This is a genomic window from Vibrio fortis, from assembly GCF_024347475.1.
In the GTDB taxonomy this organism is placed as follows: Bacteria; Pseudomonadota; Gammaproteobacteria; order Enterobacterales; family Vibrionaceae; genus Vibrio; species Vibrio fortis.
Map to the genome: position 1 here is coordinate 115,343 of NZ_AP025487.1, position 230,686 is coordinate 346,028.

Annotated in this window: 187 protein-coding genes, 21 tRNA genes, 9 rRNA genes, 2 pseudogenes and 2 riboswitches (2 of these 221 cut by a window edge); of the genes and pseudogenes, 153 read left to right on the forward strand and 66 right to left on the reverse strand. The window is 44.0% G+C overall.

The annotated features are described in order from the left end of the window. The 4 genes from OCV50_RS00510 to hslR all read right to left on the reverse strand — a co-directional run. A protein-coding gene (locus tag OCV50_RS00510; protein WP_261903408.1) for an AsmA family protein crosses the window boundary here: on the reverse strand, positions 1–1,800 show its 5' portion. The gene continues 192 nt to the left of window position 1, outside the view; only the first 1,800 of its 1,992 coding nucleotides appear in the window; its start codon is at positions 1,798–1,800; the stop codon falls past the left edge of the window. Between the two features lie 159 nt (positions 1,801–1,959). Further along, the gene (gene pckA, locus OCV50_RS00515) at positions 1,960–3,585 is read right to left on the reverse strand and encodes a phosphoenolpyruvate carboxykinase (ATP) (protein WP_032551101.1); all 1,626 of its coding nucleotides are present in this window, start codon (positions 3,583–3,585) and stop codon (positions 1,960–1,962) included. A gap of 337 nt (positions 3,586–3,922) precedes the next feature. Further along, the gene (gene hslO, locus OCV50_RS00520) at positions 3,923–4,801 is read right to left on the reverse strand and encodes an Hsp33 family molecular chaperone HslO (protein ID WP_239842208.1); all 879 of its coding nucleotides are present in this window, start codon (positions 4,799–4,801) and stop codon (positions 3,923–3,925) included. A gap of 18 nt (positions 4,802–4,819) precedes the next feature. Continuing rightward, positions 4,820–5,206: a ribosome-associated heat shock protein Hsp15 gene (gene hslR / locus OCV50_RS00525; protein ID WP_261903409.1), complete on the reverse strand. Its 387-nt coding sequence runs from the start codon at positions 5,204–5,206 to the stop codon at positions 4,820–4,822. A gap of 316 nt (positions 5,207–5,522) precedes the next feature. On the opposite strand from hslR, the gene gspC reads away from it, so the two are divergent. The 12 genes from gspC (at position 5,523) to OCV50_RS00585 (ending at position 16,952) form a co-directional block, all read left to right on the forward strand. Further along, a complete protein-coding gene (gene gspC / locus OCV50_RS00530) occupies positions 5,523–6,419 on the forward strand; it encodes a type II secretion system protein GspC (RefSeq protein ID WP_261903410.1) in 897 nt (298 codons plus the stop codon). 41 nt (positions 6,420–6,460) lie between these two features. After that, positions 6,461–8,482 (forward strand): type II secretion system secretin GspD, encoded by a 2,022-nt coding sequence (gene gspD, locus OCV50_RS00535; protein WP_261903411.1) that lies wholly within the window; start codon positions 6,461–6,463, stop codon positions 8,480–8,482. Continuing rightward, the gene (gene gspE / locus OCV50_RS00540; protein ID WP_032551107.1) at positions 8,482–9,984 is read left to right on the forward strand and encodes a type II secretion system ATPase GspE; all 1,503 of its coding nucleotides are present in this window, start codon (positions 8,482–8,484) and stop codon (positions 9,982–9,984) included. The genes gspD and gspE overlap by 1 nt, the downstream gene beginning before the upstream one ends. A 1-nt stretch (position 9,985) precedes the next feature. Beyond that, positions 9,986–11,209 (forward strand): type II secretion system inner membrane protein GspF, encoded by a 1,224-nt coding sequence (gene gspF / locus OCV50_RS00545; RefSeq protein WP_261903412.1) that lies wholly within the window; start codon positions 9,986–9,988, stop codon positions 11,207–11,209. Positions 11,210–11,309: 100 nt separating this feature from the next. Next, the gene (gene gspG, locus OCV50_RS00550) at positions 11,310–11,753 is read left to right on the forward strand and encodes a type II secretion system major pseudopilin GspG (RefSeq protein WP_032551109.1); all 444 of its coding nucleotides are present in this window, start codon (positions 11,310–11,312) and stop codon (positions 11,751–11,753) included. 29 nt (positions 11,754–11,782) lie between these two features. Further along, on the forward strand, positions 11,783–12,409 hold the full coding sequence (gspH, locus tag OCV50_RS00555) for a type II secretion system minor pseudopilin GspH (protein ID WP_261904097.1): 627 nt from the start codon (positions 11,783–11,785) through the stop codon (positions 12,407–12,409). Next, a complete protein-coding gene (gene gspI / locus OCV50_RS00560) occupies positions 12,396–12,770 on the forward strand; it encodes a type II secretion system minor pseudopilin GspI (RefSeq protein ID WP_261903413.1) in 375 nt (124 codons plus the stop codon). Before gspH ends, gspI begins: the two co-directional genes overlap by 14 nt. After that, positions 12,757–13,443, forward strand: a complete 687-nt coding sequence (gspJ, locus tag OCV50_RS00565) for a type II secretion system minor pseudopilin GspJ (protein WP_239842215.1) — start codon at positions 12,757–12,759, stop codon at positions 13,441–13,443. Before gspI ends, gspJ begins: the two co-directional genes overlap by 14 nt. Further along, entirely contained in the window at positions 13,436–14,467 is a 1,032-nt protein-coding gene (gspK, locus tag OCV50_RS00570; RefSeq protein ID WP_239842216.1) for a type II secretion system minor pseudopilin GspK, read from the forward strand. Before gspJ ends, gspK begins: the two co-directional genes overlap by 8 nt. Then, positions 14,436–15,662, forward strand: a complete 1,227-nt coding sequence (gspL, locus tag OCV50_RS00575) for a type II secretion system protein GspL (protein WP_261903414.1) — start codon at positions 14,436–14,438, stop codon at positions 15,660–15,662. The genes gspK and gspL overlap by 32 nt, the downstream gene beginning before the upstream one ends. 20 nt (positions 15,663–15,682) lie before the next feature. Next, on the forward strand, positions 15,683–16,171 hold the full coding sequence (locus tag OCV50_RS00580; protein WP_261904098.1) for a type II secretion system protein M: 489 nt from the start codon (positions 15,683–15,685) through the stop codon (positions 16,169–16,171). A gap of 1 nt (position 16,172) precedes the next feature. Then, a complete protein-coding gene (locus tag OCV50_RS00585; RefSeq protein ID WP_261903415.1) occupies positions 16,173–16,952 on the forward strand; it encodes a type II secretion system protein N in 780 nt (259 codons plus the stop codon). Between the two features lie 80 nt (positions 16,953–17,032). Here OCV50_RS00585 and OCV50_RS00590 read toward each other — a convergent pair whose 3' ends face one another. The 5 genes from OCV50_RS00590 to OCV50_RS23290 all read right to left on the reverse strand — a co-directional run bounded on the left by OCV50_RS00590 (position 17,033) and on the right by OCV50_RS23290 (position 22,726). Beyond that, positions 17,033–19,468: a cadherin-like domain-containing protein gene (locus tag OCV50_RS00590; RefSeq protein ID WP_261903416.1), complete on the reverse strand. Its 2,436-nt coding sequence runs from the start codon at positions 19,466–19,468 to the stop codon at positions 17,033–17,035. A gap of 171 nt (positions 19,469–19,639) precedes the next feature. Next, positions 19,640–20,467, reverse strand: a complete 828-nt coding sequence (gene cysQ / locus OCV50_RS00595) for a 3'(2'),5'-bisphosphate nucleotidase CysQ (protein WP_152467963.1) — start codon at positions 20,465–20,467, stop codon at positions 19,640–19,642. A 10-nt stretch (positions 20,468–20,477) separates the two neighbouring features. Beyond that, positions 20,478–21,041 carry an ADP compounds hydrolase NudE gene (gene nudE, locus OCV50_RS00600; protein ID WP_239842221.1) on the reverse strand — a complete coding sequence of 188 codons (564 nt, stop codon included), beginning with the start codon at positions 21,039–21,041 and terminating at the stop codon, positions 20,478–20,480. A gap of 268 nt (positions 21,042–21,309) precedes the next feature. Next, entirely contained in the window at positions 21,310–21,894 is a 585-nt protein-coding gene (gene nfuA / locus OCV50_RS00605; RefSeq protein WP_032551117.1) for a Fe-S biogenesis protein NfuA, read from the reverse strand. Positions 21,895–22,003: 109 nt separating this feature from the next. After that, a complete protein-coding gene (locus tag OCV50_RS23290; protein WP_315974615.1) occupies positions 22,004–22,726 on the reverse strand; it encodes a ComF family protein in 723 nt (240 codons plus the stop codon). Between the two features lie 91 nt (positions 22,727–22,817). Between OCV50_RS23290 and bioH the strand changes: the two genes are divergently transcribed. Together bioH and OCV50_RS00620 are read left to right on the forward strand one after the other, a co-directional pair. Then, on the forward strand, positions 22,818–23,594 hold the full coding sequence (bioH, locus tag OCV50_RS00615) for a pimeloyl-ACP methyl ester esterase BioH (RefSeq protein WP_261903418.1): 777 nt from the start codon (positions 22,818–22,820) through the stop codon (positions 23,592–23,594). Positions 23,595–23,768: 174 nt separating this feature from the next. Beyond that, complete coding sequence (locus tag OCV50_RS00620; protein WP_032551121.1) at positions 23,769–24,242, forward strand: hypothetical protein; 474 nt, start codon at positions 23,769–23,771, stop codon at positions 24,240–24,242. Positions 24,243–24,416: 174 nt separating this feature from the next. Here the strand turns inward: OCV50_RS00620 and OCV50_RS00625 are convergent, their stop codons facing one another. Further along, positions 24,417–26,738, reverse strand: coding sequence for a Tex family protein (locus tag OCV50_RS00625; protein ID WP_261903419.1), 2,322 nt, complete (start codon positions 26,736–26,738; stop codon positions 24,417–24,419). 680 nt (positions 26,739–27,418) lie between these two features. Beyond that, positions 27,419–27,892, reverse strand: a complete 474-nt coding sequence (greB, locus tag OCV50_RS00630) for a transcription elongation factor GreB (RefSeq protein ID WP_239842225.1) — start codon at positions 27,890–27,892, stop codon at positions 27,419–27,421. Between the two features lie 161 nt (positions 27,893–28,053). Here greB and ompR point away from each other — a divergent pair, with 161 nt between their 5' ends. Together ompR and envZ are read left to right on the forward strand one after the other, a co-directional pair. Next, a complete protein-coding gene (gene ompR / locus OCV50_RS00635) occupies positions 28,054–28,773 on the forward strand; it encodes an osmolarity response regulator transcription factor OmpR (RefSeq protein ID WP_032551125.1) in 720 nt (239 codons plus the stop codon). Positions 28,774–28,920: 147 nt separating this feature from the next. Then, a complete protein-coding gene (gene envZ / locus OCV50_RS00640) occupies positions 28,921–30,219 on the forward strand; it encodes a two-component system sensor histidine kinase EnvZ (protein WP_261903420.1) in 1,299 nt (432 codons plus the stop codon). A gap of 206 nt (positions 30,220–30,425) precedes the next feature. Here envZ and recG read toward each other — a convergent pair whose 3' ends face one another. The 4 genes from recG to gmk form a co-directional block, all read right to left on the reverse strand. Then, the gene (recG, locus tag OCV50_RS00645) at positions 30,426–32,504 is read right to left on the reverse strand and encodes an ATP-dependent DNA helicase RecG (RefSeq protein ID WP_239842227.1); all 2,079 of its coding nucleotides are present in this window, start codon (positions 32,502–32,504) and stop codon (positions 30,426–30,428) included. Between the two features lie 410 nt (positions 32,505–32,914). Next, entirely contained in the window at positions 32,915–35,038 is a 2,124-nt protein-coding gene (gene spoT / locus OCV50_RS00650) for a bifunctional GTP diphosphokinase/guanosine-3',5'-bis pyrophosphate 3'-pyrophosphohydrolase (RefSeq protein WP_261903421.1), read from the reverse strand. A 58-nt stretch (positions 35,039–35,096) separates the two neighbouring features. Beyond that, positions 35,097–35,369 carry a DNA-directed RNA polymerase subunit omega gene (gene rpoZ / locus OCV50_RS00655; RefSeq protein WP_004741437.1) on the reverse strand — a complete coding sequence of 91 codons (273 nt, stop codon included), beginning with the start codon at positions 35,367–35,369 and terminating at the stop codon, positions 35,097–35,099. Positions 35,370–35,485: 116 nt separating this feature from the next. Continuing rightward, positions 35,486–36,109, reverse strand: coding sequence for a guanylate kinase (gmk, locus tag OCV50_RS00660; RefSeq protein WP_239842229.1), 624 nt, complete (start codon positions 36,107–36,109; stop codon positions 35,486–35,488). 303 nt (positions 36,110–36,412) lie between these two features. After that, positions 36,413–36,512, forward strand: a riboswitch (purine riboswitch). A gap of 58 nt (positions 36,513–36,570) precedes the next feature. On the opposite strand from gmk, the gene OCV50_RS00665 reads away from it, so the two are divergent. Both OCV50_RS00665 and OCV50_RS00670 read left to right on the forward strand, forming a co-directional pair. Continuing rightward, on the forward strand, positions 36,571–37,944 hold the full coding sequence (locus OCV50_RS00665) for an NCS2 family permease (protein WP_261903422.1): 1,374 nt from the start codon (positions 36,571–36,573) through the stop codon (positions 37,942–37,944). A gap of 177 nt (positions 37,945–38,121) precedes the next feature. Then, complete coding sequence (locus OCV50_RS00670; RefSeq protein WP_239842231.1) at positions 38,122–38,547, forward strand: phosphate-starvation-inducible protein PsiE; 426 nt, start codon at positions 38,122–38,124, stop codon at positions 38,545–38,547. 81 nt (positions 38,548–38,628) lie between these two features. Here the strand turns inward: OCV50_RS00670 and OCV50_RS00675 are convergent, their stop codons facing one another. Then, positions 38,629–39,195: a porin family protein gene (locus OCV50_RS00675; RefSeq protein WP_261903423.1), complete on the reverse strand. Its 567-nt coding sequence runs from the start codon at positions 39,193–39,195 to the stop codon at positions 38,629–38,631. 308 nt (positions 39,196–39,503) lie between these two features. Between OCV50_RS00675 and OCV50_RS00680 the strand changes: the two genes are divergently transcribed. Both OCV50_RS00680 and OCV50_RS00685 read left to right on the forward strand, forming a co-directional pair. Further along, complete coding sequence (locus OCV50_RS00680; RefSeq protein ID WP_261903424.1) at positions 39,504–40,334, forward strand: transcriptional regulator; 831 nt, start codon at positions 39,504–39,506, stop codon at positions 40,332–40,334. Next, positions 40,325–40,819 (forward strand): hypothetical protein, encoded by a 495-nt coding sequence (locus OCV50_RS00685; protein WP_261903425.1) that lies wholly within the window; start codon positions 40,325–40,327, stop codon positions 40,817–40,819. The genes OCV50_RS00680 and OCV50_RS00685 overlap by 10 nt, the downstream gene beginning before the upstream one ends. Positions 40,820–40,870: 51 nt before the next feature. Here OCV50_RS00685 and OCV50_RS00690 read toward each other — a convergent pair whose 3' ends face one another. Continuing rightward, positions 40,871–41,737 (reverse strand): YicC/YloC family endoribonuclease, encoded by an 867-nt coding sequence (locus tag OCV50_RS00690; protein WP_261903426.1) that lies wholly within the window; start codon positions 41,735–41,737, stop codon positions 40,871–40,873. Positions 41,738–41,988: 251 nt separating this feature from the next. Between OCV50_RS00690 and rph the strand changes: the two genes are divergently transcribed. Both rph and pyrE read left to right on the forward strand, forming a co-directional pair. Next, positions 41,989–42,705 carry a ribonuclease PH gene (gene rph / locus OCV50_RS00695; protein ID WP_261903427.1) on the forward strand — a complete coding sequence of 239 codons (717 nt, stop codon included), beginning with the start codon at positions 41,989–41,991 and terminating at the stop codon, positions 42,703–42,705. A gap of 106 nt (positions 42,706–42,811) precedes the next feature. Next, entirely contained in the window at positions 42,812–43,453 is a 642-nt protein-coding gene (gene pyrE, locus OCV50_RS00700; protein ID WP_255231678.1) for an orotate phosphoribosyltransferase, read from the forward strand. Between the two features lie 92 nt (positions 43,454–43,545). Here pyrE and OCV50_RS00705 read toward each other — a convergent pair whose 3' ends face one another. The 3 genes from OCV50_RS00705 to coaBC form a co-directional block, all read right to left on the reverse strand. Beyond that, positions 43,546–44,514: a Kdo(2)-lipid IV(A) acyltransferase gene (locus OCV50_RS00705; RefSeq protein WP_261903428.1), complete on the reverse strand. Its 969-nt coding sequence runs from the start codon at positions 44,512–44,514 to the stop codon at positions 43,546–43,548. Positions 44,515–44,537: 23 nt separating this feature from the next. Continuing rightward, the gene (gene slmA / locus OCV50_RS00710; RefSeq protein WP_032551139.1) at positions 44,538–45,128 is read right to left on the reverse strand and encodes a nucleoid occlusion factor SlmA; all 591 of its coding nucleotides are present in this window, start codon (positions 45,126–45,128) and stop codon (positions 44,538–44,540) included. A 285-nt stretch (positions 45,129–45,413) separates the two neighbouring features. After that, on the reverse strand, positions 45,414–46,631 hold the full coding sequence (gene coaBC, locus OCV50_RS00715; RefSeq protein ID WP_261903429.1) for a bifunctional phosphopantothenoylcysteine decarboxylase/phosphopantothenate--cysteine ligase CoaBC: 1,218 nt from the start codon (positions 46,629–46,631) through the stop codon (positions 45,414–45,416). A 207-nt stretch (positions 46,632–46,838) separates the two neighbouring features. Between coaBC and OCV50_RS00720 the strand changes: the two genes are divergently transcribed. The 6 genes from OCV50_RS00720 to mutM all read left to right on the forward strand — a co-directional run bounded on the left by OCV50_RS00720 (position 46,839) and on the right by mutM (position 51,533). Beyond that, entirely contained in the window at positions 46,839–48,512 is a 1,674-nt protein-coding gene (locus tag OCV50_RS00720; RefSeq protein WP_261903430.1) for a methyl-accepting chemotaxis protein, read from the forward strand. Positions 48,513–48,626: 114 nt separating this feature from the next. After that, a complete protein-coding gene (radC, locus tag OCV50_RS00725) occupies positions 48,627–49,301 on the forward strand; it encodes a RadC family protein (RefSeq protein ID WP_239842240.1) in 675 nt (224 codons plus the stop codon). Between the two features lie 291 nt (positions 49,302–49,592). Next, positions 49,593–49,829: a 50S ribosomal protein L28 gene (gene rpmB / locus OCV50_RS00730; RefSeq protein ID WP_004728407.1), complete on the forward strand. Its 237-nt coding sequence runs from the start codon at positions 49,593–49,595 to the stop codon at positions 49,827–49,829. Between the two features lie 13 nt (positions 49,830–49,842). Further along, positions 49,843–50,010, forward strand: coding sequence for a 50S ribosomal protein L33 (rpmG, locus tag OCV50_RS00735; RefSeq protein WP_002535344.1), 168 nt, complete (start codon positions 49,843–49,845; stop codon positions 50,008–50,010). A gap of 178 nt (positions 50,011–50,188) precedes the next feature. Further along, positions 50,189–50,686 carry a hypothetical protein gene (locus tag OCV50_RS00740; RefSeq protein WP_261903431.1) on the forward strand — a complete coding sequence of 166 codons (498 nt, stop codon included), beginning with the start codon at positions 50,189–50,191 and terminating at the stop codon, positions 50,684–50,686. Positions 50,687–50,723: 37 nt separating this feature from the next. After that, entirely contained in the window at positions 50,724–51,533 is an 810-nt protein-coding gene (gene mutM / locus OCV50_RS00745) for a bifunctional DNA-formamidopyrimidine glycosylase/DNA-(apurinic or apyrimidinic site) lyase (RefSeq protein ID WP_261903432.1), read from the forward strand. Between the two features lie 29 nt (positions 51,534–51,562). Here mutM and OCV50_RS00750 read toward each other — a convergent pair whose 3' ends face one another. The 7 genes from OCV50_RS00750 to OCV50_RS00780 form a co-directional block, all read right to left on the reverse strand. Next, complete coding sequence (locus tag OCV50_RS00750) at positions 51,563–53,551, reverse strand: LTA synthase family protein (protein WP_261903433.1); 1,989 nt, start codon at positions 53,549–53,551, stop codon at positions 51,563–51,565. 9 nt (positions 53,552–53,560) lie between these two features. After that, on the reverse strand, positions 53,561–53,932 hold the full coding sequence (locus tag OCV50_RS00755) for a diacylglycerol kinase (protein ID WP_261903434.1): 372 nt from the start codon (positions 53,930–53,932) through the stop codon (positions 53,561–53,563). Positions 53,933–54,060: 128 nt separating this feature from the next. Next, on the reverse strand, positions 54,061–55,002 hold the full coding sequence (locus OCV50_RS00760; protein WP_261903435.1) for a glycosyl transferase family 90: 942 nt from the start codon (positions 55,000–55,002) through the stop codon (positions 54,061–54,063). Next, on the reverse strand, positions 54,999–55,484 hold the full coding sequence (coaD, locus tag OCV50_RS00765) for a pantetheine-phosphate adenylyltransferase (protein WP_261903436.1): 486 nt from the start codon (positions 55,482–55,484) through the stop codon (positions 54,999–55,001). Before coaD ends, OCV50_RS00760 begins: the two co-directional genes overlap by 4 nt. Then, positions 55,481–56,275, reverse strand: coding sequence for a glycosyltransferase family 2 protein (locus OCV50_RS00770; protein ID WP_261903437.1), 795 nt, complete (start codon positions 56,273–56,275; stop codon positions 55,481–55,483). Before OCV50_RS00770 ends, coaD begins: the two co-directional genes overlap by 4 nt. After that, the gene (locus tag OCV50_RS00775; RefSeq protein WP_261903438.1) at positions 56,272–57,039 is read right to left on the reverse strand and encodes a glycosyltransferase family 2 protein; all 768 of its coding nucleotides are present in this window, start codon (positions 57,037–57,039) and stop codon (positions 56,272–56,274) included. The genes OCV50_RS00770 and OCV50_RS00775 overlap by 4 nt, the downstream gene beginning before the upstream one ends. Positions 57,040–57,078: 39 nt before the next feature. After that, on the reverse strand, positions 57,079–58,179 hold the full coding sequence (locus OCV50_RS00780) for a glycosyltransferase family 9 protein (protein WP_261904099.1): 1,101 nt from the start codon (positions 58,177–58,179) through the stop codon (positions 57,079–57,081). A gap of 101 nt (positions 58,180–58,280) precedes the next feature. On the opposite strand from OCV50_RS00780, the gene OCV50_RS00785 reads away from it, so the two are divergent. Beyond that, positions 58,281–58,973, forward strand: a complete 693-nt coding sequence (locus OCV50_RS00785; protein WP_261903439.1) for a 3-deoxy-D-manno-octulosonic acid kinase — start codon at positions 58,281–58,283, stop codon at positions 58,971–58,973. On the opposite strand, the gene OCV50_RS00790 is transcribed toward OCV50_RS00785, so the two are convergent. Genes OCV50_RS00790 through rfaD form a run of 7 tightly spaced genes read right to left on the reverse strand, consistent with a single transcriptional unit; the run spans position 58,970 to position 65,686 of the window. Continuing rightward, entirely contained in the window at positions 58,970–59,365 is a 396-nt protein-coding gene (locus OCV50_RS00790) for an adenylyltransferase/cytidyltransferase family protein (RefSeq protein ID WP_261903440.1), read from the reverse strand. The genes OCV50_RS00785 and OCV50_RS00790 overlap by 4 nt on opposite strands. Next, positions 59,358–60,161: a LicD family protein gene (locus tag OCV50_RS00795; protein WP_261903441.1), complete on the reverse strand. Its 804-nt coding sequence runs from the start codon at positions 60,159–60,161 to the stop codon at positions 59,358–59,360. The genes OCV50_RS00790 and OCV50_RS00795 overlap by 8 nt, the downstream gene beginning before the upstream one ends. Then, entirely contained in the window at positions 60,145–61,428 is a 1,284-nt protein-coding gene (waaA, locus tag OCV50_RS00800) for a lipid IV(A) 3-deoxy-D-manno-octulosonic acid transferase (RefSeq protein WP_261903442.1), read from the reverse strand. The genes OCV50_RS00795 and waaA overlap by 17 nt, the downstream gene beginning before the upstream one ends. Then, positions 61,422–62,477: a lipopolysaccharide heptosyltransferase II gene (gene waaF / locus OCV50_RS00805; RefSeq protein ID WP_261903443.1), complete on the reverse strand. Its 1,056-nt coding sequence runs from the start codon at positions 62,475–62,477 to the stop codon at positions 61,422–61,424. Before waaF ends, waaA begins: the two co-directional genes overlap by 7 nt. Continuing rightward, entirely contained in the window at positions 62,477–63,706 is a 1,230-nt protein-coding gene (locus tag OCV50_RS00810) for an O-antigen ligase family protein (RefSeq protein WP_261903444.1), read from the reverse strand. Before OCV50_RS00810 ends, waaF begins: the two co-directional genes overlap by 1 nt. Further along, entirely contained in the window at positions 63,706–64,689 is a 984-nt protein-coding gene (lpxM, locus tag OCV50_RS00815; RefSeq protein ID WP_390905108.1) for a lauroyl-Kdo(2)-lipid IV(A) myristoyltransferase, read from the reverse strand. Before lpxM ends, OCV50_RS00810 begins: the two co-directional genes overlap by 1 nt. Before the next feature lie 55 nt (positions 64,690–64,744). After that, positions 64,745–65,686 carry an ADP-glyceromanno-heptose 6-epimerase gene (gene rfaD / locus OCV50_RS00820; protein WP_261903445.1) on the reverse strand — a complete coding sequence of 314 codons (942 nt, stop codon included), beginning with the start codon at positions 65,684–65,686 and terminating at the stop codon, positions 64,745–64,747. Between the two features lie 152 nt (positions 65,687–65,838). Here rfaD and OCV50_RS00825 point away from each other — a divergent pair, with 152 nt between their 5' ends. Beyond that, a complete protein-coding gene (locus OCV50_RS00825; RefSeq protein WP_261903446.1) occupies positions 65,839–67,002 on the forward strand; it encodes a nucleotide sugar dehydrogenase in 1,164 nt (387 codons plus the stop codon). Positions 67,003–67,112: 110 nt separating this feature from the next. Beyond that, on the forward strand, positions 67,113–67,748 hold the full coding sequence (locus tag OCV50_RS00830; RefSeq protein WP_261903447.1) for a TetR/AcrR family transcriptional regulator: 636 nt from the start codon (positions 67,113–67,115) through the stop codon (positions 67,746–67,748). Positions 67,749–67,917: 169 nt separating this feature from the next. Here the strand turns inward: OCV50_RS00830 and OCV50_RS00835 are convergent, their stop codons facing one another. The 5 genes from OCV50_RS00835 to OCV50_RS00855 all read right to left on the reverse strand — a co-directional run bounded on the left by OCV50_RS00835 (position 67,918) and on the right by OCV50_RS00855 (position 72,479). Next, positions 67,918–69,057: a murein hydrolase activator EnvC family protein gene (locus OCV50_RS00835; protein WP_261903448.1), complete on the reverse strand. Its 1,140-nt coding sequence runs from the start codon at positions 69,055–69,057 to the stop codon at positions 67,918–67,920. A 258-nt stretch (positions 69,058–69,315) separates the two neighbouring features. After that, positions 69,316–70,137 (reverse strand): serine O-acetyltransferase, encoded by an 822-nt coding sequence (gene cysE / locus OCV50_RS00840; RefSeq protein ID WP_261903449.1) that lies wholly within the window; start codon positions 70,135–70,137, stop codon positions 69,316–69,318. Positions 70,138–70,254: 117 nt separating this feature from the next. Then, a complete protein-coding gene (gpsA, locus tag OCV50_RS00845) occupies positions 70,255–71,319 on the reverse strand; it encodes an NAD(P)H-dependent glycerol-3-phosphate dehydrogenase (protein ID WP_261903450.1) in 1,065 nt (354 codons plus the stop codon). 147 nt (positions 71,320–71,466) lie between these two features. Beyond that, complete coding sequence (gene secB, locus OCV50_RS00850; RefSeq protein ID WP_032551186.1) at positions 71,467–71,934, reverse strand: protein-export chaperone SecB; 468 nt, start codon at positions 71,932–71,934, stop codon at positions 71,467–71,469. A gap of 110 nt (positions 71,935–72,044) precedes the next feature. Further along, positions 72,045–72,479 carry a rhodanese-like domain-containing protein gene (locus OCV50_RS00855; RefSeq protein WP_261903451.1) on the reverse strand — a complete coding sequence of 145 codons (435 nt, stop codon included), beginning with the start codon at positions 72,477–72,479 and terminating at the stop codon, positions 72,045–72,047. 281 nt (positions 72,480–72,760) lie between these two features. Between OCV50_RS00855 and OCV50_RS00860 the strand changes: the two genes are divergently transcribed. The 54 genes and pseudogenes from OCV50_RS00860 (at position 72,761) to OCV50_RS01125 (ending at position 132,774) form a co-directional block, all read left to right on the forward strand. Continuing rightward, the gene (locus OCV50_RS00860) at positions 72,761–73,015 is read left to right on the forward strand and encodes a hypothetical protein (protein ID WP_261903452.1); all 255 of its coding nucleotides are present in this window, start codon (positions 72,761–72,763) and stop codon (positions 73,013–73,015) included. 100 nt (positions 73,016–73,115) lie between these two features. Beyond that, positions 73,116–73,790, forward strand: coding sequence for a YjbF family lipoprotein (locus OCV50_RS00865; RefSeq protein ID WP_261903453.1), 675 nt, complete (start codon positions 73,116–73,118; stop codon positions 73,788–73,790). Positions 73,791–73,808: 18 nt separating this feature from the next. Next, a complete protein-coding gene (locus OCV50_RS00870) occupies positions 73,809–74,648 on the forward strand; it encodes a capsule biosynthesis GfcC family protein (protein WP_261903454.1) in 840 nt (279 codons plus the stop codon). 149 nt (positions 74,649–74,797) lie between these two features. Then, positions 74,798–76,906 (forward strand): annotated as a pseudogene (locus OCV50_RS00875) (YjbH domain-containing protein); the annotation flags it as partial. Positions 76,907–77,385: 479 nt separating this feature from the next. Beyond that, complete coding sequence (locus OCV50_RS00880) at positions 77,386–78,522, forward strand: polysaccharide export protein (RefSeq protein ID WP_261903456.1); 1,137 nt, start codon at positions 77,386–77,388, stop codon at positions 78,520–78,522. 58 nt (positions 78,523–78,580) lie between these two features. Continuing rightward, positions 78,581–79,021, forward strand: a complete 441-nt coding sequence (locus OCV50_RS00885; protein ID WP_261903457.1) for a low molecular weight protein-tyrosine-phosphatase — start codon at positions 78,581–78,583, stop codon at positions 79,019–79,021. A 91-nt stretch (positions 79,022–79,112) separates the two neighbouring features. Continuing rightward, positions 79,113–81,269, forward strand: a complete 2,157-nt coding sequence (locus OCV50_RS00890) for a polysaccharide biosynthesis tyrosine autokinase (RefSeq protein WP_261903458.1) — start codon at positions 79,113–79,115, stop codon at positions 81,267–81,269. A gap of 91 nt (positions 81,270–81,360) precedes the next feature. After that, a complete protein-coding gene (gene cysD, locus OCV50_RS00895; RefSeq protein ID WP_315974619.1) occupies positions 81,361–82,275 on the forward strand; it encodes a sulfate adenylyltransferase subunit CysD in 915 nt (304 codons plus the stop codon). Between the two features lie 148 nt (positions 82,276–82,423). Beyond that, the gene (locus OCV50_RS00900) at positions 82,424–82,771 is read left to right on the forward strand and encodes a four helix bundle protein (RefSeq protein WP_261903459.1); all 348 of its coding nucleotides are present in this window, start codon (positions 82,424–82,426) and stop codon (positions 82,769–82,771) included. A 47-nt stretch (positions 82,772–82,818) separates the two neighbouring features. Further along, positions 82,819–84,243: a sulfate adenylyltransferase subunit CysN gene (cysN, locus tag OCV50_RS00905; RefSeq protein ID WP_261903460.1), complete on the forward strand. Its 1,425-nt coding sequence runs from the start codon at positions 82,819–82,821 to the stop codon at positions 84,241–84,243. Beyond that, the gene (locus tag OCV50_RS00910) at positions 84,240–85,007 is read left to right on the forward strand and encodes a sulfotransferase (protein WP_261903461.1); all 768 of its coding nucleotides are present in this window, start codon (positions 84,240–84,242) and stop codon (positions 85,005–85,007) included. The genes cysN and OCV50_RS00910 overlap by 4 nt, the downstream gene beginning before the upstream one ends. Then, entirely contained in the window at positions 85,008–85,682 is a 675-nt protein-coding gene (locus OCV50_RS00915) for an acyltransferase (RefSeq protein ID WP_261903462.1), read from the forward strand. It begins immediately after the preceding gene. A gap of 48 nt (positions 85,683–85,730) precedes the next feature. After that, on the forward strand, positions 85,731–86,933 hold the full coding sequence (locus OCV50_RS00920; protein ID WP_261903463.1) for a hypothetical protein: 1,203 nt from the start codon (positions 85,731–85,733) through the stop codon (positions 86,931–86,933). A gap of 17 nt (positions 86,934–86,950) precedes the next feature. Next, the gene (locus tag OCV50_RS00925; RefSeq protein WP_261903464.1) at positions 86,951–88,015 is read left to right on the forward strand and encodes a glycosyltransferase; all 1,065 of its coding nucleotides are present in this window, start codon (positions 86,951–86,953) and stop codon (positions 88,013–88,015) included. Between the two features lie 3 nt (positions 88,016–88,018). Continuing rightward, positions 88,019–89,095, forward strand: coding sequence for a glycosyltransferase family protein (locus OCV50_RS00930; RefSeq protein ID WP_261903465.1), 1,077 nt, complete (start codon positions 88,019–88,021; stop codon positions 89,093–89,095). Further along, positions 89,092–90,018 carry an NAD-dependent epimerase/dehydratase family protein gene (locus OCV50_RS00935; RefSeq protein ID WP_261903466.1) on the forward strand — a complete coding sequence of 309 codons (927 nt, stop codon included), beginning with the start codon at positions 89,092–89,094 and terminating at the stop codon, positions 90,016–90,018. The genes OCV50_RS00930 and OCV50_RS00935 overlap by 4 nt, the downstream gene beginning before the upstream one ends. Further along, positions 90,008–90,934, forward strand: coding sequence for a glycosyltransferase (locus OCV50_RS00940; RefSeq protein ID WP_261903467.1), 927 nt, complete (start codon positions 90,008–90,010; stop codon positions 90,932–90,934). The genes OCV50_RS00935 and OCV50_RS00940 overlap by 11 nt, the downstream gene beginning before the upstream one ends. After that, positions 90,931–92,001 (forward strand): dTDP-glucose 4,6-dehydratase, encoded by a 1,071-nt coding sequence (gene rfbB, locus OCV50_RS00945; protein ID WP_261903468.1) that lies wholly within the window; start codon positions 90,931–90,933, stop codon positions 91,999–92,001. Before OCV50_RS00940 ends, rfbB begins: the two co-directional genes overlap by 4 nt. Before the next feature lie 80 nt (positions 92,002–92,081). Then, positions 92,082–92,972, forward strand: coding sequence for a glucose-1-phosphate thymidylyltransferase RfbA (gene rfbA, locus OCV50_RS00950; protein ID WP_261903469.1), 891 nt, complete (start codon positions 92,082–92,084; stop codon positions 92,970–92,972). Positions 92,973–92,980: 8 nt separating this feature from the next. Beyond that, positions 92,981–93,511, forward strand: a complete 531-nt coding sequence (rfbC, locus tag OCV50_RS00955) for a dTDP-4-dehydrorhamnose 3,5-epimerase (RefSeq protein ID WP_261903470.1) — start codon at positions 92,981–92,983, stop codon at positions 93,509–93,511. Next, positions 93,511–94,389: a dTDP-4-dehydrorhamnose reductase gene (gene rfbD, locus OCV50_RS00960; protein WP_261903471.1), complete on the forward strand. Its 879-nt coding sequence runs from the start codon at positions 93,511–93,513 to the stop codon at positions 94,387–94,389. Before rfbC ends, rfbD begins: the two co-directional genes overlap by 1 nt. 11 nt (positions 94,390–94,400) lie before the next feature. Then, positions 94,401–95,699 (forward strand): flippase, encoded by a 1,299-nt coding sequence (locus OCV50_RS00965; RefSeq protein ID WP_261903472.1) that lies wholly within the window; start codon positions 94,401–94,403, stop codon positions 95,697–95,699. 44 nt (positions 95,700–95,743) lie between these two features. Beyond that, positions 95,744–97,234: an undecaprenyl-phosphate galactose phosphotransferase WbaP gene (gene wbaP / locus OCV50_RS00970; RefSeq protein ID WP_261903473.1), complete on the forward strand. Its 1,491-nt coding sequence runs from the start codon at positions 95,744–95,746 to the stop codon at positions 97,232–97,234. 93 nt (positions 97,235–97,327) lie between these two features. Further along, positions 97,328–99,052 (forward strand): SLC13 family permease, encoded by a 1,725-nt coding sequence (locus OCV50_RS00975; RefSeq protein ID WP_261903474.1) that lies wholly within the window; start codon positions 97,328–97,330, stop codon positions 99,050–99,052. 7 nt (positions 99,053–99,059) lie between these two features. Beyond that, positions 99,060–99,722, forward strand: coding sequence for an adenylyl-sulfate kinase (gene cysC / locus OCV50_RS00980; RefSeq protein WP_261904102.1), 663 nt, complete (start codon positions 99,060–99,062; stop codon positions 99,720–99,722). Between the two features lie 21 nt (positions 99,723–99,743). Continuing rightward, positions 99,744–100,709 carry a DHH family phosphoesterase gene (locus OCV50_RS00985; RefSeq protein ID WP_261903475.1) on the forward strand — a complete coding sequence of 322 codons (966 nt, stop codon included), beginning with the start codon at positions 99,744–99,746 and terminating at the stop codon, positions 100,707–100,709. A 91-nt stretch (positions 100,710–100,800) separates the two neighbouring features. Further along, positions 100,801–101,694, forward strand: a complete 894-nt coding sequence (gene galU, locus OCV50_RS00990) for a UTP--glucose-1-phosphate uridylyltransferase GalU (protein ID WP_261903476.1) — start codon at positions 100,801–100,803, stop codon at positions 101,692–101,694. Positions 101,695–101,944: 250 nt separating this feature from the next. Further along, on the forward strand, positions 101,945–103,477 hold the full coding sequence (gene gpmM, locus OCV50_RS00995) for a 2,3-bisphosphoglycerate-independent phosphoglycerate mutase (protein WP_261903477.1): 1,533 nt from the start codon (positions 101,945–101,947) through the stop codon (positions 103,475–103,477). A 340-nt stretch (positions 103,478–103,817) separates the two neighbouring features. After that, positions 103,818–104,858 carry a Gfo/Idh/MocA family protein gene (locus OCV50_RS01000; protein ID WP_261903478.1) on the forward strand — a complete coding sequence of 347 codons (1,041 nt, stop codon included), beginning with the start codon at positions 103,818–103,820 and terminating at the stop codon, positions 104,856–104,858. Positions 104,859–104,874: 16 nt separating this feature from the next. Next, entirely contained in the window at positions 104,875–106,149 is a 1,275-nt protein-coding gene (tviB, locus tag OCV50_RS01005; protein WP_261903479.1) for a Vi polysaccharide biosynthesis UDP-N-acetylglucosamine C-6 dehydrogenase TviB, read from the forward strand. A 61-nt stretch (positions 106,150–106,210) separates the two neighbouring features. Next, positions 106,211–106,819 (forward strand): acyltransferase, encoded by a 609-nt coding sequence (locus tag OCV50_RS01010; protein WP_261903480.1) that lies wholly within the window; start codon positions 106,211–106,213, stop codon positions 106,817–106,819. Between the two features lies 1 nt (position 106,820). Beyond that, positions 106,821–107,900, forward strand: a complete 1,080-nt coding sequence (locus OCV50_RS01015) for a DegT/DnrJ/EryC1/StrS family aminotransferase (RefSeq protein ID WP_261903481.1) — start codon at positions 106,821–106,823, stop codon at positions 107,898–107,900. After that, positions 107,897–109,015 (forward strand): non-hydrolyzing UDP-N-acetylglucosamine 2-epimerase, encoded by a 1,119-nt coding sequence (wecB, locus tag OCV50_RS01020; protein WP_261903482.1) that lies wholly within the window; start codon positions 107,897–107,899, stop codon positions 109,013–109,015. The genes OCV50_RS01015 and wecB overlap by 4 nt, the downstream gene beginning before the upstream one ends. Before the next feature lie 24 nt (positions 109,016–109,039). Continuing rightward, positions 109,040–110,311 carry a UDP-N-acetyl-D-mannosamine dehydrogenase gene (wecC, locus tag OCV50_RS01025; protein WP_261903483.1) on the forward strand — a complete coding sequence of 424 codons (1,272 nt, stop codon included), beginning with the start codon at positions 109,040–109,042 and terminating at the stop codon, positions 110,309–110,311. A 2-nt stretch (positions 110,312–110,313) separates the two neighbouring features. Continuing rightward, complete coding sequence (gene pseB, locus OCV50_RS01030; protein ID WP_261903484.1) at positions 110,314–111,327, forward strand: UDP-N-acetylglucosamine 4,6-dehydratase (inverting); 1,014 nt, start codon at positions 110,314–110,316, stop codon at positions 111,325–111,327. Continuing rightward, the gene (gene pseC / locus OCV50_RS01035; RefSeq protein ID WP_261903485.1) at positions 111,324–112,496 is read left to right on the forward strand and encodes a UDP-4-amino-4,6-dideoxy-N-acetyl-beta-L-altrosamine transaminase; all 1,173 of its coding nucleotides are present in this window, start codon (positions 111,324–111,326) and stop codon (positions 112,494–112,496) included. The genes pseB and pseC overlap by 4 nt, the downstream gene beginning before the upstream one ends. Continuing rightward, complete coding sequence (locus tag OCV50_RS01040; RefSeq protein ID WP_261903486.1) at positions 112,493–113,341, forward strand: aldo/keto reductase; 849 nt, start codon at positions 112,493–112,495, stop codon at positions 113,339–113,341. The genes pseC and OCV50_RS01040 overlap by 4 nt, the downstream gene beginning before the upstream one ends. 12 nt (positions 113,342–113,353) lie before the next feature. Continuing rightward, on the forward strand, positions 113,354–114,112 hold the full coding sequence (locus OCV50_RS01045) for a glycosyltransferase family protein (RefSeq protein WP_261903487.1): 759 nt from the start codon (positions 113,354–113,356) through the stop codon (positions 114,110–114,112). Between the two features lie 9 nt (positions 114,113–114,121). Further along, complete coding sequence (locus OCV50_RS01050; protein WP_261903488.1) at positions 114,122–115,411, forward strand: aminotransferase class III-fold pyridoxal phosphate-dependent enzyme; 1,290 nt, start codon at positions 114,122–114,124, stop codon at positions 115,409–115,411. Further along, positions 115,408–116,895, forward strand: coding sequence for a UDP-2,4-diacetamido-2,4,6-trideoxy-beta-L-altropyranose hydrolase (gene pseG, locus OCV50_RS01055; protein WP_261903489.1), 1,488 nt, complete (start codon positions 115,408–115,410; stop codon positions 116,893–116,895). The genes OCV50_RS01050 and pseG overlap by 4 nt, the downstream gene beginning before the upstream one ends. Continuing rightward, a complete protein-coding gene (locus tag OCV50_RS01060; RefSeq protein WP_261903490.1) occupies positions 116,888–117,565 on the forward strand; it encodes a hypothetical protein in 678 nt (225 codons plus the stop codon). Before pseG ends, OCV50_RS01060 begins: the two co-directional genes overlap by 8 nt. A gap of 7 nt (positions 117,566–117,572) precedes the next feature. Next, positions 117,573–118,250 carry a PIG-L deacetylase family protein gene (locus OCV50_RS01065; RefSeq protein ID WP_261903491.1) on the forward strand — a complete coding sequence of 226 codons (678 nt, stop codon included), beginning with the start codon at positions 117,573–117,575 and terminating at the stop codon, positions 118,248–118,250. Continuing rightward, positions 118,247–119,299, forward strand: coding sequence for a pseudaminic acid synthase (gene pseI, locus OCV50_RS01070; protein ID WP_261903492.1), 1,053 nt, complete (start codon positions 118,247–118,249; stop codon positions 119,297–119,299). Before OCV50_RS01065 ends, pseI begins: the two co-directional genes overlap by 4 nt. Before the next feature lie 671 nt (positions 119,300–119,970). Then, complete coding sequence (locus OCV50_RS01075) at positions 119,971–121,272, forward strand: BFO_1060 family glycosyltransferase (protein WP_261903493.1); 1,302 nt, start codon at positions 119,971–119,973, stop codon at positions 121,270–121,272. 6 nt (positions 121,273–121,278) lie between these two features. After that, positions 121,279–122,595, forward strand: coding sequence for an oligosaccharide flippase family protein (locus OCV50_RS01080; protein WP_261903494.1), 1,317 nt, complete (start codon positions 121,279–121,281; stop codon positions 122,593–122,595). A 9-nt stretch (positions 122,596–122,604) separates the two neighbouring features. Continuing rightward, positions 122,605–123,711: a DegT/DnrJ/EryC1/StrS family aminotransferase gene (locus tag OCV50_RS01085; protein WP_261903495.1), complete on the forward strand. Its 1,107-nt coding sequence runs from the start codon at positions 122,605–122,607 to the stop codon at positions 123,709–123,711. Then, complete coding sequence (locus tag OCV50_RS01090) at positions 123,701–124,879, forward strand: glycosyltransferase family protein (protein WP_261903496.1); 1,179 nt, start codon at positions 123,701–123,703, stop codon at positions 124,877–124,879. The genes OCV50_RS01085 and OCV50_RS01090 overlap by 11 nt, the downstream gene beginning before the upstream one ends. Continuing rightward, positions 124,876–125,823 carry a GNAT family N-acetyltransferase gene (locus OCV50_RS01095; protein ID WP_261903497.1) on the forward strand — a complete coding sequence of 316 codons (948 nt, stop codon included), beginning with the start codon at positions 124,876–124,878 and terminating at the stop codon, positions 125,821–125,823. The genes OCV50_RS01090 and OCV50_RS01095 overlap by 4 nt, the downstream gene beginning before the upstream one ends. Then, on the forward strand, positions 125,816–126,793 hold the full coding sequence (locus OCV50_RS01100; protein WP_261903498.1) for a polysaccharide deacetylase family protein: 978 nt from the start codon (positions 125,816–125,818) through the stop codon (positions 126,791–126,793). Before OCV50_RS01095 ends, OCV50_RS01100 begins: the two co-directional genes overlap by 8 nt. Before the next feature lies 1 nt (position 126,794). After that, positions 126,795–127,874: a glycosyltransferase family 4 protein gene (locus OCV50_RS01105; protein WP_261903499.1), complete on the forward strand. Its 1,080-nt coding sequence runs from the start codon at positions 126,795–126,797 to the stop codon at positions 127,872–127,874. An 18-nt stretch (positions 127,875–127,892) separates the two neighbouring features. After that, a complete protein-coding gene (locus OCV50_RS01110) occupies positions 127,893–129,098 on the forward strand; it encodes a glycosyltransferase family 4 protein (protein WP_261903500.1) in 1,206 nt (401 codons plus the stop codon). Beyond that, entirely contained in the window at positions 129,098–130,267 is a 1,170-nt protein-coding gene (locus OCV50_RS01115; protein WP_261903501.1) for a DegT/DnrJ/EryC1/StrS family aminotransferase, read from the forward strand. Before OCV50_RS01110 ends, OCV50_RS01115 begins: the two co-directional genes overlap by 1 nt. After that, complete coding sequence (locus OCV50_RS01120) at positions 130,260–130,853, forward strand: sugar transferase (RefSeq protein ID WP_261903502.1); 594 nt, start codon at positions 130,260–130,262, stop codon at positions 130,851–130,853. The genes OCV50_RS01115 and OCV50_RS01120 overlap by 8 nt, the downstream gene beginning before the upstream one ends. A 7-nt stretch (positions 130,854–130,860) precedes the next feature. Continuing rightward, on the forward strand, positions 130,861–132,774 hold the full coding sequence (locus OCV50_RS01125; RefSeq protein WP_261903503.1) for a polysaccharide biosynthesis protein: 1,914 nt from the start codon (positions 130,861–130,863) through the stop codon (positions 132,772–132,774). A gap of 446 nt (positions 132,775–133,220) precedes the next feature. On the opposite strand, the pseudogene OCV50_RS01130 reads toward OCV50_RS01125, so the two are convergent. Together OCV50_RS01130 and OCV50_RS01135 are read right to left on the reverse strand one after the other, a co-directional pair. Next, positions 133,221–133,693, reverse strand: a pseudogene (locus tag OCV50_RS01130) (methylated-DNA--[protein]-cysteine S-methyltransferase). Positions 133,694–133,873: 180 nt separating this feature from the next. Continuing rightward, positions 133,874–135,211, reverse strand: coding sequence for an MATE family efflux transporter (locus tag OCV50_RS01135; protein ID WP_261903504.1), 1,338 nt, complete (start codon positions 135,209–135,211; stop codon positions 133,874–133,876). Positions 135,212–135,592: 381 nt separating this feature from the next. Between OCV50_RS01135 and OCV50_RS01140 the strand changes: the two genes are divergently transcribed. The 4 genes from OCV50_RS01140 to OCV50_RS01155 all read left to right on the forward strand — a co-directional run bounded on the left by OCV50_RS01140 (position 135,593) and on the right by OCV50_RS01155 (position 140,089). Then, positions 135,593–135,883, forward strand: a complete 291-nt coding sequence (locus OCV50_RS01140) for a co-chaperone GroES (protein ID WP_032551221.1) — start codon at positions 135,593–135,595, stop codon at positions 135,881–135,883. A gap of 51 nt (positions 135,884–135,934) precedes the next feature. Then, entirely contained in the window at positions 135,935–137,581 is a 1,647-nt protein-coding gene (gene groL, locus OCV50_RS01145) for a chaperonin GroEL (RefSeq protein ID WP_032551222.1), read from the forward strand. Between the two features lie 281 nt (positions 137,582–137,862). Further along, positions 137,863–138,420 carry a VC2662 family protein gene (locus OCV50_RS01150; RefSeq protein ID WP_261903505.1) on the forward strand — a complete coding sequence of 186 codons (558 nt, stop codon included), beginning with the start codon at positions 137,863–137,865 and terminating at the stop codon, positions 138,418–138,420. A gap of 259 nt (positions 138,421–138,679) precedes the next feature. Then, entirely contained in the window at positions 138,680–140,089 is a 1,410-nt protein-coding gene (locus OCV50_RS01155; RefSeq protein WP_390905139.1) for a sensor domain-containing diguanylate cyclase, read from the forward strand. A 76-nt stretch (positions 140,090–140,165) separates the two neighbouring features. On the opposite strand, the gene OCV50_RS01160 is transcribed toward OCV50_RS01155, so the two are convergent. The 3 genes from OCV50_RS01160 to epmB form a co-directional block, all read right to left on the reverse strand. Beyond that, positions 140,166–140,657 carry an MgtC/SapB family protein gene (locus OCV50_RS01160; protein WP_261903507.1) on the reverse strand — a complete coding sequence of 164 codons (492 nt, stop codon included), beginning with the start codon at positions 140,655–140,657 and terminating at the stop codon, positions 140,166–140,168. Positions 140,658–140,762: 105 nt separating this feature from the next. Continuing rightward, positions 140,763–141,275 carry a prepilin-type N-terminal cleavage/methylation domain-containing protein gene (locus OCV50_RS01165; RefSeq protein ID WP_261903508.1) on the reverse strand — a complete coding sequence of 171 codons (513 nt, stop codon included), beginning with the start codon at positions 141,273–141,275 and terminating at the stop codon, positions 140,763–140,765. 12 nt (positions 141,276–141,287) lie between these two features. After that, positions 141,288–142,310: an EF-P beta-lysylation protein EpmB gene (gene epmB, locus OCV50_RS01170; protein ID WP_261903509.1), complete on the reverse strand. Its 1,023-nt coding sequence runs from the start codon at positions 142,308–142,310 to the stop codon at positions 141,288–141,290. Positions 142,311–142,343: 33 nt separating this feature from the next. Here epmB and efp point away from each other — a divergent pair, with 33 nt between their 5' ends. Both efp and OCV50_RS01180 read left to right on the forward strand, forming a co-directional pair. Beyond that, the gene (gene efp / locus OCV50_RS01175; protein WP_032551233.1) at positions 142,344–142,910 is read left to right on the forward strand and encodes an elongation factor P; all 567 of its coding nucleotides are present in this window, start codon (positions 142,344–142,346) and stop codon (positions 142,908–142,910) included. Between the two features lie 271 nt (positions 142,911–143,181). After that, positions 143,182–144,585 carry an SPFH domain-containing protein gene (locus OCV50_RS01180; RefSeq protein WP_239842298.1) on the forward strand — a complete coding sequence of 468 codons (1,404 nt, stop codon included), beginning with the start codon at positions 143,182–143,184 and terminating at the stop codon, positions 144,583–144,585. Between the two features lie 137 nt (positions 144,586–144,722). Here OCV50_RS01180 and OCV50_RS01185 read toward each other — a convergent pair whose 3' ends face one another. The 5 genes from OCV50_RS01185 to frdA form a co-directional block, all read right to left on the reverse strand. Next, on the reverse strand, positions 144,723–145,706 hold the full coding sequence (locus OCV50_RS01185; protein ID WP_261903510.1) for a histidine ammonia-lyase: 984 nt from the start codon (positions 145,704–145,706) through the stop codon (positions 144,723–144,725). Between the two features lie 386 nt (positions 145,707–146,092). After that, entirely contained in the window at positions 146,093–146,470 is a 378-nt protein-coding gene (gene frdD, locus OCV50_RS01190) for a fumarate reductase subunit FrdD (protein ID WP_150872923.1), read from the reverse strand. Between the two features lie 11 nt (positions 146,471–146,481). Continuing rightward, a complete protein-coding gene (gene frdC / locus OCV50_RS01195) occupies positions 146,482–146,865 on the reverse strand; it encodes a fumarate reductase subunit FrdC (RefSeq protein WP_261903511.1) in 384 nt (127 codons plus the stop codon). A 1-nt stretch (position 146,866) separates the two neighbouring features. After that, on the reverse strand, positions 146,867–147,631 hold the full coding sequence (locus OCV50_RS01200) for a succinate dehydrogenase/fumarate reductase iron-sulfur subunit (RefSeq protein ID WP_261903512.1): 765 nt from the start codon (positions 147,629–147,631) through the stop codon (positions 146,867–146,869). Further along, on the reverse strand, positions 147,631–149,448 hold the full coding sequence (frdA, locus tag OCV50_RS01205) for a fumarate reductase (quinol) flavoprotein subunit (protein WP_261903513.1): 1,818 nt from the start codon (positions 149,446–149,448) through the stop codon (positions 147,631–147,633). The genes OCV50_RS01200 and frdA overlap by 1 nt, the downstream gene beginning before the upstream one ends. Positions 149,449–149,877: 429 nt before the next feature. On the opposite strand from frdA, the gene epmA reads away from it, so the two are divergent. Next, positions 149,878–150,852 carry an elongation factor P--(R)-beta-lysine ligase gene (gene epmA, locus OCV50_RS01210; RefSeq protein ID WP_261903514.1) on the forward strand — a complete coding sequence of 325 codons (975 nt, stop codon included), beginning with the start codon at positions 149,878–149,880 and terminating at the stop codon, positions 150,850–150,852. Between the two features lie 40 nt (positions 150,853–150,892). On the opposite strand, the gene OCV50_RS01215 is transcribed toward epmA, so the two are convergent. The 4 genes from OCV50_RS01215 to rsgA all read right to left on the reverse strand — a co-directional run bounded on the left by OCV50_RS01215 (position 150,893) and on the right by rsgA (position 155,721). Further along, on the reverse strand, positions 150,893–151,780 hold the full coding sequence (locus OCV50_RS01215; RefSeq protein ID WP_261903515.1) for a DMT family transporter: 888 nt from the start codon (positions 151,778–151,780) through the stop codon (positions 150,893–150,895). A 182-nt stretch (positions 151,781–151,962) separates the two neighbouring features. Further along, positions 151,963–153,378, reverse strand: coding sequence for an SLC13 family permease (locus OCV50_RS01220; protein WP_261903516.1), 1,416 nt, complete (start codon positions 153,376–153,378; stop codon positions 151,963–151,965). A gap of 218 nt (positions 153,379–153,596) precedes the next feature. Next, a complete protein-coding gene (gene asd / locus OCV50_RS01225) occupies positions 153,597–154,517 on the reverse strand; it encodes an archaetidylserine decarboxylase (RefSeq protein ID WP_239842305.1) in 921 nt (306 codons plus the stop codon). Between the two features lie 148 nt (positions 154,518–154,665). Continuing rightward, entirely contained in the window at positions 154,666–155,721 is a 1,056-nt protein-coding gene (gene rsgA, locus OCV50_RS01230; RefSeq protein ID WP_239842306.1) for a small ribosomal subunit biogenesis GTPase RsgA, read from the reverse strand. Positions 155,722–155,873: 152 nt separating this feature from the next. Here rsgA and orn point away from each other — a divergent pair, with 152 nt between their 5' ends. The 15 genes from orn to OCV50_RS01305 all read left to right on the forward strand — a co-directional run bounded on the left by orn (position 155,874) and on the right by OCV50_RS01305 (position 158,185). Continuing rightward, complete coding sequence (gene orn, locus OCV50_RS01235; RefSeq protein WP_239842307.1) at positions 155,874–156,419, forward strand: oligoribonuclease; 546 nt, start codon at positions 155,874–155,876, stop codon at positions 156,417–156,419. 180 nt (positions 156,420–156,599) lie between these two features. Next, positions 156,600–156,675: transfer RNA gene (locus OCV50_RS01240), tRNA-Gly, on the forward strand. A 39-nt stretch (positions 156,676–156,714) separates the two neighbouring features. After that, positions 156,715–156,791, forward strand: a tRNA-Met gene (locus OCV50_RS01245). 32 nt (positions 156,792–156,823) lie between these two features. After that, positions 156,824–156,899 (forward strand) — tRNA-Gly (locus OCV50_RS01250). A gap of 54 nt (positions 156,900–156,953) precedes the next feature. Next, positions 156,954–157,029: transfer RNA gene (locus OCV50_RS01255), tRNA-Gly, on the forward strand. A gap of 54 nt (positions 157,030–157,083) precedes the next feature. Next, a tRNA-Gly gene (locus OCV50_RS01260) sits at positions 157,084–157,159 on the forward strand. A 54-nt stretch (positions 157,160–157,213) separates the two neighbouring features. Next, a tRNA-Gly gene (locus OCV50_RS01265) sits at positions 157,214–157,289 on the forward strand. Between the two features lie 39 nt (positions 157,290–157,328). Further along, a tRNA-Met gene (locus OCV50_RS01270) sits at positions 157,329–157,405 on the forward strand. A gap of 32 nt (positions 157,406–157,437) precedes the next feature. After that, positions 157,438–157,513 (forward strand) — tRNA-Gly (locus OCV50_RS01275). Positions 157,514–157,552: 39 nt separating this feature from the next. Next, positions 157,553–157,629: transfer RNA gene (locus OCV50_RS01280), tRNA-Met, on the forward strand. A gap of 31 nt (positions 157,630–157,660) precedes the next feature. Further along, positions 157,661–157,736: transfer RNA gene (locus OCV50_RS01285), tRNA-Gly, on the forward strand. Between the two features lie 39 nt (positions 157,737–157,775). Beyond that, positions 157,776–157,852, forward strand: a tRNA-Met gene (locus OCV50_RS01290). A 32-nt stretch (positions 157,853–157,884) separates the two neighbouring features. Then, positions 157,885–157,960 (forward strand) — tRNA-Gly (locus OCV50_RS01295). A 39-nt stretch (positions 157,961–157,999) separates the two neighbouring features. Continuing rightward, positions 158,000–158,076: transfer RNA gene (locus OCV50_RS01300), tRNA-Met, on the forward strand. A gap of 33 nt (positions 158,077–158,109) precedes the next feature. After that, positions 158,110–158,185: transfer RNA gene (locus tag OCV50_RS01305), tRNA-Gly, on the forward strand. Positions 158,186–158,888: 703 nt separating this feature from the next. On the opposite strand, the gene queG is transcribed toward OCV50_RS01305, so the two are convergent. After that, positions 158,889–160,070, reverse strand: coding sequence for a tRNA epoxyqueuosine(34) reductase QueG (gene queG, locus OCV50_RS01310; RefSeq protein ID WP_261903517.1), 1,182 nt, complete (start codon positions 160,068–160,070; stop codon positions 158,889–158,891). A gap of 210 nt (positions 160,071–160,280) precedes the next feature. On the opposite strand from queG, the gene tsaE reads away from it, so the two are divergent. From tsaE to hflC, 8 genes are all read left to right on the forward strand, one after another. Beyond that, a complete protein-coding gene (gene tsaE / locus OCV50_RS01315) occupies positions 160,281–160,745 on the forward strand; it encodes a tRNA (adenosine(37)-N6)-threonylcarbamoyltransferase complex ATPase subunit type 1 TsaE (protein WP_150872913.1) in 465 nt (154 codons plus the stop codon). Further along, the gene (locus tag OCV50_RS01320; RefSeq protein WP_261903518.1) at positions 160,739–162,469 is read left to right on the forward strand and encodes an N-acetylmuramoyl-L-alanine amidase; all 1,731 of its coding nucleotides are present in this window, start codon (positions 160,739–160,741) and stop codon (positions 162,467–162,469) included. Before tsaE ends, OCV50_RS01320 begins: the two co-directional genes overlap by 7 nt. A 9-nt stretch (positions 162,470–162,478) precedes the next feature. Further along, positions 162,479–164,575, forward strand: coding sequence for a DNA mismatch repair endonuclease MutL (gene mutL, locus OCV50_RS01325; RefSeq protein WP_261903519.1), 2,097 nt, complete (start codon positions 162,479–162,481; stop codon positions 164,573–164,575). A gap of 84 nt (positions 164,576–164,659) precedes the next feature. Next, the gene (miaA, locus tag OCV50_RS01330; protein WP_032551488.1) at positions 164,660–165,592 is read left to right on the forward strand and encodes a tRNA (adenosine(37)-N6)-dimethylallyltransferase MiaA; all 933 of its coding nucleotides are present in this window, start codon (positions 164,660–164,662) and stop codon (positions 165,590–165,592) included. A gap of 193 nt (positions 165,593–165,785) precedes the next feature. Beyond that, positions 165,786–166,046: an RNA chaperone Hfq gene (gene hfq / locus OCV50_RS01335; protein WP_032551489.1), complete on the forward strand. Its 261-nt coding sequence runs from the start codon at positions 165,786–165,788 to the stop codon at positions 166,044–166,046. A 44-nt stretch (positions 166,047–166,090) separates the two neighbouring features. Further along, the gene (hflX, locus tag OCV50_RS01340; protein ID WP_239843155.1) at positions 166,091–167,398 is read left to right on the forward strand and encodes a ribosome rescue GTPase HflX; all 1,308 of its coding nucleotides are present in this window, start codon (positions 166,091–166,093) and stop codon (positions 167,396–167,398) included. Between the two features lie 27 nt (positions 167,399–167,425). Further along, positions 167,426–168,616 (forward strand): FtsH protease activity modulator HflK, encoded by a 1,191-nt coding sequence (gene hflK, locus OCV50_RS01345; protein WP_239843154.1) that lies wholly within the window; start codon positions 167,426–167,428, stop codon positions 168,614–168,616. Positions 168,617–168,618: 2 nt separating this feature from the next. Next, the gene (hflC, locus tag OCV50_RS01350) at positions 168,619–169,599 is read left to right on the forward strand and encodes a protease modulator HflC (RefSeq protein WP_239843153.1); all 981 of its coding nucleotides are present in this window, start codon (positions 168,619–168,621) and stop codon (positions 169,597–169,599) included. A gap of 160 nt (positions 169,600–169,759) precedes the next feature. Here the strand turns inward: hflC and OCV50_RS01355 are convergent, their stop codons facing one another. Next, a complete protein-coding gene (locus tag OCV50_RS01355; protein ID WP_239843152.1) occupies positions 169,760–169,948 on the reverse strand; it encodes a DUF2065 domain-containing protein in 189 nt (62 codons plus the stop codon). 172 nt (positions 169,949–170,120) lie between these two features. Between OCV50_RS01355 and OCV50_RS01360 the strand changes: the two genes are divergently transcribed. Next, positions 170,121–171,437, forward strand: coding sequence for an adenylosuccinate synthase (locus tag OCV50_RS01360; RefSeq protein ID WP_261903520.1), 1,317 nt, complete (start codon positions 170,121–170,123; stop codon positions 171,435–171,437). A gap of 280 nt (positions 171,438–171,717) precedes the next feature. Then, the gene (motX, locus tag OCV50_RS01365) at positions 171,718–172,353 is read left to right on the forward strand and encodes a flagellar protein MotX (protein ID WP_150872908.1); all 636 of its coding nucleotides are present in this window, start codon (positions 171,718–171,720) and stop codon (positions 172,351–172,353) included. Between the two features lie 128 nt (positions 172,354–172,481). Here motX and OCV50_RS01370 read toward each other — a convergent pair whose 3' ends face one another. Continuing rightward, complete coding sequence (locus OCV50_RS01370) at positions 172,482–173,891, reverse strand: amidohydrolase (protein WP_261904103.1); 1,410 nt, start codon at positions 173,889–173,891, stop codon at positions 172,482–172,484. 249 nt (positions 173,892–174,140) lie between these two features. Between OCV50_RS01370 and rnr the strand changes: the two genes are divergently transcribed. The 5 genes from rnr (at position 174,141) to rplI (ending at position 178,978) form a co-directional block, all read left to right on the forward strand. After that, the gene (gene rnr, locus OCV50_RS01375; protein ID WP_261903521.1) at positions 174,141–176,648 is read left to right on the forward strand and encodes a ribonuclease R; all 2,508 of its coding nucleotides are present in this window, start codon (positions 174,141–174,143) and stop codon (positions 176,646–176,648) included. 100 nt (positions 176,649–176,748) lie between these two features. Further along, positions 176,749–177,489 (forward strand): 23S rRNA (guanosine(2251)-2'-O)-methyltransferase RlmB, encoded by a 741-nt coding sequence (gene rlmB, locus OCV50_RS01380; protein WP_239843150.1) that lies wholly within the window; start codon positions 176,749–176,751, stop codon positions 177,487–177,489. 268 nt (positions 177,490–177,757) lie between these two features. Beyond that, a complete protein-coding gene (gene rpsF / locus OCV50_RS01385; protein WP_032549898.1) occupies positions 177,758–178,147 on the forward strand; it encodes a 30S ribosomal protein S6 in 390 nt (129 codons plus the stop codon). A 112-nt stretch (positions 178,148–178,259) separates the two neighbouring features. Further along, the gene (gene rpsR, locus OCV50_RS01390; protein WP_000090472.1) at positions 178,260–178,487 is read left to right on the forward strand and encodes a 30S ribosomal protein S18; all 228 of its coding nucleotides are present in this window, start codon (positions 178,260–178,262) and stop codon (positions 178,485–178,487) included. Between the two features lie 38 nt (positions 178,488–178,525). After that, the gene (gene rplI, locus OCV50_RS01395; RefSeq protein WP_239843149.1) at positions 178,526–178,978 is read left to right on the forward strand and encodes a 50S ribosomal protein L9; all 453 of its coding nucleotides are present in this window, start codon (positions 178,526–178,528) and stop codon (positions 178,976–178,978) included. A gap of 223 nt (positions 178,979–179,201) precedes the next feature. Here the strand turns inward: rplI and OCV50_RS01400 are convergent, their stop codons facing one another. Then, positions 179,202–180,074 (reverse strand): DUF481 domain-containing protein, encoded by an 873-nt coding sequence (locus OCV50_RS01400; RefSeq protein ID WP_261903522.1) that lies wholly within the window; start codon positions 180,072–180,074, stop codon positions 179,202–179,204. Positions 180,075–180,249: 175 nt separating this feature from the next. Here OCV50_RS01400 and OCV50_RS01405 point away from each other — a divergent pair, with 175 nt between their 5' ends. From OCV50_RS01405 to OCV50_RS01415, 3 genes are read left to right on the forward strand one after another with little or no spacing between them, the layout of a single operon-like run. Beyond that, positions 180,250–181,641, forward strand: a complete 1,392-nt coding sequence (locus OCV50_RS01405; RefSeq protein ID WP_239843147.1) for a replicative DNA helicase — start codon at positions 180,250–180,252, stop codon at positions 181,639–181,641. 6 nt (positions 181,642–181,647) lie between these two features. Next, complete coding sequence (gene alr, locus OCV50_RS01410; RefSeq protein ID WP_239843146.1) at positions 181,648–182,736, forward strand: alanine racemase; 1,089 nt, start codon at positions 181,648–181,650, stop codon at positions 182,734–182,736. A 29-nt stretch (positions 182,737–182,765) separates the two neighbouring features. Further along, positions 182,766–183,950 (forward strand): BamA/TamA family outer membrane protein, encoded by a 1,185-nt coding sequence (locus OCV50_RS01415; RefSeq protein ID WP_390905140.1) that lies wholly within the window; start codon positions 182,766–182,768, stop codon positions 183,948–183,950. Between the two features lie 127 nt (positions 183,951–184,077). On the opposite strand, the gene OCV50_RS01420 is transcribed toward OCV50_RS01415, so the two are convergent. Continuing rightward, complete coding sequence (locus OCV50_RS01420; RefSeq protein ID WP_261903524.1) at positions 184,078–184,497, reverse strand: secondary thiamine-phosphate synthase enzyme YjbQ; 420 nt, start codon at positions 184,495–184,497, stop codon at positions 184,078–184,080. Positions 184,498–184,822: 325 nt separating this feature from the next. On the opposite strand from OCV50_RS01420, the gene pgi reads away from it, so the two are divergent. Next, complete coding sequence (gene pgi, locus OCV50_RS01425) at positions 184,823–186,475, forward strand: glucose-6-phosphate isomerase (RefSeq protein ID WP_261903525.1); 1,653 nt, start codon at positions 184,823–184,825, stop codon at positions 186,473–186,475. A 160-nt stretch (positions 186,476–186,635) separates the two neighbouring features. Here the strand turns inward: pgi and OCV50_RS01430 are convergent, their stop codons facing one another. Beyond that, complete coding sequence (locus tag OCV50_RS01430) at positions 186,636–187,097, reverse strand: chemotaxis protein CheX (protein WP_032549890.1); 462 nt, start codon at positions 187,095–187,097, stop codon at positions 186,636–186,638. Between the two features lie 17 nt (positions 187,098–187,114). Then, positions 187,115–187,573 carry a zinc uptake transcriptional repressor Zur gene (zur, locus tag OCV50_RS01435; protein ID WP_239843143.1) on the reverse strand — a complete coding sequence of 153 codons (459 nt, stop codon included), beginning with the start codon at positions 187,571–187,573 and terminating at the stop codon, positions 187,115–187,117. A 314-nt stretch (positions 187,574–187,887) separates the two neighbouring features. On the opposite strand from zur, the gene dusA reads away from it, so the two are divergent. The 23 genes from dusA to OCV50_RS01550 all read left to right on the forward strand — a co-directional run bounded on the left by dusA (position 187,888) and on the right by OCV50_RS01550 (position 212,203). Next, positions 187,888–188,868 carry a tRNA dihydrouridine(20/20a) synthase DusA gene (gene dusA / locus OCV50_RS01440; RefSeq protein ID WP_261903526.1) on the forward strand — a complete coding sequence of 327 codons (981 nt, stop codon included), beginning with the start codon at positions 187,888–187,890 and terminating at the stop codon, positions 188,866–188,868. 193 nt (positions 188,869–189,061) lie between these two features. After that, entirely contained in the window at positions 189,062–189,283 is a 222-nt protein-coding gene (pspG, locus tag OCV50_RS01445; protein WP_032549872.1) for an envelope stress response protein PspG, read from the forward strand. A 151-nt stretch (positions 189,284–189,434) separates the two neighbouring features. Continuing rightward, positions 189,435–190,100: a TIGR04219 family outer membrane beta-barrel protein gene (locus OCV50_RS01450; protein WP_261903527.1), complete on the forward strand. Its 666-nt coding sequence runs from the start codon at positions 189,435–189,437 to the stop codon at positions 190,098–190,100. Between the two features lie 196 nt (positions 190,101–190,296). After that, positions 190,297–190,530, forward strand: coding sequence for a hypothetical protein (locus OCV50_RS01455; RefSeq protein WP_239843141.1), 234 nt, complete (start codon positions 190,297–190,299; stop codon positions 190,528–190,530). A 121-nt stretch (positions 190,531–190,651) separates the two neighbouring features. Beyond that, positions 190,652–192,514 (forward strand): assimilatory sulfite reductase (NADPH) flavoprotein subunit, encoded by a 1,863-nt coding sequence (locus OCV50_RS01460; RefSeq protein ID WP_261903528.1) that lies wholly within the window; start codon positions 190,652–190,654, stop codon positions 192,512–192,514. Beyond that, entirely contained in the window at positions 192,514–194,241 is a 1,728-nt protein-coding gene (gene cysI, locus OCV50_RS01465; RefSeq protein WP_261903529.1) for an assimilatory sulfite reductase (NADPH) hemoprotein subunit, read from the forward strand. The genes OCV50_RS01460 and cysI overlap by 1 nt, the downstream gene beginning before the upstream one ends. Next, the gene (locus tag OCV50_RS01470; RefSeq protein WP_150872900.1) at positions 194,234–195,010 is read left to right on the forward strand and encodes a phosphoadenylyl-sulfate reductase; all 777 of its coding nucleotides are present in this window, start codon (positions 194,234–194,236) and stop codon (positions 195,008–195,010) included. The genes cysI and OCV50_RS01470 overlap by 8 nt, the downstream gene beginning before the upstream one ends. A 643-nt stretch (positions 195,011–195,653) precedes the next feature. After that, a 16S ribosomal RNA gene (locus OCV50_RS01475) occupies positions 195,654–197,206 on the forward strand. Between the two features lie 68 nt (positions 197,207–197,274). Further along, positions 197,275–197,350 (forward strand) — tRNA-Glu (locus tag OCV50_RS01480). A 336-nt stretch (positions 197,351–197,686) separates the two neighbouring features. Then, positions 197,687–200,578 (forward strand): 23S ribosomal RNA (locus tag OCV50_RS01485). 117 nt (positions 200,579–200,695) lie between these two features. Beyond that, positions 200,696–200,811: ribosomal RNA gene (rrf, locus tag OCV50_RS01490) — 5S ribosomal RNA — on the forward strand. A gap of 314 nt (positions 200,812–201,125) precedes the next feature. Next, positions 201,126–202,678, forward strand: a 16S ribosomal RNA gene (locus OCV50_RS01495). A gap of 66 nt (positions 202,679–202,744) precedes the next feature. Next, positions 202,745–202,821: transfer RNA gene (locus OCV50_RS01500), tRNA-Ile, on the forward strand. Between the two features lie 40 nt (positions 202,822–202,861). Then, a tRNA-Ala gene (locus OCV50_RS01505) sits at positions 202,862–202,937 on the forward strand. A gap of 340 nt (positions 202,938–203,277) precedes the next feature. Then, a 23S ribosomal RNA gene (locus OCV50_RS01510) occupies positions 203,278–206,169 on the forward strand. Positions 206,170–206,258: 89 nt separating this feature from the next. Beyond that, positions 206,259–206,374 (forward strand): 5S ribosomal RNA (gene rrf / locus OCV50_RS01515). Positions 206,375–206,722: 348 nt separating this feature from the next. Beyond that, positions 206,723–208,275, forward strand: a 16S ribosomal RNA gene (locus tag OCV50_RS01520). A gap of 66 nt (positions 208,276–208,341) precedes the next feature. Beyond that, positions 208,342–208,418: transfer RNA gene (locus tag OCV50_RS01525), tRNA-Ile, on the forward strand. Positions 208,419–208,458: 40 nt separating this feature from the next. Next, a tRNA-Ala gene (locus OCV50_RS01530) sits at positions 208,459–208,534 on the forward strand. A gap of 319 nt (positions 208,535–208,853) precedes the next feature. Beyond that, positions 208,854–211,745, forward strand: a 23S ribosomal RNA gene (locus OCV50_RS01535). An 89-nt stretch (positions 211,746–211,834) separates the two neighbouring features. Then, positions 211,835–211,950: ribosomal RNA gene (rrf, locus tag OCV50_RS01540) — 5S ribosomal RNA — on the forward strand. Together the 16S, 23S and 5S rRNA genes with 7 tRNA genes alongside form the textbook arrangement of a ribosomal RNA operon. A 41-nt stretch (positions 211,951–211,991) precedes the next feature. After that, positions 211,992–212,068 (forward strand) — tRNA-Asp (locus OCV50_RS01545). Between the two features lie 58 nt (positions 212,069–212,126). Continuing rightward, positions 212,127–212,203, forward strand: a tRNA-Trp gene (locus OCV50_RS01550). Between the two features lie 778 nt (positions 212,204–212,981). Here OCV50_RS01550 and OCV50_RS01555 read toward each other — a convergent pair. Then, positions 212,982–214,265, reverse strand: coding sequence for a cation:proton antiporter (locus tag OCV50_RS01555; protein WP_261903530.1), 1,284 nt, complete (start codon positions 214,263–214,265; stop codon positions 212,982–212,984). A 169-nt stretch (positions 214,266–214,434) separates the two neighbouring features. Between OCV50_RS01555 and metH the strand changes: the two genes are divergently transcribed. After that, positions 214,435–218,112 carry a methionine synthase gene (metH, locus tag OCV50_RS01560; protein WP_261903531.1) on the forward strand — a complete coding sequence of 1,226 codons (3,678 nt, stop codon included), beginning with the start codon at positions 214,435–214,437 and terminating at the stop codon, positions 218,110–218,112. 61 nt (positions 218,113–218,173) lie between these two features. Here the strand turns inward: metH and lysC are convergent, their stop codons facing one another. After that, a complete protein-coding gene (gene lysC / locus OCV50_RS01565; RefSeq protein WP_261903532.1) occupies positions 218,174–219,547 on the reverse strand; it encodes a lysine-sensitive aspartokinase 3 in 1,374 nt (457 codons plus the stop codon). Positions 219,548–219,654: 107 nt separating this feature from the next. After that, a riboswitch (Lysine riboswitch) is annotated at positions 219,655–219,832 on the reverse strand. A 176-nt stretch (positions 219,833–220,008) separates the two neighbouring features. On the opposite strand from lysC, the gene OCV50_RS01570 reads away from it, so the two are divergent. Next, on the forward strand, positions 220,009–221,148 hold the full coding sequence (locus OCV50_RS01570) for a pyridoxal-phosphate-dependent aminotransferase family protein (protein WP_261903533.1): 1,140 nt from the start codon (positions 220,009–220,011) through the stop codon (positions 221,146–221,148). Between the two features lie 77 nt (positions 221,149–221,225). Here the strand turns inward: OCV50_RS01570 and OCV50_RS01575 are convergent, their stop codons facing one another. The 4 genes from OCV50_RS01575 to OCV50_RS01590 form a co-directional block, all read right to left on the reverse strand. Continuing rightward, complete coding sequence (locus OCV50_RS01575) at positions 221,226–223,010, reverse strand: PglL family O-oligosaccharyltransferase (protein WP_261903534.1); 1,785 nt, start codon at positions 223,008–223,010, stop codon at positions 221,226–221,228. A 95-nt stretch (positions 223,011–223,105) separates the two neighbouring features. After that, complete coding sequence (gene uvrA / locus OCV50_RS01580) at positions 223,106–225,937, reverse strand: excinuclease ABC subunit UvrA (protein WP_261903535.1); 2,832 nt, start codon at positions 225,935–225,937, stop codon at positions 223,106–223,108. A 139-nt stretch (positions 225,938–226,076) separates the two neighbouring features. Next, positions 226,077–226,949, reverse strand: a complete 873-nt coding sequence (galU, locus tag OCV50_RS01585) for a UTP--glucose-1-phosphate uridylyltransferase GalU (RefSeq protein WP_150895903.1) — start codon at positions 226,947–226,949, stop codon at positions 226,077–226,079. A gap of 149 nt (positions 226,950–227,098) precedes the next feature. After that, the gene (locus OCV50_RS01590; RefSeq protein WP_239841731.1) at positions 227,099–227,746 is read right to left on the reverse strand and encodes a LuxR C-terminal-related transcriptional regulator; all 648 of its coding nucleotides are present in this window, start codon (positions 227,744–227,746) and stop codon (positions 227,099–227,101) included. A 280-nt stretch (positions 227,747–228,026) separates the two neighbouring features. Between OCV50_RS01590 and OCV50_RS01595 the strand changes: the two genes are divergently transcribed. Further along, positions 228,027–228,578, forward strand: a complete 552-nt coding sequence (locus tag OCV50_RS01595; protein ID WP_261903536.1) for a single-stranded DNA-binding protein — start codon at positions 228,027–228,029, stop codon at positions 228,576–228,578. Between the two features lie 162 nt (positions 228,579–228,740). Beyond that, on the forward strand, positions 228,741–230,686 hold the 5' portion of the coding sequence (csrD, locus tag OCV50_RS01600; protein WP_261903537.1) for an RNase E specificity factor CsrD. Its footprint extends 70 nt past the window's final position; only the first 1,946 of its 2,016 coding nucleotides appear in the window; it begins with the start codon at positions 228,741–228,743; its stop codon lies beyond the right edge, outside the window.

Consider the following 230,686-nt stretch of genomic DNA (forward strand, 5'->3'; position numbering starts at 1 on the left):
TGGTGATAGGGACAACTGACCACGGTTGAGATCGGCTTTAATGTCGGACACCTCAAAGTTCACGATGTGGGTTAGCGGTGATTTACTGCTTGGATCTTCATTGCTTGGTTCTTTGCTCACCTGGGTGTCGTTAGCGGCAAAATTGATGATTCCGTTGCGAATGCTGCCCTCGATCTTTGCGGTAGCCGAGTGTCTGAGCATAAGATCATCTCCGGCCAAGCCCGAGGCTTGCAACTCAAACTCACCGATCCCCGAGGTTTCAAATGGCAGTGCTAAGTATGGAATGAATGGCGACAGTGGTACGCCATCAGCACTGATGGTTGCTTGCCAAGGTTGGCTAACTTGATTGAAGTCGACCGTGGCTTGAGCCTCAATATAGCCCTGCTTAAGTGGTGCAAACAGTCGCTTGAGTTGCCACTGACCTTGGTGGCTCGTCATTTCAACCACAGGTTGGGCTGACAAGATACTTTGGTAGCTGGCATCATTGGCACTGGCGTTCAGCTCCCCTTCCCACAATCCCCATTTCCCTTGCTCTATCAAGGTAAGCCTGTGACCTTCAACGTGTAACCCTGAGACTTGCCAATATGGCTGCTGAGCCAACTGAATGCGCTGGCTTCTCTCGACATTAAGTCTAGCTATTGATAGTGAGTCGATGGCTTTCAGCCAAGGTTGTAATTCGTTGAGCGGTGCTTTTTCCTCGGTGGACTCAGTGACCCATTTGACTCCACGAATGTCCAGCTCTTGAAGGTTGATGGCGCGAGGGGTCACCTGACCATTAAGCTGGATACTGCCTTGCTGCCATTGACTATAAAAGTCGTTAATTTCGACCTGATCTTCTTGTAGCGTCAGCTTGAGGTTAGGCTCAGTCCATTGCTCATCATTAAGAGACAGGCTCTCCGCCTGCAGTGAAAAGTATCCCTGCTCTTGATGCCATATCTTGAACGGCAATTGGATGTTTTCAAACGATGCACTGAAAGCGGCGAGGTGACCTTTTTGCCAAGCGATGTCACTTTTCAATATATCTAGGCTATTGATATGGCTGATGTTGAAGTTTGGAATGCGCCAGTCAGACCCCTGCAACTGCTGAACTTGCTTTCGATTGAGGTGTAAGCCATCAATGGTGACATTGATCAGCGACCAACCGCTTGGATACTGTTCAGCCTGCCCCGACACTTTAGCGCCGCGCCAGTCAAACGATGCGCCATAAAGGGTGCTATCTTGTGGTTTCAAATCGAGGTCGATAAGGAAATTATCTAAGGCTTCGTTTTGCCAAAAGATTTGTCCCGCCTTGAGCTGAATTTTCCCGTTTGGTAACAACTGCTGTGAGCTCGTCCAATCAGGGTTAGCGATTTGGATATCAACATCTCGGGCATTGAACTCTGACGTTGAAAAATCTAGGTTGTTGATTGCTAATTGATGCAGCTTAATCTGTGGGTGAGTTAGTTGAGCTTTAAGCATAGTTAACTCTTCGGTTTGCCACTGAACACCACTGATTAACAATGAATCTAGTTCTAGCTGTGCTGTGAAAAAACTATTGGGGCTGAGCCAAAGCTGAACTTTGTCGATGTATAGCGGCTCGTATTCCTGACTGTTTGAGCCAGCCGTGATGCCTTGTAGGGTCAGCTGGTAAGGAGCTTGATACTCAACGTCTTCTACTGTGATTGGGTGCTCTGTAGAGTGCTTGAGTAGGAAGTTGGCAATGTCGGTACGATATTGGGTCTGCAAGCCAAGTAGCAGCGCCGCAATGGCTGCGACGAGGACAGATAACACAATCCCAACTACCATGATGACTCTTTTCATTCCTAGCGCACCTTCCATTTCTTCGTTGCTCAAAATAGAGTGGAACAAAATACGCGCTGCGGCAACAAAAAAGCCCCTCAAAAGAGGGGCTTGCTACAAAAATACCGTTTTTAAGAGGGCATTAGCAATAAGGCTTTGCCCTCAGAGCAGATTGAACAATTAATCCAGTTGTGGGCCTGCAGAAACAAGCGCCTTACCTTCATCGTTGTCGGTGTACTTATCAAAGTTGTTGATGAAGCGTTCCGCAAGGTCTTTCGCTTTGCTTTCCCACTGTAGTGGATCCGTGTAAGTATCACGTGGATCAAGGATTGTTGGGTCAACATCGTGCAGTGCTAGTGGCACCTCTAGGTTAAACATAGGGATAACCTTAGTTTCTGCATCGTCGATTGAGCCATCTAGGATTGCATCAATGATACCGCGAGTATCTTGGATAGAGATACGCTTACCGCTGCCGTTCCAACCAGTGTTCACTAGGTATGCTTCTGCACCCGCTGCTTCCATACGCTTCACAAGTACTTCTGCGTATTGAGTTGGGTGCAGCGTTAGGAACGCCGCGCCAAACGCTGCAGAGAACGTTGGAGTTGGCTCTGTGATACCACGCTCAGTACCTGCTAGTTTCGCTGTGAAGCCAGATAGGAAGTGGTACTTCGTTTGCTCTGGAGTTAGCTTAGAAACGGGTGGTAGAACGCCAAATGCATCCGCAGTTAGGAAGATAACTTTCTTCGCATGGCCTGCTTTTGAAACTGGCTTAACGATGTTATCGATATGATGGATTGGGTAAGAAACACGTGTGTTTTCTGTTTTTGAACCATCGTCAAAGTCGATAGAACCATCGCCGCGTACCGTTACGTTCTCTAGTAGAGCGTCGCGACGGATTGCATTGTAGATCTCTGGTTCAGCTTCTTTCGATAGGCGAATCGTCTTCGCGTAACAGCCACCTTCAAAGTTGAAGATGCCGTCGTCGTCCCAACCGTGCTCATCATCACCGATAAGTTGACGTTTAGGGTCTGTAGATAGGGTTGTTTTACCTGTACCTGATAGGCCAAAGAACACCGCTACGTCGCCTTTCTCACCCACGTTCGCGCTACAGTGCATAGATGCAATGCCTTGTAGTGGAAGTAGGTAGTTCATCATTGCGAACATGCCTTTCTTCATTTCACCGCCGTACCAAGTACCACCGATGATTTGTACACGCTCAGTTAGGTTGAACGCGACAAAGTTTTCAGAGTTCAGGCCGTGCTCTTGCCATTTCGGGTTGGTTGTTTTCGCGCCGTTCATTACAACGAAGTCTGGTTCGAACGTTGCCAGCTCTTCTTCAGTTGGGCGGATAAACATGTTCTTAACGAAGTGTGCTTGCCAAGCCACCTCTGTGATAATACGTACGCTTAGGCGTGTATCAGGGTTAGCACCACAGTAACCGTCAATTACAAACAGGCGTTTGCCAGATAGCTGTGTAGTCACGAGTTCTTTAAGGTCGTTCCACACTTCAGTTGTAATCGGTTTGTTATCATTCTTACCTTGATCCGACCACCACATAGTGTCGCGAGTCGTATCGTCTTTAACAATGTACTTATCTTTTGGTGAGCGGCCAGTAAAGATACCAGTGTCAACAGCAACAGAACCCAGCTCGGTTACTACGCCTTTTTCGTAGCCTTCTAAGCCTGGAAGAGTTTCTTCCACGAACAGCTGCTCGTAACTTGGGTTACGCAGTACTTCAGTTACGCCAGTAAGTCCGTGTTTAGTAAGATCAATTTGTGCAGCCTTTGTATGTTCCATAACGGTCATAGGTGCTCCTTGTAGGATATTTTGTAGGGATTTTGTATTAATTTTTTGTTGTTATCTGCTCACCATGCTAGCAACGAGACATGGGGGAAACAGGGATATAGCTCAAAAATTATCCATATTTTCCATGGGGTTTTAAGTGTCTCGTCACATATTGGCCCAACTAGTCTATCCTGTACGCAAACCTTTGCGCTAGGGGCTTGAACATTATTAATTGATTAAAATTAAGCGGTGATTTTATTACGAAATGTTACGGGTTTTGCGCTATTTTGATCACAAAAAAGGCCAGCTTTGCGCTGACCTTTTTGGGGTAAATTACGTGTTTTTAGATCGGCGTAAATTAATGAACCGTATTGCTGCCTTTATCTGCGGCTTCTGCGAACAGAGCATCAACATCGTTCTTATCAAAAGAGTAATTCGTGCCACAGTAATCACAGTGTAGAGCAACGCTACCTTCAGTACTGATGATGCTGTAAATCTCTTCTTGAGCAACAGTGATGATAGCTGCGCCACTGCGCTCACGTGAACAACCACAGAAGAATTCAACCGGTTGCGGTGTGAACAGCTGTACTTTCTCTTGGTTGTATAGACGGTATAGAAGTTCGTTCGCTTCTAGAGAGAATAGCTCTTCATTTTTTACCGTTGCCGTTAGCTGCTCTAGGTGCTCAAAATCGTCAGGTGTACCAGTGCCGTCTGGCATTACTTGTAGAAGCATGCCTGCTGCGTGTGGTTTACCTTCGTGTTCACCAGTACGTAGCCATAGGCGCGTCTTAAGCTGTTCAGAGTTTGCGAAGTAGCCTTCAAGAACGTCAGCTAGCGTGTCGCCTTCTAGTGCCACGATACCTTGGTAACGCTCACCTTTCTTAGGATCGATGGTGATCACTAGGTAGCCTTTACCCATAAGGTCGTGTAGGCCTGCGTCATCAGCGATATCGCCTTCAAAGCGTGCTACACCACGGATCTTCTGGTCGTGATCACCGTTGATTACTGCTAGAGATACTGGGCCGTCACCTTGCAGTTGCATAGTGATAGAGCCTTCAAACTTTAGAGTCGCAGTAAGAAGAGTCGTTGAAACTAATAGCTCACCAAGAAGCTTTTGAATAGCCGCTGGGTATTCCTTGCTAGAAATAATTTGTTGGTACGCTTCGTCCAGTTGTACCAATTCACCACGTACCGATAGGTCTTCAAATAGGTAGCGATTTAAAACGTTGTTTGCCATTTGGCGATTCCTTCTAGCTTATTGATGCTTGAACTTGATGATGTCACGACGTTGCTTTTTGTCAGGACGACGTTCAGGGCTTGGGTTATGTGCATGTAATTTACGCTGTTGGGCGTGTGCTTCACGCTTTGCCAAGCTTTCTTTCGTTTCGGTATAAAGGGTTTGAGCCTCTGGAGCTCCGCGGCGCTGATCAGAAATCTTCTCGATCGTTACCGTCTTTTCTTCATTGCCTTGACGCAGTGAAATTACTGCCCCAAGTTCTACGATTTTGCTTGGTTTGCTGCGTTGACCATTATAGTGGACTTTACCACCATCGACCATATTGCGAGCAATAGAGCGAGTTTTGTAAAAGCGTGCTGCCCACAACCATTTATCTAGTCTGACAGCTTCATTAGCAGTTTTCATATGGCGCTGTGCCTTTTAAGTGAAAAAATGAATGTGGTTAAACTGAGTAAAATCAGTTCGCAACTTGTCATAGATGATGCTTATCACATTTGGTAGAAGCTAAAGTGGTGGCAAATGTGTTTTTTTTCAAGGCATACTGCAAAATAGCTCACGTTATGATTTTTTATGCGTCAGCTATGATATAGTTTTGGATCCTATGCTAAATGAGTAATTGGCGTAGAATTTATGTACAAAAAAGCTGAGAGCTTAATGATTTAGCGCTCTCATCTTCACAAAAGGGTTTAGGCAAGTGAAGTTATTAGAGCTCAAAAATCGCATGGGAAATTCTCCCCTGTTGAGCCGCTTAATAGAGAATGGATTTGTATTTCAGCAAAAGCTGAGCCTGATAACTTGCTGTGTATTGATTGCCGTTTCTGCATGGATACTAGGGCAGTTAGCTTGGTTGATTGAACCTGCAGAGCAGTCCGTTACGCCATGGAAAGCGCAAGCCTCGTCATCTTCTCGACCACAATCTACGCTTGATATTTCTTCTCTCCAAAAGAGCAACTTTTTTGGTGAGTATAATGCTGAAACGCCGAAGGTCGTTGAGCAGCCCGTCATTCAAGATGCTCCTAAGACGCGCTTAAACCTAGTATTGGTTGGTGCGGTAGCAAGCTCAGATCCACAACGCAGCCTTGCGGTTATTGCTAACCGTGGCAAACAAGCGACTTACGGTATTAACGAAGAGATAGAAGGAACACGCGCTAAACTTAAGGCGGTGTTGATTGATCGCGTGCTCATTGATAACTCTGGTCGCGACGAGACTCTGATGTTAGAAGGTCTGGAATACAAACGCTTATCGGTCTCTGCACCAGCGAAGCCTCGTGCATCGGCGTCCGTACGTGGGAATAATCCGGGCTCAGCCGAAGAGAAGCTTGAAGAGATTAAAGCGAAGATCACCAAAGACCCACAACAAATCTTCCAATATGTGCGCCTTTCACAGGTGAAACGCGACGGTAATGTGATTGGCTATCGTGTCAGTCCTGGAAAAGATCCCGAACTTTTTAAATCTGTTGGGCTCCAAAGTGGAGACATCGCGACTCAGCTTAATGGACAAGACCTGACCGATCCCGCTGCTATGGGCACTATTTTCCGTTCTATTTCTGATTTGACCGAGTTGAATTTAGTGGTCGAAAGAGACGGACAGCAGCATGACATTTTTATCGAATTTTAAAACATTTCGCCAAGTGAACGGCGAGAGTGTAGGAGTAGTACGTGAAGCATTGGTTTAAGAAAAGTGCATGGTTACTAGCAGGAAGCTTAATCTGCACACCAGCAGCCATCGCGAATGATTTTAGTGCCAGCTTTAAGGGCACTGATATTCAAGAGTTTATTAATATTGTTGGTCGCAACCTAGAGAAGACGATCATCGTTGACCCGTCGGTACGCGGCAAGATTGATGTACGCAGTTATGACGTACTCAATGAAGAGCAGTATTACAGCTTCTTCCTAAATGTTTTGGAAGTGTACGGCTACGCTGTGGTTGAGATGGAATCTGGCGTCCTTAAGATCATCAAAGCCAAAGACTCCAAGACTTCTGCTATTCCCGTTGTTGGCGACCGTGAAAACATCCAAGGCGACAGTGTTGTCACACGAGTTGTGACGGTGCGTAATGTCTCCGTGCGTGAACTATCACCACTGTTGCGTCAGCTGAACGATAACGCAGGCGCGGGTAACGTAGTGCACTATGACCCTGCCAATATCATCCTGATTACAGGTCGTGCTGCGGTGGTGAACCGTCTTGCTGAAATCATCAAGCGTGTTGACCAAGCGGGTGATAAAGAGATCGAAGTGGTTGAGCTGAAAAATGCTTCTGCTGCAGAGATGGTTCGTATCGTTGATGCTCTGAACAAAACCACCGATGCGAAGAACACACCGGCATTCCTGCAACCTAAGCTGGTGGCAGATGAGCGTACTAACGCGATTCTAATTTCTGGCGATCCTAAAGTGCGCAGCCGTCTAAGAAAGCTGATTGAACAGCTTGATGTTGAGATGGCGACCAAAGGCAATAACCAAGTTATTTACCTTAAATATGCAAAAGCAGAAGACTTGGTCGATGTGCTTAAGGGTGTGTCGGACAATCTGCAATCAGAGAAGCAGAGCTCAAGTAAAAATCGTACCTCAAATCGTAATCAGGTGATGATTTCTGCACACGCAGAGACCAACTCGTTAGTCATCACTGCACAACCAGATATCATGAATGCACTGCAAGATGTGATTGCTCAGCTGGATATTCGTCGAGCTCAAGTTCTGATTGAAGCACTTATCGTTGAAATGGCAGAGGGTGACGGCGTTAACCTTGGCGTTCAATGGGGTAACCTTGAAACAGGTGCGATGATTCAGTACGGCAATACCGGAGCCTCGATTGGTCAGGTAATGATTGGCTTGGAAGAAGCAGAAGATCAAACAAGTACCGAATACTACACAGACAATAACGGTAACCGAGTTCCATATGACGTAACGGAACCGGGAGATTACTCTACGTTAGCTTCTGCTCTGTCAGGCGTAAATGGTGCTGCTGTGAGTCTAGTAATGGGTGACTGGACTGCGCTAATTAGTGCGGTCGCGACCGACTCAAACTCGAACATCCTATCTTCTCCAAGCATTACTGTAATGGACAACGGTGAAGCCTCTTTCATCGTTGGTGAAGAAGTGCCAGTACTGACAGGCTCAACGGCCGGCTCAAGCAACGACAATCCATTCCAAACCGTTGATCGTAAAGAAGTGGGTATCAAGCTAAAAGTGGTTCCACAAATCAACGAGGGTGACTCTGTTCAACTTAATATCGAACAGGAAGTGTCTAACGTATTGGGCGCTAACGGTGCGGTCGACGTTCGTTTTGCTAAGCGTCAGCTAAATACCTCTGTGATTGTTCAAGATGGCCAAATGCTGGTGCTGGGCGGTCTGATTGATGAGCGTGCTCTAGAGAGTGAATCTAAGGTACCGCTACTTGGGGATATTCCGGTACTTGGTCACCTATTTAAGTCAACCAGTACTCAGGTAGAGAAGAAGAACCTAATGGTGTTCATCAAGCCAACCATTATTCGTGATGGTATGACGGCAGATGGCATTACCCAGCGCAAATACAACTTCATTCGTGCAGAGCAACTGTTCAAAGCAGAGCAAGGTTTGAAGCTACTGGATGACGATAACATCCCAGTGTTGCCTAAGTTTGGTGAGAGTCATAATCACCCAGCAGAGATTCAGGCGTTCATTGATCAGATGGAAGAGCAATAATGGCAGAGATGGTTGAGCCTGTACGCAGCTTTCAGCGTTTGCCATTCAGCTTCGCTAACCGCTATAAAATGGTGTTGGAGTATCAGCACCCAGAGCGTCCGCCAGTTCTTTACTATGTAGAGCCACTCAAGGCTGCGGCTATCCTAGAGGTGAGCCGCGTGATGAAAAGTGGCTTTACTCCACAAGCGATTGTCTCTGATGAGTTCGAGAAAAAGCTGACTGAAGCTTATCAACGTGACTCATCAGAAGCGCGTCAACTGATGGAAGACATCGGCGCTGATAACGACGACTTCTTCTCACTGGCTGAAGAGCTGCCACAAGACGAAGATCTGCTGGAGTCTGAAGACGACGCGCCTATCATCAAATTAATTAATGCGATGTTGGGTGAGGCGATTAAAGAGGGCGCTTCGGATATTCATATCGAGACCTTCGAGAAGTCACTCTCTATCCGTTTCCGTATTGATGGCGTGTTGCGTGATGTATTAGCCCCAAGTCGTAAATTGGCACCACTATTGGTTTCACGTGTAAAAGTGATGGCGAAGCTAGATATTGCAGAAAAACGCGTGCCACAAGATGGTCGTATTTCTCTTCGTATCGGTGGCCGTGCTGTGGATGTGCGTGTCTCTACCATGCCATCATCACATGGTGAGCGTGTGGTTATGCGTCTACTCGACAAAAATGCGACTCGTCTTGATCTGCATAGCCTAGGTATGACAGCGCAGAACCACGAGAACTTCCGCAAACTGATTCAACGTCCACACGGCATTATCTTGGTAACGGGTCCTACGGGTTCTGGTAAATCCACGACCTTGTATGCGGGTTTGCAAGAGCTCAACAGTAATGAGCGCAATATCCTGACCGTTGAAGATCCGATCGAATTTGATATCGACGGTATTGGTCAAACTCAGGTAAACCCTAAGGTTGATATGACCTTTGCTCGTGGTCTGAGAGCGATTCTTCGTCAAGACCCAGACGTAGTAATGATTGGTGAGATTCGTGACTTAGAAACGGCAGAGATTGCCGTTCAGGCGTCTTTGACTGGTCACTTGGTAATGTCGACCCTTCACACCAACACCGCGGTCGGTGCGATCACGCGTCTACGTGATATGGGCATCGAACCATTCCTTATCTCTTCTTCACTGCTGGGCGTATTGGCACAGCGACTGGTTCGTACTCTGTGTAATGACTGTAAAGAGCCGTACGAAGCAGATAAAGAGACCAAAAAGCTGTTTGATTTGAAGAAGAAAGACAGCCTGACGCTCTACCATGCGAAAGGGTGCGAAGCGTGTAATCACAAAGGTTATCGCGGCCGAACTGGTATTCATGAGCTGTTGATGGTGGATGAGTCTGTGCAAGAGCTGATTCACAGCGAAGCCGGTGAACAAGCGATTGAGAAAGCGATTCGTAGCACGACACCAAGTATTCGAGACGATGGTCTAGCTAAGGTTCGTCAGGGTATTACTTCATTAGAAGAAGTGATGCGCGTGACCAAGGAAGTTTAGTATGGCTGCATTTGAATACAAAGCTCTCGACGCTAAGGGTAAAACCAAGAAAGGCTCAATAGAGGCGGACAATGCACGTCAAGCTCGTCAGCGCCTCAAAGAGCAAGGCTTGATGCCTGTTGAAATGGCTGAAGCCAAAGCAAAAAGCAGCAAAGGAGGCAGTGCGCCTTCTACGGGGTTTAAGCGCGGTATCAGCACGCCCGATCTTGCCTTGATTACTCGACAGATTTCGACACTTGTTCAATCAGGTATGCCACTTGAAGAGTGTTTGAAGGCGGTAGCGGAGCAGTCAGAGAAGCCGCGTATTCGTACTATGTTACTGGCGGTTCGTTCTAAGGTGACGGAAGGTTATACCTTAGCCGATAGCCTTGCTGATTATCCTCATATCTTCGATGAACTGTTTCGTGCCATGGTGGCAGCCGGTGAAAAATCCGGTCACCTTGATGCGGTGTTAGAGCGCTTGGCCGATTACGCCGAGAATCGTCAAAAGATGCGTTCTAAGTTGATGCAGGCAATGATCTACCCTGTGGTGCTGGTGGTATTTGCGGTGACGATTGTCTCCTTCTTGCTAGCAACCGTAGTGCCTAAGATTGTTGAACCGATCATTCAGATGGGGCAAGAGTTACCTCAATCAACACAGTTCTTGTTGGCATCCAGTGAGTTCATTCAGAATTGGGGCATCCAACTGTTCTTATTGATCGTTGGCTTTGTTGTGTTGGTGAAAACGGCACTCAAGAAACCATCGATTCGTTTGAGCTGGGATCGAAAGCTGCTGAGTATTCCACTGATTGGTAAGATTGCTAAAGGTATTAACACCTCGCGCTTTGCACGTACCTTGTCTATCTGTACTTCAAGTGCAATCCCTATTCTAGAGGGGATGAAGGTGGCGGTTGATGTTATGTCTAACCACCATGTGAAACAGCAGGTTTTACAGGCTTCAGATAATGTGCGAGAAGGTGCGAGCCTTAGAAAGGCACTCGATCAGACTAAGCTGTTTCCACCAATGATGCTGCACATGATTGCCAGTGGTGAACAGAGTGGTCAGTTAGAGCAAATGCTGACTCGTGCGGCCGATAACCAAGATCAAAGCTTTGAGTCGACGGTGAATATTGCCTTGGGTATCTTTACTCCAGCACTGATTGCACTCATGGCAGGTCTAGTGCTGTTTATTGTAATGGCGACTCTGATGCCAATGCTGGAGATGAACAATTTAATGAGCGGGTAATCTCGCTGCCTTAAAGTAATAGTTGTAAGTGTTTTATGAGTTTTAAGATTCGGAGAGAGGCGCGTCTGCTAAACTTTCCGGCTGTCATTTGGAGAAAATAATGAAAAATAAAATCAAAAAGCAATCCGGCTTTACCCTACTAGAGGTAATGGTGGTTGTGGTTATTCTAGGTGTTTTGGCGAGCTTTGTTGTGCCAAATCTTCTAGGCAACAAAGAGAAAGCGGACCAACAGAAAGCGATCACTGATATCGTTGCTCTAGAGAACGCACTTGATATGTACAAGCTAGATAACAGCGTGTACCCAACAACCGATCAAGGTCTAGACGCGCTGGTTTCAAAGCCAAGCAGCCCAGAGCCACGTAACTACCGTGATGGCGGCTACATCAAGCGTCTACCAAACGACCCTTGGGGTAACGCGTACCAATACGTGAGCCCTGGTGATAACGGCACGATTGATATCTTCACGCTAGGTGCTGACGGCCAAGAAGGCGGTGAAGGTGCTGCGGCAGATATCGGTAACTGGAACATGCAAGACTTCCAATAAGCACTCGCTTATTGTGAACGCATGTCGTGATGGTAATACGAAACGTGAGAAACTCTGTTCAATCCCGCAGCACAACGCGCGCGCGCGGATTTACTTTGATAGAAATTCTGCTGGTTCTCGTATTACTGTCATTGACTGCAGTGGCGGTGATCGCCACGATTCCAACCAATGCCAAAGATGTCGCTAAGCAATACGCGCACAGTTTTTATCAACGTGTACAGCTGCTTAATGAAGAAGCGATCCTAAGTGGTTTAGACTTTGGTATTCGTGTTGATGAACAAAAATCCACTTATGTTCTGATGAGCTTGAACTCTGAAGGTTGGCAGGAAGTGGAGTTTGAAAAGATTCCTTCAACCACTGAACTACCAGAAGAGCTGTCTCTTTCATTGAAGCTTGGTGGTGGTGCATGGCAAGACGACGATCGCCTGTTTAATCCAGGTAGTCTTTTTGATGAAGACATGTTTGCTGATCTGGGAGAAGAGAAAAAACCACGTCCTCCTCAAATTTATATCTTGTCGAGTGCCGAGCTAACGCCTTTTACCCTCTCATTCTACCCAAATACAGGTGATTCGCTGCAAGATGGTTGGCGTATCCGAGTGCAAGAAAATGGGGTTATTCGTCTGCTTCAACCGGGAGAAGAAGATGAAGAGGAATAATCTAATCTCAAAGCGCGAGCGTGGTATGACCCTGCTTGAGGTGTTGGTGGCGTTGGCGATTTTTGCGACTGCAGCGATCAGCGTGATTCGCGCGGTTACCCAACACATCAATACGCTTAGTTATTTAGAAGAGAAGACCTTTGCAGCCATGGTCGTCGATAATCAAATGGCGATGGTGATGCTACACCCTGAGAAACTGAAAAAGACACAGGGAACCCAAAAGCTCGCAGAGCGAGATTGGTTTTGGACCGTCACCCCAGTGGCAACCAGCGATAATTTATTGAAGGCTTTTGATGTCAGTGTGGCAACCAGCAAGAATGCATCACCTGTAGTGACGGTACGCAGTTATGTCTCAAAATAAACGCGTTTGCGCTGCACGTAGTAAAACAAAGGGCTTTACGTTAATTGAGGTGTTGGTCTCGATCGCGATATTTGCCACTCTGAGCGTGGCAGCGTATCAGGTGGTCAACCAGGTCCAACGCAGTAATGAAGTTTCGACAGAACGTAGTGCTCGATTGAATGCACTGCAGCGTAGCTTGGTCATTTTAGATAATGATTTTCGCCAAATGGCGCAACGTCAGTTTCGCACTAATGGTGAAGAAGCATCATCTAAGCTGATCTTGATGCAGGAGTACTTGCTCGATTCAGACACTATCGGTGTGATGTTTACTCGTTTGGGTTGGCATAACCCACAACAGCAGTTCCCAAGAGGGGAAGTGACGAAAGTCGGTTATCGCATCAAGGAAGAGACGCTTGAACGAGTATGGTGGCGCTATCCTGATACCCCAACCGGACAGGAAGGTGTGGTGACACCACTGCTCGAAGGAATTGAAGCCTTTAACTTAGAGTTCTACAACGGAAGTTCATGGCTAAAAGAGTGGCAAACCGATCGCGCACTGCCAAAAGCGGTTAAGCTCAAATTGACCCTTAAAGATTATGGTGAGATTGAGCGTATCTACCTCACACCAAGTGGCACGATTAATACTAGCGACAGCAGTGACAGTTCCTCATCCAGTGGGGGCAACAATGGTTAAACGATATTCAGCAGGGAAACCTAACAAGCAACGCGGTGTTGCGTTGATCGTAATACTGATGCTGCTCGCGATCATGGCGACGATTGCAGGTAGCATGTCTGAAAGGCTGTTCACTCAGTTTAAACGTGTCGGTAATCAGCTCAATTATCAGCAGGCTTATTGGTACAGTATTGGTATTGAAGCCCTGGCCAAGGTCGGTATTGAACAGAGCTATAAAGATAGCGATACCATTAACTTAAGTCAGCCATGGGCGTTAGAAGAGCAGGTTTATCCACTCGATTATGGTCAAGTGGTCGGGCATATCCGAGATGGTCAGGCGTGTCTGAACTTGAATGCGCTGAAATCCGTTGCTAGCACTACCGATAACACATCGCCTTATTTGGTGTCCGTGTGGCAAACCTTGCTAGAGAATCTCGAAGTCGATTCTTACCAAGCAGAAGTGATTGCTAACTCGACATGGGAATTTGTCGATGAGGATACACGCAGTGTTTCGTCAGTGGGTGTCGAGGACAGTACTTACGAAGCGATGAAGCCGTCTTATTTAGCGGCCAATGGTTTGATTGCTGACGAGTCGGAGCTGCGAGCTGTGTATCAAGTGAGTGGTGAGGTGATGGATAAGGTGCGCCCTTATGTATGTGCTTTGCCAAGTGATGACTGGCGTTTGAACGTGAATACATTATCGGTGAAACAGGCGCCACTTCTGGAAGCGATGTTTGCACCAAACTTGAGTGAATCTGACGCCAAGGCGTTGATTGAAAACCGTCCCTTTGATGGTTGGGATAGCATTGATGATTTCTTAGCTGAGTCCAATTTATCAAGCGTCAGTGCTGATGTGACCAAGAAAGCCAAAGGGTATTTAGCGGTAGATAGTAGCTACTTCGAGTTGGATGCCGAAGTATTAGTGGAGAAGTCGCGAGTTCGAATTCGCACTCTCTTTTATAGTAGTAATCGAGAAACAGTGACGGTAGTGCGCCGTCGCTTTGGAGGAATCAGTGAGCGAGTTTCTGACCGTTCGACTGAGTAGCGAACCACAGAGCCCTGTGCAGTGGTTAGTTTGGTCGACAAGCCAGCAAGAAGTGATTGCAAGTGGTGAGCTTGCGAGCTGGCAACAGCTTGATGAGCTGACACCCTATGCTGAGAAACGGACCTGTATCGCGTTACTCTCGGGCAATGATTGCCTGTTGAAAAATATTGAGATTCCTAAAGGCGCAGCGCGTCAGTTCGAATCAATGCTGCCATTTCTTCTAGAAGATGAAGTCGCTCAGGATATTGAGGACCTGCACTTTACCATTTTAGATAAAGGCGCTGATTCGGCAGTAGTTTGTGGTGTTGAACATCAATGGCTCACTCAGGTTATGAGTGCGTTTTCTGAGAATGGGATTACTATTCGCAAAGTATTGCCAGATACGCTTGCACTTCCTGTTGAGGCTGAAGGGGTGACTGCGCTGCAGATTGATGACCAATGGTTGTTGCGTCAAAACACTTTTCAAGCAGTCTCTATTCGCCAAGCCTGGCTACCGATGTTTTTAAACAGCGATTGGCTGACTACGGAAGACGATACCAAACCGACCATCTTGAGCTACACCGCACTGCCAGACGAAGAAGCACAACAACAAAGCGGTGTTGAATGGCAGGCTAAACCAGCAGAATTGGTGATGTCAGTACTTAGCCAACAAGCGATTGTTAGCGGTATCAACTTGCTTACAGGACGCTTTAAAACCAAGTCTTCATTCACTAAGTACTGGAAGATTTGGCAAAAGGTGGCGATAGCTGCGTGTTTGTTGATTGCGGTTATCGCAACCCAACAGACTCTGAAAGTACAGCGCTATGAAGCGGAAGCTCAGGCATATCGTACCGAGAGTGAGCGTATTTTCCGTCAGGTGTTGCCGGGTAAACGCAAGATTCCAAGCGTGAGTTATCTTAAGCGCACGATGAACGAAGAAGCGAACCGATACGGTGGTTCCAGTGATGGCGCAACCCTGCTTGGTTGGTTGACTCAATTACCAGGCACGCTTGGACAAGTGACGTCCATTGAAGTGGAAAGTATCCGCTATGATGGCAATCGTTCTGAAGTGCGCCTGCAAGCGAAAAGCTCTGACTTCCAACACTTTGAGACCGCCCGTACTAAGCTGGCGGAGAAGTTCTCAGTCGAGCAAGGGCCATTGAACCGTAACGGTGATGCGGTGTACGGCAGCTTTACTCTTAAACCATTACAGTAACTCACGTTAGGAGATCAATGATGAGAAATATGATTGAGCCACTCCAAGCGTGGTGGACATCGATTAGTCAACGCGAACAGAGGCTCGTTATTGGGGGCTCTATTTTGCTGATTCTTGGCGCAATTTATTGGGGGGTGCTGCAACCACTCAATGCTCGCGCAGAACTGGCGCAAAGTCGTATTCAAAGTGAAAAACAATTGCTGGCTTGGGTTAGCAATAAAGCAGATGAAATCGTTGAACTGCGTGGCAGTGGTGGTGCAAAAAGCGCTGAGCCTTTGAACCGCTCGGTCCCGGCTTCAATGCGTCGTTTTAAGATTGAGTTAATTCGAGTGCAACCTCGTGGCGAAATGCTGCAAGTGTGGGTTAAACCTGTCCCATTTAATCAGTTTGTTGATTGGCTGACTTATCTTAAAGAGCAGCAAGGTGTTGAAGTCGAATTCATGGATATTGACCGCAGTGACACGCCGGGCGTGATTGAAGTCAAACGATTACAGTTCAAGCGAGGTTAGTGTGAAGCGAGGATCTTCTCTAAAATATGGCTTACTTTTTAGTGCCATTTTTATCGTGTTCTTTTCTGTCAGTCTGCTTTTGCATCTACCAGCATCGTTTGCTCTTAAGCATGCGCCTAAGGTGAGAGGGCTGCAAATTGATGGTGTGCAAGGCTCTATTTGGCAAGGCAGTGCCAGCAATATCGTTTGGCAGCGTGTTAATTATGGCTCAGTACAGTGGGACTTTCAGTTCAGCCAGCTTTTCAAAGGTAAGGCAGAGCTCGCGGTTCGATTCGGTCGTGATAGCGACATGAACTTGCGTGGCAAGGGCTATGTCGGCTACAGCATGAACGGTGCCTACGCGCAGAATTTGGTAGCATCATTGCCAGCTGAAGACGTAATGAAGTATGTACCGAATATTCCAGTGCCGATTACCGCTGTAGGTCAGGTGGAATTGACGATCAAGCATCTTCAACAAGGGCAGCCTTGGTGTCAAACCGGTGAAGGCACTCTAGCTTGGTCAGGCGCAGGCGCAGATACACCGTTAGGCTCTTTGGATTTTGGTCCAGTGATCGCCGATGTAACCTGCCAAGATAATACGATTGCTGCAAAAGGTGCGCAGAAAACCGTGCAAGTTGAGAGCGAATTTGAAGCGAGCTTAACGCCAAACCGCCGCTACGCAACCAGCGCATGGTTTAAACCGGGCGCAGAGTTCCCACAAGCGATGCAGAGCCAATTACGTTGGCTAGGCAAGCCAGACAATCAAGGTAAGTACCAGTTTACTTATCAAGGGCGTTTGTAGGGCTATTATTCAATAGTACATTAGAAAAGAAAGGGCGATAGAATCAAATTCTATCGCCCTTTGCTCATCAGGGGGGAACACTAGTCAGCGTAGTATTTACTTTCTAGCATTTTTTCTGCGTAGCTTTGTGTTGGCTGAGATGATTTGAGGACTTGGCTACTACTGCGAGCAGCAGGAGTAGCAGCGGAATCAGGGTCGGTTGTTGACCATTGATTTATTGGAACTAGGCTATAGCTGAGGTTATCATTAACTTCAATTTCAAATACATGCCACCATAGTTCAGCGTTACCTTCTGGTGGAGTAAACACAGTACGAATGCCATCTAAAATGACTTCTACTTTTGTTTCTCGACGTTGAATTTCGCCAGTTCTAGAGAAGTTGTATACGCCATAACGATAGGTTCCAGGAATAGTAAAGTCAGGAACGGTTACTATTTCGGGGCCGTAGCTACTTGTATCATCAACATCTAAGAAGATATTGTTGCCAGATTGAATGAAGTTCCTATTATAGTAAACGTGGAATCGATCATCTTCACCATTTGGACCATAGAAGTGCGTATCTAAGTCTTCAGGGCTTTGTCCCCAGGTAAGTTGGATCTTAGTTGTAGCATCATCAAGAGTTAAGCACTCATGCGTATTAGGTGAGCCGGTGTGAATAGTTTCTGTGCGACTTTGATACTGACTTTCTGCAGAGATTAGCACTCTGCTATTCTGTCTAACCGGTATTCTAAAGTTACCTTGAACATCACTATAGGCAGATGAACTGCCATTGTAGTCAATACCTTCCGAGCGAATTCTTGCATTAGCAATGGGTTGGTTTTCTTTGTCAACGACACAACCATTAATGTATATAGTTTCATAAACTCTATCGGCATTCCATGTTGTGAAGTGAGCGACTTCCCCAACATAGAATCCATTTTCTAAAGTAGCAGTCCCTTCTTCTACCCAAATACCTTGTACTTCATCGTAATAGAAGAGTGGAATCGTCGCTGGTGGATTTGAACCTGACGCAGGGATTCTAACTTGTGCAGTTTTACCATCTGCTAATTGGAGACCATTACCGTCACTATCAGTAAAGGTTGCAGTGATCGCACCAAAAGATTCAATAGGAACTATTTCCCCAGAGGGGGTCTCAGTAACCATTTCGCCAGGCATCAAATCAATATCCAACGATGGATCGATTACGAATAGTTCGGAACTAATTTGTCCCGTTACGGCTTCCCCCTGCGCGTTCACAAAGCTCTGAGCTTCTACTGAAACAAGAGTTTCATTATCGACTTTTAGATCTGAAGCGACTTGACTATCGAAGCTAACATTTGCGTGAATTGTCGGTAGATATAAGTTTATTGCCGTACCGATATCTGAATATTGCTTGGATTCTGAAGCTTCAGAAAAACCTACCGCATCAGCCGATACAATAATGGCTTTACTGGTATCTAAATCAGTATCTAATACCTTAATACTATACTTACCAGATGTGTCAGAATTCCCTTCGGCTAAAACAGCCCCATTATTCGAAATTTTGACGACGCTATCTTCAATCGCTGTATTCTCATAATAACTAGAGACTTCACCTTGCACCGTGTAGTAGAACAGTTCAGAGAGTTTGAAAGTGTTTTGCGCAATTACGGCGCCATCTTCTAAGCCATCTTGAACCTTCAAAACGATGTCGTCGTGAATGGTTGAGGCGACAACAGAAGAAGATATCGTCAGTTCCCCAGTCTCTGAAACAGATAGTCCATTAGGCGCATTGCTCAAGGAAAACAGAATATCAGAGCCATTGTTTTCATCATCTGGGTCGGTGATTTGCACTTGATAAGAGAGTGATTCTCCAGCTTCTACACTTAAACTAGAAAAAGACTCAACTTGTACAGGGTCGTTGATAGTTGTAATTAATACAACGCCACTATTGTTGATAGTGAACTCTTCGTCTGAAACACTGAAAGATAAGTTCGCACCTCCATTGTAATCTTGTAATGCTGTAAGAGTAATAGAATCGCTGTTTTCGGTAATAGTGATCGCCGGATTATCAATTGATAAGTTAGTGATCGTCAGATTGTCAGAGTCTACATCTGTTACATTACTTAGAAGAGTGGCATGAGAAATAGTAAGAGCGACATCTTCATTCGTATTAAGCTGTAATGGTGTTCCAGCTATTGGAGTGTCATTGACAGGAGTCACAGTAATTGTAAATGTTTGACTATCTGATAGGCTTGCATCGCTTGAAGCGACTGCTATAACGGTAATCTCACCAGATGTAAGGACGCCTTCTAGTGGTGTCCATGTGAGCACCCCTTCACTGCTTAAATCCATACCCGTAGGGATATTAGTTACCGAGTATGCAACGGGTTTTGAGTGATTTGTCGACAGTTGATACTGGTATTGAATATCTTCTGTAGCAGTTGTACTTGCGGTGGAGTTGATTTCAAATGATGAGCTTGGTGGTGTTTGTGGGCTACTATCTGAGCTGTCGCTACCGCATCCTGATAGAATGAGAGCGATGGAACTAGCTAGCAAACTAAGACGTTTCATGGAGTATCCATTCCTATTTATTATGAAGTCGTGTTTATAAATAGGAATGGAATTAACATCAAACCGCTTGCATAACAAATGGTTGTCTATCGAACTTTATTCACATTCGATATGTGAGATTGAGAGTAAAGTCTCTATTGTATGTAATTGATAAGACTAATCTTTACCTTGTAAGATCTCTTCCCAAGGTAGGTCGGCGTCGCCGAGTACGATGAAGTTTGGATTCTCTAAGGTTTCGCGTTCATTATATGACAGTGGCTCTAGGTGGGTGCTGAGAATACGTCCGCCGGCTTCTTCCACGATACACTGGGTTGCAGCTGTATCCCATTCGCCAGTTGGGCCTAATCGTAGATAACAATCCACCGCACCCTCTGCAACTAAGCAGGCTTTCAAGGCTGCAGAACCAAGTGGTACCAGGTCGTAGTTCCATTTCGGACTCATACGGCTGGTGATGCGGTTGATATCTTGGCGGCGGCTGATCGCCATCGCAATTGGCTGATTCGGTAGCTCATGACGATGAGTCTTGATCTTCACGCTGTCGTTCAGATCTGGAATCTTCCACGCGCCTTTGCCGTCATAGGCGTAGTAAGTCACGCCAGAAACAGGGCCATAGACCACGCCCATTACGGGTTTGTTATGCTCAATCAGCGCGATGATGGTGGCAAAATCGCCGCTGCGTGCGATGAACTCCTGGGTACCATCAAGTGGGTCTACCAACCAGTAGCGATCCCATTGTGAGCGCTTTTCTAAACTAATATCTGCAGCTTCTTCCGACAATACTGGGATATCAGGGGTCAGTTCATTTAATCTTTGTGAGATCAGCTTGTGCGCCGCAAGGTCAGCACTGGTGACGGGGGTATCGTCACTCTTGGTGTACTCTTCGTAATCTTTCTTCTCGTATATCTCAAGGATGAGTTGCCCTGCAGAGCGCGCAACTTCAATCACGGAAGGCAATAAGTGGGATAAATCTTTTGTCATTGGCATAAAAAGTCTCTTACTCTTCGTCAGATTGTTGTTTTAGTAGTCGAAGAGCCAGTAATAGGGCGGTAATGGAGCGGGCTTCACAGAAGTCGAGATGCGTGAGCAGTTCTTCTCCTTGTGCCAGCGGCCAGCGCACAATATCCAGTGGTTCTGGCTCGTCACCTTCTAGCTGTTCTGGGTAGAGATCTTCGGCAATGAACAGGGTCATTTTGCTCGAAAAGTAAGAAGGGGCGAGAATCACTTCCTTGAGTGGCGTGAGTTTGCGAGCGCCAAAACCAATCTCTTCTTTTAATTCTCTTACTGCAGCCTCGTTGGGTGCTTCACCCGGATCGATAAGACCTTTCGGAAAGCCGAGTTCATAACGCTCTGTACCTGCCGCGTATTCACGTACCAATAGGATGTCACCTTGCTCAGTAATTGGGACCATCATTACTGCGTTGCGACCGCTTGGTTTCATGCGTTCATAGGTTCGAAGTTCACCGTTAGAAAACTTGAGGTCGAGAGATTCAATAGAAAATAGTTTTGATTGAGCGACAGTTTGCTTAGCCAAGATTTCTGGCTTGGTCCTTTTTGTCATGCGCTCGCTCCTTAGCTTTTTGGGAAGTCTTTCTAATATAGGGGAAATGGCGGTGACTTCCTAGAGGTGAGTTTTTATATCATGGAATTATTGAATGGGAAGCGATTGCAATGGCAGTCGTATAGATTAGAACGCCATTCTATTGATTTTATTGGTGAAGTTTAAGAAGGGGAGAGCTTGGTTTGGCAGAGTTATCGGTCAGCAGGTGCGTAGAAAACAAAAAGGCCGATGTTTTCACATCAGCCTTGGTCTCTAATCTTAGGTGTGATTAGTAGTAAGAGTGCTCACCGCGATCGTGCTCAGTAGCGTCACGAACAGCTGTTAGTTCACCCTCGAACTGTTGTAGAAGCTCTTTCTCGATGCCTTCTTTTAGAGTCACATCAACCATAGAACAACCGTTACAACCACCACCAAACGCGACGATAGCAACGCCTTCGTCAGTGATTTCAACTAGGCTTACGTGACCGCCGTGGCCTGCTAGTTGTGGGTTTACTTGAGTCTGGATTGCGTACTCAACGCGCTCTAGAAGAGGTGCGTCATCAGCAACTTTGCGCATTTTCGCGTTTGGTGCTTTAAGAGTTAGCTGTGAACCCATTTTGTCTGTAACGAAGTCGATTTCTGCTTCGTCTAGGAATGGTAGGCTTAGTTCATCTACGTAAGCAGAGAAGCCTTCAAATGCTAGTTCAGTATCAGATGCTTCTACCGCATCTGTAGGGCAGTAAGAAACACCACATTCCGCATTTTGTGTGCCTGGGTTTACCACGAATACGCGGATGTTAGTCCCTTCTGGCTGCTGTGAAAGCAGATTAGCAAAATGAGTTTGAGCTGTTTCTGTAATAGTAATATTTGACACGACGAATACCTGAGTAAATTTGTAGGCTATTACTGCCATTCTACTCCTGTCGGAGCGGTAATTCAGCCCTTTTTTGCTGAATTGATAGACAAGTTTCGTGGGAAATTGACTAAGTCGCGGGTTCAGGAGTGCGGCAGATGCAGTAAATATCAATCCTTTTAACGCCCACTTCAAGCAGCAATTGACATAATTGATACACAGTACTGCCTGTGGTGACAACATCATCGATTATTGCAACATGGACGTCGCCTTTTGCTATCACTTTCATCACTTCCTTGTTTCTTAAAGAGAAAACATTGCGTAGGTTGCGTTGGCGCTGTGTTTTACTCAGCCCCTGTTGAGTTGGCGTTGCACGTCGGCGACGAAATAGCGTAAGGCTTTGGCAGTTAAGCTCTTGTGCTAGAGCATTGGCAAGGTAGGTGCTTTGATTAAAACCTCGATGAATGTAGCGCTGCCAGTGTAATGGGACGCTAGTAATGATAGGAGCAGGGTGGTCGATTTGAGCTACTAGGAGTTTGACTAAATCCCGACTCAACCAGAATTGACCACTGTATTTCATTTGATGGACGTAGTGGCTGAGCGGAAAATCGTAGTCTCCGACACAATACAGCCTTTGCCAAGGCGGTGGTTTTTTTAAGCATTCTCCACATACTATGGCATTAATATCGAGCTTGATACCACAACGTTGGCAGCGGTGTTGTGGTGAGAAATGAGAGAGACAGCTATTGCACCATTTGGGATGAGTATCTAAAGGTAACTTTGGCAATTTGCACAGATGGCATTGTGGTGTGACCAAGCGTGGTGTGTGTTTTTGGAGCCAATCAGATAACATAGCGTGCAAGAGTACATTGATGATATTGGGTTTATTAGCCTAGTGAGAATGGTCATCATGGTTGGATGAGAATAGTAGGGAAAATCACGAGATGAGCGACAAACTGTATTGGCATGTGTCTGGCCAAGGCCCAGATTTGGTTTTGGTTCATGGATGGGGAATGAATGGCGCGGTATGGCAACAAACCGTAACGGCACTTGAGACCCAGTTCCGTGTCCATGTGGTTGATCTGCCGGGTTATGGTCACAGCAGTCATTGCCATGCTGATACGCTTGAGAGTATTGCCGAGCAGTTGATGGAAGAGGCGCCAAAGCAGGCGATCTGGGTCGGTTGGTCACTGGGTGGTTTAGTTGCAACTCACATGGCGCTACATCATACAGATTATGTCTCTAAGCTTGTGACGGTAGCCAGTTCTCCGAAATTTGCGGCAGCCAAAGAGCCGGTCCTGTGGCGCGGTATTCAACCTAACGTTCTAACCAACTTTACCGAGCAGCTGGTGGAAGATTTCCAAACCACTATTGAGCGTTTTATGGCACTGCAAGCGATGGGCAGCCCATCGGCAAGGCAGGATGTGAAACAGTTAAAGCAAGCGGTACTGTCGCGTCCGTTACCGAATCCAGACTCTCTACTCGCTGGGCTTAAAATGCTTTCCGATGTTGACTTGCGTGAACGTTTGCCAGAGCTCACTGTTCCTATGTTGCGCTTGTATGGTCGATTAGATGGCTTGGTGCCGATTAAAGTAGCGAAAGAGTTAGAAAAAGCGCTACCAAACACCGAGCAATACATCTTTACCCAGTCTTCGCATGCGCCGTTTATGACAGAAGCGGACGCTTTCTGTTGTGAACTGATCAGCTTCGCTGAGAAATAATTGCTAAAATTATAAGCAACGTGGTCGATATATAATCTAACCAAGGCACTGAACGATGCTCAGCCCTCTCTCTCACCTGAGCAGAACACAGTAAGTTGGGCTATGCCTGTTGTACTTATTAAGTTCAATGGTGTCATGGCAATAGCGATGGGCGATTCTTGAGGAGAGTTCGCAATGATTGTGTCACCTGCAACGGCAGTAAGTGTGCCACTGATCGCCCCATCCGTTAATGTGCAAACTGAGCAAGTTGCGCGTGAAAATAGAGTTCGAGAGCCCGTTGCTCCAGCCGTCGCGTTGGCCAAAACTAATGCAGAGCGCAAGGTTAAATCGGACGATAAACGAAGGCAGCAATCAGCTTGGGATCCCTCTGACCATCCCGGTTATGAGATGGATAACGAGCAGGAAATAAATGCGGTAAACCAAGAAGAGCCTAAGGATCCATTTGATAGGTTGTTCAGCTTATTGGCACTGAGTAGTTATAGTGCTGATCAGGGAAAGGGTTACACCATGCGTTTTCGATTGCCCAAGCACATTCTTGATGCGGCGATTCGAGAAGGGCAGATGGAACAACGACGTAAGGTCATTAAGTATCACTATGGCCATGCTGTTGCGCCTCATAAGCCATCTGAGGTATTGGTTGTGCTTTAGCGCAGTCAATATCGCCAAGCCTTTTTGAACCTAATAAAAAACCTGCATGCCAGTGGCGATGCAGGTTTTCTGTTTTTTAGGAGGCTGCTTTACCTCTAAGAGAGCGCTTTTATAGCTTTAGGTCTATGATGATCCAAAAGCGTTTTTAGCTGCTCACTCCCTTAGCGTGACTCGCTATTTCTTTGCTTTAGCAAAGGCAGCAGCAAATGCACCACCCATAGCACCGTTCTGTTGTGGCTCCTCGCGACGACGTTGACCGCCTTGCGATTGACGACCTTGAGAGCGAGGGGTTGATGAACGCTGTGCACGGTTATCTTGTCCCGGCTCGTCTTTCATACGCATGCTTAGCGCGATACGTTTACGCTGCACGTCGACTTCCATCACTTTCACTTTAACGATGTTGCCCGCTTTCACCACTTCACGTGGATCTGAGACAAAGCGGTCAGTCAGTGCTGAAATGTGTACCAGACCGTCTTGGTGAACACCGATATCCACGAAGGCACCAAAGTTAGCCACGTTAGAAACAACGCCTTCTAGAACCATACCCGGCTCTAAATCAGACACAGAGTTAACGCCTTCCGCAAAGGTCGCCGTTTTGAACTCAGGACGCGGGTCACGGCCCGGTTTATCTAGCTCTTTGATGATGTCTGTTACAGTTGGAACACCAAAGTTGTCATCGGTGTAATCAATTGCATGAAGGCCTTTTAGGAAGCTAGAGTCGCCGATCAGCGTCTTGATGTCTTTGCTGTTCTTCTCAGAGATTGCTTTTACCACAGGGTAAGCTTCAGGGTGAACCGCTGAGGCATCGAGTGGGTTTTTGCCACCCATGATACGCAGGAAGCCAGCACACTGTTCAAAAGCTTTTGGCCCCAAGCGCGCGACTTTCTTTAACGTGGTACGCGCTTCAAAGCGGCCATTCTCATCTCGGTAATCAACAATGTTTTGTGCGATAGTGCTAGATAGGCCAGCAACACGAGTCAGAAGCGCGGCAGAGGCGGTGTTTACGTCAACACCGACGGCGTTTACACAGTCTTCGACGATCGCGTCTAGGCGTTTCGCGAGCATGGTTTGGCTCACATCGTGTTGGTATTGGCCAACACCGATCGACTTCGGGTCAATCTTCACTAGCTCTGCCAATGGGTCTTGTAGACGACGAGCAATCGATACTGCACCACGCAAAGATACGTCCATATTCGGGAACTCTTTGGCTGCAAGCTCAGACGCTGAGTAAACCGATGCACCAGCTTCGCTAACGATGATCTTCTGCACTTTTAGGTTACCGCGCTTAATCACGTCAGCCACAAAGCTGTCAGTTTCACGTGAAGCGGTACCGTTACCAATCGCAATCAGATCAACATTGAATTGACGCACCATCTGCTCAACGATATGAGCCGATTTGTCGTACTGTTTTTGCGGCGGGTGAGGGTAGATAGTTTCGGTTGCGAGCACTTTACCCGTTGCATCAACGACGGCAATTTTTGAACCAGTACGCAGGCCAGGATCGAGACCTAACGTTGCACGAGGACCTGCCGGAGCTGCCATTAACAGATCTTTTAGGTTGGTCGCGAATACTTCAATTGCTTCGATCTCTGCGCGCTCTTTCATTGCGCCCATCAGCTCGGTTTCCATGTGCATAGACACTTTAATGCGCCATGCCCAGCTGATCACTTGCTTACGCCACGCATCGGCAGGCGCGCTACTCAGAGTAATACCGTAGTGATCAGAAATGATGTTTTCACAGTAAGAACCACGCACGCCCTCTTCTTGCTCTGGGTCTGCGTTCATGGTTAAGGTTAAGAAGCCTTCATTACGACCACGCAGCATGGCTAGAGCACGGTGTGAAGGCACTTTGCTCAGCGTTTCATCATGCTCGAAGTAGTCTTTGAACTTCTCGCCTTCTTGCTCTTTGCCAGCAACCACTCGCGCACCTAGTGCTGCATTACGCGTCAGGTGCTGACGGATTTTCTCAAGCAGGTTTGCATCTTCTGCGATGCGTTCCATGATGATTGCACGTGCCCCATCCAGTGCGGTCTTAGTATCTTCAATGCCTTTTTCACTGTTTAGGTATCGGGATGCTTCGTTTTCTGGATCGTGTTGTGGCTCGTTCCAAAGCGTCTCTGCGAGCGGCTCTAGGCCAGCCTCAATCGCGATTTGACCTTTGGTTCGGCGCTTAGGCTTGTAAGGTAGGTATAAATCTTCAAGGCGGGTTTTGCTGTCGGCTTGAATGATCTCTTTTTCAAGCTCAGCGGTCAGTTTGCCTTGGTCTTGAATAGATTTGAGGATCGTTTGACGGCGATCGTCGAGTTCACGCAGATAAGAAAGTCGGCTGTCTAGATTACGTAATTGGGTGTCATCAAGGCCGCCCGTCACCTCTTTACGGTAACGTGCAATAAAGGGAACCGTGTTACCGTCGTCGATTAGGGTAACTGCTGCGGTCACTTGATCGGGGCGAACGCTCAGCTCTTGAGCGATCTGTCTACAGATAGCTTGGCTCATCCGTTGAATCTCTTTTTGATTATCGTGCCCACATATATGGGGGTTAACCTTAGCTTTTTCTAGCTCTGCTAAGTCAATTTCCTGTTTGTTCGGTGATTTCCCGATCTGACATACCCTTTGTGAGAGATCTCTTACAAGTGATGTGCGACTAAATCTCTTTGTTCATGCTGTTTTTGCTACGATTGATTGTAAGTTGTTGATATTTAATGGTTGTAATTACGGTGTGATCGATGTCATACCATTTTTTGTTGGCAGATATCTGGGATGCCATCGGATTTCGCGTAATATTTACCTTGTCGACAGGGAGTTGGCAGGAACAGGAAAAAGCCTAACGGATTAGGTATCTTCAGGATGAAGATTTGATTGCTTAGGATGAGTGGTCAGCAAGGATGTAAAACACTGATTGAGTTTGATGTGGCTAGGATGGTTACTGATGCTGATGAAAGTGAATATCTCTGGATGAGATTGGCCCGTCAGGATGATAGGCAAGCATGGACACCGCTAGGATGGCGATGACAAAAGGAAATCGGTTAAAGGATTTAGCCAATATCAAGGAAAGATGCAGGGAGCACCTTATCTCAATGAGATAAATAGTGGCAGGAAGGCTACGAAAGAACTTAACCCCGTAAGGCGCAAGTCTCACGGGGTTTCCTTTTATCTAGAGCAGTGAAAAGTACCTGCTATTGGTAGCGAATCGCATTCACAAACCACTCTTTGTCACCCTCTGGGGTGCGTACTGTGAATTCATCATCCACTTCTTTTTTTAGCAGCGCACGTGCCATCGGTGAGTCGATCGAGACATAGTCTTTGACGCCACCATAGATCTCATCTGGCCCTACGATACGGAATGCTTTGGTATCGCCATCATCATTCTCTATCTCTACCCAAGCACCAAAAAAGACCTTACCTTCCTGTTGGGGCGAGTAGTCCACAACTTTGACTTGGTCGAGGCGCTTTCTTAAATAGCGAACGCGGCGGTCTATCTCGCGCAGGCGTTTTTTGTTGTACTGATAGTCTGCGTTTTCACTGCGATCGCCTAGGCTTGCTGCCCAAGTTACCTTTTTGGTCACTTCTGGGCGCTCTTCTCGCCATAGGAAATTCAGCTCTTTAGTGAGTCTTTCATAGCCCTCACGAGTAATTAAGTTTGTTTTCATAACTCTGACTTAGTGAAATCATGTTCTAAGATAGAATATATAGAAAGGCAACATACGTTAACAATTCTTTAGGCGACATTTTCTCCAAGAATGTTACATTTTCAATGTCTAAAAAGAATACTTAATCTTCAAGTTTGAGTTTTAATAGGTGGAACCATTACATGCAAGAAAACTACAAAATTTTAGTGGTCGATGACGATGCGCGCCTTCGTGCATTGCTGGAGCGCTACTTGTCTGAGCAAGGCTTTCAAGTGCGTAGCGTGGCAAACAGTGAGCAGATGGACCGCCTGTTAACCCGTGAAAACTTCCACTTAATGGTATTGGACCTGATGTTGCCAGGTGAAGATGGCCTTTCAATCTGTCGTCGTCTGCGCAATGCCAATAACATGTTGCCGATTTTGATGCTGACCGCTAAGGGCGATGAAGTTGATCGCATTGTTGGCCTAGAAGTGGGTGCCGACGATTACCTACCGAAGCCATTTAACCCTCGTGAGTTGTTGGCACGTATCAAAGCGGTACTGCGTCGCCAAGTGATTGAAGCACCGGGAGCACCAAGCACGGAAGAGTCTGTGGTTGAGTTCGGTGAATTCCGTTTGAACCTAGGTACTCGAGAGATGTTTCGTGGAGAAGAGCCGATGCCTCTGACCTCGGGTGAGTTTGCAGTATTGAAGTCACTGGTAACTAATGCACGTGAGCCAATGTCTCGCGATAAGCTAATGAACATGGCTCGTGGCCGTGAGTACTCAGCGATGGAGCGTTCTATCGACGTTCAGATCTCTCGCCTGCGTCGCCTTGTTGAAGAAGATCCAAGTAAGCCACGCTACATCCAAACGGTGTGGGGCTTAGGTTACGTGTTCGTTCCAGATGGAAAAGCGGTGTAGCTCTATCTGTCACACTCGTGATTGAAACGTGATTATTATCGGGTCATCTCATGCTTATGTGATGGCCCGTTTTATATTCAGAACAGTGGTTTAGAGTTATAGTTTCTATTATGTCTCTGTTTCTCTACCTTTCACTTTAGGTTTTCTATGCGTATACGTAGCTCCTTTACTCAATCTATCGTTCTTTTTTTAACCTTGTTGGTGGCCAGCCAAATATTCTCTTATTACGCGGTATTTAATTACGCCTTGATGCCGAGTTTGCAGCAGTTCAATAAGATCTTAGCGCATGAGTTGAACTTGGTTTTAGATGAAGGCGACCTCGATATCGAGATGGATGCTCCATTGCGTCAGCGGGTATTGGAGCAGCTTGGGGTGACGGTACATGCTAAAGACAGTGATACTGCGGGTGAGTTTTATCATGCTGTCGCGATTGATCTAATGAGTGAAGAGATGACCAAGGAGCTGGGTTCAGAGACCGAGGTGAGGTTGATCTTAGGTGCTGAGAGCTATGTGTTGTGGATGGATATCGCGCAGCTACCTAATTCCTTGATTCGAATCCCACTTTCTGAGCTACAAGAAGAGGACTTTGCGCCACTGTTTCGAAATAGCTTGATCATGGCGCTGTTGATCATTGCTGGTGGCTGGTTGTTTATCCGTTTACAAAATCGCCCATTGATTGCGCTAGAGAAAGCTGCGAAAGGCGTTGGGCGTGGTGATATCCCACCACCGCTACCAGTGCAAGGCGCACAAGAGATTCGCTCAGTAACTCGTGCCTTCAACCAGATGTCGAAAGGCATTCAAGAGCTAGAAGAAGACAGAGCACTGTTGATGGCGGGTATTAGCCACGATCTACGCACGCCATTGACTCGTATCCGCTTGGCAACAGAGATGATGTCACCAGAAGACAGCTACTTAGCCGAGGGTATTATCAGTGATACCGAAGAGTGTAACGAGATCATCAGTCAGTTTATGGATTACCTTAAACCGGTTGATCGGAACTCATTCCAAGCGGTGTTCTTAGAAGATATCGCCGGTGAGGTAGCAAGCTCTGAGGGCGGCTATGAGGTGCAGATTGAAACGGATATATCGACATCCATGAAGCCTGCTCTCGGGAATCCAATTGCGATTAAGCGTGCCGTGAGTAACTTGGTGGTTAATGCTCTACGTTACGGTAATGGTTGGGTGAAGGTGACAACGGGCATGACTGCAGATAATAAATTGGCGTGGGTGACGGTCGAGGACAATGGCCCCGGTATTCCGCAAGATCAGATCAGTAAGTTGTTTGAACCCTTCACCCGAGGCGATACCGCGCGTGGTAGTGAGGGTACTGGCTTAGGCTTGGCGATTGTGAAGCGTATTGTCAGTCAACATCAGGGTGCTGTGGTGGTGAATAACCGCAGCCAAGGTGGTTTGAAAGCGCAGATCAGTTTTCCGGTTAAGTCGTAATTCTAGTGAGTATCGGGGACGGCTATAGATCCCCGATTCGGTCATTCTTCCCTCTCGGGGATGATGGCGTTATCTACAAACGTCATTCTCTATCGTGAGGAACGAACGAGTAGGGAATCTCTCTCTTGATTGATGAAAGTAACGTGTACTAAAAAGGCTTCCACGTGGAAGCCTTGCTACTTTTGAACCTCAACTATGAGAAGGAACTACGCCTTAGAGTAAACATCACGCTCACCTAACCAGCGGTTGATGATCGCTTTAGCATTCTCTGGGTAGCTGTCGTGAATGTGACGAGCGATGCGCTGTACTTCAGGGATCAGGCGTTGGTCGCGAACCAAATCAGCAATCTTAAAGTCCGCTAAGCCTGTTTGTTTGGTACCTAGCAGTTCACCTGGGCCTCGGATCTCCAAGTCACGCTGTGCAATCACAAAACCATCGTTACTTTCACGCAATACGCCTAAGCGTTTCTGAGCGGTTTTAGACAGCGGTGAGTGGTACAGCAATACACAATGACTGGCGACTGAGCCACGACCAACACGACCACGTAATTGGTGCAGCTGCGCTAAGCCAAGACGTTCTGGATTCTCGATGATCATTAAGCTCGAATTCGGCACATCCACACCCACTTCAATCACCGTAGTTGCAACTAACAGATGCAGTTTGTTCTCTTTGAACTCTTGCATCACCGCTTGCTTCTCAGCGGGTTTCATTCGGCCATGAACCAAGCCAATCTTTACATCAGGTAGTTTGCGTTGCAGCTCCTCTGCGGTATCCGCTGCGGCTTGTGCTTCCAATACTTCTGATTCATCAATCAGAGTACACACCCAATAAGCCTGTTTGCCCTCATTGAGACAGGCGTTGCGCACACGCTCAACAATGTCATCACGCTTGGTATCAGGAATGGCGACGGTTTGAATTGGGGTTCGACCGGGCGGAAGCTCATCAATAATTGAGGTTTCCAAATCCGCATAGGCGGTCATTGCTAAGGTTCGCGGGATTGGTGTTGCTGTCATCACTAGCTGATGAGGGTAGTAACCTTGTTTCGCGCCTTTCTCACGTAGCTCTAGTCGTTGGTGGACACCAAATCGATGCTGCTCATCAATGATCACCAGACCAAGGTTTTTGAACTCAACATGCTCTTGGAAGAGGGCGTGGGTACCGACCACCATTTGCGCTTCGCCACTGGCAATTCGCTCAAGTTCTTTCTCTTTAGCTTTGCCTTTCAGTTTGCCCGCGAGCCAACCTACTTGAATACCCATACTTTCAAACCAGTTAGCAAAGTTGATCGAGTGTTGCTCTGCTAGAAGTTCGGTTGGTGCCATCAGCGCCACTTGTTGGCCATGCTCTAGAGCGCGAACCGCCGCCAGTGCAGCAACCAAGGTTTTACCTGAACCTACATCACCTTGTACTAGGCGCATCATCGGGTGCGGCTTCTCTAGGTCGCCCTCAATCTCTTTCACTACTCGTGCTTGTGCATTGGTTGGTGAGAACGGCAGCTGTGCGAGTAGCTTGTCTTTGAGTGTATGTACTGGCGGCAGTGGTATTGCGTTGTCTTGCTGCCCTTTGCTACGAACCGAGAGCATAGAGAGGTTTTGTGCGAGCAGCTCTTCCATGATCAAACGAAGTTGGGCAGGATGCTTGCCCTCATCAAACAGTTCAAGGTCGATCCCTGGAGGCGGCCTGTGAATAGTATGCAGTGCTTGTGCCAGCGTGATCTGGTGATCGTATAGACCAGAAGGAAGTAGCTCATTGACTGCCGCCTTATCGATAAGCTCTAGTGCTTGATCAGTGAGGTTACGCAGAGTGACTTGTCGTAGTCCGTCGGTCGTTGGGTAAACCGGAGTCAGGGTTGCTTCTACATCGGGCTGTTGCCTTGGTGCAAAGAACTTGTAGTCTGGATGGACGATCTCCAGCCCCATACCGCCACGTTTAATCTCGCCGTAGGCATGAACCTGTTTGCCTTCCGCAAAGTTGTTCTTCATCCCTGCGGTGAAGTTGAAAAAACGCAGGGTGATGGTGCCGTTGCCATCGCTGATTTTTACCGCCAGCATTTTGCGTTTACCAAAGATGGTATCGACGCTCATCACTTTGCCCTGCACTGCCGCCCAGATCCCAGCATGCAATTTAGCAATTGGGTAGATGCGTGTGCGGTCTTCGTAACGCAGTGGCAGATGAAACAGTAGATCTTGTACGTTGTTCAACCCAACCTTTGCCAGTTTCTCGGCGACCTTTGCGCCAACTCCAGACAAAGAGTTAAGAGGAATAGCAGATAAAAGCTGTGACATAACAAGGCTCACGACGGTAATGGATATCGTCTATTCAAGCATTTTACTGGATTTTTGTACAGGATAAAGCGAAAGAGCAGATGAGAGATTCGGGTAAACGGGATGCGAAGAGATTGAGGGCGGATACGGGATGCGAGTAAGCGAGATGCAAAAGGATAAGAGCAGATGCAAGATTCGGGAAAACGAGAAACGAAAAGATCAAAGCAATATAAAGAATTAAAGCAGACTCGAAATACGAAAAGTGGAGTGATGAAAAGCTTTTGCTCTTCGCATCTCGAGACTCGTATCTCTCATCTACTTTATCTATCTAGACTCAAAAAATTAAAAACAGATGTGGAATTTAGGTGGCGAGTTACGAAGTCATTTGCTCTTCGCATCTCGCCATCTCGAATCTCTCATCTTATTTTGAATCAGTTCTTACGACGTCTTACCTTCAGCGCGTGTGGCATAACACGCAGCTTCTTCATAATACTCGCAAGATGTACACGATCTTTCGTGGTCAGCAAGATTGTCACTGTATACAAGCGCCCATCACGTTCCTCAGTTGAGATACCGTGAATGTTAGAGCCCGTTTTCGAGATAACATTGGTTAATTCAGCCAGTGCACCTTGGTGATTCTGTAGATCGACCTGAAGCTCAGCTGTGAACTCTTGGTCGTAATCGTCAGACCATTCAACCGCCATGTACTTGTCTGGTTCTTTTTGGTAACCACGGACGTTTGGACATGTTTCACGGTGAACCACAAGACCACGACCTGGAGACACATGGGCAATGATGTGATCATCAGGGATTGGGTGACAACAGTTGGCAAATGTCAGCAGTAAACCTTCAGCGCCGCGGATAGGCAGCTTCTTCTTCGGTGAATCGCTGTCGCTGCTCACTTCTGTTAGCTCGTCAGCATCACCAAGCAGGCGACGTGCAATCACGATGCTCATCAGCTCACCCAGACCAATCGAAGCCAGTAGGTCTTCAATCGACTCAAGGCGCAGATCAGACAGAACGTGTTCAACATTCTCTTGCGCAATATCGCCAATCGAGTGTTCACCCAGTGCGTGGTTAAGCAGGCGGCGACCTAGGGTGACAGACTCTTCACGACGCATGGTTTTAAGAACCTGACGGATCTTAGTACGAGCACGAGAGGTCACCACATAGTTGAGCCATGCTGCATTCGGACGAGCACCCGGCGCACTGATGATTTCGATCGTCTGACCGTTCTTCAGGGCTTTGCTTAGCGGGTACGGGTTCATGTCGACACGAGCACCAACACACATGTTGCCAACGTCAGTATGGACTGCGTAAGCAAAGTCGACGGCTGTTGCGCCTGCTGGCAGCTCAACGATACGACCTTTCGGTGTGAAGACAAAGATCTCGTCTGGGAATAGGTCAGATTTAACGTTCTCAATGAATTCGAACGAGTTACCGGCACTTTGTTGAAGCTCAAGTAGGCTCTGCATCCAGCGCTGAGCTTTCACTTGCGCGGTCGTGCCATTGCTACGAGTGCCATTGCCTTTATAAGACCAGTGCGCCGCAACACCTTTGTCAGCCATTTGGTCCATGTCTTCGGTACGAATTTGTACTTCAACAGGAACGCCGTGAGGACCAATCATTGATGTATGCAGAGACTGATAGCCATTGGCTTTCGGTACCGCAATGTAGTCTTTCATGCGACCCGGACGAGGCTTATACAAGCTATGAGCCTGACCCAGTGCGCGATAACAAGTGTCTGGAGTGTCTACGACGACGCGGAATGCGTAGATATCCATAATGGTGTGGAAACGCTGCTCTTTGGTTTTCATCTTGTTGTAGATGGAGAACAGGTTCTTTTCACGACCAAATACACGAGCAGGTAAGCCAACCTCTTCAAGGCGACCTTCAATCTCGCTATGGATACGTTGGATCATCTCTTTGCGGTTACCACGAGCGGCTTTCACCACTTCTTTAAGAACTCGGTAACGGTTTGGATAAAGGGCTTCAAAGCCAAGTTCTTCTAGTTCAGTCTTGATGTTATGGATACCAAGACGGTGAGCAAGAGGAGAGTAGATCTCTAGAGTTTCACGTGCAATACGACGCTTTTTATCTGGGCGAAGTGCCCCGAGCGTACGCATGTTGTGTGTTCGGTCTGCTAATTTGATCAAGATAACGCGGATGTCTTGCACCATGGCGAGAACCATTTTACGGAAGTTCTCTGCTTGCGCTTCTTTGCGATCACGAAACTTAAGCTTATCCAGCTTAGAAACACCATCAACAAGCTCCGCCACTGTGTTACCAAACTGCGCTTCTAACTCTTCTTTTGTAACTTCAGTATCTTCAATTACATCGTGGAGTAGGGCTGCTTGGAGTGTTTCGATATCAAGGCGCATTTCAGCCAGGATACGTGAAACAGCAACAGGGTGGATAATGTATGGTTCACCGCTTGAGCGGGTTTGCCCTTCATGGGCATCTCTCGCTACCACATAAGATTGACGCAGAGCCTCAATTTGAGGCTCTGTTAGGTATTCTTGGGCAACGTCTTTGAGGCTATCGAATAGATACAAATTAAAGGCCCGGAAGGTTAATTAGTTCGAATAACAATGACGCTTTTGCGAATAAGAGTTAACGAGAGTGAGCGATGCTGCTTACTGCTGCAAGCTCAGCTGCTTCTTGCTCTTGTTGCTCTTGACGCTCACGAGCATCTAGTACGTCTTTAGTGATAAGACCTTCTTCGATTTCACGAAGTGCGATAACCGTTGGCTTATCGTTTTCTTCAGGCACTAGTGAATCTTTACCGCCAGTTTGCATTTGACGAGCGCGGCGAGCCGCAATAAGAACTAGGTCGAAACGGTTGCCAACTTTTTCAACAGCGTCTTGAACAGTTACGCGTGCCATGAGGACTCCAAATAGTTAACTAATAAATTTTGAATGACGAGAAAGTATACAAGTTTAACTAGAGACTTTCTAGATCACCGTATACTTATCTCAATGGAAAATCTAGCCTTGCTAGCTTATTCCGCCAGTAGAGCAGTAAGCATGCCGCTGTATTTTGCTGCTTGCTTATCTTCTTTTAAGCGCTCCGCACGAATGATAGCTCTGAAGTCCATAAGGGCTGCATCAAAGTCATCATTCACGATCACGTAGTCATACTCATTATAATGAGAGATTTCTGACTTCGCTTCGCTCATGCGTTTCGCAATAACTTCTGCGCTATCTTGACCACGAACATTTAGACGACGCTCTAGCTCACCGTTTGATGGTGGAAGAATGAATACACTCTTTGCTTGAGGCATCTGTTCACGGATCTGACGAGCACCCTGCCAGTCGATATCTAGGAACACATCAATACCGCGGTCTAGGTTTTCTTCAATCCATACGCGAGAAGTACCGTAGTAGTTACCAAACACTTCGGCATACTCTAAGAACTCACCTTTAGCGATAAGATCTTCGAAGTGATGCTTTTCAACGAAGTGGTAGTGAACACCATTTTCTTCACCAGGGCGCATACCGCGAGTGGTGTGTGAAACAGATACCTTCATTGCGTAGGTTGGATTGGTTTCTAGCATTGCTGAGATCAAGCTCGATTTACCTGCGCCACTAGGTGCAGATACGATGTAAAGAGTACCTTTGCCCATCTGTATGTTTCCACTGTTGGTTGGATTGAGTGAAGGTGTTGCCCTCCACTATAAAAGATAGCACTGACCGAACTCTTGCTCACCTCTGCTGTGCACAGTGTACACGCAATGTGGTGAAAATTAGGTCAGAAAAATGGAGGCGAAGAGTAGCATATTTCAATGATTCAGAACAACTGGCTTGATCGTTATTTATTGGCAAATGATCTTCTCAAGGATCTTCGTAGAAATGCAATCAGTGGCCATCAGCACTTTTTTATGTGATCCAGACAAAATTTGTTGAAGTTTTAATCTCAACCCTTACAATCCGCGCAAACGATTAAATGCTGTATATATCTAGTGATATGGACTAGATGTTTCTACTACCGAGCCTATCTTGGTGACTACAGTTTTTAGTGCAGAAACCTCTCTTTTTCTCACAGCATTTGAATCTTCAATTTCTTATTTTTTGCATAGGTTTTGTTGTGAGTACCGATTCCACCCTTAAGGCCCAAAACACCTCATCTGGTTCGCTAGATTCTCTGTTTAAGATTTCTGAAAGAAAGACCACCATTAGCACCGAGCTATACGCAGGTTTTATTACTTTCTTGGCGATGAGCTACATCCTAGCGGTGAACCCAGCTATCTTAGGTGGCATTCCTGGCATGGATAAAGGCGCGGTATTTACAGCAACGGCTTTGGCGGCGGCTATCTCAACCCTAATCATGGGTATTTGGGGTAACTACCCAGTAATGCTGGCACCGGGCATGAGCATGAACGGCTTCTTTAAAGGCCTATTATTAAGTGGCTCTGTTGCCGTGCTTTGGAATGAAGCGCTATTTGGTATTTTCCTATCGGGTATTCTGTACCTTGCGTTCTCTCTGACCAATATTCGTAAGTCGATGATTGAGTCGATTCCAGAAGACCTGAAACTGGCGATCACGGTATCGCTTGGCTTGTTTATCGCGTTCTTGGGTCTTAAAAATGCAGGCATCATTGTTTCTAACCCATTTGTACTGGTTGGCCTTGGTGACATCTCAGACCCACAAGTGATCATTGCTTATGTGAGTATCTTCATTGCGCTTGGCTGTATGGTTCGTGACATCAAGCTAGCGACGTTTATCTCGTTTGTATCTGCGATTGTACTGACGATCATTGCTGATTTGTTTATGGGTACGTCGAATGCGCCCATTCCAGATGAGCTAATCTCTATGCCACCAAGCATGGCGGGCAGCTTCGGTGCGATCTTTGATTTCTCAGCCTTCACGGCAGAGAAGATGTTTGATCTGCTGTTCATCGTTCTTATCTTCCTGATTGTCGACTTCTTTGATGGCTTGAGCACCATTGTGGGTGTTGGTCGTGACGCGGGTATCATTGATAAAGACGGCAAAGTGCCAAACGCGAAATCGGCATTGGTTGCTGACGCAGGCGGCACTGTGATTGGTTCTGTTCTGGGTACCACTTCAATTACGGCTTTCTCTGAGTCAGGTATTGCTTCTTCTCAAGGTGCGAAAACAGGTTTGGCGGCAGTAATGGTTGCAGGCTTGTTCCTAATCTCGCTGTTCCTATACCCAATCTTCTCTATTTTCTCGGCGGCTATGGTTGCGCCGGCGATGGTCGTGGTGGGCATCTATATGGTGGGTCGCCTTGGTCAGATTAACTGGGAGAAGAAAGAGTCTCGTATCGCAGCCTTCTTCACCATTATGTTCACTGTACTGAGCTTCTCTCCTGCGAACGGCATGGCGATGGGCTTCATTAGTTACGCATTTACTATGGTTGTCGCGGGTAAGGGTAAAGACGTGCACCCATTGATTTACGGACTATCAGTGGTGTTCCTTGTTTATCTACTGCTTCTGTAATCGAATCAGATTTTAAGAATGGCTCTGCACTGCGCAGGGCCATTTTTTTCGTTGAAGATTCCAGAACTTTTAATCTTATTGCCACCCTCTACGCCTAAAGTTGGTGATAACAGATAGCGCCACTTTGATATAGGCATGCTATTGTAATGTTTGGTTTAATTAGTAATTAGAGTGTTTATGCCTTCTCATTTACCAAAAGGTTTTAGTCGACCTTTCTTGAAGATATTCCATATTCTTGAAGCCGTACTGCTGGTGGCCATTACGTTGGCGACCCTGTTTGCGATGGTTGAAGAGTTCATGCATGTGTTTGCTGAAAAGCGCGTTCTCTTGACTGACATCCTACTGATGTTTATCTATCTTGAAGTGCTGGCGATGGTGCAGCAGTTTGTGATGAACGGTAAGATCCCCGTTCGATATCCTATCTATATCGCAATGATGGCGATTGCGCGTTATATCACGCTAGGCATGAAGGAGTTGGATGCGGTCTTGGTGGTTTGGCTAGCGGTGGCGGCGTTCATTCTTGCGGCTGCGACACTATTGATTCGTGTAGGTCATCATTACTGGCCTTATGTCGATGGACAAACCAAAGAGCCAGACGAGTGATTGAGATTTAAATCCAGACAGATACAACAAGGGCGACATTGAGTCGCCCTTTGTATTTTCTAGCCAACTAAGTGTTCATTGTTAGAATTTGTAAGTTGCTCCAGCGTAGAACGAACCAAGTTGGATAGTAACGTCATCATATAGCCAATTGTCTACATCAACACTGAAAGTATCAACTTCGTAAGCAACGCGGAAGTTTAGATTTTCAAGACTTGCTGGCGTGTATTCAACGCCTGCACCTAGACGCAGCGCTGTCTCATCATCGCTACCATAGCCATTAGTATCGAATGAAAGTTGAGTTAGACCAACGGTACCAAATGGGCGCCAGCCGCTATCGAATGTATAACCAAGGTTAGCTGCAATAGAGATCCCTGTTGGTTCAATCTTAAGAGGAGTGCGAGGTGCAGTGACATCACTGTACTTTGTGTACTGTGCTTCAACACCGACGATACGGTTAAATTGGTAGCCACCAATAAGCTTAAATGAAGAATCATTGGTTTCTAGGATTGAACCAGACACGTCATCATCATAAGTTGTAGTACCGAAACCACCGCCTAGATAAAAACCAGATACGTCTTTTTCAACGGCTTGTTCTTGGGCACCAGCAAAGGCAGAAAATGCTGCCAGAAGGATCACTGCTTTTTTCATTATATACATCTCATTGGGGATAAAAAACAGTGTGCATTGTGTGTTCAATATCGATATAAAACTAAAGATGGATTTCATTTAAACTTCATGAATTGTCGATTTATTGACGGTTTTTCTTTTATTTATTTTTATATTTATTACATAAGTTATTGATATATTTAATGGTGTATTTTTCATTGGCACTGTTCTTTGAATTGGTAGTAGATTTCAGACTACCACTTACACCACAGAGTCAGTAATGATAGGATCATAATCACCGCGGTATATTTTTGAGTGAAATTTGCTCAAATTCTAGTAACAGTGAGCTTATGCATAGAGTCTATTTTTCCAATTTGATCCTTGAGCCTACCACTCGGACATTATCGAGTGTGGAAGGCGAGAGTATCCAATTGCGCCCGCTACCCTATGCCGTATTGAGTTTGCTGCTAGAAAACCAAAGTACCCACGTTACTCGCGAGTGTCTGTTTGAAACATGCTGGGAGGGAGCGTTAGTCACCGACCAAGCGATCACTAATGTCATTTCTGGTTTAAGAAAAAACTTCACACAGTTAGGCGCAACTGACGTCACTCTCAGAACCGTGAGTAAGATTGGCTACGTACTTGAAATCCATTGCGCTGAAGAGCCTGTGAAAAAGAAGGTCGAAGAGCGGACAATTCGAGTAAGCCACGAGAGCGATGTTACCCCGGCAGCGTCAAGCAAAGTCAGCGAACCTATCAAGGAAAAAGAGAGCAAGTATTTGTGGCATGGCGTGGTAACAGTGCTTCTGCTTCCCTGTCTGATATTTATATTGCTGGCTAAACCTTTTATAAGAAAGCCAGACTTTATCCAACCGAGCGATTATCAACATTTTCAAGTTGGTGCGACCGACTTTTACCTTCATGACAGCGCATATTTGATCAGTGACGGACAGCTTCTCGCGTATGAGTTGGCGACGCAGTCTCTTCCTACTTGCCATGCTGATGTGTATCTGCGAGTTGCAGAGTCGGCTTATGACGATGGTGTTTATCTGATTAAAGCTTTCGCGTTTGCAAAACATGGCAGTAAGAACGCCAGCTATGTGAATCACTCAGTGACGATCGAGCAGATCCCAGCGACAGTCGTTAAAGCGATTAAGAGGGCGAGAGCAATATGCGGTTAAAAACAATCATCGCTTTCAACATCGCACTCTTTGTTAGTGTTATCGCTATAGCACTGTATCAATGGAAATTTGAGCAGCAACACTTGGCGGGGACCCGCTGGGCGTGTGTGCAGCTTGATGAGGGTTTTGTCACGCAAGGCTATAGCGGTTATCAAGAGATTGCCGACCGCTCTATTCTAGAGTTCACCTCAAACAACAGTTTGCTGATTTTTCAGAAAGGGCACCTAAAAAACCTCGATGGGAAAATTGAGCCCTACGAAGTCTATTATGAGGCGGACTATACCGCTGAGAATGGCCTTTTATCGGTCGCTTATCACCACATTGACTGGAATTTAAAGCCAACAAATGGTGATGTATTTGTACGCGACATGAACTCTCTGGTCAGAGCTAAAATTGAATTGATGTACAAAGTGAAAGGTGAGCACTTATTCCTGTTTAGCCATGGGCATGCAGAAGAGAGGAATTATACCTGCTATAAAAAATAGCCCCTGATGACAGGAGCTATTTTCGAATCACGTTAGGTGGTGCCTAATAGATTATTCAATGTTTTGAATTTGCTCACGCATCTGCTCGATAAGAACCTTCAGCTCTACACCTGATGCTGTGATGTCTGTGCTGATAGATTTCGACGCTAGCGTGTTCGACTCACGGTTGAACTCTTGCATCATGAAGTCTAGACGACGGCCACATGCGCCACCTTTCTTCAGGATGTTCGTTGCTTCTTTCACATGAGAATCTAGGCGGTCTAGCTCCTCAGCGACGTCAGACTTTTGAGCCAGTAAGATAAGCTCTTGCTCAACTCGTGCACCTTCAAGTTCAACCTTCGCTTCTTCAAACTTGTTAAGCAGACGCTCACGTTGCCACTCTAGGATCTCTGGCATGCGTGCACGAACTTTAACGACTTCTTCTGTGATTGCAGTTAGACGCTGCTCGATAAGAGCCTTCATGTTGTCGCCTTCACGGCCACGTGCATCAATGAAGTCTTTCACTGCTTCGTCAAAACCAGCGAGCAAATCTTTGTTGATCGCATCCATGTCTTGCTCAGGCGTTTCCATCACACCAGGCCAGTTCATTACTTGGAATGGGTTCAGGCGGCTCTCTTCGCCAGTCATACCCATTACTTGGTTCGCTGCATTGATCACTTGTTGTGCTAGGCCTTCGTTGATGCTTAGCTCACCTTTTGCTGCTGGGTTCGCTTCAAAACGCAGGTTACACTCAACTTTACCGCGTGCTAGACGCTTACGAAAACGCTCGCGAAGGATTGGCTCTAGGCCACGGAACTGCTCTGGCATGCGGAAGTAAGTTTCAAGGTAGCGCTGGTTTACACTGCGGATTTCCCACACTGCTGTACCCCAATCGCCTTTCACTTCTTTACGTGCGTATGCCGTCATACTATAAATCATCGAATTTTCCTGTCTTTTATCATTCTGAAAATAACGCGCACGCATAGTATCATGATACGAGGTGCTGTGTGTGCCCATTGCTTTTTAGGTTGAGCTGCTTTTTGGGAAAGATGGAGCTTCACGATAAATAGCTTTGCACTGCAAACTGCTATATAATCTCGCCCCAATCCAATTTGTCTCACCCCTTTCTTAGGTGACAGACACTTTCAATAGTTAAACACCTAAAGATAAGACTAATAAGGTAGATACTTATGCGTCCAAATGACCGCGCCGTAGATCAAGTTCGTCCAATTAAAATTACTCGTAACTACACAGCGTATGCTGAAGGCTCTGTGCTGGTTGAATTTGGTAATACCAAGGTTCTATGTAACGCGACGGTAGAAGAGAACGTGCCGCGTTGGTTGAAAGGTCAAGGAAAGGGTTGGGTAACGGCTGAATACGGCATGCTGCCACGTGCAACGCACACTCGTAACCGTCGTGAAGCAGCGAGCGGTAAACAAGGCGGTCGTACGATGGAAATCCAACGTCTGATCGCTCGTAGCCTACGTGCTGTGGTTGATCTAAAAGCGATGGGTGAAATCATGATCACGGTTGATTGTGATGTTATCCAAGCAGATGGCGGTACACGTACTGCGTCTATCTCTGGTGCGAGCGTCGCAATGGCTGACGCGATTAACCACCTGTTAGAGAACGGTAAGCTTAAAACGAATCCAATGAAAGGCCACGTAACGGCAGTTTCAGTGGGTATCGTTGGTGAACAAGCTCTATGTGACCTTGAATACGTTGAAGACTCAGCAGCCGATACCGATATGAACGTTGTAATGACGGAAGACGGTAAGATGATTGAGATTCAAGGCACCGCAGAAGGCGAACCGTTTAGCCACGAAGAGCTGATGCAGCTTCTAGCCCTGGCGAATAAGGGCATTGCCGATATTGTTGAAGCGCAGAAGTCGGCGTTGGCAGAATAGTTTCTAGATAGCTCCTTTCATAAGGAGCTATTTTTTTGTCTGTAAAACCTGAAAGGGTGGTACAGAGCGTAAGTTAAGTTTTATTGAGTAAACATAGAGGATGAGCATGAAAGCATATCAACGTGAATTTATTGAATTTGCACTAGAGAAAGAAGTACTTAAGTTTGGTGAGTTTACTTTAAAGTCTGGCCGTAAGAGCCCTTACTTCTTCAATGCTGGATTGTTTAACACAGGGCGTGACCTAGCGCGTCTAGGCCGTTTCTACGCAGCAGCACTAGCAGACTCAGGCATTGAATTCGATGTACTGTTTGGCCCTGCATACAAAGGTATTCCAATCGCGACGACAACAGCTGTCGCACTGGCCGATCACCACGATGTCGATACGCCTTACTGTTTTAACCGTAAGGAAGCGAAAGATCACGGTGAAGGTGGCAACCTTGTAGGTAGCGCATTGGAAGGTCGTATCATGCTGGTGGACGATGTGATCACTGCAGGTACTGCGATTCGTGAATCAATGGAAATCATTCAAGCGAACGGTGCTGACCTAGCAGGTGTTTTGGTAGCGATAGACCGTCAAGAGAAGGGCAAAGGCGAGTTATCTGCGATTCAAGAAGTTGAGCGCGATTTCGGCTGTGCAATCATCTCAATCGTTAGCCTGACTGACCTAGTGACTTTCCTTGAAGAGAAGGGCACAGACGCAGCGCAACTAGAAGCGGTTAAAGCGTACCGCGCTGAGTACGGCATTTAATACGATTTCTGTTTAGAATATAGAATGCAAAAGGGGCTGATGAATCATCAGCCCCTTTCTTTTTGGTCATCGTTTATTTGTAACGAATTAGTTTATTTGTAGCGAATGCCTTTTGGCACCTCTGGATCTTCCATAGTCTTATAGCGCTTGTGCAGCCACATCCATTGCTCTGGAGCTCTTAAGATGGTTTTCTCTAGGTAGCGGTTCATGTAGGCCGCTGCGGCTTTCTCATCTTTTTGCGGGTAATCGGCTTCCACGGACTCATTAGCGATGATCTCATACTTCCCATGTTCATTTCTAAAACCCGAACCCGGAACCAGTGCACACTTACTGGTGTAAGCCAAAATACTGGTGCCAGTGGTGGTACAAGCATCCTCAACGGCAAAGAATGGCACAAATACCGACTTATTACGGCCGTAGTCATGATCTGGCAGGTAGAAAAGGATCTCTCCCTTGCGTAGCACTTTGATCATGCGTTTAACGTCTTTGCGATGAATTAAGCGGTTGCCATTTTGAGTTCGACCACGGTACTGAATAAATTCGTAAGCAGGGTTGTTGTGTGGGCGATATACGCCAAGCCCTGGAATACCCAGTACGGCCATTCCTCGAGCGGTGATCTCTAGATTGAGGGCATGAACACAGCACAGCAGTACACCTTTACCATTCTGTTGGTGGGTACGCAGTGCTTGGGTGTCTTTGTCTACCAGCAGACGCTTAAAGCGCCACGTAGGCCAGAACCAAGTAATGCCGGTTTCGATCAGTGCCATACCGGTATTTTTGAAGTTTTCTTGCACCATGGCATCGACTTCATCTGCTGGCTTGTCTGGAAATGCGAGCTCTAGGTTGCGTGCAGTGATCGCAACGCGTTTTTTGCCATAACGAGCACCAAGTGCACCAAGAGAGCGGCCAATCATCAGTAGTGCGCGATAAGGCAGCACATTAACAATGAAGGCAAGCAAGCCAAAACCGAACCAAACGCCCCAATACTTAGGGTGCAGTAGCGAAAGCTGAAAAGGTGGTTTGGTGATTACGTGTTGTGTCGAACTGGTTTGTGTCGTCATAAGCACCGCTTAGATTAATGAATTTATTTAATTTGAGCACTCAGTAGCGCCCAGTAGGCATCAAAGTTTTCAGTCGGTTGGTATTTGAAGTCTGAACGCACAAAGCGATTGAGGCTACCTTCAACCTGACCAAGTAATTGAGCTGCGAGAATTCTTTCATCCACAGGGAAAGACTTGCCTTCACGAATCTTACGCTCGCGTAGGATCTGACGCAGTTGCGTTTCGATACGCTCGAACAGTTGGTTGATGCGATCGCGTAGGCGCTCATTTTCAAACATTAAAGCATGTCCCGACAAAATACGAGTCAGGCCAGGGTTACGTTCTGAGAAAACAAGGATCAGTTGTAACACCAATCGAATTCGCTCTAAGGTATCTTTCTCTTCATCAAGGATGCGATTAATGCGTGACATTAATGCTTCTTCGATGAACTCGATTAACCCTTCAAACATGCGCGCTTTACTTGGGAAATGACGATAAAGTGCAGCTTCTGATACGCCGACCTGCTTGGCCAGTTTCACCGTTGTGATGCGAGATGCGCCTTCTGCTGATTCCAGCATTTGAGCAAGCGCTTGTAGAATTTCTTCACGACGGTTTGATTTACGGGTACCAGCCATCTGTTTACTTCCTTTGATAGAGAGGATGATGAGTGAAGGGGATTATAAACACCAATCAATTCTGTTCCTAGTTCTGTAAGCATTAGGTCAACAGAATCGAGAGGTGTCAGGGTATTGTCAGCGCAAAAATGCGGTTACGCCTCAAAAATACCAATCGTAGCAAATAATTGCTCGACCTAGCTTGTTAAAACGCTCGATAACTTCGTTAGAGTTTTTGATTGTAGAATAGCTACTCATCGAAAAACTCTGCCTTGTTCTCAAGCGTTTTTCCTACGCTATTTCTGATCACTTACTTACTGTAATTGGTATAAGCTCTTGAATCTGTTCTAGGATCTTGAAGCTTAGTGCCTCTTTGCTCTCGAGCGGAAGTGACTTATCACCGTCGTTCCAGTAAAGGTTCAGAGCGTTGTTGTTGCTATTAAAGCCTTGCCCTTCAACTGAAACATCATTGGCGCAGATCATATCTAGGTTCTTCTTCACCAGTTTGCCACGCGCGTACTTCTCGACATCTTGAGTTTCTGCAGCAAAGCCAACGGTGAACGGGCGATCTTGGGTCATGCTAGCCACAGAAGCGACGATATCAGGGTTCTTCACCATCTCGATAGACATGTCATCGGTACCGTCGACCTTCTTCAGTTTTTGATCAGCTACGGTGTGAGGGCGGTAATCGGCGACGGCAGCGCAGCTAATGAAGACATCGTGTTGTGGTGCTGAGCCCATAACAGCATCGAACATCTGTTGTGCGCTTTCGACATCTACTCGAGTGACACTCGCTGGCGTTGCTAATGCAACCGGGCCGCTTACTAAGGTAACTGTCGCACCAAGCTTAGCCGCAGCGTCCGCCAGCGCATAACCCATCTTGCCTGAGCTGTGGTTAGAGATGTAGCGAACAGGGTCAATGGCTTCACGGGTTGGGCCTGCAGTAATCAGTACCGAGCGGCCTTCAAGAGGCTTTGGTTGAAAGAAGCTCTCACAGCGATGAACGAGCTGCATCGGTTCTAACATTCGACCCATACCGACATCGCCACACGCTTGTTCACCCGCAGCTGGGCCCCAGATATGACAACCACGGCGCTTTAGAGTTGCGATGTTCTCTTGCGTTGCGGGGTGCGCATACATCTGTTGATTCATTGCAGGAGATACCGCGACTGGTGCGTCAGTTGCAAGAACAAGTGTGGTCAACAGGTCGTTACCCATGCCCGCAGTCATACGAGCAATCAAATCCGCCGTTGCAGGCGCCAATAGCACCAGATCAGCCCATTTTGCCAACTCAATATGACCCATAGAGGCTTCCGCCGCTGGGTCAAGCAGGCTATCAGACACTGGTCTACCCGAGACAGCTTGCATGGTGAGTGGGGTGATAAATTCCTTTGCCGCGTGCGTCATCACCACTTGGACTTGTGCGCCTCTTTCGATTAAACGACGAGTTAGCTCCGCACATTTATACGCGGCAATACCGCCACTGATGCCGAGTAGAATTTTCTTTCCTGCTAGTGTTTGCATGTGAGATCTCCAATTTTTCTGGCGATGAGTTTAGCACAACTGAATCTTTCATCGCCCCCGCAAATCTGATGAGAAGCTAATCGATATCAAACTACAGAATATTAATTGCTGAGCGTTATATAAAACCTTTGCTTACTTCACAGACAATCTTTGCCCGCTCTGGAAGATAGAAGGGGAAAAATAACAATAATGAGGTAGTGGAATAAAATGGTATTGAAAAGTCGAGGTAAATTGCTGTTGGTGACTCTGATCCCTTTGTTGTTGATCACCACATTGATCTCGGTGGTCTATTACATCAACGGCAGTAATAGCTTAGAAGCAGAACTGGCTCGAGATAGACAAGAGCTGATCGACACACGTAAGAAAGAGCTGCAAGCCTATATGATGATGGGTATTACCGCGATAAAGCCGCTTTACGATACGGACGTAAATGGCAATAACAAAGCAGCGGCAAAAGAAATCTTAAAAGCGATGCGCTTTGAAAGTGATGGTTATTTCTTTGCGTATGACTCGCAAGGGGTCAATACGCTGCATGCGATTAAGCCATCTTTAGAAGGCAAAAATCTTATCGGTTTGAAGGATGAAAACGGCGTAGCAGTAATTGGTGGGTTGATTGATGCATCTAAAAACGGTGATGGTTTTCTTTATTTCTCTTGGCATAAGCCAAGCATTGATGCACAAGCGCCAAAACTCGGTTACGCCGAGTACTTATCTAAGTGGGACTGGGTGTTGGGTACGGGGATCTATATCGATGATATTGATCAGCAAGTGGCGATGCAGCGTGAATTGCGCACTCAAGAGTTGAATGAACATACGCTCTCTGCGGTAACCATCTCGGTCATTGGCCTTATCATCACTAGCGTGCTTACGAGTATTATCGTTTCTAAAGGTATTCAACCACTGCAGCATATTGCGGCGTCTTTACAAGATGTGGCTGCGGGTGGCGGTGATTTAACGGCCCGTCTGAAAATTGAAAGTAAAGATGAAGTCGGTGAGGTGGCCTCGGCATTTAATGAGTTCATGGATAAGTTGCATCCGCTAATGCAGGATATTCGAAACTCTGCGGACACAGTACAAACCGTTTCTGAGCAATTGGATCAGCAAACCTCGCAAGCCAGTGCTCAAATGCAAAATCACTGTCTTGAAACCGATAAGGTGGTGACGGCTGTAACGGAAATGAGCATGACGGCAAAAGAGGTCGCAAGTAACACCAATGCCACGGCGCAGGCGATTGATGATGCAAACGGGCAAGTTACTGAGGCACAGCGCGAAGTCGATCAAGCGATTGATGGTATCAGTAAGTTGGTTGATGAAGTGAACAGTACCTCTGATGCAATTGCAGAGTTGAGTCAACAAACCGAGCAGATTACCAAAGTGCTCGATGTGATTGGTGAAATCGCTGAGCAGACCAATCTATTGGCACTGAATGCGGCGATAGAAGCTGCGCGTGCAGGCGAGCAAGGTCGTGGCTTTGCTGTGGTTGCTGATGAAGTTCGCTCATTGGCAAGTCGAACCCAGAACAGTACCCACGAAATTGGCGATATGCTCAAGCAGCTGCAAATGGGCGTCTCAAGAGCGGTCACCACTATGGCAACCAGTCAAGAGCGTGGCGTGAAGACGGTTGAAGAGTCATCAATGATCCAGCAGTCACTGTCTGGTGTGCATCATTCTATTGGTATGATTCGAGACAGGGGCATTCAAACCGCCACGGCAGCAGAAGAGCAAAGTGCGGTTGCTGAGGATATCAACCAGAACTTAGTGGCGATTCAGCAAATCGTCAATCGTATCAATGACACCCTTCAACATGCAGAAGGCATCAGCACCCAGTTGTCGCAGTCAGGATCTGAAATTAATGATCTGGTCGGAAACTTCAAGCTTTGATGGATCGCTCAATTACACAGAAAAGTAGTGGTTAACGAAAAAAACGAAAGTCAAATACGACTTTCGTTTTTTTATTTTGTTCAATAGGGGCTTATTCATCAACAGAGCCGCCTAATGATACTCAAAGCTTTGCCCAACGATTCCATGCCCAGAGAAAAACTGTTGCAACGCGGACCACAAGCGCTGTCAGATGCCGAGTTACTCGCGATTTTTCTGCGGACCGGCACCCAAGGCATGAACGTTATCGAGTTGGCTGATTTTCTTATCCAAGATTTTGGGTCGCTTCGCCAGTTGTTTTCGGCTTCAGAGAAAGAGTTTTGCCAACATAAAGGGTTAGGGCAGGCCAAGTATGTTCAACTGCAGGCCGTGCTTGAGATGACGCAGCGTTATCTGGCAGAGACGTTAAACCGAGGCGATGCACTGACAAGTCCGACCCACACAAAACTCTATCTTTCGAGTGTCTTAAGGGATCGCCAACGCGAAGCCTTCTATATTCTGTTTTTAGACAATCAGAACCGAGTGATTAAAGATGAGGTGATGTTCGAAGGCACCATTGATGCCGCATCGGTTTATCCGAGAGAAGTGGTTAAGCGGGCTCTGTTCCACAATGCTGCCGCGCTGATATTAGCTCACAATCACCCATCTGGCGTTGCAGAGCCAAGCCAAGCAGACAGAAGAATTACACGCAGATTGAGCGATGCATTGGCGCTGGTGGACATTAGGGTGCTTGACCATTTCGTGGTTGGCGACGGCGAAGTGGTCTCTTTTGCTGAACGTGGGTGGATTTGAATCACATTTTGGCTTGTTAGTTGCTAGAAATCTGCTATGATTCGCCCACATTTTTAGACCTTAAATCAGCTCTGATTACTCAAGCAAGCTGTGTTGCACAAAAAAAGATCACGAAATCCTTAAAAAGGATCTGTTCGGGTCTTGAGCAATGCGCGTCAAGTTAGTATAATGCGCGACCTTTGATAGCCTTGTATGGGTTTTCCATAACGGTTTTTACCTTCTATTTTTTACAGATAGAGAGGTTCGGCCACCAAGGTTGATATCGAGCTGAAACGATTGGAGAAGACATTCATGTCCCGAGTATGCCAAGTAACTGGTAAGCGTCCAGTAACGGGTAACAACCGTTCACACGCACGCAATGCTACTAAGCGCCGTTTTCTGCCGAACCTACAAACTCATCGTTTCTGGGTAGAGAGCGAAAAACGTTTTGTTAAACTACGTCTAACTGCTAAAGGTATGCGTATCATTGATAAGAAAGGCATCGATGCTGTTCTTGTTGATATCCGTGCACGCGGCGAAAACGTTTAAGAGGAATTAAGCAATGGCTAAAGGCATTCGTGAGAAAATTCGTCTAGTATCTTCTGCAGGTACTGGTCACTTCTACACAACTGACAAGAACAAGCGTAACATGCCAGGCAAATTTGAGATCAAAAAGTTTGATCCAGTAGTTCGCCAACACGTTATGTACAAAGAAGCGAAAATCAAGTAATTGATGCTTTTTTGGCTCTTCTTAAGTAGAAGAAAGAATTGAAAAACCCAGCTTATCGCTGGGTTTTTTTATACCTAAAATTTGCTTCAAGTGCACCCTTGTACCCATCACATAGAATCTCTCGACATTTTCACGCTATACTGAGCTTTCTTCGTTCAGATTAGTTGTGAGTAAAGTCATGAGATACCGTGGTCGCCGATGGAATAACATTTTGATGTTGAGTGTGATCGCCTTTATTGGGGTACTCAACCTGCCGACGATCATCAAAACCTACTTGCTAGAGCCAGAAGCTGAAGTCACGTCTGAAAGTGGTTTTCCATACTTACTCAACCCGTCCGATCAAATTACTGCAATGCACTTCTCTCAATGGTCTATCGTATTGGAGGATGGAGAATGGCTGTATCAATCGCAAGGTCAGCCTCTAGAGCTTACCGAACCAAGCGCTCAAACCCTCTCACAACGCTGGCAACAACTTGTCGGTACCGAAGTAGACAATGAGATATATCAATCGCTTAGCGCTTCTCTGACGTCGCCACAAACCATTGAGGTGTGGTACCAAAATCAAGAAGAACCACAGCGCATCACGTACTATCAACTACCGGATTTTTGGCTCCTAAAAAACTGGCAAGGTAAGTGGCTAGCGGTGTCGGTTGAAGCTGAGTATTTGGTGCCTTAGCCTTATTATTCAATGATCACAATAATGGAACTGTTCTATGCCTGAGTTACCTGAAGTTGAAGTTAGTCGTATGGGAATAACCCCACACTTAGTTGGGCAAACTATCGCGACCTTAACTTTCCGCACGCCTAAACTTCGTTGGGATATCCCTCAAGAGCTCAAACAGTTAGAGGGAAAGGTGATTAAAGCGATCTCTCGCCGTGCAAAATATTTGGTTATTGAGACGGATGTAGGCAATGCAATTGTTCATCTAGGGATGTCTGGTTCTTTACGCGTGTTAGATGCAGAAATAGCCGCAGGCAAACACGATCACGTCGATCTAAAGTTAACTAATGGCAAAGTACTGCGCTACAACGACCCACGCCGTTTTGGTGCATGGTTATGGAGTTCTGTCGATGAAACACACCCAGTACTGCTAGGTGCTGGCCCAGAGCCGCTGACAGAGGCTTTTAATGCGCCATATATAACAAAGCTTGCGACAAAGCGTCGTGTTCCAGTTAAGCAGTTCATCATGGACAACAAAGTCGTAGTCGGTGTAGGGAACATTTATGCCAATGAAGCACTGTTCGCTTCAAGAATTCACCCACTTCGAGCTGCCAATAAGATCACTGCAGCAGAGTGGGATCTTCTGACTCAAGAGATCAAGCAAGTTCTTGCGACAGCTATCAAGCAAGGCGGAACCACACTCAAAGATTTTGCTCAAGCTGACGGTAAGCCTGGCTACTTTGCACAAGAGCTACAAGTTTATGGTAAAGCTGGAGAACCTTGTCCAAACTGTGGTGAAGCTCTCCAAGAACAGAAAATTGGGCAACGGAATACGTTCTTTTGTGGGGAGTGTCAAAAATAGGAAAGGGAGCTATCTGCTCCCTTTTGTCTCTACTGTGCTGTAAACCCTTTCATTTGCGAGTTGATGAACATGCTCTGTAATTTTGAATATTCAACATCTATATTTGGTGCTGAGTTTGGTATGGGCTCATGTTTGACTTCGAGACTAGAGCTATCTTTCCAAGGGTAAAGCTCTTTGGCATTCGCGCGATGATATACCCCCTGTGAAGTGAACGTTACTCCACTACTGTAAGCATAAGGCTTTTCAGAGTCTGTTGTTGCTAATAGGTTGCGACCACCTAAAGAAACATACTCAGCATTAGATAAGCTGAAATTGTACAATGTAGGAAAAATATCTCGGTGAGAGCCTACGCGATTAGCTTGATACTGATAGCTAGAATTTTCCAATATAGCCTGTGGGACATAAAGGTAAAATGGCACAGCGTGAGCAACACCAAGATCCTTCGGATAGGATATGGAGTAGTTGCGTAAGCGATGGTCACCAGAAGCAGATATAATCGTATTCTTATTCAGATCGCTTCTTTTTATGCTACCAACAAAATCACCTAGAGCATTAGAAGAGTACTGATACGTTTCATAAATCTTTCTAGAGTTCTCTTCACTCAAAGACATTTTCTTCATCGCATAATCACTAACTTCGATGGATTTTGGCGTATAATTGCTAGGGATTTGGTAAGGAGGATGATTGGTTTGCGTTTGGATCATCATCATCACCGGTTGCGTATTTTCTTCTAGTAATTTTTCTGCAAACTTGAAGGTAAACTCATCGGGTGCGCCCCATGTGCTTGCATACTCAGCGGACTCTGGAAGTGCGTTGTAAATGTCTTCTTCTGAATAAAACTCATCAACGCCTTGTACGGGCATGTAATACTTAAGGTTACGCCATAGTGGGCTTCCGCCAGTAATGTAGATTACTTTATATCCGGCTTCTTTATAAGGCAGGAACGCCGAGCCTGATAGTGGCGTTTTCTGTTCTTGACCATGGCTGATTGAATTAACATTGCTGTGAAATAGCATCATTACAATGCTGTTTATTGTACCACCTGTGCCAGGTAGAAATCGTTCAAAACTAAAATCATTTTCGTAATGTGTTCTAAATGATCCTAATAGATCTGTGGTTTTTCCATTATCTTCGACAAGTAAGTTTGTCCCCATACTTTCCATCAATGCAAATACGACATTGGGTTTGTTCTGCTCAAGGTATGGGTTATTCTCTGTTCGATAGATAGGGTGCTCTTGGCCTAATACTTCTTTAGTTTGCTGCTCGTATATTGGCTGTGACACTGGTTTAAAGGTGGCGCTTTTCTTATGAGCACTTTTAGCCCAATCTAATGCAAGAAAAGCATTAGGCGTGACCTTATTCAGAACTTCATAACTTGAAACATTGGCATGATATTGCTTAAGTGGAAAGGTACCGATTGAGCCTCTTGCCAGAACAAAGTAGGCAGCAATGGTGAGAACAAGCATACCAACGGTGACCAATCCACTTCGTTGTGGCCATGTCTTCAAGTTTATATTGCTCCACATTTTAGTTGTTAACTTGAGCAAAACTGTCGCAATAAGGAGTGACAATATAGACATGATAATGATGGGATAATCTTGCCACATTGTGAGTAGCACAGCTGCAGTATCATCTTCAACAAGGCCAAACATGAAAATATCAAAGTGATTGCTATACGTTTTGTAGTAATAGTAATTACCAATTGATACAGAGATGCCTAAAAAATACACTACGTATGAATAGTAAGGAATTATCGTATCAACAGCTTTAAAAAACCTAGATCCGGAAAGTGTTAGGCCTAATAAAAGTAGCGGTGCAAAGGCAATGGTGGCGACTCTTAAATCAAACCGCAAACCGATAAAAGCAGATTGGATATAGTCTGGTAAGATTTGATATATAGTATTGATGTCACCAATTAGAAGGGTGAAAACTTGACGAAATAGTGATAGTAAAAGAGCAAATAAAGCAACTTGGAGCCAAACTATTCGTGTGATTTTTTTAACGTTATTCTGAAACATAAATCAAACTTAAACTAATATTAAGAACCAGGTGAAAATCGCGAAGAAGATAGCAACCATTACAGCCGCTGAACCTATATCTTTGGCTTTACCACTCAGCTCATGGTGTTCAGGACCTATTCTATCGACAACAGCTTCAATAGCGGAGTTAATTAGTTCGAGTATAAATATCAATACAAGAGAGCCGACTAATGCAATAGTCTCTATTTTGCTTACGTTGAGGTAGAACGCTACTGGAATAAAAATCGCACAAAGTGTTAGCTCTTGTCTTACGGCAGCTTCACTTTTAAAAGCTGACTTTAAGCCTTTTATTGAGTAGCCAGTTGCTTTGATGACTCTTCGGAGTCCGGTATCGCCAGGTTTGTTGAATGAGTTTGTCATTTTCTATGTTTACCAACCAAATTTGTTACAAATGATACCACACTATAAAAACAGCACTGAGAGTCGTTGAGTTATTTGAAATGGAACCCTGTTTCTCATGTCTTCATGTTGTAGACAATATCTTTGAGCTACTGATGACAGCTTTGTGTGTAAGTAAAGTATTTTTGAGCAACTAGTAGAGAGATTAGCCTTTCTTTTTTTTGGTCTTTAAACTGTTCAACCCATTGACTTGCATTGCTAATTATATTCTTTGCTTCTTGTGGATTCGCAAGGTAATAATCCATCTTTTCATCCAGGTCAGAGAAATCATCTTGCACTTCTACGAAGTGAACACCTGCTTGTAGTTTTCCTTCCATAAACCAAGTCTCGTACACTAACTTCGGAGTAAAGCATAGTGAGTTTGATGACATAATCCATTTTAGGTTTGTCGCTACATCCATCCCTTCTAAGCTTAAAATAAACTTATATTCAAGTTGCTCTGAAATGGTCATAGGAGGTGTCACATAGCTGAGTTGCTCTGGATCTTTGTCTTGTGTATCAACTCGACCTACATTACATCGGTCATTATTAAAATGCTTAGAAAGCAAGGTTCTACGGTTTGGTCTAAATCCGGTGCCTCGCCAAACTAATAGATCTTTTTTCTCTTCATAAGGCTTATCACCTTCGATGAAGAGGTAATGTCTAACAGCATTGAGTTTCAATAATACGGAATTGGTATTATTGCCTTCGATGGGACGGCTCTTTAGAAAACTAGGTTCATCAGGTACATCGGTCACGTCACCATTGACATACTTAAAGCGAGACTGCCGTGGAAAACACTTAATCACTTTCAAAAGGTCAAAGTAATATGCGCTGCCACCCGTTTTTTTAAAATCTTTGACTTGAGTAGTATCTTGTTTAGACAGAGAACATTGAGAGTTTATCTTGCAGTAATAATCTACTCTTTCTTTTAATGAGTCTTCGGCGTATTTATATTTTTGACTCAGCAAAATATTTGCTGACAATCTAAAAAACAAAGAAGGCAATACAGCTAAGAAGCCATTGGATAAGTAGTACTTTAATTTTTTCATGAGCCTTTAAGCTTAGTTAACATTGCATCACTGACAGGTTTAGGGACAAATGGAGTAATATCTCCGTCGTGTATCGCCACTTCTCTAACTATAGTCGATGAAAGAAAGGCAAACTCTTCTGCGGGTGTCAGAAATATACTTTCTAGCCCTGGCAGTAATTTGCGGTACATACTTGTCAGGCCAAACTCATACTCAAAGTCCATCGTTGTACGCAAACCTCGAATAAGAACGTTGGCCTTTTGCTCTTCAGCAAAATCGACCAATAGTCCGTCAAAACCAACTACCGACACGTTATTTAAGTGTAGGCAAGATGCTCTGACTAAGTCTACTCGTTCTGCAAGAGTAAACATGGTTTTCTTTGAAGGGCTTGCAGCGACACCAATAATGACATGCTCGAACATGTAGGCCGTTCTTTCAATCAAATCTAAGTGACCATTCGTTAGCGGGTCAAAAGTGCCTGGGTAAATTACCGTCTTACTCATGATTCTCTTTCCATAAATTGGTCAATACCGTTAGTGCAACGTGTTAGCTGAAGTTTAATGGTATTTTCAAGGATTGCATCATTCTCGGGTAAAGAGCCACGAGAGTTCTCCACGTGATAAAGGTGGTAACCAACGCCAGCAAATTTTAGGTAAAGACGTGACTTGTTGGAGTTAAGCATGCGATGAACAAATTCGCTGTCTTCACGTCCCCAACCGACAAAATCTTGGTTGAAGCCATTCACCTCGATAACATCTTGTCGCCAAAACGCCATATTACAGCCGCGAGTTGCCTTATCGTTGTTGCGTTCGTATGAGAACCAGTTCGATAGCAGTGAGTTTGTTATGCAGTTCTTACGGTTGCGGATCCCTTTGCTAAACACAGAAGGAACCAATTCGTTTTCCATAATTTCACGGCTACACGCTTCGTCAGTCAGAACTCGACCACCTTGAACAAACCAATTTGGTTTTGCCACGCGTTTGTGGGATTCAATAAAGGTTTGTGACAATACCATGTCGCCATCGATCATGATTAGGTAATCGCCTGATGCTTTGGTGATTGCACGGTTTCGACTCATAGAAAGCTGGAAGCCATTGTCTTCATGCCAACTGTGTACCAGTGGAACCGGGAAACCTTCACGCATTTGGTCAATCATTGCTTTGGTATCTTCACGAGAACCATCATCTGCCACAATAACTTCATCAGGCAAAACGGTTTGGCGCTTTACACTTTCTAACACGGATTTTAAGGCTTCTTTCCAGTTATAAGTGGTAATAATTAAAGTTGTTTTCATTGTTTTTTCGCCTGTTCGCGTAAGTATAAGTCGATGTATTTAACGAAGGTAGAATGCATGCTTAACCACGCAAGGATGAAGCCATGCTTACCATCAAGAAAACCACGCTTAAGAATGTACATCTTCAAAAAGCTGGCTAATGCATGGGTGATTGCCGTGCTGAGACTGGATTTTTTCCTGCCTTCTCGCTCGTCTGTCCAAGCTTTTAGGTAACCTGTGGTTTTGTTGATGTAATGATGGAGGTGTTCGTACGTATAGTGGTGTAATCTGCCATCCAGTTTCTTGATTGCAAAGCCTTTATCTTCGACTTTTTCATGCACTAAAGCATCATTGTAGTGGGTGTAACTGGTGCGGTAGAGACGAACGATCCAATCTGGTGACCATCCTGAGTGATAGATAAACTTACCAAACGCGGCACTCAGACGATTCACTTTGTACAGTGTGTTTGGCTCGTCATTCTCAACGGCTTTTAAAATGCTTTCTTTCAGCTCTGGCGTGACTTGTTCGTCGGCATCCAACCAAAGCACATAATCTGCAGTGACGTATTGCTGAGCAAGTTGGCGCTGTTTGCCAAATCCTGGCCACTCCAAGTTGGTGTAAAATTTGTCGGTATATTGTCTGGCGATTGCTTCAGTGCGATCAGTACTGCCTGAATCAAGTAGGACAATCTCATCAGCCCAATCTTTCACTGTGTCTAGACAAGCTTGTAGGTGCTTCTCTTCATTTTTCACGATTAAGGCAACGGCTAAAGTGGGTTTAGACAAGTTGGTTTCCTTCTTAAACAATCTTATATTAGGGGGAGTTTACTGATATTGGGGATACAAATCTTCTATGACTTGATCAAACATAACCATGACACGATCACTCGTGATACGGTTCATCGCTTTTTCATCTTTTGCTCGCGTTCGCCAGCTTAGCTCTTGGCTGGTTTTTCCAGTCTCTGCAAAAATGGTCTCTTCATACACTGAAACGGCGTATTTCAAATAATTATAAGGACCAACACGGATAGGGTTATGATGAGCATACAAGCCAATAATCGGGGTTTGCATTGCACTTGCCATATGAGCAGGACCAGTATCTGGTGCAATCACCATCTCAACCTTATCAATCAGTGCCAGCATTTGCATGATGGAGCTTTCTCCAACCAAGTTTAAGCAAGGTTCTGTAAGTAAAGATTGAATGCGTTCAGCTAAGTCGACTTCTACTTTCGCTGGGCTACCCGCTAAGATGACATTCCAGCCTTTCTCTCGAGCGTGGTTGATAACATCAACATAACCTTCTGCATTCCAGTTCTTATAAGCTTTGCTTGCCCCCGGGACCAACAATAGATTCGGCTTATCAGCTTGGCGCTGAGTTTTCGAGAGTTTAGTTTCTGAGATCTTAGTTTCTGAGATCTTAGTTTCTGCCCAGTGAGCATCTTGCTCTGAGTACGACAGTGACCAAGTAAGTTTTGACTGAGGCACACCAATTTGATGGGCAAACGCCATTAAACCATCCGCAACATGCAAAGAGCTTGGTGAAGGAACTTTGACGTTGGTGAACAAAGTTTGAAAGTCTTGGCTACGGTCAGAAGAGAATCCAAGTTTGTACTTCGCTTTAATTCCGAGTGTTGCAAAACTTGCTCTGAGTGCATATTGCATATGCAGTAATGCATCAAACTCACGGCCTCTTAATTGTTTCCAAAGCGTGTTATACCCTTCAAATCCAGCATTCTTATCGAAGATGAGAACCTCTATTCCTTCGATAGCAGCAAGTAATTGAGCTTCAAGCTTCCCCGTGATCCAAGTGATCTTAGTCTGTGGCCAGTGAGCTTGAATTGCTTGAACGGTGGCGATGGTATTACATACGTCACCAATTGCAGATAATCTTAAAATACATAGTGATTTAGGGGCAGGTTCAAACAATAGCATTAGGGGAACTCTATCAAATTGGTTAATAAGAATTATGCAGTTGGGCTAGTGGAATGTAAAATAAAACTAGGTTATTAAGTAGGTAGATAGACAGGATGCAAACGCTTAACTTTGACGATCAGGTGATCTGGTTTGATGAATTACTAATTTCAGCAGAGCAGGTAAAGTATGCCTTTGATGCCGAGTACTGGCAGCAGCAAGATAGGATAATCGGAAGTGCGACTGGTCGTGGCACAACTTGGTTTGTTGAATTAGACACTATTCAAGCAGCACTGCGTCATTATCGCCGTGGTGGACTATTTGGTAAATTAGTCGAAGATAGCTACTTTTACTTTGGTGATAAGAAAACCCGAAGTTATCAAGAGTTTGAACTCTTGAAAGTGCTCCAGCAGTCAGGTGTGAATGTGCCGAAGCCGATTGCTGCTAGAGTAGTGAAAAGTAGTCTTACCTATAAAGCTGACCTTTTGAGTGAAAAAATCCCTAACGCTAGAGACTTAGTGACAATCTTACAGGATGGCCCTCTTTCTCAAGATGTTTGTAAAAAAATCGGTGCCGAAATACGTAAGATGCATGCGTCACAAGTTAATCATACCGATTTGAATATTCATAACATTCTAATAGATGATAAGGGTGAGGTTTGGATCATTGATTTTGATAAATGCTTCCAGCAAAAGGGTAACGACTGGAAGCAAGGTAATTGGAATAGACTAAAAAGATCGTTTGACAAAGAAAAAGCTAAGCTGAATATTCACTGGGATGATTCAAATTGGGATTGGTTGATAGCTTAAATTTTCTTTGTAATTTCTATGATCTCAGTAGTAGAAATAGATGGAGTCCGAGGGAAGTAAACAACCTCACATATGTCACTAAACTCATCAAATTTACCCTTCCAATCGTCACCCATCGCTAATATGTCAGCTTTGAAAAATTCGATATACTCTCGTTTTTTTTCTAGAGAGTGTTCTACAAAAACTTCATCTACGAATTTCAAAGATTGGATGATTTTTACTCTGCTTTCTTGGTCATAAATCGGGTTACGATTTTTTTTTGAAAAGTTTAGCTCGTCGCTAGACACACCAACAATCAAAGTGTCCCCTAAACTAGCACATCTCTCGAGTATGTTTATATGGCCAATATGGAAGACATCAAATGTTCCAAAGGTGATAATTCGCTTAGACATCGTGACTTTCCTTGCTTAGGTTAAAAGAAACTTCTATTGGGTTATGGCAAATTCTATCTTTCTCTTCTGGGATTTTCATATAGTCCCCGTACTTATTTTTAAGATACTTTTCAATATTTTTGGGGCATGCAACTTTCATATCTTCAAACGGTAAGTACTGTAAAGGATAGAGGTCATCAATGTGTATGGCATCTTTAAATGGTGCATTACCTAAGATACCAGTTTTCCTACCATTGTACATTCGATGTGCACTGTCTATTGCTTGGTACTGATGATTGGAAGACTTGAAACCATACATGAACTTATAAAAAAAGGTTTTTATAAGCTTAGCTAAGTTTTTCTTTCTTTCTCGAGTAATTAAGCACCGTCTAAACTTACGAGCAGAATGGTCAATACATTTCTTCTGAGTTGTTGCATCTTCCAGGACTTCATCCCATGGAAACACATCAATAAAGATGCCATGATTAATGTTAAAGTCACTCATTCTTTCTTCAACAAATAATGTATTTTTGTCCCTAACTTTTGTTATGTATAGAGAATACTCTTTCTCAGTATGATAGTTCTGTATAAACAGGTTATCTGGAAGTTTATCTTGTAGCGTTAGAAACTTATCATAATCCTTACGTGGCATGCCGATATCGATATCATCATCCCAAGGGATAAAACCTTTGTGTCTTACTGCCCCTAATGCGGTACCCCCTATGGCAAAATAGGTTAAGTTTTCGTCTTCAAACAATTGAATGACTTGCTTTAATATCTTTATTTGATGTAACTGCAATTCACGAGTTTGGTTCATAATCTTTCTCTAGGCTATTAATGGTTTTTGCAATGGCCCCTTGATTACTCATTACAAAGTTGAAGGCTTGCTCACCAGACTTAGCAAGTTCGTATGGATTTTGAAAAAGCGTAATCAGTGAATGTGGTATATCTGAACTTTGGGATACTACTTTCACTCCTCCGCATGATGACAAGCTATCGGTAATATCAGAGAAATTATAGTAGCTAGGGCCTATGATCGAAGGTTTGCCCAAAATAGCGGGCTCTAGTAAATTATGACCGCCGACTTTATTCCCAATTAAGCTGCCACCCATGAAACAAATGTCGGAAGCGCCAATGAGCGTTAACATTTCTCCCATTGTATCACCAAGATAAATTTGTATATCTGATGTTATGCTATGTGTTGATGTTCGTTTCATTACATTGAATGAGGAGTGTTTACATAACTGATACACATCTTCAAAGCGTTCAGGGTGCCTCGGAACTAGAATAAGTACGGCGGTTGGATATGTACGTAACAACTCACGATGTACTTTTAATATTTGCTCATCTTCACCCTCATGAGTGCTTGCAGCTATCCAGGTAGGTCGGTCATAGCCAATTGATTCTTTTAGCTTATCTGCTTCATCTATTTCATTATCAGGTACTTTAATATCAAACTTGATTGATCCAGTTACTTCTAGCTTTTTTTCGGCTACGCCAAGTTGCTTAAAACGCATTGCGTCAGCTTCAGTCTGACAAAGCACATTTGATAGCTTGGAGTGCATGAGATTAAACAGCGGTTGTACTTTAGCGTAGTTTGCGCATGATTTATCTGAGAGACGAGCATTGACTATGGTAATTGGGACTTCAGCTTTATTGACAAGGTTTAGCGTATTTGGCCAAAGTTCTGTTTCGATAATCAGCATTTTTTGAGGATTTACCGCAGCTAGAAATCCCTTCACAGCGAAGCTGAAATCAATAGGCATATAGCGGTGCTCTACTAGGTCACCTAGTTTGGCAATTTGTTCGGCACCAGTGCTCGTAGTTGTTGTAACAAGAATCGGTTGTGCCGGTGATTGTTTTTTCAGCTCTTTAATAAGGGGGATTGCCGCAATGCTTTCACCAACTGAAACCGCATGGATCCATATTGGACGCTGTTTTGAATTGAGTTTTGGTGTTAATCCAAAGTGTTCTTTCCAACGAGACCCAAATCTGGGCTTGTTAGGTTTGCTCTTATACAAACCAAACAACAAAAATGGAGCAGCTAGCGCTAAAACTAGTGTATAAAAAGATCGGATTAGCATGGGGTAACCGATATTGCTTCAAGTTTTTGGATACTATTGAGTACTTGTTTAGGGGATAACTTTGTTAAGCATTTTAGATGACTGAATTCACACTCACGCTTAAAGCATGGTCGGCAGTCAATATCTGTATGTACGATCTCAACTTTTTGAGCGAGAGGAGGGGTGTACTTTGGTGAAGTGGAACCATAAACAGCTACAACATTACAACCGACAGCTGCAGCGACATGCATTAGCCCTGAGTCATTGGCAACGACAGTTTTACATGCTGCGAGCAAATCTACAGCTTCGATTAAAGTTGTTTGCCCCGCTAGAACATGTATTTGCTGTTGATTTTCTTGCGGTACGAGAGCTCTAATATTGTTACAAGTATCGATATCTTTTTGTGAACCAAAAAGCCAAACTTGATTACCTGCTTTTGCCATTGTCGTTGCAACTTCTGCATAATGTTTTTCAGGCCATTTTTTTGCTGGCCCGAACTCTGCGCCTGGACATAAGCCGAGTACAGTTGCATTTGTTGTTAAACCAAATTTGGCAATTGTTGTGCTTTGGATTTTTTCATCAACGAACAAATTTGGTCGAGGTAAAGAATCCAATCCTCCAAGGGAGGTTGAATCAACCATATCCGAATTTGGATATGCTAATGCGACATACCTTTCAACCATGTATTGAAAAGACTTCATGTTTGGGCGCAAGTCATTCAATAGCCCGTAACGCATTTCCCCTTTCCATCCAATTCGAACAGGAATGTCTGCAAACCAAGGTATTAGAGCTGACTTAGCTGATTTAGGCAGTATGTACGCGTGGTCGTAGTGTTTTTCTTTTAAGCTTTTACCAATGGCTCTGCGTCCGAGCAGATTAAACTCGCCATGACCGATAGGCATATCGATGGCCTGATTGACCTCTGGCATCCGTTCTAAGATAGGTTTGCACCAAGCCGGAGCTATGACATCTATTTGGCTATCTGGATAGATCTCTTTTAGAACAGTATAGAGAGATTGAGACATTACCATATCTCCAACCCACGATGGGCCGATAATCAATATGTTCATCAGTCAGTGTCCTTCGTAGTGATATTTGGACTAAATGACATGCCAACAAAAATAGCTACTCCAAATGAATAAAATATAATCCCTGAGTGATGAGCTAAATAATGTTGTGTCATTGAAAAACCAATTACAGAAAGAATATGCACAATGCCCATTAGTGAGAGGTAATAAGTATTACTGTCTTTTGGTGAATTTCGATATTTTTTTGCAAGTAGTATTAGAGGAGTACCAAAGAATAAAAGTATTATGGTGACCCCGATTAGTCCTTTTGTTTGTAGTTCTTCAAAAAACTGGTTATGAGCTCTGTTGTAGTGTAGTACTACTTTATCAACTAACCCTTCCGAAACTTGAAGTTTCTTTGCCTCTTTGACCCCACTAAAACCTTGGCCGAAAATAGGTTTATCTATTCCAGAATATAGAGCCGACTTCCACATTTCTAGCCTAGCGCCTGATGAACCCCTTGCATCATTATGTTGATAGTTATTTATCTCACTAACGGTAGATTCTATTCGCGATTGAATGCTCGTATATGAAAACGCGACAATGACAGAAACCATGATTATGGAGTACAGCTTAGCTCGTTTGGAAAACATCTTACGATGATGAACAATAAGGAACAACACAATAAATGGAAGTGGCAACCAAGCTCCTCTAGCTCCAGACAATAGAACAGCCGTAAAACCTAGTGCTATTGCTGCGATAGAAGTGATTTGCAACACCTTATCCCGATGTTGCATAGTGTATATAAATACCACTATAGATAATACGCTGAGAGCCGCAGCTATACCACCCGCTTGTATAACCATATATCCATTATCGATTAATGCTCTTTCTCCAGTATCAAGGTATTGATATACAGAAATAACACCAGCAGATATCGCCCCAAAACAAATGGAGAACATTAGAACACGGATAGACGGCGGATAAGTGTAAGCTAGAGCCATAACACAAGAAGCCAGGACAACCCTACTAGGCATATCTAAATTACTTGCATCACCTCCATAAAAAAGAAAAGATAGCAAAGTTACAATAAAGTAACCTAATAAAGAAATAGAAGATGCTCTGATATATTTTGACTTGAATGATTTTATGGTTATTGGGATTGTTAATAATGCTAACATGGCTAATGGAATAGCGGCTAGCTTATAACTATCACCTGTCACAAGCAACAAAGTGAAAAAACAACCAAATAAGAGTGAACTTAGGCTGTTTATATGTATAACTGATTTCATTAATTGTTTTTCCAGTCGTTATTATATCTTGGCTTAAATAGATTATAATAGTTATTACCATCTTCTTGCGAATGCAGTAGTTGTAGCACCCACATGTATTGTTCAGGTTTATCTTTTACAAAGTACTCAATAGCTTGATTGCTTGTTCTCGCATCTTGTTCTTCACCTTTATCTAGTTCAAAGGCAGGCAAGATTTCGATATCAAATGAACCATCTTCTGTGTTCATTGAAGCGAAAAGAGGAAGAACTTTAGCTTTGGACAATTTTGCGATCTTACCTAAGCCTGGCAAGGTCGCTTTTCTTGTCGCAAAAAAGTCAACGAAGACACTGTGCTCAGGACCGTGATCTTGATCTGGTAGATAATAACCAATGTAGCCATCTCGAATCGATTTAAGGAATGGCTTGATGCCACCAGAGCGTTCATAAACACGTCCACCATACTGGACTCGTTGTTTATGCATAAGCCAATCCGATACGTCATTCTTCTGCTTTTTCGCCATTGCAGAAACAGGCATGTTCATTGATGCAAGGAGTATTGCAGGAACATCGATGGCCCAAGAATGGGGCACCATTAAAATGACATTCTCGTTAGCCTCGATATGGCCTTGAAGAATGTCTAAGCCTTTTATGTTGCAACGTTTTGTTAGCCAAGATGCGGGCTTTAAACTCAACAACCCAAAACGAATAAAGAACAGCGAAGCAGTAAAAAGAGTCTTCTCAATTAACGCTTCACGTTCTTCAAACGACTTTTCTGGGAAACACAGTTCAAAGTTCACTCGACTGCGATGAGCGGGACCTTTTTGAGATTTGGCGAGCTTAGCTGCAATTGTTTTGGCGAGCCACTTTTGGGCTTTTAGAGGTAGTAGGGCAAGCGGAAGACCCACAATCACGCCTAACCAAGTTCCCCAAAATTTGGGCGCTAGAAAGCTTCGGTTAAATGTTGGATTGTAAGCTTTAGGATCAAAATCGTTTCTTTCAGTCATAATCACGGCTACAGCGGCTCGTTATCCAAGCCGCTGTTATTGTTGAGTATTAATACTACTGGTTTTGTAGTGTCATATACTCCGCAACGCCTTGCGCCACGGTTTTAAATTCGATGTCACAACCAGCTGCACGTAGCTTAGTCAGATCTGCCTGAGTAAACTCTTGGTATGCACCTTTTAAGTGCTCAGGGAATGGAATAGTTTCAATCTCACCTTTACCGTGGTACTTAATTACCGCTTTTGCTACTTCTTCAAAAGACTCTGCATTGCCGGTACCTAGGTTGAAAATGCCCGAAACACCATTTTCTAGGAACCAAAGGTTCACTGCGGCTACATCACCAACGTAAACAAAGTCACGTTTAAATGTTTCGCTACCAGCAAACAGTTTTGGGTTTTCGCCCGCATTCATTTGGTTGTTTAAGTGGAAAGCGACTGAAGCCATGCTGCCTTTGTGCTCTTCACGAGGGCCGTAAACGTTGAAGTAGCGGAAGCCTGTGATTTGCGAAAGTGTTTCGTTATGCGCTGCAGCATCTGCTTGAAGGCGACGAACATAGTTGTCGAATTGTTGCTTAGAATAGCCGTATACGTTTAATGCACCTTCGTACTCTTTCTCTTCGATGAAAGTATCTGTTTCACCGTAAGTTGCTGCCGAAGAGGCATAAAGGAATGGAATCTCACGCTCAACACAGTAATGTAGTAGCTCTTTAGAGTACTCGTAGTTATTAAGCATCATGTACTTACCATCCCACTCTGTTGTCGCAGAGCATGCGCCTTCGTGGAAAATAGCTTCGATATTGCCAAAGTCATCACCGGCCATAACTTGAGTTAGGAAATCGTCACGATCCATGTAATCAGTAATGTCTAGGTCAACAAGGTTTTTGAACTTCTTACCGTTCTTTAGGTTGTCGACGACTAGAATATCGTTGTGGCCAGCTTCGTTGAGTACTTTCACAATATTGCTGCCAATCATGCCAGCACCACCAGTTACGATAATCATATTTTCCCACTCTTTTGAATATAAAACTACCGCGAGTATAGCAAGGAATGAACAATACGGGCTAGTGGAATAATTCCGCAACCAGAGTATGATATGAGAAGATTAGTTTTGAATTTTATTGAGTTAGCGAACTCGAGTTTATAGGTAATATCATGAAGATTGCGGTTGCCGGAACTGGCTATGTAGGGCTCTCAAATGCAATGTTATTGGCTCAACACCACGAGGTGGTAGCGGTAGATATTGTCGAAGAAAAAGTGGCGATGTTGAACAACAAGCAGTCTCCTATTGTGGATGCTGAAATAGAGCACTTCTTAGCGACAAAGGCATTGAACTTCAGAGCGACGATCGACAAAACAGCTTATCAAGACGCTGAATTTGTCATCATTGCGACCCCAACTGATTACGATCCTACCACTAATTATTTCAATACCAGCTCTGTTGAGTCTGTCATTAAAGATGTAATGAGCGTTAACCCTGATGCTGTAATGATCATCAAATCAACAGTACCGGTTGGTTACACTGCTCGCATCAAGCAAGAATTAGAATGTGAGAATATCCTCTTCTCTCCTGAATTTTTACGTGAAGGAAAAGCACTATACGACAACTTGCACCCATCACGCATTATTGTTGGCGAACGTTCAGAGCGCGCAAAGGTATTTGCAGACTTATTGGTTGAAGGTGCTGAGAAGGTAGATATCGAGGTTCTATTTACTGATTCCACAGAAGCTGAAGCGGTGAAACTGTTTTCTAACACCTATCTTGCAATGCGTGTTTCTTACTTTAATGAGTTGGACTCGTACGCTGAAGCTCACGGATTAGATTCGCGACAGATCATTGAAGGGGTGGGGTTAGACCCGAGAATTGGTAATCACTATAACAACCCTTCATTTGGTTACGGCGGCTACTGTTTACCTAAAGATACTAAGCAGTTGCTGGCTAACTACCAAGATGTGCCAAATAACATTGTTGGTGCGATTGTCGATGCGAACCGAACGCGCAAAGACTTCATTGCAGAATCGATCATGAAACGTTCGCCTAAGGTTGTTGGTATCTATCGGCTGATCATGAAAACGGGTTCTGATAACTTCCGAGCTTCTTCTATTCAGGGCATTATGAAGCGGTTGAAAGCAAAGGGTATAGAAGTGGTTGTATATGAGCCTGTGCTGAACGAAGAGCATTTTTTTAACTCGAAAGTTTACAGTGACCTTGGTGAGTTTAAGGCTGTGAGTGATGTAATTGTCTCTAACCGTATGGTTGATGAAATCAAAGATGTAGAAGATAAAGTTTATACCCGAGACTTATTCGGTAGCGACTAGTTCTAACTTTATGCCTTGCGAGAGCTAAACCGACCAGATGTTAACGGCTCGATCTATCTGTTTAGGGGCGATATACTAACTATCTAAACAGATAGGGATTCGAAATAGAAATGAAGACACGTGACAAGATCGTTTATGCGGCGCTAGAGCTATTTAATGAGCACGGCGAGCGTAGTATTACTACCAACCATATTGCTGAACATATTGAAATCAGCCCAGGTAACCTTTACTACCATTTCCGCAACAAGCAAGAAATTGTGCGTGATATCTTCACTCTATATTCCGCGGAACTTCTAGAACGCTTTACCCCAATCCAAGGTCAGCAAGAGAGCTTAACGCTACTTAAACATTACTTGGACTCTATCTTCACTTTAATGTGGAAGTACCGTTTCTTCTACGCCAACCTTCCTGAAATTTTGTCTCGCGACGAGCAGTTGCACAATGATTACATGGCAGTGCAAGAGCGTTTGCAATCAAACCTAATCGCGATCATGCGTGCATTTGTGGATTTGAATTTGTTGAAAGCTTCTGAAGAAGAGATGAAATCTATGGTTACTTCTCTGCACCTTATTGCGTCGAGCTGGCTGGCTTACCAATCTGCGATGTCGCCAAAAACACAGATCACAGAGCAAGTGGTTCACCAAGGCATGCTACAGATGATCGCAGTCGTGAAACCTATCGCAACCACTCAAGGTTTTGAGCAGTTAACACTGTTGGAAGATGGCGTTCGAGCGTTGAATGGGTAGGGCAGACGAGAGTAACGAGATTCGGGATGCTTTTGAAGCAGATACGAGATTCGAGTAAACGGGATGCGAAGAGAATAAGAGCAGTGTGCTGTTCGTTACACGTATCTCGTCGTCCTTATCTGCTCTTCTTGCTCTTCGTATCTCTCATCTCGTTTACTCGCATCCGCTCTTACCTCACCAACCAACTCTTAGGATTCTGAGCTTGACTGTTTCTGCGGATCTCAAAGTAGAGCGATGGGCGAGACTGACCACCAGTATCACCGGCCAGCGCGATGGCTTCACCCGCTTTTACCTTATCACCTTCTTTCTTCAAGAGGGCTTGGTTAAAACCATATAGAGTCATATCACCTTTACCGTGGTCAAGTAGTACAACTAAGCCATAGCCACGTAGGTATTCAGCAAATACTACGGTTCCAGAATAGACAGATTTTACCTGCTGGCCATAGCTCGCGTTAATCACCATGCCTTTCCAGTTAATTTGTCCGGTTTGACGGGTGCCGTAGTTGTGCAGCACCTTACCTTTGATTGGCCATGGCAGTTTGCCTTTACGTTTTGCTAAGCCATCCATAGGAACAGCATTACGCCTTTCACGAGCGGCTTTTTCTGCTTTGGCAATCTCTGCTTTTAGGCGAGTCTCGTTACGTTGCAGTTCTGCAAGATAGTTTTGATCACCAGAGATGCTTTTCTTGATACTACCGACGGTTTTCTTACGCTGAGCTTGAGTCTTAGCGAGTTGGTCTCGTTTGGTGGTTTGTTGTTTGAGTAGGCTAGCAATTTGTTCCTGCTCTGCTTTACGAAGACGTTGGCTTTCTTCAAGTTCGGTTTGAGTTTGCTCAATCGCTTTAATCGTCGTTGTGCGTGTTTTGGCTAAATGCTGGTAATAGTGGCTAATACGATCTTCTTCTACACCTGTATTCAGAATGTGTGAAGAGGCTTTAGCACGACGTGTCATGTAGTAAGTTTGAATAAGTTGTTCAAGCTTTTGGGTGTGGACTTGCTTCTGAGTGGTAAGCGCTTGAATCTTGTTGTTGAGTTGCTGAACGTTAGCGTTAGCGGTAGCAAGCTGCTTCTTACTTTCCTTGATGTCTTTCTCTAATGAAGCGATAGAGAGTTCTTGCTTCTTGAGGTTGGCCTGCAGGCTATCCAGTTTTTTTTGTTGAGAAGATAGAGCTTGTTGCTGGCGAGAGATCTCGCTCTTAACACCCTTCAGCTCGCCTTGGGAAGCTGCATGAGTAGAGATAGAAAACATAGCACTAGAAAGTAAAATAAGGCCGCTTATAGCTTTAATTTTTTTCATTGTTTTTGTCATCTAAGTTACAGCCTACTCATTAAATTACTTATAGTTAATAGAGCTATCTATGTGGAGATAGAGATTCCAGATACTTTAAAAGCAGATACGAGTAAACGAGATTCGCGATACGAAGAGCTAAAGAGCCGTGACGAGATGAAAGGTACGAGATTTGAACAAACCTGTTCTTGTATTTTGGCTCTTCATCACTCGTTTACTCGTGTCCCGTATCCGCTTTTATTCTGCTCACATCCTGCTACTCAAATCTCTCATCCGCTCTTAAATCCCATCACCATGAATAAAGTTCTGAGAGCGTCCATTAAACCCTTGGTCCATATCCAGGGATGGCTTATCGGTTTTCGGCTTACCGACAATCTTAGCTGGTACACCTGCAACCGTAGTATGAGCAGGAACTGCTTGCAGCACCACAGAACAAGATCCGATCTTCGCACCTTCACCGACTTCAATGTTACCCAAGATCTTCGCACCTGCACCAATCATTACGCCTTCACGGATCTTAGGGTGACGATCGCCACCTTCTTTGCCTGTACCACCTAAAGTTACATCTTGTAGGATAGAGACATCGTTCTCAACAACGGCGGTTTCACCAATCACAATACCGGTTGCATGGTCGAGCATGATTGCCTTACCAATGCGTGCAGCCGGGTGGATATCCACTTGGCACGCCACTGAAATCTGGTTTTGAAGGTAAGTAGCAAGAGCAATACGGCCTTGTCGCCACAACCAATTTGCGACGCGATAGCCCTGTAGGGCATGATAACCTTTTAGGTAGAGCAACGGCATAGAGTACATCTCTACCGCCGGGTCTCGTGTCACGGTTGCGCAAATATCACAAGCCGCCGCATCAATAATTGATTGGTCTTCAGCAAAGGCTTGCTCCACCACTTCACGTACCGCCATCGCTGGCATAGAAGCAGTTTTTAGTTTGTTTGCCAGGATATAACTTAACGAAGCACCGAGACTGTCATGGTTGATGATGGTCGCATGATAAAAACTCGCAAGCATAGGCTCCTGCTCAGATTGCTCTCGAGCTTCCTTTACAATGCATTGCCAGACTTTTTGTTGTTCACAGTGTTTCATTTTTACTATCCATTCTTAAAGCAAGTGACGAGATGAGAGTAAACGAGTGGCGAAGATCTAAAAGATGAGAAAAGCTTTTGCTCTTCGAATCTCGTATCTCGTCACTCGAATCTGCTCTTAACCTTCCGATTTCTTATCTCGAGCCAGCAGATCTTGCGCTGCTAAGTGTGCATCTTTCCCTTGATACAACACTTGATAAATTTGTTCAACAATTGGCATCTCAACACCCATACGTTCAGACAATAGCCAAACCTCTTTGGTATTGCGATAACCCTCCACAACTTGGCCGATCTCTTCCTGTGCGGTATCGACATCTTTGCCGGTACCCAAGGCTAAACCGAAGCGACGGTTACGTGATTGGTTATCGGTACAAGTTAGGACTAAATCGCCTAAACCTGCCATCCCCATGAAGGTTTCTGGTTTTGCGCCCAGAGCAGCGCCTAAGCGACACATTTCAGCTAGGCCGCGCGTGATTAATGCAGTACGAGCATTTGCACCAAAGCCAATACCATCAGACATACCTGCACCAATTGCGATAACGTTCTTAACCGCACCGCCTAGTTGCATGCCAATGAAATCATCATTCGCGTATACACGGAAGGTACGAGTGCAGTGAATCTTCTCTTGCAGCTCTTTTACGAAATCTTGGTCTGGTGAAGCAACTGAAATCGCAGTTGGCATACCTGCAGCAAGCTCTTTGGCGAATGTAGGACCCGATAGGACTGCTAGTGAATAGCCATCGCCAAGTACGTCATGAGCAACGTCTTTTAGTAGACGACCTGTTTCTGGCTCTAACCCTTTAGTTGCCCAGCAGATACGTGAATCTGCTTTTAGGTGAGATTTTAAACTGTTCAGAACAATGCCAAATACATGGCTTGGTACCACTACAAGTAGATCGCGACTTGCAGATACAGCTTTCTCTAGATCTGATTCGATAATCAAGCTTTCTGGGAAGTCGATGTTTGGCAGGAACTCATGGTTAGCGCGATCAGCTTCTAAGCGAGCCATATGCTCAGGTTCATGGCCCCAAAGCACAATGTTGGCACCATTACGTGCAAGAGAAATCGCTAAAGAAGTGCCGTAGGAACCAGCGCCAATCACCGTCATGGCGATCTCTTTGCCATAAACGCTCTTTCTATCATAAGCGTCACTGATATCATTAGTGCGAGTTGTGTCTGTCATGCTTCCACCTGAAAGTCTTGAGGAAATGAAAGGAGTATCTGTCTACTGAATATACCGAAAATATAAAAAATGCACACCGCATTAAGTCGCGCTGTGCATTTTTAAACGGTTAGATTAAGTTTTATGTGGCATTAAGCCCTGTATAACTTAAGCTTGCTCGCCTTCAGCTTGTTGAGCTTGGTTTTGTAGGTAGTTCATGAACAGAGCGTCGAAGTTAACTGGTGCTAGGTTCAGTTGTGGGAACGTACCTTTAACCACTAAGCTAGAGATAGTTTCACGAGCGTATGGGAATAGGATGTTCGGGCAGAATGCACCTAGGCAGTGTGCCAGTTGGCCAGCTTCCATTTCGCTTGCAGTGAAGATACCACCTTGTTGTACTTCACATAGGAACGCTGTCTCTTCTGCGTTCTTAACTGTCACAGTAAGACGTAGGATTACTTCGTAAACGCCTTGGCCAAGTTCACGGCTTTGAGTGTCTAGATCCAGTTTTACATCTGGGTTCCACTCTTTTTGGAACATATCTGGTGAGTTTGGCGCTTCAAAAGAAACGTCTTTTAGGAAGATACGTTGGATTGCGAAGTTTTGTTGTGCTTCTTGAGGTGCTGCTTCAGCCATTTTCTTGTCCTTAAAAATTTACATTGGGCTCCGTAATCAAAATTGAGTTACGTAGCCTGAAAAACGAGTATATAGATAACTTTTTTTATTAATAACAGTGCTACTAAGAGTTACTTTTTACCCTTAACTAAAGGTAGGTTCGCTTCACTCCAAGCAACTAGGCCATTCTTTAGTAGGCTCACGTTTTCAAACCCTGCTTTCGTTAGTAGGTTTGCACTTTCTTGAGCGGTTTGACCTGTTTTACATACCACAATGATTGGGTCTGCTTTATGGCTTTCAAGGCTACCAAAGTTATTTGCTTTGATATCTGAAGGCAAAATGTGAAGTGCGTCAGTAATATGACCTTTTTTGTATTCATCCTTAGTACGAATATCAACCACAATGCCATTTTCACGGTTCATTAGTTGTGTGGTTTGCGCTGCGGTGATCTCTTTGTAAGCCGCATTCGATGCTTTGATGACATTCATAATGATGGCAACCACTAAGCCAATCCATACGATGGCTAAAATCATATTCTCTTGAATAAAGGGTACTAACTCTTGCATATCTTAAACTCTTGTCGTTTGGGGCTAGAAACTATACCCAAGCATCTTGAGGTCACTTTGGTATATGGTTTTGGATTATAGCGATAAAGGATTACAGAATACAGAAGAAGCCAAAGGTTGTGAGTAAAGGCGTGGAATAAAGCAGTTTCTGTCTAGAATTTATGCATTTACTTGTACACACTTATTCACTATGATGATCAACTGGTTGTTTAAGCTGAACAACGGATAGAGGTTGAAGCTTAGCCTCTGAATATAAACGTTTATATTTTATGGGAATCATTATGAAAAAGATTGCTTTAGTAGCAGCACTAGCTGTTAGCTTCTCAGGTGCGGCTTTCGCTGCAGGTGAAACTGCAGCCGCAGCAGGCGCTGGTGCTGGGTCTGGCGGTGCAGCTGCAGGTGGTGCGGCTGCAGCGGGTGCAGCAGCAGGTACAGCGACAACTGTAGCAGTAACAACTGCAGCAGTAGCAGTGGGCGCAGCAGTAGCAGTAGCTTCTAACGAGGGCGGCGCTACAACAACTACTACAACTAAGTAAGTGATTGTGTAGTAGTACAAAAGCCATTTTATGTGCAAACATAAAGTGGTTTTTTTTTACATCAGTGTGTTCAAACATCGCTAGGAAGCTAAAAACAGTCATGATTAAACCTCTTATCGCCTCTTTAGGTTTGTTGCTTGCGGGATGCTCCCAGCAGTTCCAAGACTTAAACACCACTTTTAATGAAGCTATGTTTGGAGATGCTGACGTTTCTACCACAGCTGAATATATCCAAGACCTGCCTTACGCCAGCATTTACGCGCAGATTGAAGATCAAGGTAAAATATTTATGGTTTTGGCTTTTGTTGGGCAGAACCCTGAAACTGGTGCTGAGCAACTAAAATGGATGTCTTCTGACAAAGCGATAATTGTGACTGAAAATGGCCGTGTGGTTCAAACTCTGTTGCTGCCTTATGAGAACCTATCAGGCTTAGCAGCAAAACCAACAAATGCATTGGTGCCAAGCTTTGATTTATCAGCACAACCCAAAGTGCAACAGTGGCAAGCTACTTATGACTGGCAGCCAGATTACCGATTTGGATACAGTGCGAATATTGTACGTACCTATGTAAACAAAGAAACAGTGCAAACACCATTAGCTTCGATTGAAACAAATAAATTTATCGAACAAGTGAGCTATCCAGCGCTTAGCGAGCAGATAGAAAATGAATATTGGGTAAATAGCCAGGGTAAGGTAGTGAAAACGGTTCAGTATCTTGGCCCAGATATGACTCGTTTAGAGCTAACCCTACTTAAGCCTTATCAAGCGAACTAATCGATGGTGATAAACAGTATGAAATCATTAATGAAATTCGGTAAACGTACCGTATTGGCTTCGCTTTGTTCTTCGTTATTCTTATCAAGTGTTGCGCATGCCCTTTCTTTAGAAGTACAAGCCCAAACACAACTAAGCGTTGAGCTTCCAGTCCAGGGAGTTACCCTTAATTACACTCAGCCCGTTCGCCTTGAACAAGTGTTAGATGACGCGAATGAGAACGGTGCGTTAGGCTACTTTCCACTATCAGCACAACTGTTTGATCGTAATGCACAACAGCAAGTTGATAAGTTAAAAGCGCAAGTACTTGAACAGCTGAATCAACTAGTGCTGCAAGAACCGCAAGTAAAATATGTGGCTGCACAATTGGAGTCTTTTGATTACCAAGCGCGTTACTTTGTCGATTTAGATAGAAACGCAGTGATCTCACAACCAGAGAAAAATCCGCTCTTACGTTCAAAAAATATATCGCTTTTAATAGGGAACATGGTCGAATCAGGTAAGCCAAACCAGGCGCAACGCTTTGATTTGTATCTAACTCAAAGATCAAGCAATTTGATTTTAGTTGGGGCTGTTAAGCAGGCACACAAACTTAAGTTGATTGAACATGGCCAGTTAGATAACTACCTCTCTATGCTTCCAAAAGGTGAGTTGCTGGAGAACGCGGACAAAAGCTTAGCATTCGTCATTCAACCTGATGGTCATGTGGATGAAATAAGCTACGCCTATTGGAATAGCAAGCAAGCTTATTTCGCTCCTGGTGCAATTCTGTTTATTGCTTTTGATTCGCTACCTTCTGAGTTTTCAACTTTGAATCAAAATATTATCGAACTTCTACGTCATAAGGTTAATTTGTAATGTCTGCTAATCAATCATTCCCATTAACTTTCTTTGCAAGTTCGATTGCTGGTTCCTTATTGGCTGTCAGTAGCTTTTCTGCTAATGCTCAAGAACATCAGTATTCTGACGTTGAGATTTCAAGTTTTAATACACCTACGTTGAAGCATTCGCAGACCAATTTTGGCGGTGTTGGTTTAATGCAGATGCCTACGGCACGTATGGCTCCTGAAGGGGAATTTAACTTCAGTACCTCATTTAATAATGAGTACTCTTTTTACAATGTCAGCCTACAGCTAATGCCTTGGTTAGAGACAACCATTAGATACGCTCAAGTGCAAGACTTGCTTTATAGTGGTAATGGTGACGGTGATTGTTCTACGAATAATTTTAGTGGTTGCAACGAATACACCGACAAAGGTATCGATTTTAAAGTTCGCTTGATTGAAGAAGGTTACTACCTACCTGAACTATCCGTTGGTATTCGTGACTTTGGTGGCACAGGGTTGTTTGACGGTGAGTTTATCGCGGCTAGCAAACGTTTTGGACCACTGGATGTTACATTCGGTATGGGCTGGGGTTATATGGGGACTAGTGGAAATGTTACTAACCCGTTTTGTAAGGCTAGTGACAAGTTTTGTCACAGAGAAAACGGTTCGCCTGAAAACGTTGGACAAGTAGAGTTTGAGCGTTGGTTTAAAGGAGATGCAGCAGTCTATGGTGGCTTAGAATATCAAACGCCATATAAACCCTTAATATTGAAGCTTGAATATGATAGCAATGACTATTCGCAAGACTTCCCTGTGGTGTTTGGTGGTGTCGATATGACACAGCATACACCTTGGAATATAGGCGCCTTATATCGTTTTAATGACTGGGCTATTGCCAAAATTAGCTATGAGCGTGGTGACACTCTGACTATGGGGGTTGATTTAACGACTAATTTTAATGAAATCTCCTCCATTTGGCGTGACACAGAGACAACGCAGCTACGCCCAAGTAATGCTAACAGCAAAGACGATGTTGACTTAGTCCAGTTAACGGAAGAGTTAGATAGTATTGCTGGTTATGAACAAGCCCAGATATTTATGGATGATAATATCGTCGTCGTAAAAGGCGAGCAGGTAAAATATCGAGATCGTTCTATAGCACTTGAACGTGGTGCAACGGTAATTGCTAACCATGTCCCAGATTACATCGATACTTACCAAATCGTTGAAACTAGTAAAGCAGGCGAGCTATCGCAAACGGATATCAATGCTACACAGTTTAAACAGTCAGCGAACTACGCCTACTTAGACTCTGATATTGCAGACTCTGCACAAAATGTAGAGGTTACATCGACGTCAGTTGCTGAGTATAGCGATGCTCGAGAACGTTTTGATGTTTCAGTATCTCCAAACTTAGCACAGTCTTTTGGTTCAGCAGAAGATTTTTATCTGTATGCTTTAGGTGTGTATACCAATGCCTCGTTCTGGGCAATCCATAATATTGAGCTATCCGGCTCGCTGTATATCAACTTAATTGATAACTACGATAAGTTTAATTATGAGATCCCATCTGATGGTACTGACCAAACGCCAAGAGTCAGAACCCTGTTTCGCTCTTATGTGGAAGAGCCTGTTCGTCTGGATAGATTACAGTTAACTTGGTTTGAAGACTACGGTAGTGGTGTTTACAGCCAAGCATATGCCGGTTACCTAGAAAGCATGTTTGCTGGAGTGGGGGGGGAGATCCTTTACAGACCATACAATAGCAACTGGGCAGTTGGCGCAGATATTACAACCATTAGCCAGCGTGAACCAGATAGTTGGTTTGCAACCTTTGATGAAGAAATACAACCTCACCCAACAGACTCGAGCCGCACTTATAAAGTGATAAATAAAAGTACAACCGGTTTTGTAACCGGTTACTACATGCCACAATGGGAGTTTTTAAGCGATACCCTGTTTAAGGTTGGCTTTGGTAAGTTCCTAGCGGGTGATATTGGCACTCGAATAGATTTCTCTAAGCAGTTTAAAAGTGGTGTGATTGCAGGGGCCTTTGCGAGTTTGACCGATTTGAGTGAAGAGGACTTTGGAGAAGGTAGTTACACAAAAGGCTTTTATATATCAATTCCGTTCGATCTATTAACGGTAAAACCAAGCTCGAATCGTGCGCAGTTTACTTGGCAGCCATTAACCCGTGACGGTGGTCAGGTGCTCAATAAACAGTACAATCTGTTTGAACAAACCGACGCAAGATCACCATGGTTCCAGAGGCCAAGTAAGGTTAAATGATTTAGTAGATTCGAGTAAGCGGGATGCGAGATTCGAAGAGCTCGAGGGTAGATTAGAGTAAACGGTATACGAGATGTGAAGAGCCAGTGCCTTCGCATCTCGAATCTGCTTCTTTGTCTTTTCGCATCCCGAACCTATATGTAATTCGATTCTTATGTTTCTAGCGCCCAACCATTCAACAAGGTTGATAATACAGACAAACTGTGGATAATACATACGGATTAAAATTAAGCACTTTCAGTTGTAAATTTTATAAAAAACACCATTTGGCTTTTAAGTAAATTCTCGGTGCACAGAAAACTACGCAGTGTGATGTCGCGTTATATCAATGGGCGGTAGCGTGCCCGAAAGCAAAGGAATGTGGAACCGATATCAAATTATCATCTACTTCTCCCTCCGTATAAGCCATTGCCAATGGTAAGGTCATATATCAGTATCACTCGGATGTGATTACATTTCTCAACAATGATTTGGTTAACATGAAGATTAAGAAAAATCGTCTCCTTTTGGCACTTTTGCCTGTTTTACTTGTTGGCTGTACAACTCCTGGTTCGCACCTTACTACTGATGATAAGAATGTGATCCTTCCCTCTGAAGAACAGCAAGCTACGGATATCTCAGATGTTGTTAACCTCTACCCTCTAACTGCTCAAACGGTTTCTAATTACAAGAGCCAAGCTCAGTCTATGTCGCAAGCTAATCCAGAGTTAGACGTTGATATTGCGAAATATGAGTACAAAGTTGGTGTGGGCGATATTTTGAACGTCACGATTTGGGACCATCCAGAGCTAACCATCCCAGCAGGTTCCTACCGTAGTGCTTCTGAAGCAGGTAACTGGGTACATGCTGATGGCACTATCTTCTACCCATACATTGGAACGGTAGAAGTCGCTGGTAAAACCGTACGTGAAATTCGTGAAGAGGTCGCAGAGCGTTTAGCTAAGTACATTGAAAGCCCGCAAGTGGATGTGAATGTAGCCGCTTTCCGATCTAAGAAAACTTATGTTACTGGTGAAGTTACAGCACCGGGCCAACAGCCTATTACCAATATCCCTTTGACATTGCTTGATGCCGTTAATCGCTCAGGCGGCCTGTCTGAACATGCAGATTGGCGTAATGTTTCATTAACACGCAATGGCGTTGAGGAAAATATTTCCCTGTATGGGCTTATGCAACGTGGAGATTTGACTCAAAACCGTTTATTACAAGCGGGGGATATTGTTCATGTACCACGTAATGACAATCAAAAAGTCTTTGTGATGGGGGAAGTTAATGAACCTCAGCTCCTAAAGATTGATCGAGTTGGTATGAGCTTGACGGAAGCGTTGAGCAGTGTGGGGGGTATCAATCAGCTCTCAGCGGATGCGACAGGTGTATTTGTGATCCGCACTTCTGATGATAAATCGGAAAGAATGGCGGATATCTACCAACTAAACATGGAAGATGCATCAGCATTAGTTATCGGCACTGAATTTGATTTGAAACCGTATGACATTGTTTATGTAACCGCGGCACCGATTAGTCGTTGGAACAGAGTGATAGGACAATTAGTGCCAACCATTACCGGCTTTAACGACTTAACTGAAGGTGTACTTCGAGTTCGTAATTGGCCTTAGAAAGTTAAAATACTCAGGTCACATTTGGTGGCCTGTTTTGTAGAGTTGTTTATTACTTATGTTTAATAAAATTTTAATCGTTTGTGTAGGTAATATTTGCCGCTCTCCAACTGGAGAGCGTGTCTTGCAAAAATTATTGCCTACCAAGCATGTTGCCTCAGCTGGGATCGCCGTAGAAAAAAGCCGATTGATTGACAAGCCTGCCGATAAAATGGCTATTGCTATTGCCAATGAACATAGTGTTGATTTAGAAAATCATCGTTCACAGCAACTTACTCCACAACTGTGTGCCCAGTATGATCTTATTCTGGTTATGGAGAAGGGGCATGTAGAAGCTTTAACTCAAATTGCACCAGAAGCTCGTGGGAAAACCATGCTGTTTAGCCAGTGGGTTGGTCAGCAGGATATTCCAGATCCGTACCAACAGAGTCGCGAGGCATTTGAACATGTTTACTGCTTGATTGAAGAAGCAGCAGAAGCGTGGGCGAGAAAGATTTAATCACTTTTAAGTAGTGAGAATAATATAGAGTGGTGGATAGCTAGCCTTCCGCACTATTAGAACAATACTAGTTTTAGGAAGTAGTAATTCGATGACAACACAAGCATCTAGGCAATCACAAGTTGATAATTCAGATGAGATAGATTTAGGGAAACTGATTGGCACTTTGTTGGACGCTAAATGGTGGATTATTGTTACAACATTTTGTTTCTTAATCGTTGGCGTTGTATATGCACTTTTGGCAACACCAGTATTTAAAGCTGACGCTTTGGTTCAGGTAGAGGAGAAGTCAGCGGGAGTGCCGGGCCTTTCTGATATCTCAGACATGTTTGCTTCAGAATCATCATCAGACACTGAAATTCAAATTATCAAGTCACGGATGGTCGTGGGCAATACAGTCGATAAGCTTCAACTGACCATTAACGTGGAGCCTAAATACTTTCCAATAATAGGGAAGGGATTTGCTCGCCTTATGGAACAAGATAAGCCTGTTCTGGAAGTAAATTCTCTTGAGGTTCCAAAAGAGCTGCTCGGTCAGAGCATGATTTTAACCGTTGTTAGAGGTGACCAATTCAGTGTTTCTTACGATGGTCAAGAATTGTTGGAAGGAAAAGTCGGTGAATTAGTCGAAGATAACGGCATCAAAATTGGTGTGATCTCAATTGATGCTAATCCTGGCACTCAATTTAAAATCACTAAGTCAGCACGCTTGTTAACTATTGCCGATTTACAAGAGCAGCTAGGGGTATCTGAGCAAGGCAAAAAAACGGGTATTTTACGCTTAGTTCTAGAAGGTGAAAATCCAGAGGAAATTCAGAATATTCTTAACAGCATCGCATCAGATTACCTGATGCAGAATGTAGAGCGCACATCAGCAGAAGCCGAGAAAAGTCTGCAATTCTTACGAGGCCACCTGCCAGATATTAAACAACAGCTTGATAAATCTGAAGGTAAATTGAATCAATTTAAGATAGAGAATGATTCGGTTGACCTAGCGTTAGAAGCTGAATCTGTGTTGAAAACCATGGTCACAATCGAATCTCAGCTTAATGAGTTAACATTTAAAGAGGCAGATATTGCTCAGAGGTTCAAAAAAAGTCACCCAGCGTATTTAGCTCTGATTGAAAAACGTAGCACCCTTGAAGGAGAAAAGCTTCGCTTAGAGAACATGGTGGCTAAAATGCCGCAAACTCAACAAGAGGTGATTCGATTAAGTCGCGATGTTGAAGTCAATCAAGCAATATATCTGCAGCTTATTGAAAAGGTACAAGAATTAAACGTAATGAAGGCTAGTGCAGTCGGGAATGTTAGGGTTTTAGATTACGCTGAGACTTTAGAAGAACCAGTGAAACCTAAAAAAGCCATTATTGTTGTGATTGCGACTTTATTAGGTGGGCTACTTTCCATCGCGTTTGTCTTAATTAAAGAGGTGCTTCATAAAGGCGTTGAGAACCCAGATGAAATTGAAGCTATTGGCTTGCCAGTCTATGCTAGCGTACCAAAATCGGATTTACAGTTAGAGTTAACCAATCGTTTTAAATCCAAGAAGCATAAGATCTCAGGTACTCAAGCGCTTTTAGCAGAATCTAATCCTGCAGATCTCTCAATCGAGGCTCTACGTGGTCTACGTACAAGCCTTCATTTCGCCATGCTTGAAGCAAAGAACAATATCTTGATGATTTCAGGACCTGCGCCAGGTATAGGTAAATCTTTCATTTCGACCAACTTTGCTGCAGTTGCTGCAAAAACGGGCCAAAAGGTGTTGTTGATCGATGCGGATATGCGTAAAGGTTACTTACAACAAAGCTTTGGTGTTAAATGGGATGATGGTCTTTCTGATATGTTAATCAGTAAAAATGACTTTGTAGAGTCAATTAAGTCAACACAGATAGATAACTTGGATATTGTAACTCGAGGTCAGGTACCACCAAATCCATCAGAATTGTTAATGCACTCTAGATTTGCTGAATTGATGGAGTGGGCATCGGATGCATATGATTTAGTAATTGTTGATACACCGCCAGTATTGGCAGTAACAGATCCAAGTGTTGTAGGGGCGTATGCTGGTACGACATTGATGGTAGCTCGCTTTGGCCAAAACTCGATTAAAGAGATAGAAGTAGCACGCAATCGCTTCGAGCAATCTGGCATTGATGTGAAAGGCGTAATTTTCAATGCTATAGAGAAAAAGGCTTCCAGCTCTTATGGTTATGGTTACTATAACTACTCATATAAGAGTGACTCCTAATTTAAATTATTTAGTGAACACCAAAATAAATGGTTAAAAATATTACTAGGGTGTTCAGTATAAGAATTAACCTTCAAAAAGAAAAAGTATTATGGATATTTCAAACGCTCGAATGACTCACCTAAAACAGCTGGAAGCTGAGTCAATACACATTATTCGCGAGGTAGCTGCTGAGTTTGACAACCCAGTAATGCTGTACTCTGTCGGTAAAGATTCTGCAGTAATGCTGCACTTGGCAATGAAAGCATTTTATCCAGCACCGCCTCCATTTCCACTAATGCATGTAGATACTACATTTAAGTTTAAGGAAATGATTGAGTTTCGCGATCGCATGGCGAAAAAAATGGGCATGGAATTGATCGTGCATCAAAACCAAGAGGGTATTGATGCTAATATCAACCCGTTTGATCACGGTAGTGCTAAATATACCGATATTATGAAAACTCAAGGTTTGAAACAGGCACTAGATAAGCATCAATTTGATGCTGCATTTGGCGGCGCTCGTCGTGACGAAGAGAAATCTCGTGCTAAAGAGCGCGTATACTCATTCCGTGACAAAAATCATCGCTGGGATCCAAAAAGTCAACGTCCCGAATTGTGGAATATCTTTAATGGCAAAGTAAACAAAGGTGAAAGCATTCGAGTATTTCCTCTTTCTAACTGGACAGAACTCGATATTTGGCAGTACATCTATCTAGAAAACATTGATATCGTACCTCTATACCTAGCAGCTGAACGCCCAGTAGTAGAGCGTGATGGGACGCTAATCATGGTTGACGATGAGCGTCTACCATTAGCTGAAGGCGAGAAGCCAATGATGAAGAAAGTCCGCTTCCGTACCCTCGGCTGCTACCCACTGACCGGTGCAGTAGAGTCTGATGCAACAACGCTTCCAGAAGTTATCCAAGAAATGCTTCTTACCAAAACATCCGAGCGCCAAGGGCGAGTCATCGACCACGATTCTTCAGGCTCGATGGAGAAGAAGAAAATGGAAGGTTATTTCTAATCCTCGAAGGATTAGATATAGCTTTTAGTTTTTAGCTCTCAGCTTTCAGATTTTTACACGAGATAGAGTGACGGGCCGCATGTATAAATGTGCGTTCTAGTAAATATCAATGAGTTTGGTCATCATTTTTATTTTTTAAGAGGTGATGATGAACTTTGAAAAACTAGAAATTTGGCAACGTTCTGCTCGGTTAGCAGCTGAACTGTATAAAGCAACGAGTCAATTGAAAGATTTTGGTTATAGGGACCAACTGACAAGAGCTGGCTTATCTGTCCCCAGTAATATTGCAGAGGGCATGACTCGAAGCAGCTCAAAAGAGAAATGTCGATTTCTTGAAATAGCTCGTTCATCCATAGCTGAAGCGCGAACGCAAATATATATAGGCATTGAAATAAACTACCTGCCTCGCAAAGAAGCACGGAAATGGTTAGATGAAACTAAGCAAATCTCTGCCATGATTTCGGGCCTAATGCAAAAAATCAAAACTGATTCTTAGCTGTCAGCTTAAAGCTATATGCTGATAGCTAAATAAAAGGACTATCAATGAGTAACCAATCCTCCCTAATCGCTTCTGACATCGAAGCGTACCTAAAGCAACACGAAAATAAAGACTTATTAAGTTTCCTAACTTGCGGTAACGTAGATGATGGTAAATCAACCCTGATTGGCCGATTACTGCATGACTCCAAAATGATCTTTGAAGATCACATGGCAGCAATTAAAAGTGACTCTAAAAAGTTCAATACAACAGATCAAGAGTTTGACTTAGCGTTACTGGTTGATGGCCTTCAATCTGAACGTGAGCAAGGCATTACCATTGATGTTGCTTACCGTTACTTTTCAACAGACAAGCGTAAGTTTATTATCGCAGACTGCCCGGGGCATGAACAATACACCCGTAACATGGCAACGGGGGCGTCAAACTGTGACTTGGCGATTGTAATGATAGATGCTCGAAAGGGCGTGCAAACACAAACGAAACGCCACTCTTATATTGCGTCATTACTTGGTATTAAGCACGTTATCGTAGCGATAAATAAGATGGACCTAGTCGATTACAGTCAAGAAACTTATCGTAAAATTAAAGCAGACTATAAAGCCTTTGCTGAGCAGTTAGAAATTCCAGATATTCGTTTTGTACCAATCTCAGCACTTTGTGGGGACAATGTGGTTGATCGTTCTGAGAAGATGGATTGGTACCCAGGTGCGACATTGATGCAGTTGCTTGAAACAGTAAAAATCAATGAAGACAAAAACCTCGATGTATTCCGCTTGCCTGTTCAATATGTAAATCGACCTAATCTCGACTTCCGTGGTTTCTGCGGTACTATTGCCAGTGGCGTGATTAATGTCGGCGATAATATTGTCGCTTATCCTTCAGGTAAAACCTCTTCTGTTGAAAGCATCGTCACAGCGGACGGTGACTTAGATAGTGCTTTTGCCGGTCAAGCGATTACTCTAACCTTGGAAGATGAAATAGATATCTCTCGTGGTGATGTCATTGTTAAAGCAACAGAAGACACAGCTAAATTGCCAACTACTACAAACAGTTTTGAAGCGACAATTGTTTGGATGAATGAAGCCGAACTTCAGCCAGGCAAAGAGTATGAAATTAAAATCGGATCTAAAAATACTTTTGGTCAAGTTGAATCAATTCAGCACCGTATTGATGTTAATACCCTAGAGCAGCACGATTCAACAGAACTGCAACTCAATGAAATTGCAAGCTGCATTGTTGAAACAGCTAGTAGTGTAGTTATAGATAAATATAGTACTAACAATGGGACCGGTTCATTTATTATCATTGATCGTTTGACGAATATTACAGTTGGAGCTGGGATGATTACCAATACTATATTTGAGAATAATGACAGCTTAGATGAATTACGCTCTTATACAGATGCAGAAGTTGCACTAAATAGACTTATATGTGATAAATTTCCTGAGTGGGGAGCTAAAAGAATATGAATCATGAAAAAGATATGCAAGTAGTTATTTTGGGAATGCATCGAAGTGGCACATCTATATTAAGCAAAGTACTATCATCACTGGGCGTAAATATGGGCGAGTTTGATGAAAAGATATACATTTCAAATGTAGAAGGGCATTTTGAAGATTTAAGGATGCTCGAAATTAACGAGCGTATCTTGAAAAATCTGCAGTGTTCTTGGGATAAACCACCTAGTATTGAGCGCATTAGAAAAAACAAGTCTTGGATTGCGCAAGAGTATAATGACTATATAAAAAGTAAAAAAGGCATTTGGGGAGTAAAGGAGCCAAGATTATCTTTGTTTTCAGATATATTCTGTGATTTAACACCTAATGCAAGAATTATCTACTGTTTAAGAGATGAAAACGAGGTGGCAAAATCTCTAAACGTCCGCGAAGGGATGCCTATAGAAACTGGTTTAGAACTAAAAAAAATTTATGACGAAACTATTAGTGCAAGCATCCGAGGGAGAGATTACTTGCTTGTAGAGTATACGAAGCTAACGCAAAATCCAGATGAAGTGCTAAAGGAAATATGCCAGTTTCTATCACTTGAATACACTAAAACCGCCATTGAACACATAAAACGACCTAATGATCTAAAGAATAAGAAAAGGGAAGTTTTAGCTCAATCTATGTATTCCCATATAATAACAGCCATAAGAGAGCCTAGAAAAATATTTAGAAAGGAGACATTGAATCTGATGGCTTTGTATTTTAGAAGAATAAGGGAAGTTATTTAAATGAGTTTACTTTCTTCTTTGAAGAGTAAAACTAGCGGTTCTAAGTTTAGTACCCCTGTTAACTTTAACTATGTATTATATAAAGGGCTTATACCACTTCTTAGAGCATTATTTTCTAGCTTTATTATTCGTGGCCGGATAAAGCTACCTCTATATTTGGGAAAGAGGGTTACAGTTAGAAACAAGCACCTTCTAGAAAGTGGTAAAGGTCTATATCTAGGCGATTACTCGTATATTGACTGCCTTAGTAAACAAGGCATAAAAATAGGAGAGCGAGTAACAATAAGAGAGTTTGCCTGGATTCAGCTTACTTCTACTTTAAGCAACCCAGGCGAACAAATTTCGATTGGACATCACACTTACATAGGACCAAGAGTTGTAATAGGGGCGGCAGCTCCGGTATTTATTGGAAATAACTGTCAGTTAGGTTCCGGCGTAAATTTAATAGCTGAAAATCATCAGTTTAGTGCTGATCAAAAGATTTTTGACCAAGAAGTTACAAGGAAAGGAATAAAAATTGGCGATGATTGTTGGATAGGTAATAATGTAATAATACTTGATGGGGTAGAGATCGGAAGCGGTTGTGTTATCGGTGCCGGTAGTGTGGTTAGTAAATCATTACCAGAAAAAATAGTAGCCGCAGGTATACCAGCAAAAATAATAAAGAGTAGATAAAGGTTGAAATATTTTCTTTCTTTAATGTTAGTATTGCTACTATTCTCAATGAAAATAGTATTAATACCTTTAGGATCTTCAGGGTTAAGAGTCGAAGATTTGCTAATATTAATTCTGCTAGTTTTTTTTGTGGTAGAAAAATGTAATGGCAATAGTAATGAAAGGTTTAGTGTCAATATAGCGCTATTTATATATCTTATTTTTTTATCTGTGAACCTTATATCTGCAACGTTAAACTCATTGATAGGTAATGTTAGATTCTTAGAGTCACTTTTATTTGTACTAAAGAGCTTTGAATTGATGTTCTTGGTCTATTTGGGGGCTAAGTCACGCTCTTATAGTGTGAATATTGATTATATATTTAGATTCTATATTATATATTGTTTTATGATATTTGGCCTTCAGAGGCTAGGTGTCCTTGAATCTTTTAATGCTTTTTCTATAGACAGGTTTTCGGCAAATACAAATGGGCCATATGAGCTTGCCTTAATAGCTGGCGTGTTATTTTTTTACTTTTTTGGTAGCAAGAATTGGATATATTCTATTTTTTCTTTGATTATAGTCTTATTAACTGCTTCAAGGGTTACCATTGTCTCTGTTATTTTTATTTCGATACTTTCCTTACTTTTTAATAAAGATGTAAACATTAAGAAAAAATACTTTCTAATGTTTCTTCCGCTTGGTTTTATTACTACTTTTACAATCGTTTTAGTATTTTATTTTTCTGATGGTGGTTTTTACTTTTTTGAGAGGATTCAGCAAGCACTTTCGATTGAAACATACAATACGCTGTTATATCTAGCCGAGAAATCGATAATTGCGAGTTCAATGGATCAATATCATTCTTTAGCGTATGGGGATGGTATGAATGAAGCCTTATCAATGTCTGGCGATGGTAGTTCTATAATAAGATTTTACCGTTGGTTGATTTTAGTGAAAACGGTTTTTTCTGAACCGAGTACTGCTATTATTGGGCTAGGTCCGTCTTTTGCTAGTTTAGCTGTTGATGGTCATTACATTAGAGTTTTAACAGAGTCCGGTTTAATCGGTCTTGCAGTTTTTATTTTTTTTATATTGACTATCTATAGGAGAACAAGCAATCTCTTTATCAAACAAATGATTGCTCTTATGTGCCTGTCTGCACTGTTTATAGATATATTTGTCGCTATAAAACCGATGATAATGTTTTGGTTTCTTATAGGGTACCACTACAAAGATGTGAAACTTAATAGTAATAAAGGTAATATGTGATGAAGGTTTGTTTCCTTATGCGAAGTGAGTTCAAAAAAGTTCACGGAGGCGATGTCGTACAGGTACTCAATTATGTAAAATACCTTGAAGAACTTGGTAATACTTGTAAGCTGGTAGGGAGGTTTCCCAAGGAAGAGTTTGATGTCTATATTATAGTTAACATTGATAGACCTATAGAAGTCTATTCATATTATAGACATATAAAGAGAAAAAATAAACCTTTCTTTGTTGTGCCTATTCATCATCCAATTGATGCTGTTTCTAAATATGAAATAGAAATTAGGGGAGGTGTTGGTGGTCTACTTGCTAGTATTGTACCTGATTTTTACAAAAGAGAAAAAATTAAGAATATTTCAAGGTTTGTGAAAAGGAAATGGTACTTAAAATTAATATTCATGACTATGTTCTTAGATTACAAGAAGGTTATCAAGAATGTTATCGAGAACGCTGAGTGTGTATTCTGCATAAGTAACCAGGAAAAGCGAGAGATTGCTAATAGATTTAATGTTGAATTTAAATCAAAAATAGTTAGAAACGGTGTTGATATAACTAATGATGTTGTTCATGAAGCAGAAGAGCGGAACTTCGACTTAGTTGTGGTTGGTAGGATAGAAGAAAGAAAAAATCAAATATCGATAATAAAGGCAATGAGTGCCGAGAGGTTTAACATAGTGTTTGTGGGAGCAATGGATAGAAAACCAACTCCTTACCAAAACGAGTTTCTCAAGTTAGTTAATGCTAATGAAAGGCTTATTTATAAAGGGAAATTATCTCAAAAAGAGCTGTTTTCTTTATATTCAAATTGCAAGGTATTGGTTAATGCATCGTTCTTTGAAGTGTCTCCTTTAGTTGATATAGAAGCGGCACTTTTTGGATGTCGGGTTGTTTCTACTCAGTTCGGATATACTAGTGAGAACATTTGTGATGTAAAACTAGTTAATCCATACTGTATCGAGAGCATTAATTCTGTTTGTAAAGAAGCCCTAGTATCAAGTGATATAAAACATCATATAGATACAAAAGTGTTATCTTGGAAAAGAACTTCGCAAGTTATTCACGACAGTATTACAGCTTTAGGTTAGGCAATGAAAATTCTATTTGTGCTTCGTAGTGACGCGGAAACAAAAAAAGGTGGTGATGTAAATCTATTGATGAATTTCAAAGCTTTACTCGATGATACCTTTGTTTGTAGTTTTGTTAATGGCGTCCCTAAAAGTGTCAGCGACTATGATAAGGTTATTTGTGCTAATTTAGATCGTCCAATTGAAGCAGTTAAAACCCTCGAACTGTGTCTGGATAGTAATGTTGACTTTTATTTGTATACTCTACATCATCCCTACTCTGGAATACGAGAGTATTTGAGGTTTGGTGTTACTGGTTTTAAAAAGTTCATATCTCTAATTTCATTTAGAAATCCTGTAGTATATGAGCAGTTTCTCTGGACTATAAGGTTTTTTTATACATTACTCTTTGAAAGAAAACTAATTCCTTATGGTTCTGTAAAAAAAGCACAAAAGAAATTATTAGCCGAGTCAACGGGGGTGTTAATGGTTTCGAAAGAGGAAGAAGTGGAAATAATAAAGGATATCGGTCCGATTTCTGCGCGTGTTAGTTACGTTCCACACCTACTGGACTTTGAATGTACTAGTAGGAGACAACCTCTAATAAATAGTGTGCTTTGCCCGGGAAGAATTGAGACGCGAAAGAATCAACAATTCATTTTGAAGCTTGCTAAACTAAGACCAAATATTCAATTCACGTTTGTCGGTCCTAGTGTGAAAAGTGAGAGTCAGTATTTTGTTGATTTTAAGAATGCTGTTGATAACTTAAAAAATGTCGAGTATTTAGATGCATTGCCGGCACATGATTTTTACAAACGACTGTCAACACATAAAGTGGTTCTCACTGCAAGCTGGTTCGAGGTTACATCTTTAATTGAGTTGTTTGTCCTTAATTCTGGATCTAGGTTAGTTTCGAGTAAATGTTCATACAATCATTCTTTCTTCAAACATGGGTTTGCTTATGACTCTAACGATATAGACAGTTGTTTGAGGCAGATTGACTTAGCTATCTCGATTAATGAATATGGTCATATCAAGGGTTACCCTGATGCACATGAAATCAGGAAGCTTTTATATAATTCGATAGGGTGTTTTGAGTGAGAATATTACTGATTGGTGGAAATGGTTTCATCGGAACTAATTTACTGCAAGCATTGCATGACAAATGTTCGGTTACATCATTAAGCAATTATAGACATGGGTTTACAGCAGGATTCGAAGGTGTAAAGTATATATATGATGATTGGAGGATTTTTGACTATGAATCTCACTTTTCTAATAATCATTACGACTTCGTGATACACCTTGCTTGGGGTTCTCATCCGAGGAGTTCTAATTTACATCCAGCTGATGATATTAATAAGACAATAATACCATCTTTGAAAATGCTGAATGCTCATGCAAAATATCAGAGATCTTCTAGTTTAATCTTTATTTCAAGTTATGGAGCACTTCCAGAAATAGATGGGAGCTTCAGCTATCAAAATCTATCAATGTACGCAGCATCTAAGTTCTCTTTTGAAACATATATGGAAGCGTATTCTAATATCTGTGATAATAGTTATATATCTATCCGATTGAGCAATCCGTATGGCATTCACCAAGATCCTTTTGGTAATCAAGGCTTGATTCCTATCCTTTTGAAAAAAGGAATAATGAGTGAAACTATAGAAGTTTTTTCTGATGCAAAAATCAAGAAAGACTATATCTCTATCAGAGATGTTGTAACTGCATTGAAATTAATCTTAGAGCGCGGTGCAGTAAAGGGATTTAGTAAGTTTTTATTAGGTAGTGGAGAGTCGTTAAGTTTTTTTGATATAGCAAGTATCATAAATAATAAGTTAGATATTGAACGCCTGTTGCCTAGTGGTTTATATGAAGGTAATTATAATTGTGATTCCTTTGACTCGCACCGTTGTATTGATACAAGTACTTTTCGCGAAAACTACGGTTGGGCTCCTGCTTACAAGCTTAAAGATGAACTACCAGGGTTAGTTAATTGGGTGAGGTGTTATGTTAAATAAAGAGGTGCGGGGCGCGACGCTTGTTTCTGTTCCCGTATATAACGGTGGTGAGCTATGGAAGAAAGCCGCTGCAGCCTTAAATGCTCAATTCTGTGGTGATGTTTTAGTAATAGACTCTAGTTCAAAAGATGACTCATTAGTAGTAGCCAAACAGTATGGTTTTCATACATTAGTTATTGATTCTCTAGATTTCAATCATGGTGGGACTCGAAATATAGCTATCCAATATGCCCTCAAAAATGACTATGAATTCATAGTGTTTTTGACTCAAGATAGCATTGTGCAGCAAAGTGCGTTAGATAATATAGCTAGCTATTTCGAGGATCCTAAGGTTGTTGCGGTTTGTGGTAGGCAGTCACCTCACGATGACGCCAACCCAGTAGCAGCACATGCTCGCTACTTCAATTACTCGGATAAAACTTTAATCAAATCTATGAAAACTATACCTAAGTATGGTATCAAATCTGCCTTTATGTCTAACTCTTTTTCTGCCTATAGACTAAGTTCACTACTAGAAGTAGGTATGTTTCCTGAGAACACTATACTTTGCGAAGATATGTTTGTTTCAGGAAAATTCATACAAAGCGGTTACAAGAATGTTTATGCGTCAGATGCAGTATGCAAACATTCTCACAACTATACCCCAATAGATGAGTTTAAAAGATATTTCGACATTGGTGTATTTCACGAAATGGAACCTTGGATTAGAAATGAATTTGGTGGAGCCAGGGGGGAAGGCTTTAGGTTTATTATATCTGAGTTCAAGTATTTACTAAAGCATGCTCCTTTATATATTCCTTTAGCACTGTTGAATAACTTTGCAAAAATCCTAGGAATGAAACTTGGTGGTGAATATAAACTATTACCACTATGGCTTAATAAAAAATTATCAATGCACAAGAGCTTTTGGAAATGAAAATTTTGGTAACTGGAGGTGCTGGCTTTATAGGCAGTGCCGTTATTCGATACATTATAAACAACACACAAGATCAAGTCATTAATGTTGATTGTTTAACTTACGCAGGTAACTTAGAATCTCTCGCCGAAGTTGATGGCAATGAACGTTATACCTTTGAGCAAGTTAATATTTGTGATCGTATTGCTCTGGATAAAGTCTTTGAGAAGCATAAACCAGATGCAGTAATGCACCTTGCAGCAGAGAGCCATGTTGATCGTTCAATCACTGGCCCTGCTGCATTTATCGAGACTAATGTAGTTGGGACTTACACATTGTTGGAAGCGACTCGTTCCTACTGGAACGAGCTTTCGAAAGAAGCTCAAGCAGAGTTCCGTTTTCATCATATTTCAACTGATGAAGTATATGGCGATTTACCTCACCCTGACGAAATGGCAAAGGGTAAAGTTTTACCCATGTTTTTAGAGACAACGCCTTACGCACCATCTAGCCCTTACTCTGCAAGTAAAGCATCGAGCGATCATCTAGTTCGCGCATGGCTACGAACTTATGGTTTGCCTACTATCGTTACTAATTGTTCTAACAACTATGGTCTGTACCATTTTCCCGAAAAGCTGATCCCGTTAGTCATTCTAAATGCATTGGACGGAAAAGAGCTGCCTATATACGGTAAAGGTGACCAAATTCGCGATTGGTTATACGTAGAAGACCATGCGCGTGCGCTATATAAAGTAGTGACAGAGGGTACAGTAGGGGAAACCTACAATATAGGTGGTCACAACGAAAAACAAAATATTGAAGTGGTTAACACTATTTGTACTATCTTGGATGAATTAGTTCCTAAAGACACCAAATATGCAGAACAGATCACTTATGTATCAGACCGCCCGGGTCATGACCGTCGTTATGCGATTGATTCTTCAAAAATGCAACGTGAGTTAAACTGGATGCCACAAGAGACTTTTGAAACCGGCCTACGTAAAACAGTCCAGTGGTATCTAGATAACCAAAAGTGGTGCCAAAATGTCCAAGATGGCAGCTACCAACGGGAACGTTTAGGTCTGTAATAAGTAGCTAAAACTTCGTGTATTTAGACTCGATTAAAATTCAAACTAGCTTTCAGCTGACCCCAAAACAGGAAAACACAATGAAAGGAATTGTTCTTGCCGGTGGTAGTGGTACACGCCTATACCCACTAACGCGCGGTGTTTCGAAGCAATTACTGCCTATCTATGATAAGCCGATGGTTTATTATCCAATCTCTACACTTATGCTGGCAGGGATTAAAGATATTCTCATTATTACCACACCCGAGGATCAGGCTGGGTTCATGCGCCTTTTGGGCGATGGCTCAGGCTATGGTATTAACTTGGAGTACGCTATCCAACCAAGCCCTGATGGTTTGGCGCAAGCTTTCATTATTGGTGAGGAGTTTATTGGAGAAGAGTCAGTTTGTTTGGTTCTCGGCGATAATATTTACTATGGACAGCACTTTAGTGAACAGTTACTCAATGCGCGTGCTAAAGCAGAAAGTGGTTTGGCGACCGTATTCGGGTACCAAGTTCATGACCCTGAGCGCTTTGGTGTTGTTGAGTTTGACCAACAGATGAAAGCTGTCTCGATTGAAGAAAAGCCAGAGTTTCCAAAATCAGATTATGCTGTTACTGGGCTTTACTTCTATGATAATTCAGCTATTGAGATGGCAAAGCAAGTCAAGCCTTCACACCGTGGAGAGTTAGAAATTACCACGTTGAATGAAATGTACCTAAATCAGGGTAAGTTAAGTGTTGAGTTATTAGGACGCGGTTTTGCTTGGTTAGATACCGGTACCCATGAAAGCCTTCATGAAGCATCCAACTTTGTGCAAACCATTCAGAACGTACAAGGGCTCAAAGTGGCTTGTTTGGAAGAAATTGCTTGGCGCAACAACTGGCTTAGTGATGAACAGTTACAAGAAATTGCAAAGCCAATGCTAAAAAATGATTATGGAGAATATCTAGTTACGTTAATTAACGACTCTAAGAAATTATATAAGTAAGCGGTAGTATGAAGATTATAGAAACATCTATTCCTGACTTAAAAGTCATTGAACCCCAGGTCTTTGGTGATGAGCGCGGCTTCTTTTTGGAGACTTTTCAAACAACACGTTATCAAGAGGTGATTGGTAAAGACTTTATTTTTGTGCAAGACAACCATTCACGTTCTTCTAAAAATGTCCTTCGTGGTCTGCACTTTCAAAAAAACAAGCCGCAGGGCAAGCTTGTTAGAGTAGTTCGTGGCGAAGTCTTTGATGTTGCAGTTGACCTTCGAAAAGGGTCGGCAACTTATGGGAAATGGGAAGGTGTGATTCTCTCAGAGCTAAACAAAAAGCAGTTTTGGGTACCTCCGGGGTTTGCTCATGGCTTCGTTGTGTTATCGGAAATAGCAGATTTTGAATATAAGTGTACCGACTTCTATGATCCAAGTGATGAAGGTAGCCTAATTTGGAATGATCCTGATATTGGTATTGAGTGGCCATGTGATTTGCCAATTTTGTCAGAGAAAGACGCAGTAGCGGCGAGCTTTAAGGAGCTATAATGGTTAAGATTCTCATTACAGGTAGTAACGGGCAACTTGGCCAGTGCTTGAAAGATCGCGCAAGCAGCTTTGGTTTCGACGTTGTTGCGGTAGATTCTAGCGATTTAGATATAACTCAACAAAACGAAGTGGTTGAGTTCATTAATCGAGTACAGCCGGCAGCTATTATTAATGCCGCTGCCTATACAGCAGTTGACAAAGCCGAGGTAGAATTTGATGCGGCATATCATGTCAATGCTCTTGGTCCTAAGTATCTCGCGCTAATGGCAAGTGAGCTTAATATTCCGCTGTTTCACGTATCTACAGACTATGTATTTGACGGCACAGGTTGTAAAGCATACAAACCAAGTGATACTCCTTGCCCTGCAGGTATATATGGTAAGACAAAGCTAGCGGGTGAAAGGTTTGTACTTGACTCCCATGTTAAGTCACTGGTTGTTAGGACTGCATGGGTGTTTAGTGAGTATGGAAACAATTTCGTTAAAACCATGCTTCGTCTTGGGAAGGAGAGAGAAGAGTTGGGGGTTATTGCCGATCAATACGGGTGCCCAACCTACGCTGGCGACTTAGCGCAAACTTTGTTGTCGTTGCTTTCTTCTGCGTTAACGCAAGATGACTGGCAGGGATATGGCGTTCATCATTTTTGCGGCGATGAGGCGACCTCTTGGCATGGTTTTACGAGAACGATTTTGCAATTTGCTCACAAAGCAAAAATGATCGAATGTCTACCTAAGTTAAATGCTATTAAGACAGAGGACTACCCTCTGCCAGCAGTAAGACCGGCCTATTCTGTAATGGATTGTACCTCATTAGAAACACTAGTCTCAGAAAATAGAGATTGGAAAAAAAGTCTCGGCCATGTGCTGGGTAAACTATAGACTTGGTCGATATGTTTCGGAAATTAAGTACATTGGCCAGAAATGAACTAGCGTTAAAGGCTGCAGTAGCACTCACTGTGAAAGTGGTGGGTGCTGCTGGTGCTTTCTTACTAAATGTCGTCATAGCTCAATTTCTTGGAGCAGAGCAAGCAGGATACTTCTTTCTCGCGCAGGCTATATTAGTGATATTGTCAATATTTATCAGGCAAGGATTGGATAATGCGCTTGTAAGGTATATTGCTGGTTATAGAGTGGACAATAATCAGGCTTCGATTGCGGGTATTTATCACCTTGCTTTAACGCGAGTTTTACCCCTTGGTATGTTGAGCACTATTGTGTTGTGGTTCTGTTCTGATTGGGTCGCAGAAAGTGTATTTACTAAGCCACCGTTAGGTTCAGTGCTTGCTTGGTCTTCGTTTGCAATAGTTCCTATTGCTCTTAGTCAATTACATGGTTTTTGTTTTCAGGGACAAAAACGAATTGCGCATGCGATGTTCTTTGAGTCAGCAGCCCTGTCTTCTCTTGCTATTCTCATTATTTGGATAATGAAGCCTGTTGATGCAGACTCAACGATGCAACTGTATTTGTCAGCTAGTATTGTCGTTTGTGGTATGTCATTTTTGCTTTGGAACAGGGCAAGAAAGCCTATGTTTTCTCGCCTAGAAAAAAACGAAAAACGAAGGGTGTCAGATACCTCCAAGTCACTGTTTACGATAGTTATTATGGCTCAAGTTACGCAGTGGGCAGGTCAACTGACTTTAGGAGCTTGGAGCTCGGCTGAGGATGTTGCGTTATTTTCTGTTGCACAACGAACGGCGATGTTGACAGCGTTTATATTGATTGCCGTCAACGCAATTGCAGCGCCAAAGTTTGCAGAGGCATACAAGCAAGGTGACTTAAACCAAGTGCGCTCCGTAGCGAAAATGTCGGGTAGGCTTATGACGATATGCGCGTTGCCTATAGTAGGGTTTATGATGTTTTTCGCACCTTGGTTGATGAGCTTTTTTGGTGAGGAGTTCATTCAAGGGGCTGATGTTTTGCGAATTCTTGCTCTTGGCCAGTTTATTAATGTTATTACTGGCTCAGTTGGCTATTTATTACAGATGACAGGTTATGAAAAAATATTTCGTAATAACGTCATAACTTCTTCACTGATAACCATAGTAGGTAGCGTTGTTTTTATACCTGTATTTGGTTTGGTAGCCGCGGCTTGGGTGACGACGATTGCAATCGCAACACAAAACTTACTGTGTGTTTATCAAGTTAAGAAAAATCTTGGTTTTAACACGTTAAATATCTTTTCACGATAACTTTTTGGCCTTTAATTCGGCTGGTTTAAATAAGGGATACTCTCATGGGTGATTCTCAGACTATTAGATATACTCCCCCTTCTATGATTAGAAGTAAATATTCAGCAGGTAAGAATAAAGCCTTTCTTATTTTGAGTGATGTATTATCTTTCTTTTTGGCTGCATTCATCGCTGGCATCGTAAATTTTTCTGAACAAGCATTTTCTAGTAACGCTCTGAGCCATGCTCTTTTGCTAAGAGGTAGTGTGTTTACGATAGTGATGTTGTTAACAACACTATGGTTCTGGGGAAGCTTGCGACATTATACATATCGAAAGCCATTTTGGGATGAGCTACGAGAATCGTACTCGACCTTGTCTGTGATGGCGTTGATTGAACTTGCTTTAGTTACTTTTATTCAAGCAGAGTTCCATAATCGTGCTTTACAGGAGTATCAACCGTCAACATGGTTGGTTGCTTGGTTAAGCTTATTTTTTATTTTACCTCTGTTTAGATTCTTGACTAAGCTTTATCTCAGATCTGTTAGTTCTTGGGTTATGCCAAGCGCTATTGTTGGCAATGGCAAAAACGCACGAGAGGCTTATTTAGCGATTAATAGTGAACCCTCAACAGGCTTCAGAGTCGATACTTTTGTTTCTCCAATTGAAGAAAGTCACAAGAACCATTTTATTGATAGCATCCCATGTATTTCAGAAGCGGATTATTTCAGTAACGGTGACTTAGTCACTCCAAAGGTCTTTATCGCGTTGGAAAAAAATCAAAGCGATCTTAGGGATAAATGGCTTAGAACTTTAGCGAAGCATGGTGTTACCAATATTTCAGTGGTTCCTGACATGAGAGGTGTACCATTGGCGGGAATGGATGTGTCGCACTTTTTCAGTCATGAAGTCATGATGTTACGTATTAAAAATAACTTGGCAAGAAAGTCCTCTAAGTTCATAAAGCGCACGTTTGACATTGTTGTTTCGTCTTTACTTTTGCTAACGCTTTCTCCTTTCTTTGCCTTTATTCGCCATAAGGTGACAAAAGATGGCGGCTCCGCGACTTATGGCCATGAAAGAATAGGTTTGAATGGTAAGCCCTTTAAGTGCTTGAAATTTCGTTCTATGGTGATGAACTCTAAAGAAGTCCTTGAGCACCTCTTAGCAACGGATCCTGTTGCAAAGGCGGAGTGGGAAAAAGAGTTCAAGCTAAAAAATGATCCTCGTGTAACGCCTATTGGTGCATTTTTGAGGAAAACCAGTCTTGATGAGTTACCTCAATTATGGAATGTGTTAAAAGGTGAAATGAGTCTAGTTGGCCCTCGTCCTGTTATCGATGAAGAGCTTGAACGATACAAAGAGGACGTTGCATATTACTTAATGGCAAAACCTGGGATGTCTGGACTTTGGCAAGTGAGTGGTCGAAGTGATACCGATTACGACACTAGGGTTTATTTAGATGCATGGTACGTAAAAAACTGGTCTCTGTGGACAGATATAGTCATTTTATTCAAAACAGTTGGTGTAGTCTTAAAGCGAGACGGTGCCTATTAAGATAATCATTGTTTAGTTTTGGTGTGTCCATTTTCAGTATCCCTAATCTCATTAACTATTGATTTATATTTAGACTAAGGACAACAGTTTTTAATGCACTTCACCTCTATTATCACCTTGTTAACATTCTGTTCGGTGATCCTAACTCTGATTTTTACTAAGAAGCGCCCCACTTATATTTTTGCTGGGGCGTTATTAGTTTTGTATCTTTCAGACATAGTCTCGAGTGAGCAAGTGATCGCTAGTGCATCAAATAAAGGGTTACTGACATTAATTCTTTTGATGCTCTGCTCTCTAGCGCTAGAGAAAACACGGCTATTGAGAAAGCTAGCGACAAGGGTTATTAAAGCTAACTACAGTACCACTTGGGTTCGCTTGTTTGGAGCTACCGTTTTTTCATCGGCATTCCTTAATAATACGGCCGTAGTATCAACGATGCTCGCACCTATTCGTAGTAACCCCTATCATGCTGCGAGCCGTCTGCTTATTCCTCTATCATATGCTGCAATACTCGGAGGCACATTAACGTTAGTAGGGACCTCTACAAATCTCATCGTGAATAGTTTACTTATAGAGTCCGGTGAGCCTGAACTGACTTTTTTTGAGTTTACGAAGGTAGGTATCTTACTTGTTACATTATGTGGCGGTGCACTGTTTTTTTGTAGTCATTTTTTGCCCGTTAAGAATATTCAAGACCGACAGGTTAAAGAGTATCTAATTGATGCTAAAGTTCAGCCAGGCTCTTCTTTAATCGGGAAAAGTATCGAACAGAACGGGTTGCGTCATCTAGAATCTCTTTTTCTTGTTGAGCTGGTTCGTAATGAGCGCTTGTTGAGCCCGGTGTCCCCATCAGAGATTTTACAGCAAGGGGATAGGCTAATATTCAGTGGTGATATCAATAAAGTGAAGCAGTTAAGTCACTTTGACGGATTGTTTCTTTTTGCGCATGAGAATGGACTGCCGATTAACAACCTTACCGAAGTCGTAGTACGAACTGATGGTGTGCTTGTTGGAAAAACCTTAAAAGAATCGGGTTTTCGTGCTCGGTTCGACGCTGCAGTCGTTGCTATTAAACGAGATGGTGAAAGAGTCTCCGGTAAGCTTGGTGAGCTTGTGCTAAAAGGGGGAGACTTCCTTATTCTAGCGGTTGGCGAAGATTTTCAATCACGCAAAAACATATCTAAGAACTTTATCATTTTGAGTGGTGTCGAGCCTGATGACTCATTGTCTGGTTGGCGAGAGGTTTTTGCCTCTTTAGGTTTTTTGTCCGTGATTACTATTGCAGCTCTGGGGATGACGAGCTTATTTAAAGGCATGTTTTTATTATTAGGGTCTTTGATATTGACTAAGTGCCTAACTGTAAATGAGCTTATTCGAAGGGTGCCAATAGACATTTTTGTTATTATTGCTTCAGCCCTCACAATGTCTCAAGCATTAATGGAAGTCGGCTTGCGCGATAATTTGGAGTTATGGTTAAGCGAACTTCAGGGCACTCTAACGCCTTTAACGGCCTTAATTCTGGTATATGTGCTAGCTTGGTTGTTAACTGAGCTCGTGACCAATAATGCTGCTGCAGCACTTGTTTTACCGATCGCTTTAAGTATTGCCAGCTCGTTGAACTTACATGTATTACCTTATATTCTCGCAGTAGCGTTTGGTGCAAGTGCAAGCTTTATTAGCCCATACGGCTATCAAACAAATCTGATGGTGTTTAATGCTGGTAACTACCATTTGAAAGATTTTGTAAGAGTCGGGCTCCCAATTAGTATCGTCTATGGAACGACTGCTGTAAGTTCGTTGTACTTCATCTATTTATAACAGGATAATTATGTCTCCTTATATTGAAAAAAAAGACGTAACAGAAAAATCGTCGGATGTGGTTTGGCATGAGGCGAGTGTCTCTAGTGAAGAACGTAATGCACTAAACGGCCACAAATCAGTGGTGCTTTGGTATACAGGCCTAAGCGGCTCAGGCAAATCTACAGTCGCCAATGCTGTGGATAGAAAGTTATACGACCTAGGTGTGAAAAGTTATGTACTTGACGGCGATAATGTTCGCCATGGTTTGAATGGCGACTTAAGTTTTTCTGATGTTGATCGTGTAGAGAATATTCGACGTGTTGGTGAGGTCGCGAAGCTGTTCGTAGATGCTGGCGTGCTAGTTTCTACCGCTTTTATTTCACCATTTGCTGCAGACCGAGTATTGGTTCGCAAACTGCTTCAAGAAGGACAATTTCTAGAAGTATTTATTGATACCCCTTTAGAGGTTTGTGAACAGCGCGACCCCAAAGGCTTATACAAGAAAGCGAGAACAGGTGAGATCAAAAACTTCACGGGTATTGATTCTGCATATGAAGCGCCAACTCAGCCTGAAATCCGCGTTACAACAGCCGGTAAATCTGTAGAAGAATGTGCAGATTTTGTTATAAGCCAACTGAAACAACGAGAAGTTATTGAAGTGAAGCGCTTTGGTTGCATTGGTGTCTAAAATCTAAGGGAATAACACAACATGAATTACGATATCTTTAACGGCGATGCTGATGGAATCATTGCTTTGCTGCAGTTGCGTCTTGCAGAACCGAAAGAGTCCATTTTAGTCACTGGTGTAAAGAGAGATATCAAGCTCGTTGAGAAAGTGAATCTAAAAGTTGGAGATAAGCTTACTGTGCTTGATATTTCTATGGAAAAAAACATTCATGGCCTTGCTAAAGCCCTAGAAGCTAGTACAGAAGTCTTTTATGTTGATCATCATAGGACAGGTGACTTGCCACAATCAGAGTTATTGGAGGCGCACATTGACTTGGACGCCAATACTTGTACAGCTCTTATTGTCGATAAACTGTTGGATGGTCGATTCCATGATTGGGCGATCACTGCTGCATATGGTGACAATTTAATACAAAAAGCCGATCAATTGGCAGATGCTGCTGGGTTTGATGAGCTCCAAAAAGACTTACTGAAAGAGCTAGGTACTTTAGTCAATTACAATGGTTATGGCGCAACAATAGATGATTTGCATTTCCATCCAGCAGAGCTTTACAAATTATTATTAGCTTACTCTTCTCCATTTGATGTCTTAGAAGATAAAAACTCACCATATTTTGTGTTAAAAAATGCTTACGAGTTAGATTTAGAGAAAGCGCTTGCCATTGAGGCAAAGTACAACTCGGAAACATTAGCTGTGTTCGAATTACCTGATAATTCTGCATCGCGTCGTATCAGTGGGGTTTTTGGGAACTTATTAGCAAACCGTTCGCCAAATAAAGCTCACGCTGTATTGACGCGTAATCAAGATGAAACATTCACCGTTTCATTGCGTGCCCCTCTTAATAATAAGCAAGGTGCTGGCGATATTTGCTCTAGTTTTGATACTGGAGGAGGACGTGCCGCGGCTGCTGGTATCAATAAATTGCCATATTCAAGTCTTGAAAAGTTTATAAATGCAGTTGAAGCGTTTTACGCTGAAAGCCAATAATATCGTAAGCTATTAAAATAACGGTTTATGGTTAGGTGTACAAAGTATAAAAATAATGACATGAACAGATTTAATTATATAAGGAAACGTCATGATTAAACGTTGTCTATTTCCTGCAGCGGGGTACGGAACTCGTTTCCTTCCTGCTACTAAGTCTATGCCCAAAGAAATGATGCCGGTGGTGAATAAACCACTTATTGAATACGGTGTCGAAGAAGCTATCCAAGCTGGTATGAGCGATATGTGTATCGTAACTGGTCGTGGTAAGCACTCGCTTATGGACCACTTTGATAAGAACTATGAGCTTGAACATCAGATCATGGGCACTAGTAAAGAATCTTTGTTGGATGATATCCGTGGCTTAATTGATTCGGCTAGTTATACATACATTCGCCAGCGTGAAATGAAAGGCTTAGGTCACGCTATTCTGACTGGTCGTGAATTGGTTGGTGATGAACCATTTGCTGTCGTTTTGGCTGATGATTTGTGTGTAAACGAACAGCAGGGGGTGCTGGCGCAGATGGTTGAGCTGTATAAACAGTTTCGTTGTTCAATAGTAGCCGTTCAAGAAGTGCCTGAATCAGAAACTCACAAATATGGCGTTATTTCTGGTGAGATGATCAAAGACGATATCTTCCGTATTGATGACATGGTTGAAAAGCCAGAACCGGGTACAGCGCCGAGCAATCTTGCTATTATTGGCCGTTACATTCTTACTCCAGATATCTTTGATTTGATTGAGCAAACGGAGCCAGGCAAAGGCGGTGAAATCCAGATTACCGATGCGCTTTTAAAACAAGCTCAGTCAGGCTGTGTGCTTGCTTATAAGTTCAAGGGACAGCGTTTTGATTGCGGCAGTGTAGAGGGCTATATCGAAGCGACTAACCATTGTTACGAAAACTTCTACAAAAAAGCGCCAAGTGCAGAACTTGCTAAAAAGCCGACTGTAAAAGTAGTGGAAGAAAAAGAAGCTGAAGCGGTTTAATCGATATTTGTTAGGCATGTATATGAGGAGCTAGGTATTTAATGCCTAGCTCTTTTTCTTTTTACAATAGAAATTTTTGCATCACTAGGTTGGGCTCAAGAATGAGTTCAAAAGAAGCTTTTTTTCAGCTCTGATCCTCCTACCTGCTACCTTTCTTGATCTTCCACTACAGTTTTGACTGTAAACTGTAGTAAAATTACGCTAATTTGTTTTTATACCGATTTATTTTGAATTGAACGAGGTCAGTCCTATGTCAGCTAAGAAGCCTATGGCTCTAGTGATTCTTGACGGTTACGGTCACCGTGAAGACACAGCAAACAACGCAATCGCGAATGCAAAAACTCCATTTATCGATAGCCTGTTTGCTAACAAACCAAACACACTAATCTCTGCTTCTGGTATGGATGTAGGCCTACCTGACGGTCAAATGGGTAACTCAGAAGTTGGTCACACTAACATCGGTGCTGGTCGCGTTGTATACCAAGACCTAACTCGTATCACTAAATCTATCGCTGACGGTGAGTTTGCTGAAACGCCAGCTCTAGTAGAAGCTATTGATTCAGCGGTTCAAGCTGAGAAAGCTGTACACATCATGGGTCTAATGTCTCCAGGTGGCGTACACTCTCACGAAGACCACATCTACGCAGCAGTTGAAATGGCTGCAGCACGTGGCGCTGAGAAGATCTACCTACACTGCTTCCTAGATGGCCGTGATACACCGCCACGTAGCGCAGAAAGTTCTCTACAACGTTTCCAAGATCTGTTCGCTAAACTAGGTAAAGGCCGTGTGGCTTCTCTAGTTGGTCGTTACTACGCTATGGACCGTGACAACAACTGGGATCGTGTTCAAGTAGCTTATGACCTTCTAACTTTAGGCAAAGCGGAATTCACAGCAGACTCTGCAGTTGCAGGTCTAGAAGCAGCGTACGCTCGTGAAGAGAATGACGAGTTCGTTAAAGCAACGGCTATCAAAGCTGAAGGCGAAGAAGACGCAGCTATCGTTGACGGCGATGCAGTTATCTTCATGAACTACCGTGCTGACCGTGCTCGTCAAATCACTCGTACTTTCGTACCTGATTTCGACGGCTTCGAGCGTGAAGTGTTCCCAGCAATCAACTTTGTAATGTTAACGCAATACGCAGCTGACATCCCGCTAGCTATCGCATTCCCACCTGCGTCTCTAGAGAACACATACGGTGAGTGGCTATCTAAGCAAGGCCAAACTCAGCTACGTATCTCTGAAACTGAGAAATACGCGCACGTTACATTCTTCTTCAACGGTGGTGTTGAGAACGAATTTGAAGGTGAAGAGCGTCAACTGGTGGCTTCTCCAAAAGTGGCGACTTACGACCTACAACCAGAAATGAGTTCTACTGAGCTAACTGAGAAGATGGTTACAGCTATCAAGTCTGGTAAGTACGACACTATCATCTGTAACTACCCTAACCCAGATATGGTTGGTCACACTGGTGTTTATGAAGCTGCAGAAAAAGCTATCGAAGCAATGGACGAGTGTGTTGCTAAAGTAACAGCAGCTATCGAAGAAGTAGGCGGTCAAATGCTGATCACTGCTGACCACGGTAACGCAGAGATGATGGTAGACCCAGAGACAGGTGGTATCCACACTGCTCACACTAACCTACCAGTACCTCTAATTTACGTTGGTGACAAAGAAGTTGAGTTCAAAGAAGGCGGTAAACTGTCTGACCTAGCTCCAACTATGCTTTCTCTAGTAGGTCTAGAAATCCCATCAGAAATGACGGGTGAAGTTCTGGTTAAATAGCTTTCGAGTACTTGAACAGTACACAAAATACTGAGAGCCCGCGCCTTGTTGTGCGGGCTTTTTTGTATCTATAGGGCACATGGCTTACTGAGAGAGAGTCGACTTACGAGGCGTCGATCACGATTTAGAACAATGTTATTGATGCAAATCTGTGGTTTTATCTATCTCATACACCTATCGCTTGTGGTAGAATCTCGGCCACCATACGTGAGTTGCTTATGAACATTTGCGGTAGCATTGTTACCTAATTCGCTTACCCACTTAGATTGTTGGCTTAAGTTATTGTGTGGGTTTATCTGAGACGGAACCATAAGCTACAGCCAGTTAATGAGAACATATAATGATTGAAAATAGAAAGATAAAAATTGCAGTAGTTGGCTGTGGTCGTATTTCCAAAAATCACTTTGGTTCAATTCTGCAGTTGAGCTCTGAGTATGAGTTGGTTGCTGTCTGTGATAACAACCCTGAAGTACTTAAGGCTCATAGCGAACAATATGGTGTCAAAGGATATGCTTCAATTGATTCATTACTCGCGGAAGAATCTATAGACGTTGTAACTCTGTGTACACCAAGTGGGTTGCATGCCTCGCAAGCTATTAAAGCGGCTAGAGCGAAAGTGAATGTCATTACTGAGAAGCCCATGGCAACAAAGTGGGAAGATGGTTTGGCAATGACTCGTGCTTGTGATGAAGAAAACGTGCGTTTGTTTGTGGTAAAACAGAATCGACGTAATTCCACTTTGCAGTTGTTAAAGCGCGCTGCTGATGAAAAGCGTTTTGGTAAAATTCACATGGTTCACATGAATGTTTTTTGGACTAGACCGCAAGACTATTATGATCGTGCTGCTTGGTCAGGTACTTGGGATATGGATGGAGGAGCATTCATGAACCAAGCGACTCACTATGTAGATTTATTACACTGGATCGTTGGGCCAATTGAAAAGATACATGCAATGACCTCTACACACCGTGATATCGATGTAGAAGATACTGGTGTGGTTAATATTAAATGGCGAAATGGTGCCTTGGGGTCGATGGCTGTAACTATGTGCACATACCCTAAAAACTTAGAAGGTTCTATTACTATTCTGGGCGAAAAGGGAACTGTTCGTATAGGCGGTGTTGCCGTAAATGACATCCAAGAATGGCAGTTTGATGATGAGCGAGATTATGATGCTGATATTGAAGCTGCGAATTACCAAACATCTTCAGTATATGGTTTTGGTCACCCTCCATATTTTCAAAATGTTGCTGATGTTTTACGAGGGAAAGCTGAACCAGAGACAGACGGACGTGAGGGGTTAAAATCACTTGAGTTATTGATCAGTACTTATCGTTCAGCCAGAGACAATAAAGAAATCGGCTTACCACTGAATTTATAATTATCAGAGAAAGAAAATGACATTAGATAACCTACATATCGGTATTATTGGTTTGGGTTACGTAGGCCTTCCTTTAGCTGTGGAGTTTGGTAAAAAATATTCGACAGTCGGTTTCGACATCAACCAATCTCGTGTGGCTGAGCTGAGCTCAGGTGTAGATTCAACTTTGGAATGCTCAGCAGAAGAGCTCCTGTCTGCGCCACTTCTTACATATACGCACCAACTGTCTGATATTAAAGGGTGTAATTTTTATGTTGTAACGGTTCCAACCCCAATTACTGATGATAATACACCTGATCTGACTCCGCTCAAAAAGGCATCCGAAGCTCTAGCTGAAGTACTAATAAAGGGTGATATTGTAGTATTCGAATCTACGGTTTATCCCGGCGCAACTGAAGAAGTGTGTATACCAATTATTGAGAAGTGCTCTGGCCTTGTTTTTAACAAAGATTTCTATGCTGGCTATAGCCCAGAAAGAATAAACCCAGGTGATAAAGTCAACCGTTTAACTACGATCATGAAAATCACCTCTGGTTCTAACGAGCAAGTGGCTGATTTCGTTGACTCAGTCTATGGATCTATTATTGATGCGGGAACGCATAAAGCATCTTCTATTAAGGTCGCGGAGGCTGCAAAAGTCATTGAGAATACGCAGCGTGACTTGAATATCGCCATTATCAATGAGTTTGCCAAAATATTTAATAAATTAGATATTGATACTGAAGAGGTACTCAAAGCTGCGGGAACAAAGTGGAACTTTTTACCCTTTAAGCCTGGTTTGGTTGGGGGACACTGTATTAGTGTTGATCCGTACTACTTAACACATAAAGCTCAAGAAGTAGGTTACCGACCAGAAGTCATTCTGGCAGGGCGTCGTATCAATGATGGTATGGGTGAGTATGTGGCCACTCAATTGGTTAAGAAGCTAGCGAGTCAAAAAATACATATCGATGAAGCTAAAGTTTTGGTGATGGGTTTTACTTTTAAAGGTGATTGTCCAGATGTCCGAAATACAAAAATCATAGACATTATTAGAGAACTTGAAGATTTCAACATGACGGTTGATGTATACGATAGTTGGGCATCTAAAGAAGAAGTCCTCCATGAGTATAACATCCCACTGCTTGAGGAGCTAAAAGTAGGTGAGTATGATGCAATCGTATTAGCCGTTGATCATAGCGAAACAAAGGCCATGGGGGTTAGTGAATTGCGTAAACTAGGCAAAACTAAGCATGTGCTGTATGACGTGAAGCATGTTCTTAATATCGGCGATGCTGATATTCGTTTGTAAGCTACGAGAAGGAGCAATTTGCTCCTTTTATTCTCTTTATTGTGGATTAAGAAAGAAAATAATGACATTTTTTAAACATGAAACTGCAATCATAGACGATGGTGCACAAGTGGGTGCCGATAGCAGAGTATGGCACTGGGCTCATGTTTGCAGCGGCGCTAAAATAGGTGCAGGAGTATCTTTAGGTCAGAATGTATTTGTAGGCAATAAAGTTACAATTGGTGATAAATGCAAGATACAAAATAATGTCTCGGTCTATGACAATGTTCATTTAGAAGAGGGGGTTTTCTGCGGCCCTAGTATGGTTTTTACTAATGTATACAACCCTCGTTCTTTAATAGAAAGAAAAGATCAATACCGCGATACAGTGGTGAAAAAAGGTGCAACTTTAGGCGCAAATTGCACGATTGTTTGTGGTATTACAATTGGTGAGTTTTCTTTCGTTGGTGCTGGTACGGTTGTCAATAAAAATGTCAAGCCTTTTGCTCTTATGGTTGGTGTTCCGGCCAAGCAGATTGGTTGGATGAGTGCTTACGGCGAACAACTAAATCTACCATTAGATGGTAACGGTGAATGTATTTGCCCGGATACGGGCGACTACTATGTGTTGAAAGGTGGCCAAGTTTCCAGAAAAGAAGCGCGTACAATATTGAATGGCGGCAAAAGTTAACATGCAATTCATAGATTTAGAAACTCAATATAAAACCCTTAAGAAGAAAATTGATACTCGAATTCACAATGTGTTGGACCATGGCAAGTACATCATGGGGCCGGAAGTATTTGAGCTTGAAGAGAAGCTAGCAGAATATGTCGGTGTTAAACACGCAGTTACCTGTGCAAATGGGACTGACGCATTAACGCTGGCGATGATGGTTTTAGATATAAAAGAAGGCGATGCTGTTTTTTGCCCAACTTTTACGTTTTTTGCAACCGCTGAGACAGTAGCATTTGCAAATGCTACACCGGTATTTGTTGATTCGGATGAAGCGACATTTAATATCTCCCCTAAAGACCTCGAGAAACAGATTCAAAAAGTACTCAAAGCAGGTAACTTGAAACCGAAAGCAATCATCTCGGTTGATTTATTCGGTTTGCCTGCCAATTATGCAGAGCTTCGAACGGTAGCTGATAAGTATGATTTAAAAATTATTGAAGATGCAGCACAAGGCTTTGGTGGCTCTATTAACGGAAAGATGGCTGGCTCATTTGGTGATATTGCTACAACAAGTTTTTTTCCGGCTAAGCCGCTAGGTTGTTATGGCGATGGTGGTGCTGTATTTACTGATAATGATGAGTATGCTGATTTATTGCGCTCTTACCGTGTTCACGGTAAGGGGGCAGATAAGTACGATAATATACGTATTGGAGTAAATAGCCGTCTAGATACTATCCAAGCTGCTATTTTGCTAGAAAAGCTAGCGGTGTTCCCTGAAGAGTTAGTCAGTCGTAACAAAGCTGCAGACAATTACAAAGAGGGGCTGCCACGCCACTTAATCACTCCATATGTTCCAAAAGGTTATGTCAGCTCATGGGCTCAATATACAGTTCGTAGCGACAGACGTGATCAAGATATGAAAGCTTATCAAGAGCAAGGCATCCCAACCATGGTTTACTACCGAACTTGTATGCATCAACAAACGGCATTTGCTCACTTGGGCTATCAAATCGGTGATTTTCCAGTGGCTGAAAGATTGTCGCAACAAGTATTTAGTTTACCTATGCATGGTTACTTAGGATTGGTAGAAGAATGAAAAAAATACTAACTGTTTTTGGTACTCGGCCCGAAGCAATAAAAATGGCTCCTCTAGTAAGAGCTTTATCTGAAGATAACCGGTTTGAAGCAAAGTGTTGTGTAACAGCTCAACATCGCGAAATGTTAGATCAAGTTCTAGAGATATTTGACATTACTCCGGACTATGACCTTGATTTGATGAAAGCAGGTCAGACACTAAACCAGGTTACAGCGACAATCTTAACCAAGTTAAAGCTTGTATTAGAAGAGTTTGAGCCAGATGTGGTTTTAGTTCATGGAGATACAGCTACTACATTTGCTGCAAGCCTGGCGGCCTATTATGAACAGATCCCAGTAGGGCACATCGAAGCAGGACTAAGGACGGGAAACATCTACTCTCCTTGGCCAGAAGAAGCAAATCGAAAATTAACAGGAGCCCTGACTCAATTTCATTTTGCTCCGACCAATAATTCACGAGAGAATTTAATTCGAGAGAATTATTCTGAAGATGATATTACTGTTACCGGAAATACAGTAATTGACGCTTTGTTGATGGTTAAAGAAAGCCTTGACACCAATCGTGATCTCAAAAATGAACTAACGAATAGCTTTCCTTTTATTGATAAAGATAAAAAACTTGTGTTGGTAACAGGTCATCGTAGGGAAAGTTTTGGTGGGGGCTTTGAGCGTATCTGTGAAGCGATTGCAAAGGTAGCAACAATGCACCCTGAAGTTCAAATCGTGTACCCTATGCACCTCAACCCTAATGTTCGAGAGCCTGTCAATCGTATTTTAGCTGGTATAGATAATGTGTTTTTGATTGAACCTCAACAATACCTGCCGTTTATCTACTTAATGGGGCAATCTCATATTATTTTGACTGATTCTGGCGGAATTCAGGAAGAAGCTCCTTCTTTAGGAAAGCCAGTACTTGTTATGAGAGATACTACTGAGCGACCAGAAGCTGTAGAAGCAGGTACTGTAAAACTCGTCGGTACAAATGTGGACGTAATTGTCTCCAGTATTCATGAATTATTAACCGACGAAACGGCATACCAAAAGATGAGTTTTGCACACAACCCTTATGGGGACGGTAAGGCTTGTGAAAGAATTTTGACTAAATTAGCGCAGTAAATAAACAGAACGAAGGGGCAAGATATGTCTTTTGAGACTATTTCAGTTGTAGGTCTTGGTTATATAGGGCTTCCCACTGCAGCAATGTTTGCATCTCGAAAAAAGAAAGTAATTGGAGTTGATGTAAACGTTGATACGGTTGATACGATCAATAAAGGTGAAATTCATATAGTAGAACCTGACTTAGATATGATTGTTCACGCCGCTGTAACAGAAGGGTACCTAAAGGCAGTATTGACCCCTGAGCCTGCAGACGCATTTTTGATTGCAGTACCAACCCCATTCAAAAGTTGTGATGAAAAAGGAAATATTCCTGAGCCCGACTTGAAGTTCATACAAGCCGCGGCCATAGCGATTGCGCCGGTTTTGAAGAAAGGCAACCTAGTAATACTAGAGTCAACTAGTCCGGTTGGTGCTACCGAATTATTGGCTGGATGGCTTGCTGAAGAAAGGCCTGACTTGACATTTCCTCAGCATAAGGGAAGTGATGCTGACGTTAATGTTGCTCATTGTCCAGAGAGAGTTCTGCCTGGGCATGTAGTTCGTGAGCTTGTAGAAAATGATCGTGTTATTGGTGGCTTATCCACACGTTGCTCTGAGAGAAGTGTAGAGCTTTACAAGACCTTTGTGAAAGGTGAATGTGTTCAAACTAATGCTCGAACTGCCGAGATGGCTAAATTGACTGAAAATAGCTGTCGAGATGTACAAATTGCTTTTGCAAATGAGTTATCTATTATTTGCGAACAACTTGATATAGATGTCTGGGAGTTAATTGATCTTGCAAACCGTCACCCAAGAATTAATATCCTTCAACCAGGTCCTGGAGTTGGAGGACACTGTATTGCAGTAGATCCATGGTTTATTGTGTCGAAAACTCCAAATGAAGCTAAAATCATACATACCGCACGTCAAGTTAACGACTTCAAGCCACGTTGGGTCATTGACAAAGTAAAAGTAGCGATTGCAGATGTTCTATTAGAAAACCCAGAGAAACGAGCAGAAGACGTTACTATAGCTTGCTATGGTGTTGCATTTAAGCCCAATATTGACGATTTACGGGAGAGCCCTGCTTTGTCGATCTCAATGGAGCTCGACAGTATTCATTCAGGAACGGTCTTGGTTGTAGAGCCCAATGTTCATCGATTGAATCTAACCAGAGGTGGGATAGAATTAGTTGATTTTGAATATGCGTCTACACAAGCAGATATCCACTTGCTTTTAGTGGATCACAATGAATTTAAAGTTATGAGACCCGATAGAGGTCTTGTTCTAGATATGAAAGGCATTTGGAAGTAGCTATGCTAAACAATAAGACAGTATTAATTACCGGTGGCACCGGCTCATTCGGTAAACAGTTTATAAAGACTATTCTTGAACAATATTCAGATGTAAAGAAGATAATCATTTTTTCACGTGATGAGCTGAAACAGTTCGAGTTGAAGCAAATGTATCCTGCACAAGACTACCCTCAGTTGAGGTTTTTTATCGGTGATGTTCGTGACCGAAACCGTATGGTACAGGCTTGTGAGGGAGTCGATGTAATCATTCATGCCGCAGCAATCAAGCAGGTAGATACTGCAGAATATAACCCGACAGAATGTATCCGAACGAATGTCGACGGCGCTGAGAATGTTATTCATGCAGCTTTACAGTGTGGTGTTAAAGATGTTGTTGCATTGTCGACGGATAAAGCTTGTGCCCCAATTAACCTTTATGGCGCAACTAAGTTAGCTTCTGACAAACTTTTCTCTGCGGCTAACAATATCAAGGGTTCTAAAGATATTCGTTTTAGTGTTGTTCGTTACGGCAATGTAATGGGTTCTCGAGGCTCTGTAATTCCATTTTTCATGAGCAAGCGCGAGGAAGGTGTGCTACCAATTACCCACGAAGAGATGACTCGTTTTAACATTTCATTGCAAGATGGAGTTAATATGGTGATGTACGCTTTAGAGAACCACCTGGGGGGAGAAATCTTCGTACCTAAAATTCCATCCTATAAAATTTTAGATATCGCAGAAGCTGTTGCGCCAGGCTTAGAGACAAAAGTTGTGGGGATTCGTCCTGGTGAGAAACTCCATGAAGAAATGATTACGGACACGGACTCTTTGAATACGATCGATCTAGGTGAGTACTATGCCATTTTACCATCAGTATCATTTACCTATACTGAAAGTGAGTATCTAGACCATCATAAAGCAGAGAAAGTACCGTTCGGCTTTAAATACAACTCAGGTACAAACACTGAATGGGAAACTATAGAAAGCTTGCGTGAACTGATCAAAGAGCACGTTGATCCAAACTTTACAGTGTGAGGCTCAACGTGATTCCTTACGGTAGACAAGATATCAATCAACAAGATATTGACAGTGTGTTGGATGTTTTAAAATCAGACTTTTTGACGCAGGGACCTCAAGTTCCTGCATTCGAGAATGCTTTGATTGAACATACTGGAGCAGAACATGCTTTGGCTGTGAATAGTGCCACTTCTGCATTGCACATAGCTTGCCTAGCTTTAGGCTTAGGTCATGGAGACTGGCTTTGGACATCTCCGATTACATTTGTGGCATCCGCAAATTGCGGTTTGTATTGTGGCGCAAAAGTGGACTTTGTCGACATTGACCCGAATACATACAACATGTGCCCAAAACGACTTGAAGAGAAGTTAATTACAGCAAAAGCTGAAGGTAAGTTACCGAAAGTCGTCGTGCCCGTTCACTTATGTGGACAGCCTTGTGACATGGAGTCAATTGCGAAACTAGCCAAAGAGTATGGCTTTAAGGTCATTGAAGATGCTTCCCATGCTATTGGTGGTCAATATCATGAACAGCCAATCGGTAACTGTGAGCATTCTGATATTACAGTGTTCAGTTTCCACCCCGTAAAGATCGTTACAACGGCTGAAGGTGGTGCTGCATTAACTAATCAGAAAGATCTGGCTGATAAAATGGCTTTGTTACGTAGCCATGGTATCACTCGAGACCCTGAAATGATGACGGAAGCATCTCATGGTGGTTGGTATTACCAACAGATTGATTTGGGGTTCAACTACCGCATGACAGAACTTCAAGCTGCATTGGGTGTAACTCAAATGCAACGACTTGGAGAATTTGTTGCAGCGCGCCATGCGTTGTCTAAACGTTATACTCAAATGTTATCAAAACTACCTATAGTACTTCCTTATCAGTTGGAAAATACTTACTCAGGTTTGCATTTGTTCGTTATTCGTCTTGAGTTGGATAAAATATCAAAAACGCACAAACAAGTATTTGAAGCACTTCGTGAGCGAGGAGTAGGGGTGAACCTCCATTATATTCCTGTACATACTCAACCTTATTACCGAAATATTGGTTTTACCATAGGCGACTTTCCTCAGGCAGAGCGTTATTACCAAGAAGCCATCTCACTCCCAATGTTCCATACAATGACCAAAGAGCAACAAGATGAAGTGGTAAGGGTTTTAACTGAAGTTTTAGCCTCATGAAAATAGCGTTAGGTACAGTTCAGTTTGGCTTGAACTATGGTGTGACTAATTCAGAAGGGCAAGTTTCTTTAGACGAAATCGGATCAATGCTCGAACTTGCTAAGCAAGGTGGTGTTTCTGTTATTGATACAGCTATAGCTTATGGTGATAGTGAAACTACCTTAGGGCAATTTGACCTGTCTCCTTTTTCTGTGGTTTCAAAGATACCAAGTCGAAAAGATTACAGTGAAAGTATAGAGAAGTCAGTCTCAGAATCTCTGAAAAGACTAAATATCGACTCATTATATGGTGTCATGTTGCATGATGAAGGTGATGTTTTCAGTGAGAACAATAAGCTTTTGAACGAACTGAGAAGTTTACAAGAACAAGGTCTAATTCAGAGAGTTGGTGCTTCATTTTATTCTCCCGAGATAGCGTTTAAAGCTATTGATGAGGGCATTGTTGATATTATTCAAGTTCCAGGTAATCAATTAGACTCTCGGTTCTGCCAGTACGGTGTCTTCGATAAAGCAGTGAGTAAAAATGTTGAAGTGCACGTTCGCTCTTTGTTTTTACAAGGATTGTTAGCTATTAATGACCACAAACGACCTATTAGCTTTCAAAAGCATCCTGATTTAATTAAATATGATAAATATGCTAAAGAATCTGGATTGTCTAACTTGGAACTAGCTTTACTTTATTTAGAGCAAACAGAAGATATAGACATTGGTGTATTAGGCTTTGTGAATGCTCAGCAACTAAAAGAAACATTAATTGCTTACAAAGCCATTAGAAAGAAAAAAACGGAGTTGAGACCAACACTCTCATCTTGTGATGATATTTTGCTAAATCCATCGAAATGGTAAAGGTTTTTGAATATGTCGGTTATTGCTATATTACAAGCTAGAGTATCTTCTTCAAGATTACCAAGTAAAGTACTGCGTCCAATCTTTGATAAACCAATGTTACATTACCAAGTCGAACGTGTCTTACAAAGTAAATTGATTGATAAACTCATTATTGCAACATCTGAAAATCCTGAAGACACGCCTCTTGAAACACTTGCACAGAGTCTTAATGTAGAATGCTTTCGTGGTGATTTAGATGATGTGTTAGATCGATTCTACCGTGCTGCCGCAGTTCATTCGCCAAACCATGTGGTTCGGTTAACGGGAGATTGTCCGTTAATAGATCCTAATGTTATTGATAAAATTATTGAACATCATTTGCTATCTAAAGCTGACTATACTTCGAATGCAAACCCTCCAACATACCCAGATGGTTTAGATGTAGAAGTTATGAAGTTCTCTATTTTAGAACAAGCCTTTCAAAAGGCTGTTCTTCCATCAGATAGAGAGCATGTCACACCTTATATTCGAAAGCAGACAGATAGCTATCATTTAGAGAATGTAACTCATACTGAGGACCTTTCTAATCTCAGATGGACGGTTGACGAACTAGATGATTTTAAGTTTGTCGAAGAAATTTATAGTCGGCTATATAATGATAACTCTCAGTTCTCAATGAATGATATTTTGTCTACATTGAAAATTGAGCCAGAATTGGCAAAAATTAACTGTAAATACCTTCGAAATGAAGGGTATCTTAAATCGTTAAAAAACGATCTTTCTTGTTGAGATAAAACTATGTCAAGTAGATATAAAAAGTCAGAGCAATTATTAGATAGAGCATTAAAGGTAATACCTCTAGGATCTCAAACTTTTTCGAAAAGTATTACGCAATTCCCTTTAGGTGTGTCTCCGTATTTTGCCAAAAAAGGTAAAGGCTCAAGACTTTGGGATGTAGATGGCAATGAGTATATTGACTTTATTAATGGATTATTGAGTGTTTCCATTGGGTATTCTGATCCTGATGTAACTTCATCAGTAAAAGCACAGCTTGATAATGGCGTTACATTTTCAATATCTAACGAATTAGAGATAGAAGTAGCTGAAAAATTGATTGACTTAGTACCTTGTGCTGAAATGGTTCGATTTGGTAAAAACGGTACTGACTGTACTTCTGCTGCAATTCGCTTGGCAAGAGCATATACAAAAAAAGAGATTGTTTTAGTCTGTGGTTACCATGGGTGGCAAGATTGGTACATAGGTTCTACAACGAGAAACCTAGGTGTTCCAAAAACCACACAGTCGTTAACTAAGACTTTTATATATAATGACATAAAGTCTTTTGATACTTTGATTGAAGAATACAAAGGTCAAATTGCTGCAGTTATTATGGAACCAATGAATGTAGCCTACCCTAATGAAGGCTTTTTAGAGCATATTCGAACTGTTACAGAAAATGAGAATATTGTAATGGTTTTTGATGAAACAATTACTGGTTGTCGATTTTCAAAGGGTGGAGCACAAGAGTTATTTGGTATTACTCCAGATTTAGCTACTTTTGGTAAAGGTATTGGTAATGGTTTTCCTCTTTCTGCGGTGATGGGGAAGAAAAAGATAATGTGCTTAATGGAAGATATATTCTATTCTGGTACTTTTGCTGGTGAGACCTCATCACTTGCAGCGGCAACAGTAGTTCTTGATAAAATTAAGAATGAGAATGTTTGCGAACACTTAGTAAAAGTAGGTAGTTATCTAAAAAGCGAAGTGCAAGCTTTAATTAACTCATATGGTTTAGAACAGCATGTCGACTGTATTGGACATCCATCATGGTCTTTCCTTACATTTAAAGATATCGGCAGTATTACTTCATTTGAAATGAAAACTCTTTATATGCAAGAAATGTTCAAATCAGGAATTCTATCTTTTGGTACGCATAATTTAAGTTTTTCACATACGATTGATGATGTAGACCAATTACTTTGCGCATATAAAGATTTTTTTGGATTACTAAGTGAATGTATTGAACTTGGTAATGTGAGCAATAGCCTAGAGTGTCAAGTATTGGAACCATTATTTAAAGTGCGATGAATATTATTATAAGAGTAGATGCCTCAACCCATATAGGAAGCGGGCATGTCATGCGATGCTTAGTGTTAGCTAAAGCACTGAAGGAAAAAAAACATTCTGTATCTTTTGTATGTCGCACTCAACTAGGCGACATGATCGGTTTTATCCAAGATCAGGAATTCGATGTTGTTTCCTTAGGGTATGTTACTCCTGAAGTTGAGCCTACACATAGTGCTGACTATCTTGCGTGGTTACAGTGCTCTGTAGAGAAAGACGCAAAAGATTTTTTATCGAAAATTAGTGACGCAGACATTGTAATAACAGATCACTATGCGATTGGAAAAGAATGGCAATCCATTATCCGAAATACACTAAATTGTCGTATCATGGCAATTGATGATTTGGCGAGAGAGCATGATGCTGATTTAGTGTTAGATCAAACGTTAGGTCGCGAGAAAGACGCATATGCTAATATAGAGCATGTACTTACTGGCACTAAATATGCGCTGTTGAATTCATACTTCCCAGCATTACGTGAGCAAGCATGCAAAAGGATCACTCCGCAGGGGGATGTAAAAATTCTTGTGAGTATGGGCGGAATTGATGCTCCTAATGCAACATTAGCCGTTTTAGCGCAGCTATCAACTTTGGAGAATATCGAGGTAACAGTATTATTGAGTCCAAGATCTCCTCATTACATTAGTGTTAAATCATACTGTCAAACCAAGCCCAACATAAAACACATTGACTTCGTAAGCAACATGGCGCATGAAATGGTGAACCATGACATTTCTATCGGAGCTCCCGGAACAACATCTTGGGAGCGGGCATGTTTAGGTTTGCCTAGTATTATTATTCCGCTAGCAGATAATCAAGTTGATAACTGTGTTGCATTAGTTAAAGCTTCAGCTGTAAAGTTGGTTGATTTTAATTCCATTGGTTCAAATCTCGTACCATCTTACCAAGAATTAATCGATGATTACGAGGTTTATGTTAAGTGCAATTTAGATATTTGTGATGGTTTGGGTGTTATGAGGGTCGTTAATGAAATTGAGAAAAATCATCAATCGAGTATCACTTTAAGATCTGCAGCTATTGAAGATATAGATATTACTTATCAATGGCAATCTACCCCATTAGTAAGAAAGTATTTCAAACATCCAGAAGTGCCTACTCGAAATGAACATCGAAAATGGATGCTTAAAGTAATTAAGAATATATATATTGATTTGTTTATTATTCAAAATGATGGTGTTGATGTTGGAAGTGTAAGAGTTGACAAAAATAAGTCTCTAAACAATGGTGAAATTTCTATTCTTATTGCTCCTGAATTTCATGGACTTAACTTTGCCAAGCGAGCACTTATTGAAGTCAAGAAAAAATATAGTTCATATACATTGACAGCATTCGTCCATATAGACAATCAACCTTCACAGCACCTTTTCGAGAGTTCAGGATTTACTCGTTTAGATGAAAATAATTTTGTGTGGTATTCAAATGAATGATAAATATATCTTTGCATCGTCAAAAGAGTGGTGTATTTCAGAGTATGAAAAACACTTCTCTGGGAATGAAAACTGGCATTTAGTGACATCTAGAGAAGAGTTGACAGAAGATTTATTACAAACGGTAAACCCTAGATTTATATTTTTTCCTCATTGGAATTGGTTTGTCCCAGATGAAATTACAAATCAATATGAATGTGTTTGCTTCCATATGGCAGATGTACCATATGGAAGAGGGGGAAGCCCTCTACAGAACTTAATCGTTAGAGGTCATAAGGAAACCAAGCTTTCAGCATTAAAAATGGTAAAAGAGCTAGACGCCGGGCCTGTATATAATAAAGTGGATTTGTCTCTGTCAGGTTCAGCTACCGAGATTTTCGCAAGAACTGCACCGAAGGTGACAGAACTGATTAATGATATTATTAGCAATGAGATAGTACCTAAACCACAGATTGGCAAGGTTGTTAACTTTGATCGTAGAACTCCAGACCAAAGTGAGATTCTAAATTCAATGGATATTGATGAAATCTATGACTTAATAAGAATGCTCGATGCTGAAACTTACCCTCATGCTTTTATAGATATTGGCCTACATCGTATTGAGTTTACGAATGTACATAAAAGTGACAATAGTAATTTGACTGCCAATGTAACGATTACTAGAAAGTAGGATAGATATGAACTCTATATTAATTGTCACCGCACATCCTGATGATGAAGTTTTTGGTTGTGGTGGTACTATTGCACGGCATATTAGTAATGGCGACAAGGTCGCTATTCATTTTATGACAGATGGTGTTTCTGCTCGTGATTACGATAATAGTGTTGAAGCTCAAATCAGAAAAGAATCAGCGCTCATTGCACTCAATGAGTTAGGTGTAGATGCCGATAATGTTACATTCGGTGATTTTCCTGATAATCAAATGGATACGGTCCCTCTAATTAAAGTTGCCAAATCAGTTGAAGAGTCGCTTGCCAAAGTTAAACCTAGAATTATATATACGCATTTTTCTGATGATTTAAATGTTGATCACAGAATCACACACCAAGCGGTGATGACAGCTTGCCGTCCTCAAAGTCACTCAACAGTAAAAGAAATTTACTGTTATGAGGTTATGTCGTCAACAGAATGGAATTCTCATAGCCAAAACAAGTTTAACCCAAATAAGCACATAAATATTGATGACTTTTGGAGTAAAAAATTGGCAGCGCTGAATGCATATAGTCGGGAGTTGAGGGCTTTCCCTCATAGCCGTAGCATAGAAGCTATTGAAGCATTAGCTATATGGCGGGGAGCTAGTGTTGGTTTAAATAAGGCTGAGGCATTTCAAATTGAAAGGATAATAGAAGTATGAAAAACGAAGTAGTAATTGATGGACGTAGAATTGGCATCGGGCATGCTCCTTATATTATTGCCGAGCTGTCAGCAAATCATAATGGTGACATAAATCGTGCTTTTAAAATAATGGAAGAGGCTAAGAAAGCTGGCGCGGATGCAATCAAAATCCAGACATATACACATGATACCATGACTATTGATCATGACTCTGATGAGTTCCAGATTCATGGTGGATTATGGGATGGTCAAAGTTTATATGAATTGTATAAAGGTGCTCACTTACCTTGGGATTGGAATAAAATCCTTTTTGATAAAGGTAAAGAGTTAGGTATTACAGTTTTTAGTAGTCCATTCGATTGTACAGCAGTTGATCTTCTCGAAGAGCTTAATGCACCAGCCTACAAAATAGCATCGTTTGAACTTGTCGATCATGCGCTTATTGCTCGTGTAGCACAAACCGGCAAACCAATGATTATATCGACGGGCATGGCAAACGACACCGAAATTCAAGAAGCTATCGATGTTGCAAAAGCCAACGGTTGTGAGCAACTTATCGTTCTTCATTGTGTTAGTGGTTATCCAGCTCCGGCCGATCAATATAACTTAAGAACTATTGCCGATATGCATTCACGTTTTAATGTATTATCTGGTTTGTCAGACCATACGATTGATAATGCAACAGCAATAACATCAGTGGCTCTAGGCGCCTGTTTAATTGAGAAACACGTAACACTTGATCGGTCTGGAGGTGGACCTGACGATAGCTTCTCTTTAGAGCCTAAGGAACTTGAGGCATTGTGTAGAGATACGAAAACCGCGTGGGCTTCATTGGGAAAAGTGAACTACGAACGAACAGAAGCAGAAAAGGGCAATGTGAAGTTTCGCCGCTCACTTTATGTTGTGAAGGACATTAAGGCCGGAGAAATTTTAACAGACGAGCATGTTCGAAGTATTCGACCAGGCTATGGTATGTTACCTAAATATTATGGATATGTAGTTGGTAAAAAAGCAGCGGTCGATATTCATAGAGGAACAGCACTATCTTTTGACTATATAGAAAACTAATTGACTATTGTATATTATTTTTCGTAAGTTAAGTATATGGTTTTAGATTGGATAAATGGACTAATTAAGAATTGTTATTTGAATTTATGCTAATATTCAAAAGGTTGAATTCGATTTGATCTTTTTTAGGTTTTAGGTGATCTGGTTATTACTATGAATTATTAAGTCTTAGAATATTGCTGTTATGTCATCGTGCTTCCCCATATCACGGAATGGCGATGACAAATAACTAATGTTATTTGCATATCCTTATTCTCTTAAAATGGCTATCAAAATTATAAGCGATCGCTATTACTAACATTAGGGTTCTGAAATTTCTATGCCTACGGTCACTCCCGTCTGGTGTTGTTTGACTTTTAGTCAGTTATTGAGAATGAATTTTACTCGAGTGTTCGCAGTCCTAAAACACACGCTCAGCGCGTAAAAGCGTTTCAAGTGCGTAGGATCTCATTTTCTAAGTCAATAGGACTTGGTGAAAACTTACGTGTAACGTACTATGAACTGGGAAGTAGTACCAACTTCCCAGCGCAGTTTCGAGTGTATTGAAGCACTGAAAGCAACACATAACATAGGGTGTACTGAATCATTTTACGTAAGGATACTAGCGTAACTTTAATTCGTGACCGCTAGATGCCATTATAAGTTAAAGGTATCTTTTTAGAGAAATAAATATGAAAAATATCGATGTATTAAATTTAGAGTGGTCATTTAGCGAACGTGATGCACATATAGTCGCTCCTGTATTAGCATACTTAGAAGAGCAAGGTCTTAAGTGTGTAAGTGCAGATATATTTAATGGACTCGAGTATTTATGCCGGTATAGGCCAAAAATCTTATTAATATCTAATTTTGGTGGTGCTATTATCAATGATAGTATATGCCAACTTGCTAATAAACTAGGTATCAAGGTTGTTTCTTTAATTTCTGAAGGTAACCTTAGAGAGTCATCAATAGAACAGATGACGTGGGGTAATAATAAAAACAAGGTTGCATATTTCGACCTATACTTGTTATGGAGTGAGCGAAGCCGAAATCTAGTCAACCAATATTATCCAGAAATTAATGATCGTTTACGAGTTACTGGACATACGGGAATGGACAGATACTCGATTTTCCCCAAATATAGTAAGAATTTGTTTTTGGAAAATGAGTTTCCCCAACGAGAACTATCGACTAAAATTGTTGGTTTAGCTGGTTGGGGGTTTGAACTATTCTGTGAAAGTGAAAGATATAATAGTAACAAAGATTATGTGATGGATTCATATGGCACTAGTCAAGTTGAATTTTTCCGTCAGGATTTTGTTAAAATTAAAGAGTTTTATCGAAAGGTTATTAATAATAATCCAGACACTGTATTTATTCTAAGAAGGCATCCTGGGATCGATCAGGAAGAATTTTGTGAGTTCAATGAATTACTTGATTGTGGCAACGTGTATTTTTCTCAGCCTAGGGAAGATAAATACAAGTTACAAGATCTAATATCTGTAAGTGACGTGTGGGGTGGTTACGAAACAACTACCAACCTTGAAGCTTGGCTTATGGGGAAGGATACATTTTTGGTTAACCCTTCAGGATCAGATTTTATTAGAGACGCTCTATTTAAAGGAAGTGTTGTTTATGAAGATAGACACTCATTCGAATTATATATAAATGATGGTTTTTCACACCCTTCAGTTACTAAAGAGAATCAAGCTATTGGTTTTAGAAAGGATATTATAAAGAGTGTCATTGGATATAGTGACGGATTAAATTATCAAAGGGCTGGAGAAGAAATACTAACTTTGCAAAAGTTAGTTAGTCATTATCCATCCTATAATAATTTCGATGTTCTTGAAGGACAAGCACTAAGGTTGTTTAAACAAAAATTGCTTAATATTGATTTCTTAGCGAAGTTTTTCAATTTAAGATGTCGAGATAATAACCACGTTAAAGAGCTGAAAAATGATTATATTCAGGCTCTAGGGTTAAAATAGTAAACCATGTTTAGTAAGATCGCAAAGCACTCATCGAGATACTTCTCTTCGTCGTTAATCAGTGCAGCAGCAGCATTTCTAATGACGAAATATTATACTGTTACGTTTACACCAGCTGATTTTGGAATAATGACGATGTACTTGGTAATGTTCGAGTATGTTGTTACATTTAGTACTTTATCTTCAGAAGGAAGTGTTTCTAGAAAAGTCTTTGACTATGATGAGGAAGAAAGGCATAGATACTTAAGTACAATTTTATGGTTTTACATTGTCTTAATTACGCTTTCTTTAATTGTAGGTGTTTTGTTATCTGATATTATTTCTGAGTGGATATCACCTGGCAGTTTAGATGTTTATTATATAGTCCTGTTTTCTGGTTTTTCCGCAGCTCTGGTCAAATTGTACTATTTTATATTATCTACTAGCCAAAAGTCTAAACCCATTTTAAAAGGAAGTTTGATAAATACTGGAACAATGCATCCAGTTGCCATAATATTAATATCAATATTTAAACTTGATTATGTGGGAAGGTTTATAGGTCTTTTACTAGGTTCTCTGTTCCAATTATTTTATTTTATTGCTAAGTCAGGGCAAGAAAAAGTTTTCAATCTGCAATTTTATTTTGACTATCGATATTTAAAGGAAACGCTAATCCTAGCCACTCCTACAATATTTTCTGCTGTACTTGGCTTATTGTTTATCTATTTGGACAGAGTTTTCTTAAAACATTATCTTGGTGATACATCGGTTGGTTTATATGGTTTAGCTTTGATTATTGGTAAGTTGCTAAGTCTTGTCATTGAATCACTGTCGACGGCTTTATTTCCAGTAACAATTAAGGGACTTAATGACAATTATGATAATGGAATAAAAGAAGTACAAAATTTTTCTATTAGATATTATATAGCCCTGTTATTTTGTTCTGTTGTTTTAGCTCTTAGTTCACCTTTATTAGTGAAGCTTATATCTAGTGAGGAATATTCAGGTACAGCAGATGTTAGTCCACTAGTTTTACTTGGGATAGCGATGGCTGGTTTCTACAAAATTCCATCTATGCTTCTAAGCTATCATAAGATTGTATGGTTTTACCCTATTCTTACAATCGTATCTTTTGGTGTTAATGCATATCTGAACTATATGCTAATCCCGAGTTTTGGGGTTGTTGGAGCTGGTATATCATCATTAATAGGATATTTTATATATTCATTTACGCTGCAGTTGTTTTGCTTTAAATACTACACATTTGATTATAAAAAGATTGTTTTATTTATATACTTCTTATCAATTTCAATCTCGTCAATTTTTGTTTTTTATTTGGTGTAAGGTGGGTAGATGGAAATAAATATATATAAACCCAAGCGATTTTTGGACATTAAGAATCCAGAAGAGTTAGAAAATCTACTTTTCAATTCTTCTTACGAATGGCAATATGCTTCAAATGGAAAATCGTGTATTTACCATATACTGAAGTCACTTAATGTTAAGCATATACTTCTCCCTGTTTATTCTTGTGATAGTATTCTTAAGACTGTTAACTCCTTGGGAATTAATTCTTCATTCTATGATGTTAAATTAGACGATTTAAACCCTTGTGTAGTATCTATTGCTAAAAAATTAAATGAAAATACTGATATAGATGCTATTTTAGCCGTTAGCTTATATGGTAACCCGGCCAACTTTTCAGGGATACTTAAGATCTTGAACAGTTTAGAAAGACAAGGTCGAAAAGTTAACTTGATCGATGATGCAGCACAAGCCTATGGAGCAGTATGTTCAAACGGCTATATTGGTACATTAGGGGATGCAGGATTCTTTTCATTCTCTCCAGGTAAACCAACATCTGGACCTTTTGGAGCGTACTTTTGGACGTCGAACCCCAGTTATAGCTTTGTTAAAACTCGACATCGCATTTATAGAAGACTGAAATGGTATACCTTTAAAAAAAATCGTTATTATGTAGATGAAGCTTCACCTAAGTTAGTTGATAAAATATTAACAAGAGTAACTGAGTTACTACCTAGAGCCTTTTTTGATATTAAGTTTGACCTCCCTGAGGATTTTGAACTAATGATTCATAGACAAGTTCTTACAGCGAACCTTGATAAGAATAAAAGAGGAGATAAACTATCTGAGCTGGAAGCTATAATCTCAAAATCTAATAGTATCTACACAATAAAAAGAGAGGATGGTGCTAATTCTTATAAACTTGTGTTGATAGTAGATCAAATTAGAACAAAAGATCGTTTATGTTATCATTTAGATAATAGTAACATCTACTATAGTAATGGCTATTGCCCTCAAGATGTTAATTTGTCAGATTGTCCTAACATGAAATCATTGTTCGGTAGAATAATTGAAATGCCAATAGACGACGATACTGATAAGCATCAGTATATGAAATTGTTTTTCAAAAATTGGATAAAATCACATGACAGTTAATAAGAAAATATATTTTTTCACACGTAGTTATATACCAGAGTTTCAAGGTGGAGGAGCTATTGTTCGTGATCAAACAGTTCAACTCTTGAGGGATAATGGTTACGATGTGAAGATTGTTCTCTTCACATTTAATGAAGATATGTGGATAGACTCTCCTGACGTGATACCTATACCGATCGAGCGGAAATGGATGCGATTTTGTACTGCATTAGAGCACCTGGGCGTATTGGATGATTATTTATCACCTTGGGTTAAAAATTCGGCTCTTAAGTTGTCGAAAATAATAAATTCTAACGATTTATTATTTGCCACCTCAGGCGGAGAGTTAGGCTGCATTCAGCTTGCAGTTAAATTAAAGGAAATGACAGGTGCAAAGTTATTAGTCAATCTTCATGATCCAATAGATTATACATCCGTTATGGGAATGACTATTCCTGGTCGTTTACATGTTAATAGAAATAAAGTCACAATTCAGTATTTGTCAAAATCTGATGCAATAGTTACCTCATCAAAATACTATGCGGATGACTTGAAAGCTAAACTGAATAATAATATTGTTATAAGAAATTGGTACTTTGGCTTCTTTGGTCAACCAGTAAGCTTTACGAAAAAAAACAAATCAGGTGATAATTTTAATTTAGTTTATGCGGGAAATATGAATAATATACAGCGTCCGCAAATAATTATAGAAGCATTGATTGATAGCGATATATTTAATAAGATTAATTTTCACTTCTTTGGAAGTGGAATCAATAGTTTAATTATAAAGTCATACAGTGATAAATATGAAAATGTATATTTTCATGGTCAGAAATCACAATGTGAAATACATGATTTTTATTTGAAATACGCTGATGCAGGATTTATTCCTCTTATTGGTGATTACTTCAAACCTTTCGTTCCTTCAAAATTATATGACTATATAAAGTTTGGTCTACCAAGTCTAGGTTTTTTACCTGATGGAGATGCAAGAAATATAATTAATGATAATTTGTTAGGTTGTGCCGTTGGGGAATTTAACGAAATTTCACAGGTTCTTGAAACTTGGATAAATGACATGTCTTCATATTATGAAATTAAAAATAGTATTGAGGATCGTAAGTTAAGTTGGTCGATATATAATACATCTACATCACTGCTTGAAACAATTAAAGAAATTCAATCATGAGAAAATTCAACAATCACTTCTTTTCAAAAAATGAATACTTGAAAAATATTTCTAAAGAATATGGACAATTGACGTACAAAGGGGTTAGTGTTTCTTATTATATTGTAAGGAAAGGCATTTTCTCAAAATTGGTTTTTACCTCACCTATTCTTTCTTCTTTTGGTAATCCTATTGATATTAAAGGTAATGAGCATACTGTTCATAAAATAATTGAACATGCAAGAATGTTAAACGTCGATTATATTGCGCAGCCAATGGCTCATGTTTATTTTGATATGATTCCTAAAGGTGCTATTGGTGTGAAATGGAGTAGCCCAATTGTATCTCTTAGTGGAACAGATGATGAAATATTAGCAAGGATGCATAAAAAACATAGAAATGTGATTCGGAAGGCGGAAAAAACAGGCATATCAGTTAATTTCAACGCCCAGCTTGAAGACGTCCATTCATTGATTAAAGAAACAATGGATAAGCAAGGGCGTGCTGCTGTATCTAAGAGTTTATTGGAGAACCTGAGGCGTGACTGTACCGAGCAAGTTATGTTTGTTTCCTGTCATTTTGGTAATGAGATCCAAGGTGTGGCTGTAGTACCGTTTGATGCAAATAGTGGTTACTATCTTTACGGTGGAAGTTGTGATAAAACACAACCTGGTGCTTTAAACTATATGCATTATAGAATAATGCTAGAGCTTCGCGCTAAAGGGATAGAAAACTACGACCTTATGGGGTATAGACTTGGAGGTACGAGTGATGAAAAGATCATCGGAATCCAACGGTTTAAGATGAGATTTGGCGCCGAGTTAAGCGATGGTATGACTTGGAAGTATGTACTCAACAAAAAGAAATACGCATTCCAAAGTTTTATTTTTAAGGTCCAAAGTTTTTTTAAAGGAAAACCTTTTTGTGGTGATGTAATAGATCAAGGAAATTCATTCAATGAGTGATTATAGTGTTTTGACATTTGACTACGAACTTTTCCTTGGAAGTTCGACCGGTTCCGTAAAAAACTCGCTCATTAAACCTACTGATAGAATTATTGACATTTTCCAGAAATATAACGCCAGAGGTATTTTTTATGTTGACGCAGGATACCTTCTAAAGCTTAAGGAATATAATAGTCCCGACCTAGATTTAATAAAGAATCAATTAAGAACACTAATTGATATTGGAAGTAGTGTTGAGCTGCACATTCATCCTCAGTGGATAGATGCTGAGCTTAATGAAGGTGTTTGGACATTTACTTCCTTTGACAAGTTTAGATTGCATAGCCTAGAAAGAAGCGAGTTAACGAGTTACTTTATTAAGTGTAAAGATACCTTAGAGGAGTTAACTGGGAAAAAAGTACGTTCTTTCCGAGCTGGAGGTTGGTGCTTACAACCTTTTGAACACGTAGTGGAAGCTTTTGAGCAGGCTGGCATTGAGCTAGATTCTTCAGTAACACCCGGTTTAGAAAAAAACAATTTACCTCATCACTTTTTTGATTTCAGGGGAGTTGATAATCGGGGAGTATACCGTTTTGAAAATGATCCATGCGTTGAGGTTTTATCCGGGAATTACCAAGAGATGCCTGTGACTACCCATAAACTTTTTGGTGTTACTTTGTTGATTAATGCTATATTGCTTAAGTTTTATGACAATCAGATATTCGGTGATGGGCGAGGGTTGTATCAACCTGATACGCTAAAAAATAAGTTTTTTAGAATATTTAAAACAAACATTCGAACACTATCTGTTGAAGGGTTATTTCCGTTACTTTTTAATAGAGTTCTTAAAGTTGAGCTTAATAAAAATAGGAATCCATTATGTCTAGTCATGCATCCTAAAACATTAACGGAGTTGTCTTTACGAAATATGGAATATATTTGTAAAATTACAACTACGCTCAACATCGAGAAAATTTTAGATAAAGATTAATATGAAAATTTGCCATCTATCAACCGTACACCAACCAAATGATGTTCGCATATTTAAAAAGGAGTGTATAAGCTTATCAAACGCTGGGCATGATATATCATTTGTTGTTCCCCACGAAAAAAGTGAAGTTCAACAAAGTATAGAAATTATTTCAATCCCTAGCAGTATGTCTAAGGCTTCCCGATTATTGGTTCAACCTTTTAGGTTGTTGATGAAAGCACTGTCGGTAAAACCTGATGTTTTTCATTTCCATGACTTTGAACTATGGCCTATTGGATTGATTTTACGAGTTCTTGGCTACAAAGTGATTGCGGACGTTCATGAAGATGTACCAGCACAATTACGACAAAGAGAATGGATCCCTAAGCTTATAAAACCCAGTCTTTCTTTCATATCATCACTTATTGAAAATAACTTTAGCCGATTTATGACAGGTGTGATAGTCGCTGATACTACTCTTGCAAAGCGATTTTCCAAATATAATCGTAATGTAGTAACTATATGTAATTACCCTATTTTGTATCCTCTACCAGAAGCAAAAAGTAATAATGGCACGTTCAGAGTTCTAAGTGTAGGTGGGGTGTTTAATGAGAGGTGTGCTGACCTAGTTATTGGTGCTTCTCGACACTTGAGTGATGTGTCATTCTTAATTGGCGGAGGTGTCGGTGGTCAGTATAGCGACTTAAGCTGGCAGAGCGAAAACTGTCACTACTTAGGTAAGCTAAGCTTTGAGGAGGTTCAACAAGAATATAGTCAAGCGGATGTGATTGTAGTGATGTTTAGTGATGCTCCAAATCATCAAGATATCAAGTCAAATCGATTTTTTGAATCAATGTACGCTAAAAAGCCGGTTTTGGTTTCAGCTTTACCGCAATGGAAGGAGTTTATTCGAAAGTATCAATGTGGAGTTGCGGTTAGTTTAGACAGCTCAATGGATTTAGCAAATGCAATTACTCATTTGAAAGAGAACCCTTCTTTATGCGAAGAAATGAGTGAAAATGGCCAGAAAGCTGTTCTCAAAGCTTATAGTTGGACTTCGGAAGAAGCCAAACTCATTAAGTTTTATAGGGAACTGCAGTAGAGCAGTAAGTGAAGAAATATGAACATATTACTAATAAACCACTATGCTGGTAGCCCAAAGATGGGAATGGAGTTTCGCCCTTACTATATGTCAAAAAGTGTGGCTAAACTCAATCACAAAATGTATGTACTTGGTGCTGATCAGTCTCATTTAAGGAAGTTACAGCCAAAGGTTGGCTATGAAACTTTTGATGACGTCGAATATCTGTGGCTTGCTTCCAAAAGTTATGATGGGAACGGTCTAGGTCGAGTAATTAATATATTTTCATTTCTTCGACAGGCGGTAAAGCAAGCTAATTCAATCCTCGAATGGTCTAAACCCGATGTTATCGTTGCCTCTTCAACTTATCCTCTAGATAACTATTTGGCACATTACCTCGCAAAAAAGTGTGGGGCTAGGGTCGTTTACGAAGTGCATGATCTTTGGCCACTCTCACCAATGGAGATTGGCAACATTTCGAAATGGCACCCGTTTATGATGCTGTTACAGTGCGCCGAAAACTATGGCTATAGAAATGCTGATAAAGTAATTTCGATGTTGCCTAACACTCTTGAACATATGAAATCCCATGGGCTAGATGAATCAAAATATCACTATGTTCCAAATGGCATTTATCTAGAAGGTTCTGATTGTGAACGTGTTACTTTACCGAATGAGCATCGCACTCTGTTAAAAGATCTACAAACTCAAGAAAAGTTAATTGTGGGCTATGCCGGTGGGCATGCCAAATCAAACGCATTACACAAGCTAATAGCGGCAGCTAAAAGGCTGCCTAATTTGAACTTTGTATTGGTAGGTAATGGTTCTGAAAAACAAACGTTGATCGCTATGGCCAAAGATCTAGATAACGTCCATTTTTTACCTTCGATCGATAAGTCCTCTGTTCCTTTGTTTCTAGAGCAGTGCAATATTTTGACTTTGGTTTGGAATGATTCACCGCTTTATCGCTTTGGTGTTAGTCCGAATAAAGTCTTTGATTATATGCTTGCAAAAAAGCCTATAGTTCAAGCTTTAGACACCACCTATGAGCCAGTTAGTAAAGCGAACGCTGGCTTAACAGTGGCAAGTGATGACACCACTACATTAGTCGAGGCATTTAATGCAATGGTGGAAATGCCGGAAGAAAATCGTGCTCTTTTAGGGTTAAATGGCTATAAATACGTGGTGGATAACCATTGTTATAGTAAACTTGCGAAAGAATTTATTGAAGCGTGTGAAAAGTAATGACATTTATCCCTTATTCTCGCCCTGTACTTGAAGAAGAAGAAATTCAAGAGGTCGTAGAGACTCTCCGCTCTGGTTGGTTAACCACAGGCCCCAAAGTTGCTCAATTTGAGAAAGATTTTAGTACATTTGTTGGAAGCGAGTATGCATTGGCTGTTAACTCGGCGACAGCGGGTCTGCACCTCGCATTAGAAGCGCTAGGGGTTGGATACGGAGATAAGGTCATTACCACGGTTCATACATTTACCGCGACTGCCGAAGTGATCCGTTACTTGGGTGCAGAGCCTGTCTTTGTCGATATCGAGCCTGATAGCTACAACATTTCACCTTCTTTAGTAGAAAAGGCATTACTTGAACATACTGACGTTAAAGTAATTATACCAGTCCATTATGCAGGTCAATCTGCGAATATGACAGAATTAATGTCCCTAGCGAAAAGATTTGACGTTAAAGTTTTAGAAGACGCAGCACACGCTCTACCTTGTACTCATAAAGGACAATTAATTGGGACAATTGCAGATGTAACAGTATTTAGCTTTTATGCGAATAAAACAATTACCACTGGCGAAGGTGGAATGGTCACGACCAATGACGAAGCGCTTGCTAAACGTATTAAAACGATGAGACTACATGGGATCAACCGTGATGTTTTTGACCGTTTTACGAGTAATAAGCCTAATTGGCATTATGAAATTGTCGCACCTGGGTATAAATATAACATGATGGATATGTGTGGTGCTCTAGGAATCCATCAGCTTAAAAAAGCAAAACGTTTCCAACAAGCTAGAGCTTCGATTGCTGAGCGCTATAATGCTGCTTTTGTGGATTTACCTATTATTACCCCTTATCAAGTCGAAGATTCTGATCTTCACTCTTGGCATATCTACTCGATTCAACTTGAGTTGGACAAGCTCTCAATTTCTCGCAATGAATTTATTGAAAAGATGAGTGAGTATGGAGTTGGCACTTCAGTTCATTATATCCCTTTACACCGCATGCCTTATTGGAAGGAAGCTTATGGGTTGAAGGATGAAAACTTTCCCATTTCTTCAAAAGTATCAGACCAACATTTAAGTTTACCTAACTTTGCCTCGATGTCTGTCGAGGAAGTTGAACGTGTCATTGATGTGGTTACTCGACTTGTTGTGGAGACTCAAATTCATGTTTAAGCGTTTGTTTGATATTGCTAGTTGCGTGTGTGGATTGCTCTTGCTTTGGCCTGTGCTACTAGCGGTCGCTATTTGGATTAAAAAAGATAGCGATGGGCCAGTTTTCTTTAAGCAAACTAGAGTCGGACGCCATGGGAAAAACTTCTCAATCTTGAAGTTTAGAACTATGGTTGTAGATGCCGAGGCGAAAGGCTTGAAGGTTACTGTAGGGGCAGACCCTCGAGTTACTAGCAGTGGTCGCTTTTTGCGTCGTTCAAAATTGGATGAGCTACCTCAACTTATCAATGTGGTATTAGGCGACATGAGTGTTGTGGGACCTCGACCAGAAGTGCCTGAGTATATGAACGAATACGAAAAATCGGTGAGAGATAAAATCTTATCTGTTCGTCCAGGTATTACAGATAAAGCCTCAATAGAGTATACCAATGAAGCAGAAATATTAGCTGATGCTCATGACCCTAGAGTGGCTTATATCAATGAAGTAATGCCAGAAAAAGCAAAGTACTATATCGATTATGTTGATAATCAATCACTTTTTTTAGATGTAGCTATCATTTTTAAAACGCTTAAAAAGATTGTGTCATAAGGGATATATGTTTTTAATAAGTCGTATTTGGAACGCTCCTAGACCAATAAAACGTTTGATTAGTGTTACTTTTGATATCGTTTTTATTTCTATTGCATACTGGGGTGCTTATTGGACTCGGTTGGGAGAGAAAGAGAAGTTCATTGTAGATGAAGGATACCAAACTGCGTTTCTTCTTACTCTCTTCGTTACTCTATTGATATTTATTCAAATCGGGCTCTATCGCGCAATACTACGCTACATGAATGTGCAAGCTATGCTATCGATATTCATTAGTGCGGCTTTGTCAGCAGTGTTTGTTGTTTTTTTCTCTTACTTTACACATGCAGCAGTACCACGTTCTATTCCCATAATCTATGGCGCTTATTTGATTATCCTATGTGGTGGTGCTCGATTAGTTGCGCGTGCAATGATTAATCGTACTGGCTCCAAACAAAAGAACAATGTGATTATCTATGGTGCTGGCTCCGCAGGCCGACAGCTTGCGAATATTCTTTATCAAGGTAAAGAATATCATCCAGTATGCTTTATTGATGATAACCGAAAGCATCATAAAAGCTCAGTAAACGGTATGATGATTTATCGTCGAAAGTACCTAGAAAGACAAATTAAGAAGCATAACGTTAAGAAAATTCTATTGGCAATGCCAAGTGCTACGCGTTCACAGAGAAAAGAAATTGTTGAGTCATTGATTTCTTTTCAAGTTGAGGTTCTTTCGATACCTAACTTGAATGATATTGTAAACGGTGGGGCCGAAATTGATCAGTTGCAAGATGTAGCGATTGAGGATCTTCTTGGACGTGATCCTGTGGCACCACAGCAATCGTTAATGAATGCAAATATAAAAGGCAAAGTAGTCATGGTGACTGGCGCAGGAGGCTCTATTGGATCTGAGCTTTGTCGTCAGATAGTTAGGAGTCAACCTAAAAAACTAGTGCTTTTTGAGTTGTCTGAATTTGCTTTGTATCAAATTGATCGCGAGCTCAATCTATACCTCGAATCCGAGGACTATATTGTTGAGATCGTACCTTTATTGGGCTCTGTTCAACGAATCAATCGACTATCAACGGTTATGAAAGCCTTTAGCGTTGATACCGTGTATCACGCTGCAGCATACAAACATGTACCTTTGGTTGAATACAATGTGGTAGAGGGTGTAAGGAACAATGTTTTTGGGACTTACTATACGGCTAATGCTGCTATTGAAGCAGGTGTGGAGTCCTTTGTTCTTATTTCTACTGACAAAGCTGTCCGTCCTACTAATATTATGGGTACGACTAAACGTATGGCTGAACTGGCACTGCAGGCTCTTGCTGAGCAAGAAGCAAAGAAAGAACACGGAACGCGCTTTTGTATGGTACGTTTTGGTAACGTACTTGGTTCTTCAGGCTCTGTTATCCCATTGTTTAAAAAACAAATTGAAAAAGGTGGACCAGTAACAATCACACATCCTGAAATTACTCGATACTTTATGACCATCCCAGAAGCCGCGCAGTTGGTCATTCAAGCAGGAGCAATGGGAAAAGGAGGAGATGTGTTCGTTCTGGATATGGGAGAGTCAGTTAAAATTATGGATCTCGCCTATAATCTAATTCATTTATCTGGCCGTGAAGTCAAGAATGACGAGAACCCGCATGGAGATATCGAAATCAAATGCACAGGGTTACGCCCTGGTGAGAAGCTTTATGAAGAATTGTTGATTGGTGATAATGTAAAAGCTACAGAACATGAGCGCATTATGGCAGCTAACGAAACCTTTTTATCGATACAAAAGTATAAAGAACTAATAGAAAAATTAGATCGAGCTTGCCATGATTTTAAACACAATGAGATTCGAGAAATTTTATTAGATGCTCCAACAGGGTTTAAACCAACTGATGGGATTGGAGATTTGGTTTGGAACGCAAAAACTTTGGAGTAGAAGGCGGTAAACTGTCTGACCTAGCTCCAACTATGCTTTCTCTAGTAGGTCTAGAAATCCCATCAGAAATGACGGGTGAAGTTCTGGTTAAATAGCTTTCGAGTTATTGAACAGCACGCAAAATACTGAGAGCCCGCGCCTTGTTGTGCGGGCTTTTTTTTAGATGCGAGAGGCGGGTAAACGAGATACGAAGAGCAAAAAGCAGAAGCGTGATTCGAGTGAGCGAGATGAGAGGTGCTGAAGAGCTGATTTGATATGCGAGAAACTAGAGGTGAAGATATTACGCAAAGAGAGCTGCAACATATTTTATCATCTCGAATCTCGTTACTCTCATCTGCTCTAGACCGTTGAGGAACGAAATGTCTGGAATCTCTCTTTTAGGTTTTAGTTCATCGCAATTAGATACCTTATCCTGCTAGTACCTCACTGTAGGGAATGATGTGTGACTATTTGTTGGCTTTATCTAGAATTGAGCGTTCAAAATCGAGCAGCCACTCCTTTCGGCTCATTCCGCCGGTGTAGCCGGTTAATGTGCCATTGGCACCAATCACTTGATGGCAGGGCACGACGATGCTAAATGGGTTCTTACCGTTTGCACCACCAACAGCGCGTACAGCCTTGGGATTGTTCATTCGCTGCTGATGGTTTCGCCGTAAGGAATGGTCGTCAGTGCTTGCCAAGCGGCTTTCTGAAAGTCAGTGCCTTTGATGGCTTTCAATGGAAGGTCGAATTCGATACGAGTCTCTGCGAAGTATTCATCTAGCTGCATCATTGCTAGTTGGCAAAGTTCATCAGGGTTATTAGTAATGACTTCATCATGATTAATATGGTCGATCTCAATAATCATCTCGCCATCGCTAACAATGATCATCTTGCCAATCGGCGCGTTGTAGAACGATTTATAACTGCTCGCTGTCATACTTATTTCCCTTAACTAAATGATTGTGCGCATAAGATTCCCTACTACGCTCGTCCCTCGCTATAGGGAATGACGAGGTTGAAGTAGAGTGCTACTTGGGGGCTCATATTTGCGCTTTCGCTCTTGAAATTCCTTCGCATCTCGATACCCGAAACTCGTATCTGCTCTTAAACATCCCGTTTACTCGCATCTCGTATCTGCCTTTAGCCTCAACGCATAACAATACCCAGCAACACCACCAACAATATTCCCTAGTGCCAAGCCAATAAACAGACCTTCAATGCCATCAAGTAGGCTACCGATCCAAGCGAAAGGCAGCGTGAATAGGAACAGGCGCATAAAGCTCCATTGAAAGGCTTTCAGTGGTTTGTGCATTGCGTTCATACCACTAATCAGCATCATCACTATGCCTTGGAAACCATAGCTAAAGGGTACGACGAGTAAGTAGTGCCACAAGATGTCGCGTACCGATTCTTCTTGAGAGAAAAGAGCAGCTAGAGGAATGCTGAGAGGTACCATCATTAAGAAGATGAGCCCTTGAAACAACACTGCAAATCGCATGCTTAGGAACAGGGCTTTAAAACTACGCTGTGGATTGTTAGCACCGAAGTTCTGCGCCATGAAAGGGGTAAGGGCAGAGGTGAGAGACATCAATACAATGATCAATATTGATTCAATACGCTGCGCAGCGCCATAAGCCGCCACAGCCTCAGTACCTTGCTTGGCGAGCATTATCATAATGATCGCGCCTGCCAACGGGTTTAGCGCGTTGGATAGTGCGGCTGGCGTACCAATGGTGAGGATCTGCTTCCAATCGTTGAGTATATCTTTTGGCTTAGGCAAGGCTAAAAGCTTCTCGCGCTTGATAAGCACATAGAGCGAGCCACATAGTGCACCAAACCAACTAAAACCACTGGCTATTGCAGCGCCTTGAATGCCCAGTTCTGGGAAAGGTCCATATCCGAATATCAATAGTGGATCGAGCACACCATTGATAAGCCCTGCCAGCATCATAATCTTGGCTGGGGTCTTGGTATCGCCACTGGCTCGAATCGCGCTGTTTCCTGCCATTGGAATCACGAGCAATGGGATCGCGAGATACCACACCAACATGTATTCAGATATCAGTGGCAGTAGCTCCGGCTCTGCGCCAAGAGCGCTAAATAAAGGCTCTAATGTAAAGATACCGAGCATTGAAGCACTTATGACAAGAATTACGGCCAGAAGTAGACCATGCGCGGTAAAGCGTGCGGCATTCTCGGAGCAGCCTTTTCCAAGTAGGCGGCCAATACTGGTAGAAAGGCCAACACCGATTCCCATGGTGATGCAGTTAATGGCAAAGGTAATAGGGAAGGTGAAGCTCACGGCCGCGAGTGCCTGTGTACCAAGCAGTGAGATAAAGAAGGTATCAACGAGGTTGAACATCAAGATCGCTACCATACCGAAGATGGTCGGTATGGTCATGGTTCGCAATGTCTCTGCTATGGGAGCAGTCAAAAGCCCGTGCTTATCTCGCATGTACAACGCCGTAAAAACTAAAAGCGTAGGATAAACAGATGTGGCTCGGAAAGAAAGAAAAGCTAAGAGCAGATGAGAGATTGGAAAGAGCAGATACGAGTAAACGGGATTCGAGATGCGAAGAGCTTGATGGGCAGAGCCGAGTATACGTGAGTCGGGATACGAAACGCCTTTTGCTCTTCGCTACTCGTTTACTCGAACTCCGTCACTGCTCTTTTTCTTTTCGCTACTCGTTCACTCTCATCCCGCACCTGCCCTTTTAGATCACAAATTTTTCCTCTCACCCCTTGGGATCTTTCACTTCGCCCCAACATACTCTGTAACCCCATGCCAATCGTGGCAACTATCAAATTAAATGGAAATTATCAGGAGATAAGACCGATGAATATCCGTCCTCTACACGACCGAGTTATCGTTGAGCGCCAAGAAGTTGAATCTAAATCTGCTGGTGGCATCGTTCTAACTGGTTCTGCCGCTGAAAAATCAACGCGCGGTGTAATTCTAGCTGTTGGCAAAGGCCGCATCCTAGAGAATGGTTCAGTACAACCATTGGACGTAAAAGTTGGCGATACTGTTATCTTTGCTGAAGGCTACGGCACTAAAACAGAAAAGATCGATGGCAAAGAAGTTCTGATCATGTCTGAAAACGACATCATGGCGATCGTTGAGTAATCCGACCCATAAACCTGAACTGATTGAATAAAGAATTTAAAGGAAATAAAGATGGCTGCTAAAGACGTTAAATTTGGTAACGACGCACGAGTTAAAATGCTAGAAGGTGTAAACGTTCTGGCTGACGCAGTAAAAGTAACGCTAGGCCCTAAAGGTCGTAACGTTGTTCTAGACAAATCATTTGGCGCACCAACTATCACTAAAGATGGTGTTTCTGTTGCACGTGAAATCGAGCTTGAAGACAAGTTCCAAAACATGGGCGCACAAATGGTTAAAGAAGTGGCTTCACAAGCGAACGATGCTGCGGGTGACGGTACAACTACGGCAACTGTTCTTGCTCAAGCTATCGTAAACGAAGGCCTAAAAGCCGTTGCTGCTGGCATGAACCCAATGGATCTTAAGCGCGGCATCGACAAAGCTGTTGTTGCAGCCGTTGAAGAGCTAAAAGCACTTTCAGTTCCATGTGCAGATACTAAAGCTATCGCACAAGTAGGTACTATCTCTGCAAACTCTGACGCGACAGTAGGTAACATCATTGCTGAAGCGATGGAAAAAGTAGGTCGTGATGGCGTTATCACTGTTGAAGAAGGTCAAGCACTGCAAGACGAGCTAGACGTAGTAGAAGGTATGCAGTTCGACCGCGGTTACCTATCTCCTTACTTCATCAACAACCAAGAAGCAGGCTCTGTTGATCTAGAAAGCCCATTCATCCTTCTTATCGACAAGAAAGTTTCAAACATCCGTGAACTTCTTCCGACTCTAGAAGCGGTTGCTAAGGCATCTCGTCCACTTCTAATCATCGCTGAAGATGTAGAAGGCGAAGCGCTTGCAACTCTAGTTGTGAACAACATGCGCGGTATCGTGAAAGTTGCTGCCGTTAAAGCTCCTGGTTTCGGTGACCGTCGTAAGGCAATGCTACAAGACATCGCTATCCTAACTGGCGGCACGGTTATCTCTGAAGAGATCGGTCTAGACCTAGAGAAAGTAACGCTAGAAGACCTAGGTCAAGCTAAGCGTGTAACTATCACTAAAGAAAACTCAACCATCATCGATGGCGCGGGTGAAGAAGCAATGATCCAAGGTCGTGTGGCTCAAATCCGTCAACAAATCGAAGATGCAACTTCAGACTACGACAAAGAAAAACTACAAGAGCGCGTTGCTAAGCTAGCAGGCGGTGTTGCAGTAATCAAAGTTGGTGCTGCGACTGAAGTTGAAATGAAAGAGAAGAAAGACCGCGTAGAAGACGCACTTCACGCAACTCGCGCTGCAGTTGAAGAAGGTGTGGTTGCTGGTGGTGGTGTTGCACTTATCCGCGTTGCTTCTAAAGTTGCTGGCCTTGAAGGCGACAACGAAGAGCAAAACGTTGGTATCCGCGTTGCACTACGTGCAATGGAAGCGCCAATCCGTCAAATCACGAAGAACGCAGGTGATGAAGAGTCAGTTGTTGCGAACAACGTGAAAGGCGGCGAAGGTTCTTACGGCTACAACGCAGCTACAGGTGAGTACGGCGACATGATCGCAATGGGTATCCTAGATCCAACTAAGGTAACTCGCAGCGCACTACAATTCGCTGCATCAGTTGCTGGTCTAATGATCACAACAGAAGCGATGGTAACAGACCTACCACAAAAAGATGCTCCAGCAATGCCTGACATGGGTGGCATGGGCGGTATGGGTGGCATGGGCGGTATGATGTAATCCCCCTCGCTATTCATAGTGAAATTGAAAACGGAGACTTCGGTCTCCGTTTTTTTATGTCCTGACATCGTCATTCCCTATAGCGAGGCACGAGCGTAGTAGGGAATCTTGTTCTTAATTTATTCGCCACTCGCATCTTCCCTTCTACCTGCTCTATACTCAAAAAGACAGTTATGACATTGATTTAACATGGATGACTGTTAGATAAAGGACAATAATGAATTAACCGATTGATTGTTATTCAATAAATCAATTGATAATAAGTCAGTGGAGACTCCCCAATGAAAAAACTACTTTCTGTACTAGCAGTATCTGCAGCAGTTATGGCGCCAGCAGCATTTGCTTCTTCGCCAGTCATGTTCTCAACCATCAATGGATTTAACGCGCCGGATTCGGATGCGGTGGGTGGTGTACGTGTTGCGCTATTACATGGTCAAGTGAATGAGCTGAAAGGTTTGGATCTTGCGGTAATCGGTATGTCTGAAACTCAAAAAACGACTGGTGTGAACCTAGGCTTCTTTGGTGCTTCTAAGGTAAACCAAGAGATGACAGGTGCATCACTGGGCTTCTTTAACTGGAATGAAGGCCAAACTACGGGTGTTAACTTAGGCGCTGTGAATATCACCAACAATGTAAAAGGCGCAAACGTGAGTTTTGTTAACTACTCGAAGGGCGACACTATGGTTGATGTTGGTGCAGCAAACTTATCTGAAGTGTCGACAGTTCAGGTTGGTATCTTCAACAAAACCAACAAGATTGAAGGTGTGCAAGTGGGCCTAATTAACTGTGCAGATAACGGTTTCTTCCCTTGCTTCCCAATCGTTAACTTCGCGAAATAAAGACGAAGTTCAATAGGATTATTATGCACACCTAACCAAATCCGTTAGGTGTTCTTTACTCGCTTTCTTGTCATTCCGCCTACCACCTTATCAATAAGCAACCAGTTTTGTACTTTTGTGTGTTTATCACTAGACGACAATAAACAATCCGGTACAATGTGCGGCAAAATAAACACAACCTATTCTTGCTTTGATTAACGACCAATCTCTCGATTTTAAAAAGGCCTTGTTGGGTCTCACCGCTTCATTCTTATTAGTATTGAGCTTATTACTTGTTGATTCAGCGGAAGAATCAGATGCCCTATATTGGATTGAAAATCAAAGGGTGAGTCAGTCTCTGGAAGAGCTCACACAGATCATTAATGCGTTGGAGTACAACATCACGGCTTTGTATCCGTTGCATGGTGATACCTACGCTTTCTCCCATACGAGAAAAATTGATGATGAAACGTGTTATTTCTCTAGTGAAGAGCCATCACAGCCGCGCTTTGACTTTATGTTCTCCGGCCCTCTTGAGATGTGTGATCCGAACTCACAGCTGAATATGGAAGCGAGCAAGCGCTTGTTCATTGCTCCAACCATGGCTTACTTTGCGAATACCATTGATACTATCTCGGCGATTTACTTTATCTCCAAAGAGAAGTTCATCATCTCTTCCCCGTCAGATTTTGCCAGCTATATTCAGGGCGATACCTTTGATTCTGTTGTGAATAGCCGACCGTATTGGATTAATACGATCCGTTTTGGGCTGACGCAACAAAAAGACCGTGTGGTGTATACCGGACAATACGATGATTACCTCACAGGGAAGAAAGTGGTCACGCTCACTAAAGGCATCTATGTTGATGGCGAGTTTAAAGGGGTGCTGGGTGTCGATGGTTACGTCTCTAATTTGGTCTCCAACCCTCAACATGGCTATGAGATATCAAGCACGCTTGGTGTGAACAAGTACGGCTTTATGGATTTCACCCACTCGCACCCTCTGTATGTCGATGGGCTCCATAGCCAGTTATATCTTAATATCGAAGAGAAGAAGCGTGAGCACATACTGCATGTCTTGGAGATGGATAGACTGCAACTCTCTCTATTATTGGGGCTATTTGTTGTTTCCGTTATCGGTGTGTGGCGCATTTACACTAAGCAGGAGCACCAACGCTTGAGCGAGCTTGCGATGAGAGATCCAATGACAGGTTTACTCAACCGCCGTGGCTTTGAGGCTCGACTGATGGCGCAAGATGAAGAGCCGATCATTGGTATTGGGGTGTTTGATATCGATGACTTTAAAGCGGTGAACGACAAGTATGGGCACAAGGTGGGTGACGAGGTGATCTGCCATGTGGCACACCTTATGACCAGCAGTGTTCGTCAGCGAGACATTGTTGCACGCTTCGGTGGTGAAGAGTTTGTCGTGGCAATTACCGGAGAATCTTCGGAGCTGCTGACATCGATCTTCGAGCGCATTCTGAATGATATTAGTCTGCAAGGTTACCGCTGCAGTGATGGCGACCGAATCAGTGTGTCGGTGTCGGGTGGGGCAACGCTCTATTCACTTTATAAGTTCGATAGCTTGGCGCACTTATGGCAAAACCAGAGTATTCGAGCGTCTGATGAACAGCTTTATCAAGCCAAGATTTCTGGTAAGAACCAAGTCTGTATTCAGGTTTTCTAAGCAAGGCTAAGAACAAAGCAACTGATACAACAAAGCCCAATGATCACTCATTGGGCTTTGTGTTTATGAAGCGAGCTTAAGATTTATTGATGCGGCCTTTGCGCATCCACTTCTGGTGTACACCGCGTCGCAAGCTTTTAAAGCTGTTTTCTACCTTGTCCACGCCTAACAAGATTACGATGGCTAAAACAGTGATGATCACTGATTGGCTAAGATGACCAAGTGCAATCATCATCCCTAGTGCCGCCAATACCCAGATAATCGCAGCCGAGGTGACGCCATGAATCTTGCCGTCTAGCGTCATCATCACTCCAGCACCTAAAAAGCCGACGCCAGTAATGATTTGACCTAAAACACGCGCTTGATCGAGTGTATTTGGCGACAGGCTTATCGCCATAGTCAGGAAGAAATAGGTACCGCTGATGATCAAAATCGAGGTGCGAATTCCAACCGGTTTACCGCGCGTTTGACGCTCAATACCGATTAAAGAACCGCACAACATGCACACAGCCAGAGCTGCCCAACTGAAAGGGGCAAGGTTGAGAAATTGTTCGATGGTTTGTGGCATATCACCCCTCCTAAAAATTTAGAATAGAGCCGAGTATGCTGATAATAGACCGGACGATCGAACAAAAAGTTTTTGTCTAGACGATTAATCTACACAGATTGATGACTAACAACCGCTGGTGGTCAGTTCAAAGGTTGGTTGAGCGGTTGATGTGGCTTCGTTGTATTCAAGGTAACAATTGTCACCCTGTTTTTTACGGCTTGATGGTGCGTAAATAATAATGCCATCGGTAGCACTTACGTTAGTGAAGAACCAATCTGCGTTACCCGTGTCCCATTCAGCATCGAGGAACGTTGATTCGATTAGCTGTGACCAAGCTTCATCGTTCATAGCGGCTGGGTAGCCATAGGCTAAAAGGATAGAATCACCTTCAATGCTAATAGAAGCGCTGACAGCTTGTTCGATACCCAATGCTGCAGCCTTTCCATGCACCATGGCACTCGCACCTTCCATGCCACCACGAAGCCCATTCAATGTTGAGATACGGGCATCAGTCTGTAGATTTAAGAACTTGTTCGCCGCTGTCACCGAAATAATACCTAAGATGACAATCACCACCACCAGTTCAATGATGGTAAAACCTTGATTGCGTTTGGTGCTGTTCGAATACATCTTCATTTCGGTAACGTCTTATTCTAAGTGGAGGTCAAGTGGTGTTTTGCTGCTGCGGCCGCCTATCTCTCGGGTGAGTTTAGGTACAAGGTACCCTGAAACTTCCGCCATCAAGCCTTGCATGTGCTGTTTGGCTTCTTCATCTGAGATATAGAAATGGGCCGCGCCCTGTACCTTATCAAGTACGTGCATATAGTAGGGTAAAACCCCAGCATCGAATAGACTTTCGCTTAGATTTTTCAAAGAGTTAACACAATTGTTTACGCCTTTCAGCATCACCCCTTGGTTAAGCAGGATTACGCCACTTTGTCTTAGCTTTGATAACGCGAGTTTTAACTCATCGCTGATCTCATTGGCGTGATTAATATGGTTCACTAGCACTACATTAAGGCGAGTCGAACTTAGTATTTGGCATAGCTCGTCAGTGATGCGCGCTGGGATCACCACGGGAAGGCGACTGTGGATACGAACCGTTTTGATGTGTGGGATAGATTCAATCGCGTTAATTAGCCATTGCAATTCACTGTCTTTGGCCATCAACGGGTCACCACCGGAAAGCAGTACTTCATTGATCTCTGGATGTTGAGCTACATAATCGAGACTTGTTTGCCAAACAGATTTGGAGCCTTTGTTGTCTTGATAAGGGAAGTGGCGACGGAAGCAGTAACGACAGTTCACCGCGCAGCCGCCTTTTACAATCATCAAAGCGCGGTTTTTATACTTATGCAGCAGCCCTGGAATGGCGTTGTCTTGTTCTTCTAGCGGATCAGCAGAGTAGCCTTCATGCACTTCAAACTCTTCACTTAGCGGTAAAACCTGACGTAATAACGGGTCATGTGGGTTGCCTTTTTCCATTCGCTCGACAAAGCTTAACGGTACGCGCAGCGCAAATAGGTTGCGTGCGGCAAAGCCTGCTTGCCATGGTGTTGGGTCTATTTCCAATGCTTCAAGGAGTTTTGTCGGGTCTGAGATCGCATTCGATAGCTGTTTGAGCCAGTTTTGCTCAACAGATTCGACTTTTCGGGTTATGATATGCGGCATTGAAATCAACTCAAAGATGTGTAAGAGGAAATCATGGCGTCAGTAAGCACCAATGAATTCAAAGGCGGTTTAAAATTCATGATGGATAACGAGCCTTGCTCAATTATCGAAAATGAATACGTTAAGCCAGGTAAAGGCCAAGCGTTTAACCGTGTTAAACTTCGTAAACTGCTGTCAGGCAAAGTGTTAGAGAAAACATTCAAGTCAGGCGATACAGTAGAACTAGCAGACGTTGTAGACGTTGATCTAGGTTACCTGTACTCAGATGGCGAGTTTTTCCACTTCATGAACAACGAGACATTCGAGCAAATCGCTGCAGATGCGAAAGCAGTTGGCGAAACAGCTAAATGGCTAGTTGAAAACGACGTATGTACTCTAACGTTGTGGAATGATAACCCTATCACAGTAACTCCGCCAAACTTTGTTGAAATCGAAGTTACGGATACCGATCCTGGCCTGAAGGGTGATACTCAAGGTACTGGTGGTAAACCAGCAACTCTAGCAACAGGTGCGGTAGTTCGCGTACCTCTATTCATCGCTATTGGTGAAGTTGTTAAAGTAGATACTCGTACTGGCGAATACGTTGGTCGTGTGAAGTAATTTACTTCAACTGTTTGATGAAAGGTCGCTTAGGCGGCCTTTTTTATTGCCTGCTGTTTTCCCCTCGCCGATTCTGGCTTACACCAAAAGTGACCCCTTTCGCATAATTAGATTAAATCTGTATTATTCGTAAAAATCTTATAAATCTGATGAATCTTTCGATTATTCCTAAATGTAACAATTTGATACATTAGTCCCTGTTGTCAGTGAGTTGTATATCACTTTGATTTTTATCGATTTAACTCAATGACAATCCAATAAGGAGAATAAAATGGAAAGCAGAGGCTTAGGACAGGGTTTGAAAGTAGAAGAGAGACGTCAGCTCCTACATAAAGGACTCAAAGCAGCAGTATTTGGTGTTCCACTGCTCGCGTTAGGCTTAACAATTAATAGCTCAGTGCTGATGACCGATGCCGGTTACAGCTACGTGCACCAAAATAACATTACCGGTGAACTTGATGTGTTCACAGAACCTGGCATTCACTTTCGCATGCCATTTCTGTCTAAAATCACCAAGTATGACCAAGTCATCACCGTGTCGTTTGGTAACAGCAAAGGGGAAGATTTCTATCAGAGGCTAGATCCGGTACAGGTACGTTTTGCTGATACCTATATCGGGCAGATCCCAGTAACGTTCCGCTTTAAGCTGAGCAACGATCCGCAAGCTGTGGAAAAGATGCATAAAGAGTTTCGTAACAACAGTAACTTGATTGATGCCTTGCTGGTGAAGAACGCGCGTAACGTGACTGTGATTACCGCAACTCAATACACGGGTGAAGAGTTCTTCCAAGGTGGTTTGAACCAGTTTAAGTCTAAACTCGGTGATCAACTGCGTGAAGGTATCTACCTAACCGAGCGTCGCCAAGTAGAAGTGGAAGAGTTAGAGCTAGCACCTGTCGGGGCAAATCAGTCGAACTCGAACCAACTACAACGAACGAATCAGTTAGTGTGGAAGACGGTTCCTGTCGTAGACAATACTGGTCAGCCAATTCGTCAGGATAATCCGCTGCAACAATATGGTATTCAAGTAACGCAGGTGACAATTGGTGATCCGCAGCCAGAGAAGCAGCTTGATCAGCTATTGGCGGACAAGAAGCGCTTAGTTGCAGATCGTATTCGAGCGATTCAAGAGCAGGAGACGTCAAAAGCACAGGCTGAGACAGAGCAGTTACGTAAAGAGATTCAGCGTACTCGTGAAGTGCAAGATGCTCAACGAAGCAAAGAGCTCGCTATCATCGCCCAGCAAAAAGAGGTTGAAGTTGCACGTCAAATCGCTGAACGTGAAATCGTAGAAGTTGAAAAGACTAAGCGACTGGCTGAGGTTGAGAAAGAGAAGGAGCTCGCGACTGCAGAAGCGAACCTGGCGATTCAAAAAGCCAATGCTTTATCTGCAGAGTTTGAAGCGAAAGCGATTCTTGAAAAAGGTCGAGCAGAAGCAGAAGTATTGAAAGCGAAGTATGCTGCACTTGGTGCCAACCGTGAGGTGTACCTCGCTGAGCTCAACCGCGATGTGGCGAACTCGCTGTACAATAATCTGCAAAACTTCCAAGTTCAGATGCCGCAAAACTACATCGGTGGCGGTGAAGAGACTGGCTTGAAAACCAACCTTGATGTGATTACAGGCTTCGGCGCATTAGGCTTAATGGACCAGACCAAGAAGGTCACACAGCAATAAGATCATCGGTGGTCAAAAGCTATAATGGCTCGATGATTCAAAAAACAAAGAGGCTGATACCTAGATATCAGCCTCTTTTTCTTGATTCGAACATTATAAAAATACGTGACTCTCATCTATCGAATGACGTTGTTGTTCTATTTCTTATTCACTAAGAACTTTGCTTTTAGATACTCATTGAGAGGGGCAAAAGCAGGGTTTGCCCACGAGATAAACATATCACTCGGATTGCTATCGAGAGTACCTGATCCGACTTGACCAGTAGCTTTGAATTTACTGCCTTTTGAGCCAATTAATTCACCGCCACCCTCGCTGATTGCAGGGTTAACTTTGTATTCGTACATCAGCCCAAGTAGCGCGCCAGGGTTCATGTTAACGCCACTGATCGCATGAATGTCATCAATCTTGCCATTTGGTGCAGGATCTTCGCCATCCTCTGTTGCGCACGGTGTATTTGTACCCAATGCTCGTTCAGCTGCGATAGTGGATAGTTGCCCATTGCCATACGGGCACTCATCGAAGTGAAGTGCTTCTACGTTGATGAGGTTAGCTGCAGCACCTTGAGCGACAAGTAATTGTTTGAAACCTAAATAAGCGGCATCTAAACCTTGGCCAAGGGAGTTGTTCTGGTTTTCATCGACGTAGTAGTCAAACAGCTGCATCAGTTTTTGGTATGTGGTTGCACGTTGTGTTTCGTCGACATTTTCAATGTTGGTGTAAACCAGCTCAACACCATCCGCGATTTTCTTGTCTTGGCTGAGAGTTACAACAAATTGTACTTCTGTACTATCTTCATTTTCTTCACTGGGTTCCGTTTCCATAACACCTATCACCAGTGTTTTTTGATTCAGTTGCTGCTTAACTTCTTCATTAGCCCAGTTGCTAAAGTTTGTTGCTTGAGTGATGACACGCTGGTGTTGCTCATCCGTAATCGTTGAGCCAACTTTGAGCACATAAATGCCTTTCTCAAATGCACAATTAGGGACATCCACTGCAGTAGAGCAGTTTTCAATTGATGAAAATACCTTAACGGTCGTTGTTGTAGGGGGCGTATTGCTGTCTGATGAGCTATTACAGCCTGCGAGAGCAAGAGGTAAGAGTGCTAAGAGTAACTGTTTCATGATATCTGCTTCTGGAATTAATTGGTGGTGTTTAATAGCTCTGGTTTATCTATTGATAAAGATATCATTTGGTGAGTTTTCGAGGTGTAAGGCCGCGTAAGTAATGTAAGCGAAAAGGATAGATTCGAGTAAGCGAGATACGGGATTCGAAGAGCTTGAAGAGCAGATTAGAGTATAGGAGATGCGGGATATGAAGAGCAGGTGAGAGTAACGGGGTACGAAGCAGATGCGAGTAAACGAGATAAAGGGTTCGAAGAACGGAACAGAACCAGAGATAAGATATTCAATAAAGAATAAAAAAGCAGAACAAGATACCCCTGTTCTGCTTTTAGTCTTTTCGCTCTTAAGCTTTTCGCATCTCGATTACTCGAAACCCGCATCTGCTCTTAAATCATAAACACAAAGATCACAGCCAATGCGCTGATTAAGCCTGCGAATGCGTAGCATGCAACCTTACCTACAACACCTGTGTGGAACTTAAGGTCGTGCATGCCGTGGTGAACACGGTGCATTGCGTGCCACATAGGTAGAGCTAGTGTGCCAATCACAAATAGACCACCAATGATGCTGGTAGCGAAGCCAGACACACGCTCGTAGCTCATCGCTTCTGCGTCGATAATGCCCATTGGCACTAAGATGCCTAATACCAGAATCGTGATTGGGGTGATCATCGCAAACCACGTGCCGCCAGCGCCAAATAGGCCCCACCAGATTGGCTCGTCAGAACGTTTAGGAGCACGATTTACTTTGTAACTTGGGTTCATAATTCAGCTCCTTAAACCACAACAAGAACGATTAATGAGATAAAGGCTACCGCTGCCCATTGGCCTAGTACGATAAGTTTTTTATCGAGCAGTTTGCCTTTGATGCGGATCGGCATTACCTGAGGCATCATGCTAAAGAAAGTTTGAGCATGAAGCAGGCTACCCAGTAGCGCGACGATGTTAATACCGACGATTAAAGGGTTCGCCATGAAATCTAGCCATGTTTGCCAAGACTCAGGCCCTTTCACAAGCGCGCCTAGACCAAAGGTCAAGAACACCGTGAATAGCACAAGTGGCAGTACCGTTGCTTCACGTAGCATGTAGAAGCGGTAGAACGGATGGTTGCTCCACCACGTACGGTTCATTTCGCGAACATAAGGTTTACGGTTGCTCATCTTATGCCTCCTCTGCCGCTTTCGCTGGCGTACCGTCAGGTTTGAACATTGAGATAACGAAGTCCATTGAAGACTCAACTTTGCCTTGGTTAACCGCCGCTGCTGGGTCTACTTTCTTCGGACACACTTCAGAACAGTAACCCACGAACGTACAACCCCAAGCACCGTTTTCACCGTTGATAAGCTTCATACGCTCATCTTTACCATTATCACGGCTGTCTAGGTTGTAACGGTGTGCAAGAGTCAGTGCCGCAGGGCCAATGAACTCTGGGTTGAGACCGAACTGAGGACACGCTGCATAGCAAAGACCACAGTTGATACAGCCAGCGAACTGTTTGTATTTCGCCATCTGCTCTGGTGTTTGCAGGTTAGTGCCATCTTCTGGCTTACGGTCGTTACCAATGATGTAAGGCTTAATCGCTTCTAGGCGCTCGATGAACGGCGTCATGTCGACAATCAAATCTTTCTCGATTGGGAAGTTAGCCAATGGTTCGATAGTCAGGCCGTTCGGGTAGTCACGTAAGAAGCTCTTACAGGCTAGTTTTGGCACGCCATCAACCATGATGCCGCAAGAACCACAAATCGCCATACGACAAGACCAGCGATATGACAGATCTTTATCTAGGTTGTCTTTGATGTAACCAATGGCGTCTAACACAGACATCGTTTCATCAAATGGCACTTCGAAAGTTTGCATGTAAGGTTCTGCATCTTTCTCTGGGTCGTAGCGCAGAATGTCTACTTTTTGGATACGGTTTGCTGACATTACGCTTTCTCCTCTTCACGGTTCTCATCTTGAGCTGCTTTTTCAGCGGCTGCCGCTTTCTCTGCTGCTTCACCATACAGACGAGCTTTCGGTTGAGACTTGGTGATCTTAACGTCGCTGTAGTCGATGGTTGGTGCTGCATCTTCGTTGAAGAAAGATAGAGAGTGTTTTAGGAAGTTCACGTCATCACGCTCAGTGCAGTTGTCGTCTAGACGTTGGTGTGCACCGCGAGACTCTTTACGAAGGATCGCTGAGTGAACCATCGCTTCCGCCACTTCTAGGCCGTAGCCCACTTCGATAGCGTAAAGTAGGTCAGTGTTGAACACTTTACCTTTGTCTTTAATGCTGATCTTCTTGTAACGTTGCTTAAGTTCAGTGATCTTGTCGATGGTTGCTTGCATCAAGTCTTCTTGACGGTAGATACCACAACCTGCTTCCATGGTATGACCCATTTCAGTACGGATATCTGCCCAGTTTTCGTCGCCTTCTTGGTTCATTAGCGCTGCGATGCGATCTTCGACTGCTTTCACTTGTTTAGCGATAGACTCTTCATTCCAGCCTTTGAACTCAGCTGCGCGTTGCACCGCGTGTTCACCCGCTACGCGACCAAATACCACGAACTCAGCAAGAGAGTTTGAACCTAGGCGGTTTGCACCATGCAGACCAACAGACGCACACTCACCAACCGCGAATAGACCTTTAATGCGAGTCTCACATTGACCGTTGGTTTCGATACCACCCATGGTGTAGTGAACCGTTGGGCGAATTGGGATTGGCTCTTTTGCAGGGTCAACGTTTACGTAAGCTTTCGCTAGCTCACAGATGAACGGTAGACGCTCTTGCAGGTACTCTTCACCAAGGTGGCGAAGGTCAAGGTGCACCACATCACCAAGAGGGTGCTTGATGGTGTTGCCTTTCTGCTGCTCGTGCCAGAATGCTTGAGAAACTTTGTCGCGAGGACCCAGTTCCATGTATTTGTTTTTCGGCTCGCCCACTGGCGTTTCAGGGCCCATGCCGTAATCTTGTAGGTAACGGTAGCCGTTCTTATTGACGATGATACCGCCTTCACCACGACAACCTTCAGTCATCAAGATGCCAGTGCCTGGTAGGCCGGTTGGGTGGTATTGAACGAACTCCATATCACGTAGTGGTACACCGTGGCGATAAGCCATTGCCATACCGTCGCCTGTTACAATGCCGCCGTTAGTGTTGCAGTGATAAACACGACCTGCACCACCGGTTGCTAGCACAACAGATTTCGCCTTGATGGTAACAAGCTCACCTTCAGACATGTGAATCGCGATAAGGCCTTGTACTTCACCTTCTTCAACGATCAAATCCACCACAAAGTACTCATCAAATCGTTTGATTTGGTCGTACTTCATCGAAGTCTGGAACAGAGTATGAAGCATGTGGAAGCCGGTTTTATCCGCTGCGAACCACGTTCTCTCTACCTTCATACCGCCGAATCGGCGTACGTTTACTTCACCGTTTTCTTTACGACTCCATGGGCAGCCCCATTGCTCCATTTGGATCATTTCGCGAGTCGCGTTCTCAACAAAGTATTCAACAACATCCTGTTCACATAGCCAGTCGCCACCGCCAACCGTATCGTTGAAGTGGTTATCTAGGCTATCTTCGTCCTTGATTACTGCCGCTGAACCGCCTTCTGCCGCTACCGTGTGCGAACGCATTGGGTAAACTTTAGAAATCAGTGCTACTTCTAATTCAGGATTAGCTTCAGCCGCTGCAATAGCAGTACGAAGACCAGCGCCGCCTGCGCCGATGACTGCGATATCTGTGGTAATTGTCTTCACAGTTATCCTCCAGTGTGATGCGGAGTTTTCCGCTTGTTATTATAAAAAGCCAATTTAGGAAGTTCTAAATAGTAGGAACCATTTAGCACCCCTAAGCCTTAAGTGGTAGGTTCAGTGTATGAGATGACGTGATTTCAAAAATTGATTTATTTAGTGTTTTGCTTCGGTAGTGCAAGTGAGAGCATAAACTTTATGGGATCTGTGACTGCAATCACGGCAAGAATTTGTTGCGTGCTACAGATAAAAGAAGGTGTTGATTAATGCGGCGATATTGAGTGGTTTATTATTGATTTTGTTGATTATTATTCGCGTTAACCATCAATGTCAGTGTTATAAACCTTCTGATAACTGAGCATTAAGAAAAGATGATCTTTTGCTAAACAAACGGTATCTTTCGCCCCAGTTATTTCAGTGGGTAATCCTAAAATCATGAACCAAGCTAACTGGCAGCCAGCTGCGCCGATTAAGCAGTTGAAACAACGTGCTTTATTGATTCGTCAGATCAGAAACTTCTTTTTTGAGCGTGACGTAATGGAGGTCGACACGCCTGCGATGAGCCACGCGACCGTCACCGATGTGCATTTACACACTTTCAAAACGGAGTTTGTTGGCCCTGGGTATGCAGATGGTCAAAAGCTGTTTTTCATGACCAGCCCAGAATTTCACATGAAACGTCTTTTGGCGGCAGGCAGCGGTTGTATCTATCAAATAGCTAAAGCCTTTCGTAATGAAGAGAACGGTCGTTACCACAACCCTGAATTTATGATGTTGGAGTGGTATCGAGTAGGTTTCGATCATCATAAATTAATGGATGAGATGGATGACTTGCTTCAGCTAGTTCTGAAATCGGGCAAGGCAGAGCGCATGACCTATCAAAACGCATTTCTTGCTGTGCTAGGAGTGTGCCCACTGGAAGGTTCAATGGCAGAGCTGAAAGTGTGTGCAGGCAAATTAGGCCTGAGTGATATTGCGGAACCGGAACAAGACAGAGACACTTTGTTGCAGCTTCTGTTTAGCATCGGCGTGGAGCCTAAAGTTGGCCAGCAAGTACCGGCTTTTGTTTATGACTTCCCAGCGTCTCAAGCTGCACTGGCTAAGATTAACCTACAAGACAATCGCGTAGCTGATCGCTTCGAGGTTTACTTTAAAGGCATTGAGTTGGCGAACGGGTTCCACGAATTGGATAACCCGCAAGAGCAGTTACAGCGCTTTGAAGAAGACAATCAAAAGCGTATCGAGATGGGGTTGGAGCCACAACCGATCGATTACCACCTTATTGAAGCGTTGAAGTCGGGTTTACCAAGTTGTGCAGGTGTAGCACTAGGTATAGACCGATTAATCATGCTAGCAATGGGGCATGATCATATCGACGAAGTGACGGCATTTCCTTTCCCACGCGCTTAACGCTTGCTTTTTAGAGTCAGCTAATTCTGGTTACGTCAGGTTAGCTGACTAATATACCCGTTCCCACTACGGCGACAATCGCGCCAATCCAAGCGTAGGCGTTCGGTCTTTGCTTAGTATAAATCCATAAAATAGGCAGCAGCATGATCGGCGTTGTTGATGATAACAGTGCCACCATTCCGACATTCCCTTCTTGCAGTGCATAGAGAATCAGCGTCATCCCTACCGCCATCGCGAGAAAGCCGTTAATCGCAGTAATGAAAAGTATGTTGCCGTTGATTGGATTGACCGCGCGCGACAACCTTGCTCCTGTTAATCGAAATAGTGAGTGGGCGATAAACGCGGTGATCATTCGAATGGCCGAGGCAGCAACGGGGTCGATGTTCGTCTGCATCACGGGTTTGGCGATAATACCACCCAATGCCTGGCAAATTGCCGCGGTTAGCCCCAAAGCCACACCAATCCAAACCGTGCCTTTGATGGTCTCAAACTGGTTGTTTGCTTGCCCTTTACGGCCGAAGAAAATAGCAGTGAGTACACCACTAAACACCAGCGCAGAGCCGATGAGCTCCAGGCTAGTCATGCTTTCACTAAACAGGAAGTAGCCAAAAATGGCAGAAAACACGGCGTGACAAGAGAACAGTAAACCGGCTTGGCGTGGTCCCATTCGGTTCAAACAAGCAAATAGGGCGGTGTCACCAATAAAGATACCAATCAAACCTGACAGCATCATTGGCGTGATTAAGTCTGTTTCTACGGTTGCCCAACCACCGGTGATCCAAGCCATAGTTGAGAGCATGATGGCAGTGCAACCCATCCGCCAGCGACTATAAGCGAATGACCCTAAGTGCTGAGCCGGTTTCACCGACATCAAGCTGGCAATCGCCCACAAAAAAGCCGCAGCTAAGGCCAACCATTCAAATCCCATTGCTCACATCCATGTAAAAAAGCGAAGAAATCTAATATGCCTGAAAGCCTTTAGTTAGAAAAGAACCGAGGGAGAAAAGGTTTAGCGTCAAACAGTCCATTCGCAGAAATTTGATGGATATGAGTTATCGATAGAGAACATAAGCCGCAGCCCGATGTTTTATCGGACTGCGGCGAGTTTGGTTAGACGAATAAGAACATTGCTAGGTAGACAATAGCAAGACCCACAACACCTAAGATAACGCCCATTTTCGCCATGTCTTTGCTTTCGATAAGGCCGGTCGAGTAGGCGAGCGAGTTTGGTGGTGTTGAGACGGGTAGAATCATGCCGAGGGAAGCTGAGAAGGCGACAACGACGAGCAGTCCTTGTAAGCCACCGATCGCAGCCAAGCTCTCCATAGATGCCCCAATAGCCGCCGCAATCGGCATCAATAAGTTAGCTGTTGCAGTATTGGACATGAAGTTCGCCATCAACCAACACACAATCGATAGAGTCAGAACGACAGCCGCAGGAGAGAGGGATTCATAATCAATCGCGTGCGCCAGTGCGGCTGCCAATCCAGTCTTGTCTAACCCAATGCCAATCGCGATACCACCGGCAACCAACCACAAAACGTCCCAGTTAATCAGTTTGAGCTCTTCTTTACCCATGATGCCGGTTAAGGTGAACACAGCCAGTGGAATGATAGAAACTACATAGGTGTTCATGCCGTGCAATTTGGTCGTCATCCACAACAGAATCGTTGCCGCAAAGGTGACGTAAACCACGATAGCGCGCCAACTCTTTTTAAACTGACCATCGAGTCTTAACACCATGTTCTTCTGTTGGGACGGAAAAAACTTCTGCAACAGAACCCAAGCAATCGTCAGCTGGATAATTACAAAAGGCAGACCCATCATCATCCAGCTGAGGAAGTCGATGGTGTTTTCTCCGGTCAGGTATTGCAATGCTATTGCGTTCGGTGGTGTCCCGATCGGCGTTGCAATACCCCCCGTATTAGCCGCGATTGGAATACACAATACTAAGGCTTTAATACCTAAATCTCCTTTCGGTGCGGATGCGACAATCGGGCCAAGCAGCGCGAGCATCATCACCGTAGTCGCGGTATTCGACATGAACATTGAAAATACCGCGGTGATCAGCATCAGTCCGAGCATGATGTAGCGAGGTTCTGTCCCAAAAGGTTTCAGAAGAACGCGCGCTAAGTTGTTATCCAACTCATACTTAGACGCCGCGATCGCCAATGCAAAACCACCCATGAATAGAATGATGATTGGCGAAGAGAAGGCGCTGAAGATATCGGTGTATTTGATCAGTTCCCCTAAATCATGGCCGGCTGGTGGCTGTCTGAATAGGTGCAAGCCTTTGTCGGATATCATGATCACTTCAAGGGTGATGATCAGGATCGAGGTCGCAAAAACAGGAACAGGCTCCAAAACCCAAAGTAGAGCAGCGAGTAGGAAGATAGCCAACAGACGATGTTGAATTAAGGTCAAATCGTCAATGGGAATGGAGTCGATAGGCATAAAAAGCACACCTAACGGAATTGCAAAGCAGATCAGCAATTTAACGAGAACGCCAACATTGAGCTTAGGCATGTGAAGGAAACCCTATGAAGAAATATCTACAAATAGAGTAAGTTATCTGATTTTTGGATACTTGGGTGATGGTTATAAAATTGCAAAGTCGTTTAACTTTTCGGCAACTGTTTTGCTTTTGGTCAATATTTGTTAACGGGCTTTCAAGTTGAGTCGGCCGTAGATACAAAAAAGGTGAGCCATGAGCTCACCTTTCAATATCAACGAATCACTAGAGATTATTCTTGCTCAGCGTCGTCTGCTTGTACGTTTTCTGCTTCTGCTTCTGCTTCTGCTTCTGCTGACGCGATGTGCGCGTAAGGCGTACCTAGAACTGTTTTCTCACCGTTTGCCATGCTCTCATCGAACTTGATGGCATCTTTAGCAAATAGGTTGATAACAGTTGAGCCTAGCTTGAAACGGCCCATCTCTTCGCCTTTTTTCAGGATAACTGCTTTGTCACCTTCTGCTGGGTAATCCCATTTGTAAACCGTGTTACCGCGCGGTGGTGTAATGGTGCCAGCCCAAACTTGCTCAATACTACCTACGATTGTTGCACCGACCAGAACTTGTGCCATTGGGCCAAATTCAGTATCGAAGATACACACTACACGCTCATTACGAGCAAATAGGTTAGGAACGTTTTCGGCTGTTAGTGGGTTTACAGAGAACAGATCACCTGGAACGTAGATCATCTGGCGCAGTGTACCGTCGCACGGCATATGAACGCGGTGGTAATCACTTGGTGATAGGTACAGAGTCGCGAATTCACCGTCTTTAAACTCTTCAGCTAGGTTAGCGTCGCCACCTAGTAGTTCGCGCGCTGAGAAATCATGACCTTTCGCTTGGATCAGTTTGCCATCTGTAATCGGGCCAAATTGGCTTACGCGTGCATCGGCTGGGTGCACAATGACAGATTCGCCTTCTGCGATTGGACGCATGCCTTCTTTAAGCTCACGTACGAAGAACTCGTTGAAGGTCTTGAAGTGTTTTGGATCGCTGTGAAGGGCTTCATCCATGTTCACTTTGTACTGCTTGATGAACCAGTTGATGATCGCTGTGGTTAAACCGCCCGCTTTAGCTGACGCTAGTTTACCGACCAGACGAGTCAGTCCATGTTGTGGAATCCAGTACTGCAATCCAACTTTGATCTTATCCATTGTATTAATATTCCAATGTTGTGTATTTCTTCAATGAAAATCAGTTAATGACGCTTTAGGGCGCGAGATGTTACTCAATATCGCGCCAATTGTCAGCAAGTGCGCAAACTTTGGTTGCAACTGCTGAGAGTTATTCACAAAAACGGCCTTAAAGATCAGCCTTCTTGTTTCTTGAGTACTGTCGGTTGGCCTTGTTTTCAACCATGCTCTCAATGATGCGGTGATAGTTCTCAAAGCGAATACGGCTGATCTTGCCATCCTCAACCGCTTCGCGAAGGATACAACCTGGGTCATCATTGTGTTTACAGTCGCGGAACTTACAACCACCAAGATATGGCTTGAACTCAACAAAGGCTTCGGTGATGGCTTCTGGCTCTAAGTGCCATAAACCAAACTCGCGAACTCCTGGAGAGTCAATTAGGTCACCGCCCGATGGGAAGTGATATAGACGCGCTGCGGTAGTGGTGTGCTGACCAAGACCTGAGTTTTCTGAAACCGCGCCTTCTTCGATATCAAGCGTTGGCATCAGTGCGTTAACTAGGCTTGATTTGCCTACACCTGACTGACCAACAAAGATGTTGATGCGGTTTGCTAGCTCTGCTTCAAGCTCAGCAATGCCATAACCAGTTTCTTTACTCACAAATAGAACCTTGTAACCAATCTCTTCATAGATGGTCAGGGTCTGTTTGTATTCTGTAAGCTGTTCTTCGCTGAGTAGATCAACTTTGTTCAGTACAATCAGCGGTGCGATGCTTAATGTGTCAGATGCGATCAGGTAACGGTCGATAATATTCAAAGACAGCTCTGGCAATACCGCAGACACAATAACCATCTGATCAACGTTAGCGGCTACAGGCTTCAAACCATCGTAGTAGTCTGGACGCGTTAGAATAGAAGTACGTGGCTCAACGGCCTCAACCACACCTGAGATGCCAGCCATTGATTCAAGACCTGCACGCCAGATCACTCGGTCGCCAGAGACCAAGCTTTCGATACCGCGACGTAAGTTACAACGGTGAATCTCATTGGTTTCTACGTCTTCAATGTCCGCATGTTGACCAAATCGAGTGATTACAAGGCCACTCTTGGTGCCACCGAGCATGCTCTCATCCCACTGAACAGAGTCTTCCTGCTTGAGTCGTTTCTTTTGGTTACTGCGTACGCGTCGTACTTGACCTTTGGTTAACTTTTTCTTTTTCGCCACAATTTTCTACTTAAACACATCTAACTTGATGATAGGGAACTCGTCGTAACTGAGCTTGTTGCCATGATATTTCCACGGTACAAAACCTAGTTTGAGTATACTTATTTGGGTATAGTACCTCTTTTACACGCAAACAAATAGGCAGCGCCATTATGTCCTTTAGCGATCAGAACCTAATATGGGTTGATCTAGAGATGACGGGACTTGATCCTGAAACTCATAAAATCATTGAAATTGCTTCTATCGTTACCGATAGTGAGCTTAACATTCTTGCTGAAGGCCCTGTATTAGCTATTCATCAACCAGACAGCGAGCTGGATAAAATGGATGAGTGGTGTACGACGACGCATACGGGCAGTGGCTTAGTTAAGCGTGTGAAAGAGAGTACAGTAACGGAACAAGACGCGATTGCTCAAACGATCGAGTTTCTTGAAAAGTGGGTGCCGAAAGGTAAATCACCGATTTGTGGCAACAGTATTGGCCAAGATCGTCGCTTTTTATACAAACACATGCCTGAACTTGAAGAATACTTTCACTACCGCTACATCGATGTGAGCACTTTGAAAGAGCTCACACGTCGTTGGAAACCTGAAGTATTAGATGGCTTTACTAAATCTGGTAGTCACTTAGCCTTAGATGACATTCGTGAGTCAATTGCTGAACTTCAGTACTACCGTAAGACGATCATCAATATCTAATTGATTCAAAATGATTGTTTTGAATTGATTATCTGGCTGCGAAATCAACATTTTTTTGAAATTCTGTGTGCTTTTTCAGCACTTGACGAAAAAGTTGCAGAATTTTGCATTAAGGACTTGCATCACAAAAAAATGCTCTTATAATTCGCAGCCCTGAACGGCGAAAGACGTTTTCAGAATGCGACACTAGCTCAGCTGGTAGAGCGCAACCTTGCCAAGGTTGAGGTCACGAGTTCGAACCTCGTGTGTCGCTCCAATTTGATAGCTTTCATTGTGCTTAACAATGACATCCGGACGCGGGATGGAGCAGCTTGGTAGCTCGTCGGGCTCATAACCCGAAGGTCGTCGGTTCAAATCCGGCTCCCGCAACCACATTACAGTTAAACGCAATAGCGGTTAACTATGCGACACTAGCTCAGCTGGTAGAGCGCAACCTTGCCAAGGTTGAGGTCACGAGTTCGAACCTCGTGTGTCGCTCCAATTTGAAGATTAACGCGAAAGCGATAATCGAAAGGTGAAAGACCTTTCCGTGATGCGACACTAGCTCAGCTGGTAGAGCGCAACCTTGCCAAGGTTGAGGTCACGAGTTCGAACCTCGTGTGTCGCTCCAATTTGTAGATTAACGCGAAAGCGGTAATCGAAAGGTGAAAGACCTTTCCGTGATGCGACACTAGCTCAGCTGGTAGAGCGCAACCTTGCCAAGGTTGAGGTCACGAGTTCGAACCTCGTGTGTCGCTCCAATTTGTAGATTAACGTGAAAGCGGTAATCGAAAGGTGAAAGACCTTTCCGTGATGCGACACTAGCTCAGCTGGTAGAGCGCAACCTTGCCAAGGTTGAGGTCACGAGTTCGAACCTCGTGTGTCGCTCCAATTTGATAGCTTTCATTGTGCTCAACAATGACATCCGGACGCGGGATGGAGCAGCTTGGTAGCTCGTCGGGCTCATAACCCGAAGGTCGTCGGTTCAAATCCGGCTCCCGCAACCACATTACAGTTAAACGCATTAGCGGTTAACTATGCGACACTAGCTCAGCTGGTAGAGCGCAACCTTGCCAAGGTTGAGGTCACGAGTTCGAACCTCGTGTGTCGCTCCAATTTGATAGCTTTCATTGTGCTCAACAATGACATCCGGACGCGGGATGGAGCAGCTTGGTAGCTCGTCGGGCTCATAACCCGAAGGTCGTCGGTTCAAATCCGGCTCCCGCAACCACATTACAGTTAAACGCAATAGCGGTAACTATGCGACACTAGCTCAGCTGGTAGAGCGCAACCTTGCCAAGGTTGAGGTCACGAGTTCGAACCTCGTGTGTCGCTCCAATTTGATAGCTTTCATTGTGCTTAACAATGACATCCGGACGCGGGATGGAGCAGCTTGGTAGCTCGTCGGGCTCATAACCCGAAGGTCGTCGGTTCAAATCCGGCTCCCGCAACCACATTACAGTTAAACGCATTAGCGGTTAACTATGCGACACTAGCTCAGCTGGTAGAGCGCAACCTTGCCAAGGTTGAGGTCACGAGTTCGAACCTCGTGTGTCGCTCCAAATTGATAGCTTTCATTGTGCTTAACAATGACATCCGGACGCGGGATGGAGCAGCTTGGTAGCTCGTCGGGCTCATAACCCGAAGGTCGTCGGTTCAAATCCGGCTCCCGCAACCACATTACAGTTAAACGCAATAGCGGTTAACTTATGCGACACTAGCTCAGCTGGTAGAGCGCAACCTTGCCAAGGTTGAGGTCACGAGTTCGAACCTCGTGTGTCGCTCCATTTTTAGAGTTGTACATGAAGGGCATTCTGGCAGAGTGCAATCCTTGCCAAGGTTGAGGTCACGCCTAAGCCTTGAAGATCGGGAACCTCGTATGTCGCTCCAATTTCTTTCTAAGCTATCTAGCTTGGATATAGGCTTTAAGCCTAAGCTCTTTCTTTAATGCTGCGAAGCATCATCCCTTAAAAAAGAAAACAATCCTCCAATACACTTGGTGGATATTTTTTTGTCTCAAATTTGTCTTAGCTAATGGAATGCTAATAACTATCAGGTTTCTAAAGAAGATATCTGAGGTTTTTCACATCTGTAAACAGACTTATCCACACTTTATTTGATGTGGATAACTTGGTTGATAAAGTTATTTCAGCCTTAATTCTCAAGTGCTACTGAAAAGATCCTTTCTGATATAATTTCTCTAAATTGTTTGATTTTGTTTTAAGTTGTTGTTTTTAATTAATTTTGTTTGGTTAGGTAGGTTGCTTTGAGGATCGTTAACTTGTTGTTTATTGATCTTAGTCATTTATCTGAACTGTGTTTAACTTTGCTGCCATGTGGAAAGTTTGAGGGAATTTAAATTTTTTTCCACATTATAAAATTTGAGAACAAGGTCAAACATTGTGCTTGAATTCTATGAAACAGCTTACCGTCATTTTGCCGCTAACCTTTATATATCAAGCTTATCGACGGATATTCATGGTGAATGTACTAAGCGTCTCTTGGTAGGCCTTTCTCTACAATTCGAATCAGTCGCTTCTTCTTGCTCTCAATCTTATTCACAGACTCTTTAGAAGCGTTTTCTGAAAGAGAAGGAATTGCTGAAAGACTAGCTTGTACTGAACTTGGCAATTGTTGATTCTGCTTCTCTAACGCCCATTGGATATGTTCATCGAGCATCTCACTGTTACCTAAATGAGACTCCAAAATATCAATGATGCGTTGTTGGAAAGGTGCATTCCCCATCGCGACGAATAAATTTCGTAGCCATTGCGTATGTCCAATGCGTCGAATCGCAGAACCTTCCATCTTTTTCAGAAAGGTTGCCTCATCCCAGCTTGCGAGTGTGACTAAATCGATATCTTGGAATGCTTCACGGCGATGAAAGTCGCTTTGCTTGCTGACATCAGCATGTCGATTCCAAGGGCAAACTAATTGGCAGTCATCACAACCATAGATTCGATTGCCAATGGCTTCACGAAATTCAAGCGGGATAACGCCATCGAACTCGATGGTTAGATAAGAGATACAGCGACGAGCATCCACAATCCCCTCTTCGACGATGGCACCGGTTGGACAAGATGTCATGCAAGCCGTGCATTTGCCACACTCTTCCGTATTCGGCTCATCCACAGGCAGCGGAATATTGACCAGTAGCTCGCCAAGGAAAAACCATGAACCCGCTTCTTTATCTAGGATCAGTGAGTGTTTACCCGTCCAACCTAGGCCAGCCTTTTGAGCTAGTGGTCGTTCTAAGATCGGGGCGGAGTCGACGAATGGACGATAATCTAGGCCTTCAGTCTCTTTTTCGATTTTTTGACCGAGCTTTTTTAACTGATTGCGAAACAGTTTGTGGTAGTCACGGCCTAGCGCGTAACGACTGATATAACCTTGTGTGTTGTCAGCAAGGTTGGTCGCGAACTGTGCTTCAGGCGGGAGGTAGTTCATGCGCGCGCTGATCACACGAATGGTGCCTGGGTGTAATTCATCAGGTCTCGCACGCATCATGCCGTGGCGTGCCATCCAGTCCATGTCACCATGGTAACCAGCGTCTAGCCATGCTTGTAACGCAGGTTCATGCTCACTTAAATCGACGTCACAAATTCCCACCTTTTGGAAGCCGAGCTCTTGTCCCCAAGTTTTAATTTGTTCAGCGAGGTGGTCTAAATTCATAGCTTAGTAACAACTTTTTATCGTGGCATGAGCGAAAATGGGGGCGGATCTTAACGGATCTTAATAGCATTGACCAGAACAGAGGCAAATTCCTGGCGATTTTTCATATTACTTACACTTGAATGCTTGTCTCTCAAAACCTTCACGGTTTACTATTCTTGTTCTTTTGATTTTTATATAGTCAACGATCGATTTTTAGAGAACGTATTCATGAGCACGAAACAATTTACTTTGAAAGATGAGCAAGCAACGATTCAACTGGGGACGGAGCTTTCAAATCTATGCTCACAGCAAACCACTATCTATTTGCATGGCGATCTTGGCGCAGGTAAAACGACGTTCAGTCGTGGCTTTGTAAAAGCGCTTGGCCATCAAGGAAATGTAAAGAGCCCAACGTATACTCTGGTTGAACCATATCAATTGGCAGATTGGCAGGTATATCACTTTGACCTATACCGCCTTGCCGATCCTGAAGAGCTAGAGTTTATGGGAATCCGTGACTACTTCACTCCTGATGCTATTTGTTTAGTTGAATGGCCAGAGAAAGGGGAAGGTTTATTGCCTGAAGCCGATCTTGATATCGATATCCGTTACCAAGATGATCATCGAGTCGTCTCTTTAACCGCTAACAGTGAATATGGACAACGCTTACTTAGTCAGTTGGAGTTATGTTGATTTCTAAACGCCTTCTTTCCACAGTGGCCATGATGGCCGCTGTTTTCTCATTACTGTTTTCTTCCCTTGCTGCTGCGAACTCTCTGAAAGGGTTGCGTGTATGGCCTTCTCCTGAAGAAACCCGAGTTGTTATTGATCTAAAGTCTGAAGCAGATTTTAGTTATTTTACTTTGACCAGCCCCAACCGTTTGGTGGTTGATCTTAAGCGCACCAACCTCGCGACTAAATTACCGGTCACTGTTACAGATAGCCCGGTATTAAAAAAAATCCGTAAGAGCTCTCCTCCTGAAAAAACGACTTATCGATTAGTCTTCGAATTGAAAAAATCGACCAAAGCCGAGATTTTCAAACTGAGTCCAACCCCAGGCGGGCAATATGGTCACCGCTTAGTGATCGATCTTCCACATGGTGAAACGAAAAAATCATCGTCTAGCTCAAGCTCTTCGAGCAGTTCAACGGTGAGTAAGAGCATTGATCAAGTTCAGCGCAAGAAAGATATCTTGATCGTGATCGATCCAGGGCATGGTGGTGAAGATCCAGGCTCAATCGGCCCTTCAGGGAAATATGAGAAAAATACCGTCTTAAGTATTTCTCGTAAAGTTGCGGCTAAGTTGGATGCGGTACCAGGCGTGAAAACTCGAATGACGCGAAATGCCGATTACTTCGTTAACTTGAACCGCCGTGTTGCGATTGCTCGTGAAAATGAAGCGCATCTGTTGATCTCGATTCACGCCGACGCATTCACGACTCCTCAACCTCGTGGTGGTTCAGTGTTTGTACTCAACACTCGTCGTGCCAATACCGAGATCTCCCGTTGGATTGAGAACAAAGAGAAACAATCTGAATTACTTGGCGGAGGCGGAGCGGCTTTCACCAACAATATCGATGATAAGAACGTTAACCAAACTCTGTTAGACCTGCAATTTAGTCACTCTCAAAAAGAGGGCTACAAATTGGCAACGGAAATCCTGTCCGAGATGGGTAAAGTGGCAAAGCTGCATAACCGTAAGCCAATCAATACCAGTCTAGCGGTATTGCGCTCACCACAAATTCCTTCGGTACTGGTTGAAACTGGTTTTATTTCTAACCCGACGGAAGAGAAGTTGTTGTTCCAACGCTCGCACCAAGACAAGTTAGCAACGGCGATTACTACTGCAGTAGTGAAATACCTGAAAGCGAACCCGCCAGAAGGTATCGTGCTGTCTAACAATGCAAGACCGACGTCAGCCCCTGTCGCTTCCACTACTACTCATAAGGTGGCGCGCGGTGAGTCGTTGTCTGTGATCGCTAAGAAGTACGGTACTACCACTCAAAACTTAGTGACCATGAACAACCTGAAATCGACAAGCTTAGCGATTGGCCAGAAGTTAAAGGTACCGGGCGCGAAACAGAGTACAAGTAACGCTGTTGAACAACGCACTCTTACTCACGTGGTTCAGCGTGGCGAGTTCTTAGGTAGCATTGCCAATAAGTACGGCGTCAGTGTTGCAGCCATTAAACGTGAGAACAACTTAAGATCTGACGTCGTTAAGGTTGGTCAAAAACTTAAGATTACAGTTAGCGTTAAGGCGTTGCCGCTGCGTAAACACAAAGTCGTACGTGGAGACTATCTTGGTAAGATTGCCTCTAAATATGGGGTAACAGTAGAGAGTATCCGCAAGGCGAACAAACTGCGCTCTGATGGCTTGGCCGTTGGGCAAGTGTTGGTTATTCCGCATAAGTAGAGAGCCATTATGACGATTAAGATATTACCTGCACGTCTTGCCAACCAAATTGCTGCTGGTGAAGTGGTTGAAAGACCGGCTTCAGTGGTTAAGGAGTTGGTGGAAAACAGCTTAGATTCAGGTGCAACCCGTATCGATATTGATATCGAGAAGGGCGGCGCTAAGCTGATCCGTGTTCGTGATAATGGTAAGGGCATCGTCAAAGATGAGTTAGGCCTGGCACTAAGCCGTCATGCAACATCAAAGATTCATACTCTTGATGACCTTGAAGCGATTGTAAGTCTAGGCTTTCGTGGTGAAGCACTGGCGAGTATTAGCTCGGTAGCGCGTTTAACCATGACCTCGCGACCAGCGACGCAAGACCAAGCGTGGGCGGCGTATAGCGAAGGGCGTGACATGGCAGTAAAACTACAACCAGCAGCACACCCAATCGGCACCTCCGTCGAAGTCTTAGATCTATTCTTTAATACGCCGGCAAGACGTAAGTTTCTGCGTACTGAAAAAACCGAATTTACTCATATTGATGAGCTGCTAAAGCGCATTGCCTTGAGCCGCTTCGATGTGACGATTAACCTACGTCATAACGGCAAGATGGTTCGCCAGTACCGTGCAGCAAAAACTGAGATTCAAGCGGAAAAACGTATTGCGGCTGTGTGTGGCAATGCTTTCGTGCGTCATATGCTCAAGATTGAGTTAGAGCACCAAGGGCTTAGGCTCCATGGTTGGATCACCACTCCTGAGGGGGCAAGACAGCAAAGTGACTTGCAATATTGCTATGTGAATGGCCGTATGATGCGTGATAAGTTGATCAATCATGCAATCCGTCAAAGTTATGAGACTAGCCTTCGTCCCGATCAATTTGCCACTTACGTGCTATTCATTGAGCTAGATCCACACCAAGTGGACGTGAATGTTCATCCGGCCAAACACGAGGTACGCTTTCATCAAGCTCGTTTGGTGCATGACTTTATCTATCAAGCGTTGAGTGATGGTTTAGCGCAAACTAAACACATTGATGCTGCGCCTGTTAATCAGTCTGCTTTCCATCAAGCTGAGCCAGAGTTGAGCGATGAAGTCATTGATTCCACTGAAGGTGTTGATACTTTTGTTTCGATTCAACCACCCTCTTCTTCGATAGACATTTCTCAAGCACCGGAGCGAGCAAGAGAGGCGATTGACAAGACCCCGGCTTATCCAAGAAAAGCGGAATCAGAACGTGTCCGAGAGAGTGTTCAAGATCGCACATCGAACTACTCACTAAGCCAAGAGCAAAGCCAGTACGGTAGTGGTAGACAGAGCTTTACGGGCTCTCCACGTCAAGAGTGGATTGAATCACGTCCTGCGCCGAAACCAGATAAACCTTCGAATCAACATCATGCAGAACCGGCACCATCTAAGCGTGAAGTGAAAGCCTACAAAGAGCTATTGCAAACACCAGAGTTTCCAAACTCAACATCAGGCGACAGCGCGCTTTCAAAAGATTCATCGTCGAGGGCTGCTCCTGTAGTCGAACACTCACCGGTTGAAAGACCGATCATTGCTGAGCTTGGCAAAGCGATTACTGTGGTTAATCAACAGTATTTGGCGATGGGAAGTAAAAATGGTTGCTTGCTGCTGTCATTAGCTAAAGCAGAATTCTTGCGGGTTGTTGGACAGATGAATACTCAGCATGGGCCTTTAAAAAGCCAACCTTTACTGGTGCCTTTATCGATGAAAGTTGGTGGTGAACTGGTTGAAGTGGCAAAGGCATTAAGTCCTCAATTGAATCTGCTGGGTATCGAATTAAAAGCCAGAAACAGCGAAGCGATCATGGTCATGGGCGTACCATCACCTCTAAGACAGCAAAACTTACAAATTTTAATCCCAGATCTGTTATCGTACGCGGCTTCGCTCAATATCCAGTCTAATAATGCTCAAATTATGCAACAGTTAGTAAATTGGATTGGTGTTCAAACCGCGCAGGTAAAAAGCGACTACACTTTATCTGAGGCGGTTCAATTAGTTGGGGAACTTGAACAGCTCTGGCAAGGTCTACTTCCATTAGATGACCCTGAGTTTGTGAACCCAGTTGATTTTTCAGCGACCATTGCAGCATTTACGATTTAATTTATTGAGTTGCGCATTTAAGTTCGCGCAGCAATAAGCTCTGACAAACAGAGCGCTTTAACAGAGAAGCAAAAACAAAATATCATGACTCAGAAACTACCTTTAGCACTGTTTTTAATGGGGCCAACCGCATCAGGTAAAACAGATCTAGCCATTCGCCTACGTCAGAAGTTCCCAGTAGAGATCATCAGTGTGGACTCGGCGTTGATCTACAAAGATATGGATATTGGTACTGCGAAACCAGACGCAGAAGAGTTAGCGCTTGCTCCTCATCGCTTGATCGACATTTTAGATCCAAGTGAATCTTACTCTGCGGCAGATTTTCGTCGTGATGCACTCAAAGAGATGAATGACATTGTTGCGGCAGGAAAAATACCATTATTGGTCGGTGGTACTATGCTTTACTACAAGGCATTGCTAGAAGGGCTATCCCCTTTACCTGCGGCAGACCAAGAGATTCGTAAACAGATTGAAGCAGAAGCAAACGAGCATGGCTGGCAAGTTATGCATGATCAATTAAGAGAGATTGATCCAGTATCTGCGGAAAGAATTCATCCAAATGATCCACAAAGACTCTCAAGAGCATTGGAAGTTTTTCGAATTTCGGGTAAAACATTAACAGAGCTAACTCAAACGAAGGGCGATAGCCTGCCATTTCGTGTGAAGCAATTTGCTATAGCTCCCAAGGAAAGGGCTGAACTGCATCGTCGTATTGAATTGCGTTTCGAGAAAATGATAGAGGCAGGTTTCGAAGATGAGATGAAGGCGTTATACGCTCGAGATGATCTTCATCCTGATCTACCATCGATCCGTTGCGTAGGATATCGTCAGATGTGGGACTATTTAGATGGGAATTGTGACCTTGATGAAGCGGTATTCCGTGGAGTCTGTGCAACCCGTCAATTGGCCAAGCGCCAAATCACCTGGTTACGCAGTTGGGATGATTTAACTTGGTTAGATAGCGAAAACATTGAACAAGCGCTAGAAACTCTTTCAGATGCAATAGCATCTGACTAGCATAGCTGTGTATAATGTGATCGCTTTTGCGTGAATATACTCTGGAAAGGATCCGTTATTGAGGCTTTTTAAACTTACAGCCTTTCAATAACAACGGAGTTTTTTTATTCGTTTAGCTCAGATGCAAAGGCCGCACCTTTTTGTGCACCACTAGCTAAATAATTACAACAAAATACAAAATAAGGAAAATAAAATGGCTAAGGGGCAATCGCTGCAAGACCCATTTCTAAATGCACTTCGTCGTGAGCGCATTCCAGTATCAATCTACCTTGTTAACGGCATTAAGCTGCAAGGTCAGATCGAATCTTTTGATCAGTTCGTGATCTTATTGAAGAACACAGTAAACCAAATGGTTTACAAGCATGCTATTTCTACAGTGGTTCCTGCTCGTGCAGTTAGCCACCACAGCGGTGAGCGTGCACCAGCTGATCGTTCAGAGAAATCTGAAGATTAATCGTTCAATCAATACAGCTAAAGCTGTAATAAGGAGTTGGTTGCTTGTTTGACCGTTATGAATCCGGTGAGCGAGCCGTACTTGTTCATATCAACTTCACGCAAGAGGGTGAATGGGAAGACCTAAGCGAATGTGAAATGCTGGTCTCCTCTGCGGGGGTAGAAACACTACAAGTTATTACTGGTAGTCGTCAGTCCCCGCACCCTAAATACTACGTCGGAGAGGGTAAAGCCCAAGAAATCGCTCAAGCCGTTCAGCTAACTGGGGCTGAAATTGTGATTTTTAATCACGCCCTCTCTCCTGCCCAAGAGCGCAACCTAGAGCACTTGTGTAAGTGTCGTGTGATTGACCGCACCGGTCTTATCTTAGATATCTTTGCACAGCGTGCGCGAACTCATGAAGGTAAGCTACAAGTTGAGCTTGCTCAGCTTCGTCATATCTCTACTCGACTGATTCGCGGTTGGACCCACCTTGAGAGACAAAAAGGTGGTATCGGTCTTCGTGGTCCAGGTGAAACTCAACTAGAAACAGATCGACGTCTGTTGCGTGACCGTATAAAAGCGATATTGCGTCGTTTAGCGAAAGTAGCTAAGCAGCGTGAACAGGGCCGCCGTGCTCGTAATCGAGCTGAAATCCCAACCATTTCTCTTGTTGGTTATACCAACGCAGGGAAATCAACACTGTTTAACCAGATCACCCGTGCTGGTGTTTACGCCGCAGACCAATTGTTTGCAACGTTAGACCCAACATTACGTAAAATCGATCTGACGGATGTAGGTCCGGCAATCCTTGCAGATACTGTAGGATTTATTCGTCACCTACCGCACGATTTGGTCGCTGCATTTAAAGCAACGTTACAAGAGACGCAGGAAGCTGACATTTTGTTACATGTTGTTGATGCCAGTGATGACCGCTTTCGTGAGAATATTCAGGCAGTTCATGATGTATTAGAAGAAATCGATGCTCATGAGGTGCCAACCCTTGTAGTCATGAACAAGATTGACTGCATGGAAGACCAAAAACCTCGCATTGAACGAGACGAAGAGGGCGCTCCTCGCGCTGTTTGGGTCTCTGCAATGGAAGGTGAAGGCATTGAGTTACTGTTTGAGGCGCTGACAGAACGTCTAGCAAGCCAAATGGTTCAATATCGACTGTGTATTCCACCTCAACATCAGGGCCGTATTCGTAGTCTGTTTTTTCAGTTGAAATCTATTCAACAAGAAGAATATGATGAAAAGGGTAACCTGTTGATAGATATCCGAATGCAACAAGTGGATTGGTCTAAACTAGAAAAAAGAGAAGGGGCACTCTTAGGTGACTTTATCGTTTCCGAAGAGACTGCTACAGTATAACGTCATATCAAATGATGGAGCTTTCTAATGGCGTGGAATGAGCCTGGAAATAACAACGGCGATAACGGCCGCGATAATGACCCTTGGGGTAATAAAAATAATCGCGGTGGCCGAGATCAAGGACCGCCAGACTTAGACGAAGTGTTTAACAAACTGAGTCAAAAGTTGGGTGGCAAGTTTGGTAAAAAAGGTGGCAACGGTTCATCTGTTGGCGGCGGCGGTGCAATTGGCTTTGGTGTCATTGCAGTTATCGCTATCGCAATTTGGTTCTTTGCGGGTTTCTACACCGTAGGGGAAGCAGAGAGAGCTGTGGTACTTCGATTGGGTCAGTTCGACCGTATTGAAGAGCCGGGCCTTAACTGGCACCCACGTTTCATCGATCAAATTAGCGATGAACAACTGGTTAACGTTCAAGCAATTCGTTCACTGCGTGCTTCAGGCACCATGCTGACCAAAGACGAGAACGTTGTGACGGTTGAAATGGGTGTTCAATACCGTGTTTCAGACCCATACAAATACTTGTATCGTGTAACTAACGCGGACGACAGCTTGCGCCAAGCAACAGACTCTGCGCTTCGTGCGGTAATCGGTGACTCACTAATGGATAGTATCCTAACAAGTGGTCGTCAACAGATCCGTCAAAGCACTCAAGAAACACTGAACCGTATTATCGATAGCTACGACATGGGTATCCTAATCGTAGATGTGAACTTCCAGTCGGCTCGTCCACCTGAGCAAGTGAAAGATGCATTTGATGATGCAATCGCGGCTCGTGAGGATGAAGAGCGTTTCGAGCGTGAAGCAGAAGCTTACCGAAACGACATTCTTCCAAAAGCGACAGGTCGTGCTGAGCGTTTGAAGAAAGAAGCGGTGGGTTACTCAGAGCGCACAGTTAACGGTGCACTTGGTCAAGTTGCTCAGTTTGAAAAGCTACTTCCTGAATATCAAGCGGCTCCTGAAGTAACACGTAACCGTCTGTACCTAGATACAATGGAAAAAGTGTACTCAAGTACGTCTAAAGTGCTGATTGATTCTGAATCGAGCGGTAACCTGCTTTACCTACCGATTGATAAGTTAGGCGCTCAAGGTGGTTCTACGTCGGGCTCTCGCTCTACTAAAGCACCATCAGCTTACGATCAGATTGAGCTAGAAACTCAAACTGAAACGCCATCGAGCTCTCAGTCTCGTTCAGATAGCTCACGTCAAGGGAGATACTAATAATGCGTAAGTTAATGATCCCTGTATTGGTTGTTGCGCTAGCACTGATGTTGATGTCTGTGTTTGTGATTCCTGAAGGCGAGCGCGGTATCGTGATTCGTTTCGGTCGTGTATTGAAAGATAACAACGACATCTCTCGAATCCACGAACCGGGTCTGCACTTCAAACTGCCACTGTTTGACCGTGTGAAAACTCTAGATGCTCGTATCCAAACAATGGATGGCCGCTCTGACCGTTTCGTAACGTCTGAGAAAAAAGACGTAATCATCGATTCGTACGTGAAATGGCGTATTCAAGACTTCGGTCAATACTACCTAGCAACAGGTGGTGGTAACGCACTAACGGCGCAAGCACTTCTTGAGCGTAAAGTGACAGATGTACTTCGTTCGGAAATCGGTTCTCGTGAGATCAAGCAGATTGTTTCAGGTCCTCGTAACAACGATGTTCTACCAGACTCAGCGGACAGCGAAGAAGTGACAACAGTTGCTGCTGCTGAAGCACTAGAGGTCGATGGTGAGCGTGACAAGATCATGGAAAACGTTCTTGCTGATACGCGTGAAAGTGCACTGAAAGATTTAGGTGTGGAAATTGTCGACTTCCGTATGAAGAAGATTAACCTTCCAGACAACATCAGTGACTCAATCTACAAGCGTATGCGTGCAGAGCGTGAGTCGGTTGCTCGTAAACACCGTTCTCAAGGTCGTGAACGTGCAGAAGTTATCCGTGCACAAGCTGAACTAGAAGTAGCAACAGTACTGGCAGAAGCTGATCGTACTGCTCGTGTTACTCGAGGTGATGCAGACGCAGAAGCAGCGAAGATCTACTCTGACGCATACAACAAAGACCCTGAGTTCTTTGGTTTCATGCGTTCGCTACAAGCTTATGAAGCGTCATTCAGCGATAAGAGCGACATTCTAGTACTGGATCCGAAGACAGACTTCTTCCAATACATGAACAACGCGAAAGGTGTACAACCTCAATAAGCCAGCAGGCTCAATTGAACCTTTGCACTGTTAAGACATAAAGCAAAAGGCTCCCACGATGGGAGCCTTTTATGTTGGATTCGAATGTCTGACCGTTCTTTAATTCTTCTCGAATCTCGAATCTCGAATCTCGAATCTCGAATCTCGAATCTCGAATGAATCAGCCATAGGTCATGAAAGCAATAACCGCACCTGCGACCACCAAACAACCGCCAAGACGGCGCAGTTGATTGTCGGGTTGTTCGCTAAGCTGCGCCATCATGTTGCGCCAGCCTCTCGGAGCGATAAGTGGGCCTAAGCCTTCGACAATCAAAACCAAGCCAACAGCCAGCCAAATAGAGTGAGACATGATAGGTGCCTTAAAAGATAAAAAAGGAATAATATCAGTATCCTTACGCGTTTTGATACCGCCTTATGCGTGTCACCTGTGACCAATTCTCACTATTGTGAACAAAAAATGACTGCAAGAATTGTGATTCGGTGCTAGAATCCATTTTTAACTAGCAACAGATACTGGAAAGATGGGAAATAACGTAGTCGTTCTAGGCACCCAATGGGGTGACGAAGGTAAAGGTAAAATTGTTGACCTTTTAACTGAAGATGCAAAATACGTGGTTCGCTACCAAGGCGGTCACAATGCAGGTCACACACTTGTAATTGACGGTGAAAAAACCGTTCTTCACTTAATTCCATCAGGCATCCTGCGCGATAACGTTAAATGTGTTATCGGTAACGGTGTTGTACTTTCGCCTGAAGCACTTCTTAAAGAAATGAAGCCTCTTGAAGAGCGCGGTATCCCAGTGCGCGAGCGTCTTTTCGTTTCTGAAGCTTGTCCTCTAATTCTTCCGTACCACATCGCTATCGACAACGCGCGTGAAATCGCTCGTGGCGCGAAAGCTATCGGTACAACGGGTCGTGGTATCGGTCCAGCTTACGAAGATAAAGTTGCTCGTCGCGGTCTACGCGTTGGTGACCTTTTCGATAAAGAAATGTTCGCTGAGAAGCTAAAAGAAGTAATGGAATTCCATAACTTCCAACTTGAGCACTTCTACAAAGCTGAAACATTAAGCTACGAAGAAGTACTTGAGCAGTGCATGGGTTACGCAGATCTACTAACTTCAATGGTTATGGACGTAACTGACGAACTAGACGCAGCACGTAAGCGCGGCGACAAGATCATGTTCGAAGGCGCTCAAGGTACTCTACTAGATATCGACCACGGTACTTACCCATACGTAACTTCTTCTAACACGACTGCTGGTGGTGTTGCTGCAGGTTCTGGTTTTGGTCCTCGTCACATCGGTTACATCCTTGGTATTACTAAGGCTTACTGTACTCGTGTAGGTTCAGGTCCATTCCCAACTGAGCTTTACGATGGTCTAGACAAGCAAGACCCAGTAGGTAAACACCTAGGTGATGTTGGCCACGAGTTTGGTGCAACAACGGGTCGTTTACGTCGTACAGGTTGGTTCGATGCAGTGGCAATGCGCCGTGCAATCCAAATCAACTCTCTAACGGGTATGTGTCTGACTAAGCTAGACGTTCTTGACGGTCTAGAAGAGATCAAGATCTGTACTGGCTACAAAATGGCTGACGGTTCTATCCTAGAAGTTTCGCCAATGGCTGCTGAATCTTTCGAAGAAGCAACACCAATCTACGAAACAATGCCAGGTTGGTCTGAGACAACATTTGGTGCTAAGACAATCGACGCGCTTCCACAAGCTGCTCTTGATTACATCAAACGTATCGAAGAACTAACAGGCGTACCAGTAGACATCATCTCTACAGGTCCAGACCGTAACGAAACTATTATCAAGGTTCACCCTTACAGCGCATAATGCTGATACACGCAAGTGTATAGATAATAGAAAGTTCTTAGAAAGCCAGCTGAAATACGCTGGCTTTTTTGTACCTGCGATTTACGGTTTGGCGAGTACTACTTTTGAGCGTGATGATCTTTTGTACGCTATCTGGCAAAATATTGCCCATTGGCGGCAAGTTTTGTCTAAAGCGATACGTGTAGTTGCCGATACAGATATCATAGTGAGTGAAATGTAATTGAGTTTTGATAACCCAAAGACTCAATGCGTTTTTAAAACAAGATAATAGAGTGCAGGTATGAAGCTACGAACTGTGGCAGCTTCATTGATAATGGCGCTGAGCTCCTCATTGAGTCATGCAAATTTGGCTGATGTTGGTGAGCCGGTACCCATATACACAGAAGCTGAACTGATCAATCTAATAGAAAAGAACCAACACCTTGAGCGTGTGAAAGCTGATAAGTGCCAATTGGTTGAAGATATTGTTGCGCGAGCGACACGTATCAGTTTGCCTTCTTATGAGTTTTTATACGGCGATATGCTGGCTTGGGGTGTCTGTGTAGAGCAAGATGTTGAGCTTGGTCTCTACTACATGGAGAATGCGGCCCATCAAGGTCTTCCTGCTGCCTTAGAGCAGTTAGGTCGTTACTATTCCCGCGGAACTTTGGTTCAGCAAGACAAAGAACGTGCGATTCCTTATCTGCGTGAAGCGGCATCGATGGGGAACCTTAATGCACGCATCCACTTAGCGGAATTGCTACTGCGTGATTACGGTAGCCCGTTAGATTATGAAGATGCGTATCGCTGGTTGTATAACTCAGTTACTGCCGATCAGCGTCAACATAAACGCATCTCGGTATTGAGAAGTGGGTTAGAGCAAAGAATGCCAGACAACATCATTGCTCGAGCCAAACGACGCGACGTTTTCTGGTAATAAAGGATCAAAATCCAGTAATGATCTCTGCACTCATTGTTACTGGATAGAAGATTAAAAAGCCCCGCCTAATTGGATTAGAGCGGGGCTTTTTGCACTTAGATGTTTATTTTTAATGAAAGGTCAGGTTACTGAATCACTTCGCCAGACTCGACAACGGTTTCGCGAACGACCTTTGTGAAATCTAGCGCTTCTTGACGAATTTTATCTTCATCAACAGTGAGCATGCTGCGGTCTTTCATCAGCAGTTTTCCATCAACAATTGAGTGACGTACGTTACCTGAGTTTGCTGAGTACACTAATGCAGAGTATGGATTGTAAACCGGTACCATGTTTGGCGCTTTAGTATCGATAACTATGATGTCAGCAAGCTTGCCGATCTCTAATGATCCGATCTTATCTTCCATGTGTAACGCTTTAGCCGCGCCCATTGTCGCCATGTCGATCACTTTGATCGGAGGCATTGCTGCACGATCTTTATTAACGAGCTTATGAACTTTAGCCACTTGGTTGAACTCATCAATTGTACTTAGTGTGTTACCTGACATTGGGCCATCGGTACCTAAACCAATACGAACCTCTTCATCGTACATCTGCAGAGCAGGAGATACACCTTTCGCTGACTTGATGTTAGCGCTCATGTTGTGAGCCACACCCATGTCAGACTCTTTCACCAATTTAATGTCTTCGTCATCAACCAAGATCATGTGCGCGCCAACCAGATTCTTGTTGAGAGCGCCAATGCTGTGCATGTATTGAACAGGCGATAGGCCATCAGAGCGTTCTGCGATCTTCTCTTCTTCACGATGAGATTCTGCTAGGTGGATCATCACAGGAACATCTAGCTCGAGTGATAGCTTAGCGACTTTTTGTAGGATCTCTGTAGTGTTGGTGTAAGGCGCATGTGGTGCGAACGCTGGAGTAATGCGTGGGTGGTCTTTGTACTCTTCAATAAAGTTAAGCGCGTACTTAATGCCTTCTTCTGCGTTAGCTGCATCGGCTACTGGGAATTTAATCACGGTTTCACCCAGCACTGCACGCATACCAATCTTGTCGACGGTCTTCGCAACTTCATCTTCGAAGTAGTACATATCTGCGTAAGTGGTTACGCCACCTTTCACCATCTCTACGTTACCTAGGTTTGCGCCAATGCGAACCATATCGCGAGAAACCAGTTTCTTCTCTAGTGGGAAGATGTAGCGGTGTAGGCGGTCAGGCACATCGTCAGCCAACGAACGGAACACCGTCATTGAAACGTGAGTATGTGTATTGATAAGGCCTGGCATCACGATGTCGCCATCAACATCCAACACTTGTTCAGCCTTGTATTGCTTTTCTAGTGACGCATCACCAACGGCAATGATCTTGTTGTCTTTAACCACTACCGTACCGCTTTCATAGACAGTTTTGTCTTGGTTCATGGTCAGAACCATGGCATCAGTGATCATGAGATCGGCTTTTTCCAAGGCGTGGCTTGTCAATGAGAACAGCGATAAACCAGCAATCGCTGAAGCAATTAAGGTGCGTTTTAATTTCATATCAATACTCAGAACAGGAGTTGGTAAATTTTGCTGAATCATAGTCGATTTCATTGATGCCGCAAACGTTTGTTTTATCGTTTGCGTAAAAAGGTGATGAAGAGACTGAATTACGATCGGATATTTCACATCATGAAGATTTGTATCAATCCCAGCTAATTTGTCGGTTTTCTAAAGCATATCTGTAGCTTACCTGTTGCATCGGATATACTAGAGATATATCCCTTCCTTGCTTAAGCAGGCCCGCCTATGACAAAAAAGATACCGATGTCAGAAAATACGACGACCACAACCAATGTCGACCCTTTTGCAGACCGTGAGTCTCAAAATTACGAGAATCCAGTTCCGAGCCGCGAGTTCATTATTTCGTTCCTAACGGATGCCAATATCCCGATGAACCGTAATGACCTATTTGATGCTTTGGGTCTATCCGGAGAAGACCAATATGAAGGTTTGCGCCGTCGTCTACGTGCGATGGAGCGTGATGGCCAACTGATCTTTACGCGTCGTCAATGCTACGCGCTACCAGAGAAATTGGAGCTGATTAAAGGGTATGTAATCGGGCATAAAGATGGCCACGGCTGGGTGCGCCCAGATGGTAGCAAAAGCAAGGATGATGACATTCTACTGCCACACCATCAGATGAAAACACTGATGCATGGTGATTATGTCTTGGCACAACCAACCGACAACAGCAAACGCGGTCGTCGTGAAGGTCGTCTAGTTCGCGTGCTTGAAGAGCGCACGGCACCGTTAATTGGCCGCTTCTTCCTAGAGTACGGTCATTCATACGTAGTTCCTGATGATTCTCGTATTAGTCACGACATTCTGATCCCTACCGAGCATAAAGGCGGTGCTCGTATGGGTAACGTGGTAGTGATTGAAATTACCGATCGTGGCGGTCGTTCGCGCAACATGATGGGTAAAGTGACAGAGGTTCTAGGTGAGAACATGGCTCCGGGCATGGAGACCAAGATTGCGATTCATACTCACCAAATCCCACACGAGTGGCCGGAAGCGGTTGAGAAGCAAATCGAAAACCTAGGTGAGCACGTACCTGAAGAAGCAAAAGAAGGTCGCGTAGATTTACGTGAACTGCCTTTGGTGACTATTGATGGTGAAGATGCTCGTGACTTCGATGATGCAGTTTACTGTGAAGCGAAGAAAGGCGGTGGCTGGCGTTTATGGGTGGCGATTGCTGACGTGAGCTACTATGTTCGCCCGGATACGGCCCTAGACAAAGAAGCGATTAACCGTGGTAACTCGGTGTACTTCCCATCTCAGGTTGTTCCTATGCTGCCGGAAGTACTATCGAATGGTCTATGTTCTCTGAACCCTCAAGTTGACCGTTTGTGTATGGTGTGTGAAATGACCATCTCTGAAAACGGTAAACTTTCTGGTTACAAGCATTATGAAGCGGTGATGAACTCGCATGCGCGTCTGACTTACAATAAAGTAGGCGCGATTTTAGATGGCGATGAAGAGTTACGTCAGCGTTACGAGAAAGAAGTGCCACACCTTGAAGAACTGCACAAGATGTACAAGGTGCTGAAGCAGACTCGTGATGAGCGTGGTGCGATTGAATTTGAAACGGTTGAAACTAAGTTCATCTTTAATGCTGATCGTAAGATTGACCGCATTGAGCCTGTCATTCGTAACGATGCACACAAGATCATCGAAGAGTGTATGATTCTGGCGAACATCGCTTCTGCGTCATTAGTAGAAAAAGCCAAAGAGCCGGCGCTATACCGAATTCACGAAACTCCGGGAGAAGAGCGCCTAGCAGGCTTTAAAGACTTCTTGGGAGAATTAGGTCTAAGCTTGGAAGGTGGCCTGCAGCCATCACCAACGGATTACGCGCAACTGATTCGTCAGATTAACGAGCGTGAAGACCGAGAATTAATCCAAACCATGCTGCTGCGCTCTATGAAGCAAGCGGTATACAACGCAGACAACTGTGGTCACTTTGGCTTGGCATTGAAGCGCTACGCGCACTTTACTTCGCCAATTCGCCGTTACCCGGACTTGCTACTGCACCGTGCAATCAAATACCTGATTGCGAAAGGGGAAGGCCGCAATACAGATCGCTGGACACCAACCGGTGGTTACCACTACTCATTTGATGACATGGACTTCTACGGTGAGCAATGTTCGACAACCGAGCGTCGTGCCGATGATGCCACGCGTGAAGTGTCTGACTGGCTGAAGTGTGAATATATGCAAGACCATGTTGGTGAAGAGATGCCGGGTGTGATTGCCAACGTAACCGGTTTTGGTTTCTTCGTCCGCCTAACGGAATTGCACATTGATGGTCTAGTGCACGTGACTTCACTTGCCAACGATTACTACCAATTTGACCCAGTTGGACAGAGATTAATTGGTGAGAGTTCTGGTAATATCTACCGCCTTGGTGATTCAGTGAAGGTTAAGGTCTCTGCGGTAAACCTAGACAGCCGCCAGATTGACTTTGATATTGTCGATACTGACCGCAAACCTCGTGGTAAAGGCAAAACAGCTAAGAAACGAGCAGCGGATGCTGCGAAAAAGGCGAAAAGTAAAAAGCGCGCAGCAGTGAAAAGCCGTCGCCCAGGAAGCAGTGCAAAGCCATTAGTTGAGCCAACTAAACGCCCTGATGGTAGCAGTGAAGAAGGGACAAGCAGCAAGAGAAAGCCGAAACGCAAGCCGGCAAGTACCGATAAGCCGAAAGCGAAAAAGAAGCGTACGGTAAAGCGTAAGTCAAAAGCGCCAAAGGCTTAACACAGGAGTAGGTAGTATCGCTGCCTACTCGATATTGAATAGAAAATTAAGGAGAGGCGCAGTTTACTCTCCTTAATGTAACAAACCGAACAGGTAGACAATGAGTAACGAATTTATCTACGGCATTCACGCGGTGAAAGCTGTACTAGAAAAAGACCCAGCGCGTTTTATCGAGGCTTATGTACTAAAAGGCCGTCAAGATGAGCGTCTATTGCCGCTGTTAAACCAACTGCAGCAGTTTGGGGTGTCTATCCAACAAATGGGTCGTAAACCGCTTGATGACAAAGCTCAAGGTGCAAATCACCAAGGTATTATTGCTAAGGTGAAGCCTGCTAAACAGCTGAACGAAAACGACCTTGATGACATTCTAGCGCAGCATGAGCAGCCCCTACTATTGGTGCTTGATGGTGTGACAGACCCGCACAACCTAGGCGCGTGTCTGCGTAATGCAGATGCTGCAGGTGTTGCTGCGGTTATCGTCCCTAAAGATCGCTCTTCGCCGTTAACTGCGACAGTCAGTAAAGTGGCGTGTGGTGCTGCTGAAACGGTGCCTTTAGTACGTGTGACAAACTTGGCTCGTACTATGCGCGCGCTTCAAGAGAAAGGCGTATGGTTTGTAGGTACCGCGGGCGAAGCGACGCACGATATCTATCAAGCAAAACTGACGGGCCCATTAGCGGTTGTGATGGGTGCAGAAGGTGACGGTATGCGTCGTCTAACGCGTGAAACCTGTGATGATCTGATTAAGATCCCTATGGCGGGGAGTGTATCAAGCCTCAACGTTTCAGTGGCTTCTGGTATTTGCTTGTTTGAAGCGGTGCGTCAGCGTTTAGCGCAGTAAACTACTCATTGAATTGATTTATTTCTAACGCCCACCACATGCTGGTGGACGTTTGTTTTTATCGAATTAGGGCAGATCTTGAGAGAATCACGGATGGCTAGATGGCGAAAGGAAAACTGTTTCATTATTCGCCAAATACCACTTGCCAATAAGGGGTTCTTTCTATAATATTTGCCGTCCTTAAAACTCAGTCAATTATCTTTAGTTCCTTGCTTCCTCTGGATGACTGAGCCAACTGTGGAAGCTAATAATCCGTAAGGAGCAACCAATGCGTCATTACGAAATCGTATTCATGGTGCACCCTGATCAAAGCGAGCAAGTTGCTGGCATGATCGAGCGTTACACTGGTTCTATCACTGAAGCTGGCGGTACTATCCACCGTCTAGAAGACTGGGGCCGCCGTCAAATGGCTTACCCAATCAACAAGCTTCACAAAGCTCACTACGTTCTAATGAACGTTGAAGCTGGTCAAGAAGTGATCGACGAGCTAGAAACTGCTTTCCGTTTCAACGATGCAGTTCTACGTAACATGATCATGCGCACTAAAGGCGCTGTGACTGAGCAATCTATTATGCTTAAGCAAAAAGAAGAGCGTGCAGAGCGTGCTCCTCGTCGCGAAGAGCGTACAGAAGCTAAGCCAGAAGCATCTGCTGAGTAATTCTTTTTTGGCGTAAAGCCTTAAAAAATTCTCAACTTGTTTTAGGTTCTTTGTGAATACTTCGGTAATCGTGAAAGACCGCTTTTTTAAATTTAAGATCAGGAGATAGCCCATGGCTCGTTTCTTCCGTCGTCGTAAATTCTGCCGTTTCACTGCAGAAGGCGTACAAGAGATTGACTACAAAGACGTAGCAACTCTAAAAAACTACATCACTGAAGCTGGTAAAATCGTACCTAGCCGTATCACTGGTACAAGCGCTAAGTACCAGCGTCAACTAGCTCGCGCTATCAAGCGTTCTCGTTACCTAGCTCTACTACCGTACACTGACAAGCATCAGTAATCGGTAATAGTTAATAATAGTTTAAGAGGACTAAGATAATGCAAGTTATTCTACTTGATAAGATCGGTAACCTAGGTGGCCTTGGCGACCAAGTAAACGTTAAATCTGGCTACGCTCGTAACTTCCTTATCCCACAAGGTAAAGCAGTTATGGCAACTAAAGACAACGTTGCTATGTTCGAAACTCGTCGTGCTGAACTAGAAGCTAAAGTTGCTGAGCAACTAGCTGCTTCTCAAGCTCGCGCTGAGCAAGTTAACGCTCTAGAAGCTGTAGTTATCGCTTCTAAAGCTGGTGACGAAGGTAAACTATTCGGTTCTATCGGTACTCGTGACATCGCTGACGCTATCACAGCGGCAGGTGTTGCAGTTGCTAAGAGCGAAGTACGCCTACCTGAAGGCGCTCTACGTAACATCGGTGAATTCGAAGTAAGCATCCAACTTCACTCTGAAGTTTTTGCTACTGCGAAAATCGCTATCGTTGCTGCTGAGTAATTTCAGTTACAAGACGAATTCTTTCTTTTGAAAGTTTTAAAACACCAGCTTCGGCTGGTGTTTTTTTATGTCTGAAATTCAGGTTAACGACATCATGGGTATGATGAGTAAGCTTGAGTCGTTAGCGATTCGGACTCGTCACAAAAGAAAAATAGGGTGGGGAAAACAAGCAAAAAGCCTACGATGATCTTTTTGCTCTATGGGCTGTACAAGCGGTGTGAACTTAGAATTGGAACAGCAGATTCACTGAAAGCACAGAGTCCGCTTTATCTAAGCCATTTGGAACCTTATCGTGGTACTGACGAGAGTGCGCAATCTTAAGGGCGATATTCTCGGTAATATCATTCACGGCCTCTAGGTCGGTATCTAATCTTAAGTTACTGCGACCCGATACCAATGTCATATCAGCATTGAAGCGCAAATTCGGTAGCACCTGCCAAGATGAGTTTAGGTTTCCACGAAAAATGCCTTCTTCCACAATCTCGGGGAAGATAATGTCGTCATCGTCAATTTCATCAAGGTTAGGCTCTTGATAACGAAAACCTGGGCCGACTTCCAACTCTAAAACAAATGTCTCCGTGTTCGAGAACTGATAACCCAAACCTGTCGAAATCGTATAGTCCTTAAAGTAAGCACTGTAGCGCGAGTCTACCCCTTTAAAACTGCCGTAAAGGTAGGTCTTTGGGCTTAACTTGTAGTCACTCTGTGCCGTATAAGTCGACTGCCTTTTGTCCTCTTCACCATCTTTGTAGAGGTTGTAATACTTCCATTCACCCGTACTACGGTGACGCCCTTCGGTGTACTCAGCGCTCAGTCTTGCGTTGAGTGAGCGCGAATCAGAGTTACCTGTATGCGATTGGTAGCCAAACTCAACCTCGGTCGAGAGCGGATCTGTCGGTTCGGTGTCTGTGTCACTCGGCGCGATATCCATATCCACAACATCTGTCGCTGCTTCTACTTGTAACTCTTCGGCTGGCTCTAAAGGCTCAGCCACTTCTATTGAGTCAAGAAGCTTGTCAACAGAGGATTCTGTGTCATTAGCCAGGGCTAATGGAGTGCTCAGTAGACCAAGGCTAAGAGCAATTAATTTGGACACGCATACCTCATTTGTACAGTGAATGGGTGGAGGATCGTAATGCTACCCTTGGTGATTTGAGTCAGCAATAGGTAAATTCTTGCTTAAGACTAAAACAAACCCGCCGGATAGCATTACAAATGAATGTTCTTGGGTATAATGAGCGATCATTAATAGTTATTTGAGTGTAGTGATAGTGGATACCAGAAATCAGAAATCAGCCAACGATCAGGTGGACGCGATTAAAGTCCCGCCCCATTCATTAGAAGCTGAACAATCCGTGATTGGCGGCCTGTTACTGGACAACCAACGCTGGGATACAGTGGCTGAAAAGGTCGTGGCGAAGGACTTCTATAGTCGTCCACACCGTCTGATTTTTGAAGCGGTGAAAGACATTCTAGAAGAAAGTGCACCTCTGGATCTTATTACACTCTCTGAGCACTTGGAGCTACGTGAGCAGCTTGAAGAGGTTGGCGGCTTCGCTTACCTTGCTGACCTCGCTAAAAACACCCCAAGTGCGGCGAACATCAATGCCTATGCTGATATTGTGGCGCAGCGTGCTCTAGTACGTAGCCTGATTGGCGTGGCGAATGAGATCGCTGATTCTGGTTACGATCCACAAGGCCGAACATCGGAAGACCTACTCGATCTTGCCGAAAGTAAGGTATTCGCGATTGCGGAAGGCCGTGCGAGTGAGAACGAAGGCCCACAAAACGTAGACAGCATTCTAGAGAAGACGCTAGAGCGTATCGAGATCCTATACAAAACACCGCAAGATGGTGTGACAGGTGTTGATACTGGCTTTAACGACCTCAATAAGAAAACAGCTGGCCTACAAGGCTCAGACTTAATCATTGTCGCAGCACGTCCATCGATGGGTAAAACTACCTTCGCGATGAACTTGTGTGAAAACGCGGCGATGAAGCAAGACAAACCTGTTCTTATCTTCTCGCTAGAGATGCCAGGTGAACAGTTGATGATGCGTATGTTGGCATCCCTATCTCGTGTCGACCAAACCAAGATTCGTACGGGTCAGCTGGATGACGAAGATTGGGCTCGAATCTCTTCGACCATGGGAATCCTCATGGATAAGAAGAACATGTACATCGATGACAGTTCTGGTCTAACTCCAACCGAAGTGCGTTCACGTGCGCGTCGTATTGCTCGTGAGCACGATGGTCTCTCAATGATCATGATCGACTACCTTCAATTGATGCGTGTACCGTCTCTTTCTGATAACCGTACCTTGGAGATTGCCGAGATCTCTCGCTCTCTAAAAGCACTCGCGAAAGAGCTAAATGTGCCTGTAGTCGCGCTGTCTCAGCTTAACCGTTCCCTAGAGCAACGTGCTGATAAACGTCCGGTTAACTCGGACTTGCGTGAATCGGGCTCGATTGAGCAAGATGCCGACTTAATCATGTTTATTTACCGTGATGAGGTTTATAACCCAGACAGCTCACTGAAAGGCATTGCGGAAATTATTATCGGTAAGCAGCGTAACGGCCCTATCGGTTCGGTTCGTTTGACCTTCCAAGGTCAGCACTCTCGATTTGATAACTATGCAGGCCCTGCATTTGATGATGAGTAACCCTCAATGACGTACATGAAAGCCGCGACCGCAAGCATTGACTTAGGCGCGCTAGAGCACAACTTAAATCTCATCAAATCGAAGGCTCCGAAGAGCAAAGTAATGTCGGTAGTGAAAGCCAATGGTTATGGACATGGCTTGCTGCACATTGCTAAGCATTCAAAAAGTTCGGACGCTTTCGGTGTTGCTCGAATTGAAGAAGCACTACAACTAAGAGCGGGCGGAATTGTAAAACCGATTTTGCTACTTGAGGGCTTCTACTCTTCGGGTGATCTGCCTATCTTGGTTACGAATAACATCCAAACGGTGGTGCATTGTGAAGAACAGCTCAATGCGCTAGAAAACACTAAGCTAGAAGCGCCTGTGGTCGTGTGGCTTAAAGTCGACAGCGGAATGCATCGCTTGGGCGTACGCCCTGAGCAGTATCAAAACTTTGTCGAGCGCTTACATCAGTGCGCCAATGTGGCGAAACCTTTGCGTTATATGAGCCATTTCGGCTGTGCTGACGAGCTGGATAAAACCACGACGACAGAACAAACTCAGCTCTTCCTATCATTGACTGAAGGGTGTGAAGGAGAGCGCTCATTGGCAGCCTCTGCGGGAGTACTCGCGTGGACGAACAGTCACCTCGACTGGGTTCGTCCGGGGATCATCTCTTACGGTGTCTCTCCATTTGTCGATCAGACCGCCCAAGAGTTAGGTTTTCAACCTGTAATGACCTTAACCTCTCATCTGATTGCTGTACGTGATCTTAAAGCCGGTGAAAGCGTAGGGTATGGTGGAAACTGGACCAGCGACCGCGATACTAAAATGGGCGTGATTGCGATTGGCTACGGTGATGGCTATCCACGAACCGCACCTAATGGTACTCCAGTCTTCATCAATGGTCGTAAGGTGCCGATAGCTGGTCGCGTCTCGATGGACATGCTCACCGTTGATCTTGGCCCTGATGCCACCGACCAAGTGGGTGATGAAGCGACCTTATGGGGTAAAGCTCTGCCTTCGGAAGAGGTGGCGTCTCACATCGGTACTATTGCCTATGAATTGGTCACTAAACTTACTTCACGTGTTGCGATGGAGTACGTGAAATCGTGAGCGGTAAAAAATGGTGGTTTTCCAGTGCTATGACGCTGGCGGCCTCGCTGGTTTTTACTCCCGCTCAAGCTTCCGAAAAATCAGAGAAAGAACCCAAAGACTCTGCGTTTGTTCCCTTCTACTTCAGCACCGAAACCATGGGTAATACCTTTGGAGTTGCTGGTGTTGCAAAGGGAGTCGGGCAGCCGCAAGCCGCGCTGTTTGGTACCGCGCTCTACTCAGACAAAGACAGCTATGTCGTCTTTCTGTCAGCTTTTAACTATGCGTTGTCGCAGAACCTGCTGTTTAGCACTCAGATGTATCAAGCTCGCTTTAATGACAACCCATACTATCTTGGCGATCAAGGCAGTAACGACTCTTCTGACCTGGATAAAACCATCACTGATGGCTATGAGCAGAACTATCAAGCGGAGTTTAAATACCTATTACCTTGGGGAAATGTCGCTGAACATGGTTTGTTGGGTGCGTTCCAGCCAATTAAAGACGTCAGCTTTGCCTCTCCGCTAGAGTCTGGTGTGAGCTCTATTATCTTTACGCCATTTTATACCTCTCGTGAACTCAAAGATCTCAATGAAACTGAAGAGGCGACTGGCTTCAACTTAAGCTTTGACTGGGATAACCGCGACAGTACTCGCAACCCAACTAAAGGGTCTCACTCTTTACTCAAGCTGACGACGGGTTCTGATGATTGGTCTGAAGGCGATCCTTGGTTTAAATGGACGTTCCAAAACAGCCAATATTACGCATTAGGCCCACTTGGCGATTGGTTTGATCAACAAGTTCTCGCGTTTGACTTCTATACCGCAGATACACCAACGTGGAATAACTGTTCGGGACAAGAGTGCGCTCGCCCACCAGAAACAGAGCAAGCACGCCTCGGTGGTCTGTACCGACTTAGAGGTTATACCGGAGGCAGATTCCATGGACGCTCTGCGGTTCATTATTCTGCAGAATACCGAGTGCTACCAGACTGGCAGCCGCTGGAAGATATTCCTCTGATTAACTACTACGATCTCCCTTGGTGGCAGTGGGTAGCTTTTGCAGAAGTAGGGCGAGTGGCGGATGAGTACGATGTAAAAACACTGCACACAGATATGAAATGGAGTCTGGGTGGTGCGGTGCGCTTTCAGGTCGAAGGTATCGTGGTACGAGCAGAATTAGCCCGTGGCGGTGATGAAGGTACCTTTAGGGTTATGGTAAACCAACCCTTCTAAAGCCAATTTTCTCGCTCAATGGAGCTAAAAAAGCATTTGGCCTATCGTAGGCCGAAAGCGCTGTTGATAAGAGTGGTCGTGGAAACACACCACTCTTTTTTATTGATTAAATTAAGGTTTTTCTTTTTTATTCACCTTGGATAGTCAGGATCACAGTGCGGTTACCGCCGAAATCACGATGTTCACCTAAGTAAATGCCCTGCCATGTTCCTAAAGCTAATCGACCATTGGTAATGGGGATTGTCACACTGTTGCCCAGAAGCGATGCTTTAATGTGTGCAGGCATGTCGTCGTCGCCCTCATAAGTGTGTCGATAGTACGGCGCTCTCTCAGGTACATAGCGATTAAAATGCGACTCCATATCCGCACGCACGGTCGGATCCGCATTCTCATTGAGGGTTAAGCTTGCAGAGGTATGTTGGATAAATAAGTGTAATAAACCAACAGTTGGACAATTAATGTCGTTGATGTGTTGTTCAATTTCATCAGTAATGAGATGAAATCCACGCTTTCGTGCATTGAGATGAATAGTCTTCTGAAACCACATATAGCATCCTCTATAATGTATTTGGCAAAAAAGCGGTTTAACGCTATCTTTTGAACTTGAATTTACAGGGTTTAGTTCACATTTCTACAGTGTAGAACCGAAATCAGCGCCGGTTAGTGGTTCACAAAAACGAACCGTGATTTATCTCAAGGCGCTGATGGTTATATACGGCATAATACGCCGTGAAAAAAAATTACAAAGAATCTTTCAGTGATGATGAAACCTTTGTCGTCACCGAATCATAGAGCTTTTGCCTAATCGGGGGTTCTCTTATCATATTAGTGATATTGAGAATAAAACCTAAAGTAACATCGGGATAGTTACCATGTTGAAAAATATCAACCCTACGCAAACACAAGCGTGGAAATCTCTAACTGCACACTTTGAATCTGCTCAAGATATGGAGCTAAAAGAGCTATTCGCTCAAGATGCAAAGCGTTTTGACGCGTTCTCTACTCGCTTCGGTTCAGACATCTTAGTCGACTACTCTAAGAACCTTATCGATGCAGAAACGATGCAGCACCTATTTGCACTTGCTAACGAGACAGAAGTTAAATCTGCAATCGAAGCAATGTTCAAAGGTGACGCAATCAACCAAACTGAAGGCCGTTCAGTTCTTCACACTGCTCTGCGTAACCGCAGCGACAAGCCAGTGATGGTTGATGGTAAAGATGTAATGCCTGCTGTAAATGCTGTTCTAGCAAAAATGGAACTCTTCACACACCGCATCGTATCAGGTGAGTGGAAAGGTTACACAGGTAAAGAGATCACTGATGTTGTAAACATTGGTATCGGTGGTTCGGACCTAGGCCCATACATGGTGACTGAAGCCCTAACACCATACAAAACACGCCTAAACATGCACTTCGTGTCTAACGTTGATGGTACTCACATCGTTGAAACATTGAAGAAAGTAAACCCAGAAACAACACTATTCCTAGTGGCTTCTAAGACGTTTACAACTCAAGAAACAATGACCAATGCACACTCTGCACGTGACTGGTTCCTAGCAGAAGCGGGCGATGAAGCACACGTAGCTAAGCACTTCGCAGCGCTATCTACTAACGCAACTGCGGTAGCTGAGTTTGGTATCGATACAGACAACATGTTCGAATTCTGGGACTGGGTCGGTGGTCGTTACTCTCTATGGTCTGCAATCGGTCTATCGATTTCTCTGTCTGTCGGTTTCGACAACTTCGTTGAGCTTCTTGAAGGTGCTCACGACATGGATAACCACTTCGCTTCAACTGAGTTTGAAAGCAACATCCCAGTTATCCTTGCGCTAATCGGTATTTGGTACAACAACTTCCACGGCGCTGAGTCTGAAGCAATCCTACCTTACGACCAATACATGCACCGTTTTGCTGCGTACTTCCAGCAAGGTAACATGGAGTCTAACGGTAAGTTTGTTGACCGTGACGGTAACCCAGTGGAATACCAAACGGGTCCAATCATCTGGGGTGAGCCTGGTACAAACGGCCAGCACGCTTTCTACCAGCTGATTCACCAAGGTACTAAGCTGATCCCTTCTGATTTCATTGCTCCAGCAATCAGTCATAACCCAGCATCTGATCACCACCAGAAGCTAATGTCTAACTTCTTTGCTCAAACTGAAGCACTAGCATTCGGTAAGACAAAAGAGACAGTAGAAGCTGAATTCCTAGCAGCAGGTAAAACTGCAGAAGAAGTAGCAGAACTAGTACCATTTAAAGTGTTTGAAGGTAACCGCCCAACAAACTCTATTCTAGTTAAGCAAATCACGCCTCGCACTCTGGGTAACCTAATCGCGATGTACGAGCACAAGATCTTCGTACAAGGCGTAATCTGGAACATCTTCAGCTTTGACCAATGGGGTGTAGAGCTTGGTAAGCAACTGGCTAACCAAATCCTACCTGAGCTTGCTGATGACACAGAAGTGACATCTCACGATAGCTCAACTAACGGTCTAATCAACGCATTTAAAGCGCTTAAAGCTTAATTGAGTTGAATCCGTAAAAACAAACGCCAGCCTTTGAGCTGGCGTTTTGTTTTTCTGGCGTCCACTATGCGTTTAGATAAAACAGCAGGCAATAAAAAAGGCTGGCATAGTGCCAACCTTTCTTTCAATTCGCTTTTTTCAAGGCGATAGTTCGATGCTGTTATTCGAAACAGATCTCGATGAAGGCGTTACCCCATTGAGATGAGAACGGCATGATGATGATCGCACCTTCACACTTGTGACGAATAGTATGTCCTTTACCTGATACAACAATCGGTGTCGCCATATCAAAGTCGAAGCCACTTTCCGCAAGAATACGCTTTGCACCGCCCGTTACCATGTTGGTGATCTCACCAACCATGTCGGTCACTTCTTCGTTCAGACCGTTTGGACGCTCACCCAGCATGTTCTGCATGATTTCTAGCGCTAGGCCTTCATCAAAGGTGATCGACATTGAACCACGAGATTGTGGACCAACCATACCAATTAAACCAGAGACATCACCACGAGCGATTTCATCTTTTTTAACTCTAGGTTTCTGTGGCTTCAATTCTAGAGAAGCCATCGTTTTTAGCACATTCATGAGAGAGGCTAAAAACGGGTTTACAAATTCAGCGCGCATAATGTTCTTCTATAATCTTAATCTTTCAGCTCAGTCGAGCAGGCTTGGCATGTACCATGAGATTCGATGACGTGATTGGTCAATCGAAAGCCGTGCTTTTCTGCATTGTTAGCGAGTTGAGATATCAGGGCATCATCTTGCAATTCGATTACGCTGCCACACTTATCACAGATTAGCAGCTGCGAGAAATGTTTGTGTGCATTACAAGAGCAGCAACAAATAAAGCTGTTTGTTGACTCAACTCGGTGAATAAAACCTTGTTCCAACAAAAAGTCTAAAGCGCGATATACAGTAGGTGGTTTGGCTTGAGGTTCACTCTGCTTAAGCTGCTCTAGTAGTTCATAAGCACTAGAAGCTTTTTTATTCGCCAGGATGAGCTCAAACACTCGCTTTCTTTGAGGTGTTAATCGAACGCCTCGAGATGCGCATATCCCTTCAACTTGCTCTATTAATGTTTGGTCCAAATTTTTCACCATACAGGCGGACGACGCTAACCATTCACTATTTTGATAGTAAAATCAGGTAGGTGTCCTCAATTTTAATAAAAGTCAGGTACAGAGCGTATTGTGACCTATGACTTTGAATAAGACAAGGTAACTCAAAATGACCGTATGACTCAAGATATAACTGGTTCTTGACACTGAATTAGAGGTCTTGTGAATGGGTTTAAATATAAAAATGTGAGGTAAAGATCATATAGCACAAACAAGGTATAGCCTTTACAATAGCCGACTTCACTTTTGTTGGCCGCGCCAATAAGTATGTTTGACTCGTTATTAGGGTATTTACCATGACACATTCATGTAGACTTTCTGTTGCTCCAATGCTCGATTGGACTGATCGTCACTGTCGCTACTTCCACCGCCTGCTGTCTCAGCAGACGCTTCTGTATACGGAAATGGTAACGACAGGCGCAATACTGCATGGTAAAGGTGATTTCCTAGAGTTCAGCGAGCAAGAACACCCAGTCGCGCTACAGTTAGGTGGCTCAAACCCAGTTGATTTGGCGGAATGTGCGAAGTTAGCTGCTGAGCGTGGTTACGATGAAGTGAACCTTAACGTAGGTTGCCCATCTGATCGTGTTCAAAATGGTCGTTTTGGTGCATGCCTAATGGCTGAGCCTGAGCTAGTGGCAGACTGTGTATCAGCAATGAAAGAAGTGACTGATATTCCTATTACAGTAAAAACGCGTATCGGCATCGATGAGCAGGATTCATACGAGTTCCTAACTAAGTTTATCTCAACGGTTTCAGAGAAAGGCGGCTGTGAGCAATTTACCATTCACGCTCGTAAAGCTTGGCTAAGTGGCTTGAGCCCAAAAGAGAACCGTGAGATCCCACCGCTAGACTACACACGTGCTTACCAAGTGAAGAAAGATTTCTCAGACTTGGTGATTGCGGTGAATGGCGGCATTACCACCCTAGAACAGACCAAAGAACACCTACAGCACTTAGATGGCGTAATGATCGGTCGTGAGGCTTACCATAGCCCATATATTCTGGCTGAAGTGGATCAACAGATCTTCGGTCTAGACACACCAATCAAGAAACGTTCACAGGTCGTTGAAGAGATGTACCCGTACATTGAGCAAGAACTGATGAAAGGCGCGAGCCTAGGTCATATCTCTCGTCATATGCTTGGTTTGTTCCAAAGCATGCCGGGTGCAAGACAGTGGCGTCGTTATATCAGTGAGAACGCGCATAAGAAAGGTGCAGGTATTGAAGTGATGCAAACTGCACTAGCGAAAATTCCTAAAGAATTGAATGTGTAATCTCTAGGTTTATCATCTAGGCGAAATTTACCACTGTTGGTTATTTTAACCATTAATAAAAAATCTAAAGCCATGCATGAAAATGTGTGGCTTTTTATTTAATTGATTTTTAAGGGTTTTATTTTATTGTCGTGTTGGTATGGAAGCTGCAATAAGTAAGATTAAGAGAAACAGGTCATCATAGGAGACCATTATGTTTGAATTAATCTTTGTTCTTATCTTCGTTGCGACGCTATTGGTAACAGGCATTACCTTTATGACAGTATTAGCGGCAACAGGACTTGCACTCGTCGTGATGGTCGTACTGGGTATGGTAGGAGCGGTATTAAAAATATTACCTTGGTTGATTGTCATCGCGATTGGTATTTGGTTCTTCAAGAACGTAGTGAACAGCTCTAATCCTCGCCGTTATTAATGGGTTACTGCTCGAAAGTCATGGCAACGTCAAATTTGATCGCAACGGATGTTTATCGCATCCGTTGTGCATATGTGTGGTAGAATTTTACTCATTAGTCTATGAATGTACTTAGAATTAGTACAACGCAATGGAACGGGAGCTCTCTCAAATGAATAAAATGCCATTAATTGCTTTAGTGGGAATGTTATCTTTAAGTTCGACAACGTCTGCTCAAGAAGAACCTTTCTACACGGCGAAAGTCGGTGCCGATATGTGGTGGGGAAGTACAAAGCTTAATGAAGTAAGACAAGATGATTCACAATCGCCGTCTTTGTACTTTGCATTTGAGCACAAATTCCCAATGCTGCCGAACGCGAGCATTCGTTACACATCAGTTGATGCAGATACACTGGCGTTTGATAAGTACGATTACACCTTCTACTACACGGTGTTAGAGCACAAGCTAATGAATTTTGATGCGGGTGTGACCTTCACTCAGTACTCAAACTCAAACTACATCGAACCTAAAGCGGGCGGTGCTCAAACGGATTTCGATGAGCTGACGTGGAGCTTTTACGGTAACGCTGAAATTAATGTGCCTGATACGAATTTCGACATTATCGGCTCAATGGAGTTTGGTGACAGCAGCGGTATCAAGAGCACGGATCTTATGGCTGGCGTTCAATACCGAATCCCAGTTGCCGAGACACAAGTTGCTCTGCGTGGTGGTTACCGTGTTATCGACCTAGACTCAGATGAGTTCTTTACCTCAGATCTAGGTAAGAGCTTCGTTATGGTTGATGGCTGGTTTGCGGGCGCAGAAGTTCGCTTCTAATATCGAGACCACAGACGAAAAGTCGAATTCAATGATACGAAAACGCCACTGACTCTCAGTGGCGTTTTTTGTTTTGGATATACCAATCTGGAATGAGTTAGTACTCCCATCACTTTTGGGGATTCTTATGCATTGGCGCAATCGACGTCTATTATTAAAAGACACAGTATTGCAGAGTCACAGCAAAGGATGGGATATGACACTCAATGAATTACGCACACTCTATCGAGAAAACCAGCTGGTGGAAGCAATCATAGAGCCCTCAATCCAAGAAGGGGCTTGGGTTGTGGAATTTCGACACATGAGCGGTGGCTTTGTGTTGTTGACGGATGTACACGGTGAAGAGTGCCATTACGCCGACCTCGACCTTGCCTCAAAATCAGCAATGGCAGTGGGATTTCAACAAGTACGTATCGAAAATCAGCAATAGTGGATGAGCCAATTACGGCTTTTTACTTCCAAAAAGTTATAAAACATACTTTTCTATTCTTTCTTGTTATTAAAAGGAGTGGTTAATCTATCGTCACGCAATGATTAGGGATGTCGTGACCATGTCTTTAAATAAGAAAGAGTCTTCACAGAATAACGCACAAGCAGGTAGCAATGAACTACCGGGCTTAGCTGCACCATTAAATGATCAACAATTAGGTCATCTTCAACAGAGTGTTTCAGAACTTTCACCGCAACAGCTTGCTTGGGTAAGTGGTTATTTATGGGGTGTAAGCCAAAACCAACCTTCAGCGGCAGCAGCACCAATTGCTCAAGCAGCAGCTGTGGTTGCGGCTAAACCTGCAGGTAAGCTAAGCATCATCTTTGCTTCTCAAACGGGTAACGCAAAGGGTGTCGCGGAAGCGCTAGAATCTGAAGCAAAAGCACAAGGCATTGCGGTTGAGCTGTTTGACGCGAGTGACTACAAAGGTAAGAACTTAGCGAAAGAAACACACGTTATCTTGGTTGCTTCAACCAACGGCGAGGGCGAAGCCCCTGATAACGCGATTGAACTGCATGAATTCCTTCAGTCGAAGAAAGCTCCTAAGCTACCGAACCTACAATACGGTGTCATCGGTCTAGGTGACTCAAGCTATGAGTTCTTCTGCCAAACTGGTAAAGATTTCGATAGTTTCCTATCTAAACTTGGCGCGACGCCATTTATTGATCGTGTTGATCTTGATGTGGACTATGAAGCACCAGCAGAAGAGTGGCGAGCATCAGCACTTGAGAAAGTGAAAGAGGCACTCTCTTCTGGTACAGAGGCTGAAGTCGTTCAACTTCCTGTAGGCCAACAAGCTGCCGGTCATAGCCTTTACACTAAACAGAATCCTTATACAGCAACGCTGCTTACCAGCCAAAAGATCACAGGTCGTGATTCAGGTAAAGACGTTCGTCATATCGAAATCGATCTGGACGAGTCGGGTATTACTTACCAACCGGGTGACGCATTGGGAGTGTGGTTTGAAAACAGCTCAGAACTCGCGAATCAAATCCTAGCGAAAGTAGGTCTTTCTGGCGTAGAGAGTGTTGATGTCGATGGTGAGAGCCTTTCTATCCATAGCGCTCTAGTAAGCAAGTATGAGATCACGGCATCGAACCCACAACTCGTGACTAAGTTCGCAGAGTTATCGGGCAGTAAGAAACTAGCTAAGCTGGTGGAAGACAAAGACAAGCTTCGTGAATACGCGAGCAATACTCAAGTTATTGACGTTCTAGCAGAGAAGAAAACAAAACTAACTGCCGAGGAATTGGTAGGTCTGCTACGTAAGCTCACTCCGCGTCTTTACTCAATTGCATCAAGCCAATCTGAGGTCGATGAAGAAGTTCACCTAACAGTAGGTTTAGTGGAATACCAAAAAGGTGATGAGTCTCGTCAGGGTGGCGCATCAAGCTTCTTAGCTCAGCGCTTAGAAGAGGGTGGTGAAGTGAAAGTGTTCGTAGAGAACAACAGTAACTTCAAACTTCCTCAAGATGATGCAACACCGATCATTATGATTGGCCCAGGCACAGGTATCGCCCCATTCCGTAGCTTCATTCAAGAACGTGACAACAATGGTGCAGAAGGTAATAGCTGGTTGTTCTTTGGCGACCGCACTTTCACTCAAGACTTCTTATATCAAGTCGAGTGGCAGAAATACTTGAAGTCTGGCGCGTTGACCAAACTTGATGTGGCATTTAGCCGTGATCAGCAAGAGAAGGTTTATGTTCAAGACCGTCTTATCGAACAAGCTGAGCAAGTATGGCAATGGCTACAAGAGGGTGCTTACCTCTACGTATGTGGTGATGCGACGCGCATGGCGAAAGATGTCAATGAAGCCCTAATCTCAATTGCACAAGAGCAAGGCAAGCTTAGCCGCGAGAAAGCTGAAGAATTTATTAACGATCTACGTAAAGCAAAACGTTACCAAAGGGATGTGTACTAATGAGCAAGCAAGTAATAGAGCAAGAAGTATTAGGCCAAGTGCTTGGCCCATTAGCAGACAACGAACGCTTAAAACGTGAAAGTAATCATCTGCGTGGCACTATTGAGGCTGATCTACAAGACCGCATCACAGGTGGCTTTACTGCAGATAACTTCCAGCTGATTCGTTTCCACGGTATGTATCAACAAGATGACCGTGATATCCGTAACGAGCGTGCTAAGCAAAAGTTAGAACCGCTACATAATGTGATGCTTCGTGCACGTATGCCGGGTGGCATCATTACACCTAAGCAGTGGCTAGCAATTGATAAATTCGCGGATGAGAGCACTTCGTATGGTTCTATCCGACTCACTACGCGTCAAACGTTCCAGTTTCATGGTGTTTTGAAGCCAAATATCAAGTTGATGCACCAAACGCTAAACAGCATTGGTATTGATTCGATCGCGACAGCGGGTGACGTAAACCGTAACGTGCTATGTACGACTAACCCAGTTGAATCAGAGCTTCACCAAGAGGCTTATGAATGGGCTAAGAAGATCAGTGAGCACCTTCTACCAAAAACGCGTGCTTACGCTGAGATCTGGCTAGATGGTGAAAAGCTAGAAACGACAGATGAAGAGCCGATTTTAGGTAGCAACTATCTACCTCGTAAATTCAAAACAACGGTAGTGATCCCGCCACAGAATGATGTGGATGTGCACGCTAACGATCTTAACTTCGTAGCGATCGCTGAAGAAGGCAAGCTGGTAGGCTTTAATGTGCTTGTCGGTGGTGGACTAGCAATGACTCACGGTGATACGTCTACTTATGCACGTAAAGCGGATGACTTTGGTTTTGTCCCAATAGAAAACACATTAGATGTGGCAGCCGCTGTTGTAACTACGCAGCGTGACTGGGGTAACCGCTCCAACCGTAAGAATGCAAAAACTAAGTACACACTAGATCGTGTTGGTATTGATGTCTTTAAGGCAGAAGTGGAGAGACGCGCTGGTGTTAAGTTCTCTGATAGCCGCCCTTATGAGTTTACTGGGCGTGGCGATCGCATTGGTTGGTCTGAAGGTATCGATGGTAAATTCCATTTAGCACTATTCATCGAGAACGGTCGTCTACTGGATTTCCCAGGTAGGCCTCTGAAAACAGGTGTTGCTGAAATCGCTAAGATTCATAAAGGCGACTTCCGCATGACAGCAAACCAAAACTTGATTGTAGCGGGTGTACCTAAGAGCCAAAAAGCCAAGATCGAGAAGCTCGCTCGTGAATATGGTCTGATGGATGATGCGGTAACTGAGCAACGTAAAAACTCAATGGCATGTGTGGCATTCCCAACTTGTCCATTGGCGATGGCAGAAGCAGAACGCTTCCTTCCTGAGTTCGTGACTGATGTGGAAGATATCCTTAAGAAGCACAACCTGCCGGAAGACGACAACATCATTTTGCGAATCACAGGCTGTCCAAATGGTTGTGGTCGAGCGATGCTAGCGGAACTTGGCCTCGTCGGTAAGGCACCGGGCCGTTACAACATGCACTTAGGAGGTAACCGAGCGGGTACACGAATTCCTAAGATGTATAAAGAGAACATCACCTCTGCACAAATCCTTCAAGAAATCGATGAGCTGGTGGCTCGTTGGGCAAATGAAAGAGAAGAGGGCGAAGGATTCGGTGATTTCACTATTCGCGCTGGCATCATTGAAGAAGTGATCATTTCTAAGAGGGATTTACATGCATAATTCTGTGACTTCTAAATTGAAGTTGGCAGATCTGCTTGCATTAACCAAGACGGAGCAAATCCTCCGTCTTTCAGAAATCAATGCTGAGTTAGAGACGCTAACCGCTCAACAAAGAGTTAAGTGGGCACTAGAGAATCTAGAAGGCAATCACGTTGTCTCATCTAGTTTTGGTATTCAAGCGGCGTTAATGCTTCACCTTGTGACCCAAGCGAAACCGGATATTCCTGTGATCTTAACGGATACAGGTTACCTTTTTCCTGAAACGTACCGCTTTATTGATGAGTTGAGCCAGCAACTGACGTTAAACCTTCAGGTCTTCCGAGCGAAACAAAGCCCGAATTGGCAAGAAGCGCAATACGGTAAGTTATGGGAACAAGGCTTAGAAGGGATAGAAAAGTACAACAAGCTGAATAAAGTTGAGCCAATGAGGCGTGCACTGGATGAGCTTGATGCAGGAGTTTGGTTCTCGGGTTTAAGAAGAGAGCAATCTAAGTCCCGTGCCAACCTTCCTATTCTATCTATCCAAAACGGTGTGTTTAAGTTCTTGCCTGTCATCGACTGGAGTAATAAAGATGTTCACTATTACCTAGAAGAGCATGGTTTGAGTTATCACCCACTTCGAGAAGAAGGTTACTTATCTATTGGTGATACCCACACTACGAAAAAGTGGGAACCGGGTATGACCGAAGAAGAAACGCGGTTTAACGGTCTAAAGCGCGAATGTGGTCTCCATGAAGATGATGGAGAGCAATACGGTTCCGGTATTTAATCCAACTTACATTGAAAAAGCTGCTTTTAAGCAGTTTTTTTTGTGTTTGTAGAATATAAAAAACATCATTTGTGGATAACTCTGTGGGTAGCTTGTAGTTCGATTGGGGTTAAACTTGCATAAATATGGCTTTGAATGTTATTTCTGCACTTAAGCGTTATTTTTGCAATTTTCTTGAATTAAAGCTTGCCAATGTGAGGAACATCTCTATAATGCCGCCTCACTGACACGGCAGACGCCACAAGGCTTCAGCGAAGAATGTTAGTTCGGCAACTAGCTTAAAGCGATATTTCGCTTCTACTTTTAGAAAGTAGAAATTAATTTTCAAAAAGTGTTTGACACTGAGAATTAAGTCGCTAGAATAGCCGCCTCTTCCGAAGTGATGTAAGTCACAACGAAGAAAAGCTCTTTAACAATTTAAACCTATCAATCTGTGTGGGCACTCGTTGATGAATATCACTAAGTTTGTTTTCGCTTTTATAAGCAAAGGCAAACAGATACTTCGGTATCAAAATGATTTCAATGAACTGAGTGACCAATTAAGACTTCGGTCTTAGCACAGTCAATTCACAGTCACTATTCGTAAGCTTTTTGCTAAAACGAATGGGGAATGTAATCAGTATTCGTTGAGTCACAAAATCTTAAATTGAAGAGTTTGATCATGGCTCAGATTGAACGCTGGCGGCAGGCCTAACACATGCAAGTCGAGCGGAAACGAGTTATCTGAACCTTCGGGGAACGATAACGGCGTCGAGCGGCGGACGGGTGAGTAATGCCTAGGAAATTGCCTTGATGTGGGGGATAACCATTGGAAACGATGGCTAATACCGCATAACGCCTACGGGCCAAAGAGGGGGACCTTCGGGCCTCTCGCGTCAAGATATGCCTAGGTGGGATTAGCTAGTTGGTGAGGTAATGGCTCACCAAGGCGACGATCCCTAGCTGGTCTGAGAGGATGATCAGCCACACTGGAACTGAGACACGGTCCAGACTCCTACGGGAGGCAGCAGTGGGGAATATTGCACAATGGGCGCAAGCCTGATGCAGCCATGCCGCGTGTATGAAGAAGGCCTTCGGGTTGTAAAGTACTTTCAGCAGTGAGGAAGGGGGTGTCGTTAATAGCGGCATCTCTTGACGTTAGCTGCAGAAGAAGCACCGGCTAACTCCGTGCCAGCAGCCGCGGTAATACGGAGGGTGCGAGCGTTAATCGGAATTACTGGGCGTAAAGCGCATGCAGGTGGTTTGTTAAGTCAGATGTGAAAGCCCGGGGCTCAACCTCGGAACTGCATTTGAAACTGGCAAACTAGAGTACTGTAGAGGGGGGTAGAATTTCAGGTGTAGCGGTGAAATGCGTAGAGATCTGAAGGAATACCAGTGGCGAAGGCGGCCCCCTGGACAGATACTGACACTCAGATGCGAAAGCGTGGGGAGCAAACAGGATTAGATACCCTGGTAGTCCACGCCGTAAACGATGTCTACTTGGAGGTTGTGGCCTTGAGCCGTGGCTTTCGGAGCTAACGCGTTAAGTAGACCGCCTGGGGAGTACGGTCGCAAGATTAAAACTCAAATGAATTGACGGGGGCCCGCACAAGCGGTGGAGCATGTGGTTTAATTCGATGCAACGCGAAGAACCTTACCTACTCTTGACATCCAGAGAACTTAGCAGAGATGCTTTGGTGCCTTCGGGAACTCTGAGACAGGTGCTGCATGGCTGTCGTCAGCTCGTGTTGTGAAATGTTGGGTTAAGTCCCGCAACGAGCGCAACCCTTATCCTTGTTTGCCAGCGAGTAATGTCGGGAACTCCAGGGAGACTGCCGGTGATAAACCGGAGGAAGGTGGGGACGACGTCAAGTCATCATGGCCCTTACGAGTAGGGCTACACACGTGCTACAATGGCGCATACAGAGGGCGGCCAACTCGCGAGAGTGAGCGAATCCCAAAAAGTGCGTCGTAGTCCGGATTGGAGTCTGCAACTCGACTCCATGAAGTCGGAATCGCTAGTAATCGTAGATCAGAATGCTACGGTGAATACGTTCCCGGGCCTTGTACACACCGCCCGTCACACCATGGGAGTGGGCTGCAAAAGAAGTGGGTAGTTTAACCTTCGGGAGGACGCTCACCACTTTGTGGTTCATGACTGGGGTGAAGTCGTAACAAGGTAGCCCTAGGGGAACCTGGGGCTGGATCACCTCCTTATACGAAGATATTCACGATAAGTGTCCACACAGATTGATATGGTTTAGAAAGTTAAGAGATATCTTAGTGTCCCGTTCGTCTAGAGGCCTAGGACACCGCCCTTTCACGGCGGTAACAGGGGTTCGACTCCCCTACGGGATACCATCTTTAAGTATTCTCCTTTGAGAGTCTTTAAAAATGGTTACTTCATTAAGAAGTGATTAGCTCTTTAACAATTTGGAAAGCTGACTGATTTAAATAACACAGTTATTTAAATCAAATTAAAAGTTCTCAATGTTTATCCTTTGGATAAACACAACACAAACACATTCAAGTGTCTTGTATTCGATTCAAATCTAATTTGAATCACCATTGAGTCCGGCAAACACGTAATAAGAATTAACCCTTCTTGTTACAACCAAAAACCTTGGTTAGTTGCCATACTAGTTTGTTTTCACTTTTCAAAAGTGAAAGTAAAACAGAGACCCTTTCGGGTTGTATGGTTAAGTGACTAAGCGTACACGGTGGATGCCTTGGCAGTCAGAGGCGATGAAGGACGTATTAACTTGCGATAAGCCCAGATTAGGTAGTAAAAACCTTTTGAGTCTGGGATTTCCGAATGGGGAAACCCACTTACATAAGTAAGTATCTTGTTGTGAATACATAGCAACAAGAGGCAAACCGGGGGAACTGAAACATCTAAGTACCCCGAGGAAGAGAAATCAACCGAGATTCCGAAAGTAGCGGCGAGCGAAATTGGATTAGCCCTTAAGCTTTTAATGATGCAGGTGAAGGCTCTGGAAAGTGCCGCAATAAAGGGTGATAGCCCCGTAACCGACACATCATAATCAGTGAAATCGAGTAGGGCGGGACACGTGATATCCTGTCTGAATATGGGGGGACCATCCTCCAAGGCTAAATACTACTGACTGACCGATAGTGAACCAGTACCGTGAGGGAAAGGCGAAAAGAACCCCTGTGAGGGGAGTGAAATAGAACCTGAAACCGTGTACGTACAAGCAGTAGGAGCGGGCATTGTCCCGTGACTGCGTACCTTTTGTATAATGGGTCAGCGACTTATATTCAGTGGCAAGGTTAACCGTTTAGGGGAGCCGTAGGGAAACCGAGTCTTAACTGGGCGTTCAGTCTCTGGATATAGACCCGAAACCAGGTGATCTAGCCATGGGCAGGTTGAAGGTTGAGTAACATCAACTGGAGGACCGAACCGACTAATGTTGAAAAATTAGCGGATGACTTGTGGCTAGGGGTGAAAGGCCAATCAAACCTGGAGATAGCTGGTTCTCCCCGAAAGCTATTTAGGTAGCGCCTCGGACGAATACTACTGGGGGTAGAGCACTGTTAAGGCTAGGGGGTCATCCCGACTTACCAACCCTTTGCAAACTCCGAATACCAGTAAGTACTATCCGGGAGACACACGGCGGGTGCTAACGTCCGTCGTGGAGAGGGAAACAACCCAGACCGCCAGCTAAGGTCCCAAAGTATAGCTAAGTGGGAAACGATGTGGGAAGGCTCAGACAGCCAGGATGTTGGCTTAGAAGCAGCCATCATTTAAAGAAAGCGTAATAGCTCACTGGTCGAGTCGGCCTGCGCGGAAGATGTAACGGGGCTAAGCTATACACCGAAGCTGCGGCTGCACACTTTAGTGTGCGGGGTAGGGGAGCGTTCTGTAAGCCGTTGAAGGTGGTCTGTAAGGGCTGCTGGAGGTATCAGAAGTGCGAATGCTGACATGAGTAACGATAAAGGGAGTGAAAAACTCCCTCGCCGGAAGACCAAGGGTTCCTGTCCAACGTTAATCGGGGCAGGGTAAGTCGACCCCTAAGGCGAGGCCGAAAGGCGTAGTCGATGGGAAACGGGTTAATATTCCCGTACTTCTTACAATTGCGATGGGGGGACGGAGAAGGCTAGGTGGGCCTGGCGACGGTTGTCCAGGTTCAAGTACGTAGGCGGAAAGTTTAGGTAAATCCGGACTTTCTTAACGCTGAGATACGATGTCGAGCCACTACGGTGGTGAAGTCATTGATGCCATGCTTCCAGGAAAAGCCTCTAAGCTTCAGATTGTAAGGAATCGTACCCCAAACCGACACAGGTGGTCGGGTAGAGAATACCAAGGCGCTTGAGAGAACTCGGGTGAAGGAACTAGGCAAAATGGTACCGTAACTTCGGGAGAAGGTACGCTCTTATCGGTGAAGTCCCTCGCGGATGGAGCTGACGAGAGTCGCAGATACCAGGTGGCTGCAACTGTTTATTAAAAACACAGCACTGTGCAAAATCGTAAGATGACGTATACGGTGTGACGCCTGCCCGGTGCCGGAAGGTTAATTGATGGGGTTAGACTTCGGTCGAAGCTCTTGATCGAAGCCCCGGTAAACGGCGGCCGTAACTATAACGGTCCTAAGGTAGCGAAATTCCTTGTCGGGTAAGTTCCGACCTGCACGAATGGCGTAATGATGGCCACGCTGTCTCCACCCGAGACTCAGTGAAATTGAAATCGCTGTGAAGATGCAGTGTACCCGCGGCTAGACGGAAAGACCCCGTGAACCTTTACTACAGCTTGGCACTGAACATTGACCCTACATGTGTAGGATAGGTGGGAGACTTTGAAACCGCGTCGCTAGATGTGGTGGAGTCGTCCTTGAAATACCACCCTTGTAGTGTTGATGTTCTAACGTTGGTCCCTGAATCGGGATTACGGACAGTGCCTGGTGGGTAGTTTGACTGGGGCGGTCTCCTCCCAAAGAGTAACGGAGGAGCACGAAGGTGGGCTAATCACGGTTGGACATCGTGAGGTTAGTGCAATGGCATAAGCCCGCTTGACTGCGAGAATGACAATTCGAGCAGGTGCGAAAGCAGGTCATAGTGATCCGGTGGTTCTGAATGGAAGGGCCATCGCTCAACGGATAAAAGGTACTCCGGGGATAACAGGCTGATACCGCCCAAGAGTTCATATCGACGGCGGTGTTTGGCACCTCGATGTCGGCTCATCACATCCTGGGGCTGAAGTCGGTCCCAAGGGTATGGCTGTTCGCCATTTAAAGTGGTACGCGAGCTGGGTTTAGAACGTCGTGAGACAGTTCGGTCCCTATCTGCCGTGGGCGTTGGAAGATTGAAGGGGGCTGCTCCTAGTACGAGAGGACCGGAGTGGACGAACCTCTGGTGTTCGGGTTGTCATGCCAATGGCATTGCCCGGTAGCTAAGTTCGGAATCGATAACCGCTGAAAGCATCTAAGCGGGAAGCGAGCCCTGAGATGAGTCTTCCCTGGCGCTTTAAGCGTCCTAAAGGGTTGTTCAAGACTAGAACGTTGATAGGCAGGGTGTGTAAGCGCTGTGAGGCGTTGAGCTAACCTGTACTAATTGCCCGTGAGGCTTAACCATACAACACCCAAGGGGTTTTGATGGGCTCAAAACATTGTTTCCGCTTTAAAAGCAGAAGCAAACAAGAGCACTTGAATGAGTTTAGAGAATAACAGCTTTCCGAATTTTAAGAATTTGCTTGGCGACCATAGCGTTGTGGACCCACCTGATTCCATGCCGAACTCAGAAGTGAAACGCAATAGCGCCGATGGTAGTGTGGGGCTTCCCCATGTGAGAGTAGGACATCGCCAGGCTTTAATTTCGACTTGTCTCGATGAGACGAGTCAACATAGGATTTTAAGTAAAAAACTTAGAGTTTTATGTTGACTTACAGAGTCAATCGCGTATTATACGCATCCGCTTCAACGCTAAAGCGTTGATAGCAAAGCTCTTTAACAATTTAAACCTATCAATCTGTGTGGGCACTCGTTGATGAATATCAAAAATGAAACTTCGGTTTCAACTTGATTTCAATGAACTGAGTGACCAATTCGAATCGTAAGATTCGGCACAGTCAATTCAACATTACTATGTAATGTAATCAGTATTCATTGAGTCACAAAATCTTAAATTGAAGAGTTTGATCATGGCTCAGATTGAACGCTGGCGGCAGGCCTAACACATGCAAGTCGAGCGGAAACGAGTTATCTGAACCTTCGGGGAACGATAACGGCGTCGAGCGGCGGACGGGTGAGTAATGCCTAGGAAATTGCCTTGATGTGGGGGATAACCATTGGAAACGATGGCTAATACCGCATAACGCCTACGGGCCAAAGAGGGGGACCTTCGGGCCTCTCGCGTCAAGATATGCCTAGGTGGGATTAGCTAGTTGGTGAGGTAATGGCTCACCAAGGCGACGATCCCTAGCTGGTCTGAGAGGATGATCAGCCACACTGGAACTGAGACACGGTCCAGACTCCTACGGGAGGCAGCAGTGGGGAATATTGCACAATGGGCGCAAGCCTGATGCAGCCATGCCGCGTGTATGAAGAAGGCCTTCGGGTTGTAAAGTACTTTCAGCAGTGAGGAAGGGGGTGTCGTTAATAGCGGCATCTCTTGACGTTAGCTGCAGAAGAAGCACCGGCTAACTCCGTGCCAGCAGCCGCGGTAATACGGAGGGTGCGAGCGTTAATCGGAATTACTGGGCGTAAAGCGCATGCAGGTGGTTTGTTAAGTCAGATGTGAAAGCCCGGGGCTCAACCTCGGAACTGCATTTGAAACTGGCAAACTAGAGTACTGTAGAGGGGGGTAGAATTTCAGGTGTAGCGGTGAAATGCGTAGAGATCTGAAGGAATACCAGTGGCGAAGGCGGCCCCCTGGACAGATACTGACACTCAGATGCGAAAGCGTGGGGAGCAAACAGGATTAGATACCCTGGTAGTCCACGCCGTAAACGATGTCTACTTGGAGGTTGTGGCCTTGAGCCGTGGCTTTCGGAGCTAACGCGTTAAGTAGACCGCCTGGGGAGTACGGTCGCAAGATTAAAACTCAAATGAATTGACGGGGGCCCGCACAAGCGGTGGAGCATGTGGTTTAATTCGATGCAACGCGAAGAACCTTACCTACTCTTGACATCCAGAGAACTTAGCAGAGATGCTTTGGTGCCTTCGGGAACTCTGAGACAGGTGCTGCATGGCTGTCGTCAGCTCGTGTTGTGAAATGTTGGGTTAAGTCCCGCAACGAGCGCAACCCTTATCCTTGTTTGCCAGCGAGTAATGTCGGGAACTCCAGGGAGACTGCCGGTGATAAACCGGAGGAAGGTGGGGACGACGTCAAGTCATCATGGCCCTTACGAGTAGGGCTACACACGTGCTACAATGGCGCATACAGAGGGCGGCCAACTCGCGAGAGTGAGCGAATCCCAAAAAGTGCGTCGTAGTCCGGATTGGAGTCTGCAACTCGACTCCATGAAGTCGGAATCGCTAGTAATCGTAGATCAGAATGCTACGGTGAATACGTTCCCGGGCCTTGTACACACCGCCCGTCACACCATGGGAGTGGGCTGCAAAAGAAGTGGGTAGTTTAACCTTCGGGAGGACGCTCACCACTTTGTGGTTCATGACTGGGGTGAAGTCGTAACAAGGTAGCCCTAGGGGAACCTGGGGCTGGATCACCTCCTTATACGAAGATATTCACGATAAGTGTCCACACAGATTGATACGGTTTAGAAAGTTAAGAGACGATATTGGGTCTGTAGCTCAGCTGGTTAGAGCGCTCGCCTGATAAGCGGGAGGTCGGTGGTTCAAGTCCACTCAGACCCACCACTATCTTTTCCCAGAGATAGCGGTCAATATCGATTTCGTTGGGGCTATAGCTCAGCTGGGAGAGCGCCTGCCTTGCACGCAGGAGGTCAGCAGTTCGATCCTGCTTAGCTCCACCATCTTTAAGCATTCTTAGGAGTGTGTTTAAAAATGGTTCATTTCTTTAAATAGAAAGCGAATCTGCTCTTTAACAATTTGGAAAGCTGACTGATTTAAATAACACAGTTATTTAAATCAAATTAAAAGTTCTCAATGTTTATCCTTTGGATAAACACAACACAAACACATTCAAGTGTCTTGTATTCGAATCAAACTTAGTTTGATTCACCATTGAGTCCGGCAAACACGTAATAAGAATTAACCCTTCTTGTTACAACCAAAAACCTTGGTTAGTTGCCATACTAGTTTGTTTTCACTTTTCAAAAGTGAAAGTAAAACAGAGACCCTTTCGGGTTGTATGGTTAAGTGACTAAGCGTACACGGTGGATGCCTTGGCAGTCAGAGGCGATGAAGGACGTATTAACTTGCGATAAGCCCAGATTAGGTAGTAAAAACCTTTTGAGTCTGGGATTTCCGAATGGGGAAACCCACTTACATAAGTAAGTATCTTGTTGTGAATACATAGCAACAAGAGGCAAACCGGGGGAACTGAAACATCTAAGTACCCCGAGGAAGAGAAATCAACCGAGATTCCGAAAGTAGCGGCGAGCGAAATTGGATTAGCCCTTAAGCTTTTAATGATGCAGGTGAAGGCTCTGGAAAGTGCCGCAATAAAGGGTGATAGCCCCGTAACCGACACATCATAATCAGTGAAATCGAGTAGGGCGGGACACGTGATATCCTGTCTGAATATGGGGGGACCATCCTCCAAGGCTAAATACTACTGACTGACCGATAGTGAACCAGTACCGTGAGGGAAAGGCGAAAAGAACCCCTGTGAGGGGAGTGAAATAGAACCTGAAACCGTGTACGTACAAGCAGTAGGAGCGGGCATTGTCCCGTGACTGCGTACCTTTTGTATAATGGGTCAGCGACTTATATTCAGTGGCAAGGTTAACCGTTTAGGGGAGCCGTAGGGAAACCGAGTCTTAACTGGGCGTTCAGTCTCTGGATATAGACCCGAAACCAGGTGATCTAGCCATGGGCAGGTTGAAGGTTGAGTAACATCAACTGGAGGACCGAACCGACTAATGTTGAAAAATTAGCGGATGACTTGTGGCTAGGGGTGAAAGGCCAATCAAACCTGGAGATAGCTGGTTCTCCCCGAAAGCTATTTAGGTAGCGCCTCGGACGAATACTACTGGGGGTAGAGCACTGTTAAGGCTAGGGGGTCATCCCGACTTACCAACCCTTTGCAAACTCCGAATACCAGTAAGTACTATCCGGGAGACACACGGCGGGTGCTAACGTCCGTCGTGGAGAGGGAAACAACCCAGACCGCCAGCTAAGGTCCCAAAGTATAGCTAAGTGGGAAACGATGTGGGAAGGCTCAGACAGCCAGGATGTTGGCTTAGAAGCAGCCATCATTTAAAGAAAGCGTAATAGCTCACTGGTCGAGTCGGCCTGCGCGGAAGATGTAACGGGGCTAAGCTATACACCGAAGCTGCGGCTGCACACTTTAGTGTGCGGGGTAGGGGAGCGTTCTGTAAGCCGTTGAAGGTGGTCTGTAAGGGCTGCTGGAGGTATCAGAAGTGCGAATGCTGACATGAGTAACGATAAAGGGAGTGAAAAACTCCCTCGCCGGAAGACCAAGGGTTCCTGTCCAACGTTAATCGGGGCAGGGTAAGTCGACCCCTAAGGCGAGGCCGAAAGGCGTAGTCGATGGGAAACGGGTTAATATTCCCGTACTTCTTACAATTGCGATGGGGGGACGGAGAAGGCTAGGTGGGCCTGGCGACGGTTGTCCAGGTTCAAGTACGTAGGCGGAAAGTTTAGGTAAATCCGGACTTTCTTAACGCTGAGATACGATGTCGAGCCACTACGGTGGTGAAGTCATTGATGCCATGCTTCCAGGAAAAGCCTCTAAGCTTCAGATTGTAAGGAATCGTACCCCAAACCGACACAGGTGGTCGGGTAGAGAATACCAAGGCGCTTGAGAGAACTCGGGTGAAGGAACTAGGCAAAATGGTACCGTAACTTCGGGAGAAGGTACGCTCTTATCGGTGAAGTCCCTCGCGGATGGAGCTGACGAGAGTCGCAGATACCAGGTGGCTGCAACTGTTTATTAAAAACACAGCACTGTGCAAAATCGTAAGATGACGTATACGGTGTGACGCCTGCCCGGTGCCGGAAGGTTAATTGATGGGGTTAGACTTCGGTCGAAGCTCTTGATCGAAGCCCCGGTAAACGGCGGCCGTAACTATAACGGTCCTAAGGTAGCGAAATTCCTTGTCGGGTAAGTTCCGACCTGCACGAATGGCGTAATGATGGCCACGCTGTCTCCACCCGAGACTCAGTGAAATTGAAATCGCTGTGAAGATGCAGTGTACCCGCGGCTAGACGGAAAGACCCCGTGAACCTTTACTACAGCTTGGCACTGAACATTGACCCTACATGTGTAGGATAGGTGGGAGACTTTGAAACCGCGTCGCTAGATGTGGTGGAGTCGTCCTTGAAATACCACCCTTGTAGTGTTGATGTTCTAACGTTGGTCCCTGAATCGGGATTACGGACAGTGCCTGGTGGGTAGTTTGACTGGGGCGGTCTCCTCCCAAAGAGTAACGGAGGAGCACGAAGGTGGGCTAATCACGGTTGGACATCGTGAGGTTAGTGCAATGGCATAAGCCCGCTTGACTGCGAGAATGACAATTCGAGCAGGTGCGAAAGCAGGTCATAGTGATCCGGTGGTTCTGAATGGAAGGGCCATCGCTCAACGGATAAAAGGTACTCCGGGGATAACAGGCTGATACCGCCCAAGAGTTCATATCGACGGCGGTGTTTGGCACCTCGATGTCGGCTCATCACATCCTGGGGCTGAAGTCGGTCCCAAGGGTATGGCTGTTCGCCATTTAAAGTGGTACGCGAGCTGGGTTTAGAACGTCGTGAGACAGTTCGGTCCCTATCTGCCGTGGGCGTTGGAAGATTGAAGGGGGCTGCTCCTAGTACGAGAGGACCGGAGTGGACGAACCTCTGGTGTTCGGGTTGTCATGCCAATGGCATTGCCCGGTAGCTAAGTTCGGAATCGATAACCGCTGAAAGCATCTAAGCGGGAAGCGAGCCCTGAGATGAGTCTTCCCTGGCGCTTTAAGCGTCCTAAAGGGTTGTTCAAGACTAGAACGTTGATAGGCAGGGTGTGTAAGCGCTGTGAGGCGTTGAGCTAACCTGTACTAATTGCCCGTGAGGCTTAACCATACAACACCCAAGGGGTTTTGATGGACTCATAAGATATAAGCACTTGAATGAGTTTAGAGAATAACAGCTTTCCAGATTTTAAGAATTTGCTTGGCGACCATAGCGTTGTGGACCCACCTGATTCCATGCCGAACTCAGAAGTGAAACGCAATAGCGCCGATGGTAGTGTGGGGCTTCCCCATGTGAGAGTAGGACATCGCCAGGCTTCTATTTACTTTCATTTTTAGAAAAATGAAAACAAAATAGCGACTTTGCTTAGTATCTAAGCAAGTCACCATAAAGTTCTAAATAAATTTAGAGTTTTATGTTGACTTACAGAGTCAATCGCGTATTATACGCATCCGCTTCAACGCTAAAGCGTTGATAGTAAAGCTCTTTAACAATTTAAACCTATCAATCTGTGTGGGCACTCGTTGATGAATATCAAAAAATGAAACTTCGGTTTCAACTTGATTTCAATGAACTGAGTGACCAATTCGAATCGTAAGGTTCGGCACAGTCAATTCAACATTACTATGTAATGTAATCAGTATTCATTGAGTCACAAAATCTTAAATTGAAGAGTTTGATCATGGCTCAGATTGAACGCTGGCGGCAGGCCTAACACATGCAAGTCGAGCGGAAACGAGTTATCTGAACCTTCGGGGAACGATAACGGCGTCGAGCGGCGGACGGGTGAGTAATGCCTAGGAAATTGCCTTGATGTGGGGGATAACCATTGGAAACGATGGCTAATACCGCATGATGCCTACGGGCCAAAGAGGGGGACCTTCGGGCCTCTCGCGTCAAGATATGCCTAGGTGGGATTAGCTAGTTGGTGAGGTAATGGCTCACCAAGGCGACGATCCCTAGCTGGTCTGAGAGGATGATCAGCCACACTGGAACTGAGACACGGTCCAGACTCCTACGGGAGGCAGCAGTGGGGAATATTGCACAATGGGCGCAAGCCTGATGCAGCCATGCCGCGTGTATGAAGAAGGCCTTCGGGTTGTAAAGTACTTTCAGCAGTGAGGAAGGGGGTGTCGTTAATAGCGGCATCTCTTGACGTTAGCTGCAGAAGAAGCACCGGCTAACTCCGTGCCAGCAGCCGCGGTAATACGGAGGGTGCGAGCGTTAATCGGAATTACTGGGCGTAAAGCGCATGCAGGTGGTTTGTTAAGTCAGATGTGAAAGCCCGGGGCTCAACCTCGGAACTGCATTTGAAACTGGCAAACTAGAGTACTGTAGAGGGGGGTAGAATTTCAGGTGTAGCGGTGAAATGCGTAGAGATCTGAAGGAATACCAGTGGCGAAGGCGGCCCCCTGGACAGATACTGACACTCAGATGCGAAAGCGTGGGGAGCAAACAGGATTAGATACCCTGGTAGTCCACGCCGTAAACGATGTCTACTTGGAGGTTGTGGCCTTGAGCCGTGGCTTTCGGAGCTAACGCGTTAAGTAGACCGCCTGGGGAGTACGGTCGCAAGATTAAAACTCAAATGAATTGACGGGGGCCCGCACAAGCGGTGGAGCATGTGGTTTAATTCGATGCAACGCGAAGAACCTTACCTACTCTTGACATCCAGAGAACTTAGCAGAGATGCTTTGGTGCCTTCGGGAACTCTGAGACAGGTGCTGCATGGCTGTCGTCAGCTCGTGTTGTGAAATGTTGGGTTAAGTCCCGCAACGAGCGCAACCCTTATCCTTGTTTGCCAGCGAGTAATGTCGGGAACTCCAGGGAGACTGCCGGTGATAAACCGGAGGAAGGTGGGGACGACGTCAAGTCATCATGGCCCTTACGAGTAGGGCTACACACGTGCTACAATGGCGCATACAGAGGGCGGCCAACTCGCGAGAGTGAGCGAATCCCAAAAAGTGCGTCGTAGTCCGGATTGGAGTCTGCAACTCGACTCCATGAAGTCGGAATCGCTAGTAATCGTAGATCAGAATGCTACGGTGAATACGTTCCCGGGCCTTGTACACACCGCCCGTCACACCATGGGAGTGGGCTGCAAAAGAAGTGGGTAGTTTAACCTTCGGGAGGACGCTCACCACTTTGTGGTTCATGACTGGGGTGAAGTCGTAACAAGGTAGCCCTAGGGGAACCTGGGGCTGGATCACCTCCTTATACGAAGATATTCACGATAAGTGTCCACACAGATTGATACGGTTTAGAAAGTTAAGAGACGATATTGGGTCTGTAGCTCAGCTGGTTAGAGCGCTCGCCTGATAAGCGGGAGGTCGGTGGTTCAAGTCCACTCAGACCCACCACTATCTTTTCCCAGAGATAGCGGTCAATATCGATTTCGTTGGGGCTATAGCTCAGCTGGGAGAGCGCCTGCCTTGCACGCAGGAGGTCAGCAGTTCGATCCTGCTTAGCTCCACCATCTTTAAGCATTCTTAGGAGTGTGTTTAAAAATGGTTCATTTCTTTAAATAGAAAGCGAATCTGCTCTTTAACAATTTGGAAAGCTGACTGATTTAAATAACACAGTTATTTAAATCAAATTAAAAGTTCTCAATGTTTATCCTTTGGATAAACACAACACAAACACATTCAAGTGTCTTGTATTCAAAATTGAGTCCGGCAAACACGTAATAAGAACTAACCCTTCTTGTTACAACCAAAAACCTTGGTTAGTTGCCATACTAGTTTGTTTTCACTTTTCAAAAGTGAAAGTAAAACAGAGACCCTTTCGGGTTGTATGGTTAAGTGACTAAGCGTACACGGTGGATGCCTTGGCAGTCAGAGGCGATGAAGGACGTATTAACTTGCGATAAGCCCAGATTAGGTAGTAAAAACCTTTTGAGTCTGGGATTTCCGAATGGGGAAACCCACTTACATAAGTAAGTATCTTGTTGTGAATACATAGCAACAAGAGGCAAACCGGGGGAACTGAAACATCTAAGTACCCCGAGGAAGAGAAATCAACCGAGATTCCGAAAGTAGCGGCGAGCGAAATTGGATTAGCCCTTAAGCTTTTAATGATGCAGGTGAAGGCTCTGGAAAGTGCCGCAATAAAGGGTGATAGCCCCGTAACCGACACATCATAATCAGTGAAATCGAGTAGGGCGGGACACGTGATATCCTGTCTGAATATGGGGGGACCATCCTCCAAGGCTAAATACTACTGACTGACCGATAGTGAACCAGTACCGTGAGGGAAAGGCGAAAAGAACCCCTGTGAGGGGAGTGAAATAGAACCTGAAACCGTGTACGTACAAGCAGTAGGAGCGGGCATTGTCCCGTGACTGCGTACCTTTTGTATAATGGGTCAGCGACTTATATTCAGTGGCAAGGTTAACCGTTTAGGGGAGCCGTAGGGAAACCGAGTCTTAACTGGGCGTTCAGTCTCTGGATATAGACCCGAAACCAGGTGATCTAGCCATGGGCAGGTTGAAGGTTGAGTAACATCAACTGGAGGACCGAACCGACTAATGTTGAAAAATTAGCGGATGACTTGTGGCTAGGGGTGAAAGGCCAATCAAACCTGGAGATAGCTGGTTCTCCCCGAAAGCTATTTAGGTAGCGCCTCGGACGAATACTACTGGGGGTAGAGCACTGTTAAGGCTAGGGGGTCATCCCGACTTACCAACCCTTTGCAAACTCCGAATACCAGTAAGTACTATCCGGGAGACACACGGCGGGTGCTAACGTCCGTCGTGGAGAGGGAAACAACCCAGACCGCCAGCTAAGGTCCCAAAGTATAGCTAAGTGGGAAACGATGTGGGAAGGCTCAGACAGCCAGGATGTTGGCTTAGAAGCAGCCATCATTTAAAGAAAGCGTAATAGCTCACTGGTCGAGTCGGCCTGCGCGGAAGATGTAACGGGGCTAAGCTATACACCGAAGCTGCGGCTGCACACTTTAGTGTGCGGGGTAGGGGAGCGTTCTGTAAGCCGTTGAAGGTGGTCTGTAAGGGCTGCTGGAGGTATCAGAAGTGCGAATGCTGACATGAGTAACGATAAAGGGAGTGAAAAACTCCCTCGCCGGAAGACCAAGGGTTCCTGTCCAACGTTAATCGGGGCAGGGTAAGTCGACCCCTAAGGCGAGGCCGAAAGGCGTAGTCGATGGGAAACGGGTTAATATTCCCGTACTTCTTACAATTGCGATGGGGGGACGGAGAAGGCTAGGTGGGCCTGGCGACGGTTGTCCAGGTTCAAGTACGTAGGCGGAAAGTTTAGGTAAATCCGGACTTTCTTAACGCTGAGATACGATGTCGAGCCACTACGGTGGTGAAGTCATTGATGCCATGCTTCCAGGAAAAGCCTCTAAGCTTCAGATTGTAAGGAATCGTACCCCAAACCGACACAGGTGGTCGGGTAGAGAATACCAAGGCGCTTGAGAGAACTCGGGTGAAGGAACTAGGCAAAATGGTACCGTAACTTCGGGAGAAGGTACGCTCTTATCGGTGAAGTCCCTCGCGGATGGAGCTGACGAGAGTCGCAGATACCAGGTGGCTGCAACTGTTTATTAAAAACACAGCACTGTGCAAAATCGTAAGATGACGTATACGGTGTGACGCCTGCCCGGTGCCGGAAGGTTAATTGATGGGGTTAGACTTCGGTCGAAGCTCTTGATCGAAGCCCCGGTAAACGGCGGCCGTAACTATAACGGTCCTAAGGTAGCGAAATTCCTTGTCGGGTAAGTTCCGACCTGCACGAATGGCGTAATGATGGCCACGCTGTCTCCACCCGAGACTCAGTGAAATTGAAATCGCTGTGAAGATGCAGTGTACCCGCGGCTAGACGGAAAGACCCCGTGAACCTTTACTACAGCTTGGCACTGAACATTGACCCTACATGTGTAGGATAGGTGGGAGACTTTGAAACCGCGTCGCTAGATGTGGTGGAGTCGTCCTTGAAATACCACCCTTGTAGTGTTGATGTTCTAACGTTGGTCCCTGAATCGGGATTACGGACAGTGCCTGGTGGGTAGTTTGACTGGGGCGGTCTCCTCCCAAAGAGTAACGGAGGAGCACGAAGGTGGGCTAATCACGGTTGGACATCGTGAGGTTAGTGCAATGGCATAAGCCCGCTTGACTGCGAGAATGACAATTCGAGCAGGTGCGAAAGCAGGTCATAGTGATCCGGTGGTTCTGAATGGAAGGGCCATCGCTCAACGGATAAAAGGTACTCCGGGGATAACAGGCTGATACCGCCCAAGAGTTCATATCGACGGCGGTGTTTGGCACCTCGATGTCGGCTCATCACATCCTGGGGCTGAAGTCGGTCCCAAGGGTATGGCTGTTCGCCATTTAAAGTGGTACGCGAGCTGGGTTTAGAACGTCGTGAGACAGTTCGGTCCCTATCTGCCGTGGGCGTTGGAAGATTGAAGGGGGCTGCTCCTAGTACGAGAGGACCGGAGTGGACGAACCTCTGGTGTTCGGGTTGTCATGCCAATGGCATTGCCCGGTAGCTAAGTTCGGAATCGATAACCGCTGAAAGCATCTAAGCGGGAAGCGAGCCCTGAGATGAGTCTTCCCTGGCGCTTTAAGCGTCCTAAAGGGTTGTTCAAGACTAGAACGTTGATAGGCAGGGTGTGTAAGCGCTGTGAGGCGTTGAGCTAACCTGTACTAATTGCCCGTGAGGCTTAACCATACAACACCCAAGGGGTTTTGATGGACTCATAAGATATAAGCACTTGAATGAGTTTAGAGAATAACAGCTTTCCAGATTTTAAGAATTTGCTTGGCGACCATAGCGTTGTGGACCCACCTGATTCCATGCCGAACTCAGAAGTGAAACGCAATAGCGCCGATGGTAGTGTGGGGCTTCCCCATGTGAGAGTAGGACATCGCCAGGCTTTAAATTATGGACACTTGCTTAAAGCAAGTAAGCCACTGCGGAGTGGTAGTTCAGTTGGTTAGAATACCGGCCTGTCACGCCGGGGGTCGCGGGTTCGAGTCCCGTCCACTCCGCCACTTATTCGAGAGCCTCGCCTAGTGCGAGGTTTTTTCGAATCTACAGTATTGAAATTTTAGGGGTGTAGCTCCAATTGGCAGAGCAGCGGATTCCAAATCCGCGTGTTGGGAGTTCGAATCTCTCCACCCCTGCCATATATGAAGCCTCAGCAGAAATGCTGGGGCTTTTTTACGCTTGTTGTTTCTGTGAAGCAATGTTGGGATTACTAGGCGTCACCCTGCAACGCCCGCCCGGTCGAATCTTCCACCCCTACTACATTTAAAGGCTCTGACTTACGTCAGAGCCTTTAGCTTTCTGACACTGCAACCATACCATTCACAGAATAGCTGATTCTTCGATTACAAAAATAGCATGTACTGAGCGCAACTGCGCCAACCCAGTCGAACATCTGAGACACTAGCCTAATCTTCCTGCCAATACTAAAGCTAGAACTGTGTTGAAAGAACTAGGTATATCCTTCGCACGCTTGTTCGATCGAGTCTTTGAAGTGTCGGCGCAATCTAGTATTGCCATATTGAAGGCTCTAGTTGAAACACTAACGTATTTGTACTTTCTAAAGCTTGTGTTGGGAGTTAGATATTCTCAACTCTGCTATACACTGAACCCTCGGTAGGTATGCTAGGTGTTGTGTCTACGAAGCAGTGTTGAGATAGCAAGATGACTTGACTCTCCAGTTTTAGAGTTCTGTGGAATGGTGGGCTCTGGTGTTATTGAGGTCAAATACTACTCAATCCTAGATTGGTTCTAACTCGTTGGTACCTGATCTATTGAGATAAGGCTGTCTATCTCAAAAACGTGAGGCTTTCGGTAGGTGCTAAGATGTGTTGATGCGAAGAGTAATGATGGTTAGTAGATGGCTTGGGAGATAGGATAGAGGCTACTTAAGAAGCAGCCTCTGTATAAGGAAGGAGGTTATTCGTTTAGCTCTTTTTCTGCCAGCTTGGCTTTCTCAATCATAGGTGTGATTGTTGAGCCTTGGATTAAGATAGAGAATACAACGACAGAATAGGTCATAACTAGGATGATCTCTTTCACATCGATTAGCTTATCTTCAATTACCCAGATACCCGAAGGAATAGATAGTGCCATCGCGAGAGCCAAGCCGCCACGTAATCCTCCCCACGTAAGGATTTTAACTGACCATGGGTTATAGCTTCTAAAACGTTTAAAGCCAATGTATGACAGGAATACACTCAGGTAACGAGCAACTAGTACTAACGGTACTGAGAAAGCCATTAAGATCCAGTCTTCTTCGTGGAATTCGAAAAGTAGCATCGACATACCGATTAGTAGGAATAGCACGCCATTTAGAAACTCATCGACTAGCTCCCAGAAGTGGTCTAAATGATCTTCACTCTCTTTCGAGAAACCGATAAAGCGAGTCCAGTTACCAATCATGATACCTGATACCACCATAGCTAATGGACCTGATACATGAAGAACCTCTGCAAATGCGTAACCCGCAGTTGGGATGCCAATGGTCAGTAATAGCTCCATTGAGTGGTCGTCAGTGTTACTGATTAAGTAATGGAATAGAAGACCTAATGCAAAGCCATAAACAATCCCGCCAAGTGCTTCTTGGATAAATAGCATCGTTACGCTGCCTACTGTCGGAGCTTCGGTACCAAACGCGATAGTAAATAAAGTGACAAAGATAACCAGACCGAAGCCGTCATTGAAGAGTGATTCACCCTCAATCTGGGTCGAGATACGTTTTGGAGCGTCGAGTTTCTTAACGATCGCCAATACAGCAATTGGGTCAGTTGGAGAGATAAGAGAACCAAACAGTAAGCAGTAGATAAGATCAAACTGAATGCCGATTACTTGGCAGAATCCATATAGCACAAATCCAATGAAGAAAGTCGAGAACAGAGTCGCGCCCAATGCGAGCACTGTGATTTCCCACTTCTGATCTTTTAAGTTGGGCAATTTAATCCCTAGTCCACCTGCGAATAATAAGAAGCCTAGAATCCCTTTGAGTAGAAAATCTTCAAAGTTGATACTCGCTACTGTGTCTGACGCGATTTCAGACAGCTGAAACCAATCGTTTTGACCGGCAATCAAGATAATAAGTGAGAGCATCATCGAGCCAGCAGTAATGGCGATTGTGGTTTGCATCTTTCCTATCTTGCTGTTTACAAACGCTATCAACATAGCTGCTGCAGATAAAAAGCAGAGGGTATAGTAGACCGACATTGGATTTCCGATATGTAACAAAATATGAATATGAATTTTCGTCCTCTATAGCTCAAATAGCAAACGCTTTTTTGTCATAGATAAGTTATCAATTTCCCGTTTTAGACGTCTAGACTCCTTTTTAATGTGTGATAGGATGGAGTGATAACTAAAGGAATGAGGCTGTACTGTGGGAAGTAATGTAAAGCAACAGATCGAAGCTCAATTAAAGCAACGAATTCTATTGATCGATGGTGGTATGGGCACCATGATCCAGAACTACAAACTGGAAGAGCAAGACTATCGAGGAGAGCGCTTTGCTGATTGGCATAGTGATCTCAAGGGCAATAACGACCTTTTGGTGCTTACTCAACCTCAGCTTATTAAGGACATACATTCAGCTTATTTAGACGCTGGCGCAGACATCCTTGAAACCAATACCTTTAACGCAACCACCATTGCAATGGCTGACTATGATATGGAGAGCCTCAGCGAAGAGATTAACTTCGCTGCAGCCAAGCTAGCGCGAGAAGCCGCTGATGAGTGGACAGCGAAGACTCCTGATAAGCCTCGTTATGTGGCTGGTGTTCTTGGTCCAACTAACCGTACTTGTTCTATCTCCCCTGATGTAAATGATCCGGGCTACCGAAATGTCAGTTTTGATGAGTTAGTAGAGGCTTACTCCGAATCAACTCGTGCTCTGATCAAGGGTGGTTCTGATCTGATCCTTATTGAGACCATCTTTGATACTTTGAACGCTAAGGCTTGTGCTTTCGCAGTTGACACCGTATTCGAGGAGTTAGGTATTACTCTGCCTGTTATGATCTCAGGTACCATCACTGACGCATCAGGTCGAACGCTTTCAGGTCAAACTACTGAAGCCTTTTACAACTCACTGCGCCACGTTCGTCCTCTCTCTTTTGGCTTGAACTGTGCGCTCGGACCGGACGAGTTGCGCCCATATGTCGATGAGCTTTCTCGCATTTCAGAAACATTTGTTTCAGTTCACCCTAATGCGGGTCTCCCTAACGCATTTGGTCAATATGACCTCTCTCCTGAAGATATGGCCACTCACGTTAAAGAGTGGGCGGAAAGTGGATTCCTAAACCTTATTGGTGGTTGTTGTGGTACGACTCCCGAGCATATTCGTCAGATGGCTAATGTGGTGGATAAGATTGAGCCGCGTGCATTACCTGAACTAGCGGTCTCTTGTCGCTTATCTGGATTAGAGCCACTTACTATCGAGAAAGACACGTTATTCGTCAACGTTGGTGAGCGTACTAACGTTACTGGTTCTGCTCGATTTAAGCGTCTAATTAAAGAAGAGCTTTATGATGAGGCTCTGGAGGTTGCTCGCCAACAAGTAGAGAACGGTGCGCAAATTATTGATATCAACATGGATGAAGGGATGCTAGACGCTGAGGCGTGTATGGTGCGCTTCTTAAATCTGTGTGCGTCTGAACCTGAGATTTCTAAAGTGCCGATCATGGTTGACTCTTCTAAGTGGGAAGTCATCGAAGCCGGCCTTAAATGTATTCAAGGTAAAGGCATCGTTAACTCAATCTCCTTGAAAGAGGGTAAAGAGAAGTTTGTTGAGCAAGCAAAGCTGATTCGTCGTTATGGTGCCGCAGTTATCGTGATGGCATTTGATGAAGTTGGCCAAGCAGAAACGCGTCAGCGCAAATTAGAAATTTGTACCAACGCCTACAACATTTTGGTCGATGAAGTTGGCTTTCCACCAGAAGATATTATCTTCGACCCGAACATCTTCGCGGTTGCGACAGGTATTGAAGAACATAACAACTACGCGGTTGATTTCATTGAAGCGGTAGCAGACATCAAGCGTGATCTTCCATATGCGATGATTTCTGGTGGTGTATCTAACGTTTCATTCTCTTTCCGTGGTAATAACTACGTTCGCGAAGCGATTCACGCGGTGTTCCTGTATCACTGTTTTAAGAACGGTATGGATATGGGTATCGTTAATGCCGGTCAACTTGAAATCTACGATAACGTACCTGATAAACTGCGTGAAGCTGTAGAAGATGTTGTTCTTAACCGTCGTGATGACTCGACTGAGCGACTACTTGATATTGCGGCAGAATACGCAGGCAAGGGTGTGGGCAAAGAGGAAGATGCTTCTGCTCTCGAGTGGCGTACTTGGGCGGTTGAGAAACGTTTAGAGCATGCACTTGTTAAAGGTATTACTGAATTTATCGTCGAAGATACTGAAGAAGCTCGATTAAATGCCAGTAAACCACTAGAGGTAATTGAAGGTCCTCTTATGGATGGCATGAACGTGGTTGGTGACCTATTTGGTGAAGGTAAGATGTTCCTTCCTCAAGTTGTTAAGTCAGCACGTGTAATGAAGCAGGCTGTTGCTCACCTTGAGCCTTTCATTAATGCCTCCAAACAAGCAGGTTCTTCAAACGGTAAGATTTTGCTCGCGACGGTAAAAGGTGATGTTCACGATATCGGTAAGAACATTGTGGGCGTGGTATTGCAGTGTAATAACTACGAGATTATTGACCTGGGGGTGATGGTTCCTTGTGAACAGATCCTAAAAGTCGCTAAAGAAGAAAATGTCGACATTATCGGTCTATCTGGCCTGATTACACCATCACTGGATGAGATGGTACATGTGGCGAAAGAGATGGAGCGTTTGGATTTTGATTTACCACTGTTGATTGGTGGGGCAACCACTTCGAAAGCGCATACTGCAGTTAAGATTGAGCAGAACTACAAGAACCCTGTGGTGTATGTAAACAATGCTTCACGTGCAGTTGGAGTATGTACTTCTCTGTTATCTGATGAGCTTCGTCCGGCGTTTGTTGAGAAGCTAGATTTGGATTATGAACGTGTTCGTGATCAGCACAATCGTAAGAAGCCTCGTACTAAGCCTGTGACGTTAGAGCAAGCTCGCGCGAATAAAGTGGCTATTGATTGGGAAAGCTATACGCCGCCAGCTCCAGCTAAGCCAGGTGTACATGTTTATGATGATTTTGATGTTGCGACCCTACGTCGTTATATCGACTGGACACCGTTCTTCATGACTTGGTCGCTAGTGGGTAAATACCCTGCGATTCTTGAACACGAAGAAGTGGGCGAAGAGGCAAAACGTCTCTTTAAAGACGCGAATGACCTACTTGATAGAGTTGAGCGTGAAGGCTTACTTAAAGCTCGCGGTATGTGTGCGCTGTTCCCTGCGGCAAGTGTGGGTGATGATATTGAGGTTTATACTGATGAGTCACGCACTGAGGTGGCTAAGGTTCTTCACAACTTACGTCAGCAAACAGAGAAACCAAAAGGCTTTAACTACTGCCTGTCTGACTACATTGCGCCAAAAGAGTCAGGCAAGAAAGATTGGATTGGTGCTTTTGCGGTAACGGGTGGTATTGGAGAGCGTGAGCTGGCCGATGAATACAAAGCTGCGGGCGATGACTACAACGCTATCATGATTCAAGCGGTAGCTGACCGACTTGCGGAAGCATTTGCTGAGTACTTACATGAGCAAGTACGTAAAGATATCTGGGGTTACTCCGCCGATGAAAGCCTATCGAATGATGAGTTGATTCGTGAGAAATACCAAGGGATTCGTCCTGCGCCTGGTTATCCGGCATGTCCTGAGCATACTGAAAAAGGCGCATTGTGGGAGCTATTGAAAGTGGAAGAAACAATCGATATGTCTTTGACCAGCAGCTACGCAATGTGGCCGGGTGCATCAGTATCGGGTTGGTATTTCTCTCACCCTGATTCACGCTATTTCGCGATTGCTCAGATTCAGCAAGATCAAGTAGATAGCTACGCAGATCGCAAGGGTTGGGATACGCTTGAAGCAGAGAAATGGTTAGGTCCAAATATTAACTAGGGCCGACTAGAAAGAGAAAGGGTTGCTGTTGAGCAACCCTTTTTTGTGTCTGTTTGAATTTTTACTCTTGCTCAAATAACTCTTGGTGAAGTTTTTGAATTGCCGAACGAGAGACTGACTCATGCACTAAGAAACATAGATTGTGTGGGCTCGCACCGTAACAGATCATACGCAGGTTGAAGTCTTCAAGTGTACTGAATACTTGCTTAGCGTAACCCTTGCTTTCACTCATATTGTTACCAATCAACGCCACAAGACATAGATTATGCTCAACTTCTACCGTACATAGCTCTTCAAGTTCTTTGCGTACAACTTCAGGCAGTTCCGGGGCACCACCAGAGGTATCTGTTTGATCTAGGGTTAGAGAGACACTGATCTCTGAAGTGGTAATAAGATCGACAGAGATCTTATGCTTAGCGAGGATCTCAAATACTTTTGCTAGGAATCCGTATGCGTGGAACATGTTAGCACTGCGCAGAGTAACCATAGTTTGGTTGCAGCGCAGGGCGAGTGCTCTGAATAGTGGTGAGCTTTCCACTTGTTGGCGAATCCAAGTACCGCCTTTTTCTGGCTCTTTAGATGAACCAACAAAAACTGGAATCTGATGACGTAGCGCTGGTACCAGCGTGGAAGGGTGCAGGATTTTAGCGCCAAAGTTGGCCATCTCTGAGGCTTCACTGAAGCTGATCTCTGGGATAGGTGATGCTTTAGGAGCGATACGAGGATCAGTTGTGTAGATCCCCGGAACATCTGTCCAAATCTCTAAACCAGAAGCAAGTACCGATTCTGCAATCAGCGCTGCTGAGTAGTCGCTTCCACCACGACCAAGAGTGGTTGTATTGCCTTCATCATCTGCACCAATAAAGCCCTGTGTGATCACTACATGCTCTTGGCACAATGGAATCAGTTTCTCCTGAGCAAGCTGAGAGATCTGCTCTAGCTGAGGTTCAGCTTTGCCGTAAGCGTCATTGGTGCGCAGCACTTCTCGGATATCAAATCGGACCGAAGATACACCGCGCTCCCTAAGGATTTGAGCAAAAAGGTGAGTCGACATTAGCTCACCACACGCCACTAAATGGTCGGTCAATTTAGCGCTTGACTGAAAAGATGCAGCCTCTGCAGCACTTGCAATATTATCCAGAATAAGATGGATCTCTTTTTCCACGCTCATTGGTTCTGCAAGCTGATCCAAAATCGCGTGGTGAATTTCCATTAGTTGGCTCATTAACTCTTGGCGGCGAGTTTGGTCTTGTACGCCGTTAGCCAGTTCAACTAAAAGGTTGGTGACGCCTGAACACGCACTGCTGACAACAAGCTTGGTATTTGGGTTATTCTCAATAATGGCTGCACAGCGACTCATTGCTTCAAAGTTAGCAACACTTGTCCCACCGAATTTGGCGACATTAAAAGAACCAGCTACATTAGATGCGCTCACGATAAATCTCCCGACTTCCTAAAATAAAAATTACTGTTGGTAATCCAACGTCCAATGTTTTGAAGAGAGGGTTTAGAGCAAAAAGAGAGGTGTGTATTTGAATTGTAAACCTCAGAAGCTCCTCATCATATTGGAATGATGACAGTTAATGGGATTCAGCCCAATTAACCGATAACAGAAACCCGACATGTTTCAGTTACCTCGGCACTGCTCCCCCTGAATGTTCTGTATTGGAAATGTGGTTCCACAAAACATCTACCTGGGCAGTGCTCCTCTTCTGCTTGATAGCTGTTTTATTGAACGTGTTTGCGGTACGAATGTCAATCGGTAACTCAAGATAAAGTGAAAATAAATTTAACAATTCTGTGACACTGGTTTGACCTCGAGACTTTCGGTTAATTGCTGAGGTAGTGGATTTGCTTTAGTGTGGAAGGTTCATGTCATAAACATAAGGGATAATTATGTCTAACCTGCACACTACTTCCATCGCTGAAAGCTTTTTTCCTCCTCATCGCACACTTATGGGGCCTGGGCCTTCTGATATATCTCCTCGAGTTCTGCAAGCGCTAAGCCGTCCTACCATCGGCCATTTAGACCCTTTGTTTATCAATATGATGGATGAGGTTAAGCAGCTATTAAAATATGCCTTCCAAACGGAGAATGAGTTTACGATTGCAGTTTCAGCACCGGGTAGTGCAGGTATGGAAACTTGTTTCGTTAATTTGATTGAGCCGGGTGAAAAAGTGATTGTGTGTCGCAATGGTGTTTTTGGCGAGCGAATGCGTGAGAACGTAGTTCGCTGTGGCGGCGAAGCGATTCTGGTTGATGACGAATGGGGAAAACCGGTATCGATTGATAAAGTAGAACAAGCACTTACTGAACACCCAGATGCGGTTGCAGTTGCGTTTGTTCACGCAGAAACATCGACAGGCGCCCTCACGGATGCTGACGCGGTTTCTCAAGTTGCTCGTCGTTTTAATGCTTTGACTATCGTGGATGCGGTTACGTCATTGGGTGGTGTTCCTTTGCTGGTGGACGAATGGCAGTTAGATGCTGTGTACTCGGGTAGCCAGAAGTGTTTGTCTTGTGTACCGGGCCTTTCGCCTGTTACTTTTTCTCAAAAAGCGGTTGAGAAGATGAAAGCACGCCAATCACCAGTACAGAGTTGGTTCTTAGATCAGAGCTTGGTACTGGGGTACTGGAGCGGTGAAGGAAAGCGTAGCTACCACCATACTGCACCAGTAAATAGCCTGTACGCTCTGCATGAATCGTTAGTGATTCTGCGCAATGAAGGCTTAGAGAATGCCTGGGAGCGTCACCAATCCGCGCACCGTGAGCTAAAAGCAGGCCTTGAATCTCTTGGACTAAGCTTTGTGGTTGAAGAAGGAAGTCGATTACCGCAACTGAACGCGGTGTATTTCCCTGAAGGGATTGATGAAGCGGCTGTTCGAACGCGTCTGCTTGAAGAGTACAACCTAGAGATTGGTGCAGGACTTGGTGCACTAGCAGGAAAAGCGTGGCGAATTGGCTTAATGGGTTATGGTGCTCGAAAAGAGAATGTTGCTCTATGTTTGAAAGCACTGGCGGATGTTTTGAAATAAGCTAAGCGATTCATTGAATTGAAAGGCGAACGAGTTATCTCGTTCGCCTTTTTTGTGCTAGTAAGTTTATCGCAGAGCTATTGAGCGCTACTTTGTGCTGATGACGTCGATGATTTTACCTGTGATGGACGTTGGTATTGCACTGTCGAAAAGTCTCGATTCGGGAACAGAAATTGTGCTTCGCTGCGAATCTGTTCCGCTTTACTTTCGTCACCTAAGCCTTGGTAAGCCAAGATCAGGTTGTTGTAAAAGGCAGGTCGTGGTTTCGACTTGATGATATTTAGTGACCAATCAATATACGGTTGAATCAGTTTTGGATCTTCTTGATAGAGTCCGATATTGAGATAAGTACTGTAGATATCCCAATCGTAGCGATCTTTCCAAACCACAGGGTTCGAAACCTCTTTTAGAATATCCGGATTCTTAGGCTGTGATTTCTCAAACTTGGTCAGCACATAGTTGGTGTGCAAGGCGCTCAACATATAGAAGCTCACAAGAATAGGCACGACTAAGCTTGTTACTCTAAACAAAGTCTTACTGATAACGCTGAATCCCTTTTGGTAGTGATAAGAGGTGCGTTGGTCAACCCAGTAAAGTAATACGATGAATGTAACCCAATGAATGGCTGAATGGTAAAACGGGTACTCGAGCTGCGAGTGTAAAACGATCGGAATAAACAGCGCGAACAGAGCTAACTGGGTTCCCTTTGTTGCGGTGGTTATCCTGCCAGCCACCAAAGCTGCTGCAAGTAGAATACCTATTATCGGTACGATACCGCCCTCGACACCCCAAAATAATAACTCATTGTGTGGATGGTCCATCGCTGGAAGTCCAGGGTGATAATTAGGATTGAGTTGGTGCTGACGTGCTGTGTACAGCGTGTATTCCGACTCAAATTTACCGTAGCCATAACCAGAGAATGGCTTCTCTACCATCATGTCTAAGGCTTGTGGGAATATAAACCCACGGGCATCTTCTAAATGGGATCTATTGGCTTTTTCACTAGCTAAACTATTATTCGTTTGCAAACCAATAATTGCCAAGCCTCCGATAATTCCCAGTAATACCGAACCGCACCAGCCGTAAAATCGCTTCCTCGTCGAAAATTTATAAAGGTATGGAAGGATAAGGAGAAAGCTTAATACGCTCGCCAGCCAACCTGTTCTTGATGCAATGATGATCAGCAATGGTACAGTGATTGCTGGCATCAGATAGAGCAGAAACGATTCGCTCAGCTTGAGATTATACTTGGTTGGCTGTCTCGCCAGTAGATATGCAGAAAGAACGAAACCTGTAGCGAGAAAACTCGCCATAACATTCGGCTGCTGGAAAATACCATAAGGGCGGTTGGCTTTGGTGTTGTAGCCAAACATGTTGCCCGCTTCTAAGAAAAAGTATTGGAAGTAACCAAACAGAGCTTGAATCATAACCGCAAGTACAATGAACCACAGTAAACGCTGTTTATGTTTGTTACTGAACTTGAACTGCTGAAGAAGAACGAAAAAAGCAAAACCAGTCCATAGCCCGAGTAAGCGACCTGAAGCACCGGAAGGAGCTGCGTTACTATATAGGACTGGCAGCGTAAGAATAATGCAGCTAATCAATAGCCCTATAGTGAGCTTTGAGTACTTGATGACGCGGTTATTGGCCATTTGGTAAAAGCCGATTGCCAGAGTAAAGCTCAAAGCTAGCCAAGTGGTTGGATTGAAAGAGAGCGCTAAGCCTGAACCACCAGGGTTGGGCATAAAAAAGTGCATAGCAATGAGAAAGACAACGGCCAAAGAAACCAAAAAGGGCTTATTGAGCGGAAGTTGAGTCACTTGACCCTCAAGCTGTGTACCACTGGTGTGTATTGTCGCCATAGATCCTTAACCTTATAAAAACGGGGCCTGTTCAATTAGAACAAGCCCCGATACTGTAACACTTTTCGTCCTATTCGCTGAGCGCTATTGTAGGCCTATTTCATAGTTAACATAGGCTTAAGGAAGCGAGCGGTGTGAGAACCTTCGACCAGTGCCACATCTTCTGGTGTACCAGCAGCAATAATTTCACCACCACCTTGGCCACCTTCTGGGCCCAAGTCAATGATCCAGTCTGCGGTTTTAATTACATCCAAGTTATGCTCGATCACCACGACTGTGTTTCCGTGATCACGCAGGCGATGCAGAACAGTCAGTAGTTGCTGAATATCGTGGAAGTGCAGACCTGTAGTCGGCTCGTCTAGGATATAGAGAGTTTTACCCGTATCACGCTTAGATAGCTCACGAGCCAGTTTAACACGCTGCGCTTCACCGCCAGAAAGTGTTGTGGCTGCTTGTCCAAGGCGAATGTAAGATAAACCAACATCCATTAATGTTTGGAGCTTACGTGCGATTACCGGAACTGGATTAAAGAACTCACGAGCGTCTTCGACCGTCATCTCTAACACTTCATCGATGGTTTTGCCTTTGTAGCGCACTTCTAATGTTTCACGGTTATAGCGTTTCCCCTTACATACATCACAAGGGACGTATACATCCGGTAAGAAGTGCATTTCTACCTTAATTACACCATCACCCTGACAAGCTTCACAGCGACCACCTCGAACGTTAAAGCTAAAGCGACCAGGCTTGTAGCCACGTGAACGTGCTTCTTGTGTACCAGAAAATAGTTCACGAATTGGCGTGAAGATACCGGTATAAGTGGCTGGGTTAGAACGCGGAGTTCGTCCTATTGGGCTTTGGTCGATATCGATCACTTTGTCGAAATGCTCTAAGCCTTTTATCTTCTTATACGGTGCAGGCACAGCGGTAGTGGCGCCGTTAAGCTGCGTGTGCGCGATCTTAAAGAAGGTATCGTTAATCAAGGTCGATTTGCCTGAGCCGGAAACACCAGTAATACAACTGAATAGACCTACAGGGATTGTTGCTGTCACCTCTTTAAGGTTGTTGCCTGTTGCACCTATCAGCTCAACCACTTTCTTTTTATCGATAGGAGTTCGCTCTTTTGGTACCGCAATTTCTTTAGCGCCACTTAGGTACTGGCCGGTCAGAGAGTTTGGATTGTCGATGATCTCTTGCATCGTACCTTCGGCTACGACGTTACCACCGTGAACACCTGCACCAGGGCCGATATCGATCACATGATCGGCACAACGAATAGCGTCTTCATCATGTTCTACAACGAGAACGGTGTTGCCAAGATCGCGTAAGTGAACCAAGGTCTGCAATAGTCGTTCATTATCACGCTGGTGGAGGCCGATTGAAGGCTCATCTAGCACATACATGACACCAACCAAGCCTGCGCCTATCTGACTCGCGAGGCGAATACGTTGCGCTTCACCACCTGAAAGTGTTTCTGCGCTACGAGAGAGGTTGAGGTAATTTAAGCCAACATTGACCAAGAAGTGTAGACGGTCGTTGATCTCTTTCATGACCTTTTCGGCAATTTGGGCACGCTGACCACTTAACTGCAGATTTTGGAAAAATTCCAATGCGTCAGCGATACTGAGTTCAACAATTTGCGGCAGGGTAGTATCGCCAATAAAGACATTACGTGCTTCAAGTCTCAGTCGGGTTCCGCCACAGCTAGAGCAAGACTTAGTTGAAATGTACTTGGCAAGATCTTCACGAACCGAGTTTGATTCGGTGTCACGGTAGCGCCTCTCTAACGTATTCAAAATACCTTCAAATGGATGACGCTTAACACGAATATCACCACGGTCATTAATGTACTTGAACTCTACCTCTGTGCGGCCGGAGCCTTTCAAGATGATATCTTGAGTTTTCTTTGGTAAAGCGTTGAATGGTGCAAACAAATCAAATCCGTAATGCTCAGCAAGTGAGGTAAGCATTTGGAAGTAGTAGTAGTTCTTTTGATCCCAGCCTTTGATGGCACCGTCTGCAATGCTTAGGTTGTCGTCAAGGATAATTCGGCTTGGGTCAAAGTACTGTTGTACACCAAGGCCATCACAGGTACCACAAGCACCAGCTGGATTGTTGAAAGAGAACAGTCGAGGCTCAAGCTCTTGCATGCTGTAGCCACATTTCGGACAGGCGAAGTTAGCCGAAAATACGATCTCTTCTTGATCGTTATCGTCCATCCAATCGACGACAGCGATACCACCCGATAATTCTAGTGTGGTCTCAAAAGATTCTGCTAGGCGCTGCTGAAGATCAGGGCGAACCTTAAAACGATCGACCACAACTTCGATAGTATGCTTTTTATGTAGTTCCAATGTTGGTGGATCGGAAAGATCACAGGTCTCACCGTCGATCCTAGCTCGAATAAAGCCTTGAGCCGCAAGGTTTTGTAGTGTCTTTACATGCTCACCCTTACGCTCTTTGACGATAGGAGCAAGCAGCATCATTTTCGAGCCTTCAGGCAGTTCTAGAACTTTATCCACCATTTGGCTGATGGTTTGAGCAGCAAGCGGTACATGATGATCTGGACAGCGAGGTTCGCCCACACGAGCATACAAAAGTCTAAGATAATCATAGACCTCTGTTATTGTACCCACGGTTGAACGCGGGTTATGAGATGTCGACTTTTGCTCGATAGAGATCGCCGGAGACAAGCCCTCGATGTGGTCAACATCGGGCTTTTCCATAAGAGACAAAAATTGACGTGCGTAGGCAGACAATGACTCAACGTAGCGACGTTGACCTTCTGCATACAGGGTGTCGAAAGCCAGTGAAGACTTACCAGACCCAGACAAACCCGTAATCACAATGAGTTTATCTCTTGGAATTGTTAGGTTTATATCTTTGAGGTTGTGCGTGCGAGCACCCCTTACTTCAATTTTATCCATTTCAGGCAACCATGTAATTTTCAGTGGCTAAAGTATTACATAGTGTGAGTTTTGTGCAAAGTTTTACTGGATAAAAAAACAGTACAAAAAAGGCAGCTCAATTGAGCTGCCTTTTAAAAGATGCTGAAGCCGGAGGTGATTATGCTTCTTTTTTAGTTGAGTGTTTATCTAGTTCAACTTTCTGTGCGTCTTTTTTGTATAGGTTCTCGTAGCAGAAGTTCGTTGCTTCGATATAGCCTTCAACACTACCACAGTCGAAGCGTTTACCTTTAAACTTGTACGCAAGTACACAGCCAGCTTGAGCCTGCTTTAGTAGCGCATCGGTGATTTGAATCTCGCCGCCTTTGCCTGGTTCTGTGTTCTCAATTAGTTCGAAGATATCTGGAGTCAGAATATAGCGACCAATGATTGCTAGGTTGCTCGGAGCAGTACCTTGCTCTGGTTTCTCTACCATGTCATCAACACGGTAAAGATCGTCTTTAATCATCTCACCTGAGATCACACCGTACTTGTGTGTTTCGTCCTCTGGCACTTCTTGTACAGCAACGATTGAGCAGCGGAACTGTTTGTAAAGTGCAACCATTTGAGCAAGCACACCTTGCTGCTCGTTTACACACAAGTCATCAGCCAGTACAACCGCAAACGGTTCGTCACCAACTAGCTCACGGCCAGTTAAGATAGCATGACCTAAGCCTTTCATTTCACGTTGACGAATGTACGTGAAGTTTGCTGCTTCAATCGTTTCACGAATGTTGTACAGCAGTTCTTCTTTATTAGTACCGCTGATTTGGTGCTCAAGTTCGTAGTTCTTGTCGAAGTGATCCATGATCGAGTGCTTACCACGGCCTGTTACGATACACATGCCGTCCATACCTGCTTCAATTGCTTCTTCAACGCCATATTCGATGAGCGGTTTGCTCACAACAGGCATCATCTCTTTTGGCATCGATTTAGTTGCAGGTAAGAAACGTGTACCGTAGCCAGCTGCCGGGAAAAGGCACTTTTTAATCATGGTAAAAACCCTATATCTTTAATAATTATCGAATCAGCTCTGTGTGCTGAACATTTCTGAGGGCAACTCTAGCACAGGTAATGTCGAAAATTCAGCAACAATCCGTATGCTTTATTGGAGCTACCCTCAAAAATACTGATATTGGCAAGTTATGAAATTAGGTTCTGGTTTGCCCACGCGATAGCTTGCACTCGATTCTTTACAGCCAATTTACGAAAGATTTGATAAAGATGGGATTTGACTGTGAATTCACTGATGAATAGATCCTCCGCAATTTGGGTATTCGATGCACCTGTTTGTAAGCAGCGAATCACTTGCAACTCACGAATGGTTAAGTCGACTGTGATTGGGCAAGTGCTGATGTTGACGATATTACGATAATAGAATAGCAATTGGCTGGTAATCTTTCTAGGTAACCAATTCTCACCATTAATGATCCTCGTGATGCCTTCAGCTATTTTCGGTTTGGTATCGCTGCAGTAGAACAACCCTTTTAGGTGGCCAAAGCGGATGATCTCTTGAGTTTGTAAAGGTTTTTCTACATTGAACAGAATAATTTCAAAGTTCTTCCATAAAACCGCTAGGTTAGGGAAGGCTTCAAATAGCTCTGGCAGTTGTTTGTAATCTACCAAGATGATTCGATTGCTCTGCTTTTTGTTGACGCACATTAACTCTCCCGGCGGCATCTTATACATTGGAATAGAAAGTAACTTCTCTATTTCATTGATATAAAGATGGCTTTGTTCTGGATCTAAGCATAAGAAGTGCAGTGTGCGTGTATACCTCGATACTTTCATGTGAAAGCTCCTCTATTGTTTATTAGAAAGCGTTCACACTGTCATGATGCGAATTTCATCACTAGCTGCTTAGTTATGACTTGCGTTGAATATCAATTGACCAAGTAAATGAGTGGTTTGTAAGTGGCGAAAAAAACAACACTCGTCTGAATATCATGATTTGTTACGTTTTTATTCTTTCGATTCAATAGAGAATCGGATTGCGATTTATCACTGTTAAAAAGCGTGTTATTCTTATGCGCTAAAATTTTCAAGACTATGAGTTTAGACGGAGCAAATCATGGCTAGCCGTGGAGTTAACAAAGTTATATTAGTGGGTAACCTAGGTAATGACCCTGAAATTCGTTACATGCCAAATGGCGGTGCAGTAGCGAACATTACCATTGCAACGTCAGAATCATGGCGTGATAAAGCAACTGGCGAGCAGCGCGAGAAAACAGAATGGCACCGTGTGGCTCTGTTTGGCAAGCTGGCAGAAGTTGCAGGTGAATACCTACGTAAAGGTTCTCAAGTTTACATTGAAGGCCAACTGCAGACACGTAAATGGCAAGATCAAAGCGGTCAAGATCGCTACACAACGGAAGTTGTTGTTCAAGGCTTTAACGGCGTAATGCAAATGCTAGGCGGTCGTGCTCAAGGTGGCGCACCAGCTCAAGGCGGCATGGGCGGTCAACAGCAGCAAGGTGGTTGGGGTCAGCCTCAGCAACCACAACAACAGCAGCAATACAGTGCACCTGCTCAGCAGCAAGCACCTCAACAACAAGCTCCACAACAGGCTCAACCTCAATACAATGAGCCACCGATGGATTTTGATGATGACATCCCGTTCTAAACTCTGTTTTTCGTAAATCAGAAAACAAAGTATTACAATGGAAAAGCCGCGTTTGTCGCGGCTTTTTGCTACCCGAAACTCTTAACGCTTTATTTACAACCGCAAAATATAGTATAACGTAGCAGTACGGTATAATGTGAGTTGAAAAGGATTTCGTTATTCATGAGATATACCCCAACCCTTAAGTTGAGCACCCGTTTGGTGGCATTCGTTACTGTTATTGTTATCAGTGCGATGTTTATTCTATTCATCGGGGGCACACTCTCTTTCAAGCGTATTGGGCAAGAGTATCTCGATCACTATTTGGTCGGGATTGTCGATGTCGTGGATAAAGAAATGGAAGATCCGGATGCTGCTTATTCTATGCAGCGCTGGATGCCTAAGATGCTCCAAGCCAGCAATATCGTAGAGATGAAACTCTCGAACTCCACCGGTATTGTTTATCGTTTCAAAGATACTTCTCCACAAATTGATCCCAATCGTCTCTATGAACGCACCTTTGTATTAGAGCGTAACACCGGCTACCAAATCGAGTTTAAGGCTTTGCCTCCTTATATTGGTTACAGTTACTCAATGGAAGCGATGTGGTCGATAACCTTAGCAGTTGCCCTGATCATTTTCTGTTTAGCTAGGGGAGTGCAGTGGCTCAAAGAGCAGTTAATGGGCTCCGAAATGCTTGAAGAGCGTGGTCGAATGATCCTTGCTGGGCAAGTTGAGTCTCATGCAAAAGGTGATGAGCGAGAGTGGCCATATACCGCAAGTGAAGCACTTGATGTATTGATTGAGGAGTTGCAAGACGCCCGACAGGAACGTAGCCGTTTCGATACCTTTATTCGTACACATACCTTTTTAGATAAGCTCACAGGCACTGCTAATCGAGTCCTGTTCGATAATAAACTTGAATCGGCTCTGCATGAAAGTGGTGCGCGTGGTGGCGTACTTCTTATCCGTATCGAGGAGTGGGAGCAAGTTCGAGACAATAACGACAAGCAAGTGACCGACGCTTTTATCGTTGAAGTAGGTGAAGTGTTGTCGAATATCGTCCAGCGTTACCCTGACGTTATCTTCTCCCGATACTATGATGCCGACTTTGCTGTATTTATTCCTCATCAAAGTAGTAAAGATATTGCGACACTGGCTGCCCAATGTTTGAGACAACTTGATAAATTGACCCCACCGGAACCGCTAGATGTGGATAATTGGTGCCACATTGGTGTGACCATGTATGCGGAAGGTGAGCGTCATAGCCAGATCATGGATGAAGCAGAGACGGCACTGAAAAGCGCTCAGTTAGAACGAAGTAATAACTGGAGTCGTTACCCTAAACTTAATAAGAATGAGTTGGAGCGTGGTAGCGTTCGTTGGCGAACATTACTGGATAAGGCATTGCAGCCGGAAAACTTAGTAATCTTTGCACAGCAGTGTTATCTTATGTCCAACAAAGGGCAACCTTATGAATTACATAAAGAAATTTTTGTAAGGATTCAAGATCCAGAGAAAGGCCTTCTTAAGTCTTCTCGATTCCTGCCTGCGGTAGAGCAGATTGGATATCAAGCCCAAATGGATCAATCAGTTTTGCGGGTTTTATTGAAGTCGGTAAAAGAATCTTCAGAACTGATGAATTACTCTATTAACCTAAATGTCACTCCTTTTGCGAATAAACAGCACTTTAAGTGGTTTAGAAGTGAGTTGTTACAGCTTTCAACTCAACAGCGTGCGCATTTAGGTTTCGAATTTTCAGAAGGGCATGTGATTGCACATTTAGATTACATGAGACCTGTCGCCAAAATGCTGAAAGGACTCGGATGTAAAGTAACGGTTGGTCAAGCGGGTCGAACGATTGTTAGCACTCACTATATTAAGGATTTAAAAGTCGACTTTATTAAGCTACACAGAAGCTTGGTTAAAAAGATCGATCAAAGGCATGAGAATCAACTGTTTGTACGCAGTTTGATTGGAGCTTGTGGAGACGCGCCAACCCAGGTAATCGCGGTTGGTGTAGAGACTAAATCAGAGAAAAATGCTCTGCTTGAGTTGGGAATCCATGGCTATCAAGGACGATTGTTTGATGAAGAGAGGCAAATTATTCCGGTACCACAGCCGAATAA

Bases quoted from the DNA above. Each gene is read 5' to 3' on its own strand.
- pckA (WP_032551101.1), bottom strand. From the start codon at position 3,585: ATGACCGTTATGGAACATACAAAGGCTGCACAAATTGATCTTACTAAA.
- hslO (WP_239842208.1), bottom strand. From the start codon at position 4,801: ATGGCAAACAACGTTTTAAATCGCTACCTATTTGAAGACCTATCGGTA.
- hslR (WP_261903409.1), bottom strand. From the start codon at position 5,206: ATGAAAACTGCTAATGAAGCTGTCAGACTAGATAAATGGTTGTGGGCA.
- gspC (WP_261903410.1), top strand. From the start codon at position 5,523: ATGGGAAATTCTCCCCTGTTGAGCCGCTTAATAGAGAATGGATTTGTA.
- gspE (WP_032551107.1), top strand. From the start codon at position 8,482: ATGGCAGAGATGGTTGAGCCTGTACGCAGCTTTCAGCGTTTGCCATTC.
- gspF (WP_261903412.1), top strand. From the start codon at position 9,986: ATGGCTGCATTTGAATACAAAGCTCTCGACGCTAAGGGTAAAACCAAG.
- gspG (WP_032551109.1), top strand. From the start codon at position 11,310: ATGAAAAATAAAATCAAAAAGCAATCCGGCTTTACCCTACTAGAGGTA.
- gspH (WP_261904097.1), top strand. From the start codon at position 11,783: ATGGTAATACGAAACGTGAGAAACTCTGTTCAATCCCGCAGCACAACG.
- gspI (WP_261903413.1), top strand. From the start codon at position 12,396: ATGAAGAGGAATAATCTAATCTCAAAGCGCGAGCGTGGTATGACCCTG.
- gspJ (WP_239842215.1), top strand. From the start codon at position 12,757: ATGTCTCAAAATAAACGCGTTTGCGCTGCACGTAGTAAAACAAAGGGC.
- gspK (WP_239842216.1), top strand. From the start codon at position 13,436: ATGGTTAAACGATATTCAGCAGGGAAACCTAACAAGCAACGCGGTGTT.
- OCV50_RS00580 (WP_261904098.1), top strand. From the start codon at position 15,683: ATGAGAAATATGATTGAGCCACTCCAAGCGTGGTGGACATCGATTAGT.
- cysQ (WP_152467963.1), bottom strand. From the start codon at position 20,467: ATGCCAATGACAAAAGATTTATCCCACTTATTGCCTTCCGTGATTGAA.
- nudE (WP_239842221.1), bottom strand. From the start codon at position 21,041: ATGACAAAAAGGACCAAGCCAGAAATCTTGGCTAAGCAAACTGTCGCT.
- OCV50_RS23290 (WP_315974615.1), bottom strand. From the start codon at position 22,726: ATGTTATCTGATTGGCTCCAAAAACACACACCACGCTTGGTCACACCA.
- bioH (WP_261903418.1), top strand. From the start codon at position 22,818: ATGAGCGACAAACTGTATTGGCATGTGTCTGGCCAAGGCCCAGATTTG.
- OCV50_RS00620 (WP_032551121.1), top strand. From the start codon at position 23,769: ATGATTGTGTCACCTGCAACGGCAGTAAGTGTGCCACTGATCGCCCCA.
- OCV50_RS00625 (WP_261903419.1), bottom strand. From the start codon at position 26,738: ATGAGCCAAGCTATCTGTAGACAGATCGCTCAAGAGCTGAGCGTTCGC.
- greB (WP_239842225.1), bottom strand. From the start codon at position 27,892: ATGAAAACAAACTTAATTACTCGTGAGGGCTATGAAAGACTCACTAAA.
- ompR (WP_032551125.1), top strand. From the start codon at position 28,054: ATGCAAGAAAACTACAAAATTTTAGTGGTCGATGACGATGCGCGCCTT.
- envZ (WP_261903420.1), top strand. From the start codon at position 28,921: ATGCGTATACGTAGCTCCTTTACTCAATCTATCGTTCTTTTTTTAACC.
- recG (WP_239842227.1), bottom strand. From the start codon at position 32,504: ATGTCACAGCTTTTATCTGCTATTCCTCTTAACTCTTTGTCTGGAGTT.
- rpoZ (WP_004741437.1), bottom strand. From the start codon at position 35,369: ATGGCACGCGTAACTGTTCAAGACGCTGTTGAAAAAGTTGGCAACCGT.
- gmk (WP_239842229.1), bottom strand. From the start codon at position 36,109: ATGGGCAAAGGTACTCTTTACATCGTATCTGCACCTAGTGGCGCAGGT.
- OCV50_RS00670 (WP_239842231.1), top strand. From the start codon at position 38,122: ATGCCTTCTCATTTACCAAAAGGTTTTAGTCGACCTTTCTTGAAGATA.
- OCV50_RS00675 (WP_261903423.1), bottom strand. From the start codon at position 39,195: ATGAAAAAAGCAGTGATCCTTCTGGCAGCATTTTCTGCCTTTGCTGGT.
- OCV50_RS00680 (WP_261903424.1), top strand. From the start codon at position 39,504: ATGCATAGAGTCTATTTTTCCAATTTGATCCTTGAGCCTACCACTCGG.
- OCV50_RS00685 (WP_261903425.1), top strand. From the start codon at position 40,325: ATGCGGTTAAAAACAATCATCGCTTTCAACATCGCACTCTTTGTTAGT.
- OCV50_RS00690 (WP_261903426.1), bottom strand. From the start codon at position 41,737: ATGATTTATAGTATGACGGCATACGCACGTAAAGAAGTGAAAGGCGAT.
- rph (WP_261903427.1), top strand. From the start codon at position 41,989: ATGCGTCCAAATGACCGCGCCGTAGATCAAGTTCGTCCAATTAAAATT.
- pyrE (WP_255231678.1), top strand. From the start codon at position 42,812: ATGAAAGCATATCAACGTGAATTTATTGAATTTGCACTAGAGAAAGAA.
- OCV50_RS00705 (WP_261903428.1), bottom strand. From the start codon at position 44,514: ATGACGACACAAACCAGTTCGACACAACACGTAATCACCAAACCACCT.
- slmA (WP_032551139.1), bottom strand. From the start codon at position 45,128: ATGGCTGGTACCCGTAAATCAAACCGTCGTGAAGAAATTCTACAAGCG.
- coaBC (WP_261903429.1), bottom strand. From the start codon at position 46,631: ATGCAAACACTAGCAGGAAAGAAAATTCTACTCGGCATCAGTGGCGGT.
- OCV50_RS00720 (WP_261903430.1), top strand. From the start codon at position 46,839: ATGGTATTGAAAAGTCGAGGTAAATTGCTGTTGGTGACTCTGATCCCT.
- radC (WP_239842240.1), top strand. From the start codon at position 48,627: ATGATACTCAAAGCTTTGCCCAACGATTCCATGCCCAGAGAAAAACTG.
- rpmB (WP_004728407.1), top strand. From the start codon at position 49,593: ATGTCCCGAGTATGCCAAGTAACTGGTAAGCGTCCAGTAACGGGTAAC.
- rpmG (WP_002535344.1), top strand. From the start codon at position 49,843: ATGGCTAAAGGCATTCGTGAGAAAATTCGTCTAGTATCTTCTGCAGGT.
- OCV50_RS00740 (WP_261903431.1), top strand. From the start codon at position 50,189: ATGAGATACCGTGGTCGCCGATGGAATAACATTTTGATGTTGAGTGTG.
- mutM (WP_261903432.1), top strand. From the start codon at position 50,724: ATGCCTGAGTTACCTGAAGTTGAAGTTAGTCGTATGGGAATAACCCCA.
- OCV50_RS00750 (WP_261903433.1), bottom strand. From the start codon at position 53,551: ATGTTTCAGAATAACGTTAAAAAAATCACACGAATAGTTTGGCTCCAA.
- OCV50_RS00755 (WP_261903434.1), bottom strand. From the start codon at position 53,932: ATGACAAACTCATTCAACAAACCTGGCGATACCGGACTCCGAAGAGTC.
- OCV50_RS00760 (WP_261903435.1), bottom strand. From the start codon at position 55,002: ATGAAAAAATTAAAGTACTACTTATCCAATGGCTTCTTAGCTGTATTG.
- coaD (WP_261903436.1), bottom strand. From the start codon at position 55,484: ATGAGTAAGACGGTAATTTACCCAGGCACTTTTGACCCGCTAACGAAT.
- OCV50_RS00770 (WP_261903437.1), bottom strand. From the start codon at position 56,275: ATGAAAACAACTTTAATTATTACCACTTATAACTGGAAAGAAGCCTTA.
- OCV50_RS00785 (WP_261903439.1), top strand. From the start codon at position 58,281: ATGCAAACGCTTAACTTTGACGATCAGGTGATCTGGTTTGATGAATTA.
- OCV50_RS00790 (WP_261903440.1), bottom strand. From the start codon at position 59,365: ATGTCTAAGCGAATTATCACCTTTGGAACATTTGATGTCTTCCATATT.
- OCV50_RS00795 (WP_261903441.1), bottom strand. From the start codon at position 60,161: ATGAACCAAACTCGTGAATTGCAGTTACATCAAATAAAGATATTAAAG.
- waaA (WP_261903442.1), bottom strand. From the start codon at position 61,428: ATGCTAATCCGATCTTTTTATACACTAGTTTTAGCGCTAGCTGCTCCA.
- waaF (WP_261903443.1), bottom strand. From the start codon at position 62,477: ATGAACATATTGATTATCGGCCCATCGTGGGTTGGAGATATGGTAATG.
- OCV50_RS00810 (WP_261903444.1), bottom strand. From the start codon at position 63,706: ATGAAATCAGTTATACATATAAACAGCCTAAGTTCACTCTTATTTGGT.
- lpxM (WP_390905108.1), bottom strand. From the start codon at position 64,689: ATGACTGAAAGAAACGATTTTGATCCTAAAGCTTACAATCCAACATTT.
- rfaD (WP_261903445.1), bottom strand. From the start codon at position 65,686: ATGATTATCGTAACTGGTGGTGCTGGCATGATTGGCAGCAATATTGTG.
- OCV50_RS00825 (WP_261903446.1), top strand. From the start codon at position 65,839: ATGAAGATTGCGGTTGCCGGAACTGGCTATGTAGGGCTCTCAAATGCA.
- OCV50_RS00830 (WP_261903447.1), top strand. From the start codon at position 67,113: ATGAAGACACGTGACAAGATCGTTTATGCGGCGCTAGAGCTATTTAAT.
- OCV50_RS00835 (WP_261903448.1), bottom strand. From the start codon at position 69,057: ATGACAAAAACAATGAAAAAAATTAAAGCTATAAGCGGCCTTATTTTA.
- cysE (WP_261903449.1), bottom strand. From the start codon at position 70,137: ATGAAACACTGTGAACAACAAAAAGTCTGGCAATGCATTGTAAAGGAA.
- gpsA (WP_261903450.1), bottom strand. From the start codon at position 71,319: ATGACAGACACAACTCGCACTAATGATATCAGTGACGCTTATGATAGA.
- secB (WP_032551186.1), bottom strand. From the start codon at position 71,934: ATGGCTGAAGCAGCACCTCAAGAAGCACAACAAAACTTCGCAATCCAA.
- OCV50_RS00855 (WP_261903451.1), bottom strand. From the start codon at position 72,479: ATGCAAGAGTTAGTACCCTTTATTCAAGAGAATATGATTTTAGCCATC.
- OCV50_RS00860 (WP_261903452.1), top strand. From the start codon at position 72,761: ATGAAAAAGATTGCTTTAGTAGCAGCACTAGCTGTTAGCTTCTCAGGT.
- OCV50_RS00865 (WP_261903453.1), top strand. From the start codon at position 73,116: ATGATTAAACCTCTTATCGCCTCTTTAGGTTTGTTGCTTGCGGGATGC.
- OCV50_RS00870 (WP_261903454.1), top strand. From the start codon at position 73,809: ATGAAATCATTAATGAAATTCGGTAAACGTACCGTATTGGCTTCGCTT.
- OCV50_RS00880 (WP_261903456.1), top strand. From the start codon at position 77,386: ATGAAGATTAAGAAAAATCGTCTCCTTTTGGCACTTTTGCCTGTTTTA.
- OCV50_RS00885 (WP_261903457.1), top strand. From the start codon at position 78,581: ATGTTTAATAAAATTTTAATCGTTTGTGTAGGTAATATTTGCCGCTCT.
- OCV50_RS00890 (WP_261903458.1), top strand. From the start codon at position 79,113: ATGACAACACAAGCATCTAGGCAATCACAAGTTGATAATTCAGATGAG.
- cysD (WP_315974619.1), top strand. From the start codon at position 81,361: ATGGATATTTCAAACGCTCGAATGACTCACCTAAAACAGCTGGAAGCT.
- OCV50_RS00900 (WP_261903459.1), top strand. From the start codon at position 82,424: ATGAACTTTGAAAAACTAGAAATTTGGCAACGTTCTGCTCGGTTAGCA.
- cysN (WP_261903460.1), top strand. From the start codon at position 82,819: ATGAGTAACCAATCCTCCCTAATCGCTTCTGACATCGAAGCGTACCTA.
- OCV50_RS00910 (WP_261903461.1), top strand. From the start codon at position 84,240: ATGAATCATGAAAAAGATATGCAAGTAGTTATTTTGGGAATGCATCGA.
- OCV50_RS00915 (WP_261903462.1), top strand. From the start codon at position 85,008: ATGAGTTTACTTTCTTCTTTGAAGAGTAAAACTAGCGGTTCTAAGTTT.
- OCV50_RS00920 (WP_261903463.1), top strand. From the start codon at position 85,731: ATGAAAATAGTATTAATACCTTTAGGATCTTCAGGGTTAAGAGTCGAA.
- OCV50_RS00925 (WP_261903464.1), top strand. From the start codon at position 86,951: ATGCGAAGTGAGTTCAAAAAAGTTCACGGAGGCGATGTCGTACAGGTA.
- OCV50_RS00930 (WP_261903465.1), top strand. From the start codon at position 88,019: ATGAAAATTCTATTTGTGCTTCGTAGTGACGCGGAAACAAAAAAAGGT.
- OCV50_RS00940 (WP_261903467.1), top strand. From the start codon at position 90,008: ATGTTAAATAAAGAGGTGCGGGGCGCGACGCTTGTTTCTGTTCCCGTA.
- rfbB (WP_261903468.1), top strand. From the start codon at position 90,931: ATGAAAATTTTGGTAACTGGAGGTGCTGGCTTTATAGGCAGTGCCGTT.
- rfbA (WP_261903469.1), top strand. From the start codon at position 92,082: ATGAAAGGAATTGTTCTTGCCGGTGGTAGTGGTACACGCCTATACCCA.
- rfbC (WP_261903470.1), top strand. From the start codon at position 92,981: ATGAAGATTATAGAAACATCTATTCCTGACTTAAAAGTCATTGAACCC.
- rfbD (WP_261903471.1), top strand. From the start codon at position 93,511: ATGGTTAAGATTCTCATTACAGGTAGTAACGGGCAACTTGGCCAGTGC.
- OCV50_RS00965 (WP_261903472.1), top strand. From the start codon at position 94,401: ATGTTTCGGAAATTAAGTACATTGGCCAGAAATGAACTAGCGTTAAAG.
- wbaP (WP_261903473.1), top strand. From the start codon at position 95,744: ATGGGTGATTCTCAGACTATTAGATATACTCCCCCTTCTATGATTAGA.
- OCV50_RS00975 (WP_261903474.1), top strand. From the start codon at position 97,328: ATGCACTTCACCTCTATTATCACCTTGTTAACATTCTGTTCGGTGATC.
- OCV50_RS00985 (WP_261903475.1), top strand. From the start codon at position 99,744: ATGAATTACGATATCTTTAACGGCGATGCTGATGGAATCATTGCTTTG.
- galU (WP_261903476.1), top strand. From the start codon at position 100,801: ATGATTAAACGTTGTCTATTTCCTGCAGCGGGGTACGGAACTCGTTTC.
- gpmM (WP_261903477.1), top strand. From the start codon at position 101,945: ATGTCAGCTAAGAAGCCTATGGCTCTAGTGATTCTTGACGGTTACGGT.
- OCV50_RS01000 (WP_261903478.1), top strand. From the start codon at position 103,818: ATGATTGAAAATAGAAAGATAAAAATTGCAGTAGTTGGCTGTGGTCGT.
- tviB (WP_261903479.1), top strand. From the start codon at position 104,875: ATGACATTAGATAACCTACATATCGGTATTATTGGTTTGGGTTACGTA.
- OCV50_RS01010 (WP_261903480.1), top strand. From the start codon at position 106,211: ATGACATTTTTTAAACATGAAACTGCAATCATAGACGATGGTGCACAA.
- OCV50_RS01015 (WP_261903481.1), top strand. From the start codon at position 106,821: ATGCAATTCATAGATTTAGAAACTCAATATAAAACCCTTAAGAAGAAA.
- wecB (WP_261903482.1), top strand. From the start codon at position 107,897: ATGAAAAAAATACTAACTGTTTTTGGTACTCGGCCCGAAGCAATAAAA.
- wecC (WP_261903483.1), top strand. From the start codon at position 109,040: ATGTCTTTTGAGACTATTTCAGTTGTAGGTCTTGGTTATATAGGGCTT.
- pseB (WP_261903484.1), top strand. From the start codon at position 110,314: ATGCTAAACAATAAGACAGTATTAATTACCGGTGGCACCGGCTCATTC.
- OCV50_RS01040 (WP_261903486.1), top strand. From the start codon at position 112,493: ATGAAAATAGCGTTAGGTACAGTTCAGTTTGGCTTGAACTATGGTGTG.
- OCV50_RS01045 (WP_261903487.1), top strand. From the start codon at position 113,354: ATGTCGGTTATTGCTATATTACAAGCTAGAGTATCTTCTTCAAGATTA.
- OCV50_RS01050 (WP_261903488.1), top strand. From the start codon at position 114,122: ATGTCAAGTAGATATAAAAAGTCAGAGCAATTATTAGATAGAGCATTA.
- pseG (WP_261903489.1), top strand. From the start codon at position 115,408: ATGAATATTATTATAAGAGTAGATGCCTCAACCCATATAGGAAGCGGG.
- OCV50_RS01060 (WP_261903490.1), top strand. From the start codon at position 116,888: ATGAATGATAAATATATCTTTGCATCGTCAAAAGAGTGGTGTATTTCA.
- OCV50_RS01065 (WP_261903491.1), top strand. From the start codon at position 117,573: ATGAACTCTATATTAATTGTCACCGCACATCCTGATGATGAAGTTTTT.
- pseI (WP_261903492.1), top strand. From the start codon at position 118,247: ATGAAAAACGAAGTAGTAATTGATGGACGTAGAATTGGCATCGGGCAT.
- OCV50_RS01075 (WP_261903493.1), top strand. From the start codon at position 119,971: ATGAAAAATATCGATGTATTAAATTTAGAGTGGTCATTTAGCGAACGT.
- OCV50_RS01080 (WP_261903494.1), top strand. From the start codon at position 121,279: ATGTTTAGTAAGATCGCAAAGCACTCATCGAGATACTTCTCTTCGTCG.
- OCV50_RS01085 (WP_261903495.1), top strand. From the start codon at position 122,605: ATGGAAATAAATATATATAAACCCAAGCGATTTTTGGACATTAAGAAT.
- OCV50_RS01090 (WP_261903496.1), top strand. From the start codon at position 123,701: ATGACAGTTAATAAGAAAATATATTTTTTCACACGTAGTTATATACCA.
- OCV50_RS01095 (WP_261903497.1), top strand. From the start codon at position 124,876: ATGAGAAAATTCAACAATCACTTCTTTTCAAAAAATGAATACTTGAAA.
- OCV50_RS01100 (WP_261903498.1), top strand. From the start codon at position 125,816: ATGAGTGATTATAGTGTTTTGACATTTGACTACGAACTTTTCCTTGGA.
- OCV50_RS01105 (WP_261903499.1), top strand. From the start codon at position 126,795: ATGAAAATTTGCCATCTATCAACCGTACACCAACCAAATGATGTTCGC.
- OCV50_RS01110 (WP_261903500.1), top strand. From the start codon at position 127,893: ATGAACATATTACTAATAAACCACTATGCTGGTAGCCCAAAGATGGGA.
- OCV50_RS01115 (WP_261903501.1), top strand. From the start codon at position 129,098: ATGACATTTATCCCTTATTCTCGCCCTGTACTTGAAGAAGAAGAAATT.
- OCV50_RS01120 (WP_261903502.1), top strand. From the start codon at position 130,260: ATGTTTAAGCGTTTGTTTGATATTGCTAGTTGCGTGTGTGGATTGCTC.
- OCV50_RS01125 (WP_261903503.1), top strand. From the start codon at position 130,861: ATGTTTTTAATAAGTCGTATTTGGAACGCTCCTAGACCAATAAAACGT.
- OCV50_RS01135 (WP_261903504.1), bottom strand. From the start codon at position 135,211: ATGCGAGATAAGCACGGGCTTTTGACTGCTCCCATAGCAGAGACATTG.
- OCV50_RS01140 (WP_032551221.1), top strand. From the start codon at position 135,593: ATGAATATCCGTCCTCTACACGACCGAGTTATCGTTGAGCGCCAAGAA.
- groL (WP_032551222.1), top strand. From the start codon at position 135,935: ATGGCTGCTAAAGACGTTAAATTTGGTAACGACGCACGAGTTAAAATG.
- OCV50_RS01150 (WP_261903505.1), top strand. From the start codon at position 137,863: ATGAAAAAACTACTTTCTGTACTAGCAGTATCTGCAGCAGTTATGGCG.
- OCV50_RS01160 (WP_261903507.1), bottom strand. From the start codon at position 140,657: ATGCCACAAACCATCGAACAATTTCTCAACCTTGCCCCTTTCAGTTGG.
- OCV50_RS01165 (WP_261903508.1), bottom strand. From the start codon at position 141,275: ATGAAGATGTATTCGAACAGCACCAAACGCAATCAAGGTTTTACCATC.
- epmB (WP_261903509.1), bottom strand. From the start codon at position 142,310: ATGCCGCATATCATAACCCGAAAAGTCGAATCTGTTGAGCAAAACTGG.
- efp (WP_032551233.1), top strand. From the start codon at position 142,344: ATGGCGTCAGTAAGCACCAATGAATTCAAAGGCGGTTTAAAATTCATG.
- OCV50_RS01180 (WP_239842298.1), top strand. From the start codon at position 143,182: ATGGAAAGCAGAGGCTTAGGACAGGGTTTGAAAGTAGAAGAGAGACGT.
- OCV50_RS01185 (WP_261903510.1), bottom strand. From the start codon at position 145,706: ATGAAACAGTTACTCTTAGCACTCTTACCTCTTGCTCTCGCAGGCTGT.
- frdD (WP_150872923.1), bottom strand. From the start codon at position 146,470: ATGAACCCAAGTTACAAAGTAAATCGTGCTCCTAAACGTTCTGACGAG.
- frdC (WP_261903511.1), bottom strand. From the start codon at position 146,865: ATGAGCAACCGTAAACCTTATGTTCGCGAAATGAACCGTACGTGGTGG.
- OCV50_RS01200 (WP_261903512.1), bottom strand. From the start codon at position 147,631: ATGTCAGCAAACCGTATCCAAAAAGTAGACATTCTGCGCTACGACCCA.
- epmA (WP_261903514.1), top strand. From the start codon at position 149,878: ATGAACCAAGCTAACTGGCAGCCAGCTGCGCCGATTAAGCAGTTGAAA.
- OCV50_RS01215 (WP_261903515.1), bottom strand. From the start codon at position 151,780: ATGGGATTTGAATGGTTGGCCTTAGCTGCGGCTTTTTTGTGGGCGATT.
- OCV50_RS01220 (WP_261903516.1), bottom strand. From the start codon at position 153,378: ATGCCTAAGCTCAATGTTGGCGTTCTCGTTAAATTGCTGATCTGCTTT.
- asd (WP_239842305.1), bottom strand. From the start codon at position 154,517: ATGGATAAGATCAAAGTTGGATTGCAGTACTGGATTCCACAACATGGA.
- orn (WP_239842307.1), top strand. From the start codon at position 155,874: ATGTCCTTTAGCGATCAGAACCTAATATGGGTTGATCTAGAGATGACG.
- queG (WP_261903517.1), bottom strand. From the start codon at position 160,070: ATGAATTTAGACCACCTCGCTGAACAAATTAAAACTTGGGGACAAGAG.
- tsaE (WP_150872913.1), top strand. From the start codon at position 160,281: ATGAGCACGAAACAATTTACTTTGAAAGATGAGCAAGCAACGATTCAA.
- OCV50_RS01320 (WP_261903518.1), top strand. From the start codon at position 160,739: ATGTTGATTTCTAAACGCCTTCTTTCCACAGTGGCCATGATGGCCGCT.
- mutL (WP_261903519.1), top strand. From the start codon at position 162,479: ATGACGATTAAGATATTACCTGCACGTCTTGCCAACCAAATTGCTGCT.
- miaA (WP_032551488.1), top strand. From the start codon at position 164,660: ATGACTCAGAAACTACCTTTAGCACTGTTTTTAATGGGGCCAACCGCA.
- hfq (WP_032551489.1), top strand. From the start codon at position 165,786: ATGGCTAAGGGGCAATCGCTGCAAGACCCATTTCTAAATGCACTTCGT.
- hflK (WP_239843154.1), top strand. From the start codon at position 167,426: ATGGCGTGGAATGAGCCTGGAAATAACAACGGCGATAACGGCCGCGAT.
- hflC (WP_239843153.1), top strand. From the start codon at position 168,619: ATGCGTAAGTTAATGATCCCTGTATTGGTTGTTGCGCTAGCACTGATG.
- OCV50_RS01355 (WP_239843152.1), bottom strand. From the start codon at position 169,948: ATGTCTCACTCTATTTGGCTGGCTGTTGGCTTGGTTTTGATTGTCGAA.
- OCV50_RS01360 (WP_261903520.1), top strand. From the start codon at position 170,121: ATGGGAAATAACGTAGTCGTTCTAGGCACCCAATGGGGTGACGAAGGT.
- motX (WP_150872908.1), top strand. From the start codon at position 171,718: ATGAAGCTACGAACTGTGGCAGCTTCATTGATAATGGCGCTGAGCTCC.
- OCV50_RS01370 (WP_261904103.1), bottom strand. From the start codon at position 173,891: ATGAAATTAAAACGCACCTTAATTGCTTCAGCGATTGCTGGTTTATCG.
- rnr (WP_261903521.1), top strand. From the start codon at position 174,141: ATGACAAAAAAGATACCGATGTCAGAAAATACGACGACCACAACCAAT.
- rlmB (WP_239843150.1), top strand. From the start codon at position 176,749: ATGAGTAACGAATTTATCTACGGCATTCACGCGGTGAAAGCTGTACTA.
- rpsF (WP_032549898.1), top strand. From the start codon at position 177,758: ATGCGTCATTACGAAATCGTATTCATGGTGCACCCTGATCAAAGCGAG.
- rpsR (WP_000090472.1), top strand. From the start codon at position 178,260: ATGGCTCGTTTCTTCCGTCGTCGTAAATTCTGCCGTTTCACTGCAGAA.
- rplI (WP_239843149.1), top strand. From the start codon at position 178,526: ATGCAAGTTATTCTACTTGATAAGATCGGTAACCTAGGTGGCCTTGGC.
- alr (WP_239843146.1), top strand. From the start codon at position 181,648: ATGACGTACATGAAAGCCGCGACCGCAAGCATTGACTTAGGCGCGCTA.
- OCV50_RS01415 (WP_390905140.1), top strand. From the start codon at position 182,766: ATGACGCTGGCGGCCTCGCTGGTTTTTACTCCCGCTCAAGCTTCCGAA.
- OCV50_RS01420 (WP_261903524.1), bottom strand. From the start codon at position 184,497: ATGTGGTTTCAGAAGACTATTCATCTCAATGCACGAAAGCGTGGATTT.
- pgi (WP_261903525.1), top strand. From the start codon at position 184,823: ATGTTGAAAAATATCAACCCTACGCAAACACAAGCGTGGAAATCTCTA.
- OCV50_RS01430 (WP_032549890.1), bottom strand. From the start codon at position 187,097: ATGCGCGCTGAATTTGTAAACCCGTTTTTAGCCTCTCTCATGAATGTG.
- zur (WP_239843143.1), bottom strand. From the start codon at position 187,573: ATGGTGAAAAATTTGGACCAAACATTAATAGAGCAAGTTGAAGGGATA.
- dusA (WP_261903526.1), top strand. From the start codon at position 187,888: ATGACACATTCATGTAGACTTTCTGTTGCTCCAATGCTCGATTGGACT.
- pspG (WP_032549872.1), top strand. From the start codon at position 189,062: ATGTTTGAATTAATCTTTGTTCTTATCTTCGTTGCGACGCTATTGGTA.
- OCV50_RS01450 (WP_261903527.1), top strand. From the start codon at position 189,435: ATGAATAAAATGCCATTAATTGCTTTAGTGGGAATGTTATCTTTAAGT.
- OCV50_RS01455 (WP_239843141.1), top strand. From the start codon at position 190,297: ATGACACTCAATGAATTACGCACACTCTATCGAGAAAACCAGCTGGTG.
- OCV50_RS01460 (WP_261903528.1), top strand. From the start codon at position 190,652: ATGTCTTTAAATAAGAAAGAGTCTTCACAGAATAACGCACAAGCAGGT.
- cysI (WP_261903529.1), top strand. From the start codon at position 192,514: ATGAGCAAGCAAGTAATAGAGCAAGAAGTATTAGGCCAAGTGCTTGGC.
- OCV50_RS01470 (WP_150872900.1), top strand. From the start codon at position 194,234: ATGCATAATTCTGTGACTTCTAAATTGAAGTTGGCAGATCTGCTTGCA.
- OCV50_RS01555 (WP_261903530.1), bottom strand. From the start codon at position 214,265: ATGTCGGTCTACTATACCCTCTGCTTTTTATCTGCAGCAGCTATGTTG.
- OCV50_RS01570 (WP_261903533.1), top strand. From the start codon at position 220,009: ATGTCTAACCTGCACACTACTTCCATCGCTGAAAGCTTTTTTCCTCCT.
- OCV50_RS01575 (WP_261903534.1), bottom strand. From the start codon at position 223,010: ATGGCGACAATACACACCAGTGGTACACAGCTTGAGGGTCAAGTGACT.
- uvrA (WP_261903535.1), bottom strand. From the start codon at position 225,937: ATGGATAAAATTGAAGTAAGGGGTGCTCGCACGCACAACCTCAAAGAT.
- galU (WP_150895903.1), bottom strand. From the start codon at position 226,949: ATGATTAAAAAGTGCCTTTTCCCGGCAGCTGGCTACGGTACACGTTTC.
- OCV50_RS01590 (WP_239841731.1), bottom strand. From the start codon at position 227,746: ATGAAAGTATCGAGGTATACACGCACACTGCACTTCTTATGCTTAGAT.
- OCV50_RS01595 (WP_261903536.1), top strand. From the start codon at position 228,027: ATGGCTAGCCGTGGAGTTAACAAAGTTATATTAGTGGGTAACCTAGGT.